General features: G+C 71.6%; 188 protein-coding genes and 1 pseudogene (1 of these 189 cut by a window edge). 131 read left to right on the top strand and 58 right to left on the bottom strand.

Annotated features, from left to right (window positions below; translation table 11 throughout):
* Positions 1-323 carry the start of an S-methyl thiohydantoin desulfurase family protein gene (locus tag QSK32_RS13060; protein WP_285472023.1) on the bottom strand. The gene continues 763 nt to the left of window position 1, outside the view, so only the first 323 of its 1,086 coding nucleotides appear in the window; it begins with the start codon at positions 321-323; its stop codon lies beyond the left edge, outside the window.
* Between the two features lie 73 nt (positions 324-396).
* Here QSK32_RS13060 and QSK32_RS13055 point away from each other — a divergent pair, with 73 nt between their 5' ends.
* The gene (locus QSK32_RS13055) at positions 397-1,884 is read left to right on the top strand and encodes a helix-turn-helix domain-containing protein (protein WP_045739835.1); all 1,488 of its coding nucleotides are present in this window, start codon (positions 397-399) and stop codon (positions 1,882-1,884) included.
* Here QSK32_RS13055 and QSK32_RS13050 read toward each other — a convergent pair.
* The 6 genes from QSK32_RS13050 to QSK32_RS13025 form a co-directional block, all read right to left on the bottom strand.
* Positions 1,861-2,730: an alpha/beta fold hydrolase gene (locus QSK32_RS13050; protein ID WP_045739836.1), complete on the bottom strand. Its 870-nt coding sequence runs from the start codon at positions 2,728-2,730 to the stop codon at positions 1,861-1,863. The two genes, QSK32_RS13055 and QSK32_RS13050, sit on opposite strands and share 24 nt — an antisense overlap.
* Positions 2,730-3,524, bottom strand: coding sequence for an ABC transporter ATP-binding protein (locus QSK32_RS13045; protein ID WP_045739837.1), 795 nt, complete (start codon positions 3,522-3,524; stop codon positions 2,730-2,732). Before QSK32_RS13045 ends, QSK32_RS13050 begins: the two co-directional genes overlap by 1 nt.
* Complete coding sequence (locus QSK32_RS13040) at positions 3,521-5,227, bottom strand: dipeptide/oligopeptide/nickel ABC transporter permease/ATP-binding protein (RefSeq protein ID WP_052720083.1); 1,707 nt, start codon at positions 5,225-5,227, stop codon at positions 3,521-3,523. Before QSK32_RS13040 ends, QSK32_RS13045 begins: the two co-directional genes overlap by 4 nt.
* Positions 5,228-5,229: 2 nt before the next feature.
* A complete protein-coding gene (locus tag QSK32_RS13035; RefSeq protein ID WP_285472022.1) occupies positions 5,230-6,225 on the bottom strand; it encodes an ABC transporter permease in 996 nt (331 codons plus the stop codon).
* 1 nt (position 6,226) lies between these two features.
* Positions 6,227-7,819: an ABC transporter substrate-binding protein gene (locus QSK32_RS13030; RefSeq protein WP_285472021.1), complete on the bottom strand. Its 1,593-nt coding sequence runs from the start codon at positions 7,817-7,819 to the stop codon at positions 6,227-6,229.
* A gap of 207 nt (positions 7,820-8,026) precedes the next feature.
* The gene (locus tag QSK32_RS13025; protein WP_285472020.1) at positions 8,027-8,635 is read right to left on the bottom strand and encodes a TetR/AcrR family transcriptional regulator; all 609 of its coding nucleotides are present in this window, start codon (positions 8,633-8,635) and stop codon (positions 8,027-8,029) included.
* A gap of 93 nt (positions 8,636-8,728) precedes the next feature.
* On the opposite strand from QSK32_RS13025, the gene QSK32_RS13020 reads away from it, so the two are divergent.
* From QSK32_RS13020 to lon, 6 genes are all read left to right on the top strand, one after another.
* Positions 8,729-9,478: an SDR family NAD(P)-dependent oxidoreductase gene (locus QSK32_RS13020; RefSeq protein ID WP_285472019.1), complete on the top strand. Its 750-nt coding sequence runs from the start codon at positions 8,729-8,731 to the stop codon at positions 9,476-9,478.
* A 225-nt stretch (positions 9,479-9,703) separates the two neighbouring features.
* Positions 9,704-10,933, top strand: a complete 1,230-nt coding sequence (locus tag QSK32_RS13015; protein WP_285472018.1) for an MFS transporter — start codon at positions 9,704-9,706, stop codon at positions 10,931-10,933.
* Positions 10,934-10,942: 9 nt separating this feature from the next.
* On the top strand, positions 10,943-11,578 hold the full coding sequence (locus QSK32_RS13010) for a DUF7919 family protein (RefSeq protein WP_285472017.1): 636 nt from the start codon (positions 10,943-10,945) through the stop codon (positions 11,576-11,578).
* 434 nt (positions 11,579-12,012) lie between these two features.
* Positions 12,013-13,050, top strand: coding sequence for an alcohol dehydrogenase catalytic domain-containing protein (locus tag QSK32_RS13005; RefSeq protein WP_285472016.1), 1,038 nt, complete (start codon positions 12,013-12,015; stop codon positions 13,048-13,050).
* A gap of 205 nt (positions 13,051-13,255) precedes the next feature.
* Positions 13,256-14,137 (top strand): helix-turn-helix transcriptional regulator, encoded by an 882-nt coding sequence (locus QSK32_RS13000; protein WP_285472015.1) that lies wholly within the window; start codon positions 13,256-13,258, stop codon positions 14,135-14,137.
* Between the two features lie 324 nt (positions 14,138-14,461).
* The gene (gene lon, locus QSK32_RS12995) at positions 14,462-16,786 is read left to right on the top strand and encodes an endopeptidase La (protein WP_285472014.1); all 2,325 of its coding nucleotides are present in this window, start codon (positions 14,462-14,464) and stop codon (positions 16,784-16,786) included.
* Between the two features lie 2 nt (positions 16,787-16,788).
* On the opposite strand, the gene QSK32_RS12990 is transcribed toward lon, so the two are convergent.
* Together QSK32_RS12990 and QSK32_RS12985 are read right to left on the bottom strand one after the other, a co-directional pair.
* The gene (locus tag QSK32_RS12990) at positions 16,789-19,656 is read right to left on the bottom strand and encodes a toll/interleukin-1 receptor domain-containing protein (RefSeq protein WP_285472013.1); all 2,868 of its coding nucleotides are present in this window, start codon (positions 19,654-19,656) and stop codon (positions 16,789-16,791) included.
* Between the two features lie 39 nt (positions 19,657-19,695).
* Positions 19,696-20,514 (bottom strand): helix-turn-helix transcriptional regulator, encoded by an 819-nt coding sequence (locus QSK32_RS12985; protein WP_045739844.1) that lies wholly within the window; start codon positions 20,512-20,514, stop codon positions 19,696-19,698.
* A gap of 183 nt (positions 20,515-20,697) precedes the next feature.
* Here QSK32_RS12985 and QSK32_RS12980 point away from each other — a divergent pair, with 183 nt between their 5' ends.
* Complete coding sequence (locus QSK32_RS12980; RefSeq protein WP_285472012.1) at positions 20,698-21,447, top strand: SDR family NAD(P)-dependent oxidoreductase; 750 nt, start codon at positions 20,698-20,700, stop codon at positions 21,445-21,447.
* A gap of 27 nt (positions 21,448-21,474) precedes the next feature.
* Complete coding sequence (locus tag QSK32_RS12975; RefSeq protein ID WP_045739846.1) at positions 21,475-22,374, top strand: alpha/beta hydrolase; 900 nt, start codon at positions 21,475-21,477, stop codon at positions 22,372-22,374.
* An 87-nt stretch (positions 22,375-22,461) separates the two neighbouring features.
* Here the strand turns inward: QSK32_RS12975 and QSK32_RS12970 are convergent, their stop codons facing one another.
* Positions 22,462-22,749 (bottom strand): hypothetical protein, encoded by a 288-nt coding sequence (locus QSK32_RS12970; protein ID WP_045739847.1) that lies wholly within the window; start codon positions 22,747-22,749, stop codon positions 22,462-22,464.
* A gap of 85 nt (positions 22,750-22,834) precedes the next feature.
* Between QSK32_RS12970 and QSK32_RS12965 the strand changes: the two genes are divergently transcribed.
* The 5 genes from QSK32_RS12965 to QSK32_RS12945 all read left to right on the top strand — a co-directional run bounded on the left by QSK32_RS12965 (position 22,835) and on the right by QSK32_RS12945 (position 26,615).
* Positions 22,835-23,377 carry a hypothetical protein gene (locus tag QSK32_RS12965; protein ID WP_211275252.1) on the top strand — a complete coding sequence of 181 codons (543 nt, stop codon included), beginning with the start codon at positions 22,835-22,837 and terminating at the stop codon, positions 23,375-23,377.
* Between the two features lie 93 nt (positions 23,378-23,470).
* On the top strand, positions 23,471-23,809 hold the full coding sequence (locus QSK32_RS12960) for a hypothetical protein (RefSeq protein WP_285472011.1): 339 nt from the start codon (positions 23,471-23,473) through the stop codon (positions 23,807-23,809).
* An 88-nt stretch (positions 23,810-23,897) separates the two neighbouring features.
* The gene (locus QSK32_RS12955; RefSeq protein WP_045739848.1) at positions 23,898-24,161 is read left to right on the top strand and encodes a hypothetical protein; all 264 of its coding nucleotides are present in this window, start codon (positions 23,898-23,900) and stop codon (positions 24,159-24,161) included.
* 176 nt (positions 24,162-24,337) lie between these two features.
* On the top strand, positions 24,338-25,315 hold the full coding sequence (locus tag QSK32_RS12950) for a pectinesterase family protein (protein WP_245673779.1): 978 nt from the start codon (positions 24,338-24,340) through the stop codon (positions 25,313-25,315).
* Between the two features lie 217 nt (positions 25,316-25,532).
* Positions 25,533-26,615 carry a glycoside hydrolase family 19 protein gene (locus QSK32_RS12945; RefSeq protein WP_211275253.1) on the top strand — a complete coding sequence of 361 codons (1,083 nt, stop codon included), beginning with the start codon at positions 25,533-25,535 and terminating at the stop codon, positions 26,613-26,615.
* A gap of 1 nt (position 26,616) precedes the next feature.
* On the opposite strand, the gene QSK32_RS12940 is transcribed toward QSK32_RS12945, so the two are convergent.
* On the bottom strand, positions 26,617-27,387 hold the full coding sequence (locus QSK32_RS12940; protein WP_045739850.1) for an SDR family NAD(P)-dependent oxidoreductase: 771 nt from the start codon (positions 27,385-27,387) through the stop codon (positions 26,617-26,619).
* A 163-nt stretch (positions 27,388-27,550) separates the two neighbouring features.
* Between QSK32_RS12940 and QSK32_RS12935 the strand changes: the two genes are divergently transcribed.
* Positions 27,551-28,117: a Uma2 family endonuclease gene (locus tag QSK32_RS12935; protein ID WP_285472010.1), complete on the top strand. Its 567-nt coding sequence runs from the start codon at positions 27,551-27,553 to the stop codon at positions 28,115-28,117.
* A 9-nt stretch (positions 28,118-28,126) separates the two neighbouring features.
* Here QSK32_RS12935 and QSK32_RS12930 read toward each other — a convergent pair whose 3' ends face one another.
* The gene (locus QSK32_RS12930) at positions 28,127-28,357 is read right to left on the bottom strand and encodes a CDGSH iron-sulfur domain-containing protein (RefSeq protein ID WP_045739852.1); all 231 of its coding nucleotides are present in this window, start codon (positions 28,355-28,357) and stop codon (positions 28,127-28,129) included.
* Between the two features lie 49 nt (positions 28,358-28,406).
* On the opposite strand from QSK32_RS12930, the gene QSK32_RS12925 reads away from it, so the two are divergent.
* The 3 genes from QSK32_RS12925 to pdxY all read left to right on the top strand — a co-directional run bounded on the left by QSK32_RS12925 (position 28,407) and on the right by pdxY (position 30,707).
* A complete protein-coding gene (locus QSK32_RS12925; RefSeq protein WP_285472009.1) occupies positions 28,407-29,387 on the top strand; it encodes an iron-containing redox enzyme family protein in 981 nt (326 codons plus the stop codon).
* A gap of 62 nt (positions 29,388-29,449) precedes the next feature.
* Positions 29,450-29,818, top strand: a complete 369-nt coding sequence (locus QSK32_RS12920) for a hypothetical protein (protein WP_045739854.1) — start codon at positions 29,450-29,452, stop codon at positions 29,816-29,818.
* A 37-nt stretch (positions 29,819-29,855) separates the two neighbouring features.
* Complete coding sequence (gene pdxY, locus QSK32_RS12915; RefSeq protein WP_045739969.1) at positions 29,856-30,707, top strand: pyridoxal kinase PdxY; 852 nt, start codon at positions 29,856-29,858, stop codon at positions 30,705-30,707.
* 100 nt (positions 30,708-30,807) lie between these two features.
* Here pdxY and QSK32_RS12910 read toward each other — a convergent pair whose 3' ends face one another.
* Positions 30,808-31,626, bottom strand: coding sequence for a DUF1963 domain-containing protein (locus tag QSK32_RS12910; RefSeq protein ID WP_285472008.1), 819 nt, complete (start codon positions 31,624-31,626; stop codon positions 30,808-30,810).
* 124 nt (positions 31,627-31,750) lie between these two features.
* Positions 31,751-32,167, bottom strand: a complete 417-nt coding sequence (locus QSK32_RS12905; protein WP_045739856.1) for a hypothetical protein — start codon at positions 32,165-32,167, stop codon at positions 31,751-31,753.
* A 79-nt stretch (positions 32,168-32,246) separates the two neighbouring features.
* On the opposite strand from QSK32_RS12905, the gene QSK32_RS12900 reads away from it, so the two are divergent.
* On the top strand, positions 32,247-32,927 hold the full coding sequence (locus QSK32_RS12900; protein ID WP_285472007.1) for a TetR/AcrR family transcriptional regulator: 681 nt from the start codon (positions 32,247-32,249) through the stop codon (positions 32,925-32,927).
* Between the two features lie 55 nt (positions 32,928-32,982).
* Here the strand turns inward: QSK32_RS12900 and QSK32_RS12895 are convergent, their stop codons facing one another.
* On the bottom strand, positions 32,983-33,189 hold the full coding sequence (locus QSK32_RS12895; protein ID WP_045739858.1) for a helix-turn-helix transcriptional regulator: 207 nt from the start codon (positions 33,187-33,189) through the stop codon (positions 32,983-32,985).
* A 1,619-nt stretch (positions 33,190-34,808) separates the two neighbouring features.
* Positions 34,809-37,229 (bottom strand): penicillin-binding protein, encoded by a 2,421-nt coding sequence (locus QSK32_RS12890; protein WP_285472006.1) that lies wholly within the window; start codon positions 37,227-37,229, stop codon positions 34,809-34,811.
* A 126-nt stretch (positions 37,230-37,355) separates the two neighbouring features.
* Between QSK32_RS12890 and QSK32_RS12885 the strand changes: the two genes are divergently transcribed.
* From QSK32_RS12885 to vanX, 7 genes are all read left to right on the top strand, one after another.
* Positions 37,356-38,348: an endonuclease/exonuclease/phosphatase family protein gene (locus QSK32_RS12885; RefSeq protein WP_285472005.1), complete on the top strand. Its 993-nt coding sequence runs from the start codon at positions 37,356-37,358 to the stop codon at positions 38,346-38,348.
* 271 nt (positions 38,349-38,619) lie between these two features.
* Positions 38,620-39,015 (top strand): cold-shock protein, encoded by a 396-nt coding sequence (locus QSK32_RS12880; RefSeq protein ID WP_045739861.1) that lies wholly within the window; start codon positions 38,620-38,622, stop codon positions 39,013-39,015.
* Positions 39,016-39,225: 210 nt separating this feature from the next.
* The gene (locus tag QSK32_RS12875) at positions 39,226-39,423 is read left to right on the top strand and encodes a ferredoxin (RefSeq protein WP_285472004.1); all 198 of its coding nucleotides are present in this window, start codon (positions 39,226-39,228) and stop codon (positions 39,421-39,423) included.
* A gap of 110 nt (positions 39,424-39,533) precedes the next feature.
* Entirely contained in the window at positions 39,534-40,406 is an 873-nt protein-coding gene (locus tag QSK32_RS12870; protein ID WP_285472003.1) for a phytanoyl-CoA dioxygenase family protein, read from the top strand.
* Positions 40,407-40,604: 198 nt separating this feature from the next.
* Entirely contained in the window at positions 40,605-41,645 is a 1,041-nt protein-coding gene (locus tag QSK32_RS12865) for a D-isomer specific 2-hydroxyacid dehydrogenase family protein (protein ID WP_285472002.1), read from the top strand.
* Positions 41,638-42,675, top strand: coding sequence for a D-alanine--(R)-lactate ligase (gene vanA, locus QSK32_RS12860; RefSeq protein ID WP_045739865.1), 1,038 nt, complete (start codon positions 41,638-41,640; stop codon positions 42,673-42,675). The genes QSK32_RS12865 and vanA overlap by 8 nt, the downstream gene beginning before the upstream one ends.
* Positions 42,676-42,677: 2 nt before the next feature.
* A complete protein-coding gene (vanX, locus tag QSK32_RS12855) occupies positions 42,678-43,295 on the top strand; it encodes a D-Ala-D-Ala dipeptidase VanX (protein WP_285472001.1) in 618 nt (205 codons plus the stop codon).
* On the opposite strand, the gene QSK32_RS12850 is transcribed toward vanX, so the two are convergent.
* Positions 43,292-43,969, bottom strand: a complete 678-nt coding sequence (locus tag QSK32_RS12850; protein ID WP_045739970.1) for a response regulator transcription factor — start codon at positions 43,967-43,969, stop codon at positions 43,292-43,294. The two genes, vanX and QSK32_RS12850, sit on opposite strands and share 4 nt — an antisense overlap.
* 140 nt (positions 43,970-44,109) lie before the next feature.
* Here QSK32_RS12850 and QSK32_RS12845 point away from each other — a divergent pair, with 140 nt between their 5' ends.
* The 34 genes from QSK32_RS12845 to QSK32_RS12680 all read left to right on the top strand — a co-directional run bounded on the left by QSK32_RS12845 (position 44,110) and on the right by QSK32_RS12680 (position 107,835).
* Positions 44,110-44,784, top strand: coding sequence for a response regulator transcription factor (locus QSK32_RS12845; protein ID WP_045739867.1), 675 nt, complete (start codon positions 44,110-44,112; stop codon positions 44,782-44,784).
* Positions 44,777-45,907, top strand: a complete 1,131-nt coding sequence (locus tag QSK32_RS12840) for a sensor histidine kinase (RefSeq protein WP_285472000.1) — start codon at positions 44,777-44,779, stop codon at positions 45,905-45,907. The genes QSK32_RS12845 and QSK32_RS12840 overlap by 8 nt, the downstream gene beginning before the upstream one ends.
* A gap of 109 nt (positions 45,908-46,016) precedes the next feature.
* The gene (locus tag QSK32_RS12835; protein WP_045739971.1) at positions 46,017-46,226 is read left to right on the top strand and encodes an MbtH family protein; all 210 of its coding nucleotides are present in this window, start codon (positions 46,017-46,019) and stop codon (positions 46,224-46,226) included.
* A 91-nt stretch (positions 46,227-46,317) separates the two neighbouring features.
* The gene (locus tag QSK32_RS12830; RefSeq protein WP_285471999.1) at positions 46,318-48,060 is read left to right on the top strand and encodes a hypothetical protein; all 1,743 of its coding nucleotides are present in this window, start codon (positions 46,318-46,320) and stop codon (positions 48,058-48,060) included.
* Complete coding sequence (locus QSK32_RS12825; protein WP_285471998.1) at positions 48,057-49,076, top strand: Dyp-type peroxidase; 1,020 nt, start codon at positions 48,057-48,059, stop codon at positions 49,074-49,076. The genes QSK32_RS12830 and QSK32_RS12825 overlap by 4 nt, the downstream gene beginning before the upstream one ends.
* A gap of 30 nt (positions 49,077-49,106) precedes the next feature.
* Positions 49,107-55,313 carry a non-ribosomal peptide synthetase gene (locus QSK32_RS12820; RefSeq protein ID WP_285471997.1) on the top strand — a complete coding sequence of 2,069 codons (6,207 nt, stop codon included), beginning with the start codon at positions 49,107-49,109 and terminating at the stop codon, positions 55,311-55,313.
* Positions 55,310-58,405: a non-ribosomal peptide synthetase gene (locus QSK32_RS12815; protein ID WP_045739871.1), complete on the top strand. Its 3,096-nt coding sequence runs from the start codon at positions 55,310-55,312 to the stop codon at positions 58,403-58,405. The genes QSK32_RS12820 and QSK32_RS12815 overlap by 4 nt, the downstream gene beginning before the upstream one ends.
* A 23-nt stretch (positions 58,406-58,428) precedes the next feature.
* Positions 58,429-70,692 (top strand): non-ribosomal peptide synthetase, encoded by a 12,264-nt coding sequence (locus QSK32_RS12810; RefSeq protein ID WP_285471996.1) that lies wholly within the window; start codon positions 58,429-58,431, stop codon positions 70,690-70,692.
* Positions 70,682-76,252 carry a non-ribosomal peptide synthetase gene (locus QSK32_RS12805; RefSeq protein ID WP_285471995.1) on the top strand — a complete coding sequence of 1,857 codons (5,571 nt, stop codon included), beginning with the start codon at positions 70,682-70,684 and terminating at the stop codon, positions 76,250-76,252. The genes QSK32_RS12810 and QSK32_RS12805 overlap by 11 nt, the downstream gene beginning before the upstream one ends.
* 1 nt (position 76,253) lies before the next feature.
* Entirely contained in the window at positions 76,254-77,324 is a 1,071-nt protein-coding gene (locus tag QSK32_RS12800; protein WP_045739874.1) for a glucose-1-phosphate thymidylyltransferase, read from the top strand.
* A gap of 110 nt (positions 77,325-77,434) precedes the next feature.
* On the top strand, positions 77,435-78,556 hold the full coding sequence (locus tag QSK32_RS12795) for a glycosyltransferase (RefSeq protein ID WP_285471994.1): 1,122 nt from the start codon (positions 77,435-77,437) through the stop codon (positions 78,554-78,556).
* A 21-nt stretch (positions 78,557-78,577) separates the two neighbouring features.
* Complete coding sequence (locus tag QSK32_RS12790) at positions 78,578-79,798, top strand: glycosyltransferase (protein WP_285471993.1); 1,221 nt, start codon at positions 78,578-78,580, stop codon at positions 79,796-79,798.
* Positions 79,799-79,833: 35 nt separating this feature from the next.
* Positions 79,834-80,955 (top strand): DegT/DnrJ/EryC1/StrS family aminotransferase, encoded by a 1,122-nt coding sequence (locus QSK32_RS12785; protein ID WP_285471992.1) that lies wholly within the window; start codon positions 79,834-79,836, stop codon positions 80,953-80,955.
* Entirely contained in the window at positions 80,952-81,560 is a 609-nt protein-coding gene (locus QSK32_RS12780) for a dTDP-4-dehydrorhamnose 3,5-epimerase family protein (RefSeq protein ID WP_045739878.1), read from the top strand. The genes QSK32_RS12785 and QSK32_RS12780 overlap by 4 nt, the downstream gene beginning before the upstream one ends.
* Positions 81,551-82,540 carry an NAD-dependent epimerase/dehydratase family protein gene (locus QSK32_RS12775; protein ID WP_045739879.1) on the top strand — a complete coding sequence of 330 codons (990 nt, stop codon included), beginning with the start codon at positions 81,551-81,553 and terminating at the stop codon, positions 82,538-82,540. Before QSK32_RS12780 ends, QSK32_RS12775 begins: the two co-directional genes overlap by 10 nt.
* Positions 82,537-83,919: an NDP-hexose 2,3-dehydratase family protein gene (locus QSK32_RS12770; protein WP_285471991.1), complete on the top strand. Its 1,383-nt coding sequence runs from the start codon at positions 82,537-82,539 to the stop codon at positions 83,917-83,919. The genes QSK32_RS12775 and QSK32_RS12770 overlap by 4 nt, the downstream gene beginning before the upstream one ends.
* 53 nt (positions 83,920-83,972) lie before the next feature.
* Positions 83,973-84,755, top strand: coding sequence for a class I SAM-dependent methyltransferase (locus QSK32_RS12765; protein ID WP_045739973.1), 783 nt, complete (start codon positions 83,973-83,975; stop codon positions 84,753-84,755).
* Positions 84,756-84,765: 10 nt separating this feature from the next.
* A complete protein-coding gene (locus QSK32_RS12760; protein ID WP_045739974.1) occupies positions 84,766-85,893 on the top strand; it encodes a glycosyltransferase in 1,128 nt (375 codons plus the stop codon).
* A 44-nt stretch (positions 85,894-85,937) separates the two neighbouring features.
* Positions 85,938-87,653, top strand: a complete 1,716-nt coding sequence (locus QSK32_RS12755) for a glycosyltransferase family 39 protein (protein WP_052720084.1) — start codon at positions 85,938-85,940, stop codon at positions 87,651-87,653.
* Positions 87,654-87,691: 38 nt separating this feature from the next.
* Entirely contained in the window at positions 87,692-89,632 is a 1,941-nt protein-coding gene (locus QSK32_RS12750; RefSeq protein WP_285471990.1) for an ArnT family glycosyltransferase, read from the top strand.
* Between the two features lie 91 nt (positions 89,633-89,723).
* Positions 89,724-91,667, top strand: coding sequence for an ABC transporter ATP-binding protein (locus tag QSK32_RS12745; protein ID WP_211275254.1), 1,944 nt, complete (start codon positions 89,724-89,726; stop codon positions 91,665-91,667).
* Positions 91,668-91,704: 37 nt separating this feature from the next.
* Positions 91,705-92,367, top strand: coding sequence for a phytanoyl-CoA dioxygenase family protein (locus tag QSK32_RS12740; protein ID WP_052720085.1), 663 nt, complete (start codon positions 91,705-91,707; stop codon positions 92,365-92,367).
* A 62-nt stretch (positions 92,368-92,429) separates the two neighbouring features.
* The gene (locus QSK32_RS12735) at positions 92,430-93,605 is read left to right on the top strand and encodes a cytochrome P450 (protein WP_045739883.1); all 1,176 of its coding nucleotides are present in this window, start codon (positions 92,430-92,432) and stop codon (positions 93,603-93,605) included.
* A gap of 18 nt (positions 93,606-93,623) precedes the next feature.
* Positions 93,624-94,778 carry a cytochrome P450 gene (locus tag QSK32_RS12730; RefSeq protein WP_285471989.1) on the top strand — a complete coding sequence of 385 codons (1,155 nt, stop codon included), beginning with the start codon at positions 93,624-93,626 and terminating at the stop codon, positions 94,776-94,778.
* Positions 94,768-95,973 carry a cytochrome P450 gene (locus QSK32_RS12725; RefSeq protein WP_285471988.1) on the top strand — a complete coding sequence of 402 codons (1,206 nt, stop codon included), beginning with the start codon at positions 94,768-94,770 and terminating at the stop codon, positions 95,971-95,973. The genes QSK32_RS12730 and QSK32_RS12725 overlap by 11 nt, the downstream gene beginning before the upstream one ends.
* Before the next feature lie 95 nt (positions 95,974-96,068).
* A complete protein-coding gene (locus QSK32_RS12720) occupies positions 96,069-97,544 on the top strand; it encodes a tryptophan halogenase family protein (protein WP_285471987.1) in 1,476 nt (491 codons plus the stop codon).
* Positions 97,544-98,779, top strand: a complete 1,236-nt coding sequence (locus QSK32_RS12715) for a cytochrome P450 (RefSeq protein WP_045739887.1) — start codon at positions 97,544-97,546, stop codon at positions 98,777-98,779. The genes QSK32_RS12720 and QSK32_RS12715 overlap by 1 nt, the downstream gene beginning before the upstream one ends.
* Positions 98,780-98,808: 29 nt before the next feature.
* On the top strand, positions 98,809-100,023 hold the full coding sequence (locus QSK32_RS12710; protein ID WP_285471986.1) for a tryptophan 7-halogenase: 1,215 nt from the start codon (positions 98,809-98,811) through the stop codon (positions 100,021-100,023).
* Between the two features lie 25 nt (positions 100,024-100,048).
* Entirely contained in the window at positions 100,049-101,287 is a 1,239-nt protein-coding gene (locus QSK32_RS12705; RefSeq protein WP_285471985.1) for a glycosyltransferase, read from the top strand.
* Positions 101,284-102,876: an MBL fold metallo-hydrolase gene (locus QSK32_RS12700; RefSeq protein ID WP_045739889.1), complete on the top strand. Its 1,593-nt coding sequence runs from the start codon at positions 101,284-101,286 to the stop codon at positions 102,874-102,876. Before QSK32_RS12705 ends, QSK32_RS12700 begins: the two co-directional genes overlap by 4 nt.
* Before the next feature lie 23 nt (positions 102,877-102,899).
* Entirely contained in the window at positions 102,900-103,955 is a 1,056-nt protein-coding gene (gene aroF, locus QSK32_RS12695) for a 3-deoxy-7-phosphoheptulonate synthase (protein WP_045739978.1), read from the top strand.
* A gap of 372 nt (positions 103,956-104,327) precedes the next feature.
* Positions 104,328-105,314: a ParB N-terminal domain-containing protein gene (locus QSK32_RS12690; protein ID WP_045739890.1), complete on the top strand. Its 987-nt coding sequence runs from the start codon at positions 104,328-104,330 to the stop codon at positions 105,312-105,314.
* 77 nt (positions 105,315-105,391) lie between these two features.
* Positions 105,392-106,678, top strand: a complete 1,287-nt coding sequence (locus tag QSK32_RS12685; protein ID WP_285471984.1) for an aminotransferase-like domain-containing protein — start codon at positions 105,392-105,394, stop codon at positions 106,676-106,678.
* The gene (locus tag QSK32_RS12680; protein ID WP_285471983.1) at positions 106,675-107,835 is read left to right on the top strand and encodes a prephenate dehydrogenase; all 1,161 of its coding nucleotides are present in this window, start codon (positions 106,675-106,677) and stop codon (positions 107,833-107,835) included. The genes QSK32_RS12685 and QSK32_RS12680 overlap by 4 nt, the downstream gene beginning before the upstream one ends.
* Here QSK32_RS12680 and QSK32_RS12675 read toward each other — a convergent pair.
* Entirely contained in the window at positions 107,810-109,195 is a 1,386-nt protein-coding gene (locus QSK32_RS12675; RefSeq protein ID WP_285471982.1) for an MBL fold metallo-hydrolase, read from the bottom strand. The two genes, QSK32_RS12680 and QSK32_RS12675, sit on opposite strands and share 26 nt — an antisense overlap.
* 263 nt (positions 109,196-109,458) lie before the next feature.
* On the opposite strand from QSK32_RS12675, the gene hppD reads away from it, so the two are divergent.
* The 12 genes from hppD (at position 109,459) to QSK32_RS12615 (ending at position 125,525) form a co-directional block, all read left to right on the top strand.
* Positions 109,459-110,514 carry a 4-hydroxyphenylpyruvate dioxygenase gene (gene hppD / locus QSK32_RS12670; RefSeq protein WP_083448723.1) on the top strand — a complete coding sequence of 352 codons (1,056 nt, stop codon included), beginning with the start codon at positions 109,459-109,461 and terminating at the stop codon, positions 110,512-110,514.
* Complete coding sequence (locus tag QSK32_RS12665) at positions 110,511-111,608, top strand: alpha-hydroxy acid oxidase (RefSeq protein WP_045739893.1); 1,098 nt, start codon at positions 110,511-110,513, stop codon at positions 111,606-111,608. The genes hppD and QSK32_RS12665 overlap by 4 nt, the downstream gene beginning before the upstream one ends.
* Before the next feature lie 123 nt (positions 111,609-111,731).
* Positions 111,732-112,514 carry a siderophore-interacting protein gene (locus QSK32_RS12660; RefSeq protein ID WP_285471979.1) on the top strand — a complete coding sequence of 261 codons (783 nt, stop codon included), beginning with the start codon at positions 111,732-111,734 and terminating at the stop codon, positions 112,512-112,514.
* Positions 112,515-112,752: 238 nt separating this feature from the next.
* Complete coding sequence (locus QSK32_RS12655; RefSeq protein WP_285471978.1) at positions 112,753-115,143, top strand: ATP-binding protein; 2,391 nt, start codon at positions 112,753-112,755, stop codon at positions 115,141-115,143.
* Between the two features lie 166 nt (positions 115,144-115,309).
* On the top strand, positions 115,310-116,416 hold the full coding sequence (gene dpgA / locus QSK32_RS12650) for a 3,5-dihydroxyphenylacetyl-CoA synthase DpgA (protein ID WP_285471977.1): 1,107 nt from the start codon (positions 115,310-115,312) through the stop codon (positions 116,414-116,416).
* Positions 116,413-117,078, top strand: coding sequence for an enoyl-CoA-hydratase DpgB (gene dpgB / locus QSK32_RS12645; RefSeq protein ID WP_285471976.1), 666 nt, complete (start codon positions 116,413-116,415; stop codon positions 117,076-117,078). Before dpgA ends, dpgB begins: the two co-directional genes overlap by 4 nt.
* On the top strand, positions 117,075-118,376 hold the full coding sequence (gene dpgC / locus QSK32_RS12640) for a (3,5-dihydroxyphenyl)acetyl-CoA 1,2-dioxygenase DpgC (RefSeq protein WP_285471975.1): 1,302 nt from the start codon (positions 117,075-117,077) through the stop codon (positions 118,374-118,376). Before dpgB ends, dpgC begins: the two co-directional genes overlap by 4 nt.
* A complete protein-coding gene (dpgD, locus tag QSK32_RS12635) occupies positions 118,373-119,173 on the top strand; it encodes an enoyl-CoA-hydratase DpgD (protein ID WP_285471974.1) in 801 nt (266 codons plus the stop codon). Before dpgC ends, dpgD begins: the two co-directional genes overlap by 4 nt.
* 182 nt (positions 119,174-119,355) lie before the next feature.
* Positions 119,356-121,128, top strand: coding sequence for a methylmalonyl-CoA mutase subunit beta (locus tag QSK32_RS12630; RefSeq protein WP_285471973.1), 1,773 nt, complete (start codon positions 119,356-119,358; stop codon positions 121,126-121,128).
* The gene (scpA, locus tag QSK32_RS12625) at positions 121,125-123,314 is read left to right on the top strand and encodes a methylmalonyl-CoA mutase (RefSeq protein ID WP_285471972.1); all 2,190 of its coding nucleotides are present in this window, start codon (positions 121,125-121,127) and stop codon (positions 123,312-123,314) included. The genes QSK32_RS12630 and scpA overlap by 4 nt, the downstream gene beginning before the upstream one ends.
* Complete coding sequence (meaB, locus tag QSK32_RS12620) at positions 123,311-124,297, top strand: methylmalonyl Co-A mutase-associated GTPase MeaB (protein WP_285471971.1); 987 nt, start codon at positions 123,311-123,313, stop codon at positions 124,295-124,297. Before scpA ends, meaB begins: the two co-directional genes overlap by 4 nt.
* Positions 124,298-124,331: 34 nt before the next feature.
* Entirely contained in the window at positions 124,332-125,525 is a 1,194-nt protein-coding gene (locus tag QSK32_RS12615) for a hypothetical protein (protein ID WP_285471970.1), read from the top strand.
* Positions 125,526-125,557: 32 nt separating this feature from the next.
* Here the strand turns inward: QSK32_RS12615 and QSK32_RS12610 are convergent, their stop codons facing one another.
* A complete protein-coding gene (locus QSK32_RS12610) occupies positions 125,558-125,881 on the bottom strand; it encodes a hypothetical protein (protein ID WP_285471969.1) in 324 nt (107 codons plus the stop codon).
* A gap of 96 nt (positions 125,882-125,977) precedes the next feature.
* Here QSK32_RS12610 and QSK32_RS12605 point away from each other — a divergent pair, with 96 nt between their 5' ends.
* From QSK32_RS12605 to QSK32_RS12590, 4 genes are all read left to right on the top strand, one after another.
* A complete protein-coding gene (locus QSK32_RS12605) occupies positions 125,978-126,187 on the top strand; it encodes an alpha/beta hydrolase family protein (RefSeq protein WP_285471967.1) in 210 nt (69 codons plus the stop codon).
* Positions 126,184-126,339, top strand: coding sequence for an alpha/beta hydrolase family protein (locus tag QSK32_RS12600; RefSeq protein ID WP_285471966.1), 156 nt, complete (start codon positions 126,184-126,186; stop codon positions 126,337-126,339). Before QSK32_RS12605 ends, QSK32_RS12600 begins: the two co-directional genes overlap by 4 nt.
* A gap of 25 nt (positions 126,340-126,364) precedes the next feature.
* Positions 126,365-127,120 (top strand): thioesterase II family protein, encoded by a 756-nt coding sequence (locus tag QSK32_RS12595; RefSeq protein ID WP_285471965.1) that lies wholly within the window; start codon positions 126,365-126,367, stop codon positions 127,118-127,120.
* A gap of 84 nt (positions 127,121-127,204) precedes the next feature.
* The gene (locus QSK32_RS12590; protein ID WP_281179030.1) at positions 127,205-127,840 is read left to right on the top strand and encodes a 4'-phosphopantetheinyl transferase family protein; all 636 of its coding nucleotides are present in this window, start codon (positions 127,205-127,207) and stop codon (positions 127,838-127,840) included.
* A gap of 106 nt (positions 127,841-127,946) precedes the next feature.
* Here QSK32_RS12590 and QSK32_RS12585 read toward each other — a convergent pair whose 3' ends face one another.
* Both QSK32_RS12585 and QSK32_RS12580 read right to left on the bottom strand, forming a co-directional pair.
* On the bottom strand, positions 127,947-129,182 hold the full coding sequence (locus QSK32_RS12585) for a M15 family metallopeptidase (protein ID WP_285471964.1): 1,236 nt from the start codon (positions 129,180-129,182) through the stop codon (positions 127,947-127,949).
* Positions 129,183-129,295: 113 nt separating this feature from the next.
* A complete protein-coding gene (locus QSK32_RS12580) occupies positions 129,296-129,823 on the bottom strand; it encodes a hypothetical protein (RefSeq protein ID WP_285471963.1) in 528 nt (175 codons plus the stop codon).
* Positions 129,824-129,953: 130 nt separating this feature from the next.
* Between QSK32_RS12580 and QSK32_RS12575 the strand changes: the two genes are divergently transcribed.
* Positions 129,954-130,250 (top strand): hypothetical protein, encoded by a 297-nt coding sequence (locus QSK32_RS12575; protein WP_285471962.1) that lies wholly within the window; start codon positions 129,954-129,956, stop codon positions 130,248-130,250.
* A 236-nt stretch (positions 130,251-130,486) separates the two neighbouring features.
* Here QSK32_RS12575 and QSK32_RS12570 read toward each other — a convergent pair whose 3' ends face one another.
* Together QSK32_RS12570 and QSK32_RS12565 are read right to left on the bottom strand one after the other, a co-directional pair.
* Positions 130,487-131,182: a response regulator gene (locus QSK32_RS12570; RefSeq protein WP_285471961.1), complete on the bottom strand. Its 696-nt coding sequence runs from the start codon at positions 131,180-131,182 to the stop codon at positions 130,487-130,489.
* A gap of 125 nt (positions 131,183-131,307) precedes the next feature.
* The gene (locus tag QSK32_RS12565) at positions 131,308-132,528 is read right to left on the bottom strand and encodes a sensor histidine kinase (protein ID WP_285471960.1); all 1,221 of its coding nucleotides are present in this window, start codon (positions 132,526-132,528) and stop codon (positions 131,308-131,310) included.
* Positions 132,529-132,720: 192 nt separating this feature from the next.
* On the opposite strand from QSK32_RS12565, the gene QSK32_RS12560 reads away from it, so the two are divergent.
* Together QSK32_RS12560 and QSK32_RS12555 are read left to right on the top strand one after the other, a co-directional pair.
* The gene (locus QSK32_RS12560; RefSeq protein ID WP_285471959.1) at positions 132,721-134,904 is read left to right on the top strand and encodes an MMPL family transporter; all 2,184 of its coding nucleotides are present in this window, start codon (positions 132,721-132,723) and stop codon (positions 134,902-134,904) included.
* Complete coding sequence (locus QSK32_RS12555; RefSeq protein ID WP_281179031.1) at positions 134,897-135,028, top strand: hypothetical protein; 132 nt, start codon at positions 134,897-134,899, stop codon at positions 135,026-135,028. The genes QSK32_RS12560 and QSK32_RS12555 overlap by 8 nt, the downstream gene beginning before the upstream one ends.
* A 339-nt stretch (positions 135,029-135,367) precedes the next feature.
* Here the strand turns inward: QSK32_RS12555 and QSK32_RS12550 are convergent, their stop codons facing one another.
* The 5 genes and pseudogenes from QSK32_RS12550 to pdxR form a co-directional block, all read right to left on the bottom strand.
* Positions 135,368-135,685: a helix-turn-helix transcriptional regulator gene (locus tag QSK32_RS12550; RefSeq protein WP_285471958.1), complete on the bottom strand. Its 318-nt coding sequence runs from the start codon at positions 135,683-135,685 to the stop codon at positions 135,368-135,370.
* Positions 135,685-136,029: a type II toxin-antitoxin system RelE/ParE family toxin gene (locus tag QSK32_RS12545; protein ID WP_285471957.1), complete on the bottom strand. Its 345-nt coding sequence runs from the start codon at positions 136,027-136,029 to the stop codon at positions 135,685-135,687. The genes QSK32_RS12550 and QSK32_RS12545 overlap by 1 nt, the downstream gene beginning before the upstream one ends.
* A 130-nt stretch (positions 136,030-136,159) precedes the next feature.
* Positions 136,160-136,330: pseudogene (locus QSK32_RS12540) on the bottom strand (RNA polymerase sigma factor); the annotation flags it as partial.
* A gap of 34 nt (positions 136,331-136,364) precedes the next feature.
* On the bottom strand, positions 136,365-137,564 hold the full coding sequence (locus tag QSK32_RS12535; RefSeq protein ID WP_285471956.1) for an MFS transporter: 1,200 nt from the start codon (positions 137,562-137,564) through the stop codon (positions 136,365-136,367).
* A gap of 59 nt (positions 137,565-137,623) precedes the next feature.
* A complete protein-coding gene (gene pdxR, locus QSK32_RS12530; RefSeq protein ID WP_285471955.1) occupies positions 137,624-139,000 on the bottom strand; it encodes a MocR-like pyridoxine biosynthesis transcription factor PdxR in 1,377 nt (458 codons plus the stop codon).
* Positions 139,001-139,270: 270 nt separating this feature from the next.
* On the opposite strand from pdxR, the gene QSK32_RS12525 reads away from it, so the two are divergent.
* The 4 genes from QSK32_RS12525 to QSK32_RS12510 all read left to right on the top strand — a co-directional run bounded on the left by QSK32_RS12525 (position 139,271) and on the right by QSK32_RS12510 (position 145,314).
* Complete coding sequence (locus tag QSK32_RS12525) at positions 139,271-143,467, top strand: polymorphic toxin-type HINT domain-containing protein (RefSeq protein WP_285471954.1); 4,197 nt, start codon at positions 139,271-139,273, stop codon at positions 143,465-143,467.
* Between the two features lie 7 nt (positions 143,468-143,474).
* On the top strand, positions 143,475-143,927 hold the full coding sequence (locus QSK32_RS12520) for a hypothetical protein (protein ID WP_285471953.1): 453 nt from the start codon (positions 143,475-143,477) through the stop codon (positions 143,925-143,927).
* Between the two features lie 68 nt (positions 143,928-143,995).
* Positions 143,996-144,595 carry a mycothiol-dependent nitroreductase Rv2466c family protein gene (locus QSK32_RS12515; RefSeq protein WP_045739916.1) on the top strand — a complete coding sequence of 200 codons (600 nt, stop codon included), beginning with the start codon at positions 143,996-143,998 and terminating at the stop codon, positions 144,593-144,595.
* Positions 144,592-145,314 (top strand): isocitrate lyase/PEP mutase family protein, encoded by a 723-nt coding sequence (locus tag QSK32_RS12510; RefSeq protein WP_045739917.1) that lies wholly within the window; start codon positions 144,592-144,594, stop codon positions 145,312-145,314. Before QSK32_RS12515 ends, QSK32_RS12510 begins: the two co-directional genes overlap by 4 nt.
* Here the strand turns inward: QSK32_RS12510 and QSK32_RS12505 are convergent.
* From QSK32_RS12505 to QSK32_RS12485, 5 genes are all read right to left on the bottom strand, one after another.
* Positions 145,295-147,988 (bottom strand): TIM-barrel domain-containing protein, encoded by a 2,694-nt coding sequence (locus tag QSK32_RS12505; RefSeq protein ID WP_285471952.1) that lies wholly within the window; start codon positions 147,986-147,988, stop codon positions 145,295-145,297. The two genes, QSK32_RS12510 and QSK32_RS12505, sit on opposite strands and share 20 nt — an antisense overlap.
* A 96-nt stretch (positions 147,989-148,084) precedes the next feature.
* Positions 148,085-149,248 (bottom strand): cysteine desulfurase family protein, encoded by a 1,164-nt coding sequence (locus tag QSK32_RS12500; RefSeq protein ID WP_285471951.1) that lies wholly within the window; start codon positions 149,246-149,248, stop codon positions 148,085-148,087.
* Positions 149,238-150,134 (bottom strand): hypothetical protein, encoded by an 897-nt coding sequence (locus QSK32_RS12495; protein ID WP_285471950.1) that lies wholly within the window; start codon positions 150,132-150,134, stop codon positions 149,238-149,240. The genes QSK32_RS12500 and QSK32_RS12495 overlap by 11 nt, the downstream gene beginning before the upstream one ends.
* A 5-nt stretch (positions 150,135-150,139) precedes the next feature.
* Positions 150,140-150,760 (bottom strand): HIT domain-containing protein, encoded by a 621-nt coding sequence (locus QSK32_RS12490; RefSeq protein WP_285471949.1) that lies wholly within the window; start codon positions 150,758-150,760, stop codon positions 150,140-150,142.
* A 4-nt stretch (positions 150,761-150,764) separates the two neighbouring features.
* Positions 150,765-151,325, bottom strand: coding sequence for a dCTP deaminase (locus QSK32_RS12485; RefSeq protein ID WP_285471948.1), 561 nt, complete (start codon positions 151,323-151,325; stop codon positions 150,765-150,767).
* Positions 151,326-151,467: 142 nt separating this feature from the next.
* Between QSK32_RS12485 and QSK32_RS12480 the strand changes: the two genes are divergently transcribed.
* Positions 151,468-152,841: an endonuclease/exonuclease/phosphatase family protein gene (locus QSK32_RS12480; protein ID WP_285471947.1), complete on the top strand. Its 1,374-nt coding sequence runs from the start codon at positions 151,468-151,470 to the stop codon at positions 152,839-152,841.
* On the opposite strand, the gene QSK32_RS12475 is transcribed toward QSK32_RS12480, so the two are convergent.
* On the bottom strand, positions 152,842-153,189 hold the full coding sequence (locus tag QSK32_RS12475) for a nucleoside triphosphate pyrophosphohydrolase (RefSeq protein WP_285471946.1): 348 nt from the start codon (positions 153,187-153,189) through the stop codon (positions 152,842-152,844).
* A gap of 141 nt (positions 153,190-153,330) precedes the next feature.
* On the bottom strand, positions 153,331-155,769 hold the full coding sequence (locus QSK32_RS12470) for a toll/interleukin-1 receptor domain-containing protein (protein WP_285471945.1): 2,439 nt from the start codon (positions 155,767-155,769) through the stop codon (positions 153,331-153,333).
* 66 nt (positions 155,770-155,835) lie between these two features.
* Here QSK32_RS12470 and QSK32_RS12465 point away from each other — a divergent pair, with 66 nt between their 5' ends.
* Entirely contained in the window at positions 155,836-157,104 is a 1,269-nt protein-coding gene (locus tag QSK32_RS12465; RefSeq protein ID WP_285471944.1) for a class-III pyridoxal-phosphate-dependent aminotransferase, read from the top strand.
* A 27-nt stretch (positions 157,105-157,131) separates the two neighbouring features.
* On the opposite strand, the gene QSK32_RS12460 is transcribed toward QSK32_RS12465, so the two are convergent.
* On the bottom strand, positions 157,132-161,925 hold the full coding sequence (locus QSK32_RS12460) for a diguanylate cyclase (RefSeq protein WP_285471943.1): 4,794 nt from the start codon (positions 161,923-161,925) through the stop codon (positions 157,132-157,134).
* A 96-nt stretch (positions 161,926-162,021) separates the two neighbouring features.
* Here QSK32_RS12460 and QSK32_RS12455 point away from each other — a divergent pair, with 96 nt between their 5' ends.
* Both QSK32_RS12455 and QSK32_RS12450 read left to right on the top strand, forming a co-directional pair.
* Positions 162,022-162,675, top strand: a complete 654-nt coding sequence (locus QSK32_RS12455) for a HEAT repeat domain-containing protein (protein ID WP_045739920.1) — start codon at positions 162,022-162,024, stop codon at positions 162,673-162,675.
* Positions 162,669-163,658 (top strand): HEAT repeat domain-containing protein, encoded by a 990-nt coding sequence (locus QSK32_RS12450; protein ID WP_285471942.1) that lies wholly within the window; start codon positions 162,669-162,671, stop codon positions 163,656-163,658. Before QSK32_RS12455 ends, QSK32_RS12450 begins: the two co-directional genes overlap by 7 nt.
* A 151-nt stretch (positions 163,659-163,809) precedes the next feature.
* Here the strand turns inward: QSK32_RS12450 and QSK32_RS12445 are convergent, their stop codons facing one another.
* From QSK32_RS12445 to QSK32_RS12420, 6 genes are all read right to left on the bottom strand, one after another.
* Entirely contained in the window at positions 163,810-164,586 is a 777-nt protein-coding gene (locus QSK32_RS12445; protein ID WP_285471941.1) for a DUF4352 domain-containing protein, read from the bottom strand.
* Positions 164,587-164,846: 260 nt separating this feature from the next.
* Positions 164,847-165,527 (bottom strand): WXG100 family type VII secretion target, encoded by a 681-nt coding sequence (locus QSK32_RS12440; RefSeq protein ID WP_052720093.1) that lies wholly within the window; start codon positions 165,525-165,527, stop codon positions 164,847-164,849.
* Positions 165,524-165,838, bottom strand: a complete 315-nt coding sequence (locus QSK32_RS12435; RefSeq protein ID WP_045739993.1) for a type VII secretion target — start codon at positions 165,836-165,838, stop codon at positions 165,524-165,526. Before QSK32_RS12435 ends, QSK32_RS12440 begins: the two co-directional genes overlap by 4 nt.
* Positions 165,838-166,278, bottom strand: coding sequence for a YbaB/EbfC family nucleoid-associated protein (locus QSK32_RS12430; protein ID WP_157410695.1), 441 nt, complete (start codon positions 166,276-166,278; stop codon positions 165,838-165,840). The genes QSK32_RS12435 and QSK32_RS12430 overlap by 1 nt, the downstream gene beginning before the upstream one ends.
* Positions 166,279-166,292: 14 nt before the next feature.
* On the bottom strand, positions 166,293-166,745 hold the full coding sequence (locus tag QSK32_RS12425; RefSeq protein WP_045739922.1) for a SitI3 family protein: 453 nt from the start codon (positions 166,743-166,745) through the stop codon (positions 166,293-166,295).
* A 9-nt stretch (positions 166,746-166,754) separates the two neighbouring features.
* Positions 166,755-167,240, bottom strand: coding sequence for a CdiA C-terminal domain-containing protein (locus QSK32_RS12420; RefSeq protein WP_502872527.1), 486 nt, complete (start codon positions 167,238-167,240; stop codon positions 166,755-166,757).
* Positions 167,241-167,678: 438 nt separating this feature from the next.
* Here QSK32_RS12420 and QSK32_RS12415 point away from each other — a divergent pair, with 438 nt between their 5' ends.
* Positions 167,679-170,306 carry a glycosyl hydrolase gene (locus tag QSK32_RS12415; RefSeq protein WP_285471940.1) on the top strand — a complete coding sequence of 876 codons (2,628 nt, stop codon included), beginning with the start codon at positions 167,679-167,681 and terminating at the stop codon, positions 170,304-170,306.
* An 89-nt stretch (positions 170,307-170,395) separates the two neighbouring features.
* On the opposite strand, the gene QSK32_RS12410 is transcribed toward QSK32_RS12415, so the two are convergent.
* A complete protein-coding gene (locus QSK32_RS12410) occupies positions 170,396-171,160 on the bottom strand; it encodes a class I SAM-dependent methyltransferase (RefSeq protein ID WP_285471939.1) in 765 nt (254 codons plus the stop codon).
* 168 nt (positions 171,161-171,328) lie between these two features.
* Between QSK32_RS12410 and QSK32_RS12405 the strand changes: the two genes are divergently transcribed.
* The 3 genes from QSK32_RS12405 (at position 171,329) to QSK32_RS12395 (ending at position 176,264) form a co-directional block, all read left to right on the top strand.
* Complete coding sequence (locus QSK32_RS12405; protein ID WP_502872531.1) at positions 171,329-171,913, top strand: YczE/YyaS/YitT family protein; 585 nt, start codon at positions 171,329-171,331, stop codon at positions 171,911-171,913.
* Between the two features lie 93 nt (positions 171,914-172,006).
* Entirely contained in the window at positions 172,007-172,930 is a 924-nt protein-coding gene (locus QSK32_RS12400) for an FAD-dependent oxidoreductase (RefSeq protein WP_285471937.1), read from the top strand.
* 142 nt (positions 172,931-173,072) lie between these two features.
* A complete protein-coding gene (locus QSK32_RS12395) occupies positions 173,073-176,264 on the top strand; it encodes a DEAD/DEAH box helicase (RefSeq protein WP_285471936.1) in 3,192 nt (1,063 codons plus the stop codon).
* A 47-nt stretch (positions 176,265-176,311) separates the two neighbouring features.
* Here QSK32_RS12395 and QSK32_RS12390 read toward each other — a convergent pair whose 3' ends face one another.
* Positions 176,312-176,596 carry a BON domain-containing protein gene (locus QSK32_RS12390; protein WP_045739927.1) on the bottom strand — a complete coding sequence of 95 codons (285 nt, stop codon included), beginning with the start codon at positions 176,594-176,596 and terminating at the stop codon, positions 176,312-176,314.
* Between the two features lie 201 nt (positions 176,597-176,797).
* Between QSK32_RS12390 and QSK32_RS12385 the strand changes: the two genes are divergently transcribed.
* Complete coding sequence (locus QSK32_RS12385) at positions 176,798-177,352, top strand: STAS domain-containing protein (RefSeq protein ID WP_285471935.1); 555 nt, start codon at positions 176,798-176,800, stop codon at positions 177,350-177,352.
* Here QSK32_RS12385 and QSK32_RS12380 read toward each other — a convergent pair.
* On the bottom strand, positions 177,306-178,301 hold the full coding sequence (locus QSK32_RS12380; protein ID WP_285471934.1) for a GlxA family transcriptional regulator: 996 nt from the start codon (positions 178,299-178,301) through the stop codon (positions 177,306-177,308). The genes QSK32_RS12385 and QSK32_RS12380 overlap by 47 nt on opposite strands.
* Positions 178,302-178,406: 105 nt before the next feature.
* Between QSK32_RS12380 and QSK32_RS12375 the strand changes: the two genes are divergently transcribed.
* The 3 genes from QSK32_RS12375 (at position 178,407) to QSK32_RS12365 (ending at position 180,864) form a co-directional block, all read left to right on the top strand.
* The gene (locus QSK32_RS12375; RefSeq protein ID WP_045739928.1) at positions 178,407-178,826 is read left to right on the top strand and encodes a hypothetical protein; all 420 of its coding nucleotides are present in this window, start codon (positions 178,407-178,409) and stop codon (positions 178,824-178,826) included.
* Between the two features lie 2 nt (positions 178,827-178,828).
* Complete coding sequence (locus tag QSK32_RS12370) at positions 178,829-179,092, top strand: DUF3817 domain-containing protein (protein WP_285471933.1); 264 nt, start codon at positions 178,829-178,831, stop codon at positions 179,090-179,092.
* 110 nt (positions 179,093-179,202) lie between these two features.
* Positions 179,203-180,864 (top strand): RyR domain-containing protein, encoded by a 1,662-nt coding sequence (locus QSK32_RS12365; protein WP_285471932.1) that lies wholly within the window; start codon positions 179,203-179,205, stop codon positions 180,862-180,864.
* 284 nt (positions 180,865-181,148) lie between these two features.
* Here the strand turns inward: QSK32_RS12365 and QSK32_RS12360 are convergent, their stop codons facing one another.
* Positions 181,149-181,844: a GntR family transcriptional regulator gene (locus QSK32_RS12360; RefSeq protein WP_045739930.1), complete on the bottom strand. Its 696-nt coding sequence runs from the start codon at positions 181,842-181,844 to the stop codon at positions 181,149-181,151.
* 123 nt (positions 181,845-181,967) lie between these two features.
* Here QSK32_RS12360 and QSK32_RS12355 point away from each other — a divergent pair, with 123 nt between their 5' ends.
* From QSK32_RS12355 to QSK32_RS12325, 7 genes are read left to right on the top strand one after another with little or no spacing between them, the layout of a single operon-like run.
* Positions 181,968-182,963, top strand: a complete 996-nt coding sequence (locus QSK32_RS12355) for a BMP family ABC transporter substrate-binding protein (RefSeq protein ID WP_045739931.1) — start codon at positions 181,968-181,970, stop codon at positions 182,961-182,963.
* Positions 182,964-182,965: 2 nt separating this feature from the next.
* Positions 182,966-184,651, top strand: a complete 1,686-nt coding sequence (locus QSK32_RS12350; RefSeq protein WP_285471931.1) for an ABC transporter ATP-binding protein — start codon at positions 182,966-182,968, stop codon at positions 184,649-184,651.
* Between the two features lie 5 nt (positions 184,652-184,656).
* The gene (locus tag QSK32_RS12345) at positions 184,657-185,700 is read left to right on the top strand and encodes an ABC transporter permease (RefSeq protein ID WP_285471930.1); all 1,044 of its coding nucleotides are present in this window, start codon (positions 184,657-184,659) and stop codon (positions 185,698-185,700) included.
* Entirely contained in the window at positions 185,697-186,605 is a 909-nt protein-coding gene (locus QSK32_RS12340) for an ABC transporter permease (RefSeq protein ID WP_285471929.1), read from the top strand. The genes QSK32_RS12345 and QSK32_RS12340 overlap by 4 nt, the downstream gene beginning before the upstream one ends.
* 32 nt (positions 186,606-186,637) lie before the next feature.
* Positions 186,638-187,612 carry an ornithine cyclodeaminase family protein gene (locus tag QSK32_RS12335; RefSeq protein WP_285471928.1) on the top strand — a complete coding sequence of 325 codons (975 nt, stop codon included), beginning with the start codon at positions 186,638-186,640 and terminating at the stop codon, positions 187,610-187,612.
* Entirely contained in the window at positions 187,609-188,040 is a 432-nt protein-coding gene (locus tag QSK32_RS12330; protein ID WP_285471927.1) for a nucleoside deaminase, read from the top strand. Before QSK32_RS12335 ends, QSK32_RS12330 begins: the two co-directional genes overlap by 4 nt.
* 33 nt (positions 188,041-188,073) lie before the next feature.
* Positions 188,074-188,466, top strand: coding sequence for a PPOX class F420-dependent oxidoreductase (locus QSK32_RS12325; protein WP_045739936.1), 393 nt, complete (start codon positions 188,074-188,076; stop codon positions 188,464-188,466).
* Between the two features lie 148 nt (positions 188,467-188,614).
* Here the strand turns inward: QSK32_RS12325 and QSK32_RS12320 are convergent, their stop codons facing one another.
* A complete protein-coding gene (locus QSK32_RS12320; protein ID WP_285471926.1) occupies positions 188,615-189,196 on the bottom strand; it encodes a TetR/AcrR family transcriptional regulator in 582 nt (193 codons plus the stop codon).
* Positions 189,197-189,303: 107 nt separating this feature from the next.
* On the opposite strand from QSK32_RS12320, the gene QSK32_RS12315 reads away from it, so the two are divergent.
* Both QSK32_RS12315 and QSK32_RS12310 read left to right on the top strand, forming a co-directional pair.
* Positions 189,304-190,329 (top strand): NAD(P)-dependent alcohol dehydrogenase, encoded by a 1,026-nt coding sequence (locus QSK32_RS12315; RefSeq protein WP_045739938.1) that lies wholly within the window; start codon positions 189,304-189,306, stop codon positions 190,327-190,329.
* Positions 190,330-190,502: 173 nt separating this feature from the next.
* Positions 190,503-191,684 (top strand): tetratricopeptide repeat protein, encoded by a 1,182-nt coding sequence (locus QSK32_RS12310; protein WP_285471925.1) that lies wholly within the window; start codon positions 190,503-190,505, stop codon positions 191,682-191,684.
* Here the strand turns inward: QSK32_RS12310 and QSK32_RS12305 are convergent.
* Positions 191,660-191,923, bottom strand: coding sequence for a DUF3040 domain-containing protein (locus QSK32_RS12305; RefSeq protein WP_045739940.1), 264 nt, complete (start codon positions 191,921-191,923; stop codon positions 191,660-191,662). The two genes, QSK32_RS12310 and QSK32_RS12305, sit on opposite strands and share 25 nt — an antisense overlap.
* A 132-nt stretch (positions 191,924-192,055) precedes the next feature.
* On the opposite strand from QSK32_RS12305, the gene ctaD reads away from it, so the two are divergent.
* Positions 192,056-193,837 carry an aa3-type cytochrome oxidase subunit I gene (gene ctaD / locus QSK32_RS12300; RefSeq protein ID WP_285471924.1) on the top strand — a complete coding sequence of 594 codons (1,782 nt, stop codon included), beginning with the start codon at positions 192,056-192,058 and terminating at the stop codon, positions 193,835-193,837.
* Positions 193,838-193,915: 78 nt separating this feature from the next.
* On the opposite strand, the gene QSK32_RS12295 is transcribed toward ctaD, so the two are convergent.
* Both QSK32_RS12295 and QSK32_RS12290 read right to left on the bottom strand, forming a co-directional pair.
* Positions 193,916-197,083 carry a LamG-like jellyroll fold domain-containing protein gene (locus tag QSK32_RS12295; RefSeq protein ID WP_285471923.1) on the bottom strand — a complete coding sequence of 1,056 codons (3,168 nt, stop codon included), beginning with the start codon at positions 197,081-197,083 and terminating at the stop codon, positions 193,916-193,918.
* Positions 197,084-197,400: 317 nt separating this feature from the next.
* Positions 197,401-198,057: a DUF4232 domain-containing protein gene (locus QSK32_RS12290; RefSeq protein ID WP_285471922.1), complete on the bottom strand. Its 657-nt coding sequence runs from the start codon at positions 198,055-198,057 to the stop codon at positions 197,401-197,403.
* Positions 198,058-198,427: 370 nt separating this feature from the next.
* On the opposite strand from QSK32_RS12290, the gene QSK32_RS12285 reads away from it, so the two are divergent.
* The 3 genes from QSK32_RS12285 to QSK32_RS12275 are packed head-to-tail and all read left to right on the top strand — an operon-like array spanning position 198,428 to position 200,474.
* Complete coding sequence (locus QSK32_RS12285) at positions 198,428-198,760, top strand: SDR family NAD(P)-dependent oxidoreductase (protein WP_353050968.1); 333 nt, start codon at positions 198,428-198,430, stop codon at positions 198,758-198,760.
* A 32-nt stretch (positions 198,761-198,792) separates the two neighbouring features.
* Positions 198,793-199,644, top strand: coding sequence for a helix-turn-helix transcriptional regulator (locus QSK32_RS12280; RefSeq protein WP_045745321.1), 852 nt, complete (start codon positions 198,793-198,795; stop codon positions 199,642-199,644).
* An 11-nt stretch (positions 199,645-199,655) separates the two neighbouring features.
* The gene (locus QSK32_RS12275) at positions 199,656-200,474 is read left to right on the top strand and encodes an alpha/beta fold hydrolase (protein ID WP_045745320.1); all 819 of its coding nucleotides are present in this window, start codon (positions 199,656-199,658) and stop codon (positions 200,472-200,474) included.
* A gap of 32 nt (positions 200,475-200,506) precedes the next feature.
* Here the strand turns inward: QSK32_RS12275 and QSK32_RS12270 are convergent, their stop codons facing one another.
* Together QSK32_RS12270 and QSK32_RS12265 are read right to left on the bottom strand one after the other, a co-directional pair.
* On the bottom strand, positions 200,507-200,644 hold the full coding sequence (locus QSK32_RS12270) for a hypothetical protein (protein ID WP_285471921.1): 138 nt from the start codon (positions 200,642-200,644) through the stop codon (positions 200,507-200,509).
* A gap of 180 nt (positions 200,645-200,824) precedes the next feature.
* Complete coding sequence (locus QSK32_RS12265) at positions 200,825-201,085, bottom strand: hypothetical protein (RefSeq protein WP_157411285.1); 261 nt, start codon at positions 201,083-201,085, stop codon at positions 200,825-200,827.
* Positions 201,086-201,290: 205 nt separating this feature from the next.
* Here QSK32_RS12265 and rph point away from each other — a divergent pair, with 205 nt between their 5' ends.
* On the top strand, positions 201,291-203,882 hold the full coding sequence (gene rph / locus QSK32_RS12260) for a rifamycin-inactivating phosphotransferase (protein WP_342669807.1): 2,592 nt from the start codon (positions 201,291-201,293) through the stop codon (positions 203,880-203,882).
* On the opposite strand, the gene QSK32_RS12255 is transcribed toward rph, so the two are convergent.
* Complete coding sequence (locus QSK32_RS12255) at positions 203,864-204,100, bottom strand: hypothetical protein (protein ID WP_285471920.1); 237 nt, start codon at positions 204,098-204,100, stop codon at positions 203,864-203,866. The genes rph and QSK32_RS12255 overlap by 19 nt on opposite strands.
* Before the next feature lie 233 nt (positions 204,101-204,333).
* Here QSK32_RS12255 and QSK32_RS12250 point away from each other — a divergent pair, with 233 nt between their 5' ends.
* Positions 204,334-204,837 (top strand): isochorismatase family protein, encoded by a 504-nt coding sequence (locus tag QSK32_RS12250; RefSeq protein WP_285471919.1) that lies wholly within the window; start codon positions 204,334-204,336, stop codon positions 204,835-204,837.
* 548 nt (positions 204,838-205,385) lie between these two features.
* On the opposite strand, the gene QSK32_RS12245 is transcribed toward QSK32_RS12250, so the two are convergent.
* A complete protein-coding gene (locus QSK32_RS12245; protein WP_211275484.1) occupies positions 205,386-206,318 on the bottom strand; it encodes a LacI family DNA-binding transcriptional regulator in 933 nt (310 codons plus the stop codon).
* A 147-nt stretch (positions 206,319-206,465) separates the two neighbouring features.
* On the opposite strand from QSK32_RS12245, the gene QSK32_RS12240 reads away from it, so the two are divergent.
* From QSK32_RS12240 to QSK32_RS12210, 7 genes are all read left to right on the top strand, one after another.
* Entirely contained in the window at positions 206,466-207,284 is an 819-nt protein-coding gene (locus tag QSK32_RS12240; RefSeq protein ID WP_045745316.1) for an ABC transporter permease, read from the top strand.
* The gene (locus tag QSK32_RS12235; protein ID WP_052720889.1) at positions 207,281-208,087 is read left to right on the top strand and encodes an ABC transporter permease; all 807 of its coding nucleotides are present in this window, start codon (positions 207,281-207,283) and stop codon (positions 208,085-208,087) included. The genes QSK32_RS12240 and QSK32_RS12235 overlap by 4 nt, the downstream gene beginning before the upstream one ends.
* Positions 208,084-209,079 carry an ABC transporter ATP-binding protein gene (locus tag QSK32_RS12230; protein ID WP_045745315.1) on the top strand — a complete coding sequence of 332 codons (996 nt, stop codon included), beginning with the start codon at positions 208,084-208,086 and terminating at the stop codon, positions 209,077-209,079. The genes QSK32_RS12235 and QSK32_RS12230 overlap by 4 nt, the downstream gene beginning before the upstream one ends.
* A gap of 4 nt (positions 209,080-209,083) precedes the next feature.
* Positions 209,084-210,148: an extracellular solute-binding protein gene (locus QSK32_RS12225; RefSeq protein ID WP_211275483.1), complete on the top strand. Its 1,065-nt coding sequence runs from the start codon at positions 209,084-209,086 to the stop codon at positions 210,146-210,148.
* Between the two features lie 59 nt (positions 210,149-210,207).
* Positions 210,208-211,281, top strand: a complete 1,074-nt coding sequence (locus tag QSK32_RS12220; RefSeq protein WP_211275482.1) for an adenosine deaminase family protein — start codon at positions 210,208-210,210, stop codon at positions 211,279-211,281.
* Positions 211,282-211,447: 166 nt separating this feature from the next.
* A complete protein-coding gene (locus QSK32_RS12215; protein WP_045745314.1) occupies positions 211,448-212,620 on the top strand; it encodes an extracellular solute-binding protein in 1,173 nt (390 codons plus the stop codon).
* 2 nt (positions 212,621-212,622) lie between these two features.
* Entirely contained in the window at positions 212,623-213,795 is a 1,173-nt protein-coding gene (locus QSK32_RS12210; RefSeq protein ID WP_285471918.1) for a TRAFAC clade GTPase domain-containing protein, read from the top strand.
* Positions 213,796-214,978: 1,183 nt separating this feature from the next.
* Here the strand turns inward: QSK32_RS12210 and QSK32_RS12205 are convergent.
* From QSK32_RS12205 to QSK32_RS12195, 3 genes are all read right to left on the bottom strand, one after another.
* Positions 214,979-215,359 carry a nuclear transport factor 2 family protein gene (locus QSK32_RS12205; protein ID WP_285471917.1) on the bottom strand — a complete coding sequence of 127 codons (381 nt, stop codon included), beginning with the start codon at positions 215,357-215,359 and terminating at the stop codon, positions 214,979-214,981.
* Between the two features lie 153 nt (positions 215,360-215,512).
* Complete coding sequence (locus tag QSK32_RS12200) at positions 215,513-216,511, bottom strand: metallophosphoesterase (protein ID WP_285471916.1); 999 nt, start codon at positions 216,509-216,511, stop codon at positions 215,513-215,515.
* A gap of 345 nt (positions 216,512-216,856) precedes the next feature.
* Positions 216,857-217,288: a hypothetical protein gene (locus QSK32_RS12195; protein ID WP_285471915.1), complete on the bottom strand. Its 432-nt coding sequence runs from the start codon at positions 217,286-217,288 to the stop codon at positions 216,857-216,859.
* A gap of 87 nt (positions 217,289-217,375) precedes the next feature.
* Between QSK32_RS12195 and QSK32_RS12190 the strand changes: the two genes are divergently transcribed.
* From QSK32_RS12190 to QSK32_RS12180, 3 genes are all read left to right on the top strand, one after another.
* On the top strand, positions 217,376-218,209 hold the full coding sequence (locus QSK32_RS12190) for an alpha/beta fold hydrolase (RefSeq protein ID WP_045745310.1): 834 nt from the start codon (positions 217,376-217,378) through the stop codon (positions 218,207-218,209).
* A complete protein-coding gene (locus tag QSK32_RS12185) occupies positions 218,202-218,918 on the top strand; it encodes a TetR/AcrR family transcriptional regulator (RefSeq protein WP_285471914.1) in 717 nt (238 codons plus the stop codon). The genes QSK32_RS12190 and QSK32_RS12185 overlap by 8 nt, the downstream gene beginning before the upstream one ends.
* A 62-nt stretch (positions 218,919-218,980) precedes the next feature.
* Positions 218,981-219,346, top strand: a complete 366-nt coding sequence (locus QSK32_RS12180) for a hypothetical protein (RefSeq protein WP_285471913.1) — start codon at positions 218,981-218,983, stop codon at positions 219,344-219,346.
* Positions 219,347-219,762: 416 nt separating this feature from the next.
* On the opposite strand, the gene QSK32_RS12175 is transcribed toward QSK32_RS12180, so the two are convergent.
* The gene (locus QSK32_RS12175) at positions 219,763-221,130 is read right to left on the bottom strand and encodes a sulfatase family protein (protein WP_285471912.1); all 1,368 of its coding nucleotides are present in this window, start codon (positions 221,128-221,130) and stop codon (positions 219,763-219,765) included.
* Positions 221,131-221,537: 407 nt separating this feature from the next.
* Here QSK32_RS12175 and QSK32_RS12170 point away from each other — a divergent pair, with 407 nt between their 5' ends.
* From QSK32_RS12170 to QSK32_RS12120, 11 genes are all read left to right on the top strand, one after another.
* The gene (locus QSK32_RS12170) at positions 221,538-222,350 is read left to right on the top strand and encodes an ABC transporter ATP-binding protein (protein WP_045745307.1); all 813 of its coding nucleotides are present in this window, start codon (positions 221,538-221,540) and stop codon (positions 222,348-222,350) included.
* Positions 222,347-223,129: an ABC transporter permease gene (locus QSK32_RS12165; protein WP_045745306.1), complete on the top strand. Its 783-nt coding sequence runs from the start codon at positions 222,347-222,349 to the stop codon at positions 223,127-223,129. Before QSK32_RS12170 ends, QSK32_RS12165 begins: the two co-directional genes overlap by 4 nt.
* A gap of 47 nt (positions 223,130-223,176) precedes the next feature.
* Entirely contained in the window at positions 223,177-224,250 is a 1,074-nt protein-coding gene (locus tag QSK32_RS12160; protein ID WP_045745305.1) for an ABC transporter substrate-binding protein, read from the top strand.
* Positions 224,251-224,279: 29 nt separating this feature from the next.
* Positions 224,280-225,329, top strand: a complete 1,050-nt coding sequence (locus tag QSK32_RS12155) for an LLM class flavin-dependent oxidoreductase (RefSeq protein WP_045745304.1) — start codon at positions 224,280-224,282, stop codon at positions 225,327-225,329.
* A complete protein-coding gene (locus QSK32_RS12150) occupies positions 225,326-225,958 on the top strand; it encodes a cysteine hydrolase family protein (protein ID WP_045745303.1) in 633 nt (210 codons plus the stop codon). The genes QSK32_RS12155 and QSK32_RS12150 overlap by 4 nt, the downstream gene beginning before the upstream one ends.
* Positions 225,955-227,289: an NtaA/DmoA family FMN-dependent monooxygenase gene (locus QSK32_RS12145; RefSeq protein WP_045745302.1), complete on the top strand. Its 1,335-nt coding sequence runs from the start codon at positions 225,955-225,957 to the stop codon at positions 227,287-227,289. The genes QSK32_RS12150 and QSK32_RS12145 overlap by 4 nt, the downstream gene beginning before the upstream one ends.
* The gene (locus tag QSK32_RS12140; RefSeq protein WP_285471911.1) at positions 227,289-228,467 is read left to right on the top strand and encodes an MFS transporter; all 1,179 of its coding nucleotides are present in this window, start codon (positions 227,289-227,291) and stop codon (positions 228,465-228,467) included. Before QSK32_RS12145 ends, QSK32_RS12140 begins: the two co-directional genes overlap by 1 nt.
* Positions 228,464-228,859 carry a riboflavin kinase gene (locus QSK32_RS12135; protein WP_052720887.1) on the top strand — a complete coding sequence of 132 codons (396 nt, stop codon included), beginning with the start codon at positions 228,464-228,466 and terminating at the stop codon, positions 228,857-228,859. The genes QSK32_RS12140 and QSK32_RS12135 overlap by 4 nt, the downstream gene beginning before the upstream one ends.
* Complete coding sequence (locus QSK32_RS12130; RefSeq protein WP_045745335.1) at positions 228,856-229,278, top strand: hypothetical protein; 423 nt, start codon at positions 228,856-228,858, stop codon at positions 229,276-229,278. The genes QSK32_RS12135 and QSK32_RS12130 overlap by 4 nt, the downstream gene beginning before the upstream one ends.
* A 106-nt stretch (positions 229,279-229,384) precedes the next feature.
* Positions 229,385-229,885 carry a flavin reductase family protein gene (locus tag QSK32_RS12125; protein WP_285471910.1) on the top strand — a complete coding sequence of 167 codons (501 nt, stop codon included), beginning with the start codon at positions 229,385-229,387 and terminating at the stop codon, positions 229,883-229,885.
* A 228-nt stretch (positions 229,886-230,113) separates the two neighbouring features.
* On the top strand, positions 230,114-230,686 hold a 573-nt coding region (locus tag QSK32_RS12120), incomplete at its 3' end, for an RNA-guided endonuclease InsQ/TnpB family protein (RefSeq protein ID WP_285471909.1).

The following is a 230,686-nucleotide window of genomic DNA, read 5'->3' as shown; positions in this document are numbered from 1 at the left end:
TCGGCGGCCATCAGTGTGGTGATGGGCCGGCCGGCGACCGCCTCGGCCTCCCGGACCAGCAGGTCGATCTGGTGGCGGGAGGAGAGCATCTCGATGCCGACGGTCGGGGCGCCGATGCCCGACATCAGGATGACCAGATCGTCCGGGCCCAGGTCGTCGACGGTCACCAGCGGGACCGGCCCGTGGGCCAGCAGTGCTTCCTCGGCAAGGACCTGGGAGGTGTAGACCGCGCCACCGCCCCCGGTGCCGAAGATCGCGGTGCCGGCGGCGAGGGCCGCCACGTCCGGGGCCGAGACAGCGGAGAGCCGATCTGTGTGAGCCATGGCCTTACGCTACGACCGGTCGCACCCCTCACATATGGTTCGATGATCCAGAGAATCGCGTCATACTGTGCCGATGGCACAAACGACGATCGTCAATCTCGCCGAGCAGGGTGAGCGTCTGCGCATCGGTCACCGCGCCGGTCCGGTCGACGACCGTGTGGTCGCCCGAGTCACCGTGGTGCCCCTCGACCTGATGAACACGGTGGCGGGCGGCACCCTGGTGATCGTCCCCGGTGCCGAGCCGCCGGCGCCGTACCGGCTGGACGTGGCGTTGCGGCAGGCCGGCGCGCGGGAGGTGGCCGGCATCGTCTTCACCACCGAGGTCACCCTGCCCGCGACGGCACTGCTGCTCGCCGACCGCGGCGGGGTCCCGGTCTTCGCGGCGCCCGGCGCGGACCCGGCCGGGCTGGCGCTCTCCGTCGACCGGCTGCTCTCCGGCGGCGCCTCCGAGGCGATCATGCGGGCCACCCACGCGATCGAGAAGGCGGTGGAGGCGGCGGCCGGCCCCGACAGCACACCGGAGGTGATCCTGGCGGCGGCCAACCGGGCGCTCGGCACCGAACTCGTCCTGGTCGAGGACCCCTCGGTGGCCTGGTCGGCGGCGGACGCGGTCTGCGTGGGTGAGGTGCCGATCGGGCGGCTCGCCGGGTCCGAGTCCGATCCGGCGGTGCCGGTGGCCCGGCCGGTGATCGCCTCGCTGCTGTCGCGGGCCGCCCAGCGCCGGAACAGCGACCGGTTCGCGCCCACCCGATCCCGGGCCGACCTGATCGTCGAGCTGGTCCTCGCCGAGTCCGCCCGGGTCGAGGGGTTCGCCGGCCGGGCGGCGCGGCTCGGCCTGCCCCTGCAGCTCTCGCACGCCGCGGGCTGGCTGATCCCCACCAACCTGGTCGTCCCGGACACCCGGGCGCCGCGCAGCGTGCAGCCCGCCATCGAGCTTTTCGCGCTGCAGCTGGTCGAGGATCGGGAGGAGATGTGGCACGTCGCCTTCGTCCAGGACGACCTGATCCTGGTCGGCACCGAGGAGCACGGCGCCGGCGACCACCAGCGCCGGCTGCGCGAGGTGGCGGAGCGCATTCAGGAGTACGCGCGCACCCTGGCCGGGCCGGAGTGGGCGTACACCCTGGGTCTGGGCACGCCGCAGCTCGGGGCGAACGGCCTGCGGTCCTCCGCGGCGGAGGCACGACTCGCCGCCGAGTCGGCGATCGCGGCCGGGCGGCGCGGCGGGGTGGAGCTCACCGACGTGACCGGCCTGCGCCGGGTGCTGCTGGACGTCTACGCCTCACCGGTGAGCCGCGGCCTGCTGGCCGACATCCTGCTCCCGCTCGACGCGCTCGGTCCGGAGCGCGCGCACACGTCGATCCTGACCCTGCGGGCCTATCTCGCGCACCGCAACTCGCTGGCGCACGCGGGCCGGGAGCTCAACCTGCACCCGAACGCCGTCGGGTACCGCCTCAAACGGGTCCGCGAGGTCCTCCAGCTCGACCTGGACGACCCCGACACGCGGTTCGCCCTGGAACTCGCGTGCCGGGTACGGCTGTTAGGCGCCGGCCGGCGCCAGTAGAGCCCGGTCCGCGACCCGGGCCAGGACCCGGACGAAGTCCGGCCACAGCTCGCGGGGCACGTCGTGGCCCATCTCCTCGTAGATGTGCACCTCGGAGCCGGGCAGCAGCTCACCGGCGGCCACCGCGGCCCGCCAGTGCAGCAACTGATCGTGCCGGCCGTGGATGATCGCGGCCGGCACGGTGACCGCGCCCAGCCGGTCGCGGCGCTCCAACGGGCCGCGCAGCATCGCGTTCCACTGCCGGATCAGCCCGTCCGGCCGGTAGATCCGGTCGTAGTACCGGGCGGCCAGCACCGCCGACTCGTCCGCGTCGAACGGAAATCCGGGCGACTGGAGTCGCCGCTGACCGCCGACGAACATCGTGATGTAGGCGTCCCGGTCGAGCAGTTCGGGCGCCGTGGTCACCGGCTGCCCGTCGCCGTGCTCGCCGACCAGGAACTCCGGCGCGCTCGACGGCGACGTCGCGATCAGCCCGAGACTCGCGACCCGCTCCGGGTGTTCGAGCGCGACCTGCTGCACGATGTAGCCGCCCAGCGACATGCCGGTCAGATGCGCCCGGGCGACCCCGAGGTGGTCCAGCAGCGCGACGACGTCACCCGCCATGTCGTCGATGTCGTACGTGGCCGCGAGGTCACCGGGCCCGCCGGTCTGCTGGGACAGCCCGACGTCGCGGTTGTCCGGGCGTACCACGAGGAATCCGGCGTCGACGAGCAGCGCGACGAAGTCGTCGTGCCAGCCGATCAGCTGGGCGCCGCCGCCGTGCACCAGCACGAGCGGCCGGCCGGATGCCGGGCCGTCGGTCTCGTAGTGCACCGCGATGCCGTCGGGCGTGGTGAAGCGGGGCATCAGTGATCCTTCCCGGCCAGGTCGAGTGGTTGTCCCATGACGGGAACCGCGTGCAGCAGTTCCCGGGTGTACGGGTCGGACGGAGCGGCCAGCACGGTGTCCGCCGGGCCCTGCTCGACGACGCGGCCGGCCCGCATGACGGCGACGTCGTCGCTCACGTACCGGACGACCGCCAGGTTGTGCGAGATGAACAGCATGGTCAGGTCGAGGGCGGACCGCAGTTCGCGCAGCAGGTTGAGGACCACCCCCTGGACGCTCACGTCGAGCGCCGAGGTGATCTCGTCGGCGATGAGCACCGCCGGTTCCGCGGCCAGCGCCCGGGCGATGGTGATCCGCTGCCGCTGACCGCCGGAGAACCGGGCCGGGCGTTCGCCGGCCCGGCCCGGATCGATGTGCACCAGGCCGAGGAGTTCCCGGACCCGGGCCTCCTTCTCGGCGCGGCTGAACCGGCGGCCGGTGGCGAGGAGACCCTCGGCGACCGAGGTGCCGACCGGCATCCGCGGGTCGAGCGCGGCGAGCGGATCCTGGAACACCAGCTGGACGCGGCGCCGGGCGAGCCGGGCCGCCCGGGACCGGCTGGTCAGGTCGACGCCGTCGAGCCGGACGGCGCCCAGCCCGGCGTGTTCCAGGCCGACCGCGACGCGGGCCATCGTCGACTTGCCGGAACCGGATTCGCCGACGAGCCCCAGCGTGGTGCCGGAGCGCACGGTCAGCGAGGCGTCGTCGACGGCGGTGTGCGCCGCCCGCCCGCGCCCGAACCGGACCGTCACGTGGTCGAACTCGAGGGTGCTCACACCGGGACCTCCTCGTCGGCTGCCACCCCGATGACCGGCAGGGGCCGGTCCCGGTCGGTTGTCATGTCCGGCACGCAGGCGATCAGACCCCGGGTGTACGGGTGCCGCGCCTCGTCCAGCCGGTCCGCGTCGAGGCGCTCCACCACGACGCCGTCGCGCATCACCACGACCCGGTCGCAGAAGCCGCTGACCAGGGCGATGTCGTGGGAGATCAGCAGGATGGCGGCGCCGGTCCGGAGCCGGGCGTCGTGCAGCGCGTGCAGCACCTGGCGCTGCACGGTCACGTCCAGGGCGGTGGTCGGCTCGTCGGCGACGATCAGGCGCGGCGACCCCATCAGCCCCATCGCGATCATGGCCCGTTGCCGCATGCCGCCGGAGAACTCGTGCGGCAGCTGCCGGATGCGCCGCAGCGGCTCCGGGATGCGGACCAGAGCCAGCGCCTCCAGCGCCCGCCGGGTGGCGGCGCCGCGGCCCAACCCGCCGTGCACCTCGCTGACCTCGGTGAGCTGACGTCCGACGGTGAGCGACGGATTGAGCGAGGAGAGCGGATCCTGGAAGATCATCGCCTGTTCCAGGCCCAGCCGACGGCGTTGCGCCGCCGAGAACCGGCCGCGCATGTCGATGCCGTCGAAGCTGAGCTGCCCGGCCGCGACCTGTGCCTCCGGGCCGAGCAGCCCGGCGATCGCCATCGCGGTCACCGACTTGCCCGACCCGGACTCGCCGACGACACCCACCACCTCGCCGGGCCGGATCGTCAGGTCGACGCCGTGCACCCGCTCGACCAGGGAGCCGTCGCCGGCGGGGAAGGAGACCCGCAGATCCGTCACGGTGACCAGGGCGTCCCCGTCCGGTGCGGCGGCGTCCCCGGCGCGGATCACCGCGCGGGACGGGACGGTCCGCGGACGGTCCTCGCTGAGCAGTTCGCCGAGCAGCGCGAACAGCACACCGGTCAGTACGATCGCGATGCCCGGACCGATCGCCGCCATCGGTTCCAGGTAGATGCTCCGGGCGCCCTCGTTGAGCAGCCGCCCCCAGTCGTACTCCGGTGCCTGCACGCCGAGGCCGAGGAAGGACAGCGCGGCGAACGAGAGCAGGGTGACCGAGGCGTGCGCGGCGGTGTTCACCACCAGCGGCGGCAGGATGTTCGGCAGCACGTGCAGCATGGCGGTCCGCACCGGCGAACTGCCGAGCAGCCGGGCCGCGCGGACGTAGTCGGTGTTCGCCACCGAGGACGCGAGCGTCGCGACGAGCCGGGCGAAGACCGGGATGCCCGCGAACCCGATGGCGAGCATCGCACCGGTGGCCGTCGTCCCCCAGATCACCGAGAAGAAGAGCGCGAGCAGCAGCCACGGGAACGACAGCAGGATGTCGATGAACGCCGTGACCAGCCGGCGGAGCGGCCGGGGCAGCACCGCCGCGGTCACACCGAGCGTCACCCCGCCCGCCACCGAGATGCCGACCGCGCCCAGGGTGAGCAGCACCGACAGCCGGGTCGCCACGATCACCCGGGCGAACAGGTCACGGCCGAGGTTGTCGGTGCCGAACAGGTGGGCGAGGCTCGCCGGCAGCTGCCGGTCGGGGATGTTCCGGGTGGACGCGGCATCACCGAACACGGCCGGCCCGAGGACCGTGGCGGCCACCACGACGGTCAGGCCCAGCAGCACGGCGAGGCCCTGCGGGGTACGGAGAAGACGTCGAGTCATGATCAGGCCTCCGCGATCGTCGAGCGGGGATCGAGGATCACCAGGGCGAGATCGATGATCAGGTTCGTGCCGAGGACGAGCAGCGCGTACACGATGACCACGCCCTGGATGAGCGGATAGTCGCGCGCCGTGATCGACGAGACGATCGTCGACCCGATGCCGGGGACCGTGAACACCGTCTCGATCAGCACCGTCCCGGCGACCAGCCCGACCAGCACCACCCCGCCCGCGGTCAGTGTGGCCGCGACGATGTTCGGCAGCGCGTGCCGCAGATGGATCAGCCGGCCGGGGAGCCGCTTGCTGCGGGCGGTCGTCAGGTACGGCGCGTCGAGGACCCGCAGCATCTCGATGTGCACGATGCGGGCCAGATAGGCCAGCGGGCCGATTGCCAGGGCCAGGACCGGGAGCACCGCCTGGCTCGGCGTGCCCCAGCCGGCCGGCGGGAAGGCGCCCAGGCCGATGCTGAGCGTCGCGATGAACAGCACCGCGAGCAGGAAGTTCGGGATGGCGATCAGGACACCCAGCAGTCCGGAGACCGCGAGGTCGAGACCCCGGTGCCGGGCGCCCCGCGCGGAGACCGCCGTCGCGACCCCCAGCGGGAACGCCCCGACCACGGCCACCAGCAGGGCGGCGACCGCGATGGTCAGGGTCGTCGGCAGACGCTCGGCGAGCATCTCGGCGACCGGCCGCTGCGAGGTGATCGACATGCCGAGATCACCGTGCAGCAGCCCGCCGGCGTACGCGGTGAACCGGTCCACCAGCGGCTGGTCCAGACCCAGTTGCGCGCGCAGCGCCGCCACGGTGGCGACCGGGGCCGTCGGGCCGAGCGCGGCCCGCACCGGGTCACCCGGCACGAGCTGCACCATGAGGAAGGCCGCCACGAACACGATGACGAACGAGACCGCCGCGCGGGCCAGCCTGTGCAGCACGAAGACGGACCGTCCGGCGGCCTTCTCGAGGAGGGGAGCGGAGGTGAGCACGCTCGGCGGCGTCGTCACGTCAGCCCAGCATCCGGATGCTGGTCGGCTGGATCGAGCCGGCGACCTCGGCGGTCGCCCCGGCGAAGAAGATCGGCGACTCGGTCTGCCCCAGCGGGTACGCGTCGACCCGGTCGATCAGCTCCTTCTCGGCGCTCTGCCACAGGTCGCAGGCCGCCGCCGAGTCGGTGGCGGTGAACGCCTGCTGGGCCAGCGTGTTGTAGGCCTCGTTGTGTACGGCCATGAAGTTGTAGCCGCCGTCCTCGCTGGTCTTGCCGAGGAAGAAGAGGCTGAGCACGACCGGCGTTCCGGGGGCCAGCTGGATGAAACCGGTGTCCCAGTCGTACGACTGGTAGAGGTCCGCGGACCAACCGGCCGGGTCCTCGGCGACCAGTTCGGTGGCGACGCCGATCTCCTTCCACTCGGCCTGGATCTCCTCGGCGCCGGCCGCGTGGCTGGGGGTCCCCGCGTCGTACAGGAACCGGATGGTCAGCGGCTTGCCGTCCTTCGCCCGCATGCCGTCCGGGCCGGCGAGGTAGCCGGCCTCGTCGAGCAGCGCGGCCGCCTTCGCCCGGTCGGTGGCCGGCAGCGTCCACTTCGGGCCGCCCGCGACGCACAGCAGCGGGGTCTGCACCACCAGCGACGTCATCGCGAGGTAGTTGCCGTCGGTCACGACCTCACCGACCGCCTGCCGGTCGAGCGCCAGCGTGAGCGCCTGACGGACCCGCACGTCGGCGGTGGGCCGGTCGGCCCGCTCGTTGAAGAGCATCTCGCCGATCGGGTTCGGCACCCCCGCCGAGGTGAGGCCGGAGGCGGTCAGGCGGGTCCGGTCGGCGCCGGCGATCCCGGCCGCGTTCAGGCCACCGGAGAGGAGCAGGTTCGCGGCGGTGGACTCGTCGGTCACCACCTTGCCGATCACCTTGTCGGGCAGGCCCTCGGTGCTGCTGGTGACGCCGGGCGGGCCCCACGTGTGGTCGGTGCGTTTGGTGTACTCGTACTCGGTGCCGGCCTTCACCGAGGTCAGCTTGAACAGCGCGGTGCCGTCGGTGCTGTCCTTGAGCGAGTCGGGATCGTCGAGTCCGGCCTGGCAGACCATCTCGACCGAGCCGGTGGACGCGAGCAGGAACGGGTTGTTCGTCTTACTGGTGATCGTCAGCTTGTTGCCGTCGGCGGTGGCCGACATGTCCGCGGTGATGTTGGAGCCGTGCCAGAACGTGCCGTTCTTCGCGTCGGCCTGGTAGGTGATGTTCGCGGCCGCCGTCGTGGCACTGAACGGGCTGCCGTCCGAGCAGGTCACCCCGTCCTTCAGGGTGTAGGTGATCGTGGTCGGCGTCTCGGTCCAGCTCGCGGCGAGCCACGGCTGGAACTCGCCGGCGGGGGTGGTGTGGACCAGCGACTCGTACGCGTACGGGACGAGCGCACGTTGCACGAGCGACACGCCGGTCAGGGGGGAGAGGCTGCCCGGGTCGTCGTTGAGCGCCACGGAGAACGTGCCGCCCGAGACGAAGCCGGCGGACTCGGGTGGTGCGGTCGCCCCGCCGCAGGCGGCGACGGTCACCGCCGTTATCGCTGCCGAGGCGGCCACTGCGGACGCCCGGGTGTGCTTCATGGCCATATCTGTCGTCCTTCGTTCGATGCGATGAGGAGCGGGCAGAGGGGAGCCGTTTCGCTGAGGACGTGGGTCGGCGCCGATGCCTCGGAGCCATGATTCGAGGCTATGAAGCACGGATGCGCCCGACAATGTTTCGACAATGCAAAGAAATAGCCGGTCCTGTGCTGGGAGCACAGAACGCGGCTGGGCGGTTGGGGCGGTGCGGGTGGGTCAGGCGGGTGGCCAGTTGCGGACGGCGGCGTCGGCGAGCTGCTGCAACTCCTCGCGGGTCGCGCCGGCTGAGGCCTGCACGGCGAGACCATCCGCGGTGGCCATCAGGTAACGGGCGAGCAGGTCGGTGTCGGTGCCCTCGGGCAGGTCGCCGGCGTCGACCGCGTGCTGGAACCGGTCGCGCAGCCGGGCCCGGTTCGCCACACGCCAGTCGTCCAGGGCGGCACGCAGCGGATTCTCGAGGTTCGCGGCGGCGGTGAACGCCTGTGTGGACATGCAGCCGGCCGGTCCGCCGGGCCAGGTGCACGTCCGGACCGCGCCGGTGAGGTACGCGGTGGCCACGTCGCGGGACGTCGGCTCGTCGAGGGCGGTCACGGCGTACGCTGCGGGGCCCTCGGCGTAGCGGACCAGGGCCTTCTGGAAGAGCTCGTCCTTGTTGCCGAAGGCGGCGTAGAGGCTGGTCTTGGTGATCCCCATCGCGCGGGCCAGGTCGCTGAGGCTGACCCCGTCGTAGCCCCGGCTCCAGAAGACCAGCATGGCCTTCTCCAGCGCCGCGTCGGCGTCGAATCCTCGTGGCCGGCCCACCGGCGCGTTCTGCCTGCTCTCCACGACCCGATCATATCCCTTCTGTTCCGGGCGGAACATAACTGCTAGTGTTCTGTTCCGTTCCGACCGGAACAGAATTGTCAGGAGGTCAGCACCATGAACCGACTCGCAGGCAAGACGGCCGTCATCACCGGTGGCGGCACCCGCGGCATCGGCAGGGCCACCGCGGCCCGGTTCGTCGCCGAAGGCGCCCACGTGTTCATCACCGGCCGCCGCAAGACCGAGCTGGACGAGGCGGTCGAGGTCCTCGGCGCCGGCGTCACCGCGGTGCCCGGCGACATCACCGACCCCGACGACCTGGACCGCCTCTACGAGACCGTCCGCGCACACGGCCGCGGCCTGGACGTGCTCTTCGCCAACGCGGCCACCGCCTCGTTCGGCACCGTCGAGACGCTCACCGCCGAGGAACTCGGCCGGGTCCTCGGCGTCAACGTCACCGGCACGATGCTGACCGTGCAGAAAGCGCTGCCGCTGCTCAACGAGGGTGCATCGGTGATCGTCAACGCATCCACCGCCGCCGACAACGGCACCGCCGGCTTCGGCGCGTACGCGGCGTCCAAGGCCGCCCTCCGGACCCTCACCCGGACCTGGGCCAACGAGCTCAAGGGCCGGGGCGTGCGGGTCAACGCGATCTCACCGGGACCGACCGATACGAGCGGCATCACCGAACTCGTCGGCGAGGACGACGCGGTGGCCTTCAAGGCCAACGAGGGCGGCCGCATCGCCATCGGCCGCATCGGCCGGCCGGACGAGATCGCCGCCGCGGTCGCCTTCCTCGCCTCCGGCGACAGCAGCTTCATGCTCGGTGCGAACCTGTACGTCGACGGCGGCGAGAACCAGATCTGACTCCGCGGTTCCGCCGTCGTCGCCGGGGACAGCCGCGGAGCCGCACTGCGCGCTGTCGCTGCTGCCCCCGGCCGACCATGAACGGGCCGGCCGGGGGAGCAGGCTACCGTGCTGGTCGGGTCGCCGTGACCCGGAACCGTGCTGGTCGGGTCGCCGCGATCCGGAACCGTGCTGAGGAGCAAGATGTGCGCCGCCGAATCGTCACCCCTGCCGACACCAGCACCGGTGCGACGGTTCGCCGCGCTCCGGGTCGCTGACAGCCGGACGTACCTCGTCGGCGCCAGCCTGGCGATGATGGCGGACAACATCGAACACGTCATCACGTACTGGGTGCTGTGGGAGAAATTCCACTCCCCGGCCCTCGCCGGCTTCCAGGTGATCAGCCACTGGCTGCCGTTCCTGCTCTTCTCGCTGCTCTCCGGCGCCCTGGCCGACCGCTACGACTGCCGTCGCGTCATCCAGGCCGGACAGGCACTGTTCATGCTGGTCTCGGCCGCCTGGGGAGTGCTGTTCCTGACCGGGGAACTGGAGATCTGGCACGCCTGTGTGCTGCTGGTCCTGCACGGCTGCGCCGGGGTGCTGTGGGGGCCCGCCGAGCAGATGATGCTGCACGACTTCGTCGGCCGGGAGGCGCTGCCCAGCGCGGTCCGGCTCAACGCCACGTTCAAGAGCCTCGGCGTGCTCTGCGGCCCGGCGGTCGGCTCGCTCCTGCTGCTGGGCCTCGGCCCGACCGGCGGGATCTTCGCGAACATCGCCATCTACCTGCCCTTGACGATCTTCCTGTTCCGTACGCGGTACACGGGTCACGTCCGCGACGCGGGCACCCGGCAGTCCCGCCCCGGATTCCGGGACACGTTCCGGGTGCTGCGCGACGTCCGCGACGACAGCCTCCTGGTCGGCATGATCGTCCTGGCGGGCCTGGGCGCGTTCTTCGTCGGCGCATCGTTGCAGTCGACGATGCCGGTGTTCGCCAACGACCTCGGTGCGGGGAACGCCGGCACGGCGTACGGCGTCCTGCTCTTCGCCGCGGGAGTCGGCGGCGTGGTGGGCGGCGTGGTCCTGGAGGCCACCGGCTGGATCCGCCCGAGCGTGCCGGTCGCGGTCGTCGCCACCGTGGTGTACGGCGCGACCACCCTCGTCTTCGCGGTGACCGGAAGCTATCCGCTGGCCCTCGGCATGCTGGTGCTCAGCGGCATCGCGAACCTGGTGGCCACGTCGACCGCCCAGACCGTGGTCCAGATGCGCGCCCCGGCCGCCGAACGGGGCCGGATCCTCGGCCTCTACGGCATGTCGTCGAGCGGCCTGCGCCTGGGCAGCGGCTTCACGGTCGGCGCGGCGGGCACGGTCGTCGGCGTCCACACTTCCCTGGCCGCGAGCGCCGGAACGATGTGCGTCGCCGCGCTGGCCGTCGGCGCCTACAGTGCGCGGGGCCGCACCCGCCCGGTCCGAACCTAGGAAGCCGACATGGAATACGTGGATCTCTCGCCGTACCGCTACCAGGAGTCGCCGCTGCCGATGCTCTCGGTCGGCTGGTTGGGGCCGGGCGGCGGCGTTCAGGGTGCGGGTTCGCGGCCGGTGGACGACGCGGATCTCCGGCGGATCCGGGACGCCTCGGTGCACCTGTCGAGCCGGATGCTGGGCTTCCACGAGTGTGAGTTCTGCGCCGAGGGCTCCCGGGTTCGCGGGAACGGCGAGTACCACTACTACCTGAGCAGCGGTGAGTCGTACGCCGCCCCGGCCATGATCGTTCACTACATGGAGGTCCACGGGTACCGGCCGCCCGAGCAGTTCCGGGACGGCCTGCACGCCACCGCCGAGCCGGCCTGGGACGATCGTGCCGATCGGCTCCGCGGACTGCTGCTCGACACCGCCGAAGATCTGGAGTTCCGATGCAAGGCGATCACCGAGCTGCCGCACTGGCGTCATCCGGCGGCCTTCGAGGCGCTGCTGCAGGTCGCCCAGGACGATGAGCTGGTCGACATCGCCGGTGATCAGATAGGCATGGCGCTGGCCGCTTACGAGGGCGCCCCCTTCGCGATGGACCTCGCGAATCGCGACCTCCCGAGTTTCGTGAGGCTCGGCATGGGGGCGGTTCAGTAGCCCAGCCGTCGTTGAGGGTTGTGCTTCGCCTTCTGGACAGCCGTGGTCGACGGCTCAGCCCGTCGAGCCGTCGACCACGGCTGTTTCCGGTCCTCCCGTCGACCACTGTCGACGGCTGCGGTGACCGAGCCGTCGGCCAGGGTTGTCCGAAGGCCGAAACACAGCCCTCGGCGACGGCTCAGCCCGTCGAGCCGTCGACCACGGCTTACCCCGGCACGCGGATCTACCACTGGCGACGGCTGGTGGGGCGCCGGCCGTCGTTCACGGTCGTTTTCGGCTCGCGGACGAACCACTGGCGACGGCTGGGGTGACCGGGCCGTCGGCCACGGCTGTCCAGAAGGCGAAACACAACCCTCTACGACGGCTGGGGGTACTTTCGCCACCCCCACAAACGCAGCCTGGAACCGTGGCTGAGCAGCGGCTTTGCTGGTCCCATGCGAGCCACTCTTCTCTACGGCGCCGGCGATGTCCGCGTCGAGACCGTTCCCGATCCCGTCCTCAAACGTCCGACCGACGCCCTCGTCCGGGTGACGGCCGCCTGCATCTGCGGGTCGGATCTGTGGCCTTACGCCGGAATGCCCGCCGGTAGCCCGCCCGCCCGGATGGGCCACGAGTTCGTCGGGGTAGTCGAGGACGTCGGCGCCGAGGTGACCACCGTCCGCAAGGGTGACCTGGTCATCGCCCCGTGGAGCATCTCCGACGGCACGTGTGAGTACTGCCTTGAAGGTCAGCAGAACGCCTGTGCGCACTTCAGCATGTGGGACCTGGAACCCGACGAGGGCGGCCAGTCCGAGGCGGTGCGCGTCCCGTTCGCCGACGGCACCCTGGTCAAGGTCCCCGCGGGCGTCGACGAGGCGCTGCTCCCGTCCCTGCTGACCCTCTCCGACGTGTTCGGAACCGGTCATCACGCCGCGGTGTCCGGCGGCGTCACCCGGGGCGGCACCGTCACCGTCGTCGGCGACGGGGCGGTCGGCCTGCTCGCGGTATTGTCCGCCAAGAGGCTGGGCGCCGAGCGGATCATCCTGATGGGACGGCACCCGGCCCGGACCGGACTGGGCCGCGACTTCGGCGCCACCGACGTCGTCGCCGAGCGCGGCGAGGCGGGCATCGAGGCGGTGCGAGCGATCACCGGCGGTCACGGCACGCCGGTCGTCATCGAGGCGGTCGGTACCCGCCACGCCTACGACCAGGCCGTCGGCGTGGTCCGGGCGGGCGGCACGATCAGCAGGGTCGGCGTCCCGCAGTACGAGGAGGCGCCGATCGGACTCGGCAGTCTCTTCCTGCGCAACGTGCGCCTCGCCGGCGGCGCCTCGCCCGCCCGCGCCTACATCGCCGAGCTGCTGCCCGGCGTCCTCGACGGCAGCCTCGACCCGGGCCGCGTCTTCGACGTCACGACCGGCCTCGGCGGCGTCCCGGACGGTTATCGCGACATGGCCGCCCGCAAGGCCCTGAAAGTGCTGATCAAACCCTAAATCAAGATCAAACGCATGATGTCCCAGCCGGGTGGGTGGTGCTGACCGTCGCTCCCGCGGAGGCCGGGCGCGAGGATCTGGCCGCCGGCGCGTCCAGGGCGATCCTCGCGCCCTTCATTCTGCGTGCGTGGTCACCCGATGAGCGGCGTGAAGGGGGCAGAATCGGTACCCGTCTTCGCGCCCGCTCCGCTCGTACCCTGGGAGTGTGACCGTGAACGACAACCGTGCGGACGTCCGCGACTTCCTGGCCAGCCGCCGCGCCCGGATCACCCCCGAGCAGGCGGGTCTCCCGTCCGGGCCACGGCGCCGCGTGCCCGGTCTGCGCCGTGAGGAGGTCGCGGTGCTGGCCGGGGTGAGCCCCGAGTGGTACCGCCGTCTGGAGAAGGGCCACATCGCCGGAGTCTCCGACGAGGTGCTCGACGCCGTCGCCCGGGCGTTGCGTCTCGGCGAGGAGGAACGCACCTACCTGTTCGACCTGTCCCGGGCCGCTCGCCCGGTCCAGCGCGACCGCCGTTGCCGGGGGATGGAGCCGCTCCCGCCGCAGGTGCAGTGGATGCTCGACGCGATGACGATGAGCGCCGCCTTCGTCAGCAACGGCCGCTGGGACGTGCTGGCGACCAACGCCCTCGGCCGAGCCCTGTACGCCCCGATGCTCACCAGCGGTGAGGCCCGCGGAAACCTGGCGAGGTACCACTTCCTGGATCCCCAGGCGGCCCGCTTCTACGACGACTGGACGGGCGCCGCGGACACGATCGCCGCCCTGCTGCGCGCCGAGGCCGGCCGTTTCCCCTGCGACGAGGCCCTGCGTTCCTTGATCGCCGAACTGTCCGCGGCCACTCCCGAGTTCGCCGACCGCTGGGCGTCCCACGACATCCTCCTGCGCAGCAGGGGCACCAAACGCTTCCGCCACCCGGCCGTCGGCATGGTGGAGCTGGCCTACCACTCGATGGCGCTGCCCACCGCCGCCGACGCCTCTCACCTGCTGACCACGTACACGGCAGAGCCCGGTTCCGCCACCGAGGAACAGTTACGCCTGCTGGCCAGCTGGTCCCTCCCCGCATCGCCGCAGCCCGCCGACCATCCCTGAGTGCATCTCGCCACCGGCGTAGGGGATCACTGCCAGCGGATGGTCGTCAGCTGGTCCTGCGCGGCTTTGCGGAGGATCTCCTCGCCCACCGTGGCGGGAGCGCTGAGCCGACCTGATGTGGCGACGGCATCGCCGGGTCGACCTCGTGCACATCGTGCAGGAACGCTGTCAGGCCCTCACCCGGCAGCAGGAGATGGCGGGCGAAGGCGGTGGCCCGGCTCCCCGGTGCTCGGCGGAGGCGGGGCGTTCGCCGGGAGCGAACGGTGGAAGATCGTGGATGGCGGCGCGGTTGAGTCGGGCGTACTCAACTTTCCGGAGGTAACCGTGTCCAGCAAGAGACTTCCCGTGCTGTTCCTCGACGACGTGGTCCTCCTCCCGGGCATGGTCGTCCCGATCGAGTTGGACGAGGCGGCGCGGGCTGCCGTCGACGCCGCCCGCACCGCGGCCGGCTCCGAGCTGCTGATCGCCCCGCGGCTGGAGGACCGGTACGCGTCCTACGGCGTGGTGGCGACCGTCGAACGTGTCGGCAAGTCCCGGGGCGGGTCGCCGGCCGCCGTGTTGCGCACCGGCGTGCGGGCCCGCATCGGCAGCGGCGTGACCGGGCCGGGCGCCGCCCTCTGGGTCGAGGCGGAACCGGTCGTCGCCGGTCCGGCCGGTGAGCATGTCAAGGAGCTCGCCGCCGAGTACAAGCAGCTGGTCGTGTCGGTGCTGCAGAGCCGCGAGGCGTGGCAGGTCATCGACTCGGTCAGCGCCATCGAGGACCCGGGTGACCTGGCCGACACCGCCGGCTGGGCGCCGTACCTGTCCAACGACCGCAAACGTGAGCTGCTGGAGAACCCGGACGTCGAGGCCCGGCTGCGGCTGCTGATCGAGTGGACCCGGGACTTCCTGGCCGAGTCCGAGGTCAGCGACAAGATCGATCACGATGTCCGCGAGTCGGTGGAGAAGCGTAACCGCGAGTACCTGCTGCGTGAGCAGTTGAAGGCGATCCGCAAGGAGCTCGGTGAGGGCGAGGCGGACGGCACCGACGACTACCGGAGCCGGGTCGAGACGGCCGAACTGCCCGACGCGGTCCGGGAGGCCGCCCTGCGCGAGGTCGACAAGCTGGAGCGCGGCGGCGACCAGAACCCGGAGGCGGGCTGGATCCGCACCTGGCTGGACACCGTGCTCGACCTGCCGTGGACGGTGCGCACCACCGACAACACCGACCTGGACGCGGCCCGGGCCGTCCTCGACGCCGACCACCACGGCCTGGACGAGGTCAAGGACCGGATCGTCGAATATCTGGGGGTACGCGCCCGCCGGGAGTCCCGCGGGCAGACCGTCGTCGGTGGGCGCGGTTCCGGTGCGGTGATCCTGCTGGCCGGTCCGCCCGGGGTCGGCAAGACCTCGCTGGGGGAGTCGGTCGCGCGTACCCTCGGCCGGAAGTTCGTCCGGGTCGCTCTCGGTGGTGTCCGTGACGAGGCGGAGATCCGCGGACACCGGCGCACCTATGTGGGTGCCCTGCCCGGCCGGATCGTGCGGGCGATCCGCGAGTCCGGTTCGATGAACCCGGTGGTGTTGCTCGACGAGGTCGACAAGGTCGGCAGCGACTACCGCGGTGACCCGGCGGCCGCGCTGCTGGAGGTGCTGGACCCGGCGCAGAACCACACGTTCCGCGACCACTACCTGGACCTGGACCTCGACCTGTCGGACGTGCTGTTCATCGCCACCGCCAACGTCCTCGACTCGATTCCGCAGGCGCTGTTCGACCGGATGGAACTCATCACGATCGACGGCTACACCGAGAACGACAAGGTCGCCATCGCCCGGGACTTCCTGGTGCCGCGGCAGCGGGAGCGGGCCGCTCTCGCCGACGACGAGGTGACGATCACCGAGGACGCGCTGCGGGAGATCGCCGCGCTGTACACCCGGGAAGCGGGGGTACGTTCGTTCGAGCGTCTCCTGGCGAAGGCGTTCCGGAAGGCCGCCCTGGGCACCCTTCCCGCCACCGTCGACGCCGCCGACCTGAAGGACCTGATCGGGCGGCCGCGGTTCACCCCGGAGTCGTCCGAACGGACCGCGGTGCCCGGTGTGTCGACCGGTCTGGCGGTGACCGGGATGGGCGGTGACGTGCTCTACATCGAGGCGTCGCTGCTGCCCGGCGACAAGGGCGGCCTGTCGGTGACCGGTCAGCTCGGCGACGTGATGAAGGAGTCGGCGCAGATCGCCCTCTCCTACGTGCGGGCACACGCGGCCGAGCTGGGGATCTCCCCGGAGCAGCTGGACCACCCGATCCACCTGCACGTCCCGGCGGGCGCGGTGCCCAAGGACGGACCGTCGGCGGGCGTGACCATGACGACCGCGCTGGTGTCGCTGCTGCTGGGCCGCAACGTCCGGGCCGACGTGGGGATGACCGGCGAGGTGTCGCTGACCGGCCGGGTCCTGCCGATCGGCGGGGTGAAGCAGAAACTGCTCGCCGCGCAGCGGGCCGGCCTGACCGAGGTGTTCCTGCCGCAGCGCAACGCCCCGGACCTGGACGAGGTGCCGGCCGACGTGCTCGAGGCGCTGACCGTGCACACCGTCGCCGACGTCCGCGACATCCTCGCCGCGGCGCTGGAGCCGGTGACGGCCGAGCCGGTCACGGCCGAGGTGACGACGGCTGCCTGACGTCAGGGACCTGGGCACAGCCGGACGGTCTCCGGCGTGTCCAGGTACCGGCGCCACTCGACGGCCCCGGACGACGCCGCATCGGTCATCGTGCAGGCGGACTCCGGGGCCTCGGCGCGCAGCCGGACGAGCCGCGACATGTCCCAGCTCTGCACCCCCAGGTCGTCGGCGGGGCCCGGGACCGGCGTCGTGACCGACACACGGCGGCTGTCGCGGGTGACGGTGATGGTCGAGGCCTCGCCCTCGTACGCCAGGGGCAGCGGTGTGCCCAGCGGACGCGGATCGCGGGGATCCTCGACGTTCCACAGGACCAGGGTCTGCCGGCTCACTCCCGCCAGCGTCCGGCCGTCCGGGGTGAAGGCGACCGGGTCCGCCGTCTTCGGTAACGACTTCGCCAGGCGTACCGGCGCTGAGAGGTCGGAAAGGTCGTAGAGGCGGGTGTCGGAGCTGTCGGCGACTGCGAGAGTCGCACTGTCCGGCGACAGGGCGAGGGACTTCACCAGCGTCTCCCGGGTGCCGTCGATTCGGGACAGCTGCCGGGGCCGGCCCGGATCGGTGAGGTCGTAGACGGTGACGGTCGAGGTGAGGACCCCGTTGCCGTCGTCCTCGTCGACGCCGTCGATGACCAGCAGCCGCCCGTCCGCCGAGAACGCGGCCGGCGGCACCACCCCGGTCATGGCGGGACCGAGCGGGGCCGGCCGCGACGGGTCGGTGACGTCCCAGAGCTGGGCACGTTCCGCCCCGGCGGTGATCAGCAGATGGAAACCGGGGTCGAAGGCGGCCCAGGTCACGGCGGAGAGCCGGTCCGCGGGGACGGGCAGTTGCCGGGACCGCCCGTCCGGTCCGGTCTGCCACAGGACGGCCTGGCCGTCGAGGTCGGTCGTGACGATCAGCCGCCCGTCCGGTGAGGGCAGTGCGCGTACGCGATAAGAAGTCACCGTCCCCGGAGCGCCCAGGACGCCGCGGAGCATCTTGCCCTCCGCACTGGCCCACCACGGGTCCGCGGGCGTGCCCCGCGGCCGCAGCGTGACCGTCCCGGCGGCGTCCGGCGCGGTCCGGCCGTGCGCGTCCCAGACGATGCCGGTGGTGTCGGCGGAACCGGTCACCAGGATCCCACCGTCGCCGGCGAAGACCACCGTCCGGACGTCGTCCTGATGGGCCTCACCCGGGGTGTCGACGGCGATGGGATCGTTGCGGTCGTGCACGTCCCACAGGCGCAGGCTGCGCCCGCCGGCCTCGGCGAGGAGCCGCCCGTCGGGGGAGAGGGCGACGCCCGCGACCGGATCCGGCCGGCTGCCGAACGCCGTGTCCATGCGTCGGACCCGCTTACGGTCGGTGATGTCGAACAGGGTGATGCTCCCGGCCCCCGTGCGGTCCTGCCCGCCGGCGGCGACCGTATGCCCGTCGCCGCTGACCGCCACCGAAGCCACCGGCCCGAGTTGCGCGGCGGCGATGCGGCGTGGCGTGCCGGCGTCGTCCACCGCCCACAGGGTCACCGAGCCCGCGATGGTGGTCCCGTCCCCCTGGGACGACCCCATGACCAGGTGACGCCCGTCGCCGGTCGCGGCCAGAGCCATCGGATCGCCGTCCGCCGAGACGGCCGGTGCCCCCGACGGCCGGGCCTGCGCCACGGACGGTGTCCCCCAGAGGTGCAGGCTCGGTTTCGCCGGGTAGGGCTCGACCAGGGTGCCGGCCAGCATCGGCCGGCCGGGGAGGAAGGTCAGGGCCGTCAGCCGCCCGGTCAGCGCCGGAAGCACGCGGTGCCCGACCGCGAAGGGCTGCGCGACGTCCCAGAGGGCCACCCGGCTCACCGCCCGCGACTGGGCCGGATCGGTCACCCCGCCGACCGCCAGCACCGTTCCGCCGGACTCGAACGCGAGAGCGGACACCACGCCGATGCCGAGGTCGGCCGGACCGTGCCGTAGCCGGGGCCGGGCCGGGTCGGCGAGATCCCAGACGCTCACCGCGCCGTCGTCGTCGCCGAGGGCCAGCAGACGCTGCGCGGACGCGAACGCCGTCGCGGTGACCGGTTTGCGATGCGCGCTCAGCGTGCTCACGTACGGCGTGCTTGCCAGGGTCCGGTACACCCCACGATCCGATTCGTCACCGGGGTCGATGCGGTGCGCGGCCAGGCTCAGCCCGAGCGCCGTCCGCGGGTCGGTCGGCAGCGAGACGTCGGCGAGCGCCTGGAGTTGCCGGGCGGTCGCGACCGCCGCCTGCCGTTCGGCCTCCCGCGCCTGGTTGCGGGCGATCACCGCGCCACCGACAGCCGTCACCGCCAGAAGGATCAACACCACGACTGCGGCGATGAGGGTACGCGTCGCGCCCCGTCGCCGCCGCAGATGTTCACCGACCAGGGTGTCCTTGTCGACGCCGAGGATCGGGGCGGCCAGGTCGGCGACGATGTCCCCGAGTAGCGGCCGGCCCGTCGTCCCGGCGTACGGCCGGAGATCGATCCAGTGGGGTTCCTCGGCGAACGCGGCGGCCAGCGAGGGCGAGAGCGCGTCGGTGCCGCCGTCCCAGCGGAGTGTTCCGCCGGTGACCGCGATCAGGATCCGGTCCGTCGACCGGTTCGCCAGCCACCAGTCCACCTCGTGGCCGACCCACCGGGACCGCGCGGACTCCGGGGAGGCCAGCAGGACGAACCACTCCGACCGGGCCAGTGACCGTTCCAGGGACTCCCGGAGTCCCGCCGACGCCGGGAGGCTGGCAAGGTCGTGGAAGACGCGCAGTCGCCGGGACCGCCACCAGCTCCCGGCGAACCGTTCCAGTTCGGCGTGCAGGGCGGCGGCCAGCGCGCCGTCCCGGCTGCGGGCGTAGGAGATGAAGGCGTCGTACCGCGGCGCCGGTCGGAGCGTCGGCTCACCCATGCGCCATGGTATCGACAACCGTAGACGTGTGCGGAAGCGTCAGGCGGCCAGGCTGTGCAGATTCGCGGCCGTCGGGCTGCCGGGCTCGGCGGTGAAGAGCAGGATCTGATGGTCGTGGTCGGGGATGTCCAGGACGTCGTAGTTGAGGGTGAGCGTGCCCGCCGACGGATGAAGCACGGTCTTGACCCCGGTGCGGCCACCCGGGTGTGCGGGACGCGCCCACAGTCTCCGGAACGCCTCGCTGCCCTCGTGCAGTTCGGCCACGAGCCGCCGGGTCCGGTCGTCACGCGGGAACCGGTCGGCGGTGCGGCGCAGCGCGGCGACGGCCTGCTGGGCGAACGCGCTCTCGTCCCGGCTGGACAGGTAGCGGACCGTGGGGTCGGGGTGCAGGAAGTAGCGGCGCAGCAGGTTGTGCTCCTGGGGAAAGGACCCGAAGAAGCCCGCCAGCACGACCCGGGCCAGCGGATTCCAGGCCAGCACATCCGAGCGGCTGTCGCGGACCAGCGCCGCGGTCAGCGGCATCCGGGCGATGAGCTCACGGACGTGCCCGGGGACGTCGGCCGCCGGACTGCCGGGCAGCCGCTCCCACCCGTCGGCCAGGGCGAACAGATGCTCCCGCTCGGTGTCGTCGAGGCGCAGGGCCCGGGCCACCGACCGCAGCACGTGCCGCGACGGCGCCGACCCGCGCGCCTGCTCCAGACGGGTGTAGTGGTCGGTCGACACGTGCGCCAGGCCGGCCACCTCCTCGCGCCGCAGTCCGGGGGTGCGCCGCCGCCCGGAGGCGGGAAGGCCGGCTTCGGCGGGGGTCAGGGCCTCGCGGCGCTGCCGCAGGAAACGACCCATGGCTTGGCGGTTCACGCGCCAAGGTTAGCCACCGCTTAGCCGGTCCTGTTGCCGCCAGGCAGGGACAACTCGTCCCTGCCTGGCCGCCCGCCCGAGCCGGATGGTGGAGGCGTGACCAACTCATTGCCTGCCGGTTCATTGCCTGCCGGTTCATTGCCTGCCGGTTCATTGCCTGCCGGTTCATTGCCTGCCGGTTCATTGCTTGCCGGGAAGAAGATCCTCATCGTCGGTGCCAGCCGCGGTATCGGCGCGGCGGCGGCCCGGCTGTTCGCCCGCGAAGGTGCGGCTGTCGCCCTCACGGCCCGCGACGCCGGGGCGCTTGCCGTCGTCGCCGACGAGATCGGCGCGGCCGGTGGCACCGCCTGCACGTTCGCCGCTGACCTGGCCGACCCGCGCTCGGTGCAGGACGCCGTCGCCGGTGCCGCCGAGCGTCTCGGTGGCATGGACGGCGCTTTCAACAACGGCGGGATCTTCGAACGCACCACCGACCTCGCCGACCGTACCGAGGACGAATTCGACGAGATCATGCGCGTCAACCTCAAGGGGGTCTGGGTCGCGATGGCAGCCCAGGCGCGGGTCATGCGCGCTGCCGGTGGCGGGGCGATCGTCGGAACCAGCAGCATCGCGAGCCTGCGCCAGTACCACCTGACCCCGGTGTACAGCGCCGCCAAGCGCGCCCTGAACAGCCTCACCGAGAGCGCGGCCGTCAGCTTCGGCCCCGACGGGATCCGCGTCAACGCCATCGCCGTGGGATTCACCGCCACCGACATGACAGCCGGCTGGGAGGGGCAGCAGCCCGGAATCACCGCCGCGGTCACCGGGCAGATCCCGCTGCGCCGGGCCGCCCGCCCGGAGGAGATCGCCGAGGCGGCCGCGTGGCTGCTCAGCGACCGTGCCTCCTTCATCACCGGCGCCGTCCTGCCCGTCACCGGCGGCGCGGACGTCTGAGCCCTTCACTTCGAGGAGAACACCACCATGTCCCAGCAGCAGCGTGAAGCCGTCGACAGGATGCTTCGCAGTCTTCCGCCCACCCCCGACGACCTGCCGATGGCGGAGCGGCGTGCCGGGTACGACACTTTCATGGCCCGTGACGTGCCGGACGATGTGAAAATCGAGCCTACGGTCCTCGGCGGGCGGCCCGCCCTGTCGATCGTTCCCGGCGACGTGACGGACGAGCAGGCGACGATCCTGTACCTGCACGGCGGCGCTTTCGTCATGGGGTCCCCGGACGGGTACGCCGGTTTCACAGCGCAGTTGACGCGCCGTGCCGGAGCAGCGATGGTCTCGCTGGACTACCGGCTCGCACCCGAACACCCCTACCCCGCAGCCGTCGACGACTGCCTCGCCGCGTACCGGGAACTGCTCGAGCAGGGAGTTCCGGCCGAGCGGATCGTCATCGCGGGTGACTCGGCGGGCGGCAACCTCGCCCTGGTCACGCTTCTCGGCGCCCGCGAGGCGGGCCTGCCGATGCCCGCGGCGGCGGCCGTCTTCTCCCCGCTGACCGACTTCACCGGCAGCGGCGCATCGGTACAGACGAAGGACGGCGCCGACCCGGTCTTCGGCTCCGGCTTCCTGGAACCGGTCCGGGCCGCCTACCTCGGCGATCAGGATCCGCGGTCACCGTTGGTCAGCCCGCACTTCGCACAACTGCAGGCCCTGCCGCCGCTGCTGATCCAGGTCGGCTCGAACGAGGTGATGCTCGACGACGCGGTCGGCTTCGCGGGCCGGGCGGGCGCGGCCGAGGTCGACGTGACCCTGGAGATCGTCGGCCAGGTCCCACACGTCTTCCCGATGCACTACGAGGCCATGGAGGAAGCCGACGCGGCCCTGACCCGGGCGGCACAGTTCCTGAGCCGGCACCTCACCCGGAGCTGAACCCGCCGCGGTCGAGGAGGCGGTCTCGGTCACCAGATCCACCGGCTGTCCTCCCCACCTTGATGCGGGGAAGGCAGCCGATATCGGTCAGGCGATCGCCTTCACGTCGCCCAGCTCGCCGTAGTGATCGCGGCCTTCGCGCAACGTCATGTCGGGCGTGCTATGCAGCTCCACGTCGGCGATGTTGACGATCTCCGAGTTCGCCCGAACGGCGTTCTCGCCCATCTTCGCCGCAGTCCGGAAGGTCGCGTCGGCGTACCCGGACAGTAGCCAGAACGCGGTGCCGGTCCGGACCACCAGATCGGGCAGCTTGTCGCCGGTGACGGCGCCGACGCCGATGAGCGGCTGCGCTGTGCGGTGATGACGGCGTCGCACCGCGGTGGGCGGGCCGGCGACCGTACAGTGCCCGTTGTGGTTTGACCAGTCGTGAGAACGCCAGAGAACCTTGAGTGAGGTAGGCGTGCCCGTGCGGTGCGAGGCGCTCGGTGGTGGCGAGCGTCAGAGTTGGGAGCTGGTTCCGTTCCGTTCGGTGGGGCCGTTGCGGTTCGGGGCGAGCCGACTCGACGTGGAGGACGCCTTACGTGGTCTTGCTCTGGCGGCCAGTTCGTCCGAGGATTTCCACGCGTTTGTTCCGGCAGGCAGGCGTTTGACGTTGGCCGGCTATTTCCTGTCCTGTTACTACGACGAGGGCGGTGGATTGGCCTGCGTTGCTGTGGATGCTCGTGAGGGTCCGCAGGTCAGCCTGGCCGGTATCGCCTTGGTCGGCCGGGTTCCGTCCGAGGTCGAGGAGGAGTTCGCTGATCATCTCGAGGCGGCCGGGCAGGTGGTCGTGTTCTCGCAGAGGTCGGATCCCTCCTCCGCGGACCTGGGTTTGGTGATCCGTGCTCAGCGGGTCGGCGACGTGGTGCTGAGCCGCCCGGTCTTCGTCTGCCGGGAGTGGGCAGACCGCTGCGGGGACATCGGCGCGAGCCGCATCCCGGCGGCGGAGTGGCGGACGTGGTGAGGTTGCCCATGAGTCTGGTCACTGCCGTTCCAGGAACTGCAGAAGCACGACGGTTCGGCAAAATCGGATGAGAATGGTAAGGGCGTAGATGTTGTGAGCTTCGACTTGGCTGTCTGGTACCAGCCGGATCCGCTGGAAAGTGACGCGGCCTACTCTGTTTACGATCGGTTGACGGACGGAGATGAGGGGGTCGTCGTCCGCAGTCCCGCCATTTCAGCTTTTCTGGAGGCGCTTCTGCTCCTCTATCCTGAGAATGGCAATGGCGCCTCGCCCCCTTGGGCTTCTGGTGTCTATTCCAACGCCGAATGCGTCCTGCTGTCGATATCCTGGTCCCGCAGCGATGAGGTTGCGAGGGTTGTCGAGCGCGTGGCAGGTGAAAACGGCCTGTCGGTGTTCGACCCTCAATCTCGAGTCATGAAGAACCCGGCGTAGTCACACGGCGACGTGAGCGCGAGGCTGGAGCTGCCGGGAGCCGGTCCTGGCCCGCATCCGGCACGAGTTCGCCAGCGCCGGCCTGGATGTGCAGATCGACGGGCTGCCTGTCGTCGACGTGCTGATCGCCCCGCGTGGCGGCGTGCCGGGCAACGCGCTGTCGCACGCCCTGAACAGCTTGGCCGGGCCGCACACCGCGCACCGGGAGCCGACCACGGCCCGCTACCGGTGCGCGCTGGTGCCGCACGGGCGCTCCGGGCGTACCCCAGAAGCAGCGGAACCATCCACGGCCCGGCACCTGACGTTGTCTCCCCGTGAGGCGGAGGTGATGGACTTGATCAGTCGGGGCTGACCAACGCCGACGTCGTCGAACGGCATCTGGCAGCAGCGCGACGGGGCCCGGAGCCGCTGACGCGGCTCAGTCCGGGGCGGCTACCCGACACCCTTTCAATTGACAGATATCTATGAATGGGGGTTCACTGGGAACGCTCCCATACGATCCTTTCGCCCCCACCGAAGGATGGATCCGTGCGATCACGACGCATCGTCCTCAGCATGGCGGCCCTGGTGGCCGCACCCGTCGCCGTTCTCGGCGTCACGGCCGCACCGTCCGCGGCCGCCATCACCCTGACCGTCGCCTCCGACGGGACGGCCACTTATCGCACCGTCCAGGCCGCCGTCAACGCGGTCCCGTCCGGCAACTCCAGCCGGGCCACGATCACCATCAAGGCGGGCACCTACCGGGAGAGCGTGGTCATCCCGGCCGACAAACCGTGGATCACGCTGGAGGGTCTCGGCTCCACCGCCGCGGCCACCGTGATCGTCAACAACAAGCCCGCGTCGACGGCCGGCACCACCGGGTCGGCCACCGTCTACGTGCAGTCGAAGGAGTTCTACGCCAAGAACCTGACGTTCAGCAACGACTACGACGAGGCCGCCAACGGGTCGTCACAGGCCCTCGCGCTGGCCCTCTACGGCGACCGGGCCCGGCTCGGCAACGTCCGGGTGATCGCCGACCAGGACACCCTGCTGATCTACAACAAGGCGCGGGCGTACATCTGGAGTTCTTACATCGAAGGAACCGTGGACTTCATCTACGGCAACGGCGCGGCGGTCTTCTACGCCTGCACGATCCACGAGAAGCGCAGCACCGGCGGCTACATCACCGCGGCGAACACCGAGGCGAGCTCCCCCTACGGCTTCCTGATCTACAAGTCGACGATCACCGGAGTCCCCGCCGACCTTACCTACCTGGGCCGGCCGTGGGGTGCGTCCGCGCAGGTCACCTACCGCGAGTCGAACCTGAGCTCGACGATCAGGGTGGCCCAGCCCTGGACCGACATGTCCGGCAACTCGTGGAAGAACGCCCGCTTCTACGAGTACAAGAACACCGGCGCCGGCGCCACCACCAACAGCAACCGGCGCCAGCTGACCGACGCGGAGGCGGCGAACTACACCCCGCAGAAGTACCTGGCCGGCTCGGACGGCTGGAACCCGGCCGGCTGACCGCGCTTTCTCCTGCGCCGCCGGGCCCGGCCCGGCGGCGTACGGGTGCTCGTTTCGTCCTGGAGGCCCCGGCTTCCTCGGGGCCGCCCTGCCGCAGCGAACAATCTATGAAGTTTATTAACTAAAACCTTGACGGCGCCGTGAGGCATCTAGTTGAGTCGATGTACCGCTCGTCCCCCTCACACCGATACGTCCCTCGGCGTACGGAAGGTGCCTCATGCCCGTGAAAAGAATGCTGGCCGTGGTGAGCGTGGCGCTCGCCGCCCTCGCCGCCGTCGTCCTGCCCACCACCGCCTCCAGCGCTGCCGAGGCGTGCGTGACCGCCTACAGCAGCGCGACCGTCTACACCGCGAACAACCGGGCCTCCTACAACGGGCACAACTGGACCGCCAAGTGGTGGACCCAGGGCGAGGCGCCCAGCACCGGCGGGTCCGGCGTGTGGGCCGACAACGGCGCCTGCGGCGGCGGCAGCACCCCGACCACGCCCACGCCCACCTGCAACCACCCGAACTGGGTGGCCGGCCAGTACTACGCGGCCGGCGCGATCGTCCGCTACACCAACGGGCTCTACTACCAGGCCAGCCACGAGAACCCGGGCTACGATCCGGTCATCAGCACCTGGTACTGGTCGCCCTACACCTGCACCGGAGGTGGCACCACGACCCCGCCGCCCAGTGGCACCGGCTTCCCGGTCAGTGAAGCCCAGTTCAACCAGATGTTCCCGAACCGGATCGCCTTCTACTCCTACGCGGGGCTGCTCGACGCGATCACCAAATTCCCGGCGTTCACCACCACCGGCAGCGACACGATCCGCAAGCAGGAGGCCGCGGCCTTCCTCGCCAACGTCAACCACGAGTCCGGCGGCCTGGTCTACGTCGAGGAACTCAACCAGGCGAACTGGCCGCTGTACTGCGACCGCAACCAGTCCTACGGCTGCCCGGCCGGGCAGAGCGCGTACCACGGTCGCGGGCCGATCCAGCTGAGCTGGAACTTCAACTACAAGGCGGCCGGTGACGCGCTCGGCATCGACCTGCTCAACAACCCGGACCGGGTCAAGAACGAAACGTCGGTCGCCTACCAGACCGCGGTCTGGTACTGGATGACCCAGCGTGGACCGGGCACCATGACCCCGCACGAGGCCATGGTCAACAGCCGCGGCTTCGGCGAGACGATCCGCAGCATCAACGGCTCGCTCGAGTGCAACGGCGGCAACCCGGCCCAGGTGCAGAGCCGGATCGACGCGTACAACCGGTTCGCCGGCATCCTGGGCGTCAGCCCCGGAGCCAACCTGTCCTGCTGAGTCAGCGTTTGCGCAGGCGGGCACCGCCCGCCATCATCTGCCGGTCGTAGACCCGGCGGGCCAGGCGCTTCGTCCAGAACGCCTTGCGCGCCGGGCCGTCCGGCAGGATCAGCGGCTTGCGGCTGTCGATGCCGGCCAGCACCCGCACGGCCATCTCGTCGGCGCTCAGCGGCGCCCGCGCGATGATCGCCCCGGCGATGCGTTCCATCGCGACGTCGCCGCCGCCCAGCGACGCGGCGAGGTCGCTGCGGAAGAACGACGGGCAGACCACGCTGACGTCGATGTGCCACGGCCCGAGCTCGTGGCGCAGGCTCTCGGCGAGGGCGACGACCGCCGCCTTGCTCACGTTGTAGGAGCTCATCGCCGCCGGATGGGCCAGCCCGGCCAGCGAGGCGATGGTGACGATGTGCCCGCTCTCCTGCTTCTTCAGCAGCGGGGTGAAGGTGCGGCAGCCGGTGACCGCGCCGAGCACGTTGATGTCCAGCACCCGCCGCCAGTGCGCCTCGTTCAGCTTCTCGATACGCCCCGCGGCGGCCACCCCGGCATTGTTGACCAGCAGGTCCAGCCCGCCGAACTCCTCGGTGACCCGCTTGCGCGCCGCGTCCCAGTCGTCGCCGGACGTCACGTCCAGCCGCTGGTAGACCGCGCCGTCCGGCACCTCGTGCTCCTCGGCCAGGTCGGTGACCAGCACCCGGTCGCCGCGGGCGGTGAGCAGCCGGGTCAGGGCGGCGCCCAGGCCGGACGCGCCACCAGTGATCAGAACCCGGCTCATGTGCACACCTCTCGCGACGAAAGCGAGGATGCTACATGTCCCGCCGGTCCCGGTGAGCGTTCCGATCACGCTCTTTCCGGGGTACGCGCCGCAGCGCCCGATGTCGTGAGCAAGCCGCCCCGGTATCCTGGGCGAGTATTCGGTGCTGTCTCAGGAGGTGTGTATGACTGCCGAGATGGTCGCGCCGGCCTGGATGCATCAGCAGGTCACCGCCGAGCAGTACGACGCCTGGACCGACGAGCAGAGTGCGGGCATCGAGATCGTTGACGGGATGGTCCTTGTGAGTCCGAGCGCGTCCAAGCGGCACAACCGCCTGGCCCGGCTGCTGGCGAACGCCCTGGACGCCGCCGCGGGACCGGACTGGAACGCGGACACCGACTTCGACGTCCGGCTGCACGACGTGCCGTTGAACAATCGCCGCCCCGACGTGACGGTGTACCGGGCGGACAGCATCGACGTCACCCCGACGCGGCCTGAGCACGTGCTGCTGGTGGTGGAGGTGGTCTCGCCCGGGTCGGAGACGACCGACCGGGTCGTCAAGACCGATCAGTATGCGAAGGCCGGCATCCCGTTCTACTGGCGCGTCGAGCAGGCCGTCACCGGCGCGCCGCTCGTCTACACCTCCGTTCTCGACCCGGCGGCCGGACGCTACCGTGACGGCGAATTCTTCGCCGGCGTCGTGAAGACCGCGATGCCGTTCCCGGTCGAGGTCGATCTCAGCGCGATCTGACGGCGTCGCTCACGCGTCTTCGCGGGTACGGGCCGCGGCGGTGTCCCGTCCGGTGCCGGCCTTGAAGCGGAACGTCTTGTGAGTGCCGTCACAGAACGGCTTGACGGCGGACTTTCCGCATCGGCACAGGGCCACCGTGTCGCGTCCCGGGTCGATCGTCGCGCCGTCCGGCGTACACAGAAGGAAGTCGCCGCGGACGATCAGCGGGCCGTCCTCGTACGGTGTGATGGTCGAAGTCATGGTCTTGAGGTTTCCGTTTCGCAGCTTTACAAACGGGCATCCGCCCGGCATGAAACTGCCGCCACCTCGAGGTTCCCTGTCCAGTGCCCTGATCGAGACCCTCGGCGGCGGCGCGTCGCACCTCGCCCACCTCGTGCCGGACGGGCGCCTCGTGCCGGATGACGACGAGGATCTGCAGCTGTCGCTGTTCGTCTGCTACGAACTGGCCTATCGGGGCTGGGACGGCGTCGACGACGGCTGGGAGTGGGATCCCGGCCTGCTGGAACTGCGTGCCGACCTGGAGCGGCGCTACGCGGGCCAGCTGCACGACCTGGTCGGCGAGGTGCGCCCGGCCGACCCGGCGACGGTCCCTCAGGAACTGACGGCGATCGTGGCCGCCGACGACGGTCCGGCGCTCTCCGGATATCTGCGCGGCCGGGCGACCCGCGAGCAGTTCCGCGAGTTCGTCACGCACCGCTCGGTCTATCACCTGCGCGAGGCGGACCCGCACAGCTGGGCGATCCCCCGGCTGGGTGGGCGCGTCAAGGCCGCGCTGCTGGAGATCCAGATCGACGAGTACGGCGGAGCCGTCACCGACCGCATGCACCAGGAACTGTTCAAGCGGACGATGGCCTGGTTCGACCTGGACCTGACATACGGCGCCCACGTCGACCGGGTTCCGGCGGCCACCCTGGCCGTCAACAACCTGATGTCCTACTTCGGGCTGCACCGGTCCCGGCGCGGGGCGATCCTGGGGCACCTCGCCGCGTACGAGATGACGTCCTCGCTGCCGAACCGCGCCTACGCCAACGGCCTGCGCCGGCTCGGCGGCGACACGTCGGCGACCGCGTTCTACGACGAGCACGTCGAGGCGGACGCGGTCCACGAACAGATCGCCGCCCACGACCTGTGCGGTGCGTTCGCGGCCGACGAACCGGAACTCGCCGGCCAGGTGCTGTGGGGTGCCCGGTGCGCCCTCGCCGTCGACAACGCGTGGGCGCGGACGGTGCTGGACGCCTGGGCCCGGGGCGGATCCTCGCTGCGGGCATAGATCGTGTACCTGACCTGCGATTTTCGAGTCGAACGGCCGCCCCGGCGATTAGCGTCGAAGCCATGAACGACACGACGAACCATCTCGTGTTCACCGGGGAACACATGGGCTGGCGCCGGGGCGACGGCGACGAGTGGATCGGCTTCTACCCGCGGAACGGGACAGAGGTGATCCACGCGTACCGGTCGGGGGACGTGACCGCGCTCTCCGTCGGTGTGGGTGACGGCCGGGAACCGGAGGTGCTGGTCGGCGTGCCCTGGGAGGTCGACATGCAGGTCGAGCTCGCCGACCACGTCGAGGAGGCGATCACCAGGCTGACCGGTGACGGTCATCCCAGCAGCGAACCGCTGGAACTGCTGCTCGATCAGATCGCCGAATGGCGCGGCTCGTCGGCCGCCCCGGAGCCGGCCGCGCGGATCGGCAGTTCCTGATGCCGGTAACCCGGAGGCGGGTCTCTAGGCTGGGGTGATGAAGGTTCTGTCCATCCAGTCGGTCGTCGCCCACGGCCACGTCGGCAACTCGGCGGCCGTGTTCCCGTTGCAGCGCATCGGTGTCGAGGTCGTCCCGATCCCCACGGTGAACTTCTCCAACCACACGGGCTACGGCGCCTGGCGCGGGCCGCTGATCGCGCCGCCCGACGTGGCGGAGATCCTCCTCGGTGTCGAGGAGCGCGGCGTGTTTCCGCAGGTCGACGCGGTGCTGTCCGGCTATCAGGGCGGTGCGGGCATCGCCGACGTCATCGTCGACGCGGTCCGCCGGGTCAAGGCTGCCAACCCCAGCGCGGTGTACGCCTGCGACCCGGTCATGGGCAACGCCAAATCCGGCTGTTTCGTGGCGCCGGAGATCCCGGTGCTCCTGCGTGACAAGGTGGTGCCGGTCGCCGACATCATCACCCCCAACCAGTTCGAGCTGGGTTTCCTGACCGGCACCGAACCGGCGAGCATCGAGTCCACCCTCGTCTCGGCCGACCTGGCCCGCGACATGGGCCCGTCGACGGTGCTGGTCACCAGCGTCGAACGCCCGGACCGCGAGGAGGGCGTGATCGAGATGCTGGTGGTGGACGGCACCGGCGCCTGGCTGGTGAGCACCCCGCACCTGCCGTTCAAGGCGAACGGCTCCGGCGACGTGACGGCCGCCCTGTTCACCGCCCACTACGTGGAGACCGGCAGCGCGGCGGTGGCCCTCGAACGCACCGCCTCCAGCGTCTTCGACCTGATCGAGTTGACGTTCCGCTCCGGCGAACGCGAACTCCAGCTGGTCGCGGCCCAGGAGTTCTACGCCGCGCCGCGCATGCAGTTCAGCGCCAAACAGGTCCGCTGACCCTCGCCGCACGTCCGGGCGCCGCCACGCCCGGACGGCCGCGGGCGCGCCGAGTCACAGAACGATGGTTCTGAGGCCGCGGTCTGAACCCGAGCGGGCATCAGCCGCCGAATTCGGTGCTGGAGATGACGCGGTCGAAGCGGGGCTCGGCCAGGTCGGCTCGGCGGATCATGAAGCGGGCGTTGGTGAACTCGTCGTCCTCGCCGGGCAGGCCGAACTGGGCCAGCGGGATCCAGTCCCGCATGACCTGGTCGTGCAGCCTGCTGAACTCCTCCCAGTTCTCGTGCCGCCGCACCTCGCCCCGCTCGGCCAGGACGTCGACGACCGTCGTCTCGGGACTGTTGTGGGCGACGTCGCCGTGCCCGCCGATGCGCAGGCGGTCGGGGCCGGGCTGACCGGCTGCGGGCCAGAATTCCAACGCCAGGCGGGTCAGCGGGTGCGAGTCGTCGCCGTCGGTGCGGTAATCGTTGTCGCCGCAGGTCAGGCGTACCGTGGCGAAGAGATCGACCCGGTCGTGGCTCTGCTCGCCGCGGTGTTCGCGGCCGCCGGACGGGACGTGCAGGACACGGAAGTAGTCCTGTTCGGTGAAGCCCTCACCGCCGTCGAAGTAGTACTCGTCGTAGTTCATGAAGAAGAGCAGGCGCCCGTCGGCGGGCAGCAGATTGCCGGCGTCGGTGTCGCGCGGCAATGCGGCGCAGTCGATCGCGGCCAGCAGCGGCAGATCCTCGCCGGTGGGGCCCTGCGGCCACGGCTGGTCGTCGGGCATGATCGGGTGGCCGCCGATCTGACCGGCGACCGGGCCGGTGCCCGCGGTGGTGAGTTCGAGGCAGATCCGGGTCGTGGCCAGCCAAGTGTCGATCTCGGCCGGGGTGGCGCCCTGCTCGGCGGCGGCCGCCCGGAATGCTGCGATCTGATTCATGGCGGCCATTGAATCAGATCAGGGCATATCGTCCGTGGGCCTCTGCGCCGGTGCCGCGCTGACGACCACGTCCGGGCTGGTCAGCGCGAGCATCTTCGACGGTACGAGGTGAGCCCGCGCCAGGTCAGGCCGAGGTGGGGCGGGGCGCGGCGGCGGCGGAGTCCCGGGTGAACGGGTGCCAGGCCTCCCAGCCGCGGCACAGGATGTAGGCGACCGCGGTGGAGACGACCAGCCAGCCGTCGATGGCGGCGGTCTCGGTCGCGCCGAAGGCGGTGTCGCTGACCACGATGGCCAGCACGGTGATCGCGGTCTTGTGGAACAGGATCAGCTCCCAGACGCCGGGGACGCGCCGCGGCCAGAGGGCGATGAGGGCCCACAGTCCGACGAAGACGACGAATCCGAACGTGCGCCAGCTCTCCACGATGATCGTGTCGTCGCCGGCGCCGGCCATCAGCGAGATGCCGTTCACGACGGCGACCACGGTGAACACCGCGTCCAGGCCCATCAGTCCGCGCCCGATCCGGTCCTTGATCCCAGTCACGACTACTCCTCTTCACTCGAGTTATGAGCCGTAACTTTAACTACGGATCGGTGTTTGAGCAATGCGATACTGTTCGGACATGGTGAAGACCCCTGACGGCGAAGGGCCACGGCGCGAACGCCTGCGGGCCCGCACCCTCGAGGAGATCAAGGAGTGCGGCTTCGCCCTCGTCGACGACGGCGGCGTGAGCGCGGTGACCATCGCGGCACTCGGCAAGGCGATGGGAATGACACCACCGTCGCTGTACCGGTACCACGCGTCACGGGACGCGGTGGTCGACGCGCTGGTCGCCGCGGCGTACACCGATCTGGGTCTGGTCGTGGAGAAGGCCACCGTCGGTGGCAGCCCGGAGAAAAGACTGGACCGGCTCGTGCGGGAATACCGGCGCTGGGCGCTCGAACACCCGCGCCGCTACGCGATGCTCTTCGGCGACCGGGCCCCGGGCACACCCGATCCGGCCGACGGAGTGGTCGCCTTCAACCGGGGAATGCAGGCACTGCTCGCGGTTCTGAGCGAGATGACGGACTCCGTCGGGGGCAACGATCCGCTCGACAGCGAACTACAACGCTGGAGCGAGGCCATCGACGTGCCGGCGGGAGTGACACCGCGGGCGCTGAGGCTCGGCGTGCAATTGTGGTACCGGATGCACGGGCTGGTCTCGCTGGAGATCGCCGGTGCCTTCGCGAACATGGGTCTCGACGCGGAACACCTGCTGACGTCCGAGATCCGTGAGACCGTGGCGGCCGCGGACGCCGATTAATCGTTTCAACGGTCGCGCGCGCCAGACTGGATGCCTGGTGCCGGGGAATGACGATTCAGCTCTCGGTGTCGGGCGAACCGCGACGGGCGCTGATCCAGGCCTCCACCTCCTCGTTGAGCCACACCTTGCCCTGCGCGAGGTCCGCGATCGGCGCCGGGAAATCCTGCCTGCTCGTCAATTGATAAACCCGTTGCCGGCTGATTCCACCGAGCCGGATCCGAATCTCATGGGCGCCCAGCAGGCTAAATCCGTTTTGCTTCATACGCCCGACTGTAGGAGCGGGCCACCGGGATGCCACGTGTCATCGTCTGCGGCCCTGACGAGTGAACGGCCGCCACTTCCAGTGCCCGCCCGACGGTCCCGCCGCGCAGGACATCGAGAATCTTTTGCCTTCTGGCGGTGCCGATCCGCCGTCCGGCCATTGTCGACACATGGTTGCCGTATGGATCACCAGACATATGACTAGTCTCGATGCCGAGAAGTTTCCTAATTCACTGCGGAGAGCGATGTACGGGGCATTTGCGTCATCCTCTGGATGGCTAGGCTGATGCCTCGTTGACAGATGTAACCCCCCGATCGTGGTCCGCACCGACGACGAACGCCGACGGCGAGGCGGTTCGACAGAAACAGCCGGAGCCGTCGGCGTCGGTGGGGTCGGAGCCGGAGCCGTCGGGGCCGGTGGGGTCGAAGCCGAGCCGTCGGGGTCGGGGTCGGGTCGGGGTCGGTGGGGTCGGAGCCGAAGGCGGCGCGGCGGTCGCCCTCGAAGAAGCCGCCCTACGGCACGGCAGCCGGCAACGCGGGATGGCGAACCTGGCCGACGAGGTGCACGAGGCGTTGCGCCGGCCGCCGGCTGACCGCCACCAACGCCACTCGCGCCCGCGCCCGCGCTCTCGCTCTTGCCCGCGCTCTCGTCCGCGCCCGGCTCTCGTCCGCGCCCGGCTCTTGCCCGCGCTCTCGCTCTTGCCCGGCTCTTGCCCGCGCTCTCGCTCTTGCCCGGCTCTCGTCCGCGCCCGTGCCCGCCTCGACGACGTCTGGATCTCCCGTATCAGCCCAAATTGATCACGACTTTGGCCTGGGGATTTGTGCCGGCTGCCAATCGCGCTCGCCAAGCGGGACCTCTGGTCGCTTCGTGCGCTGGTGTAGCTCGGTAGTCCGCGGCCTTCTCGGACCCGTCGTCATGATCACCGTGAGTTGAGTGGCATGACGGCCAACCCGGCCGTCGCTCACGGTCCGCCCGCGAGTCGAAAGGGACCCTGGGCGACGGCCGGGTGCACTCGGGCCGTCGTTGGTGGCTGAGTTTCGCCTTCCGGGTAGCCGTGGTCAACGGCTCAGGCGACGCGGCCGTCGCTCACGGTCCGCCCGGGAGCTGAAAACGACCGCGGGCGACGGCTGGGTGCCCCTGAGCCGTCGCTCACGGCTGAAGCCGGTGCCAGGCGCTGTGCACCCGAAGTTCGCCACGCTCGTGATGAGGTGTGGTGATTACGGCCGTGCTCAGCGCCCGAAGTCATCACACCTGTCGTGGGGCGTGGTGATTACGGCCGTGCTGGGCGTCCGAAGTCACCACGCCTGCCGTGGGGCGTGGTGACTATGGCCGTGCTGGGCGCCCCAAGTCACCACACGGGCGCTGACCACGAAACGTATCCAGCCGTTGAGAAGGCGACGGCCGAGCAGTACTCGGGGCTGCGAGCCCGGGGCACGGCCGGATTCCGGGCACGGCAGGATCCGGGCACGGCCGGCCGGCCCACCTCGATGCTTGACGAAACCCTGGGGAGACCCCGATGCCGCCGACGTCGTTCGCGCCGCCACGCAGCATGGGGAGCGGGCCGGCTCCGGTGTTCGGCCGGATCCGGTGTTCGCCGTGTGTCTGCGGGACTGGCCTGGTCAGCGGATGCGGGTTCGGGTGGGGGTCGGTGACGCGTTTCCGGTGGGGAACTCCGACGTGGTGGTGCGGCCGTTGCTCACCTCGATGGTGACGACGCCGTTCTTGACCGTGCGGCCGTCCGGTTCGGTGCCCGCCGCGGTTCCGGCGGGGCAGGACGAGTCGACCGTGCGGCCGATGCTCACGCTGAAGCCTTCGCGTTCCAGGGTTCGGGTGGCGCTGCTCAGGGGGTCGCATTCGACGTTCGGGATCGAGCGCCTTTCCCCGTACGCGATCTTGCGATTCTCCGGTCTTTTGAAGTTGACTTTCTCCTTGCCTTTCATCATGTCGGCGAGGGTGTGGTAGACGGCCGGGTTCACCTGGTCGTGCTGGAGGCGGTCCTTGTGGTTCTGGTAGTCCGGGTTCACCAGATATCCGGCTACGACCATCGAGGTGGTGCCGGCGACCAGGGACGCCGTCTTGTCGCGGTCGGTGGTGCCGGTCTTGCCGAAGACCGGGTGGCCGACCACGCCGCGGGTGTCGCGGGCTGTGGCGCCGGCGCAGCTGCCCAGCTGGGCGGAGTCGCCGACCGGGCAGCGGGCCGCGTCGACGGCGGCGCGGGCCACGTCGGCCGAGGTCGCCCGGGTGCAGTGGGAGCGGCCGACGTCCAGGTCGTCGCCGGAGAGCGTGACGATCCGTTCGATCGGGGTGGGTGTGCAGTATTTTCCGTCGGCGGCCAGGGTGGCGTAGGCGTTCGCCATGTCCAGCGGGGTGGTGCCGGAGACGCCCAGGGTGAAGGCGCCCCACTGGTGGGCGTATCCGGGGGAGGCTAGTTTCGCGTCATCGGTGGCTCGGAACTGGATGCCGAAACGTTTCGCCACGTCGACGGCGTTCTCCGCGCCGACGCGTTCCTCGAGGGGGACGAAATAGGTGTTGATAGAGCTTCCGAAACCGGTCCACATGTTGTAGACGCCTTCGCCGCCACCGCCGGAGTTGGTCGGGCACCAGAAATGGGTGCCCGAGCAGGCCGCGTCGTTGCCCCGGTCGATGATGTATTTCGACTTGTAGACCTTCTCCGCTTTTATCGTGTACGCGAGCGGCAGTTTCTGCTCGAGCGCCGCGATCAGGGTGAAGATCTTCATGACCGAGCCGGCCTGGTAGCCGGTGATGTCGCCGCCGCCGGAGAGCAGCGGGTTCGTGGTGTTCGGGTACGACCCGCGGATCTTCTTGCGCGCTTTCGCCGGATCGGAGGAGATCCGGTTCTGCGGGTCGTCCGGGTCGTCGAGTTTGAATTTGCGGTTCGCGGCGAGCACCCGCACCTTGCCGGTGCCGGGCTGGACGGCGGCGAGCAGCAGCGCGTTCTGGTTCTTCTCGGAGATCCGGTCGGCGATCCGCTGCCGGGCCTTGCCCTGGGCTTTCACGTCGAGTGTGGTGGTGATCCGGTAGCCGCCGCTCTTGAGCTGCCGTTCCCGGTCGTACGGTGTCGCGCCGAACTCCTCCCGGCCCATCCACCACCGGTAGAAGTAGTCGCAGAAGAAACCCCAGTTGTTCTTGGAGACCGACACGCAGCCGTTGCTGACCGGCCGCACCTTGCGGGGGATCGGCTCCTTGATCGCGGCGTCGGCCTGCGCCTGGGTGATCACGCCCATCTCCAGCATGCCGGGGATGACGTAGGCGTTGCGGCGCTGCCGGATCTGCTCGTAGCCGTCGGGGGTGGTCGGGTCGTACCCGGTGGGGGCCCGGACGATGCCGGCGAGCATGGCCGCCTCCCCGAGGGTGAGGTCCTTCGGCAGCTTGTTGAAGTAGACCTTGCTGGCCGCGTAGATCCCGTAGGTCTGCTTGCCGAACGGGACGATGTTCAGATAGTGCTCGAGGATCTGGTCCTTGCCGATCTGTTTCTCCACCTCGAGGGCGTACTTCATCTCGGTGAACTTGCGCCGCGGGGTGTCCTGGGTGGCGGCGACCACCTCGTTCGGGCTGGTCGCGGAGTACGACAGCGACATCCGCACCCACTGCATGGTGATCGTCGACGCGCCCTGCTTCTGGCCGCCCTGGTTGTTGTTGACCAGGGCCCGCGCCACACCCTTGAGGTCGACGCCGGCGTGATGGTAGAACTCGCGGTCCTCGGCGGCGACCATCGCGGCCGGCATGAACGCGGACATGCTCTTCAGCGGGATGTCGCTGCGGAACTCGTCGTAGAACTGGGTGAGCGGGGTCTTGCCGTCGGCGGCGTAGACCCGGGTGATCTGGGGTGCCTGGAACGCTCTGAGCTGGCTGGGCAGCGCGGCGAAGGTCTTCTCGCCGGCGCGCAGGGCGAGGCCGGACACGGCCGCGAAGGGGAAGACCGCGCTCGCCAGCACGACGCCGGTGACCAGGCCGCAGATCATCAGGACGAACCCGTTGACGAAGATGTTGTGATCTCGTCGGCGTATCCAGGAACTCACCGCACCCCACTCTCCGAGGCGAAACGACCCGCATCTATCCAACCGCACCGTGTCAAGGGGGAGCGCCGGTGTGACGTGGGCCGCTGTCTCAGGATTCTGTTAGGTCACCCGGATAACTTCGCCGCCATGACGATTACCGACGTGCCGTCCGAGAAGCGCCCGGCCCGGCGCAGTGTCGTCCTGTCCGGGTTCCTCTGGCTGCTGCTGGCGCCGGGGGCGTTCTGGCTGGTGGGCCGGGTCTTCGGGCTCGAACGTGGCCTGCTGATCGCGTTGTTCGCGGCCACCCCGTTCGTGGCGGCCTGGACCTTGGTGCCGTTGCTGGCCGCGCTGGTCGCCCGGCGGTGGGCGGCGGCGATCGTGGCCGGTGTGGTGGCGTTCGGGATGGCCGCCTGTGTGCTGCCGCGGGCGCTGCCCGACCTCGACCGGGGACCGTCCGAGGGGGTCGCGCTGCGCGTGCTGACCATCAACATGCTCTACGGCCAGGCAGATCCGGACGAGATCCTTGCTCTGGTACGCGACAACGACGTCGCCGTCCTCGCCGTGCAGGAGTTCGCCCCGCGGGGGGAATCGGCCCTGAAGGCGGCCGGCATCGACGCGTTGCTGCCGTACCAGCAGCTCACCGCGGAGCCCGAGGCGAGCGGGTCCGGCCTCTACTCGCGGTACCCGATGCTGACACAGGACTCGCGCCGCAACGGCGGGGGTTTCCAGCAGGCGTACGCGACGATCCAGGCGCCGGGTGCGGTGGCGGTGCACGTCGAGTCGGTGCACCCGCTGGCGCCCGCCGGCCCGCACATGTACCCGGGGTGGAGTGCCGACATCAGCGCTCAGCCGTCCGCGGACGAGGGTGCCGAGCCGCGGATCCTGCTCGGCGACTTCAACGCGACGCTCGACCACGCGGTGCTGCGGGACCTGATCGACACCGGATACCGGGACGCGGCCGACGCGGTGGGGGAGGGACTGGTCACCAGCTGGCCGTCCCGCGGCGGGTTCGACGGGCTGGTGACCATCGACCACGTGCTGGTGGACGAGCGGATCGGCGTCGACGAGGTGCAGGTCCACGACGTGACGGACTCCGATCACCGGGCGGTCCTGGCCGCGCTGACGCTCCCGATGAGCTAGACACCTTCCACGGTCAAGGTCGGGTGTGGTGACTTTGGGCGCGTTGGCCGCCCGAATTCACCACACGGTTTGGGGTGTGGTGACTTTGGGCGCGTTGGCCGCCCGAAGTCACCACGCAGGCAGAGCCTCTGGCGCGGGACGGGGCCGGACGGCGCGGGACCGGTGCCGCACCGTACCGAGGGAGGCCTAACATGGCGGTGGGCACCGGTGGCGGCGGGTTTCGGGGGGTGCCGGGTCAGCGGGTGTCGGTTCAGCGGGTGAGGTGCGGGCAGTGGACAGCGGTACGGTGTTGCGATTCGATGCGGTGCGGGGCTACGGGTTCATCGCGCCGGACAGTGGCGGCGAGGACATCTTCGTGCACGCCAACGACATCGGCGAGTTGAAGAACCGGCTGCGGTCGGGCACCCGGGTGGAGTACGAGACCGAGGTCGGCGAGCGGGGCCTGAAGACGTCGGTCCTGCGGATCGTCACGCCGTCGGTGGCCCGGTCGCCGGGTGCCGGGGACGACGACGATGACATGTGCGACGTGCTGCTGGCGCAGGACTTCACCGCCAAGGTCACCGAGAAACTGCTGCACGACGCGCCGACGTTGACCGGCGCGCAGATCGTGCAGGTCCGCCGGGCGATGATCGAGCTGGCGACCCGGCACGGCTGGGTCGAGTCCTGACCCGGTCCACGGACGGGGGCACGGACGGGTGAACGGGCGAGGAGCCTGAGGCGCCGCGCGCTGCGGGACGGGTGCTCACGGCGTACCCCATCGTGTTCTTGATCGTGGTTTGCCGCGTCGGTGTCCAGGGCGCGGTCTGGTGGACGGCCGGGTGCGTCGGCATCCTCGGGGTGCGTCATCTCCGGGAACCCGACCGTCGGAAGGTCCGTCATGCGGCTGCAGGTCGACGAGAACAGGTGCATCTCCGCGGGTCAGTGCGTTCTGGCGGCGCCCGATGTGTTCGATCAGCGGGAGAGTGACGGCGTGGTCGAACTGTTGGAGGCGCATCCGCCGCGGCGGTCGTGGGAGTCGTCGCGTACGGCTGCGGCGCTCTGCCCGGCCTCCGCCATCGCGGTGCGCGAGAGCTGACACCGCTCGCCCATATCGTCGGCGTATCGATTTATCGATACAGCGGCGCAACATCAGGGTGCCTTGACTGGGGCGTGCTCGGCTCTTCTTCCGTCCGGAAAGGAACCACCGTGACCACCCCCACTTCGACCCGGCACCATCCGGGCGTCGCGATGACCGACGAACAGCGTGCCGATTTCGAGCGGGACGGGTTCCTCGTCGTGCCCGGCGTGCTCTCCCCGGACGAGGTCGCGCACTACGAGGCCGCCGTCGACCGGGTGTACGCCGAGCGGCAGGCCACCGGCGGGCTCGCCGCCGACCGGTCGCTGCACCAGCTCAACGCGGTGGAGAGCTGCCCCGACCTGGCGCCGCTGCTCGATCACCCGAAGGTGTTCGGCCTGGTCTGGTCGATGCTCGGCTGGAACGTGCACGTGTATCACTCACACCTGGACGTGCATCCGCCGCTGACCGAGAAGAAGCCGTTCCGGTTCGAGTGGCACCAGGACGGTGGCCGGCAGAACCGGGAGATCGAGACCGACCCGCGGCCGCGACTCTCCGTGAAGGTCGCCTACTGGCTCTCCGACGTGTCGCGGACCGGCCGCGGCAACTTCCAGGTCGTGCCGGGCAGTCACCGGACCAACTGGATCGCCGGACCGCCGCGCCGCGACATGGAATGGCCCAACCCGGAGGGCACGATCGAGGTCACCGCCGACCCGGGCGATGCGGTCTTCTTCGACCGGCGGATCTGGCACGCCCGGTCGAACAACTACTCCGCCATCACCCGCAAGGGCGTGTTCTTCGCCTACACCTACCGATGGGTGCGCAGCCGTGAGACCCTCGCGGCTGATCCGGCCACGCTCACCCCGGTGCAGCGCCAGCTCGTCGGCCTCGCGGACGGGGACGGCGACCACGCCTGGGGTCACACACCGAGCGAGGTACCGCTGCACCAGCTGCTCAAGGAGCACGGTCAGCTCGACCCGGCGAAACCGCCGCTCCGGCCGTAACGCGTCAGACGCCGTGGCCCGTGGTGTACGCCGTAGCGCGCGGTAAACATATCGTCGGTGTATCGAAAATCTCATACGTGCTCGCAACACCGGAATGCCTTCACTGGAGGAGTGCGCCCAGCACAGGCCGGTCACGTATCGTCCGCGTATCAAAAACCGCATACGTGCTGGCAACAACAGGTTCCCTTGACTGTGCGCATGGGTTACAGCGAACCAACACGAACCGCGGCCTCGGGTGCCCGGTCGCTGACGTCATCGTCCTCCCCGTCCGCGTCGACGACGGGAATCACGATCTACGGATGCGCCCAGGACGAGGCCGCGCTGTTCCGGGAGCTGGCGCCTCGCTTCGGCGTTCTGCCGACCATCACGGAGGCGGCGGTAACCGAGGACAATGTCGAACTAGCACTCGGCAACCGGTGCGTCAGCGTCGGCCACAAGACCAGGATCAGCAACGGGACGCTTCTCGCGCTCAGCCGCGTCGGGGTGGAGTACATCTCGACCCGCAGCATCGGTTACAACCACATCGACGTCGCATATGCGCAGAGCGTCGGCATCGCCGTCGGCAACTGCCCCTATTCGCCGGACAGCGTCGCCGACTTCACCCTGATGCTGATGCTCATGGTGCTGCGCTCCGCGAAGTCCATGATCCAGCGCACCGACGCCCACGATTACCGGCTCGGCGAGACCCGCGGCCGGGAACTGCGCGACCTGACCGTCGGGGTGATCGGCACCGGCCGGATCGGCTCGGCGGTCATCGACCGTCTGGTCGGATTCGGCTGCCGCATCCTCGCCTACGATAACCGCCACGCCACCTCGGCACATTACGTTCCCCTCGACGAACTGGTGCGCGACAGTGACATCGTCTCGCTGCACGCCCCGCTCACCACGGACACCCACCACATCCTCAATCGTGAACGCATCGAGCAGATGAAGAACGGCGCGTACGTCATCAACACGGGGCGCGGTCCACTGATCGACACCGAGGCCCTAGTCTCTGCGTTGGAAAGCGGCAGATTGAGTGGCGCGGCGCTGGATGTCCTCGAGGGAGAGGAAGGGATCTTCTACCAGGATCGCCGGAACGAGCCCATCGAGAACAAGGCGCTGGTTCGGTTGCAGGAGATGCCGAACGTGCTCATCAGTCCGCACATGGCCTATTTTACCGACCATGCGCTCAGCGACACCGTGGAGAACGGTCTCGTGAACTGCATGAAGTTTGAGAGGGGAAAGCAGCATGGCTAGGTTGAAGCTCGGCATCATCTTCGGGGGCGTCGGCGAGGAGCACCCCGTCTCGGTGAAGTCGGCGCGCGAGGTCGCCAAGAGCCTCAACGTCGAGAAGTACGAGCCGTTCTGGATCGGTGTCACCCGGGACGGTTCCTGGCTGCTCTGCGACGGCCCGGCCGATGACTGGGAGACCGCCAACGTCCGCCCGGCCGTGCTTTCCCCGGACCGCAAGGTCCACGGCCTGCTCGTCCTGGACGACGGCAAGTACGAAGAGGTCCGCCTCGACGTCGTGCTGCCCGTCCTGCACGGCAAGCTGGGCGAGGACGGCGCCATGCAGGGCCTCTTCGAGCTCTCCGGCATCCCCTACGTCGGCTGTGACGTGCAGAGCTCGGCCGTCTGCATGGACAAGTCCCTGACGTACGCGGTGGTCAGCAGCGCCGGCATCGCCGCGCCGCAGTTCTGGGTCCTCACCCCGGGCAAGGAGTTCGACGCCGACCAGCTGACCTACCCGGTCTTCGTGAAGCCGGCCCGCTCCGGCTCGTCGTTCGGCGTCACCAAGGTCACCAGCAAGGACGAGTTCCAGGACGCGGTGGACACCGCCCGGGAGTTCGACACCAAGGTGCTGGTCGAGGCGGCCGTCATCGGCAGCGAGATCGGCTGTGCCGTCCTCGGCGCCGGCGACGACCTGTTCACCGGTGAGGTCGACCGGGTCGCGCTCTCCAGCGGCTTCTTCCGGATCCACCAGGAGGACGCCCCGGAGCAGGGTTCCGAGAACTCCTCCTTCATCGTGCCCGCCGACATCTCGGCGGAGTCGCGGGAGCTCGTCCAGAAGACCGCGAAGGAGATCTACCACGCGCTCGGCTGCCGCGGCCTGGCCCGGGTCGACATGTTCCTCAAGGAGGACGGCACCGTCGTCCTCAACGAGGTCAACACGCTGCCCGGCCTGACCTCGTACAGCCGCTACCCGCGCATGATGGCCGCCGCCGGCCTGCCGCTCGGCGTGGTGATCGACCGGATCGTCTCCCTGGCCCTGCCGGAGGCGAAGTAACGATGCACGACGACTTCGCGTTCGTCGACGAACTCGTGCCGGGGATCCGCTGGGACGCCAAGTACGCGACCTGGGACAACTTCACCGGCAAGCCGGTCGACGGTTATGTGGTGAACCGGATCGTCGGCACGCGGGCGTTGTGCGCCGCCCTGGCGCTGGCGGAGGAGAAGGCCGCGGCTCTCGGCTTCGGCCTCCTCCTCTGGGACGGTTACCGTCCCCAGCGCGCGGTGGACAACTTCATCCGCTGGGCGGAGGAGCCGGAGGACGGCCGTAAGAAGGAGCGCCACTACCCGAACATCGACCGTCCGGACATGTTCGACCAGGGCTACGTGGCGACCAAGTCGGGCCACAGCCGGGGCAGCACGGTCGACCTGACGATCTACGACCGGAACACCGGCGAGATCGTCGCGATGGGCGGCGACCACGACGTGATGGACCCGATCTCCCACCACGGGGCGGAGGGCGTCACGGCGGACGAGGCGAAGAACCGCGAGCACCTCTGCACCATCATGGAGGAGTCGGGGTTCAAGCGGTACGACTACGAGTGGTGGCACTACACGCTGCGCGACGAGCCGTACCCGGACGAGTACTTCGATTTCCCCATCGCGAATCCGAGCTAGTTCTTGGAGTCGCGCCCGGTGTCGATGCGGTATCCGACACCGGGGACCGTGGCGATGATCCAGGGTTCGCCGAGCCGTTTACGCAGCGCCGACACCGTGATCCGGACGGCGTTGGTGAACGGGTCGGCGTTCCGGTCCCAGGCCCGCCCGAGGAGCTCCTCGGCGCTGATCACCCCGCCCTCGCCGGCGACCAGCACCTCGAGCACGGCGAACTGTTTGCGGGTCAGTGCCACGTAGCGTCCGTCGCGGTAGACCTCGCGGCGGAACGAGTCCACGCGCAGCCCGGCGATCTCGCGGACCGGCGGCCGGCTGTGGGCGCGGCGACGATTGAGCGCCCTCAGCCGGAGCACGAGTTCGCGCAGGTCGAACGGTTTGGTGAGGTAGTCGTCGGCGCCCACCTCGAACCCGGTCGCCTTGTCGTCGATCCGGTCGGCGGCGGTGAGCATCAGGATCGGCATCCCGCTGCCGGAGGCGATGATCCGCTCGGCGATCTCGTCGCCGGTCGGGCCCGGAATGTCCCGGTCCAGCACCGCGATGTCGTAGGGGTTCACGCTGAGTAATTCCAGCGCGGTATCCCCGTCGGCGGCGATGTCGGCGGCGATCGCTTGACGGCGCAGACCGTCGCGGATGGCTTCCGCCATGTAGAGCTCATCCTCCACGACCAGCACACGCATGATTTCCATGGTACGAGGCACGGCAAATCCCGGGCGTATCCTGATGTGACGCAAGGGTCAGGTGACTCTGCGTTATGTTTCCGATACGTATGCGTTTTTGGATAGGCCGACGATACGGGTCGGTCCGTAGCATTCGGGGCGTGCGCGTGCTGATCGTCGAGGACGAGCTCTACATGGCGGAAGCCATCCGTGACGGGCTGCGGCTGGAGGCGATCGCCGCCGACATCGCGGGCGACGGGGACACCGCACTCGAGCTGCTGAGTATCAACACGTATGACATCGCGGTCCTCGACCGGGACATCCCCGGCCCGCCCGGCGACGAGGTGGCCGAGCGGATCGTCTCCTCCGGCAGCGGGATGCCGATCCTGATGCTCACCGCCGCGGACCGGATCGCCGACAAGGCGACCGGCTTCGAGCTGGGTGCCGACGATTACCTCACCAAGCCGTTCGACCTGCGCGAACTCGTGCTCCGGCTGCGCGCCCTGGACCGCCGGCGGGCGCACAGCCGGCCGCCGGTCCGCGAGATCGCCGGGCTGCGGCTGGATCCGTTCCGCCGCGAGGTCTACCGTGACGGCCGGTACGTGGCGCTCACCCGCAAACAGTTCGCCGTGCTCGAGGTCCTCGTCGGCGCCGAGGGCGGGGTGGTGAGCGCGGAGGAACTCCTGGAACGAGCGTGGGATGAGAATGCCGATCCGTTCACCAACGCCGTCCGGATCACGGTGTCGGCGCTGCGTAAGCGGCTCGGCGAGCCCTGGCTCATCGGCACCGTCGCCGGCGTCGGATACCACATCAGTCCGCAACCCGACCGTGGATAGGCCGGCCGGCCGCAGCGTCCGCCTCAAGCTCGCCCTCAGCTACGCGGGCTTCCTGATGGTCGCGGGGGTGCTGTTGCTCGGCGTGGTGTGGGTGTTCCTGCTGCGGTACGTGCCGGATCCGCCGGCGCCGTCGAGCCTGCCGGACATGAAGCAGGTTCCCGGTCTGGGCGTCCCCGACCTGAAGAGCCCGAGCCGCGGCGCCCTGCTGGAGGCGTTCGCACCGCGGGCCGCCGAGGTGCTGGTGTTCCTGCTGGCGTTCGGCCTCCTGGGTGGGTGGCTGCTGGCCGGCCGGATGCTCGCCCCGCTGCGGCGGATCACCGAGGCGACCCGGCTGGTCGCGCACGGATCGCTCTCCCACCGGATCCGGCTGCCCGGTCGCAGCGACGAGTTCCACGAGCTCGCCGACGCCTTCGACGTCATGTTCGACCGGCTCGAGGCGCACGTCTCCGAGCAGCGCCGGTTCGCCGCCAACGCGTCGCACGAGTTGCGGACCCCGCTGGCGATCACGCAGGCCCTGCTCGACGTGGCGCGTCGTGATCCGGAGCGGGTCACCGGCGAGGTGATCGACCGTCTGCACGTCGTCAACGCCCGGGCGATCGCCCTCACCGAGGCGTTGCTGCTGTTCAGCCGGGCCGAGCAGCGCGCCTTCGCCCCGGAGCCGGTCGACCTCTCGCTGATCGCCGAGGAGGCGGCCGAGACGCTCCTGCCCTTCGCGGAGAAGCGCGGTGTCACCGTCGAGGTCACCGGCGACGTGGCCGAAACCCTGGGCTCGCCGGTCCTGTTGTTGCAGCTGACCACGAATCTGGTCCAGAACGCGGTCGTCCACAACCTGCCGGCCGGTGGGTCGGTCGAGGTCGTCACCGGCGTCCGGCCCGGCGGCGTGACCCTGACCGTGGAGAACACCGGCGCGGAGCTCACCCCGCAGGCCGTGTCCACCCTCACCGAGCCGTTCCAGCGCGGCACCGAGCGCATCCGTGGCGACCATGCCGGGGTCGGCCTCGGTCTGGCCATCGTCCAGGCCATCGTGCACGCGCACGACGGGACCCTGACCCTCACCCCGCGTACCGGTGGGGGATTGCGGGTCGTGGTGCGGCTGCCGGTCGCCCCGCCTGCCGATCAGTGACGTCCAAGCGTCCGGAACGGACGCTTGGACCGTCTCGTGGACACCCGCGCTGTTCCGCATGATGGCGATGCCGCCGACGCCGAGCGGCGCCGAGTGGGAGGACGCGACGATGACCAATCCTTTCGACGACGAGAACGGGTCCTTCCTCGTACTCGTCAACGACGAGGGTCAGCATTCGCTGTGGCCGGCGTTCGCCGAGACGCCGGCCGGCTGGACCCGGGTGCACGGTGCGGCGACCCGTCCGGAGTGCCTGGCGTACGTCGAGGAGAACTGGACCGACCTGCGACCGAAGAGCCTGATCGCGGAGCTGGCCGGCTGACCCGTCCCGCTGCTTCTCCAAGCCCCTTCCGGGAATCCGGAAGGGGCTATTCATATCGTTGGACATCAATGCATATCGGTAGCCTGAGTCGATGAGTAGTCGAATCGTGCGTTTCGGGGTCGTCGCGGCCATGGTGCTGTCGGTGACCTCGCCGGTGTCGGCCGCCGGAAAACGGCCCGACTGTGACTGGACCCAGTGGGGGCAGAACGCCGCGCACACCGGGCAGTCGTGTGCCCCCGGTCAGCGCGATCTGCAGCTGCTCGCGCGCCTGGTGGTCGACCCCTTCGCGGAACAGGAGGCCGGCGAGTCCCAGTTCGGGGGCTACATCCCGGTGCACCTGCCCACACCGCTGGCCGACGGCGACGGCAACGTCTTCGTGCTCCGCAAAGGCGGTGCCTACGTCAGCTGCGACTCGCCCGGCTCGGGCACGCCGGCGCCCTGCGGGCAGGACCCCGGCAACCTGGAACGCCAGACCTGGTCGGTGCAGGCGCTGCGCTGGAAGCAGGGCGAGCTGGTGCCCACCTGGTCGTACACCTCGGACTGGAAGCCCAGCCGGATCGTCGGCAAGGAGAGCCTGTTCCAGTCCGCGATGAGCGAGGACCACCTCTACGTGCCCGGCGCCGGCGGGACCGTCCTGCAACTCGCCAAGGACAGCGGCCGGCTGGTCCAGCGGATCAACCCGTTCGGCCGGACCGTCGACCCCGCGGCGTTCACCGCCGGTGGGCTCACCCTCGACGACCGCGGCACCCTGTACTACAACGTCCTGCGGAGCGAGCCGGCCGGCGGCCTGGACGACGTGCACAGCTGGCTGGTGCGGGTCACCCCGGACCGGACCGTCGGCACTGTCGACTACCGCACGCTCATCCCCGGCGCGCCCCGGGCCACCGATCTCTGCTACGAGGAGTTCGACGGCGACGACCTGCCGTTCCCGCCGGCGCCGCAACCCGACGGCACGCCGACCCTGCCCCGCCAGTCGCCCTGCCTCTCCCAGCGGGCCGCGATCAGCGTCTCCCCGGCTGTCGGCCCGGACGGCACCATCTACACGATCACCCGGGCGCACAACCGCTCCGGCGGACGGAACTACGGGTACGTGGTCGCGCTCCGGAACGACCTCACCCTGAAGTGGGCCACCTCGCTGCGGGGCATCCTCAACGACGGCTGCGGCGTGCTCGTCCCGTACGGCACCGAACCGTTCGACTGCCGGCCCGGCTCGGCGCTCGGCGTCGACCCGTACACGAATCTGCAGCCGGCCGGTGGGGTGGACGACGGCAGTACGGCCTCCCCGGTGGTCCTGCCGGACGGCGGCGTCGTCTACGGCACCCGGAACTTCTACAACGGCTCCCGCGGCCACCTGCTCAAGTTCGACCGGACCGGCCGCCCGGTGGCCGACTTCGACTACGGCTGGGACATCACCCCGGCGGTGTACCGCCACGACGGCACGTACTCGATGTACGTCAAGGACCTCAACTACGGCGAGGGCCCGCACAACATCACCCGGCTCGACGCGAACCTCGACAAGGAGTGGTCGCACACCAGCACCGAGACCCGCAACTGCGAGCGGCTCCCGGACGACACGGTGAGCTGCGTCGACGAGGGACGGCACCCGAACGGCTTCGAATGGTGCATCAGCGCGCCGGCCGTCGACAGGGACGGCACCGTCTACGGGCTCTCCTCGGACGGCCACTTCTACGTCGTCGACAAGCGGGGCCGCCAGCTGGAGAAGGTGTTCCTGTCCAAGACGATCGCCTCGGCGTACACCCCGGTGACGCTGGACCCCCGCGGCCGGATCTACGCCCAGAACAACGGTGAGCTCTACGTCCTCGGCAAGCGATGACCGTCGATCGTCGTACCGTCCTGATCGGCGTCGCCGGGCTCGCCGGGTGCAGCACCGTCGAGCCGGCCGGGACGTCCGAACCCGTCGCCGTGCGGCGGCAACCGGGCGTCGTCACCGCGCCGCACCCCGAGACCGAGTACGTGGCGTTCGACGTGACCGCCCCGGACCGGGCCGGCCTCGCCGCGGCGCTGGAGGCGCTGAGCTCACCGGCCACCGGCACGACGGTGACCGTCGCCGCGGGTGCGTCCCTGTTCGACGGCCGGTACGGGATCGAACGCCCCCGCCGGCTGACCCCGATGCCGTCGTTCCGCGGCGACGCCCCCGACCCCCGCTGGTGTCACGGCGACCTGCTGGTGCAGATCGGCGCGGACACCCGGGACCGGATCAGCGCCGCGCTGGCCGTACCCCGTCCCGGTCTGAAGCCGCGCTGGCGGCTGGCCGGAACCCACCGGGAGCGCAACCCGTTCGGCTTCACCGAGGGCGCCGGGAACCCGGACACCACCGACCCCGCGGTGATGGACCGGTGCGTCTGGGTCCAGCCCGGCGACGACGAACCGGCCTGGTGCGTGGGCGGCACCTACCAGGTGGTCCGGCTGATCCGGCTGGACCGGGCGGGCTGGGACGCACAGCCGGCCCGGAGCCAGGAACGGGTGATCGGACGGCACAAGGACTCCGGCGTCCCCCTGGGCCGGGACGCGGTGGACGACGTGGTGGAGTTCGCGGCCGACCCGGACGGCGCGATCATCCCGCTCGACGCGCACATCCGCCGCGCCTACCCGCACACCGGCAGGGAACGCCCGATCCTGCGCCGGGGCCACGCGTACCGGCTGGCCGGGACGGACGCCGGCCAGATCTTCGTGTGTTTCCAGCGGGACGTGGAACTCGGCTTCACCACCGTGCAGCGCCGGCTGGCCGGCGAGGCGCTGGAACGGTTCCTCCGGCCGTTCGGCGGCGGCTACTACTTCGTGCTGCCCGCCGGCGGTGACTTCCCGGGCCAGACCATGCTGGCCGGCTGACCGTGCACCGGACGCAGGTGAAGGGGAACGATGGACTCCGCAACACAGACCGCTCCGACGACGCCCGATCTGATCGCCCGGCAGGCGGCCCGGACACCCGGCGCGGTGGCGGTGACCGACGGCGGCCGGACGCTGACCTACCGGCGACTGGACGAGCGCGCCGGACGCCTGGCCGGGCACCTGGCGGCTCGGGGCGTCCGGCGCGGCGACCGTGTCGCGGTGCTGATGGACCGCTCGGCCGACCTGGTGGTGGCACTGCTCGGGATCTGGAAGGCGGGGGCGGCGTACGTGCCGGTGGACGCCGCCCAGCCGGCCCGGCGGGTGGGGTTCATGACCGCCGATGCGGGCGCACGCTGGCTGGTCTGCTCGGCCGCCGGACGGGACCGGACGCCGGACGGGATCACCCCGGTGGTGATCGGCGAGGAGGGCGACGGCGTCGCGCCGGCGACCACGGCCGGTCCGGGCGACACGGCGTACGTCATGTACACCTCCGGCTCGACCGGGACCCCGAAGGGCGTGGCGGTCCCGCACCGCAGCGTGGCGGAGCTGGTCGGGAACCCCGGCTGGGCGGTGGAACCCGGTGACGCGGTGCTCCTGCACGCCCCGTACGCCTTCGACGCCTCACTCTGGGAGCTCTGGGTGCCGCTGGTCTCCGGCGCCCGGGTGGTGATCGCCGCCCCGGGGCCGGTGGACGCCCAGCGGCTGCGCGAGTCCGGCGTGACCCGGGCGCACCTGACCGCGGGCAGCTTCCGCGCGGTGGCCGAGGAGTCGCCGGAGTCGTTCGCCGGGCTCCGGGAGGTGCTGACCGGTGGCGACGTGGTGCCGGTCCACGCCGTGGCGAAGGTCCGTGCGGCCTGTCCCGCGGTGCGCATCCGGCACCTGTACGGGCCGACCGAGACCACCCTGTGCGCCACCTGGCACCTGATCGCACCGGGCGACGACCTGGGGCCGGTGCTGCCGATCGGCCGTCCGTTGCCGGGGCGCCGGGCGTACGTGCTCGACGCGGCGCTGCGGCCGGTGGCGCCGGGCGTGATCGGCGACCTGTACCTGTCCGGCGCCGGCCTGGCGGACGGCTACCTGGGCCGGCCGGACCTGACAGCGGAACGGTTCGTGGCCGATCCGTCCGCGCCCGGGCAGCGGATGTACCGCACCGGCGACCTCGCCCAGTGGTCCGCCGCCGGGGAGTTGCTGTTCGCCGGGCGGGCCGACGACCAGGTGAAGATCCGTGGCTTCCGGATCGAGCCGGGTGAGGTCGAGGCGGCGCTGACCGCGCAGCCGGAGGTGACCGAGGCCGTGGTGGTGGCGCGCGAGGGCAGCCTGATCGGGTACGTGGTGACCGGTGCGGATCCGGCCCTGATCCGGGAGCGTCTGGGCGTGGTGCTGCCGGAGTACATGGTCCCGGCCGTGCTGGTCGCCCTGGACGCGCTGCCGTTGACCGGCAACGGCAAGGTGGACCGGGCGGCGCTGCCGGCCCCCGCCGCGGCGGACGACGGCGGCCGGGCGCCCGAGAACGCGGCCGAGCGCCTGTGGTGCGACCTGTTCGCCGACGTCCTCGGCCTGGACCGGGTCGGCGCCGACGCGAACTTCTTCGCCCTGGGCGGCGACTCGATCACCGCGATGCGGCTGGCCGCCCGGGCCGCCCGGGCCGGCCTGCGGATGACCTACGCCGAGATCTTCACGGCGAGCACCCCGGCGCTGCTGGCGGCGGCAGGCCGCGCCGTGCCGGACGGTGACGACGACCGTCCGCTGATCACCCTGACCGCGGCGGACGAGGCCGAACTGGCGATCGTCGCGCCGGACGCCGAGCACGTCTGGCCGCTGGCGCCGCTGCAGGCCGGACTGCTCTTCCAGACCACCCTGCACGACGAGGGCCTCGACATCTACCAGGGGCAGTGGATCCTGGAGCTGAACGGGCCGCTCGACCCGGCCCGGCTGCGGGCCTCCTGGGACGCGGTCGTCGCCCGGCATCCCGAACTGCGGATGGGGTTCCACCGGCTGGCGTCGGGGACCGCGGTGCAGGCCGCCGCCCGGCACGCCGCCGTGCCCTGGCGGGAGGTGACGGCGGCCGGCGCCGACGACGTCGACACCGCCGTCCGGGACCTGGCCCGGCAGGAGCAGGAACGGCGCTTCGACCTGGCGTCGCCGCCGCTGTTGCGGCTGGTGCTGATCCGGTACGGCGACGGACGGCACCGCATGCTGGTCGTCCACCACCACATCCTGAGCGACGGCTGGTCGGTGTCGATCGTCCTCAACGAGGTGGCCGCGGCGTACGACAACGGCGGATCGCTCCCGGAGCCGGCCGGCACGGTCGCCTCGTACCGGGACTATCTGGCCTGGCTGGCCCGGCGGGACCGGGAGGCGGCGCGGGCGGCCTGGCGGGCCGAGCTGGCCGGTCTGGACGAGCCGGCGACGATCACCCGGTCGGAGACCGGGACCGGGTACGGCTTCCGCGTCGCGTACCTGGACGAGGAACTCTCCGCCCGGCTGGCGGCGACGGCCCGCGCGTACGGCCTGACGCTGAACACGGTGGCACAGGGCGCGTGGGCGACGGTGCTGGCCCGGCTGGTCCGGCGTACCGACGTGGTCTTCGGCACCACGGTGGCCAGCCGCCCGGCGGAGCTGCCGGGTGTGGAGTCGATGCCCGGCCTGATGATGAACACGGTGCCGGTCCGGGTCACGCTGGACGCCGGTCGCCCGTTCGCCGAACTGCTCGCCGGCCTGCAGCGGCGGCAGGTCGCCCTGATGCCGCATCAGCACCTCGGGCTGCCGGAGATCCAGAAGGCGGCCGGGGCGGGTGCGACGTTCGCGACGCTGCTGGTGTTCGAGAACTACTCGCGGGACTTCGATGGCCGGTTCACCTACCTGGGCACGGTCGAGGGCACCCACTACCCGCTGACGCTCGGCATCATCCCGGGCGGCCGGATCCGGATGCAGCTCGCCTACTGGCAGGGGCGGATCGACGAGACGGTCGCCGAGTCGGTGCTGGAGTCGTTCGTCCGGGTGCTGACCACGGTGGCCGGGGACCCGTCCCGGCCGGTCGGCCGGATCGGCACGGGGGCACCCCTGACGGCCGAGCCGCCGGTGGCCGGCCCGGCGGAGACGTTGCCCGCGCTGGTGGAACGGGTGGTGCGGGCCCGCCCGGACGCGGTGGCCGTGGCGGACGGCGACGGTGAGTGGACCTATGCGCAGCTGTGGGCGCGGTCGGTGGGCCTGGCCGGCCGGCTGACCGCCCGGGGCGTCCGGCCGGGCGACCGCGTCGGCCTGCTGGTCGGGCGGTCGTCCTGGTGGGTGGCCGGGATGCTCGGGGCCGCGCTGGCCAGCGCCGCCTTCGTGCCGGTGGATCCGGCGTACCCGGCCGAGCGGATCGGTCTGATCCTGGCCGACGCGGACCCCGCGCTGGTGCTGTGCGCGGCGGCGACCCGGGCCGTGGCGCCAGCCGGGTTCGCGGACCGGCTGCTGGCCGTCGACGAAACCGGCCCGGCGGAGCAGGGCCGGTTGCCGGCCGTCGAGGGGACCGGCCCGGCGGGGGAGGGCCGGTTGCCGGCCGTCGAGGGGACCGGCCCGGCGGGGGAGACCCGGCTGCCACGGGTGCTCCCGGACGACGCGGCCTACGTGATCTACACGTCCGGGTCGACCGGCACGCCGAAGGGCGTCGTCGTCGCGCACGCCGGTCTGGGGAACCTGGCCGCCGCGCAGATCGACCGGTTCGCCGTCACGCCGGACGCCCGGGTCCTGCAGTTCGCGGCGCTGGGCTTCGACGCGATGGTGTCCGAGGTGCTGATGGCGCTGCTGTCCGGGGCGCGGCTGGTGCTGGCGCCGGAGGAGGACCTGCCGCCACGGGTGTCGCTGGCCGAGGCGCTGGACCGGTGGGCGATCACCCACGTGACGGTGCCGCCGTCGGTGCTGGCCACCGCCGGCACCCTGCCGGCGTCGCTGCGGACCGTGGTGGTGGCCGGCGAGGCGTGTCCGCCCGGTCTGGCCGAGCGGTGGGCGCGGCGGTTCCGGCTGATCAACGCGTACGGGCCGACCGAGGCGACGGTGTGTGCGGCGATGAGCGCGCCGCTCACCCCGGGCCGGACGGTGGTGCCGATCGGGACGCCGATCACCCGGAGCCGGTGCCACGTGCTGGACGCGTTCCTGCGGCCGGTGCCACCGGGGATCACCGGTGAGCTGTACGTGTCCGGCATCGGGCTGGCCCGCGGCTACCTCGGGCGGGCGGCGCTGACCGCGGTCCGGTTCGTGGCCGACCCGGACGTCCCGGGCGGGCGGATGTACCGGACCGGCGATCTGGCGTACCGGACCGGCGAGGGTGAGCTGGTGTTCGCCGGGCGGGCCGACGACCAGGTGAAGGTCCGCGGGTTCCGGGTGGAGCCCGGTGAGGTGGAGGCGGCGCTGGCGGCTCATCCGGGTGTCGCGCAGGCCGTGGTGACGGTACGGGCCGATCGGCTGCTGGCGTACGTCACTCCGGCCGGCGTCGACACGGACGGCGTACACCAGGAAATGATCTTGAAGTTGCCCGGGCATCTGGTGCCGGCCGCGGTGATCGCGCTGGACGCGCTGCCCGTGACGCCGAACGGGAAGATCGACCGGGGCGCGCTGCCGGATCCCGGATTCGTCGCCGGGGCGACCGGCCGGGAACCGCGCACCGCCGGTGAGCGGGTGCTGTGCGACCTGTTCGCCGAGGTCCTGGGCCTGGAGCGGGCCGGCGCCGACGACGACTTCTTCGCGGTGGGCGGCGACTCGATCACCTCGATGCTCCTGGTGTCGCGGGCCCGGGGCGCCGGCCTGACCTTCGCCACCCGAGACGTCTTCGCGGAGCGGACGCCGGAACGGCTGGCCCGGGTGGCGTCGCGCGCGCAGCGGCCGGACCCGGACGGCGCCGCGCCGGACGACGGCGTCGGCGAGGTGCCCCGGACCCCGGTGATGCGGCTGCTCGGCGACGGGGTGCTGTCGGCCGGCTTCACCCAGTGGGTGGTGGTGGAGGTGCCCGCCGGGATGGATGAGCAGACCCTGATCCGGGGGCTGACCGCACTGGTGGAGACCCACGCGATGCTGCGGGCCCGGGTGGAGTCCGGGCGGCTGACCGTCGGCGCGAGCGGATCGGTCCCGCTTCGCCGCGTCGCGGCGGACGGGGACGTGGACGAGGTGGCCCACCGGTGCGCGGCGGAGGAGTCCGCACGGCTGGATCCGTCCACCGGACCGGTGTTGCGGGCGGTGCTGGTGGACCCCGGCCCGGACCGGCCCGGACGGCTGGCCCTGGTGGCCCACCACCTGGTGGTGGACGGGGTCTCCTGGCGGATCCTCGCGGCCGACCTGCGGGCCGCCTGGGCGGGGACGGCCCTGGACCCGGTGCCGGTGTCGTTCCGCCGCTGGGCGGAGCTGTCCCGTCAGCAGGCGCTCTCCCCGGCACGGGCCGGCGAGTTCGCGGCCTGGCGCGCGCTGGTCGGGCCGGGGGACGACCGTGCGATCGGCGACCTCACGGCCCCGCCGGGCGGCGTGCGCACCCGCTCCTGGGAACTCTTCGGCGACGTTGCCCGGGCGCTGGTCACCCGGGTCCCGGCGGCGTACTTCTGCGGGGTGCACGAGGTGCTGCTGGCCGGGCTGGCCGGTGCGGTGACCGGCGGGCGGGGCGGTGCCGTGCTGATCGACGTGGAGCGGCACGGCCGGGAACCGGTCGACGGTCTGGACCTGTCCCGCACGGTCGGCTGGTTCACCAGCGTGCACCCGGTACGCCTGGACCCGACCGGTGTCACGACACCCGGGCAGCTGCTCAAACGGGTCAAGGAACAGTCCCGCGCGGTGCCCGGCGACGGCCTCGGCTACGGGCTGCTGCGCCACCTCAACCCGGAGACCGGGCCGGTGCTGGCCGCGCTGCCGTCGCCGCGGATCGGCTTCAACTACATGGGCCGGATCGCGCCGGGCGGGTCGGTGGGCGGCGCGATGGGACCGGACCTGGGCCTGCCGCACGTGCTGGACGCCGACGCGGTGGTCGAGGACGGGCCCGGCGGGCCCCGGCTGCGACTGACGCTGAGCTGGGCGGACGGGCGACTGACCAGCGCCGATGCCGAGCGGGTGGGCGGCGGTTGGTTGGACACGTTGTCCGCTCTGGCCGGTCAGGCAGATGATCCGACCGCGGGGGGACATACCGCGTCCGATTTCGATCTCCTCGACCTGGACCAGGACGAGATCGAGGGCTTCGAGGCGATCGCCGCTCGACTCAGTGGAGGCCATCAGTGACCACTTCGACGACGTCACCGGCGTCGGCGCTCGCCGAGGTCTGGCCGCTGTCCCCGATGCAGGAGGGGATGCTCTACCAGGCCTCGGCCGACGACCAGGCGCCGGACCTCTACCTCATCCAGCAGACGCAGCTCATCGACGGGCCGCTGGACGTCGCGCTGTTCCGGCGGTCCTGGCAGGCGCTCCTCGACCGGCACACGGCGCTGCGGGCGTGCTTCCACCGGCGCCGGTCCGGCGAGACCGTCCAGCTCATCCCGCGGTCGGTGGAGCTCTCCTGGACCGTGTGCGACGTCGCCGGCCCGGACGAGGTGACGGCGCTCGCCGCGAGGGACCGTTCCCGGCGGTTCGACCTGGCCCGGCCCCCGCTGCTGCGGCTGACGCTGGCCCGGCTCGGCCCGGAGCGGCACTACCTGGTGACCACCAGCCACCACCTGCTGATGGACGGCTGGTCGCGGGCCATCCTGGAGGCCGAGCTCCTGGCGATCTACCGGGCCGGCGGCAGTGTCGCGGGGCTGGCGCCGGCCGGCTCGTACCGTGACTACCTGGCCTGGCTGGGCCGGCAGGACCGGGACGCGGCCCGGGTGGCCTGGCGGGCCGAGCTGGCCGGCGTCGAGGGCGTGACCCTCGGCCCCACCGAGCGCCCGGGACTGCCGTCGTCGCTGGTGACCCGGCACGCGCCGGAGTTCACCGCGGCGCTCACCGGGTTCGCCCGGCGGCACGGGCTGACGCTGAACACCCTGGTGCAGGGCGCCTGGGCGCTGGTGCTGGCCCGGCTGACCCGGCGGACCGACGTGCTCTTCGGCGCGACGGTCTCCGGCCGCCCGGCCGAGCTACCCGGCGTGGAGCGGCTCACCGGCCTGCTGATCAACACGGTGCCGGTCCGGGTCCGCCTGGACGGCGCCACCACCGTCCTGGCGATGCTGACCGATCTCCAGGAGCGGCAGTCCGCCCTGCTGCCCCACCAGCACCTCGGACTGCCGGAGATCCGCAGACTCGGCGACGCCGGCTTCGACACGATCGTGGTGTTCGAGAACTACGTCGACCAGCCCGCCACCCCGGGCGACCTGCGCCTGAGCCTGCGGGAGGTGCGGCAGGCGTCGCCGTACGCGCTCACCCTGGGCGTGATGCCGGGCGAGAGCCTGCAGACCGAGGTCCAGTACCACCCGGAATCCCTCGACGCGCGGATCGCCGAGACGGCCCTGCACGGCCTGACCCGGGCCCTGGAGCTGATCATCGCCGCGCCGGGCACCCCGGTGGGCCGCCTGGACGTGGCCGGGGCCGCACCGTTCGAGCCCGGCGCCCCGGCCGTCGGCGCGCCCTCGGCGATCGGCCTGGTCCGCCACTGGGCCGCCGCGACGCCGGCCGCGCCGGCGATCACGGCCGGGGACCGGACCTGGACGTACGCCGACCTCGACGACTGGTCCGGCCGGCTGGCCCGGGCACTGACCGACCGGGGCGTCCGCCGCGGCGACCGGGTCGCGGTGATGCTGGAGCGGTCCCCCGAGGTGATCGCCGCCTGGCTCGGCGTGTGGCGGGCCGGTGCGGTGTTCGTGCCGGTCGACCCGGGATACCCGGCGGACCGGATGGCGTTCATGCTGACCGACGCGGGTGCCGTCGCGGTGCTGACCCGGCCCGGTGTCGCCGCAGGCTCAGGGCTCCCCCTGATCGACGTGGCCGAGGCCGCCGCCGGTCCCGGCCAGGACGCGCCGGTCGAGGTCGGTGCGGACGACCTGGCGTACGTGATGTACACCTCCGGGTCGACGGGGACCCCGAAGGGCGCCGCCATACCGCACGGGGGCGTGGCCGCGCTGGCCGGCGACCCGGTCTGGGAGGTGGGCCCCGGGGACACGGTGCTGATGCACGCCCCGCACACCTTCGACGCGTCGCTGTACGACATCTGGGTGCCGCTCGTGTCCGGCGCCCGTGTGCTGATCGCCGAGCCGGGGGTGGTCGACGCGGCCCGTCTCGCCGCGCACGTGTCCGCCGGCCTCACCGCCGTCAACTTCACCGCCGGGCAGTTCCGGGCGCTGGCCCAGGAGGCGCCGGAGTCCTTCGCCGGTCTGCGCGACGTGTCGGCCGGCGGTGACGTGGTGCCGCCCGCCGCGGTCGAGCGGGTCCGCCGGGCCTGTCCGGACCTGCGGGTCTGGCACACGTACGGGCCGACCGAGACCACCCTGTGCGCGACGTGGAAGACGTTCGGGCCCGGCGACCGGGTGGACGCGGTGCTGCCGATCGGCCGTCCGCTGCCCGGCCGCCGCCTGTACGTGCTGGACGTCTTCCTGCGCCCGCTGCCTCCGGGCGTCCCCGGTGACCTCTACATCGCCGGGGCCGGGCTGGCCCGCGGCTACCTGGGCAACCCCGGCCTGACCAGCGAGCGGTTCGTCGCCGATCCGTTCGTGCCGGGCGCCCGGATGTACCGGACCGGCGACGTGGCGTACCGGACCGGCGAGGGCGAGCTGGTGTTCGCCGGGCGCGCCGACGACCAGGTCAAGATCCGTGGCTACCGGGTGGAGCCGGGCGAGATCGCGCGGGTGCTCGCCGATCAGCCCGGCGTCGGCGAGGCGGTGGTGCTGGCCCGCGACGGCCGCCTGATCGGGTACGTGGTGGCGGCCGACCCGGCCTCCGCGGACCGGCTGCGCGAGCAGGTCGCCGCGGTGCTGCCGGACTACATGGTGCCGGCCGCGGTGGTGGTGCTGGACGCCCTGCCGGTGACCGCGAACGGCAAGGTGGACCGGGCCGCCCTGCCCAGCCCCGACTTCGGCGGGCGGACGTCCGGCCGGGCGCCGCGGACCGACCGGGAACGGGTGCTCTGCGACCTGTTCGCCGAGGTGCTCGGCCTGGACCGGGTCGGCGCCGACGACAGCTTCTTCACGCTCGGAGGCGACTCGATCACCTCGATGCGCCTCGCCGCGCGGGCCCGCCGGGACGGGATCGACATCGGCGCCCGTGAGGTGTTCCAGCATCCGACACCGGCCGGGCTCGCCGCGATCGCCGCGGCCCCGGAACCGCCGGCCGCACCGCACCGCACCGCCGCCTTCGCGCTCGTCGCCCTGGACGCCGGCGAGATCGCCGAACTCGGCGACGACCTGTGACCTTCTTTGATGGGGAGAAATCCGTGACCCAGTCGCGCATCGAGGACATCTGGCCACTGTCGCCGCTGCAGGAGGGCCTGCTCTTCCACACCGTCTACGACGACGAGGGCCCGGACGTCTACGTGGGCCACTGGATCCTGGAGTTCTCCGGGCCGATGGACCCGGACCGGATGCGCGCCGCCTGGTCGGCGCTGCTGACCCGGCACGCCGCGCTGCGCGCCTGCTTCCGCCGGCGGCGGACCGGCGAGGCGGTGCAGGTCGTCGCCGCCGACGTGGAGCTGCCGTGGCGCGAGGCCGACCTGAGTCACAGCGACGACCCGGCCGCGGCGGTCCGGGAACTGGCCGAGGAGGACCGGCTGGCCCGGTTCGACGTGACCCGGGCGCCGTTGCTGCGGTTGACCCTGATCCGCCTCGCCGAGGACGACCACCGCCTGGTGCTGACCTGCCACCACGCGATCCTGGACGGCTGGTCGCTGCCGCTGGTGCTGGACGAGGTGTCCGCGCTGTACGCGGGCGACACCGTGCTGCCCGAGGTGACGCCCTACCGGGAGTACCTCGCCTGGCTGGGCCGGCAGGACCGGGACCGGGCGCTGGCCGCCTGGACGGCCGAGCTGTCCGGCGCCGGCGAGCCGACGCTGGTCGCGCCGGCCGATCCGGGGCGCGCCCCCGGTGTGCCGGAGAGCGTCACCGCCGAGCTGCCGCCGGACCTCACCCGGGCCCTGGACGAGCGGGCCCGTGCCCGCGGGCTGACGCTGAACACGGTGCTGCAGGGCGCCTGGGCGTTGGTGCTGTCCCGGCTGGCCGGGCGGACCGACGTGGTGTTCGGCGCGACCGTGTCGGCCCGCCCGGCCGATCTGCCCGGCGTGGAGGGCATGGTCGGCCTCTTCCTCACCACCGTGCCGGTCCGGGTCCGCCTGGACGGCGCCACCCCGGTCCACGAGCTGCTGACCGGGCTGCAGAGCCGGCAGTCGGCGCTGATCCCGGAGCAGTTCGCCGGCCTGGCCGCGATCCAGAAGGCGGCCGGCCCGGGCGCGGTCTTCGACACCCTGCTGGTCTACGAGAACACGCCCCGGGTCGCCGCCGGGTCCGGCATCCGGGTGCACCAGGGCCGGGAGGCCGCCCACTATCCGCTCACCCTGGTCGCGGTGCCCGGCGAGTCGATGCTGCTCAAGCTCGATCACCTGCCCGGGCTCGTCGACGCGGACCGGGCGCGCGCGATCCTCGGACAGCTCACCCTGGTCCTGCGGCAGATGGCGGACTCCGCGGAGATCACCGTCGGCAAGATCAAGATCTGGGAGGACCTTTCCGGGGGTACGCCTGCCGTCGCGGCGCCGTCCGTCCCGGCTCTGGAGCTCTTCGCCCGTCAGGTGGCCGCCCACCCGGACGCCGAGGCGGTGGCCGGGGCCGGCGGCGTCCGGACCTACGCCCGGCTCGACGCGGACGCGAACCGGCTGGCCGGCCACCTGAGCCGGCACGGGGTCCGGTGCGGTGACCGGGTGGCGGTGCTGATGGACCGCTCACCCGACCTGATCACCACCCTGCTCGCCGTCTGGCGGGCCGGCGCGGCGTTCGTCCCGGTGGACCCGGCCTACCCGGCCGAGCGGGTGGCGCTGATGCTGGCCGACGCCGCGCCGGTCGCCACGGTGTGCACGAGCGCGTACCGGGACGCCGCGCCCGGCGCCATCGTGCTGGACGATCCGGCGACCCGGGAGGCGGTGGCCGGCGGCGACCCGCTGACCGTCCCGGCCGGCGCCGGCGATCTCGCCTACGTGATGTACACGTCCGGCTCGACGGGCGTGCCCAAGGGCGTCGCGGTGACACACGGCGACGTCGCGGCGCTGGCCGGCGAGCCCGGCTGGGGGATCGGACCGGGCGACACCGTGCTGATGCACGCCTCGTACGCCTTCGACATCGCGCTCTTCGAGATCTGGGTGCCGCTGCTCTCCGGTGCCCGGGTGTGGATCGCCGGCCCGGGCGTGGTGGACGGCGAGGCCCTGGCCGGGTACGTGGCCGCGGGCGTGACCGCCGCGCACCTGACCGCCGGCGCCTTCCGGGTGCTGGCCGAGGAGTCACCGGAATCGGTCGCCGGCCTGCGCGAGGTGCTGACCGGCGGCGATGCGGTGCCGCTCGCCGCGGTACGGCGGGTCCGCCGGGCCGCCCCGGAGGTCCGGATCCGGCACCTGTACGGGCCGACCGAGGCCACTCTCTGCGCCACCTGGCACCTGATCGAGCCCGGGGCGGCGGCCGGTGACGTGCTGCCGATCGGCACACCGCTGGCCGGGCGGCGGGCGTACGTGCTCGATGCGTTCCTGCAGCCGGTGCCGCCCGGGACCACCGGGGAGCTGTACCTGGCCGGGGCCGGGATCGCCCGCGGCTATCTGGGCCGGCCCGATCTGACAGCTGAGCGGTTCGTGGCCGACCCGTCCGCGTCCGGGCAGCGGATGTACCGGACCGGCGACCTCGCGTACCGGACCGCCGAGGGCGCGCTGGTGTTCGCCGGGCGGGCCGACGGCCAGGTGAAGATCCGTGGCTACCGGGTGGAGCCGGGTGAGGTCGAGGCGGCGCTGACCGCGCAGCCGGAGGTGGACGAGGCCGTGGTGGTGGCCCGTGACGGCCGCCTGATCGGGTACGTGGTGACCGGCGCCGACCCCACCCTGATCCGGGACCGGCTGGCGGCGACGCTGCCCGAGTTCATGGTCCCGGCGGTGATCCGGCCACTGGAGTCCCTGCCGCTCACCGTCAACGGCAAGGTGGACCGGGCCGCCCTGCCCGATCCGGACTTCACCCCGGCAGGACCGGGCCGTGCCCCGGCCACCCCGGCCGAGCAGCTCCTCTGCACGGTGTTCGCCGAGGTGCTGGGCCTGGAGCGGGTCGGCGTCGAGGACGGCTTCTTCGCGCTCGGCGGCGACTCGATCACGTCGATGCAGGTGGCCGCCCGGGCCCGCCGGGCCGGCCTCCCGCTGACGCCCCGGCAGGTGTTCGAGCACCGTACGCCGGAACGCCTGGCCGCCCTGGCACCGGACACGCTCACCACGGACCGGCCGGCCCGCGACGGCCGGGGGGAGGTCCCGTGGACGCCGGTGATGCTGGCCCTCGGCGACGCCGCGGCACGTCCCGGCTTCGCCCAGGCGCGGGTCGTCGTCACCCCGGCCGGCTTCGACACCGGCCTGCTGACCGGCGCCCTGCGAGCGGTGCTCGACACCCACGACGTACTGCGCGCCCGGGTGGCCTCCACCGGCACGCTGACCGTGCCCGGCCCGGGCACGGTGGACGCCGCCGGCCTGATCACCCGGGTGCCGGCCGGGACCGGGGACCTCGACGACGCCGCCCACCAGCAGGCCGCGGCGGCGACCGGCACGCTCGACCCGGCGGCCGGGACGATGCTGCGCGCGGTGTGGATCGACGCCGGCGACGGCGTGCCCGGCCGGCTGGCCCTGGTGGCGCACCATCTGGTGGTCGACGCGGTCTCCTGGAGCATCCTGCTGCCGGACCTGCGGGCGGCGTACGACGCGCTGGCCTCCGGCCGGGCCCCGGAGCTGGAGCCGGTGGCGACCTCGTTCCGCGGGTGGGCCCGGCAGCTCGTCGACCAGGCGCACGACAGCAGCACCGTGGCCGAGATCGATCACTGGATCGCGGTGCTGGACGGTGCCGCCGCCGAACCGCTCGGCGAGCATGCCGGACAGGCACACACCTGGTCCGCGACCCTGTCCGGGCCGGCGGCCCGCGACCTGCTCGCCCGGGCGCCGGCCGCCTTCCACTGCGGCATCCCGGAGGTGCTGCTGGCCGGCCTGGCCGCGGCGGTGACCCACTGGCGCGGCGACGACACGGCCGTGCTGGTCGACGTCGAGGGCCACGGGCGGCACGCCGCCGGTGGCGAGGATCTGCTGCGTACCGTCGGATGGTTCACCAGCGTCCACCCGGTCCGCCTGGACGTCGCCGGCATCGACCCGGCTGCCGACCCCGGCGAGCTGCTCAGGACGGTGAAGGAGCAGGTCCGGGCCACGCCCGGCGACGGGCTCGGCTACGGGCTGCTGCGCCATCTCAACCCGGAGACCGGCGCCCGGCTGGCCGCGCTGCCGGTCCCGCGGATCGGGTTCAACTACCTCGGCCGGTCCGCCGTCCCGGACGACGTCACCGAGTGGCAGGTCCGTGAGGGCGCGCCCGGTGCCGGGCCGGACCCGGACCCGGCCCACCCCCTGGAGGCCGGGGCCGACGTCCAGGACACCCCGGACGGCCCCCGGCTGCGTCTCACGCTGAACGGCCGGGACCTCGCCCCGGTCACCGTGGAACTGCTCGGACAGGCCTGGCTGGAGATGCTGACCGGCCTGGCCGGGCACGCCGCCACGCCGGGCGCGGGCGGGCACACCCCGTCCGACTTCCCGCTGGCCACGGTGAGCCGGCGCGACGTGGCCGAGCTGACCGCCGCCGCTCCCGGACTGACCGACATCTGGCCGTTGTCCCCGCTGCAGGCCGGCATGCTCTTCGAACGCTCCCTCGACGAGGACGGCGCCGACGTCTACCAGAGCCAGCGGATCCTCGACCTGGACGGGCCGCTCGACGCGGACCGGCTGCGCGCCGCGTGGACCGTGCTGCTCGCCCGGCACGAGTCGCTGCGGGCCGCGTTCCACCGGCGGGAGACCGGCGAGACCGTCCAGGTGATCGTGGCCGGGGTGGAGGTCCCCTGGCGGATGGTGGACGCCGCGGCGGCCGGCGAGGCGGAGGTGGAACGCCTCCTCGCCGAGGACCGGGCGACCCGGTTCGACGTCACCACCGCGCCGCTGATCCGGCTGCTCCTGATCCGTCTCGCCGACGACCGGCACCGGCTCGTGGTCACCTCGCACCACGTCGTCCTGGACGGCTGGTCGACGCCGGTCCTGCTGGGCGAGATGTCGGCCGCGTACGCGGGTGACCCGCTCCGGTCCGCGGCCCCCTCCTACCGCGACTACCTGGCCTGGCTGAGCCGTCAGGACCGGGAGGCGACCCGGGCGGCCTGGCGCGCCGAACTGGCCGGCGCCGACGAGCCGACCCTGGTGGACGCGGGCGCCGCCGCCACGCCGGGCCTGCCGCAGGAGTACGCCGCCCGGCTCACCGAGGAGGAGACCGGCGACCTCACCGGATTCGCCCGGGCACACGGGCTGACGCTGAGCACCGTCGTGCAGGGCGCCTGGGCGCTGGTGCTGGCCCGGCTGGCCGCCCGGACCGACGTGGTGTTCGGCACGGTGGTGTCCGGCCGCCCGGCCGAGGTGCCGGACGTCGAGCGGACCGTCGGCATGTTCATCAACACCGTCCCGGTCCGGGTCCGCCTGGACGGCGGCCGGCCGGTGCTGGACCTGCTCACCGACCTGCAGAGCCGTCAGTCCGCGCTGATCGGGCACCAGCACCTGGGCCTGCCGGAGATCCAGCGGGCGGCCGGCCCGGGCGCGACCTTCGACACCATCGTGATGGTCGAGAACTACCCGATGGAGGCGACCGGGCTCGGCGCCGAGGGCGGCGTCGTGATCAGCGGGGTCAGTACCCGGACCGGCACCGGCTACCCGCTGACGATGAGCGTCAGCCCCGGCCGGCGGCTGGGGATCCGGGTCTCCTACCGGCCGGACCGGATCGCCGCGGAGACGGCCGCCGAGGTCGCCCGGCAGGTGCTGCGGGTGCTGACCCGCGTGGTGGCGGAACCGTCGCTGCCGGTCGGCCGGCTGGCGGTGACCGGCGCGACCGCGCTTGCCCTGACCGGCCCGGCCGCGCCGGCCGGTGACCCCTCGGTGGTGACCGCCGTCCGGCGCCGGGCGCGGACCGCCCCGGACGCGGTCGCTGTCGCCGACGGAGACCGCACCCTGACCTACGCCGACCTGGACCGGGAATCGGACCGTCTGGCCGGGCGGCTGGCCGGCGCGGGCGTCCGGCGCGGCGACCACGTCGGCGTGGTGATGCGCCGCGGCGCGGACCTGATCGTCGCGTTCCTCGCGGCCTGGAAGGCGAACGCGGCCTACGTGCCGGTCAACCTGGACCACCCCGCCGACCGGATCACGGCGACGCTGACCGGCGCAGGCGTCACGGTGGCGCTCTGCTCGGCGGCGACAGCCGACGCGGTGCCGGCCGGGATCACACCCGTCCCCACTGACCGGAGCACGCTGGTCCCCGCGGACCGGATCACGCCGGTTCCCGCGGACCGGATCACGCCGGTTCCCGCGGACCGGATCACGCCGGTTCCCGCCGACGAGCCGGCGTCCTTCCCGGTGCCGGAGTTCACCGCCGGAGCGCACGACACCGCGTACGTGATGTTCACGTCCGGGTCCACCGGCACGCCGAAGGGCATCGCGGTGCCGCACCGCAGCGTGGCGGCGCTGGCCGGCGACCCGGGCTGGGCGCTCACCCCCGACGACGTGGTGCTGATGCACGCCGCGCACGCCTTCGACGCGTCCCTCTTCGAGATCTGGGCGCCGCTGGTGGCCGGCGCCCGGGTGCGGATCGCCGCGCCGGGCGCCGTCGACGCCGAACGGCTGCGCGACGCGATCGGGAACGGCGTGACCACCGCTCACCTGACCGCCGGGGCCTTCCGGGCGCTCGCGGCGGCCGCGCCGGAGGTGTTCCGCGGCCTGCGCGAGGTGCTGACCGGTGGGGACGAGGTGCCGGCGGCCGCCGTCGCCCAGGTCCGCGCGGCCTGCCCCGAGGTGCGGATCCGGCACCTGTACGGGCCGACCGAGGCCACTCTCTGCGCCACCTGGCACCTGGTCGAGCCCGGGGTGGCGGCCGGTGACGTGCTGCCGATCGGCACGCCGCTGGCCGGGCGGCGGGCGTACGTGCTCGATGCGTTCCTGCAGCCGGTGGCCCCGGGCGTGACCGGTGAGCTGTACCTCGCCGGAGCCGGCCTGGCGCACGGCTACACCGGTGCTCCCGGCGCGACGGCCGAGCGGTTCGTCGCCGACCCGTCCGTGCCCGGGCAGCGGATGTACCGGACCGGCGACCTGGCCCGCCGGTCCGCCGCCGGGGAGTTGCTGTTCGCCGGGCGGGCCGACGGCCAGGTGAAGATTCGTGGCTACCGGGTGGAGCCGGGTGAGGTCGAGGCGGCGCTGACCGCGCAGCCGGAGGTGGACGAGGCGGTGGTGGTGGCCCGTGACGGCCGCCTGATCGGGTACGTGGTGACCGGTGCGGACCCGGCCCTGATCCGGGAGCGACTGGGCATGGTGCTGCCGGAGTACATGGTCCCGGCCGTGCTGGTCACCCTGGACGCGCTGCCACTGACGGTGAACGGCAAGGTCGCCCGGGCCGCCCTGCCCGCCCCGGAGGCCACCGCGACCACGGCCGGCCGTGCCCCGCGGACCGACGGCGAACGGGTTCTCTGCGACCTGTTCGCCGAGGTGCTCGGCCTGGAGCGGGTCGGCGCCGAGGACAGCTTCCTGGAGCTGGGCGGCGACTCCATCCTGTCGATGCAGCTGGCCGCCCGGGCCCGCCGGGAGGGTGTGGTCTTCGGCACGAAGGACGTCTTCGAACAGCGCACCCCGGCCGGTCTCGCGGCCGTCGCCGAGCGGAGCGGCCCGGTACGGTCCGGACCGGACGACGGGACCGGCGAGGTCCCGTGGACGCCGGTGACCCGGGCGCTGCTCGACGGCGGACCCGGCGCGGTGACCAGGCCCGGCCCGGCCCAGTGGATGACGGTGGCCGCGCCGGCGGGCCTCGCCCCGGAGACGCTGGCGGCGGCGCTGGGCGCGGTGATCGACACCCACGACATGCTGCGCGCCCGGGTCGACCTGGACGGCGACGAGCCCCGGCTGGTGGTGCCCGGGCGGGGCGTCCGGCCCGCCGGCCTGCTCGACCGGGTCGAGGCGCCCGCGGACGAGGCGGACCGCTGGGCGGCGGAGACCGCCGGGAAGCTGGATCCGGCGGCCGGCGTGATGATCCGGATGGTGTGGCTGGACGCCGGCCCGGGACGGGACGGCCGGCTGGTGATCGTCGCCCATCACCTGGTGGTCGACGCGGTGTCCTGGCGGATCCTGCTGCCCGACCTGCGGACGGCGTACGAGGCGCTGGCCGCCGGCCGGGACCCGGAGCTCGATCCGCCGGACGTCTCCTTCCGGCGCTGGGCCCGGACCCTCGCGGTGCAGGCCGCGGCCCGTACCGCCGAACTGGGCGAGTGGACCGCGGTCCTGGACCGGGACGCCCCGCGCTGGGGTGCGCTGGACCCGGCCCGGGACACCATCGCCACCGCAGGGCGCCGTTCCTGGACCGTGCCGCCGGAGCAGGCGGCCGTCCTGGTGGAGAAGGCCACCACGGCCTTCCACTGCGGCGTGCACGAGGTGCTGCTGGCGGGCCTGGCCGGCGCACTCGGCGGCCCGGCGGTCGTGGTCGACGTCGAGGGCCACGGCCGACAGGCCCTGGACGGGCTGGACCCGTCCCGGACCGTCGGCTGGTTCACCGACGTACGCCCGGTCCGCCTGGACGGCGACGGCTCACCCGGCCGGCTGCTGACGGCGGCCAAGGAGAGCCTGCGGGCGGCGCCGGACGGCGGCCTCGGCTACGGGATGCTGCGGCACCTCGACGCCGGGACCGGGCCGGTGCTGGCGGCGCTCCCCGCCCCGGAGATCGGCTTCAACTACCTGGGCCGGTTCAGCGCCCGGCCGGCCGCTGACGTGACGCCCTGGCAGGCGATCGGGAGCATCGGCGGCGCCGCGGACCCGGACACCCCGCTGCGGCACGTGGTGGAGATCGACGCGGTCGTCCTGGACACCGCCGACGGCCCCCGGCTCGACCTGACCGTCACCTGGGCCGGACGGATCCTCACCGCGGCGCGGGCGGAGGCGCTCGGGACGGCCTGGCTGACCGCGCTGTCCCGGCTGGCCACACACGCCGGCGCCCCGGGCGCGGGCGGGCACACGCCGTCCGACTTCCCGTCGATCGCGCTGACCCAGCCGGAGATCGAGCAGATCGAGGCCGCGGTGCCCGGCCTGGCCGACGTCTGGCCGCTCTCGCCGCTGCAGGAGGGCCTGCTGTTCCACGCCGCCGACGAGCGTGGACCGGACGTGTACGCGGGCATGCGCACCATCGCCCTGGACGGACCACTGGACGTGGCCCGCCTGCGCGCCTCTTGGCAGACCGTCGTCGACCGGCATCCGGCGCTGCGGGCGAGCTTCCACCAGCTGGAGTCGGGCACCGCCGTGCAGGCGATCGCCGGTCGGGTGGCACTGCCCTGGCAGGAGACCGACCTGTCGCACCTGCCCGAGGAGCAGGCGCTGGCCGCGTTCGACAGGCTCGCGGCGGAGCTGCACGACGAACGGTTCGACCTGACCCGGGGCCCGCTGGTCCGCCTGCACCTGGCCCGGATCGGCGACCGCAGCCACCGGCTGGCCTTCGCCTCGCACCACATCTCCTGCGACGGGTGGTCGCTGCCGGTGGTGACGGCCGAGGTGCTGGCGGCCTACCACGCCGGCGGCCACGGCCGGGACCTGCCGGCGCCGGCCTCCTACCGGGACTACCTCACCTGGCTCGCCCGCCAGGACAAGGAGGGCGCACACCGGGCGTGGGCGGCCGCGCTGGCCGGGCTCGACGAGGCTACCCACGTGGTGCCGCCGGACGCGATCACCACACCGCTCGCGCCGGACCGGCTGCGGTTCGCCCTGGACGAGGACCTCAGCCGGCGTCTGGCCGCGTTCACCCGCGGGCACGGCGTCACGATGAACACCCTGTTCCAGGGGATCTGGGCGCTGCTGCTGGCCCGGCTGACCGGCCGCCACGACGTGGTGTTCGGCACCGCGGTGGCCGGCCGCCCGCCGGAGATCCCCGGCGTCGGCTCGGTGGTCGGCCTGTTCATGAACACCCTGCCGGTCCGGGTCACGCTGGACGGCGGCGAGCCGTTCCTGGACATGCTGGCCGGTCTGCAACGCCGCCAGGTCACGATGATGGCCCACCAGCACCTCGGGTTGAGCGAGATCACCCAGGTGGCCGGTCCCGGCGCGGCGTTCGACACCATCGTGGTGTTCGAGAACTACCCCCGCCCGCCGGAGTCGCCGCAGGGCCCGGACACGCTGGTGATGCGGCCGGCGGGCATCCCGGACGACAGCGGGCACTACCCGGTGTCGCTGCGGGCGTCCGAGGACGGCGGCGTCCACGGCGAACTGATCTTCCGGCCGGACGTCTTCGACAGCGGACGCGTGGCGGCGATGCACGCGGCGATCGTCGCCGCCCTGGAACAGGTGGTGGCCGAGCCGGCGATCCCGGTCGGGCGGATCGGCATGATCGGCACGGCGGACCGGGAACGGGTGGTCCACACCTGGAACCGGACCGGCACGGCGTACACCCCGGAGCCGTTGCCGGTGCTGTTCCGCCGGCAGGCGGACCGGACTCCGGACGCCCCGGCGGTCACCGACGACGCCCGGAGCCTGACCTTCGGCGAGCTACGCGACGAGGCGGAGGCCCTGGCCCGGCGGCTGGTGAGCGCCGGCGTCCGGCGGGAGAGCCGGGTGGCCGTGCTGGTGGAACGGTCGGCGGAGCTGGTGGTGGCCCTGCTCGGGGTGTCGCTGGCGGGCGGGGTCTTCGTCCCGATCGACCCGGACTACCCCGGCGAGCGGATCGCCCTGATGCTGGCCGACGCCGGACCGCAGGCTCTGGTGTGCACGGCGCGGACCCGGGTGGACTTCGCCGGCCCGGTGCTGACCCCGCCCGCCCGCCCCGGTGTGTTGAGTTCAGGCGTTCACGGCGCCGCTATTCAACACACCTCCTCGGGTGTGTTGAGTTCGGGCGCTGAGGGCGCCGCTATTCAACACGCTTCTTCGGGTGTGTTGAGTTCGGGCGCTGAGGGCGCCGCTATTCAACACACCTCCTCGGGTGTGTTGAGTTCGGGCGCTCAGGACGCCGCAAGTCAACACACCCCGGATGTGGGGCTGCCCCGGGTGGCGGCCGGCGACGGCGCGTACGTGATCTACACGTCCGGGTCGACCGGCGTCCCCAAGGGTGTCCTGGTCACCCACGCGGGTCTGGGCAACCTGGCGAGCGCCCAAATCGAGCGTTTTCAGGTGACACCGGGTTCGCGGGTGCTGCAGTTCGCCGCGCTCGGGTTCGACGCCGCGATCTCCGAGGTGTGCATGGCGCTGCTCTCCGGCAGCACGATCGTGCTGGCCGACCCGGCGACCATGCCGCCCCGGGTGTCGCTGGGCGACGCGTTGCGCCGGTGGGACATCACCCACGTGACCGTGCCGCCCAGCGTGCTGGCCGTCGAGGACGAGCTGCCGGACCACCTGAGGACGCTGATCGTGGCCGGTGAGGCGTGCCCGCCCGCGCTGGCGGACCGCTGGGCCGGGACCCGCCACATGATCAACGGGTACGGCCCGACCGAGACGACGGTCTGCGCGACGATGAGCGCGCCGCTGGTCCCGGGGCGCGACGCCGTGCCGATCGGCGGCCCGATCCGCAACATGCGGGCGTACGTGCTGGACGACTTCCTCCAGCCGGTCCCGCCGGGCACGACCGGCGAACTGTACGTCGCCGGCGCCGGCCTGGCCCGCGGCTATCTCGGCCGGCCCGGCCTGACCACCGAGCGGTTCGTCGCCGACCCGTACACCGCGGGCGGCCGGATGTACCGCACCGGGGACCGGGCCCGCTGGACCCCGGACGGCGAGCTGATCTTCGTCGGCCGGGCCGACGCCCAGGTCAAGGTCCGCGGCTACCGGATCGAGCCGGCCGAGATCGAGGCGGTGCTGGCCGGCCACCCGGGCGTCGCGCAGGCGGTGGTCGTCGCCCGCCGGGACGGGCCGGGCGAGAAGCAGCTGGTGGCCTACGTCGTCCCGGCGGCCGGCGCCGGCGATCCCGCCGCGCTGATCGCGGACCTGCGCGAGCGGGCGGCCGCGCACCTGCCCGAGCACCTGCGGCCGGCGGCGTTCGTGCCGCTGGAGACGATGCCGCTGACCCCGAACGGCAAGGTCGACCACCGGCGGCTGCAGGCCCCCGACCACGCCGGGGCGTCGTCCGGCCGGGACCCGCGGACCGCCCTGGAGGCCCGGCTGTGCGCGCTGTTCGCCGAGGTGCTCGGCCTGGAGCAGGTGTCCGCCGAGGACAGCTTCTTCGAACTCGGCGGCGACTCGATCACCTCGATGCAGCTGTCCACCCGGGCCCGCCGGGACGGACTGGAACTGACCCCGTGGCAGGTCTTCGACGAGAAGACGCCGGAACGGCTGGCGGCGCTGGTCAAGGAGCTCCCGGCCGGCGGTGCCGACCCGGTGCCGGCATCCCCGGCCGGCCCGCTCGTGGCGCTCTCGCCCGAACAGATGGACCGACTCGAGACCGGAGCAGATCGTGACCGTTGACGACAGCCGTACCAGACCCCGCTCCAGCGTGGAGGACGTCTGGCCCCTCTCGCCGCTGCAGGAGGGCATGCTCTACCACACGGCCCTGGACACCGAGGGCCCGGACACGTACACGGTGCAGTCCGTCTACGGCATCGACGGTCCGCTGGACACCGCACGGCTGCGGGCCTCCTGGCAGGCGCTGGTGGACCGGCACGCCGCGCTGCGGGCCTGCTTCCGGTACGTCAGCGGCGCCCAGATGGTGCAGGTCATCCAGCGTGACGTGACGCTGCCGTGGCGGGAGACCGACCTGTCCGGGCTGCCCGCTGACATCGCCGACGGCGAGGTGGCCCGGCTGGCCGGCGAGGAGACGGCCGAACGCCTGCGGCTGGAGTCGGCGCCGCTGATGAGACTGCACCTGATCCGGCTCGGCCCGGAGACCCACCGGCTCGTGCACACCCTGCACCACGTGCTGCTGGACGGCTGGTCCATGCCGATCCTGCACCGCGAGCTGGCCGCGATCTACGCGGCCGGCGGGGACGCGTCCGGGCTGCCGGCCCCGGTGTCGTACCGGGACTACCTGGCCTGGCTGGGCCGGCAGGACAAGGACGCCGCCCGGGCGGCCTGGCGGGACGCGCTCGCCGGGCTGGACGGCCCGACCACCGTGGCCCCGGCCGACCCGGCCCGGGTGCCGGAGATCGAGACCGCGCTGACTGAGCTGTCCCCGGAGCTGACCGAGGGACTGCACCGGCTGGCCCGCAGCCGGGACCTGACGATGAACACCGTGGTGCAGGGCGCCTGGGCGGTGGTGCTGGCGCAGCTGTCCGGGCGTACCGACGTGGTGTTCGGATCCACCTCCTCGGGCCGGCCGGCCGAGCTGGCCCGGGTGGAGGCCATGGTCGGCATGCTGCTCACCACCCTGCCGGTCCGGGTCCGGCTGGACGGCGGCCGGCGGTTCGCCGACCTGCTCGCCGACCTGCAGCGCCGGCAGTCGGCGCTCGGCGCCCACCAGCACCTCGGACTGCAGCAGGTGCAGGCCGCGGCCGGCGCCGGGGCGGTCTTCGACACCCTGGTCATCTATGAGAACTTCCCGCGGACCGGCATCGACGGATCGGCTGACGACGGCCTGGTCCTGCGCCCGGTGCAGAAGGGGCGCGACTCCTCGCACTACCCGTTCACCCTGGTCAGCGGGCCGGGGGAGCGGATGCCGCTGATCCTCTACTACGACCGGGGCCTGTTCGCCGGGACGGTCGCCCGGTCGGTGCTGGAGGCGCTGACCCGCATCCTGGAGACCCTGGTCGCCGACCCGGGCGTGCCGGTCGGCCGGCTGACGCTGCTGACCGCCGCCGACCGGGCCACCGTGGTCGAGCAGTGGAACGCGACCGCCGCCCCGGTGCCGGGGGAGTCCGTGCCGGCGATGTTCCGCGAGCAGGTGGCCGCGACGCCGGACGCGGTCGCGGTCACCGACGCGAACGGCGCCGATCTCACGTACGCCCAGCTCGACCGGGCCTCGGACCGGACGGCCGGATACCTCGCGAGCCGGGGCGTCCGCCGCGGTGACCGGGTCGGGGTGGCCGTGGAACGGTCCGCCGACCTGCTGACCCTGTTCCTCGGGATCTGGAAGGCGGGCGCGGCGTACGTCCCGGTGGACGTCGCCTATCCGCCGGAACGGATCGCCTTCATCCTCGCCGATGCCGCGGTCACGACCGTCGTCTGCACCCGGGACACGGCCGAAGGGCTGCCGGAGGTTGCCTCCGTCGTCTTCCTGGACGAGGTCGAGGACCGCGGTCCGGCCCCGGAGCTCCGGCTGACCGCCGGCGACCTGGCGTACGTCATGTACACCTCGGGTTCCACCGGTGTCCCCAAGGGGGTGGCCGTCCCGCACGGTGCGGTGGCCGGACTGGCCGGCGACCCCGGCTGGCGGCTCGGCCCGGACGACGGGGTGCTGATGCATGCGACCCACGTCTTCGACCCTTCGCTGTACGAGATGTGGGTGCCGCTCGTCACCGGCGGCCGGATCCTGGTCGCCGAGCCCGGAGTGGTGGACGCCGCCGGGATCCGGCAGGCGGCGGCACGGGGTGCTACCGCCGTACACCTGACCGCCGGGACCTTCCGCGCCCTGGCCGAGGCGTCCCCGGACTGTTTCGCGGGTATCCGCGAGGTCGGGACCGGCGGTGACGTGGTCGCCGCACACACCGTGGCGAACCTGCGGGCGGCCCAGCCCGCCCTGCGGGTGCGCAACACCTACGGGCCGACCGAGACCACCCTCTGCGCGACCTGGAAGCCGATCGAACCCGGCGAGACGCTCGGGACCGAGCTGCCGATCGGCCGTCCGATGGCCAACCGGATGATCTACATCCTGGACGCGTTCCTGCGGCCGGTCGCGCCGGGTGTCGCCGGTGAGCTGTACATCGCCGGCACCGGCCTGGCCCGTGGCTACCAGTCCCGGCCGGACCAGACCGCCGAACGGTTCGTGGCCTGCCCGTTCCGTGACGGCGAACGGATGTACCGCACCGGCGACCTGGCGCGCTGGACCGCGGGCGGCGAGGTGGTGTTCCTCGGGCGCGCCGACGACCAGGTGAAGATCCGCGGCTACCGGGTGGAGCTCGCCGAGGTGGAGGCGGTCCTGGCCGCCCAGCCCGGCGTCCGCGAGGCGGTCGTGGTGGCCCGCGAGCACCGTCGGGGGGAGCGGCGCCTGGTCGGCTACGTCGTCGGCGAGTCCGGCGAGGTGGACACCGAGGAGATCCGGCGGCGGATGGGCCTGGTCCTGCCCGTCTACATGGTCCCGGTGGCGATCATCGGGATGGTCAGCTTCCCACTCACCACGAACAGCAAGGTGGACCGCCGGGCGCTGCCCGACCCGGACCTCGCCGGCCGGCCGGCCGGGAAGGCGCCGGAGAGCGCCACCGAGAAGGTGCTCTGCGACCTGTACGGCGAGATCCTCGGCGTCGAGCGGGTGGGTGTCGACGACGCCTTCCACGACCTGGGCGGCAGTTCCGCGCTGGCGATGCGGCTGATCGCCCGGATCCGGGAGGAGCTCGGCGCGGACCTGCCGATCCGCCAGCTGTTCTCCTCGCCCACCCCGGCCGGCGTGGCCCGGGCACTGGCCGCCAAGTCGCGTCCCGCCCTGGAGGCGGTCACCCGGCCCGAGCGGGTGCCGCTCTCCGCCCGCCAGCTGCGCGCCTGGCTGCTGGCCCGGCCCGGGGAGGAGACCGCCGGCCGGCATCTCACGGTGGTGCTGCGCCTGCGCGGCCGGCTGGACGTTCCCGCGCTGGAGGCCGCGCTGGGTGACGTCGCGGCCCGTCACGAGATCCTGCGGACCACGTTCCCCGGTGACGCGCAGAGCGTCCACCAGCGCGTCCACGCCACCGGGACGGTCCGGTTGACCCCCGTCCCGGCCGGCGAGGAGGACCTTCCGGGGCTGCTCGCCGAACACCGGGAGCGGCTCTTCGACCTCACCCGGGATCTGCCCTGGCGCTGCGCACTGTTCGCGACGGCCGAGCGGGAGCACGTGCTGGCGGTGACGGTGCACCGGATCGCCGCCGACGACGACTCGATGGACGTGTACTTCCGGGACCTCGCGGCGGCGTACGGTGCCCGGCGCTCCGGCCGGGCCCCGGAGCGCGCCCCGCTGGCCCTGCAGTTCGCCGACTACGCGATCTGGGAGCAGCGTCTGCTCGACGGCGCCCGTGACGAGGGCAGCCTGATCAGCGACGAGTCGAGCTTCTGGCGCAACCACCTGGCCGGCATCGCCGAACAGACGGTGCTGCCGTTCGACCGTCCCCGCCCGGCCGTCCCGTCCCGCCGGGCCGGTGCGGTCGCGTTGCGCCTGGACGCCGCGGCACACGCCCGGCTGGCCGCGGCGGTGGCCGGCGCCGGCGCGGACACCGCCCAGACCCTGCAGGCCGCGCTCGCCGTGCTGCTGTCGCGGTACGGCGCCGGCGACGACCTGGTGATCGGCACGACGCTGCCCCGCGACGAGGACCTGATCGAGCTGGAACCGATGGTCGGCCCGTTCGCCCGGCCGTTCGCGGTCCGGACCGACCTGTCGGCGGACCCGACCTTCCTGGAGGTCGTGGCCCGGGTCCAGGAGGGGGTCCGGGAGGCACGCCAGCACCTGGACGTGCCGTTCGAGCGGATCCCGGAGCTGCTGGACCTGCCGGGCTCGCTCGCCCGGCACCCGGTGTTCCAGGTCGGGCTGGAGGTGGACGAACAGGACAGCGCCGCGTGGGACGCGGCGGAGCTGCCGGCGCTGCGTACCGTCACCGAGCCCGCAGCCGTCACGGCGATCGAGCTGGATCTCGCGTTCCGGCTGGTGGAATGCCGGGACGAGGACGATGAGCTGAACGGCATCGAGGGCGCGCTGCACTACGCCACCGACCTGTTCGACGAGGACACCGCCGCGGCGCTGGCCCGGCGCCTGGTCCGCGTCCTGGAACAGGTGGCGGAGGACCCCCGGCGGCGGATCGGCGACCTGGACCTGTTCCTGGACGAGACCGAACGCGGGCGCCCGGCCGTCGCGCCGGCCCGCTGGTCCTCCGGGGCGGCCCCCGCGGCCGTCACCGCACTGGCCGGGGACGGCCCGCTCGGCGCGATCCTGCTCGACGGCCGGCGGCAGCCGGTCGCCCCGGGCGTCGTCGGCGACCTCTGGATCACCGGACCGGCGGTGGAGACGGCCGAAGGCGCGACGCCCTGCTCGTTCGGGGCACCGGGACACCGGATGCTGCGGACCGGCCTGCTCGCCCGCAAGACCGCCGCCAAGTCGCTGGTCGTGGTGGGGGAGCGGCGGGACGCCGGCGCCACGGTGAAGACCGGCGACTACGAGGTGCTGCTGCCGCTGCGCACCGGCGGGGACCGTCCGCCGCTGTTCTGCGTGCACGCCAGCGGCGGACTGAGCTGGAACTACGGGCCGCTGCTCCGGCACCTGCCGGCCGACCAGCCGGTGTACGGCGTGCAGGCCCGTGGACTGGCCCGGACCGAGACCCTGGCCGCGAGCGTGGAGGAGATGGCCGCGGACTACGTCGCGCAGATCCGCGCGGTGCAGCCGTCCGGGCCGTACCACCTGCTCGGCTGGTCCCTCGGCGGCCGGATCGCCCAGGCGATGACGGTGCTGCTGGAGGCACAGGCTGAGGAGATCGGGCTGCTGGCGCTGCTCGACGCGTACCCGGTCTACATGGGCCGTAACGCGGTCGGCACGGTGACCGAGGAGGCGGCCCGGGATGAGCAGGCCCTGGAGAAGCGCAAGCAGCAGGAGCTGGAGCTGGCCGGCCAGATGGTCCAGGGCGCCGGGGCCCGGGCCCGCCTGGAGGCGGTGATGCGCAACCTCTGGAAGGTCGGCCCGGAGCACACCGCTGCCCCGTTCACCAGCGACGTGCTGCTCTTCGTGGCCACCGAGGACCGCCCGGCGCACCTGCCGGTCCCGGTGGCCATCGACACCTGGGCCGACGTCACCAGCGGCGCTGTCGAGCCGCACGAGATCCCGGCCAACCACTACGAGATGGTGCAACCCGCGGCGCTGGCCCGGATCGGGGCGGTCGTCGCCGAGAAGCTCCGGCCCCGGCCGGAGCGTCAGGAGCGATGAGGTGAAGGCTCTGATACCCGCGGGCGGCGCGGGAACCCGGCTGCGGCCGATCACGCACACGTCCGCCAAGCAGCTGATCCCGATAGCCAACAAACCGGTGATCTTCTACGTGCTGGAGTCGATCGCCGCGGCCGGGATCACCGAGGTCGGCATCGTGGTGGGCGACACCGCCGAGGAGATCGAGCGCGCGATCGGCGACGGGTCGGACTGGGGCCTCAAGGTCACCTACCTGCCCCAGGAGGCCCCGCTCGGCCTGGCGCACACCGTGCTCATCGCCCGGGAGTTCCTGGGCGACGACGACTTCGTCATGTACCTGGGGGACAACTTCCTGATCGGCGGGATCACCGACCTGGTGGAGCAGTTCCGCGCGGAGCGCCCGGCCGCCCAGATCATGCTGACCAAGGTCGCCGACCCGCGGGCGTTCGGGGTGGCCGAGCTGGACGTCGAGGGCCGGCTGATCGGCCTGGAGGAGAAGCCGGAGCACCCGAAGAGCGACCTGGCGCTGGTCGGCGTCTTCCTCTTCACCGCTGCGGTGCACCCGATCGTGGCCGGGCTCGCGCCCTCGGCCCGGGGCGAGCTGGAGATCAGCCACGCCATCGCCGGGCTGATGAACACCGGTCAGCCGGTGGTCACCACGATCACCGAGGGCTATTGGAAGGACACCGGCAACGTCGCCGACATCCTGGAGGTCAACCGGCTGGTCCTGGAGGGCCTCGAACCCGAGGTGGCCGGGACGGTCCACGACTCCGAGCTGATCGGCCGGGTGACGGTCGCGCCGGGCGCGGTGGTCCGGGGCTCCCGGATCGTCGGTCCGGTCATCATCGGGGCCGGCTCGGTGGTCGAGGACTCCTACCTGGGCCCGTTCACCTCGGTCGCCGAGGACTGCCGGATCGTCGACAGCGAGCTGGAGTACTCGGTGGTGCTCGGCGGCTCGGTGATCCGCGGGGTGGGCCGGATCGAGGCCTCGCTGATCGGCCGCGAGGTGGAGGTCACCCCGGCGCCGCGGCTGCCCCGGGCGCACCGGCTGCTGCTCGGCGACCACAGCCGGACCCAGATCTGCGCGTACTCGTGACCGGCGGCGAGGCGTGTCCAAGCGTCCGGATCGGTCACTCGGACACGCCTCGTGGACATCGACTCTCTTCAGCATGATGGGGCTCGCGCCCGACGGAATGGGGTAGGCGAATGCGTGTGTTGTTGTGGTCCTGCGGATCACGCGGGGACGTCGAGCCGCTGGTGGCGCTGGCGGTGCGGTTGCGGGCACAGGGCGCGGAGGTACGGCTGTGCGCCCCGCCGGACAGCGCCGAGCGGCTGGCCGAGACCGACGTTCCGCTGATCCCGATCAGCCGGCCGGAACGTCCCGGGCCGGAGGAGGCGGCCGCCGGGATCGCCGATCAGTTCGACCGGATCCCGGCGCTGGCCGAGGGCTGCGACGCGGTGGTGGCCACCGGCCTGCTCTCCGGCGCCGCCGCGGTCCGGTCGGTGACCGAGAAGCTCGGCATCCCCTACTACTACGTCGCCCTGTGCCCGATCCACCTGCCGTCCGCGCTCGACCCGGAGCAACGGGCCGCGTACAACCGGGGCGCCGACACGCTGTTCGGCGGGGTCCTCAACCGCCGGCGGGCGGAGATCGGCCTGCCGCCGGTGACGAACCTGGTCGACTGGACCAGCACCGACCGGCCCTGGCTGGCCGCCGACCCGGTGCTGGCCCCGCTGCGGCCCGGCCTGGCGGCGGTGCAGACCGGCGCGTGGATCCTGCCCGACGCGCGGCCGCTGCCACCCGTGGTGACGGACTTCCTGGCCGCCGGGACGCCGCCGGTGTACGTCGGATTCGGCAGCTCGCCCGGCACCGCCGACGCCGCCGAGGTGGCCGTCGCGGCGGTCCGCGCCCAGGGCCGCCGGGTGATCCTGTCCCGGGGCTGGGACGGCCTGGCCCTGCCGGACGACCGCGACGACTGCCTCGCCGTCGGCGAGGTGAACCTGCAGGCGCTGTTCCGCCGGGTCGCCGCCACGGTGCACCACGACGGCACCGGCACCACCCACGTGGCCACCCGGGCCGGCGTCCCGCAGGTCGTGGTGCGCCAGATCGTGGGCCAGGTGTACTACTGCGACCGGGTGGCCGAGCTGGGCATCGGCGCGGCCGTCGACGGTCCGGCCCCGGATCTCGACGCCTTCACGGCTGCCCTGGTCACGGCGCTGGCGCCGGAGACCCGTGCCCGGGCGGCGGCCGTGGCCGGCACTGTCGACGCGGACGGGACGGTGGTGGCCGCCCGGATCCTGGCCGACGTGGCCCGCCTCTCCGTGTGACCGTTAGCGAAGGGATTCGTCATGCGAGTGTTGTTGTCGACCTCGGGAAGCCGGGGCGACGTCGAATCGGTGGTGGCGCTGGCGACCCGGCTGCGGGCGCTCGACGCGGAGGTCCGGGTGTGCGCGCCGCCCTCGTCGGCGGACCGGCTGGCCGAGGTCGGGGTGCCGCTGGTCCCGGTCGGCGGCGCGATGCGGATGATGCTCACCGACGGCATGCCGCCGCCGACCGCGGTGGACCAGCGCCGGATGACCGCCGACCAGGTCGGGGTGCAGTTCGATCAGGTCCCGGCGGCCGCCGAGGGCTGTGACGCGGTGGTGGCCACCGCCGAACTGTCCGCTGCGGCGGCCGTCCGGTCGGTGGCCGAGAAGCTCGGCGTCCCGTACTTCTACGCCGCCTACAGCCCGGCGTACCTGCCCTCGCCGCACCACCGGCCGCCGCTGGACGAGCCGACCGATCCGGACGTGACCGATCACCAGACGCTGTGGGATCAGCGGCGCGAGCGGTTCAACGAGCGGTTCGCCGCTGCGGTCAACGACCGCCGGGCGGCACTCGGCCTGCCGCCGGTCGCCGACGTCTTCGGGTACGCCCACACCGAGCAGCCCTGGCTGGCCTCGGATCCGACACTGGCCCCGCTGCCGCCCGGTCACCGCGGTGTGCAGACCGGCGCCTGGTTCCTGCGGGACGACCGGCCGCTGCCCGCCGCGCTGGAGGCGTTCCTGGACGCCGGTTCGCCGCCGGTGTACGTCGGGTTCGGCAGCACCTCGGAGACCGGTGACACGGCCCGGACGGCGATCGCGGCGGTCCGCGGACGGGGCCGCCGGGTGGTGCTCTCCCAGGGCTGGGCCGACCTGGTCTCGCCGGACGACCGGGACGACTGCTTCGCGGTCGGGGAGACCAACTTCCGGCTGCTGTTCGGCCGGGTGGCGGCGGTGATCCACCACGGCGGCGCGGGCACGGTGACCGCCGCCGCGCAGGCCGGCTGCCCCCAGATCGTGATCGCGCAGTACACCGACCAGCCGTACTTCGCCGAGCGGGTGGCCCGGCTGGGCGCCGGGGTGGCGCACGACGGCCCGGTACCGACGGTGGACTCGCTGTCGGCCGGGCTCGCCACGGCGCTGGCCCCGGAGACCCGGGCCCGGGCCGCCGCGCTGGCCCGCACGATCCGTACCGACGGGACCGCGGTGGCCGCCCGACTGCTGTTCGACGCGGTCAACCGGCAGCGGCCGCCGGTCGCGGTGTGACGAGTGACCGCCCTCCGACGATCGGGAGCCAGCCAGTGACGACGCGTGTATGGGATTACCTGACGGAGTACGCCAAGGAGAAGGACGACATCCTCGACGCCGTCCAGAGGGTCTTCGGTTCGGGGCAGCTGGTGCTCGGCGAGAGCGTCCGGGGGTTCGAGGCGGAGTTCGCCGCATACCACGGGCTGGCCCACGGCACCGGTGTGGACAACGGGACCGACGCGCTCACCATCGGCCTGCAGGCGCTGGGCATCGGCCCCGGTGACGAGGTCGTCACGGTCTCCAACACCGCGGCGCCGACGGTGGTGGCCATCGCCGCCACCGGGGCGACGCCGGTCTTCGTCGACGTCCGCGCCGACGACTTCCTGATCGACGTCGACCAGGTGGCCGGCGTGGTCACCGAGCGGACCCGGGCGATCCTCCCGGTGCACCTGTACGGCCAGTGCGCCGACATGGCGCCGCTGACCGCCCTGGCCGGACGGCACGGCCTGAAGATCCTGGAGGACTGCGCCCAGGCGCACGGGGCCCGGCACCACGGACGGATCGCCGGGACGATGGGCGACGCGGCCGCGTTCTCCTTCTATCCCACCAAGGTGCTCGGCGCGTACGGCGACGGCGGCGCGGTGCTGACCGACGACGCGGAGGTCGACCGCAACCTCAAGCAGCTGCGCTACTACGGCATGGACAAGGTCTACTACGTGGTCCGCTCGCCGGGGCAGAACAGCCGGCTCGACGAGGTCCAGGCCGAGATCCTGCGCCGCAAGCTGACCCGCCTGGACGACTACATCGCCGGGCGCAACGCCGTGGCCCGGCGTTACGAACAGCGGCTCGGCGACCTGACCGGCCCGGGCGGCCTCCAGCTGCCGGCCACCAACCCCGGCAACACCCACGTCTTCTACGTGTACGTGGTCCGCCATCCCCAGCGCGACCGGATCATCGAGGCGCTCCGCGAGTACGACATCGCGCTGAACATCAGCTACCCGTGGCCGGTGCACACGATGAGCGGTTTCGCCCATCTCGGGTACGCCCGCGGCTCGCTCCCGGTCACCGAGGCGCTCGCCGGGGAGATCTTCTCGCTGCCGATGTACCCGTCGCTGACCGAGTCCGATCAGGACCGGGTCATCGACGCGCTGCGCTCGGTCCTGGAGACGCTGTGACCGCCACCGTCGAGCCGACCGCGATCGACGGCGCCTTCCTCTTCACCCCGGCGGTGTACGCGGACACCCGGGGACTGTTCACCTCGCCGTACCAGGATCCGGCGTTCGCCGAGGCGCTGGACCGCCCGCTCTTCCCGGTCCGGGACGTGAGCCACAACCGCTCGGCCCGCGGCGTGCTGCGCGGCATCCACTACACGGCCACCCCGCCCGGCCGGGCCAAGTACGTCTACTGCCCGTACGGCGAGGTGCTGGACTTCCTGGTCGACCTGCGGGTCGGCTCGCCCACCTTCGGCCGCTGGTCGGCGACCGAGCTCACCGGCGACAACTCCCGGGCGCTGTACATCCCGGTCGGCGTGGGGCACGCGTTCCTCTCGCTGCGCGACGACTCGGTGGTCGTGTACCTGATGTCCGAGGGGTACGTGCCGGCCAACGAGTTGGCGGTCTCCCCGCTCGACCCGGCGATCGGCCTGCCGGTCCCGGACGGCATCGAGATCCGGCAGTCCGAACGGGACGCGGTGGCGCCGACGCTGGCCCAGGCCCGCGACCGTGGTCTGCTGAACGACTACACGCTGTGCCGGAACGTGGAGGCGAAGCTGTGGCGGTGAAACCACCCCTGGTCGCGCTGCTCGGCGCGAGCGGTTTCGTCGGCTCCGCGGTGCTGCGGGAGCTGGCCGCCCGCCCGATCCGGGTCCGCGCGGTGTCCCGCCGCCCCGCCCCGGTGCCGCCGGACGCGGTGGCCGAGGTCGAGGTGCTGGCCGCCGACCTCAGCGAGCCGGGCCGGATGGCCGCGGCGGTGGCCGGCGCGGACATCGTGATCCATGCCGTGGCGTACATCGCCGGATCGACGACCTGGCGGGTCGCCGACGGCGACGCCGCGGCCGAGCGGATCACCGTCGGCCTGGTCCGGGATCTGATCGACGCGGTACGCCGTCCCGGCCCGCCGGTGCGGGTGGTGTTCACCGGTGCGGCCTCGCAGGTCGGTCCCTCCGATCGTGCGGTGCTGGACGGCAGCGAGCCGGACCGCCCGGCGGGGGAGTACGACAGGCAGAAGCTGGCCGCCGAGCGGATCCTGCTGGCCGCGCACGCCGAGGGTGTGGTCCGGGCGGTCCCGGTCCGGTTGCCGACGGTCTTCGGCGCCGGGCCCCGGTCCACCGCCCGGGACAAGGGCGTGGTGTCGCTGATGGTGCGCCGCGCGGTGGCCGGCCAGGACATCACCATGTGGCACGACGGCACGGTCCGCCGCGACCTGGTCTACATCGACGACGTGGCCCGCGCCGTCGTGGCGGCGGCCGACCACGCGGAGAACCTGGCCGGCCGACCCTGGCTGATCGGTTCCGGTCACGGATCGCCGCTGGGCGAGGTGTTCACCACGGTGGCGAAGCTGGTCGCCGCGGAGACCGGCGAGCCACCGGTCCGGGTGGTGTCGGTGCCGCCGCCCGCGCACGCCGAGGCCGGCGACTTCCACAGCGTCACCATCGACGCGTCGGCGTTCCGGGCGGTCACCGGCTGGCGGCCGCGGGTGCCGCTGGACGAGGCGCTTGCGCGTACCGTCGCCTGCTGTGTCGCCGAGGCGGCGGCGCCGTGACCGCGGCCGTCGCGCTGCGTCCCCGGGTCGACGGGACCCTGCCGGAGCGGCTGCGGCGCTCGGCGGCGCAGACCGCCGCGGGGCACACGATGCGGACCGCCGACTTCCCGGCCTGGCTGGCCGGCCGGGCCCGGGCGCACCGGTTCCGGGTCGACCGAATCGCGTTGGACGACCTCGACGGCTGGTCGTTCGCGCCGGGTACCGGCAATCTGGTGCACCGCACCGGCCGGTTCTTCAGCGTCGAAGGGCTCTCCGTCCGCCTCGGCGAGGACACCGGCGGATGGCAGCAGCCGATCATCCGGCAGCCGGAGGTCGGCATCCTGGGCATCCTGGCGAAGGAGTTCGACGGGGTCCTGCACTTCCTGCTGCAGGCCAAGATGGAGCCGGGCAACCGCAACCTGCTGCAGCTGTCGCCGACCGTGCAGGCCACCTTCAGCAACTACACCGGGGTCCACCGCGGGGCCGGTGTCCGTTACCTCGAGCACTTCGCCGGCCCGGACCGCGGCCGGGTGCTCACCGACGTGCTGCAGTCCGAGCACGGCGCCTGGTTCTACCGCAAGTTCAACCGCAACATGCTCGTCGAGGCGACCGGCGAGGTGGCGCCGCACGAGGACTTCTGCTGGCTCACCCTGGGCCAGATCGGTGAGCTGCTGCGGGCCGACAACGTGGTGAACATGGACTCCCGGACGGTGATCGCCTGCCTGCCGGTGGCCGGGCCGGAGCCGGGCGCGCTGAACAGCGACGCGGAGCTGCAGTCCTGGTTCACCGTCGAACGGTCCCGGTGGTCGCCGGTGATCGAGCGCCGGCCGCTGTCCGGCCTGGCCGGCTGGGACCGGGACCGGGACTCCATCCGCCGGGCCGACGACCGCTTCTTCCGGGTGGTCGCGGTCGCCGTCGAGGCGAGCAGCCGGGAGGTGGCCGGCTGGACGCAGCCGCTGATCGAGCCGACCGGCACCGGCGTCACCGCCTTCCTGGTCCGCGAGATCGGTGGGGTGCCGCACCTGCTGGTCCAGGCGAAGGCCGAGGCCGGGTTCCTGGACACCGTCGAGCTGGCCCCGACCGTGCAGTGCGATCCGGCCAACTGGGCGCACCTGCCGGCCGGGCAGCGGCCGGCCTTCCTGGACCTGGTGCTGGCCGCCCCACCGGAGCGGATCCGGTACCAGACCCTGCATTCCGAGGAGGGCGGCCGGTTCCTGCACGCGGAGAGCCGCTACCTCTTCGTCGACGTCGCCGACGAGGTCCCGATGCGGCCGCCGGCCGGTTTCCAGTGGGCCACCCCGGGCCAGCTCGGCGCCCTGGCCGGGCATGGGCACTACCTCAACGTCCAGGCCCGGACGCTGCTGTCGATCCTCAACGCGGGCGCCGCCCGGCTGGGCTGAGCCCGGTATTCCCGCCGCACATGGACATCGTCGAACGTAACTATGGTGAGGTCATGCCCCCATCTCCTCCTGAATTGCAGGACAGTCGGCGGACAGCGGAATGGTTCGGTCTGGAAGCCGAACGGTACGACCGCGCCCGCCCCCGTTATCCGGAATCGCTGATCGACCGGATCGTGGCCATCAGCCCGGGTACGACCATCGTGGACGCCGGCTGTGGCACCGGCATCTCCTCCCGCGCTTTCCAGGCGGCCGGATGCACGGTTCTCGGCGTCGAGCCGGACCCCCGGATGGCCGCCTTCGCCCGCGGTCGCGGCCTCGACGTCGAGGTGGCGAGGTTCGAGGACTGGGATCCGGCGGGCCGTACCTTCGACGCGGTCGTCTCGGGCACCGCCTGGCACTGGGTGGACCCGTTCGAGGGAGCACGGAAAGCCGCCGGCCTGTTGTCGCCGACCGGGGTTCTCGCCCTTTTCGAGAACGATTTCACCCTGCCGCCGGAAATCATGGCGGCGCAGGGGAACGCCTATCGCCGCGCGGTTCCGGACGCGCCCGGCGAGACCCCGCGCGGAGACGGCGACAAGAAGCCGTTCGCGAAAGCCGCCGAGGGCATTCGCCGCACCGCCGCGTTCGGTGAGCCGGAGCCGTTGCGATTCGCCTGGGAACGCACCTACACCCGCGACGAATGGCTCGACATCCTGCCCACCCAGGGCGGCCTGAACCACCTCGCCGAGGACGTCCGCGCCCGGTTCCTGGCGTACCTGGGCGCGGCGATCGACGAGCAGGGTGGCGCGTTCGTCCTGCGGTACACCACGGTCGGCATCACCGCGATCCGGCGCTGAGGTGAGCCGGATGCGGGTGTTGCTGTGGACGCACGGGCCACGCGGTGACGTGGAGCCGCTGATCGCCCTGGCCGTACGCCTGCGCGAGCAGGGCGTGGAGACGAGGATGTGCGCGCCGTCCGACTTCGCCGCGCGGCTTGCCGAGACCGGCGTGCCGCTGGCGCTGGCCGGGGAGCCGGTGCTGGCCGGTGCCCGCGGACTGGGTGGACCGCCGGAGCCCGAGCTGGTGGCGGCCCGGATCGCCGAGCAGTTCGCCACGCTGCCGGCGGTGGCCGGGGGCTGTGACGCGGTGGTGGCGAGCGGGTTGTTCTCCGGCGCGGTCGCGGTCCGGTCGGTGGCCGAGAAGCTGGGCATCCGGTACGTCTACGCGGTCTCCTCCCCGCCTCTGCTGCCGTCGCCGGCGATGCGGGCCCGCTACAACGAGGGCGCCGACCGGATGTTCGGCGGCCCGCTCAACGAACGGCGTTCCGCGATCGGCCTGCCGCCGGTGACCGGCCTCTTCGACTACGGCTGCACCGATCGGCCCTGGCTGGCCGCGGATCCGGTGCTGGCGCCCCGGCCGCCGCACCTCGACGCGGTGCAGACCGGCGCGTGGATCACCCCCGACGACCGGCCGCTGCCGCAGGCGGTGGCGGCGTTCCTGGCGGCCGGCGAGCCGCCGGTGTACGTGGGCTTCGGCAGCGGACCGGCGCCCGCCGGAGTGGCGAAGCTGGTCGTCGAGGCCTGCCGGGCCCGCGGGCGCCGGGTGATCCTGGCCCGGGGCTGGGCCGACCTGGCGCTGCCCGACGACCGGGACGACTGCCTCGCGATCGGCGAGGTGAACCAGCAGGAGCTGTTCGCCCGGGTGGCGGTGGCCGTCCACCACGGCGGCACCGGCACCACGCACGTCGCTGCCCGGGCCGGCGTGCCGCAGATCGTGGTGCCGCAGATCGCCGACCAGCCGCACTACGCCGCCCGGGTGGCCGCGCTGGGCATCGGGGTGGCACACGAGGGCCCGTCCCCGACCGCCGGCTCGATCGCCGCCGCGCTCGGCGCCGCCCTGGCGCCGCGGGTCCGCGCCCGGGCAACCGCGGTGGCCGGCACGATCCGCGCCGACGGCACGACGACGGCCGCCCGTCTGCTGTGCGCCGCGGGCTGACCGCCCGCCCCTATCGACGCCATTTCCCGCCTGGAGGTACCGGGGTGTCCGAAACACTGACCGATCTACCGTCGCCGTCACGGAATCCGGCGCCCGAGAACCGTCCCCCGCGCTGGGCGGTGTGGCGTTCGCCGGCCGATCAGCCCCGGTGGGCCCGGCCCGCGCTGCTGGGCATCGCCCTGGTCGCGCTGGTGCTGTACGCCTGGAACCTGCGGCTGGTCGACTACGCGCCGCTCTACGCCGACGTGGTGAAGAGCATGTCCGGGAGCTGGCGGGCGTTCCTGTACGGCGCCGCCGATCCGGAGGCCACGTACACCCTGGACAAACTCGCCGGGTCGTTCGTGCCGCAGGTCGTCTCGGCCAAGATCTTCGGGTACTCCGCCTGGTCGCTGGCGTTGCCGCAGGTGATCGAGGGCGTGATCACGGTGCTGGTGATGTACCGGGTGGTCCGCCGCTGGGCCGGGGCACCGGCCGGACTGCTCGCCGCCGGGATCTTCACGCTCACCCCGGTCACCGCGTCCCTGTTCGGCCACAGCATGCCGGACGGGGCACTGGTCATGTGCCTGGTGCTGGCGGTCGACGCGTACCAGCGCGCGGTTCTGGAGGCCCGGCTCGCGTCGCTGGTCTGGTCCGGTGTCTGGGTCGGTCTCGCCTTCCAGACCAAGAGCCTGCAGGCGTGGCTGATCCTGCCGGCCCTGGCCGTCGGCTACCTGCTGACCGCACCGGCCGGCCTCGGTAGGCGGCTGCGGCACCTGGGCGTCGCCGGTGTGGTGACGCTGGCGGTGTCGCTGTCGTGGGTCGCGCTCTACGAACTGACCCCGGCCGACGACCGGCCCTGGATCAGCGGCACCACCGACAACAGTGCCGTCGCCCAGGTGTTCGGCTACAACGGCCTCAGCCGCCTGGGCATCCAGATCCCCGGCGCCGCGGCGACCAACCTGCGGGGCGGCCCGCCGGTGCTGGGCGAGAGCGGCACCGAGGGGCAGGACACCCAGGGCAACGTCGGCTCCAAGGCCCACGACCTGGAGCAGGGCAACGTCGGCACGAAGGGCCAGGACATGGCCGGGCTGCCGGACACGCGGGCCGGGGAGATGCCGGCCGGGCCGGTCGGGCCGCCCGGCGGGGACGAGTCCAAGCGGGAGAGCCGGCCGGACCCGATGGGCTGGACCAAGCTGTTCGACGGTCACCTCGGCGTGGCGATCGCCTGGCTGTTCCCGCTCTCGCTGCTGGCTCTGCTGTACGGCCTGTGGCGCCGGCGGGGGACGGACCGGACCGATCCGGTGCGCGGCGGCCTGGTGATGTGGGGTCTCTGGCTGCTGACCTTCGGGCTGGTGTTCACCCTGGGCGCGGTCGACCACACCGCGTTCGTGGCCGATCTCGCCCCCGCGGTGGCCGCCCTGTCCGCGCTCGGCATCGTGATGTTCTGGCGGGCGTACCGGGACGGCGGCGGGCCGGGCTGGGTCCTGCCGGCCGCGGTCGCCGCCGAGGTGGCCTGGGCCGCCTGGCTGTGGTCGCACTATCCGAACTTCCTGACGGTGGCGAAGTGGGGCGCGGTGGCGCTCGGCGTGGCCGCCCTGATCGTGCTGGTCCTCGGGCGGGTGCTCCGGGGCGCCTCTCCGGCCCTGATCAGGACCGGACTGGTGCTCGGCGTCGCGGCCATGCTCGCCGCGCCGGCCACGTATGCCGTCTCGGTTCTGGACCCCGACTATTCCGGCAATTCCTTCGATGCCAACGCCGGCCCGGCGTCGGGCGGCGCGTGATCCGGACACGCCGGCGTCACCTGGAGGGAAAGACGCCGGTGAACCCTTCTCGTCCGTCGATCAGGATCGCCTTCTGGCGGTCACCGGAGGGCCAGCCGGACTGGGCGCGGCCGGCGCTGCTGACGCTGGCCGCGATCACCGCGGTGCTCTACGGCTGGCGCATCGAGGACAGCGGCTTCGCGTCCTACTACGCGCTCGCGGTGAAGAGCATGTCGGTGAACGGCTGGGCGCTGCTCTACGGCGCGCTGGACCCCGGCGCGACGATCACCCTGGACAAGCTGGCCGGGGCCTTCGTCCCGCAGGCGATCTCGGCCCGGCTCTTCGGGTTCCACGAGTGGTCGCTGGCCCTGCCCCAGGTCGTCGAGGGGGTCGTCGCCGTCCTGGTGATGTACCGGATCGGGCGGCGGCTCGCCGGGCCGGCGGCCGGGCTGCTCGCCGCCGGCCTGTTCGGGCTGACGCCGGTGGTCGCCTCGATGTTCGGGCACGCGATGGAGGACGGCCTGCTCACCCTCTGCCTGGTCCTCGCCGCCGACGCCTTCCTGGCGGCGCTGACGTCCGGCCGGCTCGGGCCGCTGCTGTTGGCCGGTGTCTGGGTCGGGCTGGGCTTCCAGGCCAAGATGATGCAGGCCTGGCTGATCCTGCCGGCCATGGCGGTGACCTTCCTGGTGGCCGCGCCCGGCGGGTGGCGGCGCCGGCTGGGCCGGCTCACCGCGGCGGGGGCTGTCACCCTTGCCGTCTCGCTGTCGTGGATCGCGCTGTACGAGGCGACGCCCGCCGGCAGCCGGCCCTATGTGGACGGCAGCACGAACGACAGCGCGATCGCGATGGTGTTCGGCTACAACGGGTTCGACCGCTTCGGCTGGCACGTCCCGGGCGCGGTCCGGGTCACCGACGCCGGTGCCGGCGACGGTGGCGGCGTTCATGAGGAGAGCCCGCACGGGAGCCAGGGCGGTCAGGGCGGCGGCTTCGAACAGCAGGAGACCCCGGACCAGGGTGGCCCGGCGAAACTGGCCGGCGCCCGGTACGCCTCGCAGATCGGCTGGCTCTACCCACTGGCGCTGTTCGGTCTGCTCTTCGGGCTGATCGCCCGGGGCCGGGCGCCCCGGACCGACCCGCTCCGGGCCGGGCTCCTCTTCGGAGGGTCGTGGCTGCTCGTGGTGGCCGCGGTGCTCGGTGGCATGACGATCGCGCACCAGGCGTACCTGGCTTCGCTCGCCCCGCCGCTGGCGGTCCTGTCCGCGCTGGCCGTGGTCCGGGCCTGGACCGGGCTGCGGGACGGCGACGCGCCGTGGCAACTGCCCGTCCTGGTGGTGGCCGAGCTGCTCTGGACGATCCACCTGAGCCGCCGGTTCCCGGACTTCCTGCCCTGGCTGTGGTGGGTGGTGGCGGCCGCCGGCGCGATCGCGCTGCTGGTGCTGGCCGTGGCCCGGACGCTCCGGCGGGTCCGCGTCGCGGCGATGGCGCTCGCGGTGGCGGCGATGGTGGCGACTCCGGTGTTCTGGGCCGCGTCGGTGCTGGATCCGCGGTACGGCGGGGACGCCTTCGAGGCCTCGGCCGGCCCACGACCCGGCGGCCGGGCCGGTACGGCCGGGGGCAACGACCTGAGCCCGACCGGTGTGCTCACCGCCGAGCAGAGCCGGCTCCACGCGTACCTGACCGCGCACCGGGACGGCGCCCGATTCCTGGCCGCGACCACGTTCTGGCACATGGCGTCGCCCTACATCGCCGCCACCGGGCAGGCCTATCTGCCGATGGGCGGCAACCACGGCAGCGTGCCGCAGCCGACCCCGGCCGGGGTCGAGGCGCTGGTCGGGACCGGCGAGCTGCGCTACTTCCTGCTGCCCGCGGCCGGGGATCCCGGCCGGCGTGACGGCGACACCGGCACGATCGGCGCCATCGCCGCGTGGGTCACCGCGACCTGCCGGGTGGTGACCGACGTGGCGCCGCCCCGCGATCAGGTCCTGTACCGCTGCCGATAGCGCGACCACTCGTGGACATCGGCTTCGGTCACCACGATGAGATCGATGACTCCGCGAGTCGCATCAGAAGGGTTTTGTTGTGGATGTAGTGATGAATTTCGGGGGCATGACGAGAAACGACGACGAGCCCGATCCCTGGGAGACCCACGTCCGCCCGGGGACGTTGCGCCGTGTGCTGACCTACTTCCGTCCGCACACCGGCAAGGTGTGGCTCTTCCTCCTGATCGCCACCCTGGACTCGCTCGTCGTCATCTCCATTCCGCTGCTGCTGATGAATCTGGTCAACGACGGCATCCTGAAGAACGATCTCCGCCTGGTGGTGGTGATGGCCGGCCTGGCGGCCGGGCTCGCGGTGGTCAGCGGACTGCTGCAGCTGGTGTCGGCGTACATCTCCGGCAAGATCGGCCAGGGGGTCACCTACGACCTGCGGGTCCAGGCGTTACGACATGTTCAGCGGCTGCCGATCGCGTTCTTCACGCGTACCCAGACGGGGGTGCTGGTCAACCGGCTGCACACCGAACTGATCATGGCGCAGCAGCACTTCGGCTTCCTGCTGATGGCGGTCACCAGCGGGATCACCGTCCTGTTGGTGCTGGCCGAGCTGTTCTACCTGTCGTGGCTGGTCGCCGTGGTCACGCTGTTGGTGATCCCGCTGTTCATCGTTCCCTGGATCTACGTGGGGCGGGTGATCCAGCGGCGTACCGAGCGGCTGATGGAGGCCAACGCCGGCCTCGGCGGACTGCTCCAGGAACGGTTCAACGTCCAGGGCGCGATGCTCTCCAAGCTCTTCGGCCGCCCGGCCGAGGAGATGGCCGAGTACGCGGGCCACGCCGGCCGGATCCGCAGGATCGGTGTGAGTCTCGCGGTGTACGGCCAGATGGCCTTCGTGATGATGGGCCTGATGGCGTCGCTGGCCACCGCGCTCGTCTACGGCGTCGGCGGCGGCCTGGTCCTCGACGGCGCGTTCCAGCTGGGCACGCTGGTCGCCATCGCCACCCTGCTGGGCCGGTTGTTCGGCCCGATCGTCCAGTTGTCCGGTCTGCAGGAGACCGCGCAGATGATCGTGGTGAGCTTCTCCCGTACCTTCGAACTGCTCGATCTGAAGCCCCTGATCCGGGAGCGTCCCGGCGCGGCCGCGCTGCCGGCCGGCGCCGCGCCGGACATCGAATTCGCCGACGTGGACTTCCGGTACCCCACCGCCGATGAGGTCTCGCTGCCGTCGCTGGAGTACGTCCGGACCGAACGCCGTCGCGGCGAGCCGTCGCCGGAAGTGCTGCGCGGGGTGAGCCTGCTGGTGCCGGGCGGCACCATGACCGCGCTGGTCGGCCCGTCCGGGGCCGGCAAGAGCACCATCACCCACCTGGTCTCCCGGCTGTACGACCCGACCGCCGGGACGATCCGCGTCGGCGGGCACGACCTGCGGGACCTGACCTTCGACTCGTTGCGGGAGACGGTCGGGGTGGTCAGCCAGGACGCCTACCTGTTCCACGACACGATCCGGGAGAACCTGCTCTACGCCCGGCCCACCTCCACCGAGGACGACCTGGTCGAGGCGTGCCGGGGCGCGCAGATCTGGGGGCTGGTCGAGTCCCTGCCGGACGGCCTCGACACCGTCGTCGGCGACCGCGGCTACCGCATGTCGGGTGGCGAGAAGCAGCGGCTGGCGATCGCCCGGCTGCTGCTGAAGGCTCCCTCGATCGTGGTGCTCGACGAGGCCACCGCCCACCTGGACTCCGAGTCCGAGGCCGCGGTCCAGCGGGCGTTGCGGACCGCGCTGCGCAGCCGGACGTCGCTGGTGATCGCCCACCGGCTGTCCACGATCCGCGAGGCCGATCAGATCCTGGTGATCGACGACGGCGGGGTCCGGGAACGCGGGACGCACGAGGAGCTGCTGGCCGCCGGCGGCCTCTACGCGGAGCTCTACTACACGCAGTTCGCGACCGGGGGGACCACCGCCGGGCCGGTCGAGGAGCCCGAGATCGTGATCGAGGAGCCCGAGCCCGAGCCGGTCCGCCACGTGGTCCGTGGCGGTTGACCCCACCCCCTTCCCGGAAGATGGAGAGGACAGCACGATGACCGATCCGGTCGCCGAGGCGCCGATTCTCGACCAGACGATCCACACCTACGATCAAGACCGTTTCCCTTTCGTACGCCGCGTGCGTGACCTGGTCGGCGGCACCGATCTGGCCCGGCTCGACAGGGACTGCGCCGTCCACCCGGCGCCGGGCGCGAGTGACCAGGCGACCGAGGCGCACACCCGGTTCTACGCCGGGTTCGACGGCATCCGCGGGCTCTACCACGACTTCCTCCGGGCCCACGTGCTGCCGCTCTTCTCCGGCGAGGTGTGCGTGCAGGCCGTGCCCACCTTCCGGGTGGCCCCGCCCGGCGGGACCGCGGTCAGCACCTTCCACCGGGACGCCGACTTCCGGCACCAGCCCGGCACCGTCAACTTCTGGCTGCCGCTGACGCCCGCCTTCGGCACCAACACGATCTGGGTGGAGAGCGCCCCGGACCGGGCCGACTACCGCCCGGTGACAGTGGTTCCCGGCGAGTTCCTGCAGTTCGACGCGATCAACCTGCGGCACGGGAACAGGGCGAACGACACCGGCGCGTGCCGGGTCAGCTTCGACTTCCGGGTCATCCCGCGGGACCGCTTCCGGGACACCGGGCTGGCCACCGTCACGAGCGGGACGCCGATGCGGATCGGCGCCTACTACACGGTCATGGCGAACTGAGACGTCCAGCCGCGCAATGCGGACGGTTGGACTGTGCCGCTCGGATTGAAGGGATCGGTGGCATGTTCGAGGAGATCAACGTCGTCCAGGCGCTGGAGCTGCACCGCAGGAACCGGTTCGATCCGGGACCGGAGCTGTGCCGCCTGATGGCCCAGGGCCCGATGACCGCGCTGGGCAGCGAGGAGGGCCCCGGCGGGCGGACCGCGTGGCTGGCCACCGGTTTCGATGCGGTCCGGGCGGTCCTCAGCTCGGAGAAGTTCAGTGCCCGGCTGCTCTACGGCGGGACCGCTGCCGGGTTCGCCTGGCCCGGCTTCCTCACCCAGTACGACCCGCCGGAGCACACCCGCCTGCGCCGGATGGTGGCGCCGGCCTTCGCGGTCCGCCGGATGCAGAAGTTCGGCGAGCAGGCCGAACGGGTCGTCCGGGACACCCTGGACACCATCGAGGCGATCGGCGGACCGCTGGACTTCGTCCCGCACTTCGGCTGGACGGTGGCGACCACGGCGACCTGCGACTTCCTCGGCATCCCCCGGGACGACCAGGCGGAGCTGTCCCGGTGTCTGCACGCCAGCCGTACCGAACGGTCCGGCCGGAAACGGACCGCGGCCGGCAACAAGTTCATGACCTACATGAACAAGGTCGCCGCCCGGACCCGCCGTGAACCCGGCGACGACATGTTCGGCGTCGTCGTCCGCGAGTTCGGCGACGAGATCACCGATGCCGAGCTGACCGGGGTGGCCGCGTTCGTGATGGGCGCCGGCGGCGACCAGGTGGCCCGGTTCCTGGCCGGCGGCGCCTGGCTGATGGTCGAGGACCCGGACCAGTTCGCCCTGCTCCGGGAGAAGCCGGAGACCGTGCCGGACTGGCTGGAGGAGATGATCCGGTACCTCACCACCGACGAGAAGACCCATCCGCGTATCGCCCTCGAGGACGTCCGCGTCGGTGGGCGGCTCGTCAAGGCCGGCGACACGGTGACCTGCTCCCTGCTGGCCGCCAACCGCCGGCGCTTCCCCGATCCGCAGGACCGGTTCGACATCACCCGGCCCCGGGCCGAGCACGTGGCGTTCGGGCACGGCATCCACCACTGCCTCGGGCGGACCCTGGCCGAGCTGATGTTCCGGGCGGCGATCCCCGCCCTGGCCCACCGCTTCCCGACGCTGCGCCTGGCCGACCCGCACCGGGCGATCCGGCTGGGACCACCCCCGTTCGATGTGGAGTCCCTCGTCCTCGACTGGTAGACGAGCACTGGAGGAACGATGGCACTTCCCCTTCAACACCAGCGGCGGCGGCTGGATCCGGCGCCGGAGTTCCAGGATCTGCAGGAACACGGCCCGCTGCACGAGTACGACGCCGAACCCGGCATGGACGGCCGTAGGCAGTGGCTGGTCACCGGCTTCGACGAGGTACGGGAGATCCTCGGCGACCATGAGCGGTTCAGCTCGATGCGGCCGGTCGAGGACGAGGCAGACCGGGCGAAACTGCCGGGGATCCTGCAGGCCTACGACCCGCCGGAGCACACCCGGCTGCGGCGGACCGTCGCCCCGGCGTACTCGGCCCGGCGGATGGCGCGGTTGCTGCCCCGGATCGAGGAGATCGTCGAGGAGGGTCTGGACGACTTCGCGAGCCGGGGCGCCCCGGCCGACTTCGTCCGGCACGCCGCCTGGCCGATCCCGGCCGTCATCGCCTGCGAGTTCCTCGGCGTCCCGCGCGACGACCAGGCCGAGCTGTCCCGGATGATCCGGGACACCCGGGAGAGCCGGCTGCCCCGGCAGCGGGTCGCGTCCGGGATGGCGGTGGTCGACTACACCCATCGGCTGGTGGCCGGCAAACGTCGTGAACCGGGCGACGGCATGCTCAGCGCCCTGGTCCAAGAGCACGGCGACCGGGTCGGCGACGACGAGCTGGCCGGGCTGGCCGAGGCGAGCCTGACGATGGCGACCGAGCAGATGGCCGCCCAGTTGTCGACCGCGATGCTGCTGTTGATGACCCACCCCGGGCAGATGGCGCTGCTCGATGAGCGTCCCGAACTGATCGACGGCGCGATCGAGGAGGTGCTGCGCTTCGCGTCGGTCGTCGAGGCGCCCTCACCGCGGGTGGCGCTCACCGACGTGACCGTCGCCGGCCGGCTGATCCGGGCCGGTGAGGTGGTGACGTGTTCGATGCTGGCGATCAACCGGGTCCGGGGGGACCGGTTCGACATCACCCGGGAGAAGACCACCCATCTGGCCTTCGGGCACGGCATCCACCACTGCATCGGGGCGCCGCTGGTCCGGCTCGAGATGCGGGTGATCCTGCCGGCCGTGGTCCGCCGGTTCCCGTCCCTGCGCCTGGCGGTCCCCGAGGAGGAGCTGCGGTTCAAGCCGGGACGGCCGGCGCCGTTCGCGATCGAGGAGCTTCCCGTTGAGTGGTGACGACGACTCCCGGCCGGTCCACGTCCGGCGGCACGACCTCGACCCGGCGGACGAGCTGCGCGCCGCCGGCCCGCTGTCCCGGATCGTGGTCGGGACCGGGGCGGACGCCGAACACACCTGGATGGCCGCCGGGCACGCCGAGGTACGCCAGGTGCTCGGCGATCACCAGCGGTTCAGCACCCGGCGCCGTTTCGACCGGCGTGACGAGGCCGGCGGGACCGGCGTCTTCCGACCCCGGGAGCTGGTCGGCAACCTGATGGACTACGACCCGCCGGAGCACACCCGGCTGCGGCACCTGCTGACCCCCGGGTTCACCCAGCGCCGGATCCGCGCGCTGGCGCCGCGGATCGAGGAGATCGTGGCGGACCGTCTCGACGAGATGGAACGGTCCGGGTCGCCCGCCGACCTGGTCGCGATGGTCGCCGACCGGGTGCCCGGCGCCGTGCTGTGCGAGCTGATCGGGGTGCCCCGCGACGACCACGACATGTTCCTGCAGTTGTGCCACCGGCACCTCGACGCCTCGCTGAGCGCCCGGAAGCGGGCGGCCGCCGGCGAGACGTTCGCCCGCTACCTGGTGGCGATGATGGCCCGGGAACGCAAGGACCCGGGCGACGGGCTCTTCGGGGCGGTCGTCGCCGAGCACGGCGACACGATCACCGACGAGGAGCTGCGCGGCGTCTGCGTCCAACTGATGCTGGCCGGCGACGACAACGTCTCCGGCATGCTCGGGCTGGGCGTGCTGGCACTGCTGCGCCACCCCGGGCAGATCACCGCGCTCCGCGCCGGCGACCAGGCCGCGGACCGGGCGGTCGACGAGCTGATCCGCTACCTGACCGTCCCGTACGCGCCCACCCCGCGGACCGCGCGGGAGGACGTCACGATCGGCGGGCAGGTGATCCGGGCGGGGGAGACGGTCCTCTGCTCGTTGCCGGCGGCCAACCGGGATCCCGCGCTGGCGCCCGACCCGGACCGCCTGGACGTCACGCGTACCCCCGTTCCGCACGTCGCCTTCGGACACGGCGTCCACCACTGTCTGGGCGCGGCGCTGACCCGGCTGCAACTACGGATCGCGTACACCGCCCTGTGGGACCGTTTTCCTGATCTGCGCCTGGCGGATCCGGACGCGGAAATCATGTTCCGGACGACCACGCCGGCATACGGATTGACCACTCTGATGGTCGCTTGGACGCCTTGAGGCATTCCCGTCGATGCCCGACGATACGAGTCGCAGCGCCTTTTCCGGAAATGGCGTTCCCCGATTTCGACCTACTGATCGATAGGTGGTACGAAATGCCGTTGGAAGAGTTCGACGTGGTGGTGGCCGGCGGTGGCCCGTCCGGTTCGACCGTGGCTGCCCTGGTGGCGATGCAGGGCCATCGGGTGCTGCTGCTGGAGAAGGAGGTCTTCCCCCGCTACCAGATCGGCGAGTCGCTGCTGCCGGCGACGGTCCACGGCGTGTGCAAGCTGCTCGGGATCTCGGAGGAGCTGGCCGGGGCGGGTTTCCCGGTCAAGCGGGGCGGCACGTTCCGCTGGGGCGCCCGGCCGGAGCCGTGGACGTTCTCGTTCGCGGTGTCGTCCAAGCTCACCGGCCCGACCTCGTTCGCGTACCAGGTCGAGCGGGCCCGGTTCGACGAGATCCTGCTGACCAATGCCAAGCGTAGGGGCGTCGAGGTCCGCGAGGGCTGTTCGGTCGCCGCGGTGACCGAGTCCGACGACCGGGTCGACGGGTTGCGCTACACCGATGCGGACGGAAACGAGCACGAGGTGCGCGCCCGTTTCGTGATCGACGCGTCCGGCAACAAGAGCCGGCTCCATTCCAGCGTCGGCGGCACCCGGAACTATTCGGAGTTCTTCCGCAGCCTGGCGCTGTTCGGCTATTTCGAGAACGGCAAGCGGCTGCCCGCGCCGAATTCCGGCAACATCCTGAGCGTCGCGTTCGACAGCGGCTGGTTCTGGTACATCCCGCTGAGCGACACGATGACCAGCGTCGGTGCGGTGGTCCGCCGGGAGATGGCCGAGAAGGTCCAGGGCGACCGGGAGAAGGCCCTGGCCGCGCTGATCGCCGAGTGCCCGCTGATCGCCGAGTACCTCGCCGACGCCACCCGGATCACCACCGGCCGCTACGGCGAACTGCGCATCCGCAAGGACTACTCGTACCACCAGACGTCGTTCTGGCGGCCCGGGATGATCCTGGTCGGCGACGCCGCCTGTTTCGTGGACCCGGTGTTCTCCTCCGGGGTGCACCTGGCGACGTACAGCGCGCTGCTCGCCGCCCGGTCGATCAACAGCATCCTCGCCGACGACCTGGACGAGAAGACGGCGCTGACCGAGTTCGAGGCCCGCTACCGCCGCGAGTACGGGGTCTTCTACGAGTTCCTGGTGTCGTTCTACGAGATGAACGTCAACGAGGAGTCGTACTTCTGGAAGGCCAAGAAGGTCACCAACAACGAGCACGGCGGTCTGGAGTCCTTCGTGGAGCTGGTCGGCGGGGTGTCGTCCGGCGAGGCGGCGCTCACCCCGGCGGCCCGGGTCGCCGGGCACAGCGCCGAGTTCGCCGCGGCGGTGGACCGGATGGCCGACAGCGAGGACGGCAACATGGTCCCGCTCTTCAAATCACAGGTCGTCAAGCAGGTGATGCAGGAGGGCGGCCAGGTGCAGATGTCGGCGGTCCTCGGTGACGACGCCGAACCCGAGCTGCCGCTGTTCCCCGGTGGGCTGGTCGCCTCGCCCGACGGGATGAAGTGGCTGCCTTACCGGCCCGCGTGATGGCGCCGGAACCCGGTGTCGCCGAAGCGCCGCTGGTGATCCCGACGGCGAACTACATGCTGCGGTCCGGCTGCGATCCGCACCCGGACATGGCCCGGCTCCGGGCGCACGGCCCGCTGATCCGGATCGGCGGCGACGCTGCCGTGCAGATGGGCCGGGAGTACCTCTGGCAGGCCCTGGGGTACGACGTGGTCCGGAAGGTCCTCGGCGACCACGAGAACTTCACCACCCGGCTGCGGCTGACCGAGAACGAGCCGGTCAGCGGCGAGGGGGTGCCGATCCCACCGGAGCTGGTCGGGCAGATCTCGACGTACGACCCGCCCGAGCACACCCGGCTGCGGCGGATGCTGACGCCGGAGTTCACCGTCCGCCGCATCCGCCGGCTGGAGCCCGCGTTCCAGGCGCTCATCGACGACCACCTCGACGAGCTGGAGGCCGAGGGGCCGCCCGCCGATCTGCAGGGGCTGTTCGCCGATCCGGTCGGCGGGGGCGCCCTCTGCGAACTGCTCGGCATTCCCCGGGACGACCGGCGGGAGTTCATCCGGCGGGTCCGGCGCAACGTCGACCTCAGCCGGGGGTTCAAGGCCCGGGCCGCCGACAGCGCGGCGTTCAACAGGTACCTGAGCAGCCTGATCGCCCGGCAGCGCCGGGATCCCGACGAGGGATTCATCGGCATGCTCATCCGGGACCACGGCCCGGACTTCACCGACGAGGAGCTGAAGGGCGTGTGCATCGCGCTCGTCCTCGGCGGTGTGGAGACCGTCGCCGGGATGATCGGCTTCGGGGTGCTCGCCCTGCTGGAACACCCCGATCAGGCACGCCTGCTCGGTGCCGGCCGGGAGGAGAACGACCGGCTGGTCAACGAACTGTTGCGCTACCTGTCGCCGGTGCAGCAGCCGACACCCCGGATGGCGTTGCGGGACGTGGTCGTCGACGGGCACCTGATCCGGGCCGGCGAGGTGGTCCTCTGCTCGGTCCTGATGGCCAACCGGGACCCGGCGCTGACCCCGGATCCGCACGTCCTGGACGGGACCCGGGAGTCCGCGCCGCACATCGGATTCGGGCACGGCATCCATCACTGCATCGGCGCGGCGGTGGCCCGGACGCTGCTGCGGATGACCTATCAGAGCCTGTGGCTGCGCCTGCCCGGGCTGCGGCTGGCGGTGCCGGCCGGCGAGGTACGGCTGCGGAGCGCGTTCATCGACGGCCCCGATCAGTTACCGGTCGCCTGGTGACCGGCGGGAACGGGAGACGGGAGAGCCCGGTGGAGGAGTTCGACGTGGTGGTCGCCGGTGGCGGCCCGGCCGGTGTGACGGTGGCGACGCTGGTCGCCATGCGGGGGCACCGGGTGCTGCTGCTGGACCGGGAGGTCTTCCCCCGGTACCGGATCGGCGAGGCGCTGGCGCCGTCGACGGTGCACGAGGTGGGCCGGCTGCTCGGCGTCACCGATCAGCTGGCGAAGGCGGAGTTCCGGGTCCGCCGGGGCGGGGCCTTCCACTGGGGTGCCGGCGCGGAGCCGTGGACGTACGCGTTCGCCGACTCGCCCCGGCTGGCCGGCCCGGAGTCGTACGGCTATCAGGTCGAGCGGGCCCGGTTCGACGAGATTCTGCTGACCAACGCCAAGGACAGGGGCGTCGAGGTACGCGAGGGCTGCCCGGCCACCGGCGTCGTCACGAGCGGGCCACGGGTGACCGGCCTGCGCTACGCCGACGCCGACGGCGGTGAGCACGAGGTCCGGGCCCGGTACGTGGTCGACGCCTCCGGCGGGGACAGCACCCTGCACGCCGCCGTCGGTGAGACCCGGGTCCCCGCGGAGGCGGTCCGGACCGTGTCGCTCTCCGGCTACTTCGGACTGTGCCGGCAGCCGGCGCCGTACGACGGGAACACCCTGGTCGTCGCGTTCGACAGCGGCTGGTTCTGGTACACCCCGCTGACCGGCGGGCTGAGCAGCGTCGGCGCGGTGGTCCGGGCCGAGCTGGCGGCGAAGGTCGAGGGCGATCGGGAGCAGGCCTTCGCGGCGCTGATCGCCGAGTGCCCGTTGATCGCCGAGCTGCTCACCGACGCGGCCCGGGTGACGGCCGGTCAGAAGTACGGCAGGCTGCGCGTCACCGAGAACCGGACCTACCACCGGACGGCGTTCTGGCGGCCCGGGATGGTCCTGGTCGGTGACGCCGCGTGCGCGGTCGACCCGGTGTTCGCCTCCGGGGTGCACCTGGCGACGTACAGCGGGCTGCTCGCGGCCCGCGCGCTCACCGGCATCCTCGCGGGCGACCGGGACGAGACGACAGCGCTGAACGCGTTCGCGACCGCGTACCACCACGAGTACCGGATCTACGCCGATTTCCTCGCGGCGTTCCACGCGACGCGCGGCGACGGGGAGGCGTGCCGGCGGCTCGCCGCCACGGCGGCAGGCGGTGGGCGTACCCCCGAAGAGGCCTTCGCGGACCTGGCCGGCGGCCTGCCTCCGCGCCCGGCCTGACAGCGCCGAGAACAGGAGAGATGCGATGCGGGTGTTGTTGTCGACGTCCGGTTCCCGCGGCGATGTCGAGCCGCTGGTGGCGCTGGCGCTGCGGCTGCGGGCGGCCGGTGCCGAGGTGCGGATGTGTGCGTCGCCGGATTCGGCGGACCGGCTGGCCGAGGCCGGTGTGCCGCTGACGCCAGTGGGCCGGTCGGCGCGGGCCGTGATGGACGGTCCGCGGCCGGGGCCCGGTGACGGTCCGCGGCTGGCAGCCGAGGCGATGGCCGTGCAGTTCGAGCAGGTCCCAGCGGCGGCCGAGGGCTGTGATGCGGTGCTGGCGACCGGTGTGCTGTCCGCCGCGGTGGCCGTCCGGTCGGTGGCCGAGAGACTCGGCATCCCGTACTTCTACGGCTTCTACTGCCCGATCTACGTGCCGTCGCCGTATTACCCGCCACCGCCGCCGCTGGGTGAGCCGCCCGCGCCGGCGACGAGTGACAACCGGGCCCTGTGGGACCGCAACAACCAGGGCGCCTTCCGGCGCTTCGGCGCGGCGCTCAACGACCGGCGGGCCGCCATCGGTCTGCCGCCGGTCCAGGACATCTACGGGTACGGGTACACCGCCGATCCGTGGCTCGCGGCGGACCCGGTGCTGGCCCCGGCCGGGCCGGCCGACCGGGACGTCCTGCAGACCGGCGCCTGGATCACCCCGGACGACCGGCCGCTCCCGCCGGCGGTGGAGGCGTTCCTGGCGGCCGGCGAGCCGCCGGTGTACGTCGGTTTCGGCAGCATGCCGGCCCCGGCCGGAACCGCGAAGGTGGCCGTCGAGGCGGTCCGCGCCCAGGGCCGCCGGGTGATCCTCTCCCGGGGCTGGGCCGATCTGGCGCTCCCCGACGACGAGGACGACTGTCTCGCCGTCGGCGAGGTGAACCACCAGGAGTTGTTCGCCCGGGTGGCCGCGGTCGTACACCACGGCGGAGTCGGCACCACCACGGCGGCCGCCCGGGCCGGCGCCCCGCAGGTGGTGGCGCCGCAGATCGTGGACGACCAGAAGTATTTCGCCGGCCGGGTGGCCGCACTGGGCATCGGTGCCGCACACGACGGCCCGGCGCTGACGGCGGACTCCCTGTCGGCGGCCCTCGCCGTCGCCCTGGCCCCGGAGACCAAGGCCCGGGCCGCTGTGGTGGCCGGCACGGTCCGCCCGGACGGCGCGGAGGTGGCCGCGGAACGCCTGTTCGCGCTGGCCGGCATCCGTCCCCAGCCCTCTGATCCCAAGGAGCGACAATGAGCGACGAGCGCGTCTTCCTGCGCCCCAACACCATCATCGAACCCCTGGTCGACCGGTTCTACGCCTCGATGTACGCGGTGTCCCCGGTCACCGCCACCATGAGCCTCGCCTTCCGCTGGATCCCGATGCTGGAGTCGTATCTGCAGGCGCCGGACTGGCACTACCAGGCGAGCCGTGACCCCCGCTTCCGCGGCGGTTTCTTCGTCGGCGTCGACGAGAAACGCAAGGACGAGGTCGAGGCGTTGCTGGCCGGCATCCGGCGCGACCGGGCGGACATGATCCGGTTCGCCGAGGCGATCGGCGAGGCCGAGAAGATCGTCAGGGACGAGGCGATCGGGTACGACCTGCGCCCGATCTACCCGAAGTTGCCCGCCGAACTCGCCGGCCTGGTGGAACTCGCCTACGACACCAACAACGCGGCGTCGCTGCACTTCCAGGAGCCGCTGGTCTACCGGAGCAAGGCGTACACCGAGGACCGCCAGTCGGTGCAGCTGTCGGTGGAGACCGGCATCGAGCGCCCGTTCGTGATGAGCACGCCCCGGCTGACGTCGCCGGACGTGCTCGAACTGGACATCCCGTTCCGGCACCCCGGGCTGGAGGCGCTCTTCCGGTCGCGGGTGCACCCGACCACCCCGGCGGCGCTGCGCGAGGCGCTGGAACTCGACGACGCGCAGGCGTCCCGGCTGTCCGGCCTGCTGGTCCCGGAGTCCGCGCTGCACGCCGACCGGCACATCGAGCAGGGCGCCCGGATCCGCTACTGGGGACACGCCTGCCTGCTGATGCAGACGCCTGACGTGGCCATCATGACGGACCCGTTCATCAGCGCGGACACCGACGCGACCGGGCGGTACACGTACAACGATCTGCCCGACCACATCGACTACGTGATCATCACGCATGGGCACTCCGACCACCTGGTGCCGGAGACCCTGCTGCAGCTGCGCGGCCGGGTGGGCACGTTCGTGGTGCCGCGGACCTCGCGGGGCAACCTGTGCGACCCGTCGCTGGCGCTCTACCTGAGGAGCCTCGGGTTCGACGCGGTCGAGGTCGACGACTTCGACGAGATCACCTTCCCGGGCGGCCGGATCGTCGCGACGCCGTTCTTCGGCGAGCACGCCGACCTCGACATCCGGGCCAAGGCGACCTGGTTCGTCGAGCTCGGCGGCAAGTCGGTCTACGTCGGCGCGGACTCGTCCGGTCTCGACCCGGTCCTCTACCGGTACGTGCGCGGGCACCTGGGCCGCGTCGACATCGCGTTCCTCGGCATGGAGTGCGACGGCGCCCCGCTGAACTGGCAGTACCAGGCGTTCCTGACCAAGGCGATCCCGAACAAGATGAGCGACAGCCGCAAGATGTCCGGCTCGAACGCGGAGCAGGCGGCGGCGATCGTCACCGAGCTGGGCGCCGAGGAGGTGTACGTCTACGCGATGGGCGAGGAGAGCTGGCTCGGTCACGTGATGGCCACCAGTTACAACGAGGACTCCTTCCAGCTCAAGCAGATCACCGAGTTCGAGACGTGGTGCTCGAACAACGGGGTGAAGTCCGGCCACCTGCTCGACCGCGACGAATGGACCTGGTCGCGCTCCTGACACGGAAGACCGAGGGGGAGATCATGGTCGTTGTCATGGCGCCGGGGGCCACTCCGGCGGATGTGGAAGTCGTCGTGCAGCGGGTGACCGCGGTCGGCGGGCAGGCGTTCGTCAGCCGCGGGCTGTCGCGGACCATCGTCGGCCTGGTCGGTGACGTGGCCGACTTCGAGGCCCTGAACCTGGGGAGCCTGTCCGGGGTGCTCCAGGTGATCCGGGTGTCGGCGCCGTACAAGCTGGTCAGCCGGGAGCATCACCGGGACCGTTCGGTGATCCGGGTCGGCGGGGTGCCGATCGGACCGGGCACGCTGACCGTGATCGCCGGGCCGTGCGCGGTCGAGTCGCCGGAGCAGACGCTGGCGGCGGCCCGGATGGCCCGGTCGGCCGGCGCCTCGATGCTGCGGGGTGGCGCGTTCAAGCCGCGGACGTCGCCGTACTCCTATCAGGGGCTGGGCGAGGCGGGCCTGCGCATCCTGGCCGATGTGCGGGCCGAGACGGGGCTGGCCGTGGTCACCGAGGTGATCGACCCGGGCAGTGTGGACATGGTCGCCTCGTACGCGGACATGCTCCAGATCGGCGCCCGCAACATGCAGAACTTCGCCCTGCTGCAGGCGGTCGGGTCGGCGGGCCGTCCGGTGCTGCTCAAACGGGGTTTCAGCGCGACGATCGAGGAGTGGCTGAGCGCCGCCGAGTACATCGCGCAGCGCGGGAACCTGGACATCGTGCTGTGCGAGCGGGGTATCCGGACGTTCGAGACCGCGACCCGGAACACCCTGGACATCAGTGCGGTGCCGGTGGCGCAGCGGCTCTCGCACCTGCCGGTGATCGTGGACCCGTCGCACTCCGGCGGCCGCCGTGACCTGGTGGCGCCGCTGAGCCGGGCGGCCATCGCGGCCGGGGCGGACGGTCTGCTCATCGACGTGCACCCGCAGCCGAAGACGGCGCTCTGCGACGGTGATCAGGCGCTGCACGACGCCGACATCGCGGAGCTGGCCGGCATCGTCGCCGGGATGTCGCCGGTGATGGGACGCACGCTCGCGCTGTCCTCCGGCGAGCGGGGACAGGTCCCCGCCACGGTGTGAGCGCGGATCCACCGACCGCACCCGGCCGACTCGGCCGGGTGCGGTTTTCTGTCCGGATCGCCGGGCCTAGCCCGTTGTCAACTCCTACGGACAACAGCGCATCAAGACGGTGAAGCTGGCATTCCGGGCTAGGGGTTAGGGGCACGAGGGTTCGGTGTCCCTGAGTGATGCAGGGGTTACAGATAGCTGCGGGCCGATGTTAATTTCGTGCCGGACGACAAAGATCCCGCCGCACTGTCCTGCGGGACTGTTTCGGCACGCCTTCACAGCGAGCGCCTTGATCACGGGCATTCCCACCGATCGAGCATTGTCGAACGCGGAAGAATGCCTCGAAGTTGATCTTCAAAGTGCTCCACGAACTGAGGAGCGGCATTGACACCCGACGAAGAGGATCTCAACCGGCAGCCGATCATCGAGCTGAAGATCAGCTCACTCAGCCTCAGCGGATCACCCCGGCTGGCCGGCGGTGATGCGGAACACCTGGAAGCCATGGTCGCGGCACAGGGAGAACTGCCGCCGATCGTGGTGCACCGCCCGACGATGCGTGTCATCGACGGCGCCCACCGGATCCGCGCGGCCGTCCGGCGCGGCGCGACGACGATCACCGGACGGCTCTTCGACGGCACCGACGACGAGGCGTTCGTGCTCTCCGTCTGGCTGAACGTCTCGCACGGCCTGCCCCTCGCGCTGGCCGACCGCAAACGCGCGGCGGAACGCATCGCCGTCTCGCACCCGCAGTGGTCGGACCGCCGCGTCGCCGCGGTCACCGGCATCTCACCGGGCACGGTCGCCGACATCCGCCGCCGGGTGAACGGCACCTCCGCCCCGGAGAGCAGCCGGATCGGACAGGACGGCCGGGTACGCCCCCTGGACTGCAGCGCCGGCCGTCTGCTCGCCGGCCGTCTGATGAGCGAGAACCCGAACCTGTCGCTCCGGCAGGTCGCCCGCGCCGCGGCGATCTCCCCGGAGACCGCCCGCGACGTCCGCAACCGGCTGCACAGCGGCACCGAACTGGTGCCGACCCGGCGGCCCCGGGACACCACCCCGGCGGCGACCGGCACCGGCCGGGACCAGCACCTGAACCTGGTCCGCTCCGGCATGCGCCCGGAACCGGTGCTCGACCACGCCGTCGTCGTCAGCCGGCTGATGGGTGACCCGGCGCTGCGCTACACCGACACCGGCCGCAACCTGCTGCGCCTGCTGACGCTGCACACCCGCTGGGCGAAGGAGTGGGAGACCATCGTCGACAACGTCCCGCCGCACTGCGCGGACGTGGTCGCCGACCTGGCCCGGCAGTTCTCCGGCCTGTGGGCCGACTTCGCCACCCGGGTCGGCCCGGAGGAGCGCGTCGCCAGCTGAGCACCACCGGTGTCCAACCGCGCGCAACAGGCGGTCGGACACCGCGTCGTCAGACGGGCACCGACACAGGAGGACAAGTGCTGCGCAGATCGGAACTGCACGCGAGCGTTTCCGACCCGGTTCTGGACACGATGAACTTCCTCAACGAGGTGACCCTGCGCTACCCCGGGGCGATCTCGTTCGCGCCGGGACGGCCGTACGACGGCTTCTTCGAGACCGAGGAGGTGCTGGCGCACCTGCGCCGCTACCTCGACCATCTCGCCGACCACGGCGCCTCACCGGACCAGGTCCGCACGGCGGTCTACCAGTACGGTCCGACCGCCGGCCAGATCCGCGAGATCATCGCCGACTCGTTGCGCGCCGACGAGGGGATCGACGTGCCGGCCGCCGCGATCGTGGTCACCGTCGGTGCCCAGGAGGCGATGATGCTGGCGGTCCGGGCGCTGATCCGGAACCCGGACGACGTGCTGCTGGTCTCCAGCCCCTGCTACGTGGGGATCACCGGGGTGGCCCGGCTGCTCGACGTGACCCTCTGCCCGGTACCCGAGTCGGCGGACGGGTTCTCGCTGGACAACCTGGCGGCCGCGATCGCATCCGCCCGCGCGGCCGGCCGTCGGCCGCGGGCGTTCTACCTGGTGCCGGACCACGCCAACCCGTCCGGATCCACGCTGGCGCCGGCCGACCGGGTGGCGCTGCTGGACCTGGCCGCCCGTGAGGACCTGCTGATCCTGGAGGACACGCCGTACCGGCTGGTCAGCCCGGGGGAGCCGGCGCCCACTCTGAAGGCGCTGGACCGCCGGCACTCGGTGATCCATCTGGGCTCGTACTCGAAAACGATCTTCCCGGGCGCCCGGGTGGGTTTCGCGGTGGCCGACCAGACGGTGACCGGCGACGACGGACGGCCCGGACTGCTCGCCGACGAGCTCTCGAAGATCAAGAGCATGATCACGGTGAACACCTCGTCGCTGAGCCAGGCGGTGGTGGCCGGCGCCCTGCTGGCCGCCGGCGGCCGGGTCTCCGAGCTGAACGCCAAGGCCACCGGCCACTACGGCGAATCCATGCGGCGGGTCCTCGACCGGCTCGCCGACCGGCTCCCGGAACCGCGCCGCACCGAACTCGGGGTGCGCTGGAACGAGCCCAGCGGCGGCTTCTTCCTCGGCCTGACCGTCGGATTCGAGGCCGACGACGCGGCACTGACCCGGTCCGCCGAGGAGTTCGGCGTGATCTGGACACCGATGCGCTACTTCCACCCGGACGACGGCGGACGGCGGGCCATCCGCCTGTCGGTCAGCTACCTGTCGCCGGCGGAGATCGACGACGGCATCACCCGGCTCGTCGCGTTCATCGAGGCGGAAAGCCGGTGATCCGGTCCCTCCTGGTGATCGGAACCGGTCTGATCGGCACCTCGGTGGCCCTGGCCGCCCGGCGCCGCGGCGTCGAGGTCTTCCTCGCCGACCGGGACGTCGCGGCGGCCCGGATCGCCGAGGCGCTCGGTGCCGGCCGGGCCGAACCGCCCGGCGGGCCGGTGGACCTCGCCCTGGTCGCGGTCCCGCCGGCCCAGGTGGCGACGGTGCTGCGGGACACCCAGACACGCCGGTCGGCCCTCAGCTACACCGACGTCGCGGGGGTCAAGGGCGCGCTGGAGAGCGACGTCCTGCGGCTGGCGCCCGATCCCGTCGCGTACGCCGGCGGGCACCCGATGGCCGGGCGGGAACGGTCCGGCCCGCTGGCCGCCTCCGCCGACCTGTTCCACGGCCGGACCTGGGTGCTCACCCCGCACGACCGGACCGGCGACGCGGCGCTGGACCGGGTCACCGCGCTCGCCGGGATCTGCGGGGCGACGCCGGTCCGGCTCGACGGCCGTACCCACGACATCGTCGTGGCGCTGACCTCGCACGTGCCGCACCTGATGGCCAGCCTCACCGCGGCACGCCTGCGGGAGGGCCCGGCCGCCACCGAGGCGCTCGCCGGGCAGGGGGTCCGGGACGTCACCCGGATCGCGGCCGGCGACCCCACACTGTGGACCGACATCGTCCGCGCGAACGCGCCGGCGATCGCCGCCGTGTTGCGCGACGTCCGCGACGACCTGACCCGTCTGCTCGCCGCAACCGAGGCCCTCGCCGACCGGGACGCGCCGGGCCACACCGCGCCGGGCCACGCCGAGACGGGCCACACCGCGCCGGGCCACACCGCGCCAGACCGCGCCGGGACGGACCAGGACGCGGCGCGGGACGCCGTCACCGAACTGCTGCGGCGGGGTGTCACCGGCGCGGCCCGGACCCGTCCGCCGACCGGTCCGGCCGGTGGGCGTACCCGGATCCGGGTGGTCCTCGACCGGCGTCCCGGCCGGTTGGGCGAGCTGCTGGACGCGGTGGCCGCCCGCGGCGGCGACGTCACCCGGGCCGATGCGGACCTGACCCCGGACGGCCTCCTCACGGTCGATCTGGAGATCGGAACTCACCCGGGCAGCGGCTCCGGCTCCTTCCCGGGTACGCCTACCAGCACCACTCCCGCCGTTTGACCAGATGTTCGGCGGTGATGCCCCGGTCGTGGCACCAGCCGAGGAACGCGTCGACCCGCTGGTGCGCGCCGGTGGCGTACAGGTAGGCCTCGTCCGCGCCCAGTTCGGTGACCAGCGCCGAAGCCTCCCGCGCGGACAGCCGGTCCATCCCGAAGAACGCCAGGTCGACCTCGCCCAGGTGCCGGCGCACGTACCGGTACACCACCGGATCGGCACCCGAGGTGTCCGAACCGGCGAAGAACCGCGCCCCGGCCATCCGGATCAGGTACGTCGACCCGGCCCGGGACCGGCCCTGCTCGTCGAGGAACGGCGTGGCCACCACCGTGCCCCCGGGGAACGCCGTCTCGTCGAAGTCGTCCACCTCGATCACCGGGAGACCCAGCGCCCGCAGGCACAGCGCGATCGACGGTTCGTGCCGGTCACCGCGCGGGGAGCGGGGCACCACCACGGCGCCGATCCGGGACCGCAACTGCAGCAGCGTCTCCAGCACCAGGTGCTCCGGGTGGTCCTGGGTGAGCAGCACCAGGTCGATGCGGTCCGGCAGGTCGTCCAGGGTGTACCGGTCGCCGGCGCCGATGACCGGATCGGTCACCACCGCGCTCTCCGGGGTCTGGAACACCAGGCAGGCGTGGCCGAACCAGCGGACCCGGCCGCCCGTGGCGAGGTGCCGGTCCGGTGCGGCGGCGGGTTCGGCGGTGAGCAACGGCCGCAGCCGGGCGGTCTGCTCGTCGTCGAGGCCCAGGGCCTCCCGCAGCCGGGCCACCGTGGTGGGCCGGATCCGGGCGGTGAACAGCTCGTCCCAGCCGGGGTGCCGGAACGGGACGGCCAGGTCGAGCACGCCGGGGTGCGGGAGCCGGGGTGTGCCGGGCCCGGCGGCCCGGGCGGCGGCGTCGTCCGGGGCGAGCCGCACCGACTGGCGGCTCTCGTCGTAGAACCGGCTGGTGTACGCCGACGCCTCGAGGAACCGCAGGCCGGCCCGGTGACGTGCATCGTGCACCACCTCGGCCAGGCCGTGCAGGTCGGACGGCAGCCGCGGGTGGAGTGTCCGCGGATCGCTGCCCGGACCGGCGCGTTCCAGGAGGTCCTCGGCCTCGGCCACCGCGGCGGCGAACCCGAGCACGTCGGCCCGGTCACGCCGGATGCCGTCCAGCAGCGCGGCGACGTCGGTGGCACGGCCCGCCGCCAGTCCGGCGACGGGTTCGCCCCGCAGGTACGACTCCAGCATCGGCACGTGCCGGCCGGCCAGTGCGGTGGCCGCCGGCACCGGCGACACGAGATGCACCCGCGCGGGGAACCGGTCGACCAGTGGTTCGACGCGCGCGGTGGAACGCAGATGAACCGCCTTGTCGCTGACGCCCATGTGACCATCCTCAGGTTGTCGGCCGATCGGCTCGCGTACCGCCGTGGAAATGGTGACGACAACAAAGCCGAATCGATCGGAGATTAGCAGTGAGATTGACGTCCGGTACGTTTTGAGCGGTTGGACGGACGTTGTCGGACAACGGTGCCCGTGCCACCCTTGCCGACAGTGCGAGACCGTGCCGAATTGTCATTTCCCCGACGGTGGTCCGATCAGGAGACAAAGTGCGCCGGGCCGGGGGATTCTCGTGGAGGAGTGCACTGATGACCGGCCATTTTCAGGATCTGACCGTCGATCACGTACGCATCTACTGTGCCGATCCCGACCCGTTGATCGCGCAATTCGGCAATTACGGGCTGGACACCCGGGCGGAGGGCGCCGGACCGGGCGCGGAACACTCGGTCGTCCTCGGTCACGACGACATCCGCCTGGTGCTGACCCGCCCCGGAACCGGCGACCACCCCGGCGAGATGTACGCGACCCAGCACGGCTACGGCGTCTCGGACATCGCGCTCGGCACCGCCGACGCGGCCGGCGCCTTCCACGAGGCGGTCCGCCGCGGGGCCCGCCCGATCGCCGCCCCGCAGCGCGACGGTGCCGTGGTCACCGCGTCGGTCGGCGGGTTCGGCGACGTCATCCACACCTTCGTGCAGCGCGACCCCGGCGGGGAGTGGTCGCTGCCCGGCCTGACCCCGGTGCACCGTTCCGGCACGCCCGGCATCGGCCTGCGGCTGGTCGACCACTTCGCGGTCTGCGTCGAGGCCGGCCGGCTGGACGAGGTGGTCGAGCACTACGAGCGGGTCTTCGACTTCGCGATGGTCTTCACCGAGCGGATCGTGGTCGGTGAGCAGGCGATGGACTCCCAGGTGGTGCAGAGCGCCGGGGGGGCGGTGACGCTCACCCTGATCGCGCCGGACACCACCCGGCGGCCGGGACAGATCGACACCTTCCTCAAGGAGCACGGCGGCGCGGGCGTGCAGCACATCGCGTTCGAGACCGGTGACATCATCCGCTCGGTCGGCGCGATGTCCGACGCCGGCGTCGAGTTCCTCAGCACGCCGGACGCGTACTACGGGCGGATGGGCGACCGGCTGACGCTGACCCGGCACACGGTCGCCGAGCTGAGAGGGCTGAACGTGCTCGCCGACGAGGACCACGACGGCCAGCTCTACCAGATCTTCACCAAGTCCACGCACCCCCGCGGCACGCTGTTCTTCGAGATCATCGAGCGGGTCGGGGCCCGGACCTTCGGATCCGGCAACATCAAGGCGTTGTACGAGGCGGTCGAGCTGGACCAGGCCGAGCCGGACGGCCGATGACCACCACTCTGCCCCGGCTGGACACGGTCGGCGACTTCCGGGACCGGGCCGAGGCGGCGATGAGCGCCCCGGTCCGGGACTTCGTGGCCGGTGGCAGCGAGGCCGAGACCACCCTGGCGGCCAACCGGGCGGCGTTCGACCGGGTGACGGTGGTCCCGCGGGTGCTGACCGGCGGTCCCGCCCCGGATCCGGGCGCCACCCTGGCCGGGACCCGCAGCGCCCTGCCGCTGGCGGTGGCGCCGATGGCGTACCAGCGGCTGCTGCACCCGGAGGGGGAGCTGGCGACGGCGCGTGCCGCGGCGGCCGCCGGCGTCCCGTTCGTGATCAGCACGTTGAGCAGCGTCACCGTCGAGGAGCTGAGCGCGGCCGGGGGCGAGCAGTGGTTCCAGCTGTACTGGCTGCGTGACGACCTGGCCACCGTCGAGCTGGTCCGGCGGGCGGAGGACGCCGGCTGCCGGGCCCTGATGGTCACCGTGGACGTGCCGGTCATGGGCCGGCGTCTGCGGGACGTCCGCAACGGGTTCGTGCTGCCCCCGGAGATCCGGGCGGCGAACGTCGCCGCCGGGGCGACGAGTGCCGCGCACACCCCGGCGGACTCCGGTTCGGCCCTGATCGCCCATACCAACGGCGCGTTCCATCCGGCGCTGACCTGGGCGCACCTGGAGACGCTGCGGTCGCGGACGGCGTTGCCGATCGTGGTGAAGGGTGTCCTGGACCCGGCGGACGCCCGCCGGGCCGCCGGGATCGGTGCGAGTGCCGTGGTGGTCTCCAATCACGGGGGCCGGCAGTTCGACGGTGCGCCGGCCGCCGTCACGATGCTCCCGGCGGCCGTGGAGGCGGTCCGGGGCACCTGCGAGGTGTTCGTGGACAGCGGGGTCCGCAGCGGCACCGACGTGTTGCGGGCGCTGGCGCTCGGGGCGGACGGGGTGCTGATCGGCCGGCCGGTGCTGTGGGGCCTGGCGGCCGGTGGGGAGGCCGGGGTCGCCGGGGTGTTGTCCGTTCTGGACGGCGAACTGCGGGCGGCGATGCGGCTCGCGGGGTGCGCCGACGTGGCGGCGGCCCGGAAGTTGACCGCCATCATGGGACGTCCCTGACCGTGCGCCGCGGCGGCCGGAGTCGTGCGGTCCCGCCGACGGTTCGGATGTCCGACTGTGCATTCGACATCGGTCACGGTAAGGCTAGGCTCACCTTGACCGATAACGGTGCTAGGAGAGCAGATGATCGGCATCTCGACGCCTATCCGGCCGGTGGTCCGGCTCGCATTCATCCGGCAGACGGGATTAGCGCCGAGAATGACCAGAATGGTGGTCGGCGGCCCGGAGCTCAACCGATTCGAGCCGAGTCCTTTCACGGATGCCTTCATCCGGCTCGTCTTTCCGCCGGGCCGGTCGTCCAACCCCGGGACGCATCACGCGGGCGCGGCCGGCCGGTTCCGGATGCGGACCTACACGGTGCGCTCGTTCGATCCGGTGGCCGGCGAGCTCGCGATCGACGTCTTCGACCACGGCCGCCCGGGGCTGACCCGGTCCCGGCTCGCCGGGCTGCGTCCCGGTGATCCGGTCCTGGTGCGCGATCTGCGGGGGTTGTACCGGCCCGGCCCCGAGGCGGACTGGCACCTGCTGGCCGGTGACGCCGCCGCGCTGCCCGCGATCGCCGTCACGCTCGAGCGGATGGCGCCGGGCACCCGGGCGAAAGTGCTGGTGGAAGTGGATGGCGATGAGGAGCGGCAGGTGCTGCCCACGGCCGCCGACGCGGATGTCCGGTGGCTGGTGCGGTCCCGCGGCGAGGGTCTGGTCGACGCCGTCCGGTCGCTCACCTTCGAGCCCGGCGTGGTGCAGGGGTTCGTGCACGGCGAGGGTGGTGCGATCCGGCACCTGCGCCGGCACCTGGTGCACGAGCGCGGTGTGGCGAGGGAGCTGCTGTCCATCTCGGGGTACTGGCGTCGTGGCCTCAACGACGAGCAGTGGCGCGAGCGGAAGGCCGCCGCGGTGGGCGGGTGACCCGCGGATATCGCCTCACGCATTGATGATCGTCATGAGCCGAAGGATCTCTGTTTTCAGGAAACTCTGAGCTTCTGAAATCTCCTGTAAATGGGCTCCGACCTGCGGCTCGGTGGCCTCCGGGCGTGGTCGAGGATGAGTTCCCTCATGCGCGTCACCCCGATAGGGTTCTATCTTGACACGGAGGTAATGGGCCCGCCGGGGGGGACCTGTGACAGTGAGCAAGCATGATTCATCATTGATCATATTCGATCATTTATTCGCGGCCGCAGCCCGTGGAACCGGATCGGCCCTGCTCGTCAGCGGTGCCGGTGGCAGCGGGAAGACCGCGTTGCTGCAGACGATGGCGGCGCAGGCCGGCAGCCGCGGCGGCTGGTGTTTCCTGGCCACCGCGTCGGCCAGTGAGCGCGGTCATCCGTTCGGGGTCTTCGACCGGTTGATCCGTTCGCTGCACGCCGCGGGCATGACGCATCCGTGTCCGGGCGGCCTCGACGAGGGTGAGGGTTTCTTCGCCGCGATGGACCGGGTGTGCGCCGTGATCCGGGACTTCGCCACCAAGCGGCCGATCGTGATCGGCGTCGACGACATCCACTTCGCGGACGAGCCGTCGCTGCGCTGCCTGACCTACCTGATCCGGCGGATCGAGTCGTGCGGTGTGGTGATGGTGCTCGACGAGAGCTCGTCGTACGAGCGGGACACCGCGAGCCTGCGGGTCGAGATGCTGCACCTGCCGTTCTGTCACCGGCTGCGCCTGCCACCGCTGTCCCCGGCCTCCGTCGTCGCGCAGATCCGGTCCCGGTTCGGCGGGGTGCCGGACAGTGCGTTCGCCCGGTACTGCCTGGAGGTCAGCGGCGGCGTCCCGTTGCTGCTGCACGCGCTGATCGACGACCGCGCCGCCCTGCCCGGCCCGCTCGGCGGTGAGCCCGGCGCCAGTTTCCGGCAGGCCGTCCTGCGCAGCCTGCACCGCTGCGCGCCCGCCACGACGGCGGTCGCCCAGGCGCTCGCGGTCCTCGGTGACCACGCCGACCCGGCGCTCGCGGCCGAACTCAGCGGCCGGGACGCCGCCCTCGTCCTGGAGGGCATGCGCGATCTGGGGGAGATGGGGCTGCTCGACGGCCGGCAGTTCCGACATCCGGAGACCCGGGCGGCGGTCCTCGCCAGCATCCCGCCGCCGGAGCTGCCCGCGATGCACGCCCGGGCCGCGGGTCTTCTGCACGAGAACGGCGCCCCGGCGAACGCGGTGGCCGGGCACCTGATCGCGGCTCAGGACGGCGGCCGGGCGGCGTGGCGGGTCACCATCCTCGGTGAGGCGGCCCGCGAGGCGATGGCGGCCGGTGACGTCGAGGACGCGGTGAACAACCTGCGGCACGCCGTCGCGGCGTGTTCCGGCGAGGCCGAGCGGGCGCAGACCGCCCTGCTGGTCGCCGAGGCACAGTGGCTCTCCGACCCGGGCCGGGCGGCACGCCGTCTCGACGGGCTGACCACCGACGCCCGGTCCGGCCTGCTCCCGGTCGCCGACATCCTGGTGGTGGCCAACCATCTGCTGTGGTGGGGCGAGTTCGACGAGGCCGACGAGATGCTCCGGCTGGCCGGTGCCGCCACCGGGGAGGATTCGGCGGCGGCGCAGCTCTGGGCGTTCTTCTGCCGCAGCGATCCCCGCTCCGGCATCTGTGCGGAACCGGGCCGGCCCGCCGACTCGCCGCTGGCGCACTCCGGGGTGATGGCCGCGGTCACCGCCGTCACCTCGGCGGCGAGCCTGCCGCACGACGGCCCGGCGGTCGGTACGGCGTTGCAGATGCTGCTCGGCCTGCGCGGCGGTGCGGAGTTCACCCCCGCCCTGCACGACCTGGTGGTGCTCGTGCAGACCGGGCGGCTCGAGGAGGCGCTGGTCTGGTGCGACCGGCTGCTCGCCGAGGACTGGATCGACCGGGTGCCGATGCGCCGGGCGATGATCGCGACGATCAAGGCGGTGGCGGCGTGCCGGGACGGCGACCCGGCCACCGCCCTGGCCTGCGTGCGGGAGGTCCTCGGGGTGATCCCGCCGCACGCCTGGGGGATCGTGGCGGGCCTGCCGCTGTCGATCGCGGTCTGTGCCGCCACCGATCTCGGCGACGTCGAACTGGCTCGTTCCCTGCTCGCCGTGCCGGTTCCGCCGGCCATGTTCGACACCCCGTTCGCGCTGCCCTACCTGCAGGCACTCGGGCGGTACCACCTCGCGATGGGACGACCGGAGAGCGCTCTCGTGCATGCCCGGTCGGGCACGGAACTCCTGGAGAAGTGGGGCGTCGCCGCGGCGGGCATCGCCGCCGCGGCCCGGTGGTACGACCAGGCCGACGCCCTCTGCTGGTTCAGCGCCGCCCGTCCGGACCGGCCGGGGCGCCACCGCCACGGCCACCGCCCCGAGCCGATGGCCCTTCCCGCGGCGGACGCCGAGGACGACGCCCGGCTCACCGACGCCGAGCAGCGCGTCGCCACCCTCGCCGCGGTCGGCAACACCAACCGGCAGATCGCGGCGAGCCTCTTCATCACGGTCAGCACCGTCGAGCAGCATCTGACGAAGATCTATCGCAAGCTCAAGGTCCGCAACCGCTCCGGATTACGGAGGCGGGATTACCGAACCGTTCTGTGAATCCTGGATCATGAACGGTTGGACAGCTGTTTGACGATATTCCGGAAACCCGCCTACGGTCGCCTGGGTCATATTCCCAGAATTGAGCCGGAGGAGTCGGGATGACTGCGGAATCCGTCACGGAGCTGGTCCGGAGCAAAAAACGTACGTGGGGGTGGATGTACCGATGACCATCGCCCTCGAAAAACCCGCCGAATCGCGTTCGCCGGCGTCGGCACCGGCGATTTCACGAATGGTCGGGGTGGGCACCGCGGCGACCGGCACACCGGTGTCGCAGAGCGAGCTGCTCGAGCTGCTCGACATCGACGACCCGCGGGTCCGGTCCGTCTACCTGAACAGCGCCATCGACCGGCGCCACCTCACCCTGCCCGAACCGGACGCCGCCGGGCGCCGCCTCCCCGAGCCGCAGGGCCGGCTGCTGGACAAGCACAAACGCCTCGCCGTCGAGATGGGCGCCCAGGCCCTGCAGGCCTGCCTCAAACGCGCCGGCGCGGACCTGTCCGACCTCCGGCACCTGTGCTGCGTCACCTCCACCGGGTTCCTCACCCCCGGGCTGAGCGCGCTGGTCATCCGGGAACTCGGCATCGACCCGCACTGCAGCCGCTCGGACATCGTGGGCATGGGCTGCAACGCCGGGCTCAACGCGCTCAACGTGGTGGCCGGCTGGACCGCCGCGCACCCCGGCGAACTGGCCGTGGTGCTGTGCACCGAGGCCTGCTCGGCGGCGTACGCCCTGGACGGCACCATGCGCACCGCCGTGGTGAACAGCCTCTTCGGCGACGGCGCGGCGGCCCTGGCTCTGGTCGGCGACGGTCCCGGCGAGTCCCGCCCGGGACCGCGGATCCTCCGCTTCGCCAGCTACCTGATCACCGGCGCGATCGACGCGATGCGCTACGACTGGGACGGCGACCTCGGCCGGTTCAGCTTCTTCCTGGACCCGCAGATCCCGTACGTCGTCGGCGCCAACGCCGAGACGGTCGTCGACCGGCTGCTCGCCGGCACCGGCCTGCGCCGTAGCGACATCGACCACTGGCTGGTGCACTCCGGCGGCAAGAAGGTGATCGACGCCGTGGTGGTGAACCTCGGACTGAGCCGGCATGACGTGCGGCACACCACCGGCGTGCTGCGCGACCACGGCAACGTGTCCAGCGGATCCTTCCTGTTCTCCTACGAACGCCTGCTCGAGGAGGGCGTCGCCCGCCCCGGCGAGTACGGCGTCCTGATGACCATGGGGCCGGGTTCCACGATCGAGACGGCGCTGATCCAGTGGTGACCGCGGCGGGCGCCGACGACCTGGTGATCCGGATCGACGGCCGGGAACCGGTGACGGCCGCCGGGGTGGAGGAACTGCTCCGGCTCTGCGACCGGGCGGAGGACGGCTTCGGGGCGGGCGTGCTCGTCGCGTACACCGAAGGGGCTCCTGGTCCGGGATGGACCGGCGCGCTCAGCGTGGGGCTGACGAGCAAGTGGGAACGGGCGGTCCGCCGTGTCGAGCGCCTCGGCCTGACCACCGTCGCGGTCGCCGCGGGTGACGTCGGCGGCGCGGCCCTCGACGTGCTGCTCGCCGCCGACGTGCGGATCGCCGCGACCGGGTCCCGTCTGATCCTGGCCTCCGACGGCGAGGCCACCTGGCCCGGCATGGCGCTGTTCCGGCTGGCCCGGCAGGCGGGTGCCGCCGGTCTGCGCCGGGCGGCCCTGCTCGGCGCCCCGATCGGGGCCGCGACGGCGATGGCGGCCGGCCTGGTCGACGTCGTCACCGACCGGCCCGCCGACGCCCTGGCCGACGTGGTCACGGAGGCGGCCGGGTTCGCCGGCACCGAACTGGCGATCCGGCGGCAGCTGCTGCTCGACGCCGGCCGGATCAGCTTCGAGGAGGCCCTCGGCGCCCACCTCGCCGCCTGCGACCGGGCCCTGCGCCGGGGCACGGTGTCATGACCGCGGTGATCGGGCCGCCGGGCCTGGACACCGGCCGGGACCGGCTGGCCGAGGTGGCGGCCGGAACCGAACGCCGCCTTGCCGCGCTGCCACCGCCCGCCCGGCGGACACCGGCGCAGCGGGCCGAGGCGGCCGCCGCCCACGACGAGGCCCGCACCCTGCGGGCCGTCCTGGTCGAGGAGCACGCCGGGGAGATCTACGGCCGGATCACCGCGGACCACACCCGCTACCTGCGGGTGGACGAACTGTGCGAGGCCGCCGCCGCGGAGTTCCCCGGCCTCGCGCCCACCCCGGAGCAGCTCGCCGTGGAACGCGCGCTCCCGCAGTCCGGCAAGGAGGGCCGGGAGATCGACCAGGGCATCCTGCTGCGCGGCGTGCTCGCCGACGAACGGTCCGGCCGGCATCTGCTGGCCGCGATGCGCCGGCCCACCCCGCGGGCGCTGCGGCTGCTCCCGGAGTTCCGGCGCACCGGGGTGCTGACGACCGAGGCGGTCCACCTCGAACGGCGCGACGGCGTCGCCCGGCTGACCATGTGCCGGGACGACTGCCTGAACGCCGAGGACGAGCAGCAGGTCGACGACATGGAGACCGCCGTCGACCTGGCACTGCTCGACCCGGAGATCCGGGTGGGCCTGATCCGGGGCGCCCCGATGAGCCACCCGCGGTACCGCGGCCGGCGGGTGTTCAGCGCCGGCATCAACCTCAAACGGCTCAGCGCCGGTGGGATCACCCTGACCGGGTTCCTGCTCCGGCGCGAACTCGGGTACCTGCACAAGATCCTGCGTGGCCTACACGACGACCGGCCCGGCCGGTGGCAGCCGCCGGCCGAGAAACCGTGGCTGGGCGCGGTCGACACGTTCGCGATCGGCGGGGGCTTCCAGCTGCTGCTGGTCCTCGACCACGTGCTGATCGCCGCGGACGCCCACCTGAGCCTGCCGGCCGCCCGGGAGGGGATCGTCCCGGGCGTGGCCAACCTGCGCCTGGGCCGGGTCGCCGGTCCCCGGCTGGCCCGGCAGGTGATCCTCGGCGGCCGCCGGATCAGGGCCACCGACCCGGAGGCGGCGCTGCTGGTGGACGAGGTGGTGGCGCCGGCGGAGATGGACGACGCGGTCGAACGGGCCCTGGCCGGACTGGACGGCGGCGCGATCGTCGCCAACCGCCGGATGCTCACCCTGGCCGAGGAGCCGGTCGACGACCTGCGGCGGTACGCGGCCGGATTCGCCCTGGAACAGGCGTTGCGGGTGCACGCCACCGACGTCATCGACAGGGTCGGACGTTTCGCCGGGCGGACCGGGTGAACGTGCCGACCCGGGTGCTCGTCGAACGGTCCGGCCACGTCGCCCGGGTCACCCTGAACCGGCCCGAGGTCCTCAACGCCATGGACCTGCGCATGCACGAGGAGCTGGCGGACGTCTGGGACGACATGGAGGCCGACGACCGGATCCGGGCGGTGGTGCTGACCGGCGCCGGGAACCGGGCCTTCTCGGTCGGCCAGGACCTGAAGGAACGGGCCCGCCGGGACGCGGCGGGCACCCCCGCGTCGTCGTTCGGCAGCCGCGGGCAGCCCGGCTGGCCCCGGCTCACCGAACGGTTCGGCCTGAGCAAACCGGTGCTGGCCCGGGTCGACGGGTACGCCCTCGGCGGCGGCCTCGAACTCGTCCTCGCCTGCGACCTGGTGATCGCCTCGGACCGTGCGGTGTTCGGCCTGCCCGAGGCCCGGCTCGGCCTGGTCCCCGGCGCGGGCGGGGTGTTCCGCCTGATCCGGCAGCTCCCGCAGAAGGCCGCACTGGGTTACCTGCTGACCGGCCGCCGGTTCGACGCCGCGGCCGCGTACCGGCACGGGTTGATCAATGAGGTGGTGCCGCCCGGCGAACTGGACGCCTGCGTCGACGGGTGGGTGACCGACCTGGTGACCAGCGCGCCGCTGTCGGTCCGGGCGATCAAGGAGGCCGCCCTGCGCTCGGTCGACATGCCGTTGCCGGAGGCCTTCACCGCGGTCTACCGTTGGGAGGAACGCCGGCGGCGCAGTGCCGACGCGGTCGAGGGGCCGCGGGCGTTCGCCGAGAAACGCGACCCCCGCTGGACCGGGCGATAGCGCAGACCTTCCTTTCCGGGTACGCCGTGAACCACTCCCGTCATCACCCGTCCATCGACGATCATTCGACCCGGAGCCTTGTGGCCGTGGTGCCCGGGCCGGGAGGATGGCGTCGGAACAGGGGTCGGCAACAGGGGTGTCGTTCCCGCATGTTGTGGGTCGGTGTGGCGGAGAGGCTGGTCATGACGACGTCGGCGGGTTTCGGCCCGGTCAGTGCCGAGAAGTGGCGGGCTCTGGCCCTCGCGGCGCTGCGCAAGTCCGGGGCCGTGCCGGAGGGCACCACGCCGGAGCAGGTCGACGAGCTGCTCGCGACGGCCACCCACGGCGGTCCGCGGATCGCCGCCCTGCACACCGCGGAGACCACCGGGCAGGTGTCCGCCGGATGGCCCGGTCAGCAGCCGTTCGTCCGTGGCGGCCGGGCAGCCGGGAGCCTGCTCGGCGGCTGGGACGTGCGGCAGCGCCACGCCGGTGCCGAACCCAAGGCGGTCCGGGAGGCGATCCTCGGTGACCTGGAGAACGGGGCGACCTCGCTGTGGCTGGTGCTCGGCGATGGTGGTCTTCCGGTCGGTGCGCTGGCGGAGGCCCTCGACGGGGTGCACCTGGACCTGGCCGGGGTGACCCTCGACGCCGGGGTCGATGTCGCGGCCGCGGCCGCGGCGTGGTTCACCCTGACCGCCGGTCTCGAGCGCACCACCGGTGGTCTCGGCGCCGATCCGCTGGGCCTGCAGGCCCGCACCGGTGAACCCGGTGACCTGCGTCAGGCCGCCGTGCTGGCCGGGCGGTGCGTGGCCGAGGCGCCGGGGACGCGGGCGGTCACCGTCGACGCCACGGTCTATCACGAGGCCGGCGGCTCCGAGGTCGAGGAGTTGGCGTGCGCGACCGCGGCCGGGGTGGCGTACCTGCGGGCGCTCACCGGCGCCGGCCTGTCCGTCACCCAGGCACTCGGCCAGCTGGAGTTCCGGTTCGCCGCGACCACCGACCAGTTCGCCACCATCGCCAAGCTGCGGGCGGCCCGCCGGCTGTGGGCCCGGGTCGGCGAGCTGTGCGGCGCCCCGGAGGCGGCCGGGCAGCGGCAGCACGCGGTCACCTCGGTGGCGATGCTGACCGTGCGGGACCCGTGGGTCAACCTGCTGCGTTCCACGATCGCCGCGTTCGCGGCCGGCACCGGCGGGGCCGACGCGGTCACGGTGCTGCCCTTCGACCATCAGCTCGGGGCGCCCGACGAGTTCTCGCAGCGGCTGGCGCGTACCACTCAGACTCTGTTGATCGAGGAAGCGCACGTGGCCCGGGTGATCGACCCGGCAGGCGGCTCCTGGTACGTCGAACGCCGCACCGAACAACTCGCCCAGGCCGCCTGGCAGTGGTTCACCACGATCGAGAAGGCCGGCGGTCTGCCGGCCGCCCTGGACAGCGGACTGGTCGGCGACCGGATCGCCGCGACGTGGGCGCAGCGGGCCGACGCCCTGGCCCACCGGCGCGATCCGATCACCGGTGTCAGCGAGTTCCCGAACCTGGCCGAGGAACCGCCCCGCCGTCGGCCCGTCCCGGCCCCGGTCGTGACGGGTGGGCTGCCCCGGCGGCGGTATGCGGAGGCCTTCGAACGGCTGCGGGACCGCAGTGACGCGCACCTGGCGGCCACCGGCGAACGCCCCGCGGTCCGGCTGGTCACCCTCGGCTCGGCGGCCGCCCACGGGCAGCGCCTCACGTTCACCACCAACCTGTTCGCCGCCGGTGGGATCGCCGTGACGACCGGCGACAGCGACGTGGTCTGCCTGTGCGGCCCCGACCGCGACTACACGCCGACCATGGTCACCGACCTCGGCCTGGACGGCGTCTCCCGGGTCCTGCTCGCCGGTAAGGGTGACTTCCCGGGCGTCGACGGATATCTGCACGTGGGCTGCGACGCGGTCGCGGTCCTGACGACCACGCTTGACGACCTGGGAGTGGCACCGTGATCCCGGACTTCTCGACCGCCGAGCTGACCCCGCCCGCTGGGGGGCCGGACACCGACCGGGCCTGGCGGGAGGCGGTCGAGGCGGAGACGGGGCGGACGCCCGCGGATCTGACCTGGCACACCCCGGAAGGCATCGCGGTGCCGCCGCTGTACACCGCCGCCGACCTGGACGGACTCGACTTCCTCGGCACGTACCCGGGGATCGCGCCCTACCTGCGCGGGCCCTACCCGACGATGTACGTCAACCAGCCGTGGACCATCCGCCAGTACGCCGGGTTCTCCACCGCCGAGGAGTCCAACGCGTTCTACCGGCGCAACCTGGCCGCCGGGCAGAAGGGCCTGTCGGTGGCGTTCGACCTGCCCACCCACCGCGGGTACGACTCGGACCACCCCCGGGTCACCGGTGACGTCGGGATGGCCGGGGTGGCGATCGACTCGATCTACGACATGCGGCGGCTGTTCGAGGGCATCCCGCTGGACCGGATGAGCGTGTCGATGACCATGAACGGCGCGGTGCTGCCGGTGCTCGCGCTCTACATCGTCGCGGCCGAGGAGCAGGGCGTCGCACCGGAGCAGCTGTCCGGCACGATCCAGAACGACATCCTCAAGGAGTTCATGGTCCGCAACACCTACATCTATCCGCCGGTGCCGTCGATGCGGATCATCTCGGACGTGTTCGCGTACACGTCGCAACGGATGCCCCGCTTCAACTCGATCTCCATCTCCGGGTACCACATCCAGGAGGCCGGGGCGACCGCCGACCTGGAACTCGCGTACACCCTGGCCGACGGGGTCGAATACCTGCGCGCCGGACGGGCCGCCGGACTGGACATCGACGCGTTCGCGCCGCGCCTGTCGTTCTTCTGGGCCGTCGGCATGAACTTCTTCATGGAGGTCGCCAAACTGCGCGCCGGCCGGCTGCTCTGGGCACGGCTGGTCCGCGAGTTCGCGCCGAAGGACCCGCGGTCGCTGAGCCTGCGGGCACACTGCCAGACCTCCGGCTGGTCGCTGACCGCCCAGGACGTGTTCAACAACGTGATGCGGACCTGCGTCGAGGCGATGGCCGCCACCCAGGGACACACCCAGTCGCTGCACACGAACGCGCTGGACGAGGCGCTCGCCCTGCCGACCGACTTCTCCGCCCGGATCGCCCGCAACACCCAGCTGCTGCTGCAGCAGGAGTCCGGCACCACCCGGGTGATCGACCCGTGGGGCGGCAGCGCATACGTCGAACGCCTCACCCACGACCTGGCCGCCCGCGCGTGGGAACACCTCACCGAGATCGAGGCGGCCGGGGGCATGGCCCGCGCGATCGGCGAGGGCATCCCGAAGATGCGGGTGGAGGAGGCGGCCGCCCGCACCCAGGCCCGGATCGACTCCGGCCGGCAACCGGTCATCGGCGTCAACAAGTACCGTCCCGCCACCGACCAGCCGGTCGAACTCCTCAAGGTCGACAACGCGGCCGTACGGGCCAACCAGATCGAGAAGCTGCGCCGGCTGCGCGCCGAACGCGACGAGGCCACCTGCCAGGACGCACTGGACGCCCTCACCCGGGCCGCCGACGGCACCGACGGGAACCTGCTGGCCCTGGCGGTCGGCGCAGCCCGCGCGAAGGCTACCGTCGGCGAGATCTCGGCCGCGCTGGAGAAGGTGTACGGGCGGCACACCGCCCGCATCCAGACGGTCGCCGGCGTCTACCGCAAGGAGGCGGGCCAGGTGGCGAACATCGACGGCGCCCGTGCGGCGGCCGCCGCGTTCGCCGAGGCGGAAGGCCGTCAGCCGCGCATCCTGGTGGCCAAGATGGGCCAGGACGGTCACGACCGCGGGCAGAAGGTGGTGGCCACCGCGTTCGCCGACCTCGGCTTCGACGTGGACGTCGGCCCGCTGTTCGCCACGCCCGCCGAGGTGGCCCGCCAGGCCGTCGAGGCGGACGTGCACATCGTCGGCGTGAACTCGCTGGCCGCCGGTCACCTGACCCTGGTCCCGGCGCTGCGCGACGAACTCGCCGCCCAGGGCCGCCCGGACATCATGATCATTGCGGGTGGGGTGATCCCGCCGCAGGACCACGAGGTGCTGCGCGAGGCCGGCGCCGCCGCGATCTTCGGCCCGGGCACGGTCCTGGCCGACGCGGCCCTGGAACTGCTCACGCAACTCGCCGACCGCCTCGGCCACTCCACGTCCCCGTGAGCGTGAAACGGCCGGCGTTCGACCTCGCGGCGATGGCGGCGGGAGTGTGCGACGGCGTCCCGGCCTGGGTGGCCCGCGCGATCACCCTGGTCGAGTCGACCCGCCGGGACCACCAGGAGAACGCGCAGAAGCTGTTGGCCGCGCTCACCCCGTACGCCGGGCGCTCGCACCGGGTCGGCGTCAGCGGCGTGCCCGGCGCCGGCAAGTCGACCTTCATCGACGCGCTGGGCAGCACACTGACCGCGGCCGGCCATCGGGTGGCGGTCCTCGCGGTCGACCCGTCGTCCACGCGCAGCCGGGGCAGCATCCTCGGCGACAAGACCCGGATGGCGCGGCTCGCCGCCGACCCGGCCGCGTTCGTGCGGCCGTCGCCCACCGCGGGCACGCTGGGCGGGGTCGCCAAGGCCACCCGCGAGGCGATCGTCGTGGTCGAGGCCGCGGGCTACGACGTGGTCGTGGTCGAGACCGTCGGCGTGGGCCAGTCGGAGACCACGGTGGCCGACATGGTCGACTCGTTCCTGCTGCTGGCCCTGGCCCGGACCGGCGACCAACTGCAGGGGATCAAGAAAGGCATCCTGGAGATCGCCGACGTGGTGGCGATCAACAAGGCCGACGGCGACCACGTCGTCGACGCGAGGCGCGCCGCCCGCGAACTGTCCGGCGCGCTGCGGCTGCTGGGCGACGCCGACGAGTCCGCCTGGGTGCCCCCGGTGCTGACCTGCAGTGCGCTGGAGGGCACCGGCATCGACGAGGTCTGGTCCCAGCTGACCGCCCACCGGGAGAAGGGCGACGTCGAGGAACGCCGCCGCCGTCAACAGGTCGAGTGGATGTGGGCGATGGCCCGCGACGCCGTCCTGGACCGCTTCACGACCGACCCGGCCGTACGCTCCGCCGCCGACGAGGTGCGCCACCGACTCCTGGACTCGGCGATCACTCCCGCCCAGGCAGCCGAGCGCCTGCTGGCCGTCTACGACAAACGATAGGGATCAACCGCGAATGAGCCCGGACCGTACGGTCATGCCGGGACAGGTCTGGGGCCTGGCCACCCACGACCCGGCCGGCCCGGTCTTCGTGACCGGTTTCTCCGGAAGCGACCTCGACACCACGGCACTCACTGCCGTCGACCCCGCGGGCACGGTCATGTGGCAACGCACCTTCGAAGGGCGTCCCCGGCCGCCGCGGGTTACCCCGGCCGGCACGGTCTGGCTGGCACTTCACGGCCCCACCGGGTACACGTTCACCGAGGTGGGCCCCGAAGGCCGGGTCCTCCGCTCGGTCCTCCCTGAGCATCAGGCCCACGAATACCTCGGCGCCTTCGCCCTGCTCCCCGACGGCTTCTGCACCATCTGGCTGCCGGCCGACCCTTATCGTCAAGTTCCACCCGGTCAGGTTCCCCGCGTCGCCCGTCACACCGCGACCGGAGCCACCACTTGGTCCGCACACTTGCCGGCCGCTGAACTGTCCTTTCCCGGCGTCGTCGAAGCGGGCGTGGACACCGGCTGGGAACTCCGTCCGAAAAAGCCGTGGCGGCCACAGACCATCTCGGTCGGCTACCGGGACCCACTGCTGGTCTCCGCCGACCGGGTACTGGTCTCCATCGAGGACGGCAGCGGCATCGGCGTGTGCACCATCCTCGATGCCACCACCGGCGGTATCGTCACCGTCACCCCGCCGGCCCCGTACAAGCACAAGGCGATCTCCGGACCCGGGTCCTTCCTCGTCGGGCAGCAGGGTTACGGCGCGTTCACGACGACGCACTACGACGCCGAAGGTCACGCGCACCAGACCTGGCCCAGTCACGCCATGATGCTCGTCGACCGCCACGGCACCGTCAGCGGCCCCGAGTCGGAGAACATCCTGCCGTCGCGGTCCCGTTTCCGCGTCCTCAACGCCGACGGTTCCCTGCGTGACGGCCCACCGTTGAGCGGTTACCACACCACTCATCCGGCGCTGGACGCCGACGGCACTGCCGTGTTCTGGCGCGACGGCCGGCTCCTGGCCGTCGACGCCGATCTCCAAGCCCGGACGTTGTACGCACAGAACGACGACCGGAGCGTGATGAGCAGAATCCTGCTGCTCGACCAGGGCCGCGTCGTCTTCACCCTGCACGACGAACTGTTCCTCTTCCACGGCACGGGCCTCGGGCCACTCGACGACGGCCCCTGGCCCTGCGGCGACGGCAACCTGCACGGCAACCCCGTCCGCGCCTGAACGAGACCGTGACCTCGATCCGAGGTGGGGGCTCATCCTGCCTCGACTCGCGCACTGTCGGGCTCGGTGATGGCTCGAGCCACCCGTTCGCGGATTTCCTGCAGCGCGGAAGAGGAGCGATGCCAGTCGGTCTGTCCAGGATGCCGGGAGAAGACCACCAGCAGGTCGGACCGGCCTTCAGGCTCGAACTCCCGGTGGGGCGCACCTGTGGTGTTCGGATAGCTCTTGACCTCGACCGCCACCCAGGCCCGGTCGGCATCATCGACAGCTTGTCCCTGCAGGAGCTGGTCGACGCGCTGGTAGGAGAGGCCCAGAAGTTTCGCGGCCTCACGAAGCGACAGACCCTGCGCGGTCATCGCCCGCGCCGCCGCCGCGGAGCGTCCCTGCCACAACGACTGAGCCGCCTCCAGCCATCGGCGGGCACCGGTGCCGCCGCCGGCATGGTTGACGCATTGGTCCTGATCGACATTTACTCACATGGCGTCGAGGCACTCGCCGGTATTCAGCCGGTATTCAGCGCCGGCATGATCGAACGGGAGGACGGCTACGTGCCGATGGACGACATCAGGCTGACCGGGATGGGCGGTCACGTCCGGCTCGTCCACGGCCGGCAACCGGACCGATCGCGGCGCCGGCCCTGCTCGTCCGGGTCTCCGAAATGATGTCCGGGTGGCCCCGTGACGGCGACTGGCGTCTCTCGTGGACACTGCCGCACGACACCCCTCGACACCCCGGCAACCACTTCTCCGCCATGGAGGAGCACGCCGCGGCCATTGCCCGGACCGTCGACACCTGGCTGTCCGGCCTCCCCTGACCCCCTCCGAGTAAGGCAGCGCGCGATGACCAGTCCCGCAGAGAACCCCTGGATCCGCCGGTTCCACCACGAGTCGAACAGCCGCGTCACCCTCGTCTGCTTCCCGCACGCCGGCGGTTCGGCCAGCTTCTTCCACCCGCTGTCCGACGCGATGCAGTCGACCATGCAGGTGGTCGTCATGCAGTACCCGGGACGGCAGGACCGCCGGATGGAGCAGCCGCTGACCAGCATCGGCGACCTGGCCGACGCGTCGTTCGCGGCGCTGCGCCCGCTGATGGACACCCCGCTCGCCTTCTTCGGGCACAGCATGGGGGCGACCGTCGCGTACGAGGTGGCGCAGCGGATGCACGACGAGCTCGGCACCGCGCCGGTCACGCTGTTCGCCTCCGGCCGCCGGGCGCCGTCGCGGCACCGCGCCGAAAGCGTGCACCAGCGCGACGACGACGGCCTCGTCGCCGAACTGAAGTCGCTCAGCGGCACCGACTCGCGGATCCTCGGCGACGACGAACTGCTCCGGATGATCCTGCCGGCGATCCGCGGCGACTACACGGCCGCCGAGACGTACCGCTGGCAGCCCGTGCCGCCGCTGGACTGCCCGATCGTCGCGCTCACCGGCGACGACGACCCGAAGGTGTCCCTCGAGGAGGCCGCCGCCTGGTCCGAGCACACCAGCGGCTCGTTCGAGCTGCGGACCTTCCCCGGCGGCCACTTCTTCCTCGGGCAGCACCGCCGGGCAGTGGTCGACCTGATCAGCGACCAGCTGCTCCCCGTCGCACCCTGAGGAGGGCCCCGTGGCTCCGACTTTCGTGATCAGTACCGGCCGGGGCGGATCCACCCTGCTTTCCCGGATGCCGCAGGTGCCGCTGTGAGCGGTCTGCTGTCCCTCGTGCTGCCGGCGCCGGTGGTCACCGTGGAGGCCTACGACGATCCGCCCGGCGTGCTGCTGTTCCCGGCCGAGGAGGCGGTGATCGCCCGAGCGGTGGACAAACGCCGCCGCGAGTTCACCACCGTCCGGCACTGCGCCCGTGCCGCTCTGGCCCAGCTCGGCGTGGCGGCCGCCCCGATCGTGCCCGGCGAGCGCGGCGCCCCCGGCTGGCCGGCCGGGATCGTCGGCAGCATGACCCACTGCGCCGGGTTCCGGGGCAGCGCGGTGGCCTGGTCCAGCGAGGTCACCGCTATCGGCCTGGACGCCGAACCGGCCGGCCCGCTGCCGGACGGCGTGCTGGAGGCCGTCGCCCGGCCCGAGGAGATCCTGGCCCTGGACCGCGCCGCACGGGGCGTGCCCTGGGACCGGCTGCTGTTCAGCGCCAAGGAGTCGGTGTACAAGGCGTGGTTCCCGATCGCCCACCGGTTCCTCGACTTCAGCGAGGCCCGACTGGACCTCGGCGCCGACGGCACGTTCACCGCCGTGGTGCTGACCGCCGGCCCGGGCGAACCCACCGGGTTCACCGGACGCTGGATCTGTAAGGACGGTCTCGTCATCACCGCGATCGCGGTGTAGGGGTGGTGGGGGGTGTGATCCCGGGATTCGCGAGCCCCAGGGTCACACCCGGCACCCGCGATGGTCTCCGGTGCTGGCTTCTTCGACTATCCCTGATCGGTTCCGGTCAGTTGCCCGTTATCGACCAGTGCCAGGCCTCGACCGGATAGTTGACGAAGCCGTAGCGGGCGGCGTTCGCGGACAGCCACCGGAACCCCGGGCTGCCCGCGGTCAGCGTCCGCCCACCGGACGTCATGTCGATCGCCAGCCCCAACTCGTGCAGAGACCGTCCGGGAATCGCGGTCGGCACCCGGCACGACGACGACGGCGCGGTGTACACATCCGGACAACCGTTGATCTTCCGGAGCGCGATCTGCTGCTCCTTGGTCCGGAAACCACCACCCGACATCGGCACCCCGGCCGCCTTCGCGTCGTCGATCATGGTTTTGAAGGCGAACGCGATGCTCTTGTGCACCGTGACGCCGTACACCAGGGTGGTGTCGCTGATCAGGAACCGGGCCCGCACCTGCGTGACGACGTCCTTGGCGAGGGCCGCCGCCCGGTCCCGATAGACGGAACGCCGGTCCAGGGCGGGCAGCGCGGCGGTGTTCGACCGGACGTCGGCGCTGGTCTTCTCCCAGGTGGTGACCGCGGTGTCGTAACCGGTGGTGGTGCTCGACGCGGCCGCCTGCGCGGTCTTGAGGGCGGCGTCGGCCTTCGCCGCGGCCTGCTTGCTCACCTCGGCGTTCCCCTGCGCCGCGTCGACGGCGGCCTTCGCCGCGGCAACCCCGGCGGCATTCTTGGGACGTTGTTGCGCTGCCCGGACCGACTTGTTCTTGGCGCTGGTCAGGGCTTCCCGAGCGATGGCGTACGCGGTGCGAGCACTCGCGTCGGCCTCGATCGCCGACCCGAGCGTGACCTGGGCGGTGGCCTGAGCGGTCCGGCCGGAGGCGACCTGCACGGCCTGGAGCTGGAGGGCGGCGCGCTGCTCGGTGAGCGTCTTGCTCAACTTCAGGTAGGCGGCACTGGGCACGAGACTCTGCCGCACCAGAGCCGTGTACTGCTGGATGACCGGCGCCGGCTTCACCGGGGTCGGCGGCGGGGGCGCCCCACCTGCGGCCCGTGTGCTCTCCACCGGCCGGTCACCCTCCGCCGGCCAGTCGCCGTACCCGGCCCGCTCCGCGGTCTCCGTGGCCGCTTCGGCGCCGACGGCCGTGACGGCTCCCGTGGCCGTGCCGGCCAGGGCGGGCCGGGGCAGTCCCGTGACCATCAGGGCCGCGGCGATGACGGCCAGGGGAGCGGCGACCAGCGGCCGGCCGGCGCGGTGCCACTGGGGCGGACGGGTTTCCTGTCGAGTCGTCATCGCCGACGACTCTGGCGCCCTTCGGGTGCGACACCGCCCACTCCCGGGAGCAAATCGGTTGCAGAACGGGTCTCAGCCCCGCCGGCGCCCCGCCCGGTCCACCCCGCCCGGAGTCAGTAGCGGAACGTCGGCGGCCGCACCACCATCCACCCGTAGGGGCTGTACAGGTCCACCCCGCCGCCGCTGTGCAGCGTGACGAACCCGAAGCTGGGATGACCGATCACCAGAGGTTCGACGCCGGGCCGCTGGGGCCGCGACTGCTGCCACCCACCACCGGTGCTGCCTTTATTGCCTTTCTTGTCCTTGTCGTTCTTCGTCTTGGCGTCTTTGTTCTTGTCGTGCTTCTTCTTGTGGTGCTTGACGGGTACGTGTCCGGCCCCGGCCTGCGGCTTCTCGGTGGCGGTCGTCGCGGGGTGCTCGTGGTGCGGTTTTGCGGTGACGGTCGTCGCGGGGTGCTCGTGGTGCGGTTTTGCGGTAGCGGTCGTCGCGGGGTGACCGTGGTGCCCGTTGGTCTCCGGCGGTTCGGCCGTCGGCGGCGCGGTGCTGGGTTCGGCGGTCTGAGGCCGACTGGGCTCCCCGGTGGCCGGCGCGTCCGGCGCATCCGGCGTGTCGACCGCCGGCCGACCGGGATCCGAGGTCACCGGCAGGTCGACGCGGGGATCGTCAGTGGCAGTAGGCCCGCCACCGTGACTCCCGCTCGCACTGGAAGTGGACCCGCCAGAAGGCGTTGCGCTCGAGGGCGTTGCGCTGGAGGAGGTTCCGTGCGGGGCCGTGGCGGTTGCGCTCGGTGGGGCGCCGGCGCCGGCCGACACGGTGGCGCTTCCACTCGGCATGGCGCTGACGCTGCTGGTCGGCGTTGCGCCGGGCCCACTGGTCGGCGTTCCGCTCGTCCCGCTCGTCCCGCTCGTCCCGGTCGGCGTTGCGCTCGTCCCGGTCGACGGGGTGGCGCTCACTGCGGGAGTCGGCGTGGCGCTCACCCCAGCGGCCGGGGACGGGCTGCCGGCGGCACTCGGGGTGGGCTTCGCGCTGCTACTGCTACCGCTACTGCTGCTCGGTGAGGGACCGTAGATTCGGAGCACCACCACGTCGGCTCCGGCATCGTTGCCGGGCCCCGTGGCGGTGGCAGCGGTCGTCTCGGCGGCCTGCACCGACGGTGGCGACAGCGACGTGACGGCGGTGACCCCAGCGACGGTGACCCCGGCGACGGCGAACAACCTGCGCATCCGGTGACCTCCTAGAACGGACCAATAAGCCTTCCCGAGGCTAGCCGCAATTACGGACAAAAGCCGCTTTTGGTTCAATAGTCACCCACTGAGCGCTGCGCCGCGTGTCGTCCTGCCTTCCCCTCGGGCCGGAACGGATTCGAGGTAGCGCAGGACGGCGAGCACCCGGCGGTGGTGGTCCTGCTCGTCGTGGGACAGGTCGAGCTTCACGAAGATGCTCCGGATGTGCTTCTCGATCGAGCGCGGCGTCACGAACAATCTCTCGGCGATGGCGTTGTTGCTCAGGCCCTCCGCCATGTGGCTGAGAACCTCGTACTCCCGCGGGGACAGACGGTCGGCCACCGTGTCCGTGCGGTCCCGGCTGCGTGCCATCAACTGCCGGACCACCTCCGGATCGAGGGCGCTGCCGCCGGTGCGGATCCGATGCAGAGCCTCCACGAAGCCGTCGATGTCCGGAACCCGGTCCTTCAGCAGGTAACCGATGCTGTGCGCGCTCCAGCCGAGCAACGTGGTGGCGGACTGCTCGTCGACGTACTGCGAGAGCACCAGCACTCCAGTCTCCGGGTGTTCCCGCCGGATCCGTAGTGCCGCGTGTATCCCCTCGTCGGTGAAGGTCGGCGGCATCCGGACGTCGACCACCGCCAGGTCCGGCCGGTGCTCGTCGACGGCCGCGAGCAGTGTGTCGACATCACCGACCTCGGCAACCACCTCGAATCCCTCGTCCTCGAGCAGCCGCGCGATCCCGCTTCGCAACAGCACGGAATCGTCGGCGATCACCAGCCGGGGCCGCTCCCCGGTCGTCGCCGTTACCCCTGCGCTTGCCGCTTGTCCGGTGTCTGCCGTTCGGTCGGTGCTCGTGGTCGGTCCGGTACTGGTGTTCTGTCCTGTACTGGGCATGGTCCCTACGCTTGCCACGGGATGATCGCTTTCACCTCGGTCGGGCCGCCCGGCGGGCTGTGCAGGTGGAAGGAGCCGTCCACCGCGTGCACCCGCCCAGCCAGGCCGGTGAGCCCACCACCGGGCGTGATTTCTGCTCCACCGCTTCCGGCGTCGACGATCCGGATCTGGAGCCGGTCGCCGCTCGCGTCGGCCGTCCGGCAGAGCCGAACGGTCACCGGGGCGGCATCGGCGTGCTTGGCCGCGTTCGCCAGCGCCTCGGAGACGACATAGTAGCCAAGTGCTTCGATGCGCCGCGATGGTCGTTCGTCCAACTGGACATCGAGCTGAACCGGGGTGGGATGACGTCCTGCTGCCTCGGTGACCGCAGCGACCAGGCCGCGCTCGGTCAGGATCGGCGGGTGTGCGCCCCGGGCGATGTCCCGCAGATCCTGGACCGCGGCGAGAGCTTCCGTCTGGGCGGTGTCGAGCAGCGTGCGGGTCTTCTCCGGGTCCTTGTCGCCGATCCGTTTGGCCCGGCTGATCGCCAGTGCCACGGCGAGGAGGCGCTGCTGGGCGCCGTCGTGGAGGTTGCGCTCGATCCGGGCGCGTTCCTCGGCCGCCGCGTCGACCATGCCGGTCCGGGTGGCCTCCAGAGCGGCGATGCGGCGCCGCATCCGCAGAACGCCGCCTTCGCCCTGTGCCACGTACGCGAGTGCGATTTCGCCCCGGATCGCCCACTCCGCCAGATGCAGGCTGCCGGAGGCGAGCAGCAGGCCGGCCGGTACGCCGAGTGCCGAGGCGCCGTAGCTGATCGGGAAGCCGCCGATGTTGGCGCGGTCGATCGGGATCATCGTGGCGATCCACGGCAGATTGACCAGCACGAAAGCGGTCAGGAGCAGGACGGTCACCAGGCCGCCCGCGCCGAGCGACCACAGAACGAGCGCCGCGCTGTGCATGAGCGTGCGCCAGGCACACCGATCGAACACGCCACGCCAGCCGGGGGAATACGCCGGTGCGGGGATCTCGGCCCCGGCGATGCGCAGCACCTGCCGTTCGACCCGGACCACCCCTCGGGCGGCGACGGTCGCCAGAGGAATGAGCAGGAGGCCGGACAGGAACACGGCGACCCCCGCGATGCCGACGAGGAAGAGAAGCGTGGGGACCAGGTAGAGCGGTGTCAGCAGCACCGACACGGTGAGCGCGAGACTCGCCCGCCAACCTGAGCCGCGCAGCAGATTCGTCATGGCCCGCCTCCCCTCGTGTGAGTGCCGATGACGTTATCGGCGCAGGCCGCGGCGCCGCAGTACGCCCAGCACCACTTCGGAGGTAGTGCTGGCCACACCCCCGGACTCGTGCTGACCCACCAGCGATCAGAACCTCCGGACCCCTAGCGTTCCGTCTCGTCGTCCAGCCCGACCACGCTTCGAGGGGGACCAGTGAGCGTCCGACAGATCGACCGTCCACAGGCGGCAGGGCCGGGCAGGAGCATGCCGGAGCGGCTCGCCGTGTGGAGCGCCCGCAGACGGGTCCTCGTGCTCGTCCTCTGGCTGCTCCTGACCCTGTTGACCTACGCCTCGTCCTACCTGGTTCCGGCCCACGAGATCGCCGACGCCGACTTTCTCAGCGGCGAGTCCGCGGTCGCCGAGCGTGCCGTGGACGACACGGAGTTCGACGAGGGACTGTGGGAGACCGTTCTGGTCCAGACGCGGGAGGGCGGCCTCGACCGGGAGACGGGCACCTCGATCGGCGACGAACTGCGGGACCGCTACACCGCCCTCGGTGGTGTCCTCGACGTCCGGGGCCCGGAGTTCTCCGGCGACGGCCGCTCGATGATGCTGTCCGTCGAGCTCGATCGTGGCCGGGGCGCCGAGCGCCGTGACCCGGTCGAGGTCGTGCAGCCCATGCTCGACGCGACCGCGGCGACCCAGTCGGCGCATCCCGGCCTGCGGATCGAACAGGTCGGCGCCGGTTCGATCCGCAAGGACTTCGCCGTTCAGGATGCCGAGGATCTGCGGCGCGCCGAACTGATCAGTCTCCCGATCACCCTGGTGATCCTGTTGGCGGCGTTCGGTGCGTTCGCCGCCGCAGGGGTGCCGTTGCTGCTCGGGCTCACCGCCGTCGGCGCGGCTCTGGGGATCAGCGGTCTGGTGTCGTGGCTGGTGCCGATCAGCGCGTTCCAGATGAGCCTGGTCCTGCTGATCGGGTTGGCAGTCGCCGTCGACTACTCCCTCTTCTTCGTCCGGCGGCAACGTGAGGAACTGGCCGCCGGACACGGAGTGCTGGATGCTCTGCGAAGGACCGCCGCGACATCCGGCCGTGCAGTGGTGGTCTCCGGCATCGCGGTGGTGGTCGCGGTGGCCGGGATGTTCCTCACCGGGAGCGCCCTGTTCGACTCGCTCGCGGTGGGCACGATCGTGGTCGTGGTGATCGCGGTCCTCGGATCGCTGACCGTGATTCCGGCGGCGCTGGCGCTGCTCGGCGATCGGGTGGCCTCGCGCCGCCGGTGGAGATCGCCGGGGGAGAGCCGGCTGTGGAACGCTGTTCTGCGACCAGCGCTCCGGGCACCCGCCCTGACCGTGGTGTGCGGGCTCGCACTTGTCGGCGCGATGATCGCCCCGATTGCGGGACTGCGGCTGGAGATGCCGACCGATGACCACCTGCCGTCGAGCTACACGGTGGTGCAGACCCGGATCCGGCTGGTGGAAGCGTTTCCGGGCGAGGGCTCCAGCCACACTGTCGTGGTCCAGGCGGACCCGGCGGACAGCGGGGCGGTCCGGGAGGCGCTGGCCACCCTGATGCGCCGGGCCACCGCGTCCGGTGAGTTCTCGGCGGTGGACGAGCCGCGGATCACCACGTCGGTCGACGGCCGGACCACCCGGATGTACGTTCCGTTCCCGCACCGGGTGGACAGCCCCGAGGCGGAGCGGAACCTGCATCTGCTGCGGACCGATCTGGCGCCGACCGCACTGTCCGTCATTCCGGGGGCGACCTGGGCGGTCGGTGGTGCCACCGCGTTCAGCGGCGACGTCTCGCGGCTGGTGGAACAACGCCTACCGGTGGTGATCGGGTTCGTCCTGCTCCTGAGCCTGGTCGTGATGCTGCTGGCGTTCCGCTCGATCGTCCTCGCCGCGGTGACCACGGTGCTCAACCTGCTGTCGGTGCTGGCCTCGTTCGGGGTGCTGGCGTTCACCTTCCAGAACGCGTGGGCCGAGGACCTGCTCGGGTTCGAGTCCAGCGGATTCGTGGTCGCGTGGGTGCCGGTGATCCTGTTCGTCGTGCTGATCGGCCTGTCGATGGACTACAACGTGTTCATCCTCAGCCGCATCCGTGAACCGCTGCGCCGGGGCGAACCGCTGAGGGACGCGATCCGGCACGGCATCACGTCCTCCGCAGGCGTGGTGACCAGCGCGGCGGTGGTGATGGTCGCCGTCTTCGCCGTGTTCGCGACGCTGTCCACCCTGGAGATGAAACAGCTCGGAGTGGGCCTCGCCGTCGCCATCCTGGTCGACGTCACGGTAGTTCGCGCGCTACTCCTGCCCGGCCTTCTGGCACTGCTCGGCAGAACGCCCTGGCGGGAACACCGGGTGCTACGCCGATTCCCGGCAGCGGCCCATGACTGATCGCGCCGGATCGACGAAACGCCGTCTCGCGTCGACGACCGTTCGCGACGGGCCGACGACGGACTGGGCCGGGCGGTTGCCGACGGTGGTCTTCGACGCGGCCGGATCGTGCAGGACGGTGTGAAGGCGCCCTCCCGGTAGACCGACAGGGTCGCCGCCGGAGCGGGGACGGTGTTGTCCGGCCTGTCGGTGGTGCGGGTGATCCCGGCGATCTGAGGGCGGCACTCACCGTGAGCGCGCGGCCAGCGCCTCGCGGAGGCGGGCCAGCCCCCGCGACGTCTGGCTCTTGGCGGTAGTCAATCGAGGAAGACTCACTCGTCGGCTGGTGCCCCGAACTCCACGACTACCGGCGGGTCCGGCTCGACTCGATCCTCCAGGTCCACCAGCACTGGAGCTGAGCGCACCACATCAACCGGGAACCCGACATCGGCCTGTCCACTCATCCCAGCCTCTGGCACGCCCGTCAGGCTGCTTCGGACAACTCCACAGCCCCGTTGGCCACCGACAGATGGAACGTCAACCCGGTGACGGCGGTCATCCGCGCCAGTTCTTTCAGAGTGGGCGTCTTCTCGCCGCTCTCCAGCCGGGCGACGTTGGGCTGGTGGACCCCGAGTAGATCGGCCAACTGCTGCTGGGTCAGGCCGCGCTCGGCGCGGTAACGCACCAGCGTGATCGCCACCTGCCGGGCGAACACTCCCTCGTCCCACGCCTGGCGAAACGCCGGATCCTGCCGCTGCTCGGCGATAACGGCATCCAGCGGCACCATGTCGGAAAGGTTCATCAGTGCCCCTCCTCATCCTGCTCGATCTTGTTGAGCCGATCCTCCGCGCTACGGACGGCCCGGACGAAATCGCGCGGCTTGACGGCCGCCTCCGGACCGATCGCACCGACCACGAAGATCACGTCTCCCATCTGACGATAGAACGCCCGCCACGGACTTCGCCCGGCCCTCGGCCGCAACTCACGCAGCCGATCGGCATTCTTGATCGCACTGGAATGCGGAAACGGCAGCGTCGGCCCCAGCACCTCCAGCTTCTGAAAGGCGTTGACGATCGCGACTCGCTCCGGAGCCGGCAACGCTGCCAGCTCCGCGACCGCCTCGGGGTGCACCACGACAGACCACACCAGGCGACTATATCAAAAATTATATGAACCTGATTCGCGAGCCTGGCCTCGAACACTCGGACCCGGGTGCCATCAACATGAGCCGTGGCGCGATCTGTCGAGGTCGGCTCCTTCACCGACCAGCGCAGTCTCATCTCGGCCGCAGATGCCTGTTCGCGGTGCCGACCGAACAGCCGAGTACCGCGGCGGTCTCCTCCAGGCTCAGGCCCTGGCAGTAGCGCAGGACCAGGGCGGCCCGCTGCCGGGGTGCCACGAACCGGCGGAACTCCTCCTCGTCCTCGGCTCTCACGATCAGCTGACCTCCTTCGACGGAGGTGGAACGGTGACCGCGGGCTCTAAGGTTGCACGCTCCGCCGGGGCGATTCTCGGCGCTGCCGCCGGGCCCACCGCGTCGCCGGGGTGGTGAGCAGGCCGGCGGCGGCGATCAGCGTGCCCAGGATCAGCCAGCCGACGGTGCCGCCTTCGAGGATCAGGCCGGTCAGGGCCGCCGGGCCGAGGATGCGCGCCAGTGGCACGCCGCTCTGGTAGAGGCCCTGGTACGCGCCGTGCTGCCCGTCCGGGGCGAGACCGAAACTGATCTCCCAGCTGCCGGCCGACTGGAGCATCTCGGCGAACACCTGCAGGAGCGCGGCCAGCACCAGGACCGCGCAGACCAGCCACCGTGCGCCGAGGTGGGCGGTGCCGGCGAACAGCGCGCAGGCGGCCGGCATCACCAGCCCGGCGGCGCGGACGGCCCGGGCGGCCGACGGGACGTCGCCCACCCGGCGAGCCACTCGGACCTGGAAGAGCATCACGCTGATCGTGTTGACGGCCAGGATCGTGGCGGCCATCCAGCGGGGCGCGCCGGTCGCCTGGGCGATCCACAACGGGAGGACCAGGGTCAGCAGCGGCATGTGCAGCAGCATCACCGCGTTCAACAGGGCCAGGACGGCGTACGGGCGATCGCGCAGTACCGCCGGCACCAGGCCGGGCACGGGGACGGGCTGCTCAGCCGTCTTCTCCGGGAGGCGGCTCAGCAGCAGAGCGGCCACCCCGAACGCGGTCGCGTCGAGACCGAGCGCTGCCGCGTACGCCGGTGGGGTGTCGATCGCCAGAGCGAGCGCGCCGATCAGCGCGCCCACCGCCAGCCCGCCGTTGATCCGGGCCTGCAGCCGGGCGCGCACCCGGGTCCGGTCCTCGGCGGCGACCAGGCGGACCAGCAGCGCCTGGCGGGCGACGGTCAACCCGGACTGGCAGATGCCGTAGGCGCCGATGACGACCAGGAACGCCCACCGGTCGTGGGCGAGGGGGAGCAGCGCCACCGACGTCGCCGTGCCCGCGGCCAGCAGGATCGCGACCCGGCGCGGGCCGATCCGGTCGGCGAGGTGGCCCAGCGGCATGCCGGCGAGGAACCCGGCGGCCCAGGCCAGTGACATGCCGAGTCCGAAACTGGTCGCCGACATGCCGGCGATGCGGGTGAAGTAGAGGGCCACGGTCACGAGGAAGGCGCCGTCCCCGACCGCACTGATCAGGTGGACGCGGGTCAGCGTGTGCATCGGCTTCCACCGTGGGGTGGACGGCGGCCGGTGACCAGGGCCAATGAGCGCCGATTCGATCAGGCCAAACAGCGGGCCAGACGGTGCAGCGCCGCCGGCAGGTGCTCCGCGGTGATCGAGCTGTAGCCGATCACCAGGCCGTTCCGGGCCGGCCGGGACTGCGCGAAGTCCGTCAGGGTCTGCACCGCCACCCCGGCTCGCGCGGCGCGGGCGGCCACGTCCGGCACGTCGTTTCGCAGGTGGGCGCTCAGGTGCAGGCCGGCCGCCGACGGCACCGGTTCCAGCAGGCCGGCCAGCTCGCCGTGCAGCGCGTCGATCAGTAGGGTCCGGCGTTGCGCGTACACCCGGGTGACGGTTTTCAGATGCCGTGCGAACAGTCCTTCGTCGAGGAACGCGGCCATCGCCGCTTCCGTGCTGGGGTCGCCGTGCTGGACGGTGATCTGCCGGGCCTGCACCAGCGCCGCCCGCAGGCCCGCCGGCGCGATCAGGAACCCGAGGCGCAGGGCCGGCAGCATGGTCTTGGAGAACGATCCGACATAGACGACCCGCCCACCGGTGTCCAGGCTGCGCAGCGGTTCCAGGGGCCGGTTGGCGAAGCGGAACTCGCTGTCGTAGTCGTCCTCGACGATCGCGGCGTCGTGCCGCCCGGCCCAGGCGAGCAGGGCGCGGCGGCGGGTCAGGGACATCGTCACCCCGGTGGGGAACTGGTGCGACGGCGTGACGGCGACGAGCCGTGCCTGCGGCGGGATCGCGTCGACGACCAGCCCTTCGGCGTCCACCGGCACGCCCGTCACCCGGGCGCCCATCGACTGGAACAGGGCACGCGCGGGCGGATAGCCGGGTTCCTCGACCGCGACCACGTCGCCCGGTGCGAGCAGTACCCGGCCGATCAGGTCGAGGGCCTGCTGGGTGCCGTGGGTGACGACCACCTCGTCGGCTGTGGTGCGGATCGACCGGGAGATCCCCAGCCAGCGGGCGATCGCGGCCCGCAGCGCCACGATCCCGGCGGCGTCGCCACGGTGCATGCGGCCGGTGCGGAGTTCCCGGCCGATCAGCCGCCGCCAGGTGGGCATCGGGAACAACGCGGGATCGGGGGTTCCGGCCCGTAGGTCGTAGTCGAGAACGACGTCCGGCGACGTGCCGGAACCATGGTCACGGGTACGCGGCCGCAGGGCGGAAGCCGTGGGCGCCGGACCGGTCGAGTCGGCGACGAAGGTTCCTGAGCCCACCCGGGCGTTGACGAACCCCTCCGCCAGCAACCGCTCATAGGCCGTGGAGACCGTGGTCCGGGAGACCGCCGTGGTGCGGGCCAGTTCCCGGCTGGCGGGCAGGCGTTCCCCGGGGCGCAGCCGCCCGTCCAGGATCGCTTCCCGCACTTGCCGGTAGACCTGCGCGGCGAGGTCGCCGGTGCCGTCCAGGTGCACCTGAAAACTCATGATCGGCCTGCTCGTGTGCTCATCATCCGGTCCAGTGAGCAGGCCACTTTACCGGCCGTGCGGCGTGCGATACAGAGATGCGCATCCTTCGTCGGATGAGATCGGCAGGTTGCCGAGAGCCTGTCCTGACAGTGAAGCGGGGTCGCGTCACGGCGCGACCCCGCTTACATATTCAAAGTTCTCGTTGAAAGAGATCACCTCCATCGATAGGTTGAAGCCGACTTTGTCTGCTTCACACGGGGGTGAAGAGTGCATTTCACCGGATTAACCATGCGCGCGCGCAGAATCGCCGCGGGCCTGACATTGGTGCTCACCGGCACGATGCTGCCGGCCGGCCCGGCGCTGGCCGAGGAGGAGGAGCCGTACGATCTCGCCGCCGCCCGCGCCTGGACGGCCTGGCAGGTGGTCGACGGCACGCCCTCGGTCGCGCGGGCCGCTGTCGAGGCGCTGCTCGGCACCGACGACGACATCATCGCGTTCGAGCAGGGCGGCGGCGCCGACGCGGCCCTGGCAGCGGACCAGCGTGCCGCGGCCCGGACCCTGGCGGCCATGGACGGCGCAACGGTGAAGGCCGCCGCGGAGGCCGCGCTTGCGGGCTCGGACGAGCAGGTTGCCGTGTTCGTCGAGGGCGGTTACGAGGCGGCCTGGGCCGCCGACGAACGTCAGCGGGTGTTCCGGGTGCTGGAGGCGGCCGGACCGACTACCAAGGGCGCTGCTCAGACGGCCCTCGACGGCACCGCGGACGACATCACCGAGTTCCTCAGTGTCAAACGGGCGAAGGCCGAGTACGCCGATGAGCGTCTGGCCGCCACCCGGATGCTGACCGGCGGAGTCGGCAACAGCGGACCGGTCCTCAACACGGCGGCCGCCGCCGCGCTGGCCGGGACGCCCGAGGAACTGCGGGACTTCCTGCTGTCCGGGCAGTTCGTGGCCCGGGCACGGGACAAGGAGCTGGCGTCGATCACCAGTCTGACCCAGCAGGCCAAGGACGCCGGCGAGACGACGTCCCGGGAGGCACTCGCCGCGTCTGACGCCTCCCGCCGGGCGCAGAACGCGGCCGAGGCGGCCAAGAAGTCCGCGGAGATCGCCGCCGCTGAGAGCAAGGCGGCCGGTGGCTCGGCCAAGAAGGCGTCCGCCGCGGCCGGCCGGGCTGCGGATGCCGCCGAGGGGGCGGCGAAGGCGGCCAAGGAGGCCAAGGGCGCGGCGAGTGCCGCGATGCGGGCCGCCTCGGTGGCCGAGGATGCCGCCCGGCGGGCCACGTCGGCGGCGTCGCTGACCGCGCAGGCCGCGACCCGGGCGCAGAATGCCGCGGCCGCGGCGCGGACCGACGCGGGTAAGGCCGCCGCCGCCAAACAGGCGGCGCAGGCGGCCCGGGATGCCGCGGCGAAGGCGAAGGAGCTGGAGAAGGTCCGGGCCGAACGCGACCGGGCCCTCGCCCAGGCGCAGGAGGCGGCCAACGCCTCGAAGAGTGCCGGTGGGAACGCCGATGCCGCGGCGAACGCGGCCGACGAGGCGGGCGCCCAGGCGGGTGTCTCCGCCGAGCAGGCCCAGCGGGCCCGTGAGGCCGCCGCCCGGGCCCGCCGTGAGGCCGCCGCCGCGGCCCGGGCCGCCGACCGGGCACTGGCGTTCGCCAAGGCCGCCGCGAAGGCGTCAGACGAGGCGTTCCAGTTCGCCGCGGACGCCGCCACCCACGCCACGGCTGCTGCGGCCGCCGCCGACGATGCGGCCGAGCACGCCGGGGACGCCGCAAAGGCCGCCGCCGAGTCGACCAAGCACGCGCAGGCCGCGGTGGCGGCGGCGGATCTGGCCGTCCGTGCCGCGAACCAGGCCGTCGAGTTGGAGAAGCTGGCCCGCGAGCAGGACGCGCTGCGCCTGGCCGAGGCCACCGCGCAGAGCGTCGAGGCGGCCCAGGACGCGCTCGCCGAGGAGCAGGCGCAGGCCGCCGCGGGTGGCGAGCTGGTCGCCTGGAACCGGGAGCTGCTCTGGGACACCGAGGAGGAGGACCGGATTCCGGCATCCACCCGTACCCTGCTGGCCGAGGCGTCCGCGGCGGGCGCCCCGGACGCGGTGGTCCACGACCGGGGTAGGCGTGCGGCGATCGCCCTGCTCACCACGGGCGGGCAATGGACCCGGGCCGCGGCCCAGGATGCGCTGGCCGGCACCGATGTGGCGGTGCGGGCGTGGCTGACCGGCGGCCGTCAGGTCGCGGTGGGTCAGGACAACCGGGCCAAGGTGTGGTCGCTGATCGACAAGCTGGCCGACGGTGCCGAGAAGACCGCGGCCCGGACCGCACTGGAGGGCGACGACGCCGTCGTCCAGACGTTCCTGCGGACCCGTGCCTACAGCGGCAAGGTGGCGAAGGACCGGGCGGCGATCTACGCCATCCTCGCGACGGCCGGGCCCACCCTGAAGACGGTGGGGGAGAAGGCACTCGCCGGAACCACCGCCGACATGCACCAGTTCCTGCGCACCGGCCAGTACCCGGCCCGGGCGGCGGACGAGCGGCAGGAGGTCTACCGGATCCTGACCACCGCCGGTGACGAGGTCAAGGCCGCCGGTACGGCCGCGCTTGCCGGACCGGACTCGTACGTCACGTACTTCCTGAGCACGTCGCGGTACCGGGCGGCCCAGCGGGACTACGAGCAGGCCACCCACGTGACGGCGGTACGGAGGCTGATCGCCGAGGCCCAGCAGTACGCGCAGACCGCGGTTGCCGACTCCAACGAGGCGCTACGGGTGGCGGCTCTGGCCCGGAACGCGGCGAGCGAGGCGGCGACCTACGCCAACCAGGCGGCGGCGTCGCGGACGAAGGCGGCGGAGTACGCCCAGTCGGCCGCCGACTCGGCCGCCGCCGCGAAGAACTCGGCCGACCAGGCCGCCCAGTCCGCCACCGAGGCCCGCGAGTCGGCGAACGCGGCGCAGGCCAGCGCGAACCGGGCCGCCCAGTCCGCGTCCGTGGCCACCGCCGCCGCCGATCGGGCGGCCTCGGACGCCGCGGGGGCCCGGCAGGCCGCCGCGGATGCCCGGGCGGACGCGGAGGCAGCCGGAAAGGACGCGGCCGAGGCACAGGCTGCTGCCGACGAGGCTGTGGTCATCTACAACCAGAAGCTGGCGGCGTACGAGAAGCAGCGCCGCAGTGACGAGGCGGGCAGCGGCAGCGACGGCACCGGAACCGCCAACGGCGACCACAAGACGTGGAGCTGTCTGCTGCCGGAGAACATGTCGGCGGACTGCCTGAAGGTCTACGTCTCGTTCGCGGACGCGCTGATCCGCCCGGCCCAGTGCAGCGCACCGGCGACCCGGGACAGCGCCGGCTGCGAGATGTTCGGTGACATCAAGCAGTTCCTCGACGAGAACCCGGAACTGCTGCTGGACGCGCTGCAGTTCGTGCTGATGGCGTGTGGCCTGGTTCCGGGCGCCGGTGAGGCGTGCGACGTGATCGACGCGGGCGTCTCGCTGGCCCGGGGCGACTACGTGGGCGCTGCGCTCAGCGGTCTCGCCGTGATCCCGATTCTCGGGATGGGCGCGACCTTCCTCAAGGGCGTCAAGATGAGCGACAAGATGCGCGAGGCGCAGAAGGTCTTCGAGGAACTCGCCGAGAAGTGCGACCTGACGAAGAACAGCTTCGTGCCGGGCACTCCAGTGCTCCTCGCGGACGGCAGCCGCAAGCCGATCGAGCAGGTACGCGTCGGCGAACGGGTGTTGGCGGCCGACGCGGCCACCGGGCGTACCGCGGCGAGGGTGGTGACCGCGACGATCGGCGGGACGGTCACCAAACAGCTGGTCGATGTCACGGTGGACACCGACGGTGACGCCGGTACGGCCACCGCGACCGTCGCGGCGACCTCGTACCACCCGTTCTGGGTGCCGGCCCTGCGGGCCTGGATCAGCGCGACGGCCCTGTCGGCGGGGATGACTGTGCAGAACACCGGGGGCGAGCCGGTGGTGGTCGAGCGTGTGGAGCGCCGGACCGAGACCGGTGCGGTGCACAACCTCACCGTCGACGACCTGCACACCTACTACGTGGGTGCGGGCGACGAGTCGGTGCTGGTCCATAACTGCGGCAAGGTCGACCTGGACGAGGGCGTCGCCGGGGCGCACCCGAAGGACCACGTCGGCAAGTCCGACGATGATCTGCTCCGCAGGGCGGAGACCGACCCGAAGGCCCGTGGGACGGCCTCCTCGTTGAACGCGGACACCGCTCAGGCGTCGATCGACGCGGCTCTCGCACAGCGCGGCGTGATGCAGAAGATCGAGGATTTCGTGAAGAACGGCAAGAAGGCCCGTGGTGCGGAGCTCGACCTTCCGGTCTACGTATCGTCGACACCGATCGGTCGGGTCGCCAAACGGGGCGACACGCAACCGCGGGACGGCTACCGGTTGAAACTGGTGATCAAGAAGATCAAGAACAAGACCGACGGTCATGACGGAGCATGGGTGCTCTACATGATGAAGGTAGAGGAGTAACAGCCCGATGAGCCGTCCGGAGGAGACCGCGGGTGACCTGCTCGTGACGCTTGCCGCCTGCCGCCGCGAGCTCGGGCGGTACGCCGAGGCGATCTGGCAGAGCCACGACTTCGGCGAGGACAGCACGTTGCTGACCGACCTGGAGGTTGAGCTTCCGGACGGCTCCACCGGGGTGCTGTTGCGCTGCACCGCGCAGCGCTGGCACCCCGGCGCGGTCAGCGACGACGTGGACGTCGAGTTGACGATCCGGGTCGATGACCGGGGCTTCGTCGTGGAGTCGGTGATCCGGGCGCTGCTGGTCGCGGCGTCCGGCGACCACCCGGCGGGCGCCCACCTGCTGCATCACGACCGGTCCGGGGCGGTGGACTTCGCGACGGCACTGGCCGCCGCCCGGGCCCGGGTCGCCGCCCTGTGGACGCTCGACGACCGGCTGCCCGCCCTGGGGTTCCCGGTCCGCTGAATTGGCCTGTTCGGTTGGGGCGGAATTGGCTCTGGGCCAGGGCCATTGTGCTGCCTAGCGTGGCATCCATGACCCGTGTGGACTTCTACTTCGACGCCGCCTGCCCGTTCGCCTGGATCACCTCGCGCTGGATCCTCGAGGTGCGGCAGCTGCGTGACCTGGACCTGCGGTTCCGGCCGATGAGCCTGTTCGTCCTCAACGAGGGCCGCGACCTGCCCGACTGGTACCGCGACCTGGTGAACCGCTCGCTCGGCCCGGCCCGGGTGGTCACCGCCGCAGCCCGGCAGCACGGCGAGGAGGTTCTCGGCGACCTCTACACCGCCCTGGGCACCCGGATCCACCCGCAGGGCGACAAGGACTTCGACGCCGTGACCGTCGAGGCGCTGGCCGAGGTGGGACTGCCCGCCTCGCTGGCCGCGGCGGCCCGCAGCACCGACCACGACGAGGAGCTGCGCCGGATCCACCACGAGGGGATGGACCCGGTCGGCGAGGACGTCGGCACGCCCACCATCCACATCGACGGGGTGGCGTTCTTCGGGCCGGTGCTGAACAGCATCCCGCGCGGCGAACAGGCGGCGAAGATCTTCGACGGGGCGGTGGCGCTCGCCGCCTTCCCGGACTTCTTCGAACTCAAGCGCACCCGCACCGGCAAGCTGAACTTCGCATGACCGGCCCGGTGGAGCGTTTCCGTGCCCTGCACCGCCCCGGCGACCCGCTGATCCTGCCGAACGTCTGGGACGTCCTCAGCGCCCGACTGGTCGCGAGCCTCGGCGCTGCGGCGATCGCCACCACCAGCGCCGGTGTCGCGTGGAGCCGGGGTTTCCGGGACGGCGGTCACCTGCCCCTCGAACTGCTGGCCGAGTCCACCGGGCGGATCGCCGAGGCCGTCACGGTGCCGCTGACCATCGACATCGAGGGCGGGTACGGGCGGGTCGCCGAGACGGTCCGGGCCGTCGAGGACTCCGGTGCGGTCGGCGTGAACATCGAGGACGGTGGCGACCTCGGGGCGGGGGTGCGCCGCATCGCCGAGGCCCGGCGGGTGTCGTCGATGTTCCTCAACGCCCGTATCGACGGAGAAGGCAGAGATCACGACATGGTGGCCCGGGCGAAGGCCTACCTGGACGCCGGCGCCGACGGCGTCTTCCCGATCGGCGCCGGCCCCGACGCCGTGGCGGAACTCCTGGCCGCGGTCGGCGCCCCGGTCAACGTCCTGGCCGGGCCGGCCGACTGGACCGCCCTGGGCGTGTCGAGGATCAGTGCCGGTCCCGGGCTCGCCCGCGCCGCCTACACGACGGCACACGACGTGGCCCGGGACCTGCTGGCCACCGGCCGGATCACGGCGGATCCGGCCCTGACCTACGGCTACCTCAACGCTTCAGCCGGGTGAACACCGGCATGGTGTCCAGCGTCGTCGTCACCTGGGCGGTCGTGCCACCGGCGTACTTCCTGCCGGTGAAGTAGTCGACCCAGGTGCTGCCCGGCGGGAACCAGACACTGGTGGTGGCGGTCTCGCCGCCGGTGGTCACCGGGGCCACCAGCATGTCCGGCCCGTACAGGTACTGGCTGCCGGCCGTCGCGTACGCCTCCTGCTCACCCGGGTACGCCAGGTACATCGCCCGGACGATCGGGGTGCCGGTGCGGGTCGCCTCGGCCGCCGCGGCGTACGTGTAGGACTGCAGCTTCCTGCGCAGTTGCAGGAACTTGGTCGCCGACTTCTGCGCGGCCGGACCGTACTGCCACGGCAACCGGTCGCTGTGGTTGGAGTGCAACCGGTCGATCGGCTGGAAGGTTCCCATCTGCACCCACCGGGCGTACAGGTCGTCGGGCAGTTTGGTGCTTCCCGGCTCGGCGCCCGGTTCCTGCAGGCCGCCGGTGTGCCCGCCGATGTCGTGGCTGATCGAGGCCAGCCCGGTCGCCGCCGACTCGGCCGGCGTGTACCCGACGGTGAACCGCAGCGTCTCCCAGTTGGAGATGGTGTCACCGGTGAAGTGCAGGGTGGTGCGCTTGTCCGCCCACGGCCCGGCCGCGATCGGCCCCGGGTTGCCGTACCCGCCGGTCTGCAACGACCCGTAGGCGCGGGAGAAGGCGAAACCGGTGCGGTCCGCGTACTCCTGATTGATCTTGGAATCGGAGCCGCGGGAGGCGTCGCAGCACCAGTCCAGCCACCAGAAGTCCACGTCCGCGTCCATCTGGTCGTGCAGCCAGAAGTAGGCCTTCAGCTGGTCCGGGTCGTCCCAGTCGAAGACGTAGCAGTCCGCGCCGCTGTTGCAGCCGGACCGCTGCAGCCTGCCCTTGGCGATCTCCTGCGCCCGCGGGAACAGCGGATCCGTGCCGAGGATGCTCGGGTGGATGTTCAGCCCGGTGCGCACCCCCTCGGCGTGCAGGCCGGCGGCGAAGGCGTTCCAGTCGGGGAACCGTGTCGGATCGATCGACCAGCCGTTCCACCGGTCCGGCGCCTTGAAGTCGGTGTCCACCACGAGCACGTCCAACGGCACCTTCTCCGCCTTGAACCGGTCCACGATCGCGTCGAACTCGTCGGCCGTCCGGTCGTAGTACTCCGAGTACCACACGCCGTAGGCCCACTTCGGCAGCAGCTTGGTGGGACCGGTCAGCACGGAGAGTTCCCGCAGCGCCCGCCGGTAGTCCTGCCCGTAGGCGAAGACGTACCCGTCCTGATGGCCCGCGGAATCGTCGAGCAGCGACCATCCGTCCTGGTAGAGCAGGCCCGCCTCGGTGCGGGCGCCACCGTTGACACCGTCCAGGCCGCGGCGGTAACCGCCGAGCGGCGCGTGCGGGGCGAGCAGCGGTGCGTTACGCGCCGTGACCGCAATGGTGTCCACGTTGACGTGGCAGCTCTGCGCGGTGGGACATCCCAGGCTGAGCGTGTTGGTTCCGGCCTTCAACCGCAAGGACAGGTTCTGGGTACGCCAGAAGTCCCATCCACTGGTCGGCGGCAGGTCGGCCGTCACCGCCGTGCCACCGTTCGCCGCCACGGCGACCGTCCGCGTCTGCGTCGGCTGGCTGCCGGCCTGCGCGTTGGCGTACCGCAGCTGCACCTGGTAGTCACCGGCGGACGGCACCCCGGTCACCGTGAACGAGGTCCCCGCGGCCGTCGTCTCCAGCCCGGCCAGGAAACCGTCCCCCGAGTAGCCGTTGTGGTCGTCGGCGCTCTTCGCCCCGCCGACCGGTGCACCGGTCTCCGCCTCGCACACCGTCCCGTACGCGCACGGCTGCGGCGCCGGCGGCACCGGCCCCGGATATCCCGCGCCCGGCGCGAGCACCGCCAGACTGTCCACGTTCACGTTGCCGGAGTCGGCCGCACCCCGGACCAGCCGGATCTCGTGCCGTCCGGGGCCCAGCTCCACCGGCACCGACGCCAGCGCCCAGGTGTCCCAGTTCCCGGTCGGCGGCAGGCTCAGCGTCCCGGCCGCGACCCCGTCGACCGTGACGGTCAGCGAGCGCGTGGTGTTCTGCCCGTCCCCGCCGGTGCTGTTCGCGTAGCGGACGGTCACCTGCCGTGTCCCGGCCGCGTCCGCCTCCACCGCGAAGGCGAGCGAATCGCCGACACCCTGGAAACCGGCCGCGAACCCCTGACCGGTGTAGTCCCGGTGGTCGGAGGCCGGCCCGATCCCGTCCAGCGCCGCATCCTCGGCCTCACACAGCGTCCCGGCCACGCAGTCCGGCACACCCCGGCCCGCCCACGGCTGCCCGGTCACCGTCTGTGGGCCGGTCTTCAGCCGTACGCTGAGATTGTCGTCGGTGAACGGCCCGGAACCGACCCGGTAGCGCAGGGTCGTCTGACCGGTGTCGATGGTGAGCCACCCCCGCTCGACCTTCTCGGTGAACCGCACCGCGGCGAACCCGTCACGGCCCACGACGTTGCCGGTGTCGCCGTCGGTGAACTTCCCCTCCGGCGAATACTCGGTCCTGATCAGCGTCGGCGACAGCACCTGAAACCGTGCGTCCCCCGACACCACCGTCCGCGACTGCTTGCCCCCGGCCTGCGCCGCCGGGGCGGGCATCACCACCAGCACCAGCCCCGCCGCCGCGGCCGTCGCCACTCTCCGTCGAAGATGATCGTGCACTGTGCCCCCACTGCGCAGAGTGAAATCTGTCGATCATCAAGCTGTCATTCATCGGTAATGAAAGTCAACAGATCACTGTGGGCGACGGCGGCATCGATCCACGGCCGTGATGACGCGCTCGGCGGCGATGTCGATGTCGTCCTCCGTGGTTCCGCGGCCGACACCGATCCGGATCGTGGCCCTCGCCTCGGCCCGGCTAAGGCCGATCGCCATGAGCACAGGGGACGGTTCGGCGCTTCCGGTCGCACAGGCTGATCCCGCCGAGATCGCGACCTCGGGGAGTGCCCGGATCAAATCGACGGCGTCGAGGCCGGGAATGGTCAGACTCAGATTTCCCCGAAGCCGACTGTGGGGATGGCCGTTCACTCGGGCGTCCCGGATCGAGGTGAACAGAGCCTCCTGCAATCGGTCCCGCAGGACGCCGCAGCGGGCCGCCGTGTCGGCGCACTCGGTTCCGGCTATCCGGAGCGCTTCCGCCATGCCGGCGATTCCGGCCATGTTGTGCGTGCCCGCCCGTAGGCCGAACTCCTGGGCACCGGCGTACTCGGGCCGGAGCGCGATGCCACGACGGACATAGAGCACGCCGACGCCTTTCGGCCCATAGATCTTGTGACCGGATACGCTGAGCAGGTCGGCGCCGAGGGTGTGCACGTCGATCGGCAGGGTGGTTGCGGCTTGAACCGCGTCGACGTGCAGAACGGCGTGATGCCTGGCCACCGCGGCGGCGATGGCGGGGATCGGCTGGACCGTGCCGATCTCGTTGTTCGCGTACATCACCGACACCAGCGCGGTCCGGTCGTTCACCGCCGCGGCGATGTCCTCCGGATCGATCAGGCCGAAACGGTCGACACCGACGACGGTCAGCGTGTAACCCCGGGCAGCCAGCCGGTCGCAGGCGGAGCGTACGGAATGGTGCTCGACGGCTGTGGTGACCACCTGATCGGTGTCCGGCCGGGGCACCTCGGGAACCGCGCCCACGATGGCCAGCGTGTTGGCCTCGGTCGCGCCCGATGTGAAGACGATCTCGGACTCGTGGTCGGCCGCGAGCGCCGCGCGAACCGTACCTCTGGCCGCCCGGAGAGCCTGCCCGGCGCGTCTGCCGAGAGTGTGTCCGCTCGAGGGGTTGCCGAATTCGGTGGTCAACATCGGCATCATTGCGGCCAGCACGCGGGGGTCGAGGGGCGTCGTGGCGTGATGGTCGAGGTAGATCGTCCGCCGGTGGTGGTCAGACCGCATCGCCGGGCGTCCCGAACTTGTGCGTGGCATCGATGACGTCCCAGTACACCATCCGGCCCTGGCCGAGATCGGATGCCGCGGTGGCGAGGCAGCGCCACCCGCGGTGGTGGTGTGCCGCGGCGATCCGGAATGCGGCGGCGAACCAGTCCGGGGTCTCGTGGATCAGGCGCCTGGTCGGATCGATACCGGTCCACAGGTCAGTATGCCCCCGATTGCGCAACCAGCGTTCAGCGTCCTGAGCCGTCGCGCCACCGATGTGTGTGGCGAGCCGGGTCAGACGGTCGAGCCGGCGCTGTCGCTCGGCGGTCTCGCTCAAGTCCCGTGACACACGGAGATCTGACCACCAGGGGTCGGTGTAACGCGACCAGTCGACACCCGGGAGGGAGATCCTCACCTGAGGCCGGATGCCGCCGCGAGTGAGGTCGCCGGCGTCGAAACCCGGTCCCAGCGCCTCCAGGGTGAAGGCACCCGGCTCGCCGGGGGCGTCCCGTTCCATGCGAAGCAGGACGGTGAGCCGGTTGGTGAAACGGTTGGTGGGTTCGAGGAGCAGGACAGCGCGGTGGTCCACGAGCAGTCTCGTCGCGTGTTCCGCCACTTGATCGATGGAGAAGCTGTCGCCTCCCCGGTAGTAGGCCCGGGTCTCCGAGCCGCCATCCGACCGCACCATGAGCCGGTTCGCTCCGGTCGCCGCGGCGAGGCGGGACACCGCCCCGGGAAGCCCGGCATCATCGCCCGGCGCGACACACACGCCGTTCAGCACGGGAAACCCCAGCCGGCGGAGCTGGCACATCGTCGACCACTTCGGCCACCTGCCGAATCGTGCGGACGTGGTGAGTTCGTCGGGTCCCATCTCGTACAGCAACGGCGGGTCCGGCTTCTCGAGCACGCCCATCACCGGGCACCGGCTGCCGGGCCTGTCTCGGCGCGTAACAGGCGAAGCGTTTCCTGCTGCGTCCTGGGAAAGGGGTGGTCGCGCCAGTCGTACCGATCCGCCAAGCCATGCAGGCGTGCGGTGACGCGACGGACGAATTGGCGGGGGAACCGGTCGTCCGCAGCCCAGAGAAGGTGCTCGCCGGGCCGTGGGGACAGATAGAGGTACGGGCCGGTGGCAGCCCCCGGCATCGCACATAGCCCGTCGACCCGCCGGCCATCACCGCCGATCCGCCGATAGGCCTCCACCACGGCGTCGGGCTCGGGAATCGGGATGAGGTGCAGGTGGCAATGAGTGCAGCAGGCGGCGCCGAGGTCGCAGTTCCGGGCACCGTGCTCCGCCACGACGGTCGGCCCGAACCTCGACTCCACCAGAGTGCGTCTGCGCTCGACCGCCGAGGCCACCTGGCGTAGTGACGAGGGGCTGAGATCGGCTGTCGCCTCGACGTGGTCGAGAGGCATGAAGAGGCAATATCCCGGAACGAAACACCCGATGGTGGGTAACAGCACCCAGGATTCCTCCTCGAGGATGATGCGATTTGCTCCGGGCGTGGTGAATTCGGCGCAGAATGCGCAGTCCATGAGGTCACCTGAGGTATTCGTCGGAGGGGAATTCGTCGGCGAAACGACTCCCCAGCGGAGAGTCCGTCTTTCCGTAGAACGGATGTGATGGAGACTTTCCGGGCGGCCCGGAAAGGGGGAAGACAATGAGGCGACCGATGGGCATACCGCGATATATGCGAAGCGTGGCAGGTCCATGGTTCCGCAGTTCCAGAGTGAGGTGGCCGTGCCAGCCGGCCAGAACCCACGGGCTCGTGACATGTGTCGCCAGCCCGAGGCGGGCCACGTGGGAGAGGCCGGCGATGGCTCCCGCCAGCATCGCGCCCAAGCGCAGGGGCTGCGCCACCGGGCACAACACCAGCTGCCCGGACTTCAAGTCGAACGAGTGCCAGTCCGGACGCGGCGAGCGGTAGAGGGCGTCGATGCTGCGCTGATCAGCCAGGTCGATCACCATCGGCGTTCCCGGACTGACCAGGGGCTGCAGCGGCGACCCGAGTCGCAGCAGCAGCGCGTCTCCGCGGAGTTCACCGTCCCAGGTCATGGCGCCTGAATCGATCATGTCGGTTATCTGGGCTGCGGTCAGCATGGTCGCCCCGGGCCTTCCCGTCGGGTCGTGCCCTCTGGGCCGATCTCATTGTCGATCGATTCCCGGGCGTGAGATGCGAGATCGGACGTGGCTATACTCCGCAGCCTAATATCCGGAAAAGCGCATGTCGATATCTTGATCATTGGGTGGTCGTCAACGTCGAACAAGGAGTACGTACGTGCTACTAGCTTCTGTCAATATCAACAAAAGGCTCGGTAATCCGATTGTCCGCGCCGCCCTCACCTCGTGGCTGCGGTTGAACAGGATCGATGTCCTCCTGGCGCAGGAGCCGTGGAAGCCGGTCGACCGGGAGCCCGTCGACCTCGCCGACTTCCGGGCCGCCGGGGGAGACGGGCGGCTCTACGCATGGATCGGCCGACAGTGGTCAGTGCCTTCCTGCGACAGTCCGGAGCCGTTCGTCCAGCGGGTTGAACTGGAGTGGATGGTGATCCTCAACGTCCATCTGAGCGCCTACTCGGCCGCGGAGCGGGGGCGGCAACTCGACCGGCTGCGGGAGCTGCTCGTGGCCGAGAAGGGGCGGCCGGTGATCCTGTGCGGGGACTTCAACCTCGCGCCCCGGCCCTGCGACGGCGTCGCAGGTGGCCGGCCGAGCTCTTTCAACAGCACCGTCGACCGGGGGCCTTTCAGAAGGCTCCTGAGCGACCATCAACTGGCGGACATGACATCCAAGGGCGATCCCGGCTACACCGTCGAACGCACCCTGCGGGGGGCATCGATCAGGTTTCGTTGCGACCTGGTCCTGGCTCCCCTCTATCTCGCCGGTGGGCTCACGGTCCGGGCGGATCACTCCGTTCGCGATGCTGCGAGCTCCTTCACCGACCACTCTGCGATGATCATCGAGGCGCCGGTCAGTCTGACACCGGCCACAGTCGAGGACGATGACTCGCTGTTCGCCTTCCTGCCGCAGGATGTGCGCTCCAGCCCGCCGTCGCACGACAGCCAGCCGCACAAGACCGCGATGAGCCGCCGGTCGGAGTCGAGTTATGCCCGTGAGGTGGCCAAGGTGCTGTGCCCCCACCTCGGCCTCACCTCGGTGCTGGACCACGGATGCGGCCGGGGAAGCGACGTCGACTTCTATCGCTCGATGGGGCTCGTGGCAGCCGGTTGGGACCCGCACCCGGGGTTCGGCGCCACCACGGAACCCGGCCGCCTCTTCGACATGGTGACGAACGTCTTCGTGCTCAACGTGTTGCCGGATCCCTGGCAGCGGATCCGGGCACTCCGTCACGCCGCCCGATTTCTCGAACCCGGTGGTCACCTGCTGGTGGTGGCTCGCTCGCCCGTTGACATCGGCCCGCGAGCCGCATCAGCCTCCTGGCCGGTCCACCATGACGGATTCTGGTCGAGCACGGCGAAGAGCACCTTCCAGAAGGGTCTCACCGCCGAGGAGATCGTCGGATTGGCCTGGCAAGCAGGTCTGGTCCCCGCGGCCGCGCAGGACCTCCTGACGACTACGCCGACCGCGACGCAGGTCCTGCTGACACCGTGCCGGTGATCAGGCCAAGCCGGGCCGGTTCCCGTACCAGATGAGCCGTTTCTCGAAGGCGCCCCGTTCTGACATCTTGTCCTGGCGGATCTTCTCCAGACTGTCGAGATCGGTGCCGAGGTCCATGCTCAGGGCCCGGACCACCTCCAGCACGTCGGCCAGTTCCTCGACATCCTCCGAGGCCAGAAACTCCTGGGCCTCCTCCAGGAGTTTCTGTCGCAACAGGTGCCGGTACTGGTCCTGGTCGGCCACTTCGATGATCGGTTCGGCACCGTGCGTCCGCACGATGTCGGGGATGTTGTCGCGGACCAGCTTGCCGGTGCCCGGATAGTGGTGACCCTCATCCGCAACAGACACGATGCCATCCTGTCGGCAGCAAGAGGCCGCGGGCGGTCCGCGACGTCCGCGAATTTTAGGGATACTCGAGCTCTTCTGCTGTCCCGAACACGCCCGTAACTACCACCTTCGGTGGTACTTCCGGCCGCGGACGACGGTATTTCATCCGAGCGGCGTCATCGCCGCGATCAACTCGACGATGGCCCGCTCCCGATCGCCGTCGAGGCTCACCGCCTGGAGGTCGTGCAGCGTCTCTCCCGGCCCGATGGGCCACTCCGGGATGAAACCGGGGTTCGCGGCGACCGGAAGGAACCACCGGCGGCTTCGGGGACGGAGCCGCAACTCCTCGACGGCCACCGCCAGTTCCTCGTTCATGTAGGTGCGCTGCCGGTCGGCGTAAGCCGACGAGAAGAACGCCAGGAAGTAGTCCCCGCCGCGTATCGCCTCCCTGATCGCGTCCTTCCAGCGAACGCCTACGGCGAGCCGATCGCGATCCAGCCACACATCGATGCCGGCCTCGCGGAGACGCGCGGCGACGAGATCCACCTCGACGGTGTCCTCGCGGACGTAGGACAGGAACACCCGGGCTTTCCGGGCATTATCGCCATCAGTGCCGGCCGGCTGGTCGACGAGCCGGCCGAGGGCCGCGTCGTCGAAGTCCACAGGCACCCGCCCACATTGTTCGATCCGCGTCGAGAGCAGCGCGAGGAAAGCCGCGTCCATGGTACGTAACGGGACGTCGGACCACGTCATCTGCAGCAACCGCCGGCGGAGGACGGCCAGCCGTTCGTCGCCGGACATCGGGGCCAGCTGCCCGGCCGCGAACGCGACCCGCACCGCCAGGACCGCCTCGGGCGCGTCCCAGTCAGTCCCGATGTCCGGGTCTGCCAACCGTCCGGCGGGGTTCAGCGCGTCACGGAGCGCCAGGCGAAGGTCGTCCGCCAACGACGCGGGAGCGAAGATGCCGACATCGGCGAGGATCGCGGCGGTGTTGACGACCCAGGGCATACCGTTCATCGACCAGCGGTCGGTGTACCAGCGACGTGCCATGTACTGCCAGGTTCGCCGGATCACCCTGGTGGCCTCAGCCGCGAAGTCCGGCCATTCGGGCAGGACCGTCCTCCACCGCGGATCGAGACAGGTGGAACAGAGCAACTGCAGGGCGTACAGCGAGGAGTAGAGGGTCGAGGGAGCGGATGGCTCCGCCCGGAACTCGCCCCAGCCCCCGTCCTGTTTGGTGCTCAGTTCGGCCTCGGTGAGCAGGTTCCAGGCGACCTCCGCCGCGACGTCGAGATGACGACCGGTGAACAACAGGATCATGGCGGCACGGGCGGTGTGCCGGATGGTCTGCACGCGCCGTCGCCCCATCGGTGGAGGGGCCGCATAGTCCTCCAGATCGACCGTGATCCAGCCGGTGGCACTGAGCCGTTCGGCGACCGCGTCCGCCGCCACCTCGGCGTGCGAGGGGAAGAGGTCCGGCAGCAGGATCTTCGAGCCGACCAATCCCCAGTAGGTGTGATAGTAGGCGGGCCGTGCGGTGAGACGTTCGCCCCGATTCGCCTGGTAGAAGCGATCCTCCATGCGCCCGCCGAGTTGAGCGAACTCACCACGCCGGGGCCCGCGCCAATGGAAGTCGCCGGTCAGGTGACGGCGCAGGACGTCGTGCAGAGCGCGGATCTCCCCGGGCTGCCCGGCCGGCCGGCGCAGGGACGACTCACGTCGTTCGCGGGCCACCTGCCAGTCCCAGTAGCGCCGTAGCCGCTCGAGTTCGGCTGTCTTCATTGTGGAGGAGCGCGCCTCGGCGGGCTGGTGTTCCGCCCAGCAGGACGCACAGAGCACCGCGAGATTGTCCGGATCATGATCGGACGGGATCCCGTTGATGAGACGGACATCGGCCTCGTGGCCGGAGCCTCGGCAGAGACAGCATCGGTTCCCGGCCCGGGAAAGGACGTCGGACCGAAGATCCTGCTCCAGCTCGCGTGGTGCCTCCACCCCGATGCGGTGAACCGCCAGCAGATGTCGAGCGTCGTCCACCAGGAAACGGGCATCGCCCTTGCCGGCGTCCTCGACCAGCTCCCGGAGGACGTCCAGAAGCGATGACGCCTGAGCCGAGTCCGTGCAGACGTGCAGAGCGGCAGTACGGGCGAACTGCCTTTCGGCTGCCGGTGGTCGGTGGTCCAGACGCCATCGCCGGGGGGTGCCGTACGGCATGCCGGCCAGTTCCCGCATCACCGACGTGGTCACGTCGTCATCCGGCGGCGTCGAGGGGGCGGCCGGTGTGAGGATCACCCGGAGAGCGCGGGCGGCCGGGGTATCCTCGCCGTGGACCAGAACGCAGGAGACAGCGCCGTCCCGCGCCGTCTCGGCGAGGGAGTCCCGCACCCAGGCGATGGTTGTCTCCTCGTCCGGTCGCGGATGAACGGTGATCACTGTGCGGCCGCCGGGTCCCGGCACCACCAGACGAGTGCCGGAGCCCGTGGTGGTGTGAAGCTCCAGGATGACCGGTTCGTCGTCGGCGAAAGGCCGTGACGCCAGGCAACGCAGGATCTCCACCCGTGTCACCTCGCAACGGTATCCGTGGATGTCCTCGTCAAGCGACATAGCCGGTCCTCACTCCATATGCTGCCTTCTACAGTCCGAGCGTCCCGCCGCCTCTATTGTTGACAGATGGCGCCAGCGGCATCGTACGACCGGATCTGGGCGCCGTCCGTCGACGGTGGTAAGTACGATCCGGAGCTTCACGTGACCGTGCGGTCCGGTCGCGGGGTCTGGGCGGAGACCACCGGCGGGCGCCGTCTGCTCGACGCGAATTCCGGGCTGTGGCATCTGAGCCTGGGTTACGCACCGCCGGAGGTGGTCGGCGCTGCCACGGAGTCGCTCGAGCGTCTGGGTGGCACCACATTGCTCCGGCGGTTGCACGCTGACGCCGAACCTGTGGTCGAAGCACTCGCCGGGCACCTGGCCGCCATGGACCCGGTCTTCTTCTTCGCCACGTCCGGCAGCGAGGCAGTGGACGTTGCCCTGCGGATCGCGATGTCGGCCGGTCAGCCCGGTGGCCGAACCGGTGTGGCCTACCTCGGCGGGGCCTATCACGGCGTCTCGCTGGGCCCGTTGTCGCTCAACAACAGTCCGAGATATCGCAGCGGAGCGCCGGCCGTGCTGCCGAGCGTGGAATTGCCGTCACCTGCGGAGTGGGCCCGGGCACCTGCGGACAGTGCCACCCGGGTCGAGGCGATCTTCCGGGCACGGGGCGACAGCCTCGCCGCTGTCGTCGTCGAGCCGGTTCAGTGCGTGGCGGGAGTCATCGAGGTGCCCCGTGAGTACCAGTTCCTGCTCGCGGCCATGGCGAAGGCTCATGGTTGTCTTCTCGTCGTCGACGAGGTCAGTACGGGTGTGTTCCGGACCGGTGGACTCCTCGCCGCGTCGGTGCAGGCCGACATGGTCGTTCTGGCCAAGGGCCTGACCGGTGGGCTCTCTCCGATGTCGGTGGTCGCGGTCACCCGGCCGGTGGCTGATCGGGTGCGATCGAGCACCGCGGCACACCGCCTACCCGGATCGACACAGGGCGGCGATCCCATCGGATGCGCCTGTGCGGCCGCCGTGCTTCAGCACTGCACTACGCCCGGGTTCCAGGAACGGATGAGACGCACGTCGGAGGTTCTCCACCGTGACCTTCAGGAACTTGCCCGGGAGCAGCCGGCGGTACTGGACATCCGGGGGTCGGGGCATCTCTGGGGCGTCCGGATCCGTCCGGACCGTGTCGGCTCGCCCTCCTCGTTCGTCCAGCGGTTCACCGGGTACGGACTCGAGGCGGAACTCCTCCTGCACCCGTTGTCGGTGGGCGTCATTCCGGTCGTGCCGGCGCTGAACATCACCGAGCCGGAGGTTCACGAACTGACCAGCCGACTCGGATCCGCGCTCTCGTTGGCGCGGTGAACGGCCGGTCCGCCGGGTGGAACCGCGTCAGCGGCTCACCACGCGGTTGCGGCCGGCCTGCTTCGCCTCGTACAACGCCTCGTCGGCGAGTTTCGTCAACTGCTCCGGGGAGGCCAGCGACTGCGGGGTGCCGGTGGTCACGCCGACGCTGATCGTCACGATGCCGGCGTCGGTGGCGGCGTGCGGCTCGTGCAGGGCGGCCACCGCCTCGCATGCCCGGGTGGCCACCAGCAGCGCGTTCGCCGGCCCCGCCCCCGGCATCACGAGGCAGAACTCCTCGCCGCCGTACCGGGCGGCCAGGTCCGTCACCCGTACGCTCGCCCGGAGCGTCTCCGCGACCAGGCGCAGGCAGTCGTCGCCGCCCTGGTGCCCGTAATGGTCGTTGTACTTCTTGAAGTTGTCGATGTCGATCATCGCCACGCCGATCGGGGCACCGGAGCGTTGCGCCCGCAGCCATTCCTCGGCGAGGAACGTGGTCAGTCTGCGACGGTTCGGCAGGCCGGTCAGCGGGTCCGTCACGGTCATCAGTTCGAGCCGGTGGTTCGCCTCGTTGAGGGCCTCGGTCCGTTCCGCCACCTTCTGTTCCAGCGAGGCGTAGAGGCGGGCGTTCTCCAGGGACACCGTCAGCTGGCCCGCGATCAGCCGGACCGCGTCCAGTCTGCCGGTGGAGAAGGCGCGGCGGCTCAGCCGGTTCTCCAGCAGCAGCATCGCCCGGGGCTCACCGTGGTTGAGCACCGGAACCGCCAGCAGCGAGCAGTGTTCCAGGCCTTTCAGGTACGGGTCCCGGCCGACCCGGTCGTCCAGGGCCACGTCGTCGACGAGCAGCGGCTCCCGGGTCCGTTCGGCGTAGCGGATCGCGGTCAGCGGCAGCAGCCCCTGGTGGGCGGCCTCGGCCACCGGCAGCTCCGGGCGGGTGCCGTCCGGCGGCAGGGTCCAGCCCTGGGTGTCCCACAGGATCAGGTGCACCGCGGTCGCCCCAGTCAGCCGGCTGAGCACCTGCTGGACGCTGACCCGCAGCGAGTCCAGCGAGGTCGCCGAGCTCAGTGCCCGGGCCGCCTCCACCACCCCGATCAGGTCGATGTCCGCACTGGACAGGCTGACGCTGTGCCCGGTGCCCAGCGACGTGGTCGCCGTGGTCGCCGGCAGCCGGGACAGCGACGGGTGGGCCCGGCGCAGCGCCCGGACCTTGGCGGTCGCACCCCAGGTGGTGTACGCGCGCAGCGCCTCACCGAGCAGATGCGCGCCGACCTGGTCCAGCCCGTGGCCGAGGTAGAACAGTGCGGCGCGTTCCACGATCAGCGGGCGGTGCCAGGACGGCCCGGCGGTCTCGGCGTCGGCCATCGCCTCGTCGTACGCCGCCGCGGCCTGTCCGAAGTCGCCGAGCATCGCGGCCCGGGTGGCCTCGGCGAACCGTTGCAGGTGACGGAAGTTGGCCGGCTGGTCGGCGGCGCGGGCGGCCAGGAAGTCCCGGCTCCGGTCCAGATCGGTCACCGAGCCGCGGACCTGGGCGCCGAGGATCGCCACCACGTGGGCGATCGCGGTGACGTAGCTGCCGGGGATCGCCGGGAGCAGCCGGACCGCGCGGGCGCTGTGCCGGTCCAGGGTCGCGTCGTCGCCGAGGACCGCGGCGGTCAGCGACCGCAGGGTCAGGTAGATCGCGGCGGCCATGTCGGCGCCGGCCATCCCGGCCAGGTACGCGTCCTCGTCCAGGTCGTCGAAGCCGCCGGTGCCGAGCATCGCCCGGATCATCCGGTTGACGTCGGCGAACGTGCTGGTCTCGTGGCCGGCACCGATCCGGTCGGCGAACGCGGAGGCCGCGTTCATCTCCTGGCCGAGGGTGTCCAGGTCGGCGCAGCCGAGCAGCTGCAACACCGAGGCGTAGTAGGTGTAGAGCGCGTTGCGCAGGTCCCCGGCGCGCAGCAGCCCGTCGCGGGCCTCGTGCGCCATCCGGACCGACCGGGTCAGCGGTTCGCACCAGGGCGCGGTGACCACGGCGTGCATGTACTTGACCCGGGCGGCGCCGGCCTCCCACCCGTAGGTGTCGGCGACGGCGAGCAGGTGCCGGACGGCGGTGCCCGCGCTGCGGTAGTCGCCCTTCGTGATCATGACCGAGCTGAGGTGACTGACCGGGCCGGCGAGGGCCTCGTCGATGCCGGCGGACGCCCAGACCTGCGCCATCCGCGCGATCATCCAGGCGTGCACGTCCTTGTCGGTGAGGTAGCCGACGGTGGCGAGCAGATCGGTCAGGCGGGCGGCGGCGAGCAGCCGCGGGTCGGTCAGGGCGGGCAGCGTGGCCGGGTCGCCGGCGGTGGCCAGCCAGCGGAAGAACACGGTCAGCCCGGCCGCGGTGGCGCGTTCCCGGTCCTGCGGGGCCGGCACCTCCACGCCGAGCCGGCGGAGCACGTCCAGGCCCAGGCCGAGGGCCTCACCGAGCATCCGCCGGTGGGTGAGGGCACCGACCTGCTCGGCGGCCGGCCCGGCCAGCCACACCGGGTCCGGATCACCGGCCAGCATCGCCGCGAACAGGCGGTCCGCGTCGTCGAACCGGCCGAGCGCGCAGAGCGCCGCGTGCCATTCGGCGTGCGCGTCCGCGTACCCCGCATCGGTTTGCGCCAGAAGCCGGGCCGCGGCCGCTAGATGAGCCTCGGCCCCCGCATGGTTCGCGACCCGCCGGGCCGCCGCCGCGGCCCGGCGCAGAAGATCCGCCGCCGCCTGCTTCTCGCCGGTCCGTGCCTTTCCGGGTACGAGCAGAGCACCCACCCCGGCCAGGTAGTGTGGCGCGGCCGCCGCCTCGCATCCCGGCACCGCCGCGAGCCGGCGCGCGAGGGTGAGACTCAACGCGGCCCGGGTCGCCGTGGAGATCCGCTCGAAGGCCGCCTGCTGCACCCGGTCGTGCCGGAACCGGGCGGTGTCCTCGTGCACCGCGACCAGGCCGTCGTCCACGGCCGGGCGCAGCACCGTGTCGATCTCCGCCCGGGTCAGTGCGCTCGCCGTGCCCAGCAGGTCCACGCCGGTCTCCGGCCCGAGGCAGGCCATCAGCTCGACCAGGTCCCGGGTGGCCGGCGGCAGCGCCTCGATCCGCGCACCGAGCAGGTCGACCACGTCGCCGTGCCCGACGAACTGCCGGACCGCGTCGTCGGACCACGCCCAGCCGGCGCCGTCCGGCACCAGCACCCCTTCGCGGCGTAGCGCGTTGAGCAGTTCCGCGGTGTCGAACGGGTTCCCGCCGGTCCGTTCCGCCAGCAGCCCGGCCAGCAGGGCCGCCCGGTCGGCCGGCAGCCGCAGCATCTCCGCCACCAGCGTGGTCAGCTGGTCCGCGCCCAGGTTGTCCAGCAGGATCTCGCGCTGCCCCTCGCGGCGCAGCCGGTCGCGGATCGCGCTCAGCGGGTGGGTCTCGTCGACGCCGTCCGGCCGGTACGCGCCCAGCAGCAGCACCCCGGGCAGGTCGTCGCGGCCGAGCACGTCGTCGAGGAACCGGTACGTGCCCGGCGGCGCCCACTGCAGGTCGTCGATGAACAGCACCAGCGGGCTGGCCGGCCCGGCCACGGTCCGGAGCAGTCCCAGCGCCGCCCGCCGGGCCTTCGCGAAGTCGGCCTCGGGGGAGTTCTTCACCACCTCGTCGTACCGCTCGCCGAAGAAAGCCTGGAAAGCGGGCATGGCGCGGCACAACACCCGATGGTCCGGCACCTCCCGCAGCCGCTCCCGCAGACCGGCCACCACGTCGTCCGGCTCGGCCAGCAGCAGCGTGCCCAGCCGGTCGAATGCCTCCCGCAGCGCGTCACCGCCGCGCCCCTGCTGGAACTGGTCGAACTTGCCGGAGACGAACCGCCCGCCGGCCGCCGTCACCGCCGGGCGCAGACGCTCCACCAGCGCGGTCTTGCCGACCCCGGGCGGACCGGTGATCAGGGTGAGCAGGCTGTGCCCGGACACCGCCTGTTCCAGCAGCTCGTGCAGGGTGGCCAGTGGCGCCTCCCGGCCGATCAGCCGCGACGGCGGCGCGATCCGGATCGGGAAGTCCCGGGCGCCGAGCCGGAAACCGTCCGGCCGGCCGGCGTCCCGGCGTTCGCCGAGGACACGCAGGTCGTACGCGAGACCTTCGGCGCTCTGATACCGCCGGTCCGGTTCCTTGTGCAGCAGCCGCATCACGATCTCCGACAACCCGACCGGCAGACCGGGCGTCACGTCGGCCGGCGCGTCCGGCATCCGGGCCAGATGATCGTGGATCAGGCTGAGCGTGTCCCGGTCCCGCCCGAACGGTGGGGCGCCGGTGGCCAGCTCGTACAGGATCGCCCCGAGCGAGTACAGGTCGGCCCGGTGGTCGACCGGCCGCCCGGTCCGCCCGGTCTGCTCCGGCGCCAGATAGGGCAGCGTGCCGGCCAGCCCCTCGTCGGTGTCGAGCGCCTCCCGTTCCTGCGACGGCAGCACCGCCAGCTCGAAGTCGATCAGCGTGGGCCGCCGGTCCGGGCCGACCAGGATGTTCGCCGGGCTGACGTCGCGGTGCACCACCCCGAGCCGGTGCACCCCGGCGAGCACCTCGGCCAGCGCCTGCCCGAACCCGATCAGCTCCCCGGTGTCCCACGGCAGCGGCAGCCCGGCGAGCGGGGAGGCGGGGAAGTCCCGCAACGTCAGCGTCTCGGTCTGCTCCCCGGCCGCGAGCTGCGGCGTGCCGGGCACACCGTGCAGCCGGCGCAGCACGGCCACCTCGTTGCGCAGCCGGTCAGCCGCGCGCGGGCCGAGCGGTCGTTTGCACACCACCCAGGAGCCGTCCGGTTGTTGCAGCCGGACGACGTGGGTGCGGTCGCTGTCGTACAGCACCTCCACACCCGCACCATCGGCAGCCTTTCCGGTCGCGGTAGCTTCCCGTCCCCGGCGATCCGGGCTTGACCCTGTCACCGTGGCAAGGTCTTCACTGAGGCGATGCGTACCGACACCGACCGCGCGCTCGCCGCCCTGAACGCCCCCGACTCCTCGCTCCGGCTGAAGGCCGCCCTGCACCTGGGCAGCAACCCCGACCCGGCCCTCGCCGGGGCGCTGATCGACCGGAGCGCCACCGAACCCGACTTCTTCGTCCGCGACATGCTCACCTGGGCGCTGACCCGCCTGCCGCCGGCCGGCACCGTCCCGGCGCTGCTGGCCGAACTCACGTCCGCCACCCCGCAGGCCCGCAGCCAGGCCCTGCACACCCTCTCCAAGATCGGCGACCGGGGTGTCTGGCCGGCGATCACGCCCGCGTTGCTGCACGACCCGGACGACGAGGTGGCACGGGCGGCGTGGCGTACCGCCGTTCTCCTCACTCCCGAAGAGGCCCGGGCGGCCCTGGCCGAAGAGCTGATCCGGGAGCTGGCCCGCGGCGACCGTGATCTGCGCCTGAGCTTGAGCCGCGCCCTCACCGCCCTGGGTGACATGATCGAGCCCGCTCTGCGGAGCGCCGTGTCCGGCCCCGACGAGGAGGTGCGCGCCCATGCGACGGCCACGCTGCACCTGCTGCGCGACCCGGAGGCGGGCTTCGACCTGGCGGTCACCGCGGCGACCCGCACGGTCGCGTTCGGTCCGGGAAGCCCCGCGTGCTGATCGGTGAGGTGTCGCGCCGGTCCGGGGTGAGCGCCCGCATGCTGCGGCACTACGACACCCTGGGCCTGGTCCGCCCGACCGGCCGGACCGTCGGCAACTACCGCGAGTACACCCCGGACGACGTGCGCCGGATCTTCCACGTGGAGGGCCTGCGCTCGCTGGGCCTGTCGCTGCGCCAGATCGTCCGGGCGCTGGAGGATCCCGGTTTCACCCCGGACGCCCTGGTCCAGGACCTGATCCGGAAGAGCGAGGAGCGCCTGCGCGAACAGCGGGAACTCCTGGACCGCCTGCGCACCGTGGACGCCGCCGGCCCCGCCGACTGGCAGGCTGTGGCCCGGGTGGTCGCCCTCCTGCACCACCTGAACTCCCCGGACGCCGCCCGCCGGCAGCAGTCCGTCCTGGCCCCGCCGGAGAACACCCGGCTGCCCGCGGACACCCTCGCCGAAGCCGCCCTGACCGAATCCGATCCGAACGTGGCCGGTGCCCTGCGCTGGGCGCTGGCCCGTTCGGCCACCGGTGGCACGGCCGGTCTCACCGCCGGCCTGACCGCGGCCGACCCCGAGATCCGCCGGCGCGCGGTGCTGGCCCTGGCCGAACTGGACCTGCCGAACACCGATCTGCTCACCGGCGCCCTCCACGACACCGATCCGGCGGTGCGCCACCAGGCCGCTCTGGCGTTGGGCGCGCGCGGGGCGCCGCACGCCGTTCCCGCCCTGATCGGCATCGTGAAATCCGGCCCCAACGACGTGGAGGCCGCCGAATTCCTCGGCGAGATGGCCGTCGACCCCGCCATGGCCGACCACATCATGGCGGCCATCACCGCGGCATTGTCCGCCGCCGATGCCCCGGCCCGTCTGCGCCTGACCCAGGCACTGGCCGAGATGCCGCCCGCGAAGGCCCTTCCGCTGCTGCGGGAACTGACGCGGGACCCCGACCGCGCGACCTCCCTGCTGGCCAGGTCCCTGACCACAGGCAAAGACTGAAACCAGAAGATCGATGTCGTAGCGGGGTGGTGGGTACGGACCGTCGCTCCCGCCGAGGGCCCCGGCAGCCTTCACTGGCCGCTGGCGCGTCCAGAACGTGAAGCCCACCGGGGCGACCCGCGTGCATGGTGGCGCCCACCGGCGAGTCCCGCTATTTCAGGCTGACCTCGACGCCGCCGGAGAAAAGGGAGTCGTGCAGTTCCAGGCGGGTCAGTTTCGTCGCCTTCGGCACGTCGAAGACGAGCGTCCCGGTCACCGCGTTCCCCGGGTTGATCTCGTTGAGGAACGTCTCCGCCTCACTGTTGGCGTAGATCTCCGCTCCCGAGTCGTTGGAGAACTCGGTCCCCTCGGCGTCGTACGCCTTCTGGTTGGAACCGGCGAACATCTGGCTCTCGTCACCGATGTTCTTCACATTCACGCTGATCAGGCAGAACTGCCCCTGCGCCTTCTGGTTCAGCACCGACGAACCGACCGACTTCTTGCCGCAGGTCACCTTCTTGACGGTGAACTGGAACTTGCCGTCCTTGACCGCGTCCCCGATCCCCGGCAGGGCGGCCGCCTTCTTGGTGGCCTCGGCCTTCACCGCCTTCGTCGGCTCGGTCGTGGCCTTCGCCGGTGCGGAGGCCGACGCCGGCGTGTCCGATCCGGTGGCGACGCTGTCGGTGGTGTCGCCGGTGGTGAGCGCCCCGGTGCAGCACGCGATCAGGGCGAGGGCGCCGGCGCCACCGGCGATCCACGGCCACTTCTTCTTCGTCCGGGGCGGGGTGGGCGGGAACTGATATCCCGGCGGGAGCTGATATCCGGCGACGGGGGCGCCCGGAACGCCCGGCTGTCCGGTCGGGAACCCCGGCTGTCCGGTCGGGAACCCGGGCTGTCCGGGAGCGGATCCGGGCTGTCCGGCGGGCGGGGTGAGGGGCTGGTCGGTCAAGGAAGATATCTCCACGGACGGGGAAGGACCTGGTTGTGGCCGGTCCCCGATCCAGACACCCGACCACCCCCTCACCCAATCCGATGAACCCGCCGCCTGCCGTCCACGGATCAGCCCGCAATCGACACCGTGTGAGTAACCGATCACCGTCACACGGTCATCGCGGTATCGACACGGCCTATCACGGCGGACTTATATGTTGATCTCCATGATGGAAAGTGCCGGCACCGTGATCCGAAAAGACGAGCCCCTGGCCGTCATCAATGCACGAGCCGGGTCAAATTGGTCAGACTGGTGATCAGCGCCCCGGCGTAGGTGGCGATCCGCCCCGCCCACGTGGCGACCGCCGCCGCAACCTGCGACGCGACGATCGGCAGCGTCACCACGAGGAGCGACTCCGCCGCCCAGACCACCACCCGGGCGACCAGGTCGGCGATCAGGTCCCGCACGATGTCCCGGGTGAACCGCACCAGGTTCCCCGCCGCCTCCGTGATCGCCCCGATCGCCGTCGCGGTGTACCCGAGCGCGTCGATCGCCACGATGTTGTGCCGCATCAGGCCCGCGTACGCCGTCGCGCCGTCCCCCTCCCAATCCGGCAGGTCCCCGTTCAGATACGACCGCAACTCCACCGCCGCGTCGTTCATCTCCCGGCCGATCTCGTCCCATCGGCTCACCTGGGCCACGACCGACTCCGGCGACCCGGTCAGGTCGTCGAGCATGGTCCGCAGCGGCGCGAAGTACTCCATGGCCCACCCGAGGCCGCCCGCGAACAGCGCACTGAACGGATCCAGCACCACCGACAGCCCCGACAACCCGAGCGACCCGCCCGCGAGCAGCCCGTCCACCCAGTCACCACTCCGGATGGCCGCGATCAGACCGTCGTAGTCCCCGATCGCCGTGGCGTCCGCCGCGGCATCCAGCACCGGCCGCTCATCGGTCACGGCTGCGCCCCGGCAGCGCGGAGGTCGCTGCCCTCGTCCCGGTCGGCCCGCTCGTACGCGGCGGCAGCCGCACTCACCGACTGCGCGCAGAGGGAGAGGTTCCGGACCAGCCGTCCGACGATCTCCTCCTGCCGGACGAGTCGCGTCTCCAGGACCGCCGGAAGCCAGCTGCACAACGTCCCGTAGGCGCCGTCGTCCCGGCCCACACCCACGGTCGCCGCCCGGATCGCGACAAGCCGCTCCCGGACGATCGCCAGATTGGTCACGTGCTGCCGCAACTGCTCCGGATCGACCCGTACGACGTCCGCCATCACCACTCACCCGACCTCTCGTCGCGGAGCCGCCCATCATGGTCCGACGGCCACCCCGAGGCGCCCTGCGGTGAACGCGCGAGCCGGTCCACGATGGCCGCCCCCACCGCCGAGTCGTCCCCGATCGTCTCCCCGACGATCCGCCGAGCCCGCCGGACGATCTCCCGCCGCGCGTCCGCAACCGTCTCCATGACGACCCGGCCCACCGTCTCCGGCGGATATCCGTGCAGGCTGGACCCGAACCGGATGTCCACCAGGGCCCCCTGCGCATCAACCGTCACCTCGACGATCCGCCGGTGATCGGTAGCACTGACCGTCAGCTCCCCGACCCGCTCACTCATCACCTTGGTGCGAGCCGCCAGATCGTCGATCCCCGCTTTCCACGCCGCCACCCGATCCCACGACTCCTCCGGGTCCAGCAGCGTCTCCGCGTCACTCATACCCGCCTCCACGGTCACCCAGGAATGATGCTGTTCGCCGTTTCGTGGAAGTCCCACCAGTCGGCACGGTGATATTTGACGAGTGTGCCCGAGGTTCGGGTGAGTAGCAGCCAGTTTCCGTTGACGGCAAACGCAGCGTCCTCGGACCCGCTGGTCAGTACGTTCTGCACGATCCACAGCGCATTGTTGAGTGCCCGATCGGGGTCCCCGGTCTTCTCCATGCGGAAGGTGGTGTTGACGTACTCCGCGGGCTCCCACTCCCACCACGTGTCATTGTCCATTTCGGCGTCGTAGTAGCCGTTCCGGCCGGCGCGGATCGTGAGGAAGAAGCCGTATCGGTCATAAAGATCCGCGGAGAACAGGGGTGGTCCGTCGGTCGGCCGCTCGCTGGGATCGGGGAGGGCCCGTGCGGTGACCTGCTCGGCGGTGGTCGTTCCGGCAAGGGTCAGGCGGTACTCGATCGCCATGCGTCACGCTCACTTCGGGCCGTCGAAGGGGATGATCTGCATTATGTCGCCGTTCTGGGTGAGTACTTTGACCTCTTTCAGGTCATCGATCGGCCAGTCGGAAAACTGTCGCTGTAGATCGGACATGTCCCCCTGCCAGTCGGTGGTGTTCACCACGACCCTCTGAGTCTGGCCGTCGGACACCTTCTCGGCGACCTCGGTCCAGATGCCTCGAACGGGTTTCGTCGGTGACGGTGAATAGCAGTCGAAGACCCGACCGTCGAGGAGATAGTCCGGTTCTGACTTCGGCTTGCCGGTGTCGCCGGTAGCCTCCCGGGCCTGAGCGATCTGGGCTGTCGAAGGATTCTGGTGGAGATTGTGTCCCTTCCCGGCGAGCTGGACCGCTGCCGAGTTCTCGAGTTCCAGGGCGCGCTTGACCTGTGGGTCCTCCCGCTTGCCGATGCGAGTGGGGTGTCCGGTCGGGATGCCGCCCGGCTGGCCGGTCGGGTGGGTCACCGGAGAAGCCGTACCGAAGGGTTCGCCGTGGGTGCTGGAGTGTGAGGCGTCGGCCTGTCCCGTGTCGACGCTGTGTGTTCCGCCGTGGGTGCGCCGGGGGCGTGGTGTCCCCGCGTCGCGGTGAGGTTCCCTGGGTCGTGGCATGGCCGCCCCGCTCGCTGGAAGTCCTCGCATGGTAACGATTGCCGTCGATTTCGACTGTCGGCTGGCATCCACCGAGCGCTATTGACGGGATTGATGAGCGTATGTAACGTGACGGTTGCTACCGTGTTAAAACGTTTCATAAAGCCTGCTCACCAGGGCTTTCCGGCGTCCTCGCGTGCTGCCGAATCGGCAGCACGCGGTTCATGAGTGCTGCATTGAAACGATTTCTCCCAGGAGCCGCCGTGCGCACCCTGCGCCCGCGGGCGGCCGTCACCGCGACCTGGAGGCGACCCGATGAGACGCCGCACGATCCTCGGCCTCGGCGCGGCCGCCGCGCTGCCCTGGCCCGCCGTCCCCGCCGTGGCCGGGACGAAGGCCGGCGCCGGCATCACCGCCGGCGCCAAGTTCCGCTGGTGGTGGCCGCACGGCCTGGTCGACCCGGCCGAGATCGCCCGGGAGATCGACCAGATCGCCGACGCCGGTTTCGCCGGCGCCGAGATCCAGGACGTGCACCACAGCGTGCGGGTGGACCTGGACGCCGCCGGCCACGGTTGGGGCACCGCCCCGTGGCGGGAGGCGGTCGAGGCGGCGTTGCGCCAGGCCGAGCGGCGCGGCATCACCGTCGACCTGGCCGTCGGCCCGAGCTGGCCGGCCGCCGTCCCCGGCATCACCCCGGACGACCCGGCCGCCGCCAAGGAACTGGTGCACACCGTCACCCCGTTCACCGGGGGCATCACCGCGGCGGTCGCGCCCGGAGTCTTCGCCGTGCAGATCGCCCGGCTGGTCTCGGCCGGCGTGCTCGACCCCACCTCGGTGCGCACCCTCACCCCGGTGGACGGGCAGGTCGAGGTGACCGTCGCCGACGGCGAGTGGCTGCTGTTCACCTACCGGATCCAGGGGTCCGGGCAGGAGCCGGAGGGCGGGCCGCACACCGACCCGGACGCGCTCGTCGTCGACCACTTCAGCGCGGCCGGCACCGCCGCGATCGTCGACGCCTGGAACCGCCTGATCCTGACCGGGCCGATCCGCCGGCTGCTGCGGCAGGCGGGCGGTGACCTGTTCGAGGACTCCCTGGAGCTGGAGTCGGACCATACGATCTGGACGCCGGACCTGGTCGCCGCGTTCGGCCGGCGGACCGGCACCGACCTGCTGCCGCTGCTGCCGGTCGTGATCGCGCCGAAGGGCAAGTACCTCTACGCCTTCGACAGCGACACCACGAACCACGCGCGGGACGCGGTCAGCCAGGTGCTGTCCGATCTGTACCACGAACACCACCTGCTGCCGCTGCGCGACTTCGCGCACTCGCTCGGGCTCCGGCTGCGTGCCCAGCCGTACGGGCTGACGACCGACGCGATCCGCAGCGCGACACTGCTCGACGTGGCCGAGGGGGAGTCGCTCGGGTTCAAGAACCTGGACGACTTCCGGGTGCTCGCCTCGGCCCGCGACATGGCCGGCACGACGGTCCTGTCCTGCGAGGCGGCCGCCTACGCGAACGGCGCGTACAGCACCACGTGGAACAAGGTGCTCCAGACGATGGGCAGCGTGTTCGCCGGCGGCGTCAACCAGGCTGTCCTGCACGGGTTCGCCTACCGGGATGCGCCGGGCGCGGAGTGGCCCGGGTTCGCGGCGTTCTCGCCCTACAACGGGACCGGCATCGGCTATGCGGAGGCGTGGGGTCCCCGGCAGCCCACCTGGCGGCACATACGCGGGATCGCGGGCTGGTTCGCGCGTACCCAAGGATTGCTCCAGACCGGAACCGCCCGCGCCGACCTGGCGTTCTTCCGGCAGAAGGGCTGGACCGCGACCGGGATCGGCGCACCCTGGGCGACCAACGACGGCATCCCGGTCGGCTGGACACACGGCTTCGTCGACGAGGCCTCGCTGGCGCTGCCCGCGGCGACAGTCCGGGGTGGCAGGCTGGGGCCGCCGCGATACCGGGCGCTGATCCTGGACGGCGACGTCTTCCGATCAAAAGATCACACCTTGGGGGTACGCGCAGCGCGCCGTCTCGTGGAGTTCGCCCGCTCCGGGCTGCCGACGATCGTGGTCGGTGACTGGTCCGACGCGCATCCGGTCGACCTGAAACCACTGGTGGCGGAGCTTCTGGCACAGCCGGCGGTCCGCGTGGTGGCCGATCAGGGCGGTATCCCGGCGGCCCTGGAGGCGCTCGGCGTCCACCGTGCCGTGGAGTACGAACGCTCGTCCCTGATGACCGTGCACCGCGTCGACGGCGACACCGACCTCTACTACCTGGCCAACGCCCGGCACGCGGAGAACCGGGTGATCACCGCGATCGACCAGGACGTGTGGCTGGCCACCACTTCCCGGACGACCGTGCCGGTCCTGCTGGACGCGTGGACCGGGGAGCGGCGCGGAATCCCGTTCACCCGCGACGGCGACCGGGTCCGCATCCGGGTGGCCCTGCAACCCGGCCAGTCCCGGTTGATCGTGTTCCAGCGGGCCCGGATCCCGGTGCGGATCCGGACCTTCACCGATCCGCCGATGGAGCTGACCGATTGGGATCTGTCGGTGGAGGACTGGCGGCCGGACGGCGCGACGGCGCACCACCTCACCCTCACCGGCCTCGTGCCCTGGTCGGCGCTGCCCGAACTGGCCGACGTGTCTGGTGTCGGCACCTACCGCACCACGATCGACACGGCCACCGGCGGGCGGGCACTGCTGTCACTGGGCAAGGTCGTCGACACCTGCCGGGTACGCCTCAACGGCCGTCTGCTGCCCCCGGTCGACGTCCTGGAACCGGTCGCCGACCTGGCCCTGCGCCCCGGCCGGAACACCGTCGAGGTCGAGGTCGCCACCACCCTGCTCAACCGGTTGCGCATCACCGGCCCGTCCGTCTTCGGCATCGCGGCCCGCCAGGGCTACGGCCTGCTCGGCCCCGTCACGCTGAGGTGGTACCGATGAAACGGCGCACCGCCCTGTCGGCCGGGGCGGCGCTGGACACACGTGGAGATCCGGGTCGCCGGCAGAACCACCGACTGGACGGGGTCCGGTCAGGGACAGCCGACGATCAGCCGTAGGGCGCCCCTGAATTCCGGCTGCTCGCGCAGGTGGCCGAACCGGTCGTCCCACGCACCCGACTCCAGGTCGGCACGCAGCCGGCCCAGCCCGCCGGCGACGGCCGCCGGGTCGACGAAGTTCCAGGCGGACTGCGCGGCGCGTACCCGCGGATCCAGGAACTGCTCCGGCCGGGCGTAGTAGGCCTCGGTGAACCCGTCCGAGCAGTCGATCGGCACCGGCACCTCGAGCACCTCGGCCCGGCCGCCCACCGCACCGGCGATCATCGCGATCGCCGGGTAGCGGCGACGTTCCGCGGCCATCAGCTCCGGCACATAATCGGCCAGCCACAGCCGGTCCAGTGCGTCCCCGTCGAAGGTCAGCACCGCCACCGGCCCGCGGGCCACCCGGCGCATCTCGGCCAGCCCGCGGACGGCGTCACTCCACTGGTGCACGGTCACCGTCGCCATCGCCGCGTCGAAACCGCCGTCGTCGAACGGCAGCGCCTCCGCGGTCGCATGCAGCGCCGGGGCCGCGCCGGCCGGCCGCTGCGCCCGCATCCGGGCCGACGGTTCGACCGCCAGCACGTAACGGTCGGCCGGCTCGTACGACCCGGCCCCGGCACCCACGTTCAGCACCGTCCGGGCGTCCCCCAGCGCCGCATGGATCATCGCGGCGATCCGCGGGTCCGGCCGGCGCCGCACCGCGTAACCCGCCCCGGTGCTCTCGTAGTCGACGTCCCCGCCGTGCACAGTGGTCATGCGGCGACGCTAAACCCGTACCCCAGGGTTCAGGTCAAGAACGGGCGCGGTCTTTCCGCGTACTCGATGCGGTTCGGCCACGGCCACGGCCACCGGATCGTCCGGCGAGATCAGCCGCCGTCGGCGCGGCCGGATGCCCGAGGCTGCTGGCAGCATGGGGGCGTGACGATGCGCCGGGTCGTGCAGCTGCTGGTGTCGTGTGTGGTGCTCGGGGTGGGCGTCGCGCTGCTGCTGTCGGCGGCGCTCGGCTCGGACGGCTACTCCACGATGATCAACGGGATCACCATCGCGTCCGGGCTGCCGTTCGTGGCGGTCAACTGTGCGGTGGGCCTGGTCCTGGTCGTGATGGCGTGGCTGCGCGGCACCCGCCCCGGGCTCGGCACGATCGCCCAGCCGGTCGTCGTGGGGCTCACCATCTCGGCGCTGCTCGGTGTGGTCGGAGCGCCGGACGGGATGGCCGCCCGGCTGCTGCTGACGGTCGTGGCGCTGCCGGTGCTGGCGCTGGGGGTGGCCGGATACCTGGGCAGCGGCACCGGTGCCGGGCCGACCGAGGCGGCCGCCCTGGCGTGGGATCCGCCGGTGCCGTTCCGCTGGAGCTACAGCCTGGTGCAGGGTGGCGGCGCTCTGCTCGGCTGGTTCCTGGGCGCGGCGGTCGGCCCGGGCACGTTCGTCGTCATCCTCCTGCTCGGCCCGGCCGTCGACCTGCTCCTGCGCCGGCTGCCCGCCCTGGAACTCCGCGCCCGCCGGAGCTGATCCGGCCCTCCGCCCGTACCCGAGCTGATCGTGTCTTTCCCGCCGGGCAAAGCTGATCTTGTCGGGACCGCGGCGGGTGCCTAGCGTGGGGCTGTGAGCCGAATCGTGGTTGTCGGAGCGGGCGTTGTCGGGCTGAGCGTGGCGCATGAGCTGGCGGTCGCCGGGCATCAGGTGCGGATCGTCGCGGAACGGGCGGCGTCGGAGAGCGTGTCCGCGGTGGCCGCCGCCATCTGGTTCCCGCACGCGGTGGCCATCGACGGCGGGGTGCTGGAGTCGGGGCGGGTCACCTACCAGCGGCTGGAGGAACTCGCCGCGGACCCGGCCACCGCGGTCTTCATGCGCGACGGGCTGGTCCGGGTCCGGCGCGACGGGGCCGACCTGAGCTGGACCGCCGCGGTGCCCGGGTATCAGCGGACCGCCGACGGGGTGCGCTGCACGGTGCCGGTCGTCGAGACCGGCCGGTACCTCGTCTGGCTCCAGGACCGGGTGGCGGCGCTCGGCGTGACCACCACGGTGGCCCGGATCCGTGCCACCGGACCCGAGGAGCTGGTGAGCGAGGTGGGGGACCCGGACGCGGTGGTGGTGGCGGCCGGGATCCGGTCGGGGGACCTGCTCGGCGGCGACGACGAGATCTACCCGATCCGGGGACAGGTGGTACGCCTCGCCAACCCCGGCCTGACCGAGTGGTTCACCGACGACGACCACCCGGACGGGCTGACGTACGTGGTGCCGCGGACCCATGACGTGGTGTGCGGCGGGACGGGCCAGGTCGGCAGCTGGGACGAGGAGGTCGACGCGGCCACCGAGGAGGCGATCCTGCGCCGGGTCCGCGCGCTGGTGCCCGCACTGGTTGGGCAGCCGGTCCTGTCCCGGGCGGTCGGGCTGCGGCCGGCCCGGTCGGCACGCCGGCTGGAACGGGCCGGACGGGTGGTCACGTGTTACGGGCACGGCGGTTCCGGGTTCACCCTGTCATGGGGAGACGCGGCCCGGGTGGCGGAACTGATCGGGCCGGCGTAGCCGGGGACGGTGCTTCACGCGTACCCCTGACAGGAAGGCCGGCGCGCAACGGGGCGGCCTCGTGTTCCCGGGACCCTCGGTGCGGGCCCCGATGCTCCGGCCGGGCCGGAGACCGTCACGCCTGCTGGGTAGCCTCGTTGCCGTGACGGACAAGGTGCTGACAGACAGGGTGTTGACGGACGCTGAGGCGGCGGTCTGCGACGTCGTCGGCGCCCGGGCCTTCCAGGCGGCGCGGGCCGCGGTCGCGGCCGGCGAGATCCTCGACGCCCGCTGGATCGTGGCCGGCCGGCGTGCCTCCGGCCGGATCCGCAACACCGTGCGCGGTGGCGCGCGGGCCAACGTCATGATCGGCCCGGACGGCGCGGTCACCGCTGTCGACGGTCACTGCCCGTGTTTCCGGGCGCCGCTCTGCGACCACCCGCTGGCCCTGGTGCTGGCCGCCGGCCTCGACGCCGTCGTCAAGCGGGCCGCCCGCCCCTGGGAGCCGGCCCTGGCCGCGCTGTTCGGCGACGAGGACCCCACCACGGACACCGGCCGGGCGGTGGAGGCCCCGGCCGGGGCGGAGATCGGCCTGCAGTTCGAGGTCGACGCCGACCCCGCCCGGATCCTGCTGCGGCCGGTGGTCCCGGGCCGCACCGGCTGGATCCGCACCGGCGTGACCTGGCAGAACCTCGCGTATCCGTTCCACGGCGGTGCCCCGGAGACCCGCCGGCACGTGGCGCTGCTGCAGGAGTTGCGCATCCTGGCCCGCGGCAACGACCCCTACTACTACGCCGAGCCGCGGGTGATCGGCCTCGACGACTTCGCCAGCCGCCGGGTGTGGGACCTCCTGCTGGAGGCGCAGGAGGCCGGGCTGCCGCTGGTCGCTGCCGGCCGCGGCGCCGAGCCGGTGGTGGTGCGCCCGGAGCCGGTGCGGTTCTCGGTGCGCGCCGACCGCGACGGCGACGATCTGCGGCTGCGCCCGGTGCTGACCGACGGCTCATCGGTGATCGATCCCGGTCGTCTGCTGCTGGTGGGCGACCCGGCGCACGGTGTCGCCTGGTGGGACCGCAGCCCGCGGGGCCTGCCGCAGGCGCTGCGGCTGGCACCGCTGGCCCGGCCGGTGCGCCCGGAGGCCGCGTCCGCCCTGCTCGCCCCGCCGATCGTGGTGCCGGTCGCCGAGGAGCAGCGGTTCCTCCGGCAGTACTACCCCGGTCTCACCCGGCGGGCCGAGGTCGTCGCGATGCACGACTCGGTGCGGCTGCCCGATCTGGACCGGGCGACGCTCACGCTGACCGGCCGCCCACTCCCGGGCCGGCGCCTGGCGCTGTCCTGGGAGTGGGTGACCGAGATCGGCGGCGAGGACCACCGGGAGCCGCTGGGTGCCGGCCCGGAGCAGGGGCGGCGGGCCGGCACGTTGCGCGCGGCCGCCGCGATCCTCCCGCCGGACGGTCCCGCGGTGGTCGACGGCGACGTGATGATCCGGCTGCTCCGCGACCTCGTCCCGCAGCTGGCGGCGCTGCCCGGCGTCGCCGTCGACATGCCCGGCGACCTGGTCGAGGAGCCCGCGGCGCCGGTCGTCGCGTTCACCAGCGTGGAGAGCGGTGAGCGCGACTGGTTCGACCTCGCCGTCCAGGTCTCGATCAACACCGAGCAGGTCGACTTCCGGGGCCTGTTCGTGGCGCTCGCCGCCGAGCAGGAGTTCCTGATCCTGCCCAGCGGGCGTTACGTGACACTGGACCGTCCCGAGTTCCGGCGCCTGCGCGACCTGATCACCGAGTCCCGGGAGCTGCACGACGCCCCGGCCGACACCGTCCGGGTCGGGCGCCACCAGGCCGGGGTCTGGCAGGACCTCGGCGAGTTGGGTGAGGTCACCGGTCCGGCCGCGGACTGGCACAGCGCCGTCCGTTCGCTCTACGCCGAGGGCGACACCCCGCGCCCGCCGGTCCCGGCGACGCTGAAAGCCACTCTGCGCGGCTACCAGGAGGAGGGTTTCCACTGGCTGGCCGCCCTCCACCGGCACGGTCTGGGCGGGGTGCTCGCCGATGACATGGGCCTCGGCAAGACGGTGCAGACCCTGGCGCTGATCTGTCACGTCCTGCAGGAGGGCGGCACACCGGATCCGTTCCTGGTGGTCGCCCCGGCGAGCGTGGTCGGCAACTGGGCCGCCGAGGCCGCCCGGTTCGCCCCGGGCCTCGACGTCCGGGTGGTGCAGCAGACCCGGGCCCGCCGCCCCGGTGGCCTGGCGGCCGCGATCGACGGCGCCGATCTGGTGATCACGTCGTACACGTTGTTCCGTCTGGAGTTCGACGACTATGCGGCCCAGCCGTGGGCCGGCCTGATCCTGGACGAGGCGCAGTTCGTCAAGAACGCCGGTTCCCAGGGCTACCAGTGCGCCCGCCGGCTGCCGGCCGCGTTCAAGCTGGCCATCACCGGCACCCCGATGGAGAACAACCTCTCCGAGCTGTGGGCGCTGCTGTCGATCACCGCGCCCGGCCTGCTGCCCCGGCACGACCGGTTCGCCGACTACTACCGCCGTCCGATCGAACGCGGTCAGGACCAGGAACGCCTCGCCCAGCTGCGCCGCCGGATCCGGCCGTTGATGCTGCGCCGCCGCAAGACCGAGGTGGCCGCCGACCTGCCCGCCAAGCAGGAGCAGACGATCGAGCTGGAGCTCAATCCGCGGCACCGCCGGATCTACCAGACCTACCTGCAGCGGGAGCGGCAGAAGGTGCTCGGCCTGCTCGGCGACATGCAGAAGAACCGGTTCGAGATCTTCCGGTCGCTGACCCTGCTGCGACAGGCGAGCCTGGACGCCGGCCTGGTCGACCCGGAGCACCGGGGTGTCGCCTCCACCAAGCTGGACGCCCTGGTCGAGCGGGTCACCGACATCGTCGCCGAAGGGCACCGGATCCTGGTGTTCAGCCAGTTCACCCGGTTCCTCGGCGCGGCCCGGGACCGGCTGGCCGACGCCGGGATCGACTGTTCCTACCTGGACGGCAAGACCCGGGACCGGTCCGAGGTGATCGCCGGTTTCAAGGCCGGGGACGCCCCGGTGTTCCTGGTGAGTCTCAAGTCGGGCGGGTTCGGGCTGAACCTGACCGAGGCGGATTACTGCATCATGCTCGACCCGTGGTGGAACCCGGCGACCGAGGCGCAGGCGATCGACCGGATCCACCGGATCGGCCAGACCCGCAACGTGATGGTGTACCGCCTGGTCGCCAAGGACACCATCGAGGAGAAGGTGATGGCCCTGCAGGCCCGCAAGGCGGCCCTGTCCGGCAGCGTGCTCGACGGCGGCGACTTCGGTTCGGCCGAACTGACCGCCGCCGACATTCAGGGCCTGCTGGAATGAGCCGGGTTTTACCGATCGGGTGATTTAACCGAAGCTTATGGTGCTGTTCACCCGATGCCGGGCCAGTCCCAGACGACGGGTCCGGCGTGACCCGCCACGCCGATGCGGTTGCACACGTCGAACACGCCCGGCACCGACCACGCCCGCTGCGAGGCCATGCCGCTGTCCCGGGCGGTGGCCACATGCCCGGTCAGGATGACCACGCGGTTCTGCACACTGAGTTTCAGCTGGTGGCGGCCTATCTCAGGATCGAGGCGCAGGGCCTGCGCCACCCGCTGGGCCAGGTCCTCGTCGTCGAGGCTGTCGCCGTGCTGCTCGCCTAGTGGTGACATGCATGGGCCTCGCTCACAGGGGTGCACAGGTCTGGTTGAGCGAGCCTAGTCCGCCGTGTCCATCCGGGCCCACCCGGCATCGAAGCCACAGAATCGGGCACCGCGCCGTCGTCATACGACCGTCATGAATTCGCGGAATGGTCGACATCTCCGCCTCGGAGGGTTGATTCCCGAACACCATCAGCGACGAGGGGGCCACCCATGACCGCCGTTTCCGACGCATCCGGCGTCGAGTTGATCTGCGATGGATGTGGGGAGGTGGCGTCCGCCGGCGCCTACGGGCTGCACGACACCGAATCGGTCCACGCCGCCGTGACCGGAAGCGGCTGGACGGGTTCGTCGTTCGCCCGCGGACCGCACCGGTGCCCGTCCTGTGTGGCGCCGCCGCGCTCGCTCGCCGTCGACATCCCGGACCTGTCGGAGATCGCGGTGGAGATGTTCCCGGCGGCCGCGGTCATCCGGGTGACCGGCGACGTCAGCATCGACGCCATCGGGCCCCTGCGGCAGGCCCTGGACGAGTCCCTGGCCGCCCGTCCGTCCGTGATCGTCGACCTGAGCGGCGCGGGCACCGTCGACCCGCCGGTCCTGAGCACCCTGGTCCGGGCCCGCAACCTGGCCCGCCGCCACCGCAGTGAGGTCCTGCTGGCCGGCCCGTCCCGTTTCGTCCGGATGACCATGCGGACCCGCCTGCGCGCCACGTTCCGCACCTTCACCACCGTCGACCAGGCCCTGATCGCGACGGCTCCGGCTCGGTGACGGGTCCGGGCCTGCGGAACGCCGCCCGGTAACCGGCCGGGCTCGTCCCCACCACCCGCTTGAAGCGTTCCCGGAACGCGACCGGCGACCCGAACCCGGCCAGCGCGGCCACCTGCTCCACCGGCTGATCGCCCGCCTCGAGCAGGTGCTGCGCCCGCCGGATCCGGGCCCGCAGCAGCCACTGCAGGGGCGTCGTCCCGGTCTGCTCCCGGAAACGCCGGTTCAGGGTCCGCACACTCACCCCGGCCCGCCGCGCGATGGCGTCGAGCGTCAGGTCGGCCTCGCTGTTCTCCTGCATCCACAGCAGCAGCGGCTCCAGCGTGCTGCCCCGCGGTGTCGGCGGCTGTTCCGCGACGATGAACTGCGCCTGCCCGCCCTCGCGTTCCAGCGGCATCACCGACAGCCGTGCCGCGTCCGCCGCCACCGCCGACCCGAAGTCCCGCCTGATCAGGTGCAGGCACAGATCCAGCCCGGCCGCCGCACCCGCCGACGTCAGGATCATGCCGTTGTCCACGTAGAGCACGTTCGGATCCACGGTGATCCGCGGGTATGACGCCGCCAACTGTTCCGCCGCGACCCAGTGGGTGGTCGCCCGCAGCCCGTCCAGCAGACCGGTGGCCGCCAGCGTGAACGCCCCGGCGCAGATCGAGGCGATGCGCGCGCCCGCTGCCGCGCTCTTGCGCAGCGCGTCGAGAACCTCGGTGGGTACGCCCTCCGTCAGCACCGCACACCCCGGCACGACGATGGTGTCCGCTTCGAGCAGGGTGTCCAGCCCGTAGGGCACCGTGATGGTGAAGGCGCCCGCGTCGACGGTCGGGGTGAGCCCGCAGACCCGCACCTCGTAGGGTGCCCGTCCGTCCGCGAGCCGGGTCCGGTTGAACACCTCGATCGGTGTCGACAGGTCGAACGGGATCACCCGGTCCAGAGCGAGTACGGCGACGACATGCACGCCCGCCACCCTAACCGCCGTCCCGTGTCACGGGTGGCCAGAATTCGTCGGTGCACGGCAATCCAGCCAGTTCCGGCGCCGGTCGCCCGGACATAGCGTCGCCCGGTGACGAAGTTCCTGCTCTCCCTGCACGTCCTGGCGGCCATCATCGCGATCGGCCCGGTGACCGTGGCCGCCGGCATGTTCCCCGCCGCGGCCCGCCGCGATCACTCCGCCCTGCCGCTGCTGCACCGGATCTGCCGCGTCTACGCCGTGTTCGGCATCGCCGTCCCGGTCTTCGGCCTGGCCACCGCGAGCAGCCTCGGCGTTCTCACCGATACCTGGCTGGTCGTCTCGATCGTGCTGACCCTGGCCGCCGCCCTGATCCTGGGCCTGCTGATCCTGCCGTACCAGCAGCGCATCCTGTCCGGCACGCCGGCCGTCCGGCCCGCCCGGCTGGCCATGCTCACCGGCGTCTTCAACCTGCTCTGGGCCACGGTGACGATCCTGATGATCGTCCGCCCCGGTTCGACGACGGGAGCCTGACCGTGAGCGTGCCCCGCGCCCTGCCGCTCGCCGCCACGGTGGAGCTGGTGTCCCTGCTGGTCCTGCTCGTCAACCTGGTGACCGTCCACTGGAGACCGGTCACGTCCCTGACCGGCCCGGTCCACGGCTGCGCCTACCTGTTCGTCGTCGTCCTCACCCTCACCCACCGCGACGCCACCCTCCGCGCGCGTCTGCTCGCCCTGATCCCCGGCATCGGCGGCCTCCTGGCCCTGCGCCTGCTCCCCGCCGGTCCCGATCGGGCCTGAAACCCGCGCTCCGGACCGCCCGCGCTGTCAAGTCATGGACAGATCCTCGGGATGTCGATCGATCCACTGGATACTCCTGCGACAGGCGGCGCGGATACGGAGGTCCCTGCGTGGCGGTCAACGAAACCCCCGGTGGCACCTCGAGCCGGCTGTGGGCCGGCACCCGGTGGCTGTTCGTCGTTCTCGGCGCCGGGGCACTGGTGCTCGGCTTCCTCGGACTGCAGGAGTTCCTCGGCGCCGAGCAGTACGCGCACTACGGCCGGCGCCCGCTCGACGTCCTCTACTACGACCTGCAGCTCTTCGTGCTCGACTCGGCGCCGCTGGGCGACGGCGGCGTGCTGCCGTTGCGGCTGGAGGTGGCGCGTTTCCTGGCGCCCGCGGTCACCCTGTTCGCCCTCGCCGAGACCGTGCGGGTGCTGCTCTCCGGCGAGTGGTCACGCTGGCGCAGCCGCACCGCCGGCGGCCATGTCGTCGTGGTCGGCGAGACGCCGCTGGCCGATGCCCTCGCCGCGAGCGCCCTCGCCGACGGCCGGCGGGTGGAACGGATCGCGGCCGGTGACGAACTGTCGCTCCGGTCCGTGGGCGCGGCCGGTGCCGACGTGATCCACGCCTGCGTCGATCACCAGCAGGGCGGTGGCGCGCCGAACATCGCCGCGGTGGCGACGGCCGTCGCCGTCGTCGAGCCCGGCCTGGTCCGGTCCGGGCCGTTGCGCGCCTACGCCTGGATCGACGACCAGGTGCTGGGCCGGGCGCTGGCGGCCCGCTGGCTCAGCCACGCCACCCCCGACGGTGTCCGCCTGGACTTCCTGGTCGCCGACGAACTCGCCGCGCGGGAACTGGTCCGCAGCGAACCGCTCGGCGCACCCCTGATGATCATCGGTTTGGGTGCGTTCGGTCAGTCCCTGCTGATCGAGTACGCCCGCCGCTGGCGTCTCCTCACCGGCGCCGGCCGCCTGCCGGTGACGCTTGTCGACGACGCCGCGTCCACGACGGTCCCCGCCCTGCTGGACACCTGGGACGTGGTCCGCGACCACTGCGACGTGACGGTCGTCGACGGTCCGGCGCCGGTGCCGGCCGCGAACCGTCATCGCGTCTACGTCTGTTACGACGACGAGCAGCGCGCGCTGTCGACCGCCCTGACCATGGTCCACCTCTGGCCCGGCGACCCGGGTTCCCTGGTGGTCCGTCTCGACCGGCTGAAGCATCACAGCGTGGTCTTCGGGAGCACCGCCGACCATCTGCTGGACGACCTGCGCGGTCGTATTCGCATGATCGACACGACGGTACTAGCCTGTAGGCCCATGGTGCTGGACGAGGATCTCACGGAACGACTGGCCCGGGCCGTCCACGCGCACTACCTGACGTCCCAGGTGGCGAAAGGGACGCCGATGGGTGCCAACGCCTCCATGGTCGAGTGGGACGACCTCGCCGAGGACGCGAGACAGGCCAACCGCGGTCAGGCCGCCGGCATCGGCGCGAAGATCCAGGCGATCGGCGCGACGGTCGCCCCGCGGGTCGGCCCGGCCGAGCCGTTCGCCTTCACCCCGGCCGAGCTCGACCAGCTGGCCGAGCTGGAACACGAACGCTGGTGCGAGGAACGCACCGCCGCGGGCTGGACCTACGCCGAGACCCGCGACAACGACGCCAAGCAGCATCCGTCCCTGGTCGAGTGGGCCGTCCTCTCCCCGTCCGAACGGGCCAAGGACCGCGAGGCCGTCCAGAACCTGCCGGCGATCCTCGCCGAGATGGCCCTGCAGATCGTCCGTCTCTGACACCGAGGGCCCGGGACGAGCTCCGACGCCCGGGACGAGCTCCGACGCCCGGGACGAGCGCTGAAGCCGCCAGCCCGGTTTCCGCCACACGCCACCTGACCGTGGTGATTTCGGCCGTCCACGGCGCCCGAGTTCACCACGCGCTTGTCTTGCTGTGGTGATTTCGGCCGTCCACGGCGCCCGAAATCACCACAGCGCGGTGGGCGGTGGTGAGTCGGGGCAGCGGGCGCGCCCCGACTCACCACGCGAGGTCGGTTGCGGGTGACGGCGACCGCCGGCCCGGGTCAGCCCAGACGACGGCGGGTGCGGGTGGCGGCCACCGGGTCGATGCCGCCGGTGCTCCACCCGCCGGCCAGCTCGATGCTCTCCGCGCGCCCCGACCGCACGTGGTCGAAGGCCAGCCGTTCCGCCGCGGTGACGTCCCCGTCGGCGAAGGCCGTGTACATCTCCTCGTGTTCCTCGCACTGCCGCACCGGGTCGCGCCGGCGGGTCAGGTGGAACAGCCACTGCACTCGCGCCGCCAGCGGCCGCATCATGTCGCTGAGCAGCGGATTGGCGGCTATCGCGACGACCTCGTGGTGGAAGGCGGCGTTGGCGGAGGCGGTCGCGGCCTCGTCGTGCCGGTGCGCCGCGTCGCGCGCCGCGTCCATGTGCTCCCGCAGCCGCGCCAGCCCCGCGGGTGTCGCCCGTTCCGCTGCCAGCCGGGCGGCCAGGACTTCGAGGCTTTCGCGTACGTCGAAGAGATCGCGCACGTCGTCGGCGGTGAAGGGCGCGACGATCGCCCCCTGACGCGGAACGATCACCACGAGCCCGTCCTGTTGCAGCAGTTGCAGCGCCTCGCGCAGCGGGATGCGGGAGACGTCGAGTTCGGTGGCGAGGTCGCGCTCGATGAGGCGGGAGCCGGGCGGGTGGTGCAGGCCGACGATGCGGTCCCGCAGGGCGGTGTAGACGGTGTCACGCAGGGTGCGGTCGGTGGCCACCGCGTAACGGTATACCGAGAGGTTCTGGAAGCAGAGAGCTAACGGCGGCGCAACGAGCCGACAACAAAGTCTCCCGATCCTCTAGTGGTATACCACTAGAGCGCCACCCCCGAGGAGAACGCCATGAAGGTCCTTGCCCGCAGTGCCGCCCTCGCGGTGTCGTCGCTGCTACCGCTCGCCCTGATCGCCGGATGCGGCGACGACCGGGCCGAGGCCGGCAACGGTGACGGCAAGCTCAAAGTCGGGGTGTTCCTGCCCGGCTCGATCAGTGACACCGGCTTCATGCAGTCCGCCTACCTGGGATATCAGCGTCTGCAGGCGGCCCTCGGCGACGAGGTCGACCTCAGCTACGTCGAGCGGGTCGAGGCCGCCGACTACGAGCAGGCCCTGGTCCGGTTCGCCTCCGCCAGCGACCTGGTCGTCTCGGTCGGCGGCCAGACCGACGCCGACGTGCGCAAGGTCGCCCCGCAGTTCCCGGAGGTGACGTTCGTCGAGATCGGCGGGCCTGCCGACGCCGTACCGCTGGCCAACCTCGCCTACTACGACCCGCAGCAGGCCGAGGCCGAGTTCCTCAGTGGGGTGGTGTCCGCCGCCTCGTCGCAGAAGGGCGCCGTGGGATTCGTCGGCGGCGTGGAACTGCCGGCCATCGTCAACGCCGCGAAGGCGTACGCCAACGGGGTGGCCTTCGCCGGAACCGGCGCCGAGGTCCTCGCGCCGCAGTACGTCGGGGACTTCAACGACCCGGCGAAAGCCAAGCAGGCCGCCGCGGCCGACTTCGGGGCGGGCGCCGACGTGCTCGGACAGATCGTCAACCTCGGCAAACAGGGCATCGAACAGGCCGCGAAGGAGTCCGGCGCCCGCATGGTCGGCGGTCCGATCCCGGGCGACTGCACGGACAGCGCCTACGTCGGCTACGTGAAGACCGACATCGGGGCCGAACTCGAGTACGCGGTGCACGCCGTCCTCGACGGCACGTGGAAGGCCGAGCAGGTCCGGTTCGGGCTGACCTCGGACAACGGCGGCACCGACTTCGTCCTCTGTACGAAGGACGACGCGGTCGCGGCACTGCTCGCCAAGGCCAAGAGTGAGCTGGCCTCCGGCGCGGTCACGGCGTACTGATCATGGGGCTGCTGGTGCTCGAGGATCTGGGACGGTCGTTCGGACCGGTCCGCGCGCTGCACGGGGTCTCGCTGACGGTGGCCCCGGGAACGGTGCACTGCGTTCTCGGCGAGAACGGCGCCGGGAAGTCCACCCTGTGCAACCTGGTGTACGGCGGGTTCGCGCCGACCACCGGAACGATGACGTTGCGGGGCCGGCGGTACCGGCCGGGTTCACCGGCGCAGGCGCTGGCCCACGGGGTGGCGATGGTGCACCAGCATTTCTCGCTGGTCCCGACCATGACCGTGGAGCAGAACCTGCTGCTCGGCGGCCGCGGACTGCGGCTCCGCAAGGCGGACCTCGGCCGTCGCCTGGAGCGGATCGCGGGGGAGTTCGGCCTCACCGTCCCCCGGGACGCGCTCGTCGGTGACCTGCCGATCGGGGCCCGGCAACGCGTGGAGATCGTCAAGGCGCTGCTGCCCGGCCCGGACCTGGTGCTGCTCGACGAGCCGACCGCGGTCCTCGACGGACCGGAGATCGAGGCGCTGATCGCCACCTGCCGGGCCGTCGCCGCGTCCGGCAGGTCGGTGGTGCTGGTGACCCACAAGCTGGGCGAGGTGGCCGCGGCCGCCGACGAGGCCACCGTCCTGCGGTCCGGCACCGTCGCCGGTGGTGGTCCGCTGGCCGGGGACGCCTCGGTTCCCCGGCTGCTGGCGCTGATGCTGGGACGGGACCCGGACGACCTCGATCCCGCCGTCACCGCCGGCCTGGGTGTTCGCGTCGACGTGGCCACCGGCGACGCCACCGACGTCGACGCGGCTACCGGCGACGCCACCGTCGGCGATGCTGCCGCGGAGCGGGCCGACGGATCGGCCGGCCGGGAGCCGGTGCTCCGGGTGGAGGGGATCACCCTGGGACGGGCCGGCCGGACCCGGATCCTGGCGGACGTCTCGCTCACCCTCGCGCCGGGGGAGATCGTCGGGATCGCCGGGGTGGAGGGCAACGGGCAGAGCGACCTCGTGCACGTGCTCTCCGGTGCCACGCGTGCCGACGCCGGCACCGTGCACCTCGGCGGCGTGGACATCACCCGGGCCACGCCGGCCCGGCGGACCGCGCTCGGGCTCGGTGTCGTCCCCGAGGACCGGCACCACGAGGCGATGGTCGGGTCGATGTCGGTGGCCGAGAACCTGTACCTGGCCCGGCTCGGTGACTTCCGCAGGTTCGGTCTCCTGGACCGGCGGCGCCTCGACACGGCCGCGGCGGACGTCATCGCCTCCTTCGACATCCGGACGTCGTCACCGCGTACCCCGATGGGATCCCTGTCCGGTGGAAACCAGCAGAAGGTGGTGCTGGCCCGGGAGGTCGCCATCCCCGGCCTGAAGGTGCTCATCGCCGCTCAACCCACCCGGGGCCTGGACGTCGGGGCCGTCGACCACGTTCTGGCCCGGTTGCGGGCGGTGGCCGCCGGCGGCGTCGCCGTCCTGATCGTCTCCAGTGAACTCCCCGAACTGCTCGCCCTGTGCGACCGGATCCACGTCGCCTACTCCGGCCGGCTTCTCGGACCGGTGCCGGCCGGCGGCGAGCGGGCCGCCGACGAGATCGGCGCCCTGATGACCGGAGCCGGCCGGTCCGCGGCAGCACCGGCGAACGAAGAGACCGGAGCCGGCAAGACCGCGGCAGCGGACGAAGAGACCGGAGCCGTCGCATGAGGAGCATGAGAAGCACGAGGAGAGCACTCGTCGCGGGTGGCGCGGTCCTGGTCGCCCTGCTCGCCGGGCTGGCACTGGCCGCCCTCGCCGGCGCCGGGCCGGCCACCACGATCGGCGCGCTGGCCGAGGGGATGGCCGGCACACCCTACGCGATCGGCAAGTCGCTCAACACCGCCGCCGTGCTCATGCTGGTCGGCGCCGGGTTCTCCCTCGCGCACCGGGCCGGCCTGGTCAACGTCGGCGGCGAGGGGCAGCTCTGCGCCGGTGGCATCGCCGCGACCGCGGTCGGCACCACCCTGCCGGCGGCGACCCCCGCACTGGTCGCGGTGCCGCTGACGCTGCTCGCCGCGTTCACCGCCGGTGGCCTGTGGGCGGCGATCGCCGCGGTCCTGCTGGTCCGGCGCGGCACCAGCGAGATCATCACCACGCTGCTGCTGAACTTCGTCGGCCTCGCCCTGGTCACCCTGATGGTCCACGAGCCGACCCTGCTGCGGCAGCCGGTGACCTCGTCGGAGACGCTTCCGCAGTCCGCGCCCCTGGTCGACGGCGCCCACCTGCCGCTGCTCGGTGTCGAACGGTCTCCGGCGACGGTGGCGATCCTGCTCGCCCTGATCGCCACCGCGGTGATCGGCGTGGTCAGCCGGCACACCCCGGCCGGGTTGCGGCTGCGGGCACTCGGGCAGTCACCGGCCGCCGCCGCCCGCCTCGGCGTCCGGGCCGGGCCCACCCGGGTGGTGGCCCTCTCCACGGCCGGGGCGTTCGCCGGTCTCGGCGGCGGCCTGCTGGTGTCCACCGCCCCCGCCCTGCTCGCCGAGGGGTTCACCTCCGGGTTCGGCTTCGCCGGACTGGTCGTCGGGCTGCTCGCCGGCGGCTCGATGCTCGCGCTGACCGCCGCCGCCCTGCTGCTCGCGTTCCTCACCTCGGGCGGCATCAACCTGCAACTGGTCGCCGGGGTCCCGTCCACCACCGTGGCGATCATCCAGAGTTTGATCATCCTGCTGATCGCGGCCACCGCGACGTGGGCGGCCGGGAAGAAGGCGACCCGATGATGCTCACCCAGATCCTGGTCAGCGGCCTCGGCCTGGCGCTGCCGCTGCTGATCGCCGCCGTCGGGGAACTCGTCAGCGAACGTGCCGGTGTCCTCAACCTCAGCCTCGAGGCGATGATGCTGACCGGCGCGTTCACCGCCGTCACCGGCACCGTCCTGACCGGATCCGCCTGGCTGGGTGCCGCGTGCGGTCTCTGCGGCGGCCTCCTGGTCGGTCTCGCGCAGACCCTTCTCTCGGTACGCCTCCGTGCCGACCAGATCGTCGTCGGTGTCGCCGCGAACGCGCTGGCCCTCGCCGCCACCACCTTCGGCGCGCGGCTGCTGCTCGACGGCGACCGGGGGGTCACCGGGTTCGAGCGCTTGCCGATCCCGGTTCTGGCCGACGTCCCGGTGATCGGGCCGGTCCTGTTCGCGCAGACGGCACTGGGTTACCTCTGCGCCGGCGTGGTGCTGGTGACCGGTCTGCTGCTCGGTCCCCGTACCGGCTGGGGGCTGCGGATCGACGCCACCGGGGAGGACGCCGGTGCCGCCGACTGGACCGGTCTGCCGGTCCGCCGGATCCGGGCCCTGTGCATCCTGCTCACCTCGGCGCTGGCCGGACTCGGCGGCGCGCAGCTGGCCCTCTCCGAGGTGCACGCGTTCAGCGACAACATGACCGCCGGGATCGGTTATCTCGCCGTGGTCGCGGTCATCGCCGGACGGTGGCGCACCCCGGGGACGGTCGTCGCGGCGGTCGCGTTCGGGGTCGCCCAGGCGTTGCAGTACGCCCTGCCGGCGGCCGGTGTGGGCCTGCCGCCCGCGGTGCTCACGATGATCCCGTACCTGGTGGCGATCGTCGCCGTCAGCGGCCTGGCCGGGGCGAGCCGGGCACCGTCGTGCCTGACCGTCCCGTTCGTCCGTGCCTGATCCGCTCGATTCTCTCTGGAGGAGCCGTCCCGATGACCGTTGTGCTCACCGCTTCCGACGTCGCCACGCTGTTACGGCGAGACGAGGTCCGGGACGCCCTGGAGGAGGCGCACGCCGACCTCGCCCGCGGGCTGGCGCAGGTGCCCGCCCCGGCCGCCATGACCTCCGCGGACCGGGGGAGCCACCTGCCGATGGCCGCGGTCGCGGGCCGGTACGCCGGTGTGAAGATGCTCGCCGACCTGCCGGCGAACGCGGAACGGGGACTGCCGGTGCAACGGTCGGCGATCCTGCTGACGTCGGCTGCGACCGGGGAGTGTCTGGCGTTGGTGGACGGTCGCCTGGTCACGGCGGTCCGGACGGCCGCGGCCAGCGCGGTGGCCACCCGGCATCTGGCCCGCCGGGACGCCACCGTCCTGGGACTGGTCGGGGCGGGGGCACTCGCGGTCGAGCACACCCGGGCGATCGCGAAGATCCGGCCCATCGAGCGGGTCGTCGTCTGGTCGAGGACGGAGGCCACGCTCACCGCGTACCGCAGAGAGATCGACGGCCTGGACCTGGAGATCGTGGCCGCGGCCGACGCGGAGGAGGTCGTCCGCACGGCGGAGGTGGTCTGCACCCTCACCCCGTCCCGGACCCCTCTGGTGCGCGGGGCGTGGTTCGGTGCCGGGCTGCACGTGAACGCGGTCGGCGCGCCGCCGCGCCCGGATCACCGGGAGGTCGACGGCGCCGGTCTCGCCCGTGCGAGGCTGATCGTGGACAGCCGGGCCACGGCGCTGGCCAAGTCCGGTGAGGTGCTGCTGGCGATCGCCGAAGGGCACATCACCGAGGACGATCTGACCGATCTGGGTCAGGTGATCGTCGGTGCCGCGCCCGGGCGGACCGGCGACGACGACATCACCCTGTTCAACTCGGTGGGGCTCGGGCTGCAGGACGTGGTCACCGCCGGGCTGCTCGTCGAACACGCGCGACGCGAGAAGGTGGGTACGACCGTGGATCTGCGCTCATGACCGCCTTTCTGCTGCGGGCCGTGGAACTCGCCCGGCAGGCCCGGGACCGCGGTGACCGCCCGTTCGGGGCGGTCATCACCGATGTGGCCGGCAATGTCCTGGCCGAGGGCCGCAACGGGGTCACCACCAGCGGCGACATCCGGGCGCACGCCGAGCTCGACGCCGTCGCGAACGCCCGGGGCCCGGTCACCGGCGGGACGGTCTGGGCCAGTGGCGAGCCGTGCCCGATGTGTGCCGCCGGGATGGTGTGGGCGGGTGTGTCGAGGATCGTCTTCGCCGCCGCCACCCGCGATTTCACGCCGCTGCTCGGCGACGACGGGCCGCGGTTCACGCTGACCTGCGCTGAGGTGATCGCCGCGAGCAACGCGCCGATCGTGGTGGAGGGGCCGGTACCGGTCACCGGGGCCCTCGACGTCTTCCGGGCTTGACCTCTACCGAGGTTGAGGTGTGAGGCTGCCGGGATGAGCTTGACGCCGACCGAACTGGCCTACCTCGCGAGCCAGCACCTGGGCCGCCTCGCCACCCTCCGCCCCGACGGCACCCTGCAGAACAGTCCGGTGGGTTTCCAGTGGAACGAGGAGACCTCCACGATCGACATCTTCGGCTTCAACATGGAGTCCAGCCGAAAGTTCCGCAACGTCGCGGCCACCGGGCAGGTCGCGTTCGTCGTCGACGACCTGCCGTCGGTCGAGCCGTGGCGGGTGCGCTGCCTGGAGATCCGCGGCACCGCGGAGGCTATCGAGGAGCCCACCCCGCTGATCCGCGTCCACCCGCGGCGCGTCATCAGTTTCGGTATCGAGGAGACCGACACCGAGGCGCACTCGTTGACCCTGAACGCCCGCGACGTCGCCTGACCGGGACGGAGAACAGCGACGGCGTCCGCCCCCGTGTGGGGCGGACGCCGTCGTTCAGGTCTCAGGACCTCGGCCGCGTGGTCTTCCGGGCCTCAGCCGCGCGGTGCCGGACCGGATCCAGCCGGCCAGGCGGCGCCCCGCGGGGGGATCAGGGGGCGACGGCGCGGCGGACGGACTCGCGGAGGTATGCGCGGCGGCGGTCGTGGTCGGCGGCCGGGTCGGCCGGGGACGCCGCGTAGGCGCTGCTCACCGGGGACCACGCGCAGGCCATCGCGATCACCATGGCGATCATGTCGTTCGGGTCGCCGGGGCGCAGCAGGCCGGCGTCCTGCGCGGTGGTGATGGCCGCCACCTTCGCGTCGTGCGTGGCGGTCTCGTCGGCCAGGGGCCCGGACGGCTGCCGTTCGAGGCGAACCCAGGTGGCGAGCCGGACCATCTCCGGGTGGGTCAGGTTCTCGTCGTAGATGCGGACCGCCCAGCCCGGCAGGTCGGCCGCGTCGAACGGGGCCACGTCCATCATCCGCCGGGCCGCGTCGGCGATCACCGCGTCGAACAGGGCGTCCTTGTTGCCGAAGTAGCCGTAGAGCTGCGCCTTGTTGGTGCGGGCCGCCTGCACGATCCGTTCGACGCGGGCGCCGGCGATGCCGCGGAGTGCGAACTCCTCGGCGGCGGCGTCCAGGATGCGGCGGCTGGTCGCGGCTCCCTTGGCGGTGGCGGGTGGTCCGGGCATGACCCAATCTAACAAACAGACCAGTCAGTTTGTTTTCTGGGGAGTGCGGGGCTACGGTGGGCCGCGGCGCCAAAAATACCGAACAGTTTGTTTTTTCTGGAGGGTTCATGCGCACCACGACCGCCTGGCGGAGTTCGAACGGCTCCACCACCCTCGACCGGGTCACCGTCGAGCGCCGCGACCTGCGCGACGACGACATCGCGGTCCGTATCGACTACTGCGGGGTCTGCCACAGCGACCTGCACCAGATCCACCGGCACGCACAGGGCTCGGTCGTCCCGGGGCACGAGTTCACCGGCACGGTCACCGCGATCGGCTCCGCGGTCACCCGCTTCGCCGCCGGCGACCGGGTGGCCGTCGGCACCGTGGTCGACGCCTGCCTGACCTGTGCGATGTGCACGGCCGGGCAGGAGGTCTACTGTCTCGGCGGCGCCACCTACACCTACGCCGCGCCGGACCGGGTGGACGGCACCATCACCCTCGGGGGATACAGCCGGGAGTACGTCGTCCGTGACGCCTTCGCCTACCCGCTGCCGGCGGGCCTCGACCCGGCGGCGGCCGCCCCGCTGATGTGCGCCGGCGTCACGGTCTGGGACCCGATGGAGTCCGCCGGCATCGGCCCGGGCAGCCGGGTGGCCGTCGCCGGTATGGGTGGACTCGGACATCTGGCGATCAAGCTGGCGGTGGCCCGGGGCGCCGACGTGACGGTGCTCAGCCGTACCCCGGACAAGACCGCCGACGCGCTGGCGCTCGGCGCCCGGGATCTGATCGACGAGGCCCGCCGGGACGAGGTCCGGGGCGGTTTCGACCTGATCGTCGACACCATCTCCGCCCCGCACGACACCGCCGCCCTGCTGCGCCTGCTGGCCCTGGACGGCACCCTCAGCATGCTGGGATACTTCGGCACGCTCGAACTCGACGTGATGGACCTGATGGCCGGCCGCAGGAGACTCACCTCGTCGGGCACCGCGGGCCGGGTGGCCACCGCGTCGCTGCTGGACTTCGCCGCCCGGCACGGCATCACCGCGGACATCGAGCTGCTGCCGTCGGCAAAGGCCGGCGAGGCCCTGACCCGGTTGGAGCGGGGCGACGTCCGGTACCGCTTCGTCCTGGACCTGGCCGACCTGGACTGATCACCAGCCGGGACGAAGGCGGCGGAGACCACCCGGCGCCCTGTGACAGATTCACCCTGGCGCTCACTCACTGTTACCGGCATAATCGCCGCTCATGAGCCACCTCGCCGCGACACCGGCACCCGGCCGGTACGCCGCGTGACGGCCGGCCGTCGATCTCGACGGGTTTCCCGGTGCGTTCACCGCCCGGTGCCCGGCCGGTACGCCGCGTGACGGCCGACCGTCAGCGGGCCCGGGCGCTGCTCGAGGTCGGCCGGCTCGACCAGGCCGAGGCCGCGCTGCGGTCCGCGCTTGTCGAGGCACCCGGGGACGCCGAACTGCTGACCCTGCTCGCGTACGCGCTGCGCCGCCAGGAGAAGTTCCCGCAGGCCCGGGAGGCGTGCCGGGCCGCGCTCGCCGCCGACCCGCGGCAGGCGTCCGCGCACCTCGAGCATGCCGAACTGATGCTCGCCCTGTACAGCTCCCGGGACGCGATCGCCCCCGCCGAACAGGCGATCCGGCTCGAGCCGCACGACCCGGACGGCTACCTGGTGCTGGCCCGGGCCCTGGTCGAGCGCAGGCGGCTGCCCGAGGCCCGCGCCGCCGCCGACCACGGCCTGCGGCTCGCCCCGCACTCGGTCTACGCCCTGCTCACGATGGCCGACGTGGCCCGCGCCGAGGGGAACCGGGACGAGGCCGACCGCTTCGTCCGGGCCGCCCTGGCGCGCGACCCGGAGAGTCCACACGGCCGTTGGCTGCTCGCCATGCTGCAGGCCGACCGGCTGCACGTCCGCGCCTCGGTCCGCACCCTGCGGGACGTGGCCCGGGACAATCCGGCCCAGGCCGACGCGCAGGCCATCGCCTGGCCGGTGCGCCGGCTGCTCACCGTGCTGCGTCACTGGTGGCCGGCCACCCTGCTGATGATCTGTGCGGCCGCGCTGCTCGCCGGTTACTGGATCCCGGCGGTGCACGTCCCGGCTCGGATCATGGCGGGTGTCGACGTGGCGACCGTGATCGCGCTCTGGACCCGGCTGCTCGTTCCGGCCGGCCGGGCCCCGTGGCGGGCGATGGGACTGTCGTCCCGGGTGCTGCGGCGCACCACGTATGCGGGCATCGGTGTGGCCGTCCTCCAGATGACCGTGCTCACCGCGTACACGATGACCGGTCTTCGGTGGTTGCCCTCGATCGCCGTGGCGCTGGTCCCGGTCCGGTGGATGCTGACCGGTTGGGAGGTGCTCGGCGCCTACCGGCAGGACGTGCCCGCGCAGATGATGTTCTCCGACCTGCGCGGCGAGCTGCGCCAGTGGTGGCGGGAGACGCGGGACGAGCTGCGCGAGGCCTGGAAGGACCCTCAGGATCCCGCCCGCCGGCGGTGACGCCAGGCCAGCACCGTCACGACCAGGACCGCCGCCACGTCCGCGTGGATCAGCGCCGCCTGTGGTCCGCCGAACAGCGCCACGAACGGCAGGGCCAGGAACGCCGTCAGGCACAGCACCGAGACGGTCGGGAACGGCCGGAGCGGGCCGGGTCCACGCATCCGCCGGACGAACCGCGGGTCGCTGCACAGCCGGCGTTCGATGTCCTCGAGCGCCCGCGCTTCGCTCTCGTCGAGCATCGGGTCTCCCTGACGAACCCTTCGCAGTATCGCAGGGTGTATCCGAATTGCGGGTGATCCTGCGATATGAGGCGAATTGAGACACGGGAAGTCTATAACGGGAGGGGAGATATCCGCAGGTGAGGAGCTTGGATGACTACCGTCGCCCCGAGGCCGACGCCGATCCGCCCCCATCCGGTCCGCCGGCAGGTGAAGGGTTCGGCCCTGGCCCGGCTGCTGCGCACGACGGACGCCAAACAGATCGGGATCATGTATCTGGTCACCTCGATCGTGTTCTACATGGTCGGTGGCCTGATGGCCCTGCTCATGCGGGCGGAGCTGGCCAGGCCGGGCATGCAGATCCTCTCGCCCGAGCAGTTCAACCAGCTGTTCACCATGCACGGCACCGCCATGCTGCTGTTCTTCGCGACACCGATCGTGTTCGCGTTCGCCAACTACATCGTCCCGATCCAGATCGGTGCGCCGGACGTCTCGTTCCCGCGCCTCAACGCGTTCGCGTACTGGCTCTACCTGTTCGGGACGCTCACCGCGATGAGCGGCTTCCTGATGCCCGGAGGAGCGGCTGACTTCGGCTGGTTCGCCTACAGCCCGCTGAGCGACAGCCTGCACTCGCCGGGCATCGGCGGCAACGCCTGGGTGGTCGGCCTCGCGATCAGCGGTCTCGGCACGATCCTCGGCTCGGTCAACCTGATCACCACGATCCTGACCCTGCGCGCGCCCGGCATGACGATGTTCCGGATGCCGATCTTCACCTGGAACATGCTGGTCACCGCGCTGCTGGCGATCCTGATCTTCCCGTTCCTGGCCGCCGCGCTGTTCGCGCTGGCCGCCGACCGGGTGCTCGGCGCGCAGGTGTTCAACGTGAACACCGGCGGGCCGATGCTCTGGCAGCACCTGTTCTGGTTCTTCGGGCACCCCGAGGTGTACATCATCGCGCTGCCGTTCTTCGGCATCATCACCGAGGTCATCCCGGTGTTCAGCCGCAAGCCGGTCTTCGGCTACAAGGGCCTGGTCGCCGCGACCCTGCTGATCGGCGCGCTGTCGATGTCGGTGTGGGCGCACCACATGTTCGCCACCGGCCAGGTGCTGCTGCCGTTCTTCAGCTTCCTGAGCTTCATGATCGCGGTACCGACCGGCATGAAGTTCTTCGTCTGGATCGGCACCATGTGGCGCGGCCAGATCAGCTTCGAGACGCCGATGCTCTTCGCCGTCGGATTCATGGTCACGTTCCTGTTCGGCGGGTTGTCCGGCGTGCTGCTGGCGTCACCGCCGATCGACTTCCACGTCTCCGACTCGTACTTCGTGATCGCGCACTTCCACTACGTGCTCTTCGGCACGATCGTGTTCGCCGTCTTCTCCGGGATCTACTTCTGGTTCCCGAAGATGTACGGCCGGATGCTCGACGAACGCCTCGGCAAGATCCATTTCTGGCTGACCTTCCTCGGCTTCCACGCTACGTTCCTGGTCCAGCACTGGCTCGGCACCAAGGGCATGCCCCGCCGCTACATCGACTACCTGCCCAGCGACGGCTTCACCTTCCTGAACACGTTCTCCACGATCGGCTCGTTCGTGCTCGGCATCGCCACGCTGCCGTTCGTCTACAACGTGTGGAAGTCGTACAAGGTCGGCACGGTGACCACCGAGAACGACCCGTGGGGGCACGGCAACTCCCTGGAGTGGGCGACCACCACACCGCCGCCGCTGCGCAACTTCGACCACATGCCGCGGATCCGCTCCGAACGCCCGGCGTTCGACCACAAGTTCCCGGAACTGGCCGCCGGCGAACAGTCCATCGCCGGCCCGCCGGAGGGCGGCGCCCGCCCGCTGCGGATGGAGTCCGACGGCGGCGCCACCTACAAGGAGGACGTGGCGACCGACCGGGACCGTCCGAAGAAACGTCCCCGGAAGCGCTGAGTACGGCCCGCTGGACATCCAGCGGGCCGTTTCTCTCAGTGCTGAGCCTCTCTCAGGGCTGTCAGGGCTGAGCCTCTCTCAGTGCTGAGCCGTGAACAGTGCCCGCACCTCCGCGTCGGTCAGTGCCCGGTCGAACGCCTGCACCTGATCGACCGACCCCGACCAGTAGTCGGTCTTGTTGCCGGCGTACTTGGCCCGGCCCACCGACAGCGGACCGGTGCTGACCACATCCGGTCCGGCGGGCACCGCGGCGGCCGGTTCGCCGTCCACGTACAGCCGGATCTGACCGGTGGTGTGGTCCCGCACCCCGACCAGGTGGTACCACCGGTTCAGTTCCGGCGTCACCACCAGCCGCGCCCGGTTGCCGCCCGGCGTGCTGAACGCGAAGGCGCCCTGGCCGTACTGCAGGTAGAACGGGTTCTCGGTGACCCGGCCGTCCTGGCTGACCGCCGTCGCGTAGTTCCCCGGGATCTCGTCCAGGGTCACCCACGACGACACCGTGTAGTCCTTCGTCGTGTCGAGCACCGGCGCGGCGGTGTCCGCGTAGTCGCCGTCACCGTCGAAGGTGAGAGCGCCCGGCGCCCAGGTGGTGTCGCCGTAGAGCGTCAGGTCGGCGTCCCCGGCGCTGTCCCGGGCGACCGTGCCGCTGCCCTCGTCCAGCTTCCACTCGCCGTTCCCCGGGAACGTCGCGTCCGCTCCGGCCGCCGCACCCGCCGCGATCACCTTCTGGTTGATCGCCCGGACCGGTGCCGGGTCGACCTTGATCTCCCGCCGGTCGTACGTCCACAACCCGTTGAGCTCGGTCTCCAGGTCGGTGATCTGCGTGTACACCGATCCGGACAACTCCGCCCCGGCGGCCTCCAGGTAGAAGCGGCCGGTGTTGTCGACGTACTTGGCGGTCAGCGCCGCCTTGTCCGCCACCCCGCTGTAGATCACCGCGGGGACGCCCGGCCACATGTGTCCCGGCGTGCGCAGGGTGAAGCCGCCGTGTTCGCCGTCCATCGCGATCCGGGTCGCGTCCGGCCACGCCGGGTCGGTGTTGTTGTAGTCGTGATGGTCGATGACGTCGCCCTTGCCGGAGTCACCCTTGGAGTTGCAGCAGTTGACGCCGCTGTGCGCGTTCACGATCCGGGTCGGGTCGGCGGCCTTGACCTGCTCGGCGATCCGGCCGGTCTCCTCCCGGTTCCACTCGCCCCAGCCCTCGTTGAACACGATCCAGCCGATGATCGACGGGAAGTTGTGCAGCTGCCGCATCATCGTGCGGCCCTGCTCGAGGAACGCCTGCTGGCCGGCGGTGCCGGTGATGTCCGACGACACGAAGTCCTGCCAGACGATCAGGCCCAGCTCGTCGGCGTGCCGGTACCACCGGGCCGGCTCCACCTTGATGTGCTTGCGGACCGCGTTGAAGCCCAGCTTCTTCGTCTCGACCAGGTCGAACCGCAGGGCCGCGTCACTCGGTGCGGTGTACAGCCCGTCCGGCCAGAAACCCTGGTCCAGGGTGGCGAGCGAGAAGATCGGCTTGCCGTTGAGGACCAGCTTCGGGAAGCCGCCGACGGTCTTCACCTCGACCGTGCGCAGGCCGAAGTAGGCGCGGACCTCGTCCTTGCCGAGCGTGACGTCCAGGTCGTACAGGTACGGGTCGTCCGTACTCCACAGGTGCGGGTTCTTGATCTTCAGGCGAAGATCGGAGCCGGCCGCCCCGGTGGTCGTCGCGACCTTTTTACCCTTTTTGTCAAGCGCGGTGATCGTCACGGTGCCGGAACCGGTGATGTTGGCGGTGACATTGCCAGACATGTCCGTATTTATGGTTACGTTTTCGATGCTCGTCGTGGGTGTCGGCTCGAGCCACACCGTCTGCCAGATGCCCGACGACGGCTCGTAGACGATGCCACCCGGATTCAGCGACTGCTTGCCCTTCGGCTGATCAGGACCGGTCACGTCGGTCACCCCGACGATGATCTCCTGCGGGCCGCGGGCCTTCAGCGCGTCGGTGATGTCCGCCGTGAACGCGGTGTAGCCGCCGGTGTGCTCGGTGACCAGCTTGCCGTTCACCCAGACCTTCGCCTGGTAGTCCACCGCGCCGAAGTTCAGCTTGAGACGCTGCCCTTCCTTCTTCCAAGCGGTCGGCACGGTCACCAGCCGGCGGTAGAACATGTGGTCCTCGCGCCGCTCGATGCCGGACAGCAGCGACTCCACCGGATAGGGGACCGTGATCCGCTCGGCCAGCGCCTTGCCGAACACCGGCTGCTCACCGGCCTCGGCCCCGGCGAACTCCCACTGGCCGTTGAGGTTCAGCCAGTCCTTGCGGACCAGCTGCGGGCGCGGGTACTCCGGCAGCGGGTTGCGCTTGTCGACCCTGTCGCCCCACGGGGTGGTCAGCCGGTGCGTCGACGCGTTGGCCGCCGACCGGATCACCTGCGGCACCACCTCGCCCGCGACGACCAGGCCACCGGTGCCGTCGTAGTTCACGCGTACCTTCTGATCCTTCTGGATCTTCTCGGCCAGCGTGATGATCACCTTGGTGGCGTCCCGGCGGTCCACCCGCACCGATTCGATCGGGAACTTCGTGGTGTCCACCTCGACGGCCAGGTGCGTGGCGAGCTCGCCGACGGTGTCGACGCGGCCCTCGAAGTCGGCGACGACGGTCGTGCCGTCCGCGCCGACCGTGAACTCGGCCGGGTAGATCTGGAAACCGTCCGGCGGCGTGAACGCCGACTCCGGCACGATCTGCTTCTCGATGCCCGCCCCGGCCCATCGCAGGAACAGGTTCGCCCCGCCGGTGTCCTGGAACAGCTCGATCCGCACCTCGTGCGCCTCACCCGCGGTCAGCCGCACCGGGGCGCTGGTCTGCTCGCGGTCCCAGTCGCCCACCCAGTGATCGATGACCGGCTGTCCGTCCAGGAGGAAACGGAACCCGTTGTCGCCGATCATGTAAAACGTGTAGTCACCCGTGGTAGGCGCGGTCAGCTTGCCGGTCCACCGGGCGGTGGTGTGCTCGGTCCGCCCGGTCAGGGACTCGAAGGCCCCGACGAGACCCGGCAGGTCGATGTTCGGATCCAGCAGAATGCCGCCGAGCTCCGCGAAGTCGTGGGCTCCCGGCGCCGACATCCGGAAGTACTCGCCCTTCAGACCGTTTACCGCGGCCGCCGCGGGGGCCTGCGCCGCCGCCGTCCCGGCCGGGATCGCGAACAGGGCGAGGATCATTATCGCTACGGCGAGTAGTGGTCGCAGGGGTGATCGTGGCATCGAATGTTTCCCTTCGCGCAACGTCGTAACTCGCTCACATTGGCGTAGTTACATGTGTGATGTCAACGAAAGGCAACAGGAACAAACAGTTCCGCAACTCGATCACCCGTTAACCGCCCAAGGCAGGATTTTTCGCTTTCGCTCCTTCGGGGGTACGCGGTGAGCACCCTTCACACACCGCGGGAAACGAACCGGCCCGCCGGGTCGTCCCGCGGCTGCGGGCGGCGACTCTCGGCGGGCCGGATCGGTGCTGCTCCCGTGCGGGCGGCCCGGCGCCGTGGCGCCGCGTCGGACCACCCGCACGGGAGGGTCGGGGATCACCAGGCGACGACGCCCTGCCGGCTCGGCTGCAGCGTGCCGACCTTGAGCGACTTCATGGTGATGTTGCTCTTCTCCGCCGCCGGGAAGCCCTCGAGCTCGGCGGCCGGACCGTCGGCGGACGTGCCGAGGTCCCAGCGGATCGTGTTGCCGGCGCCGCAGGAGCTGTCACCCTTGTCGCAGGTCGTCCACTTGATCCCGGCGAAGGCCGAGCCGCCGGCGATGATCTTCACGTCCACCGCGGGACCGGGCTCCTCGACCTTCTCGGTCGGCACCTCGACGGCCTCGTTCGCGGCGTTGACCAGAGTGAACGTCAGCCAGCCGTGGACCGTGCAGTCCTTCTCGCCGTTGTTGGTGACGACGACCATCGCGGTCGGGGCCGTCGCGCTGTCACCCTGGGCGGCAATCGTGACGGCGAGGTCGTCCGTCGCGCAGTCGCTGCCGGTGTTGCCGCCACCGGACTGGCTTCCACCGGTCGTGGTGGTGCTCTCCGGGGTGGCCGTCGCGTCCGCGGGTTCGGTGGTGGCGGTACCGGGTGCGGTGCTGGAGCCGGCGCCGGCCGCTTCGCCCGAGGCGCCGTCACCGGACTGACCGCAGGCGGCCAGGGCGGTCATCAGGGCCACGGCCGGAACGGTCGCCTTCAGCACGTCACGCATGTCGCCTGTCTCCGAACGTCGTAGTCGTCGATCTCTTGCATCGCTCCCGTCGTTCCTGGAGCGACGAGACCTACCGTGCCCGCTTTCCCGGGCCCTGAACCTCGCATCCCCCGGACGCGGCACGAAGGCGGGAGAGTGGATCTTGCAGCTCCCTCCTTCGTGTCCTACTTCGCTCACCTCGGCGGGCCACGGCTACCGGCTCAGCGGCGATCATGGGACGGTGACGAATGCTGATGTACCGTTCTCGCTGACGGTTCCACCGCTTCACCGTCGACCTGGACATGCCGGCCGCCCGCTGCCTCTACCTCGACCGCATCGAGAACACCGTCGGCCGCAAGCAGGTGATCACCCGCATCGAGGCGTTCCGCCAGTGGACAGCGGCCGGGCCGTCGCGGCGCGGCTCCCCGGGCCGACCGAGGTCCGCACGCTCGACCTGGCCGACCTCGCCTCCGTCCGGCGGTTCGCCCACGACTGGACCGGCGACGCCGCCCTGCTGGTGAACAACGCCGCGATGATCCACCCGCCCGCGCTGACCCGGACCCGGGACGGGTTCGAGGCCCAGTTCGGTGTCAACCACCTCGGCCACTTCGCGCTCACCCAGCTTCTGCGCGAGCACCTCACCGGCCGCGTGGTCTCGGTGTCGTCCCTCCGCGCTCTCTGGGAGCTCTCCGAACGCCTCACCGGTGTGTCGGTGCGCGGCTGAGCCGCCAGGGAAGCCGGATAGGGTCCGGTGTTGTGGACCGTGCATGGCTGGGTGAGTTCCTCCGTCGTCGCCGGGAGGCACTGTCACCGCAGGAGGTGGGGCTGCCCGCGCGCCGATCCGGCCGCACCCCCGGGCTGCGCCGTGAGGAGGTGGCCGCGTTGGCGACGGTCTCCGCCACCTACTACGAGCGGCTCGAACAGGGCCGAGGACCGTACCCGTCGGCGGCCGTGCTGTCCGCGCTCGCCACCGCGCTGCGGCTCACCGGCGAGGAGGAGGCGCACCTGTTCCGGCTGGCCGGCCAGTCCGTGCCGGTCCGGGTTGCGCCCACCGAACAGGTCGACCCGGCGCTGGCCTACGTCCTGGAGGCGGTCGCGGACACCACGCCGGCGTTCGTCACCGACGACCTCGGGACGGTCCTCGCCCAGAACCGGCTGAACATCGCCCTGTTCGGAGGGTTCGTCGGCGTCAACCTGATCTGGCACTGGTTCACCTCACCGACGTGGCGGCACCGGCTCGACCCGCCGGAGAGCCAGGAGCAGACGGGTCTCGCGTACACCTCGGATCTGCGCACGGTGATCGCCGAGCGCGGCCACGACGGAGCGGCGGGAGCCCTGGTCGACCGGCTGTCCACGGTCAGCGAGGAGTTCCGCGGGATGTGGGGCCGGCACGCGGTGGCGTCGCTGCACTGCCCGACCAAAATCGTCGACGACGAGCGGGTCGGCCGGATCGAGATGGACTGTGTGATCGTCGCCAGTCAGGTGGGCCGCCAGCGGATGCTGATGCTCAAGCCGGTCCCGGGCACACCCAGCGCCGCACGTCTCGCCGCCTTGCACGCAACAGCCCCGCACAATCAGGACGTGGTTGTGGCCGGCGCGCGTCTCTAGCGTTCCGTGGCATGCGTAACGTTGTACTCGTCCACGGTTTCTGGCACGGCTCCTGGTGCTGGACACCGGTCACCACCCGGCTCGCCGCGCGTGGCATCCCGTCGGTGGCCGTCGACCTCGACGGTCACGGCCTCGGCGCGGTCTCGCCGCGGTCCCGCTGGTCTGCCCCGTTCGACCCGGCCGCCTTCGCCACCGAGCCGTCCCCGGTCGCCCATGTGACCGCCTCGTCGGCCGCGACCACCCTGATCGACCAATTGCGGGCCATCGGCGGCGGCGACCCGTGCGTCGTCGTTGCGCACAGCATGAGCGGCCCGGTCGTGACGGCGGCCGCCGAACGCGCCCCCGAACTGTTCGCCCACCTGATGTATGTCACCGCGTTCGCCCCGGTCGGCGGTCACCCGACGGTCGACTACATCGGCATGCCGGAGAACGCGGGCGACATGGTGGGCCCGCTGCTTGCCGCGGATCCGGCCGTCGTCGGATCTCTCCGCCTGCGTACGCACCTGAGCGCCAGCGTCCGCGAATGCTTCTACAACGGCATCCCCGACCCGGTAGCCGACGCCGCGACGGCGCTGCTCAGCCCGGACGGCCCGATGGGCATCCCCGCCGAGACGATCACGGTGACCCGGGAGCGGTTCGGCGCGGTCCCGCACAGCTACGTGCTCTGCACCCGCGACAACGCGGTACGCCCGAACCTGCAACGCCGCCTGATCCGCGAGCTGGACGCCGTCTCGTCCACCCCGACGAAGGTGTTCGAACTCGACTCGTCGCACTCCCCGTTCCTGTCCCACCCCGACGAGCTGGCCGACGCCATCAGTACCGTCTTCTGACCCGCGCGGACATGAGGGGGTGACGTCGCCGTTCAGGCACCGGCCGCGGTCAGCACCCGGATCGCCCGGTCGGCGGCGACACGAACCCGTGCGACCGGGTCCCCGCGTAGCCCCACAAGTTCGGGCAGCACCCCGCCGAGCAGCCGTTTCGCGGCCACCTCGGCAGCCATCTCCCGAACCCGCCAAGCCTCGTCAGCGAGCCCGGTCCGTACCGCGCTGTCGGTACCCTCGGACCACGCCCACAACAGTCCGCACACACCCGCCGACCACAGCCGCGACCCCTTGCCGCTGGCAGGCAGCCTCGATGCTCTCCCGGGGCGTGACGCCCCACCGCGACGACGGAGCCACCCCTATGACCGCGGGGTGCGGAAGGGCGGGCCGGGCTGCGACGGGGTCCAGCCGGCCCGCAGTGCGGCCCGGATGCCGTCGGCGACGATGCCGGGGGTGATGCTCGGTAGCATCGCCACGTTCGAACCCAGCATCGCGGAGCGGGGCTGGTCGGCGAGTTCGGCGACGTAGGACGCGAACTGCTCGTCCTTCTGCGTCGCCCGCCAGCGGTACGTCACGTCGTCGACCACGATCGTCCGGGTGCCTTTGCGAGGCAGAGTCATCGAGCATCCTCCAGGCCGGATTGTCGTCAGCCGGTGGAGGCTATCCCGGGAGAGTGTCCCGGTCCGAGGGGTTTTCCGGACCTGAGAATCGCGGGGACGCACCCTTCCACTTCTAAGCTATATCGGATAGGGGCTCTTGCCGCAAGACCCCATATACCGCGCACAATCGGTCGGTCACGCTACGTCCTGCGAGAGGAAGTCCGCGGTGTCCCGCTACGTCATGAATCTGGACGAGCTCGACCGGTCGATGGCCGACCTGGCCGGCGGCAAGGGCGCCCACCTGGGGGAACTCGCCCGCATCGACGGTATCCGGGTGCCGCCCGGGTTCGTCGTCACGACCACCGCCTTCGACCGGATCCTGGAACTGGCACCCGGAATGCCGGAGCTGCTGGACCGGCTGTCCGCGCTCGACCCCGCCGACCGCGAGGGGATCGCCTCGCACAGCGCGGAGATCCGTCGTGTCCTGGAGAAGGCGGCCCTCCCCGACGTGCTCGCGTCGGCGATCATCCGGCCGATCACGGCGGGTGTCGCGTACGCCGTACGGTCCAGTGCGACCGGCGAGGACTCGGCGGCGACGTCGTTCGCCGGCCAGCACGACACCTATCTCAACGTGATCGGTGAGGCGGACATCCTCGATCACGTCCGCCGCTGCTGGGCGTCGCTGTTCGCCGAGCGGGCCGTCACCTACCGCCTGCGGCACGGGATCGGCCACCGCAGCGTCCGGATGGCCGTCGTCATCCAGCGCATGATCTTTCCGCGTACGTCCGGGATCATGTTCACCGCCGACCCGGTCACCGGCAACCGCCGGGTCACCGCGATCGACGCCGGGTTCGGGCTGGGGGAGGCGCTGGTGTCCGGCCTGGTCGACCCGGACGTCTACCAGGTGCGCGACGGCGTGGTGATCAGCGAGCGGATCGCCGTGAAGCGCCTCGCCGTGCAGCCCTCGCCCGCCGGCGGCGTCGAGCACCGGGAGGTCCCGGTGGAGACCCGGGAGATTCCGGCGCTCTCCCACCCTGATGGGGTACGCCTGGAAGCGCTCGGCCGTCGACTGGAGGCCCATTTCGGTCGTCCCCAGGACATCGAATGGTGCCGGGACGACGACGGTTTCGCGATCGTCCAGAGCCGGCCGATCACCACCCTGTTCCCGGTTCCGGAGGCCGCCGACGACGCCCCACGCGTCTATCTGTCGGTCGGCCACCAGCAGATGATGACCGAGGCGATCACCCCGCTCGGCCTGTCGGTGTGGAAGCTGACGTCACCGGGGGAGATGCGCGACGCCGGTGGGCGGCTGTTCGTCGACGCCACCGCCCGGCTGGCCTCCCCGGCGATGCGGGCGCAGCTGCTCCCGATCATGAAGCAGTCGGACCCGCTGATGGGCGACGCGGTGCAGACGGTCGTCGACCGGGGGTTCGTCCCGGAGAAGACGGACGACGGCCCGGTCGCCCCGATCCACGGCGCCCGGACCGGGGACCGCGGCGAGAAGCTGCCGACTGATCCGGCCGTCGTCGCCGAGCTGATCGCGGAGCGGCGCGCGTCCCTGGAACAGCTCAAGCGCGACATCGCCGGGAAGTCCGGCACCGACGTGATCGACTTCGTGACCGCGGACCTGCTCGGACTGCGGAACATCCTGACCGAGCCGCGGAACGTCCTCGCGATCATGGCCGGGATGGAGGCATCCTGGTGGCTCAACGAGCACCTGGAGCAGTGGCTGGGGGAGAAGAACGCCGCCGACACGCTCACCCTGTCGGTCGCGGACAACGTCACCTCCGAGATGGGCATGGCGCTGCTCGACGTCGCTGACGTGCTCCGCGCGTACCCCGGCGTGGTTGATTTCTTGGAGAAGGCGGGAAACGACTTCCTGGACCGGCTCCCGGAACTGACCGGAGGTCAGGAGGTTCGTGACGCGATCATGGCGTTCCTCGACGACTATGGGATGCGGTGCGTCGGCGAGATCGACATCACCCGGCCGCGCTGGTCCGAGCAGCCGCTGGCGATCGTGCCGCTGATCCTGACCAACGTGCGCAACGCCGAGCCGGGCGCCCGCGCGCGCCGCGTCGAGCAGGGCCGTCGGCAGGCGGCGGAGAAGGAACGGGAGGTGCTGGCCCGGCTGCGTGAGCTGCCGGACGACGGCGAGGCGAAGGCCGTCGAGACGAAGTGGATGATCGACCGGGTCCGGACCTTCATCGGCTACCGGGAATACCCGAAATACCACATGATCAGCCGCTATTTCGTCCTGAAGCAGGCGCTGCTGGCGGAGGCTTCCCGGCTCGTGGAGACCGGTGTACTGGCCGACCGTTCGGACATCTTCTTCCTGACGGTCCCGGAGCTCGGCGAGGTGGTCCGCACCCAGGAGGCCGATAAGGACCTTCTTCGGGTACGCCGTGAGCAGTTCCGGTCATTCCGCGATCTCCGCCCACCACGGGTCCTCACCTCGGAGGGCGAGGCCCTGTCCGGTTCCTATCAGCGGACCGACCTGCCCGCCGGTGCACTGGCCGGGCTGCCCGTCTCGGCCGGTGTCGTGGAGGGCCGGGCCCGGGTGGTCGCCGACATCGCCGGCGCCGACCTCGAACCCGGCGACATCCTGGTCACCGCCTACACCGACCCGAGCTGGACGCCCGCCTTCGTCACGATCAGCGGCCTGGTCACCGAGGTGGGCGGCCAGATGACCCACGGTGCGGTGATCGCCCGCGAGTACGGCCTGCCCGCCGTCGTCGGCGTCGAGAACGCCACCACCCTGATCAGAGACGGTCAGCGTCTGCGCCTGCACGGCACCGACGGCTACCTCGAACTCCTCTGACCGAATCCCACGAGGGCACGGAGTTCCTTGACGAGTGCCGCGAGGTGCCGGTTGGCCGCAACCTGCTCCTCGCGGTCCTCGCGGTCCTCGCGGGCGAGGTAGAAGTCCCCGAAGTTCCGCGCGCCGTAGTAGAGCCCGGCCAGCCGCTCCCGCGCCGCTCCGAGGATCTCCTCCCCGGACGCATCGGTGACCGACAGATCGGCGACGACCAGCCGCATCTGCTGTTGCCAGTGAAAGGCGGTCCGGTCCGCGGCGAGCAGAATCCGATCGAGTTCCGCGGCGACCTCCCGCGCCCGCGCGATCCGGTTCCGCTCGTCGACATTCCCCGCCTGTGCTCCCGTCCTCGACGTCCCAGGTGCCGGACCATACGGCGTGTGAGCTGGGCAGACAATGGTGATGTGCCGAAGTGCCCGATGCGATCGGGCGGTTGGTGCCGTCTACGATCGCGGGCATGACGAGCGCGCTGATCGTGGTGGATCTGATGCCCCGGCTTGTGGAGCAGGAGTTCGGGCCGCATCGGGGCGCCGACGTGGTGGCCCGGGCGGTGCGGCTCGTCGCGGCGTGGCGGCGGGCCGGGGACCCGGTGGTGCTGGTCCGCGTGGAACGGCCGGGTGTCGTCGAGCAGCCGCCGGGCAGCGGGTTCGTGCCGGAGCTGACGCCCCGCGAGGGTGACATGGTCGTGGTGAAGCGGACGATCGGCGCGTTCTACGGGACCGGGCTGGCCGAAGAGTTGCGGGCACGATCGGTCGAGACGGTGGTCCTGGCGGGGATCGCCACCACGATGGGTGTCGAGTCGACGGGGCGGGCGGCGGCGGACCACGGCTTTGCGGTGACCTTCGTCGAGGACGCGATGACCGGCCTCACTGCGGCCGAACACCACCACGCCGTGACCACGATCCTGCCCCGTTTCGGCACGGTCGTGCGCACCGACGATCTGCTCCAAGACCGGGACTGATCTCAAGCGGTCAGCCGGTGGCCCGGTGGCCCGTCAGTTCAACCGCCGGGGCTCATCCGAAGGCTGTGGGCTGCGGCCCTTCTCGCGGGCGCCCGGCCGTCGCCCATGGCTGGCTGCAGTCGATAGCCGCCGCCGTCGTCGACGGCCGGCTGGTGCGAGCCGTTGCTCACGGCTGATTTCGGCTTGCGCGGCGACCGTGGACGACGGCTGGCCGGTGCGAGCCGTCGTCCACGGTTGAGTTTGGCTTGTTTGGGGACCGTGGGCGACGGCTCGCACCAGCCAGCCGTCGTCCATGGTTGGGTTCGGCCCGTTCGGGGACCGTGGACGACGGCTGGCGAGTGCGGGCCGTTGTCCACGGTTGGGGTCGGCCGGTTTGGGGACCGTTGGGTGACGGCGGGCGGGTTCGAGCCGTTGTCCACGGTTGGGGTTGGCCTGTTTGGGGACCGTGGGCGACGGCTCGGCGCGTGCGGCCGTTGGTGGTTGTGGGGGACGGTCGGTTACGCGTACCCGAAGAAGGGCGTGAGCGCAGGAACCTGCCCTGACCGGCGTCAGCGGCTCCAGGTGACCTTGACCGGGAGACGGCGGCGTTCGCCGGGGTCGGTGAGCAGGGCTGTGGTGAGCAGGGTTGTGGTGAGCAGGTCCATCGCGGTGCGGCCGAGGCCCTCGCCGTCGACGTCGATGGCCGGGATGCCGGGGGCGCCCAGGGCGTGCGTCACCGTGGTCTCGGCGCTGACCACGATGTCGTCGGGGACGTGCACGTCGCGGCCGCGGAAGGTGAGCATCAGGCCCAGGGCCAGCGCTGTCGCGTAGGGGACCACCGCGGTCGCGCCGGTGGCCAGTACCTCGTCGGCGGCGGCGACCCCGGCGGCGAACGTGGCCGGGAACGGGCCGTGGACGGTCAGTTCGGCGCCGGAGCGGGCGGCGGCGTTGCGGGCGGCGGCCTCGCGGCCCGGGTCCTGCCAGGAGCCGGGCGGGCCGCCGATGTACGCGATGCGCCGGTGCCCGCGGACGGCCAGGCCTTCGACGACGGCTCCTATCGCGGTGGCGGTGTCGGCGACCACCGAGGGCAGGCCGGGGACCTCTCTGTCGACGAGCACCGTGGGCTTGATCGCGCCGATCGTGGTGACGTCGGCGTCGGTGCCGCGGGGGGCGGCCAGGATGAGTCCGTCGACCTGGGCGGCCAGCCGTTCCAGAGCGGTGACGTCGGAGGCGACCGTCACCGTGAGGTGAAGGTCGGACTCGGCGGCGCGGGCCTGCGCGCCGCCGATGATCGGGGCGAAGAAGGCGTTCTCGAGGGTGGGGACGACGAACGCGGCCAGGCCGGTGCGGCCCCGGGCGAGCTGGCTGGCGGTGCGGTTCAGCACGTATCCGAGCTGGTCGGCGGCGGCCAGGATGCGGGTCAGGGTTTCCGGCGCGACCATCTCGGGGCGGGCCAGGGCGCGCGAGACCGTGGACTTGTTGTAGCCGGCGAGGGATGCCACATCCGCCAGGGTCGCCACGTGGGAGCCTCCGAGAGTCGTTACACGGTGTTTACCAGCTCCCGCGCCGCATCATCATCCCGGAGGACGTAGGCTGCGTGCAACCGGTTGTGCAACCGGTTGCATGACCTCAAGTCCGAGATTAGGGAAATGTCGAGAAAAACCGCTCTTCTCCTCTTACCGGGGCTTGCGTTCCTCGCCGCCGGATTCCTCGTGCCGGCCGTGGCGATGCTCGTCGCGCCCCCGGGCGAGGAGACCGCAGCGGTCGTCACGCGGCTCGCCGAGATGATCACCGACCCCTACGAGCTGCGCATCATCGGCCGCACGGTCACCATCGGCCTGATCGTCACCGGCCTCTGCGTCGGCCTCGGGTTCCCGATCGCGTACCTGCTGGCCCGCTCGACCAGCCGCTGGGGCGGCGTCCTGCTGGCCCTGGCGATCTTCCCGCTGCTGCTCAGCAACGTGGTCCGCACCTTCGGCTGGCTGGTGCTGCTCGGCGCGAACGGCGCGATCGGCAAGCTGCTGACGAGCACCGGGCTGGCCGACGAGTCCCCGCAGATGCTGTACACGCCGCTGGCCATCGTGCTCGGCCTGACCCAGCTGTTCCTGCCGCTCGCGGTGATCTCCTGCTACTCCGCGGTCGCGCAGATCGACCCGGGCCTGGACGACGCGGCCCGCGGTCTCGGCGCCGGGCGCACCCGCACGTTCTGGACCGTGGTCGTGCCGCTGGCGCTGCCCGGCATCGTGGTCGCGGCCACCCTGGTCTTCGCCGGGTCGGTCACCGCGTACACCACGCCCTACCTGCTCGGCGGCTCCGGGCAGCGGATGCTCGCGACGCAGTTGTTCACGTACGCCTCGGTCTCGGTCGACTGGGCCGCGGCCAGCGCCACCGCCCTGATCATGACGATCCTGGTGTTCCTGGTCTCCGCCGTCTCGTCGCTCGCCGGCCGGAAGGGAGCAACGACATGAGGGGCAACGGCACGAGGCGCCCCGTTGCCGCCACCCTGGCAGTGCTCGGCTACATCATCATGATCGTGCCGATCCTGTTCGTGGTGGCCACCGCGTTCAGCGCGGGACGGACCCTGCGGTTCCCGCCGGAGGGCTTCTCGCTGCAGTGGTTCGAGGCGGCGGTCACCTACGACCCGTTCATGGAGTCGCTGGTCTCCAGCCTCTACCTGGCGATCGGCGCGACCGCGCTGGCCCTGCTGCTCGGTGTGCCGGCCACCATCGCCATCCACCGCGGCAGGATCCCGGGACGTGGGCTGCTGGAAGGCCTGTTCCTGTCACCACTGATCGTGCCGGAGCTGGTGGTGGGCCTCGCGCTGTACCAGCAGCTGATGATCGGTCTCGGACTCGACAACCTGACCACGCTGCTGCTCGGGCACACCGCGCTTCTTCTGCCGTACGCGGTCCGCGTCACCGGCGCATCCCTGGCGCTGGCCGACCCGGCGGTCGAGGAGGCGGCCCGCGGGCTCGGTGCCTCGCCGGTCCGGGCGTTCCTGACCGTCACCCTTCCCCTGCTGCGACCGGGCATCTTCTCGGCCGGGCTGCTCGGGTTCGTCACCTCGTTCAACAACGTGCCGCTGTCGCTGCTGCTGCAGGACCGCGAGTTCCGGACGCTGCCGGTGACGATGCTCGACTACGTGCAGCAGAGCTACAACCCGCGGATCGCCGCGATGGCCACCCTCATCCTCGCCGCGACCGTCGTCATCGCGGTCATCGCGGAGCGCACCGTCGGCTTCGCCAAGATCTTCGGAGGCATCAACCGATGAGCACCGCTGCCGCATTCGTCGGCGTGACCCAGCGGTTCGGTGACTTCACCGCCGTGGACGCGATCGACCTGGAGATCCCCGAGGGGAAGCTGACCACGCTGCTCGGCCCGAGTGGCTGCGGCAAGACGACCTCGTTGCGGATGCTGGCGGGATACTCCCAGCCGACCTCGGGCACGATCACCATCCACGGGGTGGACAGCACGAGGCTGCCGCCGGAGAAGCGTGGGCTGGGCATGGTCTTCCAGTCGTACGCGCTGTTCCCGCACATGACCGTGGCGGAGAACGTCGCCTACGGCCTGAAGATCCGTAAAGTCGGTAAGAAGGAGACGAATCAGCGCGTCGCCGACACGCTCGACCTCGTCGGACTGGGGCATCTGTCCGCCAGCAAGCCGAAGAAGCTGTCCGGCGGGCAGCAGCAGCGGGTCGCGCTGGCCCGCGCCATCGCGATCCAGCCCCGGCTCCTCCTGCTCGACGAGCCGCTCTCCAACCTCGACGCGCGACTTCGCGTCCAGATGCGCGCCGAGATCCGCCGGATCCAGTCCGAGACCGGCCTGACCGTCGTCCTGGTGACGCATGATCAGGACGAGGCTTTGGAGATGTCCGACCTGATGGTCCTGATGAAGAGCGGTCGGATCATGCAGTCCGGCGCTCCTCGCGAGGTCTTCTCCCAGCCGGCGAACCGGTTCGTCGCCGACTTCCTGGGCTACGAGAACTTCTTCACCGACAAGTCCGGTATTTTCCGGACAATTCGTCCCGAGTATCTCTCGCTCGGTGGCGACAAGACGGGCGAAAGGCTTGAAGCCACCGTCGTCTCCACCGCATACCGCGGCGTGGACCTGCTCGTCACCCTCGAGGCCGTCGACGGCGCCGGCCAGACAGTCCGCCTGATCGCCGACGTTCGTAACGCCGCGGCGATCGAACCCGGTCAGAAGACCACGGTCACCGCTGACCCGGCTCATCTCGTACCCCTCGAGAATTCCGGAAAGGAATAGACACTTGCTTCGCCGTACCCTCATAGCAGCCGCCGCCGTCACCGCCCTCACCGTCACCGCGGGGTGCTCCGGCTCGTCCTCCTCGTCCGACGAGGCCGGCAGCGCCGGCAAGATCGTCCTGAGCACCTTCCCGTTCGGCGTGGAGGAGTTCACCGAGGCGGTCATCGACCCGTTCACCAAGGCCACCGGCATCGAGGTCGAGGTCGAGACCGGCTCCAACTCCGACCGGCTCTCCCAACTGCAGGTCGCCGGGGACAAGGCCGGCGCCGACGTCGTACTGATCTCCGACTACTACGCCGCCCTCGGCCAGCAGGACGAACTGTTCCAGCAGATCCCCGCGGACAAGGTGCCCAACCTCGCCACCATCGCCGAGTTCGCGAAGGAGGAGGCGTACCAGGGTCCGGCGTACAGCTACCAGCTCAACGGCACGATCTACAACACCGAGAAGCTGACCGCCGACCAGGCCGCGAAGTGGGACGTCTACGCGGGCGCGTACAGCAAGAAGGTCGCGCTGCCCGACATCTCCGTCACCGCCGGCCAGCTGATGATCTCCGGGGTGGCCGCCTCCTACGGCTCCGGCCCGTACGACATCGACGCCGCCCTGAAGACCCTGGCCGGCTGGAAGCCCGGCGTGCTGCAGTTCTACAGCTCGTCCACCGAGGTCACCAACCTGATCACCCAGGGTGAGATCGTCGCCGCCGACACCCTGAACGGGTTCGCCACCACGCTGGTCGCCGACGGCGAGAAGGTCGCCTGGACCCCGCCGGCCACCGGCAAGTACATGGCCACCAACCGGGCCATGATCCCGGCGACCTCGAAGAACACCGAGAACGCCTACAAGTTCATCGACTACCTGCTCTCCGCCGACGCGCAGTCCAAGTCCGCCGAACTCGTCGGCGACCTGCCGGTCAACCCGGGCGCGTCGGTCCCGCAGAACATCACCGCGGTCGTCGGCGAGATCGCCAAGGACCCGGTCGTCGCCGGATACGCGACTCTCGACCCGGCGCAGCTGGTCCCCACCCGCAAGGACTGGGTCGACCGCTTCGCCCGCGAAGTCACCGGCAGCTGATCCACCCTCACGGCCGGGACCTCCTCCGCCAGGGAGGTCCCGGCCACCTAAGGAACCCCATGTCTGACTTTCTCCGTGACCTGCCCAAGGTGGAACTGCACTGCCACCTGATCGGTACGGTCCGCGCCACCACCTTCGCCGAACTGGCCCGCCGGGCCCGGCTCGACCTGCCGGCCGACCCCGAGCGGATCTTCGCCGACATCAACTCGCTGCCGCCGGACCCGGCGCTCTACCGGAACACCCGGATCCCGGTCCCGCAGGGACGCTCCGCCGGCGAGCCCGAAGTCTCCTACTCGCTCTTCCAGGCCTCCGCCTGGGTGATCGCCGCGCTGCGAGACGCCGACGACCTGACCCGGATCGTCTACGAGGCCTTCGAGGACGCGCACCGCAACAACGTGCGCCACCTGGAGATGTCGTTCGACGAGGTGCCCGAGCACCTGAGTTCCCTCGGCTACACCGGATCGGTGAACGCCTACGTCGAAGGCATCAGGATGGCCGAGCGGGACTTCGGCATGACCGGCCGGCTCCTCGCCGCCGTCGACCGCAGCCACTCCGGCGAGCAGGCCGTCGAGCGGGTCCGCACGGTCGTCGACAACCCGAACGACTACGTGGCCGGCATCGGGCTGGACAACCTGGAGACCGCCGGACCTCCGGAACGGTTCGTGGACGCGTACCGTCTCGCCGGCGACGCGGGCCTCAAGCGCACCGCGCACTCCTCCGAACACGCCCCGCTCGCCGAGAACACCATCACCTGCCTCGACGACCTCGGCTGCGACCGGATCGACCACGGGTACTTCGTACTCGAGGACGACGAGGTGGTGGCCCGCCTGCGCGACGAGCAGGTCGCGTTCCTGACCGCCTCCACCACGTCACGCCGCTCCTGGCGCCCGTGGCGTCGCGCCTCCATCGCCGCGATGATCGAAGCCGGACTCAACGTGATCCCCTGCTCGGACGATCCCGGCATGTTCCCGACCAGCCTCACCGAGGAATACCGCATCCTCGCCGAAGAACTCGCCGTCCCGCGCGAGCGGCTGACCGCGATGGCACTCGCCGGCGTCGAGGCCTGCTGGCTCCCCGAGACCGAGAAAGCTCAGCTCCGCGAGCGATTCCAGACCGAGATCAAAGCCCTTTAGGGGTACGCGTCAGCCGCCTCCCGGACAGCCACACCTCCCGCCCGTGCCGTGATCGGCGGGCGGTGCTGCCGGGAGGCGGCTGGGCCGTGGCCGATGTGGTTGCGATCACACTCATGATTGGGATAGACAGGGCCGTCCTACTCCTCCACTGAGGACGTCGCCCGTCATGACCAGCGATCCCGCCACGATCCGGAAATACTCCCGGCGATGGTTCCTGGCCGGAGCCGCCGGCACCGGGCTGCTCGCCGCGGCAGGTGTCGCCGCCGCCACGCCGAGCCGTGGGCAACTCGTGGTGAGCAGCGGCAACGCGTCCGCCGGGGTGCTGCGCAAACTCTCCGGCGAGTGGCGCCCCGGCGAACTGCCGGTCGTCGAGGACCTCGGCGAGGACACCGGCGACCAATACCGCGAGATGAAACGCCGGGCCACCGGCGGCTGGGGCGACGTCCTCCTGCTCGACACGATCTACGTCGCCGAGTTCGCCCAGGCCGGCCTGCTCGCCGAACTCCCCGGCGACCTGGTCCGCACCGACCTGCTGCCCGGCCCGCTGGCCACCTGCCGCCAGCCCGGCGACGACCGGCTCTTCGCCGTCCCGTTCAACACCGACGTCGGCGTGATCCTGTCCAAGAAACCGATCGCCGACGACATCGTCGACCTCGCCAAACTGGTCGCCGGCCTGCCCGATGACAGCCGCCAGTTCGTCGGCCAGCTGATCGGCGGCAACGAGGCGTTCCTCGTCAACGTGCTCGAACACGCACTCGCCGCCGACGAACGGTTCCTCGGCATGGACGGCCGGCTCAACAACCAGGTCGACATCTGGACCAGCGCGCTGCAACCACTGGCCGACGCGATCCGGGACGGCAAGATCTTCCGGGCCACCACCGAGGCCGCCACCGTCGCCGAGTTCACCCGGCCCGGCCGCGAGTTCATGCGCAACTGGCCGTACCGGCGGGACAACCGCAGCCAGGTCCAGGACCTCGCCGCCCTCAGCCGCGGCGTCCTCGGCGGACAGAACCTCGCCGTGGTGGCCGGATCGTCCCGCCACGACGAGTCGACCGACCTGATCCGGCACCTGACCAACGCCCAGAGCCAGCGGGAACTCGTCGGATCCCGGCTGCTCCCCGTCGACCGGGCCGCCTACCGCGACCCCACCCTCGTCGACGCCCACCCCGACCTGCCGGTCCTGCTGATGGGCGTGGAAAAAGCGCGGCCGCGGCCGATCGACGCCGGTTACGTGGCCCTGTCGACCCGATTCCAGGAACGGGTGGGGGCGTACCTCGACGACGCCCCGGCCAACCCGTTCAACCAGGACACCGTCAACTACGTGCTGAACGGGGGCTGACGATGGACATCCCGCTGTACCTGGTGCCCCTGGCAGCGGCCGCCGCAGTCGCCGCCGCCGGCCTGCCCGCCGCCGCCCGGCTGCACCGCGACGCCGACACCACCGACACCCCGGCCACCGAAAAGGAATCCGAAGTCGGCGTCGCCGTCCTCGGCTTCCCGAAATCCGGCAAGACCGCCCTGCTCGCCGCGATGTACCAGACCATGTCCCGGGCCGGCGGCGACGGCGTCACCGTCCGGGCCAGCCACCCCGACCACACCGACCAGCTCAACGACCTCGCCCAGCGGTTCGAGGAACTCAACGGCGTCCTGCCGTTCCCGAACACCGGCACCCAACTGCACCCCTACCCCCTGGCGTTCGACATGCCCGGCGCCCCGCTGCGCTTCACCTACCCCGACTACTCCGGTGAACTGCTGCGCGAAAGCCAGCGCGGCAGCGGCCTGCCCGAACCGCTCGCCGAATCCCTGGACAAGGCCGACATCGTGCTGGGCATCCTCGACGGCGCCAAACTCGCGGCGATGATGCGCGACGGCCCCGACGACACGGCCCTCGGCGAGATCCGGCACCTGATCGGCATCCTCGACGGCCGCGACCAGGTGATCCAGCTGTGCGTCACCAAATGGGACCTGCTCGACGCCGACGGCCACACCCTCGAAGAGGTCATCACCTGGCTGCGCAAACGCACCAACCGTTTCCACAACCTGCGCCGCACCGACCGGGACAGCCCGGTCCGCGTCATCCCGGTGAGCGCCTTCGGCCTGAACAGCTTCATGGCCACCGAGGACGGCGGCAGCCGCGTCCGCCGCGACCCGGGCCTGACCTGGCAGCCGTTCCAGGCCGCCCACCCGATCAGCTGCGGCATCAACGACATCCTCACCCACAACATCAACCGCTTCCAGCGCCAACCCCAGCCGATCATCCCCGCCTCGGCGTCCCCGTTCCTGAGCCGCGCGATGAAACTCCTCGGCCTGGTGACGGTCTCCACCGACGTGGCGGGCAACGTCCAGTTCTCCCTGAACATGGACGCGCTGGCGCGCCTCCAGACGGCGGTGTCGGCGCCGCTCTCGCCGTCGAACAGTTCGGAGGAGGCCCGGGCCCTGCGCCTGATCCTGCGCCACTGCCGCGACCTGGCCGACGACCTGGATCGCACGTTCCCGCATGCCCGTCCCCGCTGAGGGGTGATCGCGGCACCCGCTGTGGTGATCGGGTGCGCTCGCCGTCCCGTTCGGGGTGGCCTCGGTCCCCGTTGTCGTGATCGGGTGCGCTCGCTGCCGGGGCCGGGGCGGTGACCGCACCCATAGCGCCCGTCGGGTGCGGTCACCGTCCGGCTGGGCGGTCGTGGTCCCCGTTGTGGTGATTGGGTGGGTTGACCGTCCGGCTGGGCGGTCGTGGTCCCCGTTGTGGTGATTGGGTGGGTTGACCGTCCGGCTGGGCGGTCGTGGTCCCCGTTGTGGTGATTGGGTGGGTTGACCGTCCGGCTGGGCGGTCGTCGTCCCCGATGTGGTGATCGGGTGCTGTCACCATCCTGGTTGGGGTGGCCCCGGTTCCCTTTGTCGTGATCGGGTGCGCTTGCCGTCTGGGTGGGCGGTGGCTGCACGCGTAGTGCCTGTTGGGTGCGGTCACCGCCCCGCTGGGCGGTCGTGGTCCCCGCTGTGGTGATCGGGTTCGGGTGCCGTCTCGGTTGGGTGGTTGCTGTACCCGTTGTCTGGATTGGGTGCGGTCGGTGCCCTGGATGGGGTGGCGGTTGCACCCGATACCTGATCGGGTGCGCTTGCCGTCTGGGCGGGCGGTGGCTGCACGCGTAGTGCCTGTTGGGTGCGGTCACCGCCCCGCTGAGCGGTCGCGGTTCCCGGTGTGGTGATCGGGTGCGGGCGCCGTCTTGTTTGGGGTCGCCGCGGTTCCCAGTGTCGTGATCGGGGGCGTTGGCCGCCTGGGTGGGCGGTGGCCGCACCCGTAGTGCCTGTTGGGTGCGGACGCCGTTGCGGTTGGGTGGCCGCGGTTCCCGGTGTCGTAATCGGGTGCGGTTGCCTTCTCGGTTGGGGTGGTCGTCGTCCCCAGTGGCGCGATGGGGTGCGTAGGCCGTCTGGGCGGGTGGTTGCTGTACCCGTTGTCTGGATTGGGTGTGGTCGGTGCCCTGGGTGGGGTGGTGGTTGCACCCGATACCGGATCGGGCGCGGCGCGAGGGCGGTGGGTCCGGCGGGGCGCTGAGGGTGGCCGGGGATTACGCGAGGGCGCGGGGCGCTGAGGGTGGGCGGGGCGCTGAAGGCGGTGGTGATGCGGCGGCATGCCGTCGGAGGCGGGGAAGTGGCGGGGACTACGCGAGAGCGGTGGGAGCGGTCACGGCAGCGGGGTGGAAGGTTACGGGGTTTGGAAGTAGTCGCGTAGCAGCGTTATGTGGCTTTTGTAGACGCGGAAAATCTGGGTCAGGGCGACTGTGGTGCTTGGACCGTCGGGGTGGGTCAGGACGGTGTCGATCTCGGCTATGAAGACGTCGGGGGTGAGCGTTTCGTGCAGGATGTAGCCGGAGCGTTCGGCGTCGGGGATCCCCGCGGTGGGGAGCCGGCGGTGCAGGGCTGCCACGCCGTCGCGGATCGCGGGCCGGCCGGTGAAGCGTAGGGACTGCAGCGGCGCCTCGTAGACGCCGTCCTCGGTGAACAGGGCCGCCACCGCGTCCGGATCCCTGCTGATCGCTCCGGCGTGCAGGTAGCGCAGGAAGAGTTCCTCGTGGGAAAGGGTCACTCTCTTCAGCCTACGAGACAGCGGTGACCGGTGCGGGGCGTGATTCCGGCGGACGGGGTCAGCGGTGACCGGTACGGGGCGTGATTCCGGCGGACGGGATCAGCGGCGACCCGTATGGGGCGCGGAATTCGGCGAACCGCCGTCTGCCGCGGGTCAGCGGGGAGCGGGCTTGGGCGTGAATCCGGCGAACCGTTCCTCGAAGTCGATTGTCAGGGTGAAGCGGTCGGCGTCGCCGGTCAGCTCGCTGTGTTCGGTCTCCAGTGGGGTTCGGCCGGCGGCGGGGCGGGTCAGGAACCACGGGGCGAAGGTTTCCACGTCGATCCGGCCGCGGGCCAGGTCGAAGTGGTAGAGGCGGATCATCGCCGCACCGCCCTGGTAGCGGTCCTGGTAGTTGGTGACGTGGACGTGCACGTCGTGTCCGGCGGTGTTGCGCAGCACGGTGCGGCCGGGCGGCACGTGGTGCCCGTTCACGGTCAGGAAGATCTGGTCGTTCTTGGTGATCAGTTTCTGCCAGAGTCGCCGGCCGTGGTCGGAGAGCGTGGTGGTGCCCTGCTTGTCGGCGGTGGCCAGGTCGTGGGTGGTGACGATCGCGGGCAGCGTGGGGTTGGCGGCGAGGACACCCTGTGCCCAGGCCAGCCCGCCGTCGGAGATCCGCCAGTCGAGGGCCAGGACGAGCCACGCCCGTCCGCCGGCGTGGAACCGGTGGGCGCTGTTGTAGCCGTCGGGGGAGGCGCCGAGGAATCCGATTGCGCGCCGGAACCGGTGCGGGCCGAAGACGTCGAGGTACGCCGTTCTCCCGCGCTGATCATCGCCGGTGACGTCGTGGTTGCCGGCCAGGACGCTGTACGGCAGCTTCCCGTCGACGGTTGCGAACGCCCGCCCGGCGAGCTCCAGTTCGGTGGTGGTCCCGTGTTCGGTGATGTCGCCGAGGTGGGCGAGGAAGGCGACGCGCCGGTCCAGCAGGTACCGGAGGGTGGCGTGCAACGGTTCCGGGCCCGCGCCGCCGGTGCTGAAGAGGATCTGGGTGTCCGGCAGCACGGCCACCGCGAACCGCTGGTTCACGCCGGCGGGTTCGGTCCTGGCGGCCGGCGCGGTGCCGAGAGCGGCGAACGCCGTCGCGGCGCCCGTGCGAAGAATGATCCTACGTTTCACGGTGGAACATTCTCGCGCGGGCGCCGTCGGAAGCGGCAGGGTGAGGGCTCAGTGGAAGCGGCAGGGTTAGGGCCCAGCTGAGGCGGCAGGGTAAGGGCTCAGCGGAAGTGGCAGGGTGAGGGCCCAGCTGAGGCGGCAGGGTGAGGACCCAGCGGAAGTGGCAGGGTGAGGGCTCAGCTGAGGCGGCAGGGTGAGGGCTCAGCAAAAGCAGCAGGCTGAGGACCCAGCGGAAGCGGGAGGGCGAGTCCAGCGGAAGCGGGCGAGCCGGCCGAAGTGGGAGGGAACAACTCAACGGAACGGTTCCTTCGTTCCACGCTGGACCACGCTCGGCTGCCGAGGACGACGTCAGGCGTCCATCTGTTGACCGCCGGGGCGTTCGAGGATGGAGATCTCCTGCTGTTGACCGCCGGGGCGTTCGAGGATGGAGATCTCCTCACCGTTGCCGAGGGCGGAGGTGTACGAGTGGCGGGAGGTGCCGGGGAGCGGGATCTCGGTGAGCTTGCCGCCGACGATCATCCAGAGGCCGAACAGGTCGTCCTCCTCGTCGTGGATGAGCACCTGCAGCGACTCAGGGCGTGGCCACGGCAGGGTCTCCAGGTGTTCGAGGAGGCCGGCCCAGTGCCGGAGCTGGGTGAACTCGGCGACCCAGCCGTGGGTGGTGGGGATGTGCCCGAATACCGCGTTCCATGGGCGGCTGCCGTCGTTCGGCCTGGTCAGGGGTTCCATGATGTCGTGGCCGTCGACGGCCAGCACGATGATCTCCGCGATTCTGCTCACCGCGACATTTGATCAAGATCGGAGGTTGACGCGCGTGGCTAATTCTATTAGCTTAAAGCTAACGCAATTAGCCAACTGGAGGACGACATGACCGAGTTCCTGACCGTCGACGGCGGCACCCTGGCCTACGAGGTGACCGGCGCGAGCGGGCCGCTGGTGGTCCTCGCGCACGGGATGGGGGACAGTCGCGAGGCGTACCGGTTCGTGGTGCCGCTGCTCGTCGAGGCGGGCTACCGGGTGGCCGCCGTCGACCTGCGCGGCTGCGGGGAGTCCAGCGTGGACTGGCCGGACTGGTCGCGGACCGCCATCGCCGGCGACCTGATCGCGATCATCCGGCACCTGGGTGGCCCGGCCGTACTGGTCGGACACTCGATCTCCGGCGGCGCGGCGACCATCGTGGCGGCGCAGGCCCCCGAACTGGTCAGCGCGGTCGTCGAGTTGGCGCCGTTCACCCGCAAGCAGTCCTACGCCCTCGGCGACCTGGGTGTGGCCCGGTTCCGCAAGGGCCTGATCAGCCTGCTCGGCGCGACCGTGTTCGGCAGCGTCGCGCAGTGGCGGAGATACCTCGAGGTGGCGACCCCTGGCGTGCGCCCCGCCGACTGGGCCAGCCGGCTCGGCGAGATCGAGGCGATGCTGCGGGAGCCGGGGCGGCTGAAGGCCCTGCAGAAGATGGGCCAGGCCGCGCCGGTCGACGCGGGTGCGGCGCTTCCGCGCGTACAATCGCCGGTTCTGATCATTGAGGGCGACCAGGATCCGGACTGGGCGTCGCCGCAGGCCGAGGGGGAGGCGATCGTGGCCGCGCTGCCGTCCGGCCGTGGGCGCCTTGAGATGATCGCCGGTGCGGGACACTATCCGCACGCCCAGTTCCCCGAGCAGGTGGTCGCCCTGATGCTGTCGTTCCTGGAAACCGCCCGTGCCTAGGGCCGGCCTCGACCCGGTCGCGGTGGTCACGGCCGGTGCCGATCTCGCCGACGAGGTGGGCCTGTCCGGGCTGACCATGGGCCTGCTCGCCGAGCGTCTCGGGGTGCGCACGCCCTCGCTCTACAAGCATGTCGTGTCGCTGGACGCACTTCATCGCGGCATCGCCCTGCTGGCCGCCCGGGACGTCGGCCTGGTGCTGGCCCGGGCCGCGGTCGGCAAGGCCGGTCCGGAGGCGGTCCGCGCGCTCGCGCACGCCTACCGCCGCTGGGCGCTGGAGCATCCCGGCCGCTGTGCCGCGACGGTCCGACCGCCGGCTGCCGCTGCTGAGAAAGCCGCCGCCGCTGAGAAGGCCGCCGCTGCGGAGGAAACCGTGACTGCTGGGAAGGCCGCCGCTGCCGCGAAGACCGCCGCCGGTGAGAAGGCTGCCGCCGCTGAGAAGGCCGCCGGCGACGGGAAGGCCGCCGGTGATGAGGAGATCCGCACGGTCAGCGAGGAGGCACTGCAGGTGCTGCTGGACGTGCTGGCCGGCCTGGGCCTGCCGCCGGAGCGGATCATCGACGCGGCCCGCGCGCTGCGGTCGGCGATGCACGGGTTCGCCGGTCTGGAGGCGGCCGGCGGGTTCGGCTACCCGGAGGACGTGGACCGCAGCTACGACTTCCTGATCGACAGCCTGATCGCCGGGTTCACCGCGCGCCCCGCCGATCAGTGACAGGATGAGGAAAAGGCTGTACCCCCGGGCAGCACCGGAAACGATCGATCGGGGGAACGATGATGTTGAGCACTGTGCTGGCCGCGTCCAGCCTGATGATGCTGGGTGCGGCGCCCGTCCCGGCGGACACCACGTTCGGGTGTGAGTACCCGAAGGTCTGTCTGTATCTGCACACCGCGGACTGGACCGCCCGGCAGGCGACCACCAGCTACTCCCAGGTGACCTCGCACTGGCAGAAGCTCGACGAGCAGGGCCGGCACGCGTACGCGATCTACAACACCCGCAACGACGACGTGGCCTGGCTGAAGAACGACGACGGTGTGGTCGCCTGTGTGGGGCCGCACGAGAAGTGGTTCTGGGACGAGTCCGACTACCCGTTCCGGGTTGTCAGCATCAAGATCTCGGACGGCCCCACCTGCAACGACTAGACACCTGATGAGTCAGTCAGGGTCTGCCTCTGTGGTGATTTCGGGCGCTCAGCACGCCCGTATTCACCACACCCACAACAGCGTGGTGATTTCGGGCGCTCAGCACGCCCGTATTCACCACACCCACAACAGCGTGGTGACTTCGGGCGTCCAGCGCGCCCGTATTCACCACACCACCAGGGGTGTGGTGAATGGGGGCGTCCAGCACGCCCGAAATCACCACACGGATGGGCTTCGCACCCTGACCACGAAACGTGCCTAGACACACGCCTCGTGGTCGGCACCCGCGTGGTGATTGGGGGTGCCGAGTGCGGCCGTAGTCACCACGCCCCCACGGCGGGTGTGGTGATTCGGGGTGCCCAGCGCGGCTGTAGTCACCACGCGGACGGGCTTCGCGTCCTGGCCACGAAACGTGTCTATAGGACGGCGGCCCCCGCGGCGTGACATCGCACCGCACCTTCGCACCGGGCCAGGGCCGCCAGCGCCGCACTCAGCGCGGCGCCCCGCTCCGGCGGCAGCGTCCCGGCGAGGTTGTCCAGTTGCAGGGGGTCGGTGCGCCGGTCGTAGTACTCGCGGGTGCCGTCCACGTACTCGACCCAGGTGATCGCCGTGGTGCGCAGCGCCACGTAGGACGGTGGCGTGTTCTCCGACTGCCGCTGATGGTCCGGGTCGGCGGGGTCGGTGGCCGGATCGCTGTGTTCGATCAGGGCGGCCGTCCGCCATGGCCCCGGGTCGCGTCCGGCGAGCAGCGCGCGGAGGCTGCGGCCGTCCACCTCGGAGGGTGCCGGTGTGCCGGCCAGGTCGGCGAAGGTCGGGCGCAGGTCGATGTTCTCCACGGGGGCGTCGATGACCTGCCCGGCGGCGACGCCCGCACCGGCGACGACCAGCGGCACCACGACGTCGGTGTCGAAAGCGGTCTGCTTGCCGGGGTTCAGGCGGTACTCACCCATGTGGTAGCCGTTGTCCGAACTGAAGATCAGCACGGTCTCCCGCTCGACACCCGCCGCGGCCAGGGTGGTCCGCAGGTCGCCGATCATCCGGTCGATGGCCTGCACGGTCTGCACGCGTTGACGGAATCCGCTGTCCATGTGCTTGATCTGCGCCGCCGTCAGCGGGGAGTGCGGTGCCAGCCAGGCGGGGGCGTTGCGGGGGATTCTTCCGTACGCCTCCGTGCGCGGCGCCGTCAGTCCCGCGAAGGACGACGCGTCGCGCCGTGCCGGAACGTAGGGCAGATGCGGCGTGTAGACCGAGATCTCCGCCGCGAACGGCTCACCGGTGGCCGCGCTCGTGGTGATGAACGCCCGGGCCTTCGCGGACAGCACGTCGGTCAGATAGTCCTGGTCGCGGTCGCCGTAGTGGACGACGGTGCCGTTCTCGTCGAGGTCGTAGTCGAATCCGGCGTACGCGTCCCCGCCGGCCACCCATGTGTCCCAGCCCGGCGGGACGTGCCGCATTCGCGGCTGGTACTCGTTGAGGTACTTCCCGAAGAATCCGGTCCGGTATCCGGCGTGCTGCAGATCCGTGCCGAATGTCGACTTCTCCTCGCCGCGGCTGCGGAAGAGCAGAAACCCGCCGTCCGACCCGTGATTCTTCACAATGCCGGTGTTGTGTGGATAACGACCGGTGAGGATCGACGCCCGTGATGGACAGCACAGCGAGTCGGTGACTGTGTAGTTCGTGAACGTGGTGCCCTGTCTGCCCAGCTCAGCGACGTTCGGCAGGTACGGCACGAGGTTCTGGGACAGATCATCGGCCAGGACGAAGACTATGTTGGGCCGGTTCACTTCTGTCACCACGGGGCTCGTGGCCGGCGCGGTGGCGCTCGCCGACGACGACGGGGCGGGTGCCGGGCGGCCGGGTGTGCCGCATCCGGCGGTGACCGGGAGGAGAACGAGCAGGAGAAGGGTGAGAGGGACGACGAGGGGGCGAGGGGCCATGGGGGTGCGGCTGCTCCGTCTTCGGTGGGATGGGCACGACAGGCTAAGCGGCTTCGGCCACAACGGGGACGGTTTTGAGTTAACGGTGCGGAAACCTCGGCTACTTCCGGCGGACTCATGGCATCCTTAACTTCGTCTCAGCTTGAGTCTCGCGATGCATATCCTCGTATTCGCCTCGCACGCTCTCCGGCTCCATTGACGATTTCCATCTGTCTGGAGGCCGTTTTGTTCGACGTATTCCGCGAGCAAATATCATGAGCGCCGAGGCGATCCGGGTGGACCGGGTCCGGCGCGTCTACCCGGTGGGCGCCCGGGGCTCGCTCGTCGCTCTCGACGACGTCGACCTCACCGTCGCCGCCGGCACCTTCGTCAGCGTGATCGGCCCCAGCGGCTGTGGCAAGTCCACGTTGCTGCGGGTGATCGCGGGGCTGGAGGATCCGGACGCCGGTGCGGTGTCGGTCTGCGGGAACACCCCCGCGCAGGCCGCCGCCGCCAAGATGCTCGGCCTGGTCCCGCAGACCCCGGCGCTGCTGCCGTGGCTGTCGGTCCTCAAGAACGTGTCGCTGCCCGCCAAGGTCAACCGGGCCGCCGGCCGTCGCCGCCGGGAACGGTCCGGCAACGGCGGTCCCGACATGGTGGAGCTGCTGCGCAAGGCCGGTCTGCAGGACGTGATGCACAAACTCCCGTCGCAGATCTCCGGCGGCATGCAGCAGCGGGCCGCGATCGTGCGGGCCTTCGGGCTGCACCCCGACGTGCTGCTGATGGACGAGCCGTTCTCCGCCCTCGACGAGTTCACCCGCGAGGCGCTGCAGGAGCAGCTGCTCGACCTCTGGGACGAGCTGAAGGCCACCGTGCTGTTCGTGACCCACTCGGTCAGCGAGGCGGTCCGCCTCTCCGACAAGGTGGTGGTGATGGCGCCGCGGCCCGGCCGGATCACCGACGTGCTCGACATCGACCTGCCCCGCCCGCGCGGGCCGGAGCTGCTCGCGTCGGCGGAGTTCCACGCGTACGAGGACCTGGTCCGGGACCGGCTCCGGGGCGCCTTCCAGTCGACGGCGGCGTCATGACGCTGCGGGGCCGGTTGTCGTTCCTGCACCCGGCGGTGTGGTTGCCGTTGGTCCTGATGGTGATCGTGCTCGGACTGCTCTGGCAGTGGGGTGCGGACCGGATGCCCTACCTGCTCCCGCCGCTCGGCGACGTCGGCGCGACCCTGGTCGAGGACGCCGACTACTACCTGACGAACGCCCTGGTCACCCTGCAGGAGGCGGTCGGCGGGCTGGTTCTCGGCGGCCTCACCGCGTTCGTGCTGGCGGTGATCGTCAGCGAGTTCACCCTGGCCCGCCGGGCGATCATGCCGGTCGCGGTGGTCCTCAACGTCACCCCGCTGGTGGCGATCGCGCCGGCGCTGGTGGTGGCCTTCGGGTTCGGCGCCGCGCCGAAGCTGATCGTCACCGGGCTGATCTGTTTCTTCCCCATCCTGATCAACACCTCGGTGGGGCTGCGGGCGGTGCCGCTGCCGGTGCTGCAGGTCTACCGGACGGTCCACGCCTCGCGCCTGGAGACCCTCTGGTACCTGCGGGTTCCGATCGCGCTGCCGTACCTGTTCGCGGCGCTGCGGATCGTCTTCCCGCTGTCGGTGGTGGGCGCCGTGGTCGCCGAGCTGTCCGCGGCCGGCTCGTCCGAGGGCCTGGGCACCGCGATCAGCCGGGCGTCGTCGATGAACCAGCTCGCGGCGGTGTACGCCTCGATTGCGATCCTGGCCCTGCTCGGTTCGCTGCTGCTTCTGGCGGTGACCGTTCTGGAACGGCGCCTGTTGCACTGGCACGAGACCCAGACCGCCCGGTAGATAAAGACGGTCGTCTTTTGTTCGCAGGAATTCTGAGGAGCACACCCATGAGGAACCTCGCCCGTATAACCGTCGCTGCCCTCCTGCTCACCGGAGCGGCCGCGTGCTCCTCCGACGAGGGGGAGAAGTCAGCCGACACGGCCACCGCGATCTCCGCCGAGCGCTGCGAGCAGAACAAGGCGGCTGGCAAGATCACCTACCTGTCCGGCTACCAGTACCAGGCGTCCGCCTCGATCCTGGAGTACGTCGCCGCCGACAAGCTGGGTTACTTCGACGCCCTCTGCCTGGACGTCACCATGCAGCCCGGCACCGGCGACACCAGCCAGAACACCAAACTGCTCGCCAGCGGCCAGGTCACCTTCAGCCCGGTCAGCCAGCAGGACGTGCTCTCCGCGAACGCCAACGGCATCAAGGTCGAGGGCATCTCCACGTACTCCAATGTGGGTCTGGAGGTTCTGATGACGATGCCGGACGTCACCGACCTCAAGCAGCTCGACGGCACCACCCTCGGCCAGAAGGGCGCCATGCCGGTCGGCGTGCAGGCCATGCTGGTGCAGGCCGGCGCGAACTACGACTCGATCAAGCAGGTGGTGGTCGGCTACGACCCGTCGATCCTGCCGCGCGGCCAGGTCAAGTCGCTGACCGGGTTCATCTCCAACGAGCCCAACCAGCTCAAGGCGGCCGGTACCCCGGCGACGGTCTGGCGCCCGTACGACTACGAGGTGCCCGGCTCGCTCGGCGCGATGGCGGTCAACCCGGACTTCGCCGCCGAGCACCCGACCGCGGTCGAGGACTTCCTGCGGGCCGGCCTGCACGCCTTCGAGTACTGCGAGGCCAACGGCGCCGAATGTGTGAAGGCCGCGGCCGACCTGACCGGCGCGGGCTACGACGAGGCACAGAACCTGACGATCTGGCAGACCGAGGTCGGGGTGATCCGGGAGAGTCTGAAGGCCGGGACCGCGCTGGGCACGATCGACACCGGCAACGTGACCGCTCTGGTGACCCTGCTCAACACGTACGCCGGAACGAAGATCACGCCCGCCGACGCCACCGCCGCATTCGACGGTGCCTTCGTCGAATCCGTCTATTCCGGCGGAACGCTGGTCTGGCCGGCCCCGTAAACGATTTTCCCGCACTGGAAAGAGTATCGATGAGCGACAAAGAATATGGGGTCTTCCTGCCGATCGGGAACGGCGGCTGGATGCTCTCCGAAACGGCGCCGCACCCGGAGGCGACCTACGCCTACAACCGTAAGGTCGCGGTGGACGCCGAGGCGATCGGGCTCGACTTCATCATGTCGATGGCCAAGTGGAAGGGCTTCGGCGGCAGCACCGACCACTGGGGCAAGACCCTCGAGTCGATGACCATGATGTCCGCGCTGGCCGAGGCGACCTCCACGGTCAAGATCTGGGCCACCATGCACGCCAACATCCACCACCCGGCGATCGCCGCGAAGATGTTCACCACCCTGCAGGACGTCTCCGGCGGCCGGGCCGGCATGAACATCGTGAACGGCTCGTACGCCGACGAGTTCCGTCAGATGGGCCTCTGGGACGAGCAGCTGTCGCACAGCGACCGGTACCGGATGACCGAGGAGTGGACCGAGGCGGTGACCCGCCTCTGGACCGAGGACAGCGTGACCGTCAAGAGCGACTTCTTCACGCTGCAGGACTGCGAGTCGCGACCACATCCGGCGGTCCGACCAACGATCATCAGTGCCGGCCGGTCCGAGCGGGGCCGTGACTTCCAGGCCCGGTACGCCGACGGCGCCTTCCTCAGCGCCGACAACCTGGACCAGATGCGCGACTTCTCCCGGTACGTGCACGACAAGTCCGCCGACCTGGGGCGCAGCTGCAAGACGTACTCGATGCTGACCGTCGTCCTGGACGAGACCGACGCGGCGGCCGAGGCGAAGGCCAAGCGCTACTCGGCCGGGCTGGACAAGCAGGCCCTGATCGGCATGCGTACGTCCTGGGGCATCCCGGCCGACGTGGCCCGTGCCTGGGCCGACGGCGTCACCGGCGCCGAGGCGTTCCAGACCCCGTACGTCACCGGCGGTCCGGAGAAGGTCCTCGAGCACATCCGGCAGATCGTCGACTCCGCCGAACTCGACGGCCTGATGCTGATCTTCCCGGACTACCACGCCGACCTGGCGCCCTTCGGCGAGACCGTCCTGCCGCAGCTGCGGGCGCTGGGATGAGGCAGGCCCAGCTCGCGGCCCTGAGCGGCGCGCCCGCGCTGGTCGTGGTGGACGTCCAGCGCTCGTTCGCCGACCCGGAGTACATCCAGGGGTACGGCGCGGACCTGCCGGCCGTCGCCGCGGCGGTCGACACGATCGCCGGGCTCGTCACCGCGGCCCGTGCCGCCGGCGTCGCGGTGGTCTGGGTCGAACTCGGCAGCGACCCCGACCGCCCCTGGCGGGCCAGCGCCTGGCTGCGCTCCGGCGACCCGGACGCGCCGTTCGGACCGGACGAGCCGTGCGTGCTCGGCACCCCCGGCGCCGACTGGTTCGGCGTCACCCCGCTGCCCGGCGAGATCCGGGTGGTCAAACGCGGATACAGCGGATTCCTCGGAACCGGCCTGCGGGAACTCCTGACCGAGGCGAGGATCGGCTGGCTGGCGGTCTGCGGCCTCACCACCGAGTGCTGTGTCGCCGCCACCGCCACCGACGCCTGCCAGCTGGACTGGCCGGTGCTCGTCCCGCGCGACGCCACCGCCGCCTACGACACCGACCTGCACCAGGCCGCGCTCCACCAGCTCGAACTCAACGTCGGCGTGCTCACCGACGCCGCCGAACTCACCCGACTCTGGAAGGAGGCCGCCGCATGACCGGCATGCACCTCGCCTTCGACCTGTCCTTCACGCACACCGAGGGACGCTGGGCCCGCCGCGGCTCCTGGGTCGGCCGGGACTTCCCCGACCCCCGGATGTACATGGAACTCGCCCAGACCGCCGAACGCGCCGGCATCGGCATGCTGTTCTTCGGCGACGGCACCGGCATTCCGGACACCTGGCGCGGCTCGATCGACGCCGCCGTCGAGTGGGGCGTGCAGTGGCCCCGCCACGACATGAGCCCGATCATCGCGGCCATGTCCACGGTCACCGACCACATCGGGTTCGGCCTGACCTACTCGTCGACGTTCATGCACCCGTTCTACACGGCCCGGCTGCTCAACTCCCTCGACCACGTGACCGGCGGCCGGATCGCCTTCAACGTGGTCGCCTCCACCCGGGGCGCCGACGCCGCCAACTACGGCTTCGACAAGCTGATGGCCCACGACCAGCGCTACGAGCGGATGGAGGAGTTCATCGACGTCTGTCAGGCGCTGTGGCACTCGGTGGCGCCGGACGCGATCGTGCGCGACCGCGCGACCGGGCGCTTCGCGGACCCGGCCAAGGTGGGCCGCATCGATCATCACGGCAAGCATTTCAGCGTACGCGGACCGCTGCCGTGCGTGCCCAGCCCGCAGGTCGCCCCGATGCTGGTGCAGGCGGGCAACTCGCCGCGCGGGATCGCCGCCTCGGCCCGTTTCGCCGACCTGGTCTTCGGGTTCGGCGGCAGCGTCGCCTCCCAGCAGCGGCACCGCAGCCTTCTTGACACGGCCCTCACCGCCGAGGGACGCGATCCCGCCGCGGTGGGCATCCTCTGGGCCACCCAGGTCATCGTCGGCCGCACCGCCGACGAGGCGCGGGCCCGCCGCGACGAGGTGCTCGGCTTCTGGAGCGAGGAGGCGGTCGGCGCGTTCCTGTCGCACAACTCCGGCGTCGACTTCTCCCGGCTGCCCGCCTCGTTCCCCCTCGGCGAACTGCGCAAGCAGGCCGAACAGGCGCAGGCGTCCCCGTCCGGGCTGATCGGCACCCTGCTCGCCGAGCACGGCGAAGACTACGAGATGAGCCGTACCGAGTTCTTCGAGCACGGCTGGACCAGCGCCACCGGCCTGGACCACACCGTGATCGGCGACCCGGCCACGGTGGCCGACCACCTGGAGGAGAACTTCGCGCAGACCGGGCAGCGCGGCGGCTACATGCTGTCCAGCCCGCTCGCCATGCCGTCCGGACTCGCCGACGTCGCCGAACTGCTCGCCCCCGAGCTGCGCCGCCGCGGGGCCCTCGCCCCGCGCTACCCCGGCACCACCCTGCGCGAGAACCTCGCGATCTGATGAAGTTCACCGGCCAGACCGTCCTGATCTGCGCGTTCGTCGGCACCGCCCAGATGACCTGGGGCGTCACCGTCCCGGTCCTGCCGGTCCTGCTGGACGACTACGGGATCGCGATCGGACTGCTCGGCCCGATCGTCACCGCGTTCGCCGTCGGGCGGGTGATCGCCAACGTGCCGGCCGGGCTGGCGCTGCGACGGTTCCCGCCCCGGGCGTACCTGTGGTCGATGATGCTCGGCCTGGCCGCGGTGACCGCACTGACCGGACTGGTCTCGTCGCCCGCCGCGCTGATCGGGCTCCGGCTGGTGGCCGGGGTGTTCGGCGGCGCGGCGGTGACCATCGGGTTCGCGCTGCTGGTCGCCGGGGCGCCGGCCGGCCGGCGCGGTTCGGCGATGGCCACCGCGACGGTGGTGCAGATGAGCGCCGGCGCGGCCGGGGCGCTGCTCGGCGGCTCGGTCGTCGGGCTGGTCGGCCCGGCCTGGACGTTCCCGGTCGCGGCCGTGCCCGCGCTGGTCTGCCTGCTCGTCGACGCGGTTCGCCCGGCCGCGTTGTACTGGTCGGCGCCGGTGGCTCGTCCCGCGGCTGTGCCCGGGCCGCGCCGGTACGGCCGGCCCGGACTGCTCGTCGCGCTCTGCGCCCTGTCGTTCGCGACGTTCCTGGTCCGGTTCGCGGGGGAGCAGAGCCTGGTGCCGGTGCTCGCCTACGACAGCGGCGGCCTGACCCCGTTCACCCTCGGCGTCGCCACCGCGGCCGGCACGGTGGCGAGCCTGGCCGCGATGCCGCTGATCGGACGCTGGGTGGACCGGGGCGCCCGCAACACCCTGCTGATCCCGGCCGGGATTCTCGGGGCGCTCGCCCTGGCGGCCCTGCCGCTGCTGCACGTGCCGGCCGGTTTCACCGCGGCGATCGTCGGCTACTCGCTGGCCACCAGCGTGATCGGGGTGCTTCCGGGAGTGGTCACCGGGGACGCCTACCCGGCGGACGCGGCGGGCGGCGTGATCGGCCTCACTCGGACCGCGGGTGACATCGGAGCCGCTGTCGGGCCGATCATGGTGTTTGCGGTCGCCGACGTGGCCGGCGCCGAGGCGGCCTGTGCCGTGCTCGGCGGACTGTTCCTGGCCGCGGCGGCCGCCCTCGCCGTGGCCCTGATACCCCGACCTGTGACGGTGGAGGCGATATGACGATCAGTGGCGAGATCATCCGGGGTGCCGGACGGGGACGCCCGATGGGGTTCCCCACCGCGAACGTGGACGTCACCGACCCGGCGGCGGTTCCGGCGGACGGCGTCTGGTTCGGCAACTTCACCCTCGGCGACTGGACCGCCCCGGCCCTGGTGTCGGTCGGCACCAACCCGACCTTCGGACCGGGCGCGCGGACCGTCGAGGCGTACGTGCTCGACCGCGACGAGGACATGTACGGACAGATCGCCCAGGTGGAGATCCTCACCCTGATCCGCCTCCAGGTGCGGTTCGACGGCGTACCGGCCCTGATCGAGGCGATGCGCGCCGACGAGCGGATCGCCCGGCGGCTGGCCGACGGCGAGACCGTCCCGGACCTGCCGTGGTCGCCATGATCGAGCTGGCGGAGCGGGGATGGCGGCGCTTCGGGCCGGACAGCATCGAACGCGCGATGCTGCTGGCCCTCACCGACACCTTCGGGGTGACGCTGCGCCCCCGCTCGCTCGACCTGGGCGACGGCACCCGCCTGGAGATCGAGGGCGCCGACGAGGACTTCGGCCTGCTCGTCCAGATGGTCGGCAACCAGGGTGCCTTCCGGTCCCCGCACCGCAACAAGGTGATGGCCGACATGTTCAAACTGACCTGGCTGCGCACCACACGGTTCCCGGAGTCCCGGATCGTGCTGTGCGTCAGCGAAACCGTCGCCCAGGTCTTCACACCGTCCGGGTGGACCACCCGGGCGGCCCGCGACCTGGGCATCGAGGTGTGGATCCACGGTGCCGACGGCAAGCCGGCACCACTGAGCCACCCGTAGCATCACCCCGCAGGACTCCGGTCTCATCCCTGGATGTGCACTGGCGACCATTCCGGACAGCTCCGCGGTAACCGATGTCCCCGCCACCCTGTGAAGGAAGTGCCCCATGGCTGACATCTCGGAGTTCCGTCGCGTACTCGGCGGCTTCGCGTCCGGCGTCACCGTCATCACCGCCGTCCTCGACGGCACCCCGGTCGGCATGACATGCCAGTCGTTCTTCAGCCTGTCGCTGGAGCCGCCGCTGATCGCCTTCTCCCCGGCGCGGACCTCGACGTCGTACCCGCTGATCCGCAAGGCCGGGCGGTTCTGCGTGAACATCCTGGAAGCCGGCCAGGAGGACCTGTGCCGGCAGTTCGCCCGCTCCGGCACCGACAAGTGGCGCGGCGTGGCCTGGCAGCCCGGCGTCACCGGCAGCCCGATCCTGGACGGCGTGCTGGCCAGCATCGAATGCGACCTGGAGCGTGACGTGGAGGCCGGCGACCACTACCTGACGATCGGCCGGGTGGTCGACCTGGCGAGCACCCCGGGGAAGCAGCCGCTGCTGTTCTTCAACGGCACGTTCCAGCGCCTCGAGGACGGCAGCCGGTCCCGTCTCGAAGCGGCCTGACCCCGGCCCGTCCCGCAGCGGCCCGACCCCGGCCGGTCCCGTCCCGCAGCGGCCCGGCCCCGGTGGTCATCAGATGTCTCCGTGGATACTCCGGCCTTCAGGCCGGAGAGGAAACGGACTCCTGCGGAGCAGGTCAGGGGTAGCCGATTCGCCGTCAAGGCGAACTCGGCGTCTACCGGCAGCCTGCCCGCAAGATCGGTTACAAACAAGCGTGCTAACATGTGAGGTATGTCCAAGCGCACGGTGAAGCGGGCTTTCAAGTTCCGCTTCTACCCGACTCCGGAGCAGGCTGACCTGCTGAACCGGACGTTCGGCTGCGTGCGCAAGGTCTACAACCTGGCGTTGCAGGCCCGCACCGAGGGCTGGTATCTCCGGCAGGAGCGGGTCAACTACAACGCCACGTCGGCGATGCTGACCGCGTGGAAGAAGTCCGAAGAACTGGCCTTCCTCAACGAAGTCTCCTCGGTTGCGCTCCAGCAGTGCCTGCGGCACCTCCAGGGCGCGTTCTCCGCGTTCTGGGAGAAGCGGGCCAGGTACCCGCGCTTCAAGTCCAAGCGCAAGTCCCGGGCGTCGGCCGAGTTCACCCCGTCCGCGTTCCGATTCACCGACGGCAAGCTGACCCTGGCGAAGATGGCCGCGCCGCTGGACATCGTGTGGTCCCGGCCGCTGCCCGGGGGACAGTCGCCGTCCACGGTGACGGTGTCCTGGGACAGTGCCGGGCGCTGGTTCGTGTCCTTGCTCTGCGAGGACACCATCGCGCCGGGACCGGTCACCACGGCGGCTGTCGGCATCGACGCCGGA

Source organism: Actinoplanes sp. NBRC 101535 (assembly GCF_030269225.1).
In the GTDB taxonomy this organism is placed as follows: Bacteria; Actinomycetota; Actinomycetes; order Mycobacteriales; family Micromonosporaceae; genus Actinoplanes; species Actinoplanes rectilineatus.
Note: the sequence above shows the minus strand (reverse complement) of the source record. Positions and strands in the feature narration are given on the sequence as shown.

Coding starts and splice junctions, on each gene's coding strand:
- QSK32_RS13055 (WP_045739835.1), top strand. CDS start 397: ATGGCACAAACGACGATCGTCAATCTCGCCGAGCAGGGTGAGCGTCTG.
- QSK32_RS13050 (WP_045739836.1), bottom strand. CDS start 2,730: ATGCCCCGCTTCACCACGCCCGACGGCATCGCGGTGCACTACGAGACC.
- QSK32_RS13040 (WP_052720083.1), bottom strand. CDS start 5,227: ATGACTCGACGTCTTCTCCGTACCCCGCAGGGCCTCGCCGTGCTGCTG.
- QSK32_RS13030 (WP_285472021.1), bottom strand. CDS start 7,819: ATGGCCATGAAGCACACCCGGGCGTCCGCAGTGGCCGCCTCGGCAGCG.
- QSK32_RS13020 (WP_285472019.1), top strand. CDS start 8,729: ATGAACCGACTCGCAGGCAAGACGGCCGTCATCACCGGTGGCGGCACC.
- QSK32_RS13010 (WP_285472017.1), top strand. CDS start 10,943: ATGGAATACGTGGATCTCTCGCCGTACCGCTACCAGGAGTCGCCGCTG.
- QSK32_RS13005 (WP_285472016.1), top strand. CDS start 12,013: ATGCGAGCCACTCTTCTCTACGGCGCCGGCGATGTCCGCGTCGAGACC.
- QSK32_RS12990 (WP_285472013.1), bottom strand. CDS start 19,656: ATGGGTGAGCCGACGCTCCGACCGGCGCCGCGGTACGACGCCTTCATC.
- QSK32_RS12975 (WP_045739846.1), top strand. CDS start 21,475: ATGTCCCAGCAGCAGCGTGAAGCCGTCGACAGGATGCTTCGCAGTCTT.
- QSK32_RS12945 (WP_211275253.1), top strand. CDS start 25,533: ATGCCCGTGAAAAGAATGCTGGCCGTGGTGAGCGTGGCGCTCGCCGCC.
- QSK32_RS12940 (WP_045739850.1), bottom strand. CDS start 27,387: ATGAGCCGGGTTCTGATCACTGGTGGCGCGTCCGGCCTGGGCGCCGCC.
- QSK32_RS12935 (WP_285472010.1), top strand. CDS start 27,551: ATGACTGCCGAGATGGTCGCGCCGGCCTGGATGCATCAGCAGGTCACC.
- QSK32_RS12930 (WP_045739852.1), bottom strand. CDS start 28,357: ATGACTTCGACCATCACACCGTACGAGGACGGCCCGCTGATCGTCCGC.
- QSK32_RS12925 (WP_285472009.1), top strand. CDS start 28,407: ATGAAACTGCCGCCACCTCGAGGTTCCCTGTCCAGTGCCCTGATCGAG.
- QSK32_RS12920 (WP_045739854.1), top strand. CDS start 29,450: ATGAACGACACGACGAACCATCTCGTGTTCACCGGGGAACACATGGGC.
- pdxY (WP_045739969.1), top strand. CDS start 29,856: ATGAAGGTTCTGTCCATCCAGTCGGTCGTCGCCCACGGCCACGTCGGC.
- QSK32_RS12910 (WP_285472008.1), bottom strand. CDS start 31,626: ATGAATCAGATCGCAGCATTCCGGGCGGCCGCCGCCGAGCAGGGCGCC.
- QSK32_RS12900 (WP_285472007.1), top strand. CDS start 32,247: ATGGTGAAGACCCCTGACGGCGAAGGGCCACGGCGCGAACGCCTGCGG.
- QSK32_RS12895 (WP_045739858.1), bottom strand. CDS start 33,189: ATGAAGCAAAACGGATTTAGCCTGCTGGGCGCCCATGAGATTCGGATC.
- QSK32_RS12885 (WP_285472005.1), top strand. CDS start 37,356: ATGACGATTACCGACGTGCCGTCCGAGAAGCGCCCGGCCCGGCGCAGT.
- QSK32_RS12875 (WP_285472004.1), top strand. CDS start 39,226: ATGCGGCTGCAGGTCGACGAGAACAGGTGCATCTCCGCGGGTCAGTGC.
- QSK32_RS12865 (WP_285472002.1), top strand. CDS start 40,605: ATGGGTTACAGCGAACCAACACGAACCGCGGCCTCGGGTGCCCGGTCG.
- vanA (WP_045739865.1), top strand. CDS start 41,638: ATGGCTAGGTTGAAGCTCGGCATCATCTTCGGGGGCGTCGGCGAGGAG.
- vanX (WP_285472001.1), top strand. CDS start 42,678: ATGCACGACGACTTCGCGTTCGTCGACGAACTCGTGCCGGGGATCCGC.
- QSK32_RS12850 (WP_045739970.1), bottom strand. CDS start 43,969: ATGCGTGTGCTGGTCGTGGAGGATGAGCTCTACATGGCGGAAGCCATC.
- QSK32_RS12835 (WP_045739971.1), top strand. CDS start 46,017: ATGACCAATCCTTTCGACGACGAGAACGGGTCCTTCCTCGTACTCGTC.
- QSK32_RS12830 (WP_285471999.1), top strand. CDS start 46,318: ATGAGTAGTCGAATCGTGCGTTTCGGGGTCGTCGCGGCCATGGTGCTG.
- QSK32_RS12825 (WP_285471998.1), top strand. CDS start 48,057: ATGACCGTCGATCGTCGTACCGTCCTGATCGGCGTCGCCGGGCTCGCC.
- QSK32_RS12820 (WP_285471997.1), top strand. CDS start 49,107: ATGGACTCCGCAACACAGACCGCTCCGACGACGCCCGATCTGATCGCC.
- QSK32_RS12795 (WP_285471994.1), top strand. CDS start 77,435: ATGCGTGTGTTGTTGTGGTCCTGCGGATCACGCGGGGACGTCGAGCCG.
- QSK32_RS12790 (WP_285471993.1), top strand. CDS start 78,578: ATGCGAGTGTTGTTGTCGACCTCGGGAAGCCGGGGCGACGTCGAATCG.
- QSK32_RS12765 (WP_045739973.1), top strand. CDS start 83,973: ATGCCCCCATCTCCTCCTGAATTGCAGGACAGTCGGCGGACAGCGGAA.
- QSK32_RS12760 (WP_045739974.1), top strand. CDS start 84,766: ATGCGGGTGTTGCTGTGGACGCACGGGCCACGCGGTGACGTGGAGCCG.
- QSK32_RS12745 (WP_211275254.1), top strand. CDS start 89,724: ATGAATTTCGGGGGCATGACGAGAAACGACGACGAGCCCGATCCCTGG.
- QSK32_RS12740 (WP_052720085.1), top strand. CDS start 91,705: ATGACCGATCCGGTCGCCGAGGCGCCGATTCTCGACCAGACGATCCAC.
- QSK32_RS12735 (WP_045739883.1), top strand. CDS start 92,430: ATGTTCGAGGAGATCAACGTCGTCCAGGCGCTGGAGCTGCACCGCAGG.
- QSK32_RS12730 (WP_285471989.1), top strand. CDS start 93,624: ATGGCACTTCCCCTTCAACACCAGCGGCGGCGGCTGGATCCGGCGCCG.
- QSK32_RS12720 (WP_285471987.1), top strand. CDS start 96,069: ATGCCGTTGGAAGAGTTCGACGTGGTGGTGGCCGGCGGTGGCCCGTCC.
- QSK32_RS12715 (WP_045739887.1), top strand. CDS start 97,544: ATGGCGCCGGAACCCGGTGTCGCCGAAGCGCCGCTGGTGATCCCGACG.
- QSK32_RS12705 (WP_285471985.1), top strand. CDS start 100,049: ATGCGGGTGTTGTTGTCGACGTCCGGTTCCCGCGGCGATGTCGAGCCG.
- QSK32_RS12700 (WP_045739889.1), top strand. CDS start 101,284: ATGAGCGACGAGCGCGTCTTCCTGCGCCCCAACACCATCATCGAACCC.
- aroF (WP_045739978.1), top strand. CDS start 102,900: ATGGTCGTTGTCATGGCGCCGGGGGCCACTCCGGCGGATGTGGAAGTC.
- QSK32_RS12675 (WP_285471982.1), bottom strand. CDS start 109,195: ATGGGCGTCAGCGACAAGGCGGTTCATCTGCGTTCCACCGCGCGCGTC.
- hppD (WP_083448723.1), top strand. CDS start 109,459: ATGACCGGCCATTTTCAGGATCTGACCGTCGATCACGTACGCATCTAC.
- QSK32_RS12665 (WP_045739893.1), top strand. CDS start 110,511: ATGACCACCACTCTGCCCCGGCTGGACACGGTCGGCGACTTCCGGGAC.
- QSK32_RS12660 (WP_285471979.1), top strand. CDS start 111,732: ATGATCGGCATCTCGACGCCTATCCGGCCGGTGGTCCGGCTCGCATTC.
- dpgA (WP_285471977.1), top strand. CDS start 115,310: ATGACCATCGCCCTCGAAAAACCCGCCGAATCGCGTTCGCCGGCGTCG.
- dpgC (WP_285471975.1), top strand. CDS start 117,075: ATGACCGCGGTGATCGGGCCGCCGGGCCTGGACACCGGCCGGGACCGG.
- QSK32_RS12630 (WP_285471973.1), top strand. CDS start 119,356: ATGACGACGTCGGCGGGTTTCGGCCCGGTCAGTGCCGAGAAGTGGCGG.
- QSK32_RS12615 (WP_285471970.1), top strand. CDS start 124,332: ATGCCGGGACAGGTCTGGGGCCTGGCCACCCACGACCCGGCCGGCCCG.
- QSK32_RS12610 (WP_285471969.1), bottom strand. CDS start 125,881: ATGACCGCGCAGGGTCTGTCGCTTCGTGAGGCCGCGAAACTTCTGGGC.
- QSK32_RS12600 (WP_285471966.1), top strand. CDS start 126,184: ATGATGTCCGGGTGGCCCCGTGACGGCGACTGGCGTCTCTCGTGGACA.
- QSK32_RS12595 (WP_285471965.1), top strand. CDS start 126,365: ATGACCAGTCCCGCAGAGAACCCCTGGATCCGCCGGTTCCACCACGAG.
- QSK32_RS12585 (WP_285471964.1), bottom strand. CDS start 129,182: ATGACGACTCGACAGGAAACCCGTCCGCCCCAGTGGCACCGCGCCGGC.
- QSK32_RS12565 (WP_285471960.1), bottom strand. CDS start 132,528: ATGACGAATCTGCTGCGCGGCTCAGGTTGGCGGGCGAGTCTCGCGCTC.
- QSK32_RS12555 (WP_281179031.1), top strand. CDS start 134,897: ATGACTGATCGCGCCGGATCGACGAAACGCCGTCTCGCGTCGACGACC.
- QSK32_RS12550 (WP_285471958.1), bottom strand. CDS start 135,685: ATGAACCTTTCCGACATGGTGCCGCTGGATGCCGTTATCGCCGAGCAG.
- QSK32_RS12535 (WP_285471956.1), bottom strand. CDS start 137,564: ATGCACACGCTGACCCGCGTCCACCTGATCAGTGCGGTCGGGGACGGC.
- pdxR (WP_285471955.1), bottom strand. CDS start 139,000: ATGAGTTTTCAGGTGCACCTGGACGGCACCGGCGACCTCGCCGCGCAG.
- QSK32_RS12525 (WP_285471954.1), top strand. CDS start 139,271: ATGCGCGCGCGCAGAATCGCCGCGGGCCTGACATTGGTGCTCACCGGC.
- QSK32_RS12520 (WP_285471953.1), top strand. CDS start 143,475: ATGAGCCGTCCGGAGGAGACCGCGGGTGACCTGCTCGTGACGCTTGCC.
- QSK32_RS12515 (WP_045739916.1), top strand. CDS start 143,996: ATGACCCGTGTGGACTTCTACTTCGACGCCGCCTGCCCGTTCGCCTGG.
- QSK32_RS12510 (WP_045739917.1), top strand. CDS start 144,592: ATGACCGGCCCGGTGGAGCGTTTCCGTGCCCTGCACCGCCCCGGCGAC.
- QSK32_RS12500 (WP_285471951.1), bottom strand. CDS start 149,248: ATGCGGTCTGACCACCACCGGCGGACGATCTACCTCGACCATCACGCC.
- QSK32_RS12490 (WP_285471949.1), bottom strand. CDS start 150,760: ATGGACTGCGCATTCTGCGCCGAATTCACCACGCCCGGAGCAAATCGC.
- QSK32_RS12485 (WP_285471948.1), bottom strand. CDS start 151,325: ATGCTGACCGCAGCCCAGATAACCGACATGATCGATTCAGGCGCCATG.
- QSK32_RS12470 (WP_285471945.1), bottom strand. CDS start 155,769: ATGTCGCTTGACGAGGACATCCACGGATACCGTTGCGAGGTGACACGG.
- QSK32_RS12465 (WP_285471944.1), top strand. CDS start 155,836: ATGGCGCCAGCGGCATCGTACGACCGGATCTGGGCGCCGTCCGTCGAC.
- QSK32_RS12455 (WP_045739920.1), top strand. CDS start 162,022: ATGCGTACCGACACCGACCGCGCGCTCGCCGCCCTGAACGCCCCCGAC.
- QSK32_RS12435 (WP_045739993.1), bottom strand. CDS start 165,838: ATGGCGGACGTCGTACGGGTCGATCCGGAGCAGTTGCGGCAGCACGTG.
- QSK32_RS12430 (WP_157410695.1), bottom strand. CDS start 166,278: ATGAGTGACGCGGAGACGCTGCTGGACCCGGAGGAGTCGTGGGATCGG.
- QSK32_RS12425 (WP_045739922.1), bottom strand. CDS start 166,745: ATGGCGATCGAGTACCGCCTGACCCTTGCCGGAACGACCACCGCCGAG.
- QSK32_RS12415 (WP_285471940.1), top strand. CDS start 167,679: ATGAGACGCCGCACGATCCTCGGCCTCGGCGCGGCCGCCGCGCTGCCC.
- QSK32_RS12410 (WP_285471939.1), bottom strand. CDS start 171,160: ATGACCACTGTGCACGGCGGGGACGTCGACTACGAGAGCACCGGGGCG.
- QSK32_RS12405 (WP_502872531.1), top strand. CDS start 171,329: ATGCGCCGGGTCGTGCAGCTGCTGGTGTCGTGTGTGGTGCTCGGGGTG.
- QSK32_RS12390 (WP_045739927.1), bottom strand. CDS start 176,596: ATGTCACCACTAGGCGAGCAGCACGGCGACAGCCTCGACGACGAGGAC.
- QSK32_RS12385 (WP_285471935.1), top strand. CDS start 176,798: ATGACCGCCGTTTCCGACGCATCCGGCGTCGAGTTGATCTGCGATGGA.
- QSK32_RS12355 (WP_045739931.1), top strand. CDS start 181,968: ATGAAGGTCCTTGCCCGCAGTGCCGCCCTCGCGGTGTCGTCGCTGCTA.
- QSK32_RS12350 (WP_285471931.1), top strand. CDS start 182,966: ATGGGGCTGCTGGTGCTCGAGGATCTGGGACGGTCGTTCGGACCGGTC.
- QSK32_RS12345 (WP_285471930.1), top strand. CDS start 184,657: ATGAGAAGCACGAGGAGAGCACTCGTCGCGGGTGGCGCGGTCCTGGTC.
- QSK32_RS12340 (WP_285471929.1), top strand. CDS start 185,697: ATGATGCTCACCCAGATCCTGGTCAGCGGCCTCGGCCTGGCGCTGCCG.
- QSK32_RS12335 (WP_285471928.1), top strand. CDS start 186,638: ATGACCGTTGTGCTCACCGCTTCCGACGTCGCCACGCTGTTACGGCGA.
- QSK32_RS12330 (WP_285471927.1), top strand. CDS start 187,609: ATGACCGCCTTTCTGCTGCGGGCCGTGGAACTCGCCCGGCAGGCCCGG.
- QSK32_RS12325 (WP_045739936.1), top strand. CDS start 188,074: ATGAGCTTGACGCCGACCGAACTGGCCTACCTCGCGAGCCAGCACCTG.
- QSK32_RS12320 (WP_285471926.1), bottom strand. CDS start 189,196: ATGCCCGGACCACCCGCCACCGCCAAGGGAGCCGCGACCAGCCGCCGC.
- QSK32_RS12315 (WP_045739938.1), top strand. CDS start 189,304: ATGCGCACCACGACCGCCTGGCGGAGTTCGAACGGCTCCACCACCCTC.
- QSK32_RS12305 (WP_045739940.1), bottom strand. CDS start 191,923: ATGCTCGACGAGAGCGAAGCGCGGGCGCTCGAGGACATCGAACGCCGG.
- ctaD (WP_285471924.1), top strand. CDS start 192,056: ATGACTACCGTCGCCCCGAGGCCGACGCCGATCCGCCCCCATCCGGTC.
- QSK32_RS12295 (WP_285471923.1), bottom strand. CDS start 197,083: ATGCCACGATCACCCCTGCGACCACTACTCGCCGTAGCGATAATGATC.
- QSK32_RS12290 (WP_285471922.1), bottom strand. CDS start 198,057: ATGCGTGACGTGCTGAAGGCGACCGTTCCGGCCGTGGCCCTGATGACC.
- QSK32_RS12275 (WP_045745320.1), top strand. CDS start 199,656: ATGCGTAACGTTGTACTCGTCCACGGTTTCTGGCACGGCTCCTGGTGC.
- QSK32_RS12270 (WP_285471921.1), bottom strand. CDS start 200,644: ATGGCTGCCGAGGTGGCCGCGAAACGGCTGCTCGGCGGGGTGCTGCCC.
- QSK32_RS12265 (WP_157411285.1), bottom strand. CDS start 201,085: ATGACTCTGCCTCGCAAAGGCACCCGGACGATCGTGGTCGACGACGTG.
- QSK32_RS12255 (WP_285471920.1), bottom strand. CDS start 204,100: ATGCGGCTGGTCGTCGCCGATCTGTCGGTCACCGATGCGTCCGGGGAG.
- QSK32_RS12250 (WP_285471919.1), top strand. CDS start 204,334: ATGACGAGCGCGCTGATCGTGGTGGATCTGATGCCCCGGCTTGTGGAG.
- QSK32_RS12240 (WP_045745316.1), top strand. CDS start 206,466: ATGTCGAGAAAAACCGCTCTTCTCCTCTTACCGGGGCTTGCGTTCCTC.
- QSK32_RS12235 (WP_052720889.1), top strand. CDS start 207,281: ATGAGGGGCAACGGCACGAGGCGCCCCGTTGCCGCCACCCTGGCAGTG.
- QSK32_RS12230 (WP_045745315.1), top strand. CDS start 208,084: ATGAGCACCGCTGCCGCATTCGTCGGCGTGACCCAGCGGTTCGGTGAC.
- QSK32_RS12220 (WP_211275482.1), top strand. CDS start 210,208: ATGTCTGACTTTCTCCGTGACCTGCCCAAGGTGGAACTGCACTGCCAC.
- QSK32_RS12215 (WP_045745314.1), top strand. CDS start 211,448: ATGACCAGCGATCCCGCCACGATCCGGAAATACTCCCGGCGATGGTTC.
- QSK32_RS12210 (WP_285471918.1), top strand. CDS start 212,623: ATGGACATCCCGCTGTACCTGGTGCCCCTGGCAGCGGCCGCCGCAGTC.
- QSK32_RS12190 (WP_045745310.1), top strand. CDS start 217,376: ATGACCGAGTTCCTGACCGTCGACGGCGGCACCCTGGCCTACGAGGTG.
- QSK32_RS12180 (WP_285471913.1), top strand. CDS start 218,981: ATGTTGAGCACTGTGCTGGCCGCGTCCAGCCTGATGATGCTGGGTGCG.
- QSK32_RS12170 (WP_045745307.1), top strand. CDS start 221,538: ATGAGCGCCGAGGCGATCCGGGTGGACCGGGTCCGGCGCGTCTACCCG.
- QSK32_RS12165 (WP_045745306.1), top strand. CDS start 222,347: ATGACGCTGCGGGGCCGGTTGTCGTTCCTGCACCCGGCGGTGTGGTTG.
- QSK32_RS12160 (WP_045745305.1), top strand. CDS start 223,177: ATGAGGAACCTCGCCCGTATAACCGTCGCTGCCCTCCTGCTCACCGGA.
- QSK32_RS12155 (WP_045745304.1), top strand. CDS start 224,280: ATGAGCGACAAAGAATATGGGGTCTTCCTGCCGATCGGGAACGGCGGC.
- QSK32_RS12150 (WP_045745303.1), top strand. CDS start 225,326: ATGAGGCAGGCCCAGCTCGCGGCCCTGAGCGGCGCGCCCGCGCTGGTC.
- QSK32_RS12145 (WP_045745302.1), top strand. CDS start 225,955: ATGACCGGCATGCACCTCGCCTTCGACCTGTCCTTCACGCACACCGAG.
- QSK32_RS12140 (WP_285471911.1), top strand. CDS start 227,289: ATGAAGTTCACCGGCCAGACCGTCCTGATCTGCGCGTTCGTCGGCACC.
- QSK32_RS12135 (WP_052720887.1), top strand. CDS start 228,464: ATGACGATCAGTGGCGAGATCATCCGGGGTGCCGGACGGGGACGCCCG.
- QSK32_RS12130 (WP_045745335.1), top strand. CDS start 228,856: ATGATCGAGCTGGCGGAGCGGGGATGGCGGCGCTTCGGGCCGGACAGC.
- QSK32_RS12125 (WP_285471910.1), top strand. CDS start 229,385: ATGGCTGACATCTCGGAGTTCCGTCGCGTACTCGGCGGCTTCGCGTCC.